This is a genomic window from Pseudomonas sp. TE24901 (assembly GCF_054058375.1).
This window is the reverse complement of the sequence record NZ_JBSSAF010000005.1, coordinates 112,812-340,481: the sequence shown is the minus strand read 5'-3', so window position 1 is coordinate 340,481 and position 227,670 is coordinate 112,812. Positions and strand designations below refer to the sequence as shown.

Here is a 227,670-nt window from a genome sequence, read left to right as displayed (position 1 = left end):
GCTCGGCTTGCCGGCCACCTTGGTCGGTGCGCTGCTGGGCAGTACCGATTCCCAGGGGGTGATCCCGGGCATTCCCTGGAACCCGGACTCCGAAAAAGCCGCGTTGGACGCCGTGCAAAAAGCCGGTTGGACGCCAATCAGTGCGAGCACCTTGGGTTACACCGGCAAGGTGGATGCGCGAGGCACGTTCTTCGGTGAAAAGGCTGGCTACACCACCGCGCAAGTCGAGGTGCTGGGCAAGTACGACGACGCCGGCAAGCTGCTGGAAATCGGCATCGGTTTTCGTGGCACCTCGGGCCCACGGGAAACCTTGATCAGCGATTCCATCGGCGACCTGGTCAGTGACCTGCTGGCGGCGCTGGGGCCCAAGGACTATGCGAAAAACTATAGCGGCGAGGCCTTTGGCAACTTGCTCAAGAACGTCGCTGACTACGCCAGCGCCCACGGCCTGAGCGGCAAGGACGTGGTGGTCAGCGGCCACAGCCTTGGCGGTTTGGCGGTGAACAGCATGGCCGACCTGAGCACCAACAAATGGGCGGGTTTCTACAATGACGCCAACTACGTTGCCTATGCGTCGCCGACCCAGAGCGCCGGGGACAAGGTGCTCAATATCGGCTATGAAAACGACCCGGTGTTCCGCGCACTGGATGGCTCATCCTTCAACCTGTCGTCGCTCGGTGTGCACGACAAACCCCACGAGTCGACCACCGACAATATCGTCAGCTTCAACGATCACTACGCGTCGACCTTGTGGAATGTGCTGCCGTTTTCCATCGTCAACCTGCCCACCTGGATCTCCCATTTGCCCACCGGCTATGGCGATGGCATGACGCGTATTGTGGAATCCGGGTTTTACGACCAGATGACCCGCGATTCCACGGTGATCGTCGCCAACCTGTCCGACCCGGCGCGGGCCAACACCTGGGTGCAAGACCTCAACCGCAACGCAGAGCCCCACAAGGGCAACACCTTCATCATCGGCAGCGACGGCAATGACCTGATCCAGGGCGGCAAGGGCGCTGACTTCATCGAAGGCGGCAAGGGCAACGACACGATCCGCGACAACAGTGGCCACAACACCTTCCTGTTCAGCGGGCACTTTGGCAATGACCGCATCATCGGCTACCAGCCCACCGACACGCTGGTGTTCAAGGACGTGCAGGGCAGCACCGACCTGCGCGACCACGCCAAGGTGGTCGGCGCGGATACGGTGCTCACCTTTGGTAACGACTCGGTCACCCTGGTGGGCGTGGGCCATGGGGGCCTGTGGGCCGACGGTGTGGTGATCGGCTGATCAACGCCAGTGCTGCCCCCGCCAGCCGCCACCCCAATAGGGCCGGTGGGGGTAGCCATAGCCGTAGCCGTAATAGTGATGCGGATAGTAATAAGGCCGCGGGCTGTAGCCCCAATGGCCGTAATACACGGGTGGCGGCGGTTGCTGCACCACGATCACCCGGGGCGGCTGGCGAATGATGAGGGTGTCGGCAAACGCCGGCGCGCTGGCCAGGGCCGCCAGGGTCAGGGGAATGAGTAAAAGAGCGCGTACCGTTCGGGACATGAGTGCCATGGCCGTCGTTCCTCCGTTCTGCCGCCTTCGACGTTGAAGGGGCTTACCGGTTAAACGCGACAGTGGGGCAAATCCTTCGGTAAAAAAATCTTCACTGACCGGCGGGCCGATGCCGCGACGGATTGCCCGGGGCTCACACGTTCAATGACTACCTGCGAGAGGTTTCGCGCGTCATGTGTGAGGAATTGAGCATGTCTCGACTTCGATTGTTACTGTGCGCCGTGGTGCTGCTGGGGTTGGGCGGGTGTGCGGTGTACCCGGCCTATCCGGGGCCATGCTGCTACCGGCCGTACTACCACTCCTACTACTACCATCCCTACTATCACCCGTATTACCACCCGTACTACCGGTATTGACACCCATGCGCTCCAACAAAAAGCCCCGCCGATGCGGGGCTTTTTCATGGTCACGACGGTTTGCGCTGCGCGACCGGTCAGTAGTTGTAGTGGGCGGGCTTGCCCCGCGCGGCGGTGTATCAGGTCAATACAAGGGGGCCTGGTGTACCGCGGCGCGGGGCGAGCCCGCTCACTACAATCAGTTTTCCTTACGGACGGTGGCGACGTCGGAGGCCTTGACTCGCACGTGTTTGCCGGCGATGTCGACGAACTCGTAGAAACCGTCGGCGGTGTTTGTCTTGGGCTGATCCTTGGTCAGGTACTGCGTACCGTTTTGCAGCGTCACGACGGTTTGCGTTGCGCAACCGGCCAAAACCAGAAAAGTGAGTGCAACCAGCGGCAGACCCAAATTCTTCATGCTCATAACCCTACCTTTAACCTTGAAAAGTCCCGCACCAGACGGCAGCGGGCAACAAATGTTACGCGATGAATGCTTGTATCTGATCACTTTAAAACTAAAAGTTGCGTGCGCCATTTATCTATTACCGATTGCAACACGCCCTTTGGGGCGGCAATCTGTATGCATAACCAGTGTTCGAATCCCTCGTGAAATGGCCAATCCCCTCGACGATCCGCTCTATTACCTGCATAACTTCCGGCAAGTGCTGCTCTGGCTGGGGCAACGCTATGCCGATTTGCTCGACCCTGACGAACAGCATTTCATTCAGCATTTTGACAGCTTGCCCCAGGCCTCCCAGGCGTTATTGGTGCGCATGGTGATGCGCAAGGGCATGCATTTTCGGGCGAGCAAACTCAATTACGTGGAAGTTGGCTGCACCCACGCGGCGACGGCGCCGCTGGTGCAACTGGGTTGGGTGGATGAGCACAGCCCCCTGACCTTTGAAACACTGTTCGCCTTGCTGCAAAAAGGCGAGGTCTTGGCAGTCTTCAAGCCGTGGATCGAGCAGCCCAAGGCCAACAAGGCCGATTGGCTCGAGGCCTTGGCCGCACAGTTCACCGAGCTTCGCAGCTTTACCCAGTGGTGTCCGCACACCACCGACACGCTGTACAGCCTCACCGTGATGGATCTGTGCGACCGCCTGCGCCTGATGTTCTTCGGCAACCTGCACCAGGACTGGTCCGAATTCGTGCTGGCTGACCTGGGCATCTACACCTACGAAAAGGTCGAGTTCTGCGCCGAATCCCGTGGTTTGCGCAGCCGTGACGACGTGCACGGCTACCTGTTCCTGCACGGGTGTCAGCAGGCGTTTGAAGCCGGGCTGGCACTCGACCAGGTGTTGGCTCACATCGCCACGCTGCACACCGACAACCCCTGGCTGGAAAAACGCCGCGCCAAGCTGTTGTTCCAGATTGGCCAGTACTGCGAGCGCAGCGCCGAGTTGGACCTCGCCGAGCAGATTTACCGGCAATGTGCCTATCCCGGGGCACGTTCGCGGCTGATCCGCGTACTGGAGCGCCGCGAGGACTACGCCCAGGCCATGGCCCTGGCCTGTACCGCACAGCAGGCCCCGGAAAGCGCCGCCGAACAGCAGCACTTGTTGCGCGTGTTGCCCCGGCTGCGACGCAAGCTGGGTGAGCCACCGTTGCCCAAGGCCAAGCCCCGGGCGGTCACCCGACTGGACCTGGCGCTGGCACCACCCGATGAGCTGATGTCGGTGGAATATTGCGTGCAGGCGCACCTGAGCGAGCCGGACGCGCCGGTGCATTACGTCGAGAATGGCCTGATCAACTCGTTGTTCGGCCTGCTGTGCTGGGAGGCGATTTTCGCACCGTTGCCCGGCTCGTTTTTCCATCCGTTCCAACGCGGCCCTGCAGACCTGCACAGCGAAGACTTCCACCAGCGCCGCGCCGCGCTGTTCGCCGCCTGCTTCGAGCAACTGAGGGATGAACGCTACAAGGCCACGATCCGCCAGCGCTACGCGGACAAGTGGGGCATTCAGTCGCCGTTCGTGTTCTGGAACCTGCTCAGTGACGAGCTGCTGGAGCAAGCCCTGGCCTGCCTGCCCGCCGAGCACCTGCGCTACTGGTTCGAGCGCCTGCTGCTGGACATTCGCGCCAACCGCGCCGGCATGCCCGACCTGATCCAGTTCTGGCCGGCCGAAAAGACCTACCGCATGATCGAGGTCAAGGGCCCGGGCGATCGCCTGCAGGACAACCAACTGCGCTGGTTGGAGTTCTGCGGTGAATACCAGATGCCGGTGACGGTGTGCTACGTGCGCTGGGCAGAACCCGCTTGAGCTACAGCGTGGCGGTGCGCGCGCTGTGTGAGTTCACGGCGAAGGTGGGCGACCTGGACCTGCGGTTTACCCCGTCGCCCAGTGCCCAGGAAGGTATCGTCGGTCACCGCACCGTGGCCTCGCGGCGCAGTGCGCACTACCAGAACGAAGTGGCGCTGGAAGGCGAGTACCTGCAACTCAAGGTGCGGGGCAGGGCAGACGGCTACGATCCGGACGCCAATCGCCTGGAAGAAGTGAAAACCTATCGCGGCGACCTCGACGCCCAGCCCGCCAACCACCGGCAACTGCACTGGGCCCAGGTCAAGGTGTACGGCTGGTTGATGTGCCAGAAGCTGGGTCTCGACGCCATCGACCTGGCGCTGGTGTACTTCGACATCGTCGGCGAGGGCGAGACCCTGCTGAACCAGCGCTACCCGGCCGCCGAACTGGAGGTCTTCTTCAATCAGCAATGCGCGCTGTTCCTCGGCTGGGCCACGCAGGAAATGCAGCATCGCGACGCGCGCAACAGCGCCGCCACCACCCTGGCGTTTCCCCACGCCGGGTTTCGCCCCGGCCAACGCGTGCTGGCCGAATCGGTCTACAAGGCCGTGAGCACCGGCCGCTGCCTGATGGCACAAGCGCCCACGGGCATTGGCAAGACCGTCGGCACGATCTTCCCGCTGCTCAAGGCCCTGGCGCCCCAGCAACTGGACAAGGTGCTGTTTCTCACCGCCAAGACCCCGGGGCGCAAGCTGGCGCTGGACGCAGCGCAGGTGCTGTACGACAGTCACCCCGACCTGCCGCTGCGGGTGTTGGAACTGGTGGCCCGGGACAAGGCCTGCGAACACCTGGACAAGGCCTGTCACGGCGATTCCTGCCCGTTGGCCAAGGGCTTTTACGATCGCCTGCCGGCTGCCCGTGAGGCGGCGTCCCAGGTACGCCTGCTCGACCAGCGCAACCTGCGCGAGGTGGCTTTGGCCCATGACGTCTGCCCCTATTACCTGAGCCAGGAAATGGCGCGCTGGACTGACCTGGTGGTCGCTGACTACAACTACTATTTCGACTTCGGCGCCATGCTCTTCGGCCTGGCCCAGCTCAACCAATGGCGCGTCGCCGTGCTGGTGGACGAGGCGCATAACCTGGTGGAACGTGCGCGCGCGATGTACAGCGCCAGCCTCGACCAATACAGCCTCAAGACCCTGCGTGACACCGCGCCCGAAGCGCTGAAAAAGCCCCTGCAACGCCTCAACCGCGAGTGGAACGCGCTGCATAAGGAACAACTGGCGCCGTATCAGGCCTACGCAACCCGGCCCGACAAACTGCTGCAGGCCTTGAGCCTGTGCACAGGCGCCCTGGGCGACTACTTCAACGACCATCCCGAATCCCTCACCGGCGACCTGCAGGCGTTCTATTTCGAGGCCCTGCAATTTGCCAAGGTGGCGGAGCTGTTCAACGAACACTTCATCTTTGATATCAGCAAGCGCCAGTTCAGCGGCAAGCGCAGCAGCTCGACCCTGTGCCTGCGCAACGTGGTGCCGGCCGAGTTCCTGCGGCCCAGGCTCACAGCGGCGCGCAGCAGCGTGCTGTTTTCCGCCACCTTGAGCCCACGGCGCTACTACGCCGACCTGCTCGGCTTGCCACCGGACACGGCGTGGGTCGACGTTGAGTCGCCGTTCAAGGCCGAGCAACTGACGGTGCGCATTGTCGATCAGGTGTCCACGCGCTTTGCACACCGCGAGGCGTCGCTGGCGCCCATCGTCGCGTTGATCGCCGCCCAGTTCGCAAAAAAGCCCGGCAACTACCTGGCGTTTTTCAGCAGCTTTGATTACCTGCAACAGGTGGCGCAGTTATTGGCCGAAACGCACCCGCATATTGCCTTGTGGCAACAATCACGGGGCATGGCCGAGGCCGAGCGCCAGGCTTTCCTCGACCAGTTCACCGAGCACAGCCAGGGCATCGGTTTTGCCGTGCTCGGTGGCGCCTTCGGTGAAGGCATCGACCTGCCTGGCGCACGTTTGATCGGTGCCTTTGTCGCCACCCTCGGGCTGCCGCAACTGAACCCGGTCAACGAGCAGATGAAGCTGCGCATGGGCGCCATCTTCGGTGCGGGCTACGACTACACCTACTTGTACCCGGGCCTGCAGAAGGTGGTGCAGGCGGCCGGCCGGGTGATCCGCAGCCAGCAGGACGAAGGCGTGGTGATGTTGATCGATGACCGTTTTGGCGAGCCACGGGTGCGTCAGTTGTTGCCGCAGTGGTGGGCAGTCGGTTGACGTATTCCTGGCATCAATGATGCTGGCCTCGACCCACCGGATGCGCCAGGCTGTGGCAAACCCTTCGCCAGGCTAAACCCATGAGCCAGCACACCCTTCGCGTCAACGGTATCGAGCTGAGCGTGCACATCGCCGGCCCTGAACACGGCCAGCCGGTGTGGCTGCTGCACGGTTTTCCTGAATGCTGGCATTCCTGGCGCGAGCAGATACCGGCGTTGGCGGCGGCGGGCTACCGGGTTTTCGCGCCAGAGATGCGCGGCTATGGTCGGTCGAGTTCGCCCGCCGAGATTGCCGATTACGACCTGCTGACCCTGTGCGGCGATATCCAGCAGGCCATGGACCATTTCTGCCACCGCGAGGTGGTGATGGTTGGCCACGACTGGGGCGCCGTAGTGGCCTGGCACCTGGCATTGCTGGAGCCCGAGCGGGTCACGCGGTTGATCACGATGTCGGTGCCGTTCGCCGGGCGCGCCCGCCGGCCAGTGATCGAGATCATGCGCGAGCTGTACGCCGACCGTTTCAACTACATCCTGTATTTCCAGGCACCCGGTGTGGCCGAACGGGAATTGAATGCTGACATCGAGCGCACCCTGCGGTTGTTCATGCAGGATCAGGACGTGTTCCTGCAGAAGAAATCCCCCGACGCCACCTTGCTTGACGGTGTCTCAACCCCCGCCACGCTGCCGAACTGGTGCCGCCAGCAGGACCTCGACGTCTACGTGCAGACTTTTACCGAGCACGGCTTTCGCGGCCCGTTGAACTGGTACCGCAACTTCGAACGCAACTGGCAGCGCACCGAAGCCCTGGCCGGCCGGCAGGTGCTGCAACCGACGCTGTTCCTGATCGGCGACCGCGACCCGGTCGGGGTGTTCGAAGCCCACACGATCAAGCGCATGCCCGATTCGGTGCCCGCGCTGGAGCAGCACGTGCTCCCCAACTGCGGGCACTGGATTCAGAACGAGCAGGGCGCTCAGGTCAACGCGCTGATGCTCGGGTTTCTAGGGAGAACGTAAAGGTCGCGCCATGGCCGGGGCGGTCCACCAGCTGGATGCTGCGCCCGTGCAGCTGCAGGATGCGGTGCACGATGCGCAGGCCCAGGCCACCATCCCGGCGCGCGCCGCCGATGGTGAAGGCACGCAGGAACAAGCCTTCGCGCAGTTCGGCGTCGATGCCGGGGCCGCTGTCGCTGACCGTCACCGCCACGCCATCCGCCGCGCTCGCCAGCAGCACTTCCACTTCGCCATTCACCGGCGTGTGGCGCAGGGCGTTGTCCAGCAGGTTGGTCAGCACCCGTTCGATCAGGCCCAAATCCGCCAGCACCGTGGGCACCTGGGGGGGCAGGGTGGCGGTCAGGGTAATGCCCCGGGCTTCGGCGGTGAGCTCGAATTTCTGGAAGATGTCCTGCACCAGGTCGGGCAGCGAAAAGCCTTCGATCACCGGCTGCACAAAGCCGTGTTCCAGGCGCACCAGCTCCAGCAATGACTGGGCGAGGCCGCCGACCTTGCGGCTCTGGTCCAGCGCGATGCCCAGGTAACGGCGGCGCTCTTCGGGGCTGAGGCTGGCGTCCTTGAGGGACAAGGTTTCCAGGTAGCCGTGCAACGAGGCCAGGGGCGTGCGCAGGTCATGGGAGATATTCGCGACCATTTCCCGGCGTTCCTGGTCCTGGTGAGTAATGGCGCGCCATTGTTCGCCCAGGCGGTTTTCCATCTGCACGAAGGCGTGGTCGAGCACGGCGATCTCATCACCGCTGGTGAGTTCGGGCGTCAGCGGCGCGGGGGCTTTGGGCGCGCCGTTGATATCGAACTGGCCGACCTTGTCGGTCAACTGGCGCAGCGGCCGGGTGATCCAGGCGAACGCGATCAAGCCCGCCATCAGGCACAGCAGCGCGACCAGGCCGATGGACCACAGCGCGATCTTGAGTGCCATGCCAGTCGCGTCCTTGGCGTCGTACACGTCATGGGCTTCGCCCAGCAGCACCACGTAGAGGAAGCCGGTTTGCTGGCCGTTGGCCTTGAGCGGTGCGGCACTGAACACTTTGCGCCCGTCAACGCTGCGCGGGTCGTCGCCGAGGATCGGCAGCATGGCGCCGCTGAGGAAGCGGCGCACCGGCGTCAGGTCGACGCGATCACGCAGCAAATGCCCGCTGGGCGCGGCATTGCCGACCACGCGGCCGTCGATGTCGAGCAGGTACACCTCGACACTCGGGTTGACCAGCATCAGCTGGCTGAACAGGTTGCGCACGGCGTCAGGCTTGAGGCCATCGGCGTCCATCAATTGGGTGTCACGGGCAATGTGCGCCGCCAAGTCGCGGGACAGGCCTTGCACCACTTCCAGTTCGTGCATGTGGTTGGAGCGCACCTGCAACCACGCCGACGTGCCGCTGCAAATCACCAGCAACACGGCAAACACCACCGACAGGCGTTGGGTCAGGGTGAGTTTCATGGCGCGCTCTCGGCAAATTTGTAGCCACGGCCCCACACCGTGAGGATGCGCGTCGGGTTGGCCGGGTCGGCTTCGACCTTGGCGCGCAGACGGTTGATGTGGGTATTGACCGTGTGTTCATAGCCTTCGTGGCTGTAACCCCACACCGCATTGAGCAGGTCCATGCGCGAGAACACCTTGCCCGGCTGGCGGGCGAAAAAGTACAGCAGGTCGAACTCACGCGGGGTCAGGTCCAGGCGCTGGCCCTGCAAGGTGACGTCGCGGGTCAGCGGGTTGATGAACAACTGGCCGAGGTCGAGGCTGCCGGCGTCCATCTTCAGGTTGCGCGCCATGGCATCCACCCGGCGCAGCAGGGCTTTGACCCGGGCGACCAGTTCCGGCATCGAGAACGGTTTGGCCAGGTAGTCGTCGGCACCCAGCTCCAGGCCGAGGATGCGGTGCAGTTCGCTGGAGCGTGCGCTGGTGATGATGATCGGCGTGTAGCGCGCCATGGCTCGGGCGCGGCGGCAGATCTCCAGGCCGTCCACACCGGGCAGCATCAGGTCGAGGATCAAGGCATCCCAACCGCCTTGTTCCAAGAGGCCCAGGCCTTCGGTGCCATCGGCGCTGTGCACCACCTCGAACTGCTCGTCCCGCAGGTGCAGGCAGATCAGGTCGGCAATATGGGCGTCGTCCTCGACCACCAGGACTCGTTTTGGCTGATCCATGTAGAGAAACCTTTACGTGTAGTCGGCGCATTGTGCGGGTTTTGCCACAGTGTAGTTATCACGAATTGTTTAACTCTGCGTGAGGATTCCGCGACCGCCCACAGCGCACGATAGCGCCATTGGAGTGAGCGAGCTCGCCTCGCGTGGCGGCTTACCAGACGCCTTATGTCGACCTGACACACCGCCGCGCGGGGCAAGCCCGCTCACTACGGACGAGTTCATGGGAGGGTTATATGTATTCGAGACGACAAATACTGCTGGCTGGTGGCGGCCTGGGTGTCGCCGTCCTGGCCGGTGGCCTGCTCAAGCAACTCAACGTGGTCAGCGACGCCGAAGCCGCCGAAACCTTCGAGGTCAACCACACCGAGGCCGAGTGGCGCAGCCTGCTGACGGCCGAGCAATTCGACGTGCTGCGCGAGGAGGGCACCGAACGCCCTTACAGCAGCAAGCTCAACGATGAACACCGCACCGGCACCTTCGCCTGCGCCGGTTGTGCGCTGCCGCTGTTTTCCTCGACTACCAAGTTTGACAGCCACACCGGTTGGCCGAGCTTTTGGCAACCGCTGGACAACGCGGTCGCCAGCCACGTCGACACCTCCTACGGCGTGGTGCGCAAGGAAATCCACTGCCGACGCTGCGGCGGTCACCAGGGGCACGTGTTCGACGACGGCCCGCCACCCACCGGCCTGCGCTATTGCATGAATGGCGCCGCCATGACGTTCACGGCGGCGTAAGCCGATGTCTATTCATTCGTATAAGGGACGATCCCATGTGGCTTCTGGTTCTCGCGTATCTGGGCGGCGTGCTGACGATTGTCAGTCCGTGCATCCTGCCTGTTCTGCCTTTTGTCTTCGCTCGCACCGGGCAGCCGTTTATGCGCAGTGGCTTGCCGCTGTTAGCGGGGATGGCGGTGACGTTCGCCCTGGTGGCCTCGCTGGCGGCGGTGGGCGGCGGCTGGGTGGTGCAAGTCAATCAGTACGGGCGCTGGCTCGCGTTGCTGTGCGTTGCCCTGTTCGGACTCACGCTGCTGCTGCCACGCCTGTCGGAGCGGCTGACACGCCCGTTGGTGGCGGCCGGCAGTCGCCTCTCGGAAGCCGCCGGGGCCGACGCCAAGCCGCGTCCGGGCGCTTCGTTCCTGATCGGCGTGGCCACCGGCTTGCTGTGGGCGCCGTGCGCCGGGCCAATCCTCGGCTTGGTGCTCACCGGCGCGGCACTGCAGGGCGCCAGCATCGGCACTACCTTGCTCTTGCTGGCTTACGCCGCGGGGGCTGCGACGTCCTTGGCCTTGGCGCTGCTGGTCGGCGGTAAAGTCTTTGGCTTCATGAAAAAGTCCCTGGGTGCCGGTGAATGGCTGCGCCGTGGCCTGGGCGCGTTGATGCTGGCCGGTGTGGCGGCGATCGCTTTGGGCCTGGACACCGGCGTGCTGTCGCGGTTGTCGACGGCTTCCACCGGTGGCCTGGAACAAAGCCTGGTAGATAAGCTGAGTGCCAAGCCTGAACCGAAGGGCGGAGCGATGATGGCCGGTGGCGCAATGATGATGGCTGCCAACCACAGCGACACGCTGCCCATCGAGGGTGCGCTGCCGCCCCTGGACGGCGCCGTGCAATGGCTCAACAGCCCGCCGCTGACGGCCGAAGGCTTGAAGGGCAAAGTGGTGCTGGTGGATTTCTGGACCTACTCCTGCATCAACTGCCTGCGCACCTTGCCGTACGTGAAGGCCTGGGCCGAGAAGTACCACGACCAAGGCCTGGTGGTGATTGGCGTGCACGCACCGGAATTTGCCTTTGAGCGCGACGTGAACAACGTCACCAAGGCCATGAAGGACCTGGGCATCACCTACCCGGTGGCCATCGACAACAACTACAAGATCTGGCGCGCATTCAATAACCAATACTGGCCGGCGCATTACTTTGCCGATGCCAAGGGCCAGATCCGTTATCACCACTATGGCGAAGGCGACTATGCCGAGTCGGAGCGGGTGATCCAGCAACTGCTGCGCGAAGCCGGGGCCAAGAACGTGGCCGGTGGCCTGATCGAGGCCGACGCCAAGGGCGTGCAACAGGCGCCGGACATGAACGAAGTGCAGTCGCCGGAAACCTACCTGGGCTTCCAGCGCGCCGAAAACTTCGTCACCGCTGGCACCCTGGGTACCGACAAGGTCGTGAACTACCCCGCAGCCGGCACCCTGGCGCTGAATAACTGGACGCTGGAAGGCCCGTGGAACGTCGGTGGCCAGCAAGCCACTCTCGATCAGGCAGGTGGGCGCATCGTCTACCGCTTCCATGCCCGCGACCTGCACCTGGTGCTGGGCCCTGGCGCCGATGGCAAGCCGGTACGCTTCAAGGTGACGGTCGACGGCCAGGCCCCGGGCGATGCCCATGGCACCGACGTGGCGCCGGATGGCAGCGGTACCGTGACCGAGCAGCGCCTGTACCAGCTGGTGCGCCAGCCCGGCGCGGTGCAGGACCGCACCTTCAGCATTGAATTTCTGGACCCGAACGTATCGGCGTACGCCTTCACGTTCGGCTGAATTGAAAACCCAATCACTGTGGGAGCTGGCTTGCCTGCGATAGCGCCGGGCCAGCCACTTCATCTGGCACTGATGCACCACCATCGCAGGCAAGCCAGCTCCCACAGTCGACCGTGTTCTGGAGTGATAGTGATGAAACTACTCAAGTTTTTACCGGTACTCGCTTTCGCGGCTTTTGTCGGCCAAAGCTCGGCGTTCTCCTTCGGTGGTGCTGAAGACGCGGTGATGATCGCACCCCCCACCCTGGACCTGCCCGCCACCTCCGGCAACCTGCAAACCGCCGTGTTTGCCGGTGGCTGTTTCTGGGGCGTGCAAGGGGTGTTCCAGCATGTGCAGGGCGTGAAAAACGCTGTGTCCGGCTACGACGGTGGCGCAGCGAGCACCGCGCAATACGAGACCGTCAGCGGTGGCGATACCGGGCATGCCGAATCGGTGTCGGTGACCTATGACCCGAGCCAGGTCAGCTACGGCAAGTTGTTGCAGATCTACTTCTCGGTGGCCCACAACCCCACTGAGCTGAACCGCCAGGGCCCTGACAGCGGCACCCAATACCGTTCGGAAATCTTTGCGCAGAACGCCGAACAACAAAAAGTCGCCCAGGCGTATATCGCCCAGCTGGACGCGGCCAAGGCCTTCGACAAGCCGATCGTGACCACGGTAGAGATGGGCAAGGCGTTTTACCCGGCGGAGTCTTATCACCAGGATTTCCTCACCGAGAACCCGTCCTACCCCTACATCGTGATCAATGACCTGCCAAAGGTGGCGCAGCTGAAAAAACTGTTCCCCGACCAATACCGCGCCGAGCCGGTATTGGTAAAAAACCAATAACCACCACAAAACCACTGTGTGGGAGCGGGCTTGCTCGCGAATGCGATGTGTCAGATACATATGAATTGACTGACCCACCGCTTTCGCGAGCAAGCCCGCTCCCACAGTGGTCCTGTGTCAAGCCTGGGATTTAGCCTTGGCCAGGTACGGCGCCAGGCGTCGGCCCATTTCCTCTCCTAAAGCCTGCAACCCGCTCAACGGACGGACCATCACTTCAAATTCGATGATCTGCCCTTGTTCGTTGAAACGGATCAGGTCGATGCCCTTGAGCTGCTTGTCGCCCACCCGTGCGCTGAACTCCAGCACCACGCTCAGGCCATCGCCGGTCGCCAGTTCACGGTGGTAGGTGAAGTCTTCGAACACCTTGATCACGGTGTTGAGGATCATCGACACCACGGGCGCGCCAGGGTAGGGCGTGTGGGCCATGGGCGAGCGAAACACCGCGTCGGCGGCCAGCAGCTCGGGCAGGGACTTGAGGTCACGGGCGGCCAGCATGGCGTGCCAACGTTGCAAGGTGAGGGCGGCAGCGGGGGTGAGGGTCAGTTCGGACATGCTCTGTACCTGTTCTTATGGTGGGAAGGCGTTGCACCTGCCCAACATAAGAGCGGTATCAAAGGAGGGTCAATCACCCGAATTGACAGTTAAGTGACCCAATTGCACTCACACCACTTCCAGGTAAGAGCTGTGAATGGCCCTGGCCAGTTCGCGCACGGTGTCGATAAAGTCGGTGAGGCGGCTGTGCAGGCCGTCTTCGAGGATTTCGTCGATCCCGGTGTAGCGCAGCCGTGCTTCGAACTCGGCGGCCAGGCGTTGGGCGGTGCGCCCGTAGCTGCCGGGCAAGTCGGCGAGGATGTGGCTCAACTCCTCGATGCAGGCGTGCAATGAGCGTGGCACGTCACTGCGCAGCAACAGCAACTCAGACACCGACCGTGCATTCAACGCATTCGGGTACAGCTCGGTGTAGGCCTCGAATGACGATAACGCCCGCAGCAGCGCGCTCCACTGGTAATACCCGCGTGCCGACAGGTCGCTGACCTCTTCCGATTCTTCGCCAAACATCTCGTAGCGCGCATCGAGCAGGCGCAGGGTGTTGTCCGCTCGCTCGACAAAGGTGCCCAGGCGAATGAAGCGATAGGCGTCATTGCGCATGATGGTGCCGGAGGTGGCGCCGCGAAACAGGTGCGAGCGCTGCTTGACCCAGTCACAGAAGTGGCTGATGCCATGCCGCGCCAGGCCGCCGGCGGCGATGCTGCGCATTTCCAGCCAGGTGGCGTTGAGGTTTTCCCACATGTCGGCGGTGATGCGCCCGCGTACCGCGTGGGCGTTGCCCCGGGCGGCGCGCAGGCAGTTGTAGATGCTGGCGGGGTTTTCTTCGTCGAGGGCGAAGAAGTGCAGCATGCGTTCGGCGTCCAGCTGCTTGTGGCGTTCCAGGTAACTGTCCAGGGTGCCGCTGCTGAGCAACGACATCGCCAGTTCATCCAGGCCATCGCTGCGCCCTGCCTGGGGCATCAGCGACAGCGAATAACTGACTTCGAGCATGCGTGCCAGGTTCTCGGCACGCTCCAGGTAACGGGACATCCAGTACAGATCTGCGGCGGTTCTACTCAACATGATTCAGCCCTCCACCACCCAGGTGTCCTTGGTTCCGCCGCCCTGCGACGAGTTGACGATCAACGAGCCTTCCTTCAGCGCCACGCGGGTCAGGCCGCCCGGCACCAGGCGGGTTTCCTTGCCCGACAGCACGAAGGGCCGCAGGTCGATATGCCGGGGGGCGATGCCGTTTTCGACAAAGGTGGGGCAGGTGGACAGGCTCAGGGTGGGCTGGGCGATATACGCGTGGGGGCGCGCCTTGATGCGCTGGCGGAAGTCCTCGATCTCGGCCGCCGTGGACGCCGGGCCCACCAGCATGCCGTAGCCACCGGAGCCCTGGGTTTCCTTGACCACCAGTTCCGGCAGGTGGGCCAGCACATGGGACAGTTCATCGGGTTTGCGGCACTGGAACGTCGGTACGTTTTGCAGCACCGGCTCTTCGTCCAGGTAGAAGCGGATCATTTCCGGCACATACGGATAGATCGATTTGTCGTCGGCCACGCCGGTGCCGATGGCATTGGCCAGCACCACATTGCCCGCGCAGTAGGCGGCGACCAGGCCGGGCACGCCGAGCATCGACTCCGGGTTGAACGCCAGCGGGTCGAGGAAGGCGTCGTCGATGCGCCGGTAGATCACGTCCACGGCCTTGGGGCCGTCGGTGGTGCGCATGAATACCTTGAGGTCTTGCACGAACAGGTCGGCGCCTTCCACCAGTTCCACGCCCATTTCCCGGGCGAGGAAGGCATGTTCGAAGAATGCGCTGTTGAAGCGCCCAGGCGTCAGCACCACCACGTTGGGGTTGTCCAGGCGGCTAGCGCTTTTCAGGGTCTTGAGCAGCAGGTTGGGGTAGTGGTCCACCGGCGCGATGCGTTGCTTGGCGAACACTTCGGGGAACAGGCGCATCATCATCTTGCGGTCTTCGAGCATGTAGCTCACGCCGCTGGGGGTGCGCAGGTTGTCTTCGAGCACGTAGTAGGTACCGTCGCCGTCGCGCACCAGGTCAACGCCCGAGATATGCGAGTAGATGTCGCGGTGCAGGTCCAGGCCCACCATGGCTTTCTGGTAACCCTCGTTGCCCAGCACCTGGTCAGCGGGAATGATCCCGGCCTTGATGATGCGCTGATCGTGGTAGATGTCGGCGAGGAACATGTTCAGTGCGTTGACGCGCTGGATGCAGCCACGTTCGATCACGGCCCATTCACTGGCGGGGATGCTGCGGGGGATGATGTCGAAGGGGATCAGGCGCTCGGTGTCTTGCTCGTCGCCATACAAGGTGAAGGTGATCCCGGCCCGATGGAACAGCAAATCGGCTTCGCGGCGCCTCTGGGCCAGCAGTTCCGGCGGCGTGTTGGCCAGCCAGCGGGAGAAATCCTGATAATGCGCGCGGCATACGCCTTGCGCGTCATTCATTTCGTCGAAGAAAGATCGAGCCATTCCAGTACCTTGTCAGTGCCCAGTGTTGCCGGGTGGCACTGCCGCTTTAAAAACCGCATTTTTTATGAGCCCGTGGCTGAGGGTGCCACTGGGCCTGGTCCTTACTTTCTTATGGGGTGGGCTCTGGGTCGGGGGGTAACGAATGCTCCTGTTTCCGGGCAGATGAATGGATAAAGCAATGCTTGTGCCGAAACCCTCAAAACACCCGACCTCTTTATAGTGAGCGGGCTTGTCCCGCGCTGGCGTGCGCAGCGCTCCCGTTTTATGGGGGGCGCTGCGCAGCCCGGCGCGAGCAAGCTCGCTCACTACAGTGCACTCCGTGCTCTCGATTGGTGCACGAACAAACTTGAACTTCGCCCGGGCCCGTTTCTTCTAAGGGAATTCGAACCTGTGTGGAGCATGGCCGTGCCCAGAATCATTTCGCCCCATACGCCGGAGGCGGCGCTGACCGATCACAGCGAACACAACGCCAAGATCTTCGGCTCGCCCAAGGATCGCCTGGATTTCTACCGCCGCGAGATCCAGTACGAAACCACCATCCTGGCCAACCGCACCGACGCCTACCTCACGGCGCAATCGTTCCTGGTCATCGCGTTCGTGTCCGGCATGGGCAACCTCAACCCGGAGTGGGGCAAGTTGTTCACCCTGGTGGTGCCGGTGTTCCTGGTGATGCTCGGCATTCTCAGCTCATTGAACGCCTGGCCGGGGATCCGCGCGGCGTACGAAATCATCGACCACTGGCATTACAAGCAAAGTGAGCTGCTGCGCAGCGAGCCAGTGATGGGCCTGGCCTACGATGATTCGCCGCTGTTCTGTGAGACCGAGTCGTCGCATAAGGGCTACCGCAAGTCGCTGCTGTTTTCCATGCGTGCGCCATGGCTGTTCATGGTGTTCTGGCTATTGCTGGGGGCCTACGCGTTCTACATCCAGGTAGACAACCCCGGTTCCTAGACAAATGGAACTTCGTCGCTGGGAACGTGACCTTAACTTTACGCAGGCAATAACGATGCAGAGGTAAACCATGAGCACACACAAACAACCCGCGACGGGCGCAGACGCCCCCAAAGACCCGGCGCTGAACGCAGACCCCAAGGCCAAAGACCCCAAGGCGCGGGAAAACGACTACAGTCCAGACTTCAAGCCCGAGCGCGAGCCCAAGCCTGAAACCGATGCCGATATCGATACCCAAGGGGGTTAGGGAGAAGGTCATGTCAAAAGAACGGGAAGACGCGCCGGAAGAAGAACTCAACGACCCCGGCAATGAAGACCCGGGGTCGTTGATGGATGACGCAGAGGTGCCGCTTAAGGACGGCAGCCTGGATCAGGAATCGATCCAGGAGTGTTCGGCGCCAATCCTGACGTTGAGTTTGTACTGAAGCGGGAAGTAGTGTTTCTTCAGTTTGTCCAGCTGCATGCCCAGGGTGTCAGGCGGGACAATACCGCTTCGGATATAGGATTGACGTATATCGTACTCGACATTGACTTTGGGTCCATGGGGCACCAGGCCGCCGTTGACTGCGTGGTATTCCCTGGTTTTGCCATCGAAACCAAGGTCATACATATCAGGTCGTTTCAGTTTCAGGTTGTCGTTGAACAGGGTCGGTCCAACCGTTTCAAAGACCTTGCGTTCATAGGCCTGGAATTCAGGGGTATATAGGACTTGGCCATTTGGGGCTCTGGTTATTGTCGGCCGGTTCGCCTGGAAGTACGGCTTGTTGGCAACGAAGCGCTGTTTCATCTCGGTGATCAGGTCGGTAATGACTGGATTGCCTGCGTGCGTGCCGAAATTACTGGTGTTATAGAACAGTTTGTAGCCTGTCAGGTTCTGGCCCACCGGCTGGTTGAGCAGTACATCATTGGCGCCCGCATTCACTGCATCCGCCCCGACCTTTGTCTGGATGACATCATCCGTATCGAGATAGAACCCCCCGTATTTATTGGCGATGGGATACCGCGCAACGTCGGAGGCAGCGGCCAGGTTCTTGCCTTGCCCTGCTCGGAAATAGTCGTACATGCCGCCGGTTTTCAACTGCTTGAATACGCCATCCTCGTGAAGGTTTTTCACCTGGATACCTGGAACCCTGCTTTCCAGTTTCTGTTTTATCTGCTGGAAAATGGCTGGGCTGTCCGCGTCCACGTGCAGGATGGAGGTATAGCCAGGGGCTTTGTTTGCGTTGTTGACCAGGTTATCCATCAGCTTGGGAGGGATTTCCTGGCCGGCCCAGAAGTAGTGAAGGTTCTTGGGGACTGGTTTCACCGCCTTTAGCAGGCTTATGGCTGCCGAAGGCGTGACGTCAACAAACTTATAGTGATGTGTCTGGGCTTTCCTGGCCTTTATGAACTCGCTGAAGGGGCCTCGCTGCCATTTGCCCTTGGCGCTGCGCCAGAAGTACGCAGGGTTGAGCGCATCCGCCCCCGGCGCGAGGCTGGCTTCTTTCCAGGCGCCTGCCGCACTGTCGAAGACAACGTTCTGGTCGACGCCCTTGTAGTTGAGCGTGTACGGCGTGATTGAGTTTTCCACGACCTTAATGTCATCCATTGGCACCACGTAGGTGCTGTCCCCCAACCTCCATGGCGACGTCAACTCGCTGGCGCCTCCCAGTAACCGTGCAGACCTGGCCGAGGGTTCCCAGCCCGAGGTACCCAGATCCCTGATGGGGATATCGGCCCCCGTGCCCTTGGGGTGCCGGATGATGCGCTGGCCGTCCTTGAGCCGGGACTCATACAGCACCCCATCGACCTTCACGTATTCCTTCCCGCTGCGGCCCTTATAGACGTTGCCTTGCAAACCGGTGGCCGATAGTTCGCCCGTGGCAATGTACTGGGCTTCATAACCGCGCAGTGTTGCGTCCAGCGGCCGGACTTCGCCGCCGGCGGCTACCCGGCTTGGCGTGAAGTCTTTCAGGGGCGGGCCGAAAGGCTGTTTCTTGAGCGCGTCATACCGATGCCAGTTGCCCTGGAACATCACGGCCGTGCTTTCGACCGTTTCTAGCCCCTCCTTGAAGGTACCACTGGCCGCCAGGCCATGGTGTTGGCTGGCAGTCAGGGTCTCATCCGCGCTGCCGATCGCTCGCAAGCTGTCAGAGGCATCGGTAGTCGTCGCCTCTGCGACGAAGTTATCCAGCGGTTTGCCGTAGGCTTGCCGTGTATGTGGGTCAACGGCATACCACTGGCCTGTAGCCTCATCGAATGTGGCCAAGGCTTTGCTTTCAGCCGTGGCATTGATTGCCTTGTAGCTGCCTTCGGCGATATCCGGCCTTTTGGCCAACGCCAGCAGGTCGACGCTGCGCTGTGTCCTCAGATACCGCAGCCCCCGGTACCCAGCCTTGAACACGCGCGCGGTGCCGTTGACCACTCCACGCGCCAGGTCATCCAGCCCACCCGCCGGGTTCAGTGCGCCCACCGCCGCACGCCCGACGATCTTGAGGGCATGGCCGGCCTTGGCCAGTGCGCCAAGCCCGGTTGCCGCCGCTTTCGCCCCTTTGATCGCTGTACCAAAACCGACGAGAAAACCGAATACATCCCACGACAGATCCCCCAGGCCCTGAGCAACATTGCCGTTCTGGAAATTGACGATCGCGGACCTGAACGGAATGAGGTTCAGGCCGAACTGTGCGGCCTTTTCATGGGTGGGCACTTCAGTATCGAAGGTCGTCTGGCCCCGCGCCGCCTTTTTCAAGCCGGGCAAGTCCATATCCTGGAGAACCGCGTCCGCAAGGTAGGCCGTTCTCGCGCTGCCGAAGCTGTCGGGGACACCGCTTGCGCCCTTGGATTCGTCCGCCAGCCCGGTGGGGTACTGGCCTTCGGGGGTGACGATCTTGTATGCATTGAAGGGGCGCGACTCTTTGTAATAAGGCTCGCCGGTTTTGAAGTCGCCCAGGTCAGGGCGTTGGGTGATAGTGCCTTTCAGGCGGTCCAGCTGGTAGGTGTGGACCTGGCCATCGCGTTTGATCTTGATCAGCAGGCGGCCTTCAGTTTCTTTGTCGCGTTCACTGGCAAGGACGCCGCCCCATTCGAAATGGGTTTCCCTGGCAAGGGTGATTTCTCCGAATTCGAAATGTTGACGGTCTGCCAAGGGCAGTTTCGCCACCATGTTTTTGATGTGCGCGGCGGTGGCCGTCTTGACCGCCTCGGAATAGGCCGAGAAAGCTTCATCGAACGCGGTGGGCAGGCGCGGCAGCTGTTTGAGTGTTGGCAAGAGCGCTTGGATGTCAAATCCACTCGATGAAGAAACCCAGGTGCCCGGCCTGCCATCACCCGGCAGATCGACGAGCCCGAGTGTGATAGCGCGTAGCGCGTCTCTGCCCGATTCACCCCAGTTATCCGCGGAGCTCGGTGCGTTCAGGAGGCCCCGGCCATCGATGTACAAGTCCAGGATCGAGTAAGGGCCGGGGAAATAGCGGTTGGAGGGTTCTACACGGATGCATTTTTCGTCGAAGTGCTTTGGGGCCACGTCGGGCAAGGCTTTTTTCAATTGCTCCAGTGCCATGTCCCTGGCTGTCGGCAGCTTCGCCGTGGAGGCGTGCGAGGCTTTCTCGAGCTGGCTGACCTGCGCTGCAAACGCTTCGCGTACACGTGTCATTGCAGCGTGGGTGACGGGGTAGGGCAGGCCGTTGGCAACGGCCCAGTCCTTGAGCGCTGCGCTCTGGGCGTCAAACTCGATGCGCGCTTCATCGTCGGATACGGGCGCGATGCTCGCCCGGGTCATGACTTGGGCGTAGGTCATCGCCGCCGTCGCCCCAGGGGCGCTCGCTTCGATACGGACAACCGCGGTGGCAAAACTCACCCAACTGTGGGTGCCCAACACCAGGTCTTGCGGTAGGTCCTTGACCAGAAATTCCGGTGCTCGGCTGGCAAGCATCAAGGTGGCTTGGATCGCGGCTTGTTCAGGTGACAAGCCTTTGCCTGCTTTTGCCAGCGCGGCTGTCAACTCCTGCATAACCGCTGCAGCGGTCTTGCCCGCGTTACTGGCAGACAACAACGTGTAGCCCGCGATCCGCAGTTGTGTAGCCTCCGGAGCCGCCTCAGCCGACGCCGAGAGGTCCAGGCTCAGGGCCGCCAACAGCCAGTCGTTGATACTGCCTTTGACCGCGCGGGCCTCGAATTGGGCCTGGATCGCCTGGCCCAGTGCCTGCCCTCTGGGCGACGCGATCAGGCGATCGATCAGGCCGCGGGGATTGGCGATGTGCTCAGGCAGTACGGGGCTGCCATTGAGCAAATAGTCCAGCACGTTGTTGAACGGGGCCAGGTCAATCCCGCCGAGCCTGCCCTGCTGGAGATCGCTGCGCAACTGTTGCTCGCTCACAGCATCCAGGGGCGTGGGCCAGGCCCGCGCACCGCCGTAGTTGCCGTTCTCGGCGGGCTTGGGGGCAGGGGCCAGCAAAGCGTCGACCAGGTTATCCAGTTGATCAAGGGTGGTGGGGATTTTCCAGCCATGGTCCTCGATGAACTGCTTGAGGCTCACGCTGTTGTGGTCGCCCGCGTTAGCCGGCCTGTAGGTGCCGGCGTTGTCTACGTACACGACACGGGTCTCCAGTTCATGGGCTATTTGCAGCTGATCCCGGGTGCCCTCTCTGACGAACCCAGCCAAGTGCCGTAAATCATAGGCAGCCTGGTATCGGTTGCGGATATCGGCCAATTGCGCCTGGTGTGCCTCCAGCTGTTGTTCACTGCGGCTGTTGTGTTGAGCTGAAAAGAATGGCGACGTCTTGTAAAAATGCGTCATCACCTTGAAGGGGGCGGTGTTGCTCCTCGCTGACAGCGGTGGGGAGAACGCGGGGGAGGGACCGCCGGGTGCAATGACTCGGCTCGCATTCAGGATCGGACCGCTGACGGCTGCCCAGCCTGGGTCATCGAGGCCCAGGGTATGGACGGGTTGCCCGCGCTCGGCTTTGAGCGTGAAAGCAATTTGTCCGGAGGCGGGATTGATTTTTATCGAGTCGGGGTTGATGCCCTTGTCCTGTATCCACTGCTGCACATCCGGAGACTCGAAGGCCTGTCCCAGTTGGCTCCACCATTGTCCAAAGACCGAACCGGCGGGAATGGGAAGAAGCGTTGAGGCTGACTGATGAGGTGCATCCACCGCGCGTCGCTGCCGTGCAGGCTGCACCTGGAGCGTTTCGGCGGGCATTTTGTGGAGGGTATTCACACTGCGGGAATTGATCATCGTGAAGTGGCTCTTCATGTGATTGACAGGTAGGTCGTCGAGGCGCTGGCGGCCTGGCGAGTCAACCTGTGTGTCACAAAGCTTTCAGATGATTCCTATTGTCGGCGTCTGTTTCGTTGCCGTTTCTGTCGGCCCCGGCTCACTGCACGTTGATCAATTGCGAACCAATGGTTTTCATCCGGATCATGTCCATCAACTGCCGCAACCCCGGCTGCGATTGGCGGCGGCTGGTGTAGTACATGCACAACGGCTCACCCAGGCAGGCCCAATCGGGCATCACTTCCACCAGGCGGCGGTCCTTGAGTTCCTGGTCCACTCGGTTGGACAGGCAGTAGGCAATCCCCACGCCTTGCAACGCTGCGTTGACGATGGTCTCGGTGTCCGCCGCGCTGAAATGCCCCGGCACATCGATGCGTTGCTGGCGCGAGCCGTTACCCAGCTCCCATTTGTAGGTGGTCTTGTCGCCCAGGTACATGCGGATGCAGGCGTGCTGCAGCAGGTCTTTGGGTTCGCGGGGTGCCCCATGACGGGCAAGGTATGCGGGGGAGGCGACCATGATCCAGCGCAACTCGCCGGTCAACGGCACGGCCACCATGTCCTGGGGCACGGTGGCGCCGTAACGGATACCGGCATCGTAGCCCTCGGCGATAATGTCGATCATCTGGTCCTGCACGATCAGATCCAGGCGCAGTTGCGGGTAGGCTTGCGTGAATTCGCCGAGGATCGGCGCCAGCAACAGCACGGCAGCATCCCGAGGCACATTCAGGCGCAGGCGGCCGATCGGCGCTTCGCGGTACAGCTCCAAGGTATCGAGGCCGTCCTGGATCGTGGCGAAACCCTGGCTGAGTTTTTCCGCGAGCAGGTTACCGGCGTCGGTGGGCTCGACGGCGCGGCTGCTGCGGTAGAGCAATTTCACGCCCAGGCGGGTTTCGAGGTTGCGCATGGTGTGGCTCAACGCCGAGGTGGTCACGCCCAGTTCGTGCGCGGCGTGACGAAAACTGCGGCGCCGGATGATGGCCATGAACACATTGAGATCGGCGAGTTCGGAGCGGTTAAAAGCGGCCATATCAAGACTTTTTTAGGAGAATTCGGTTGTATGCGGCGTTGAGCCCTATTCAACCCGGGATGACCTAGAGTAATTGCTTTTCAAAGTATTGCTATGGGCAGCGTGATTTTTTATGAGTATCGAAACCCTCAAGATCCCCGGTATCGAAAAGGCCGTGTCAAGGATCGCCCTCGGTACCTGGGCCATGGGTGGCCGACTGTGGGGTGGCTCGGACAATGAGCTGTCGATCAAGACCCTTCGCCATGCCCTGGCCAGCGGCATCAACTTGATCGACACGGCGCCGGTGTATGGCTTCGGCTTGTCCGAAGAACTGATCGGCAAGGCCTTGCGCGGCGTGCGCCACACGGCGGTGATCGCCACCAAGGCCGGCCTGCAGTGGGATGACGGCACCACGCGCCGCAACGCCACGGCCCAGCGCATCCGCAAGGAAGTCGAAGACTCTCTGGTGCGCCTGGAAACCGACTACATCGACCTGTATCAGATCCACTGGCCTGACCCCCTGGTGGCCCAGGAAGAAACCGCCGATGAGCTGGAGCGCCTGCGCCGCGAGGGCAAGATCCTCGCCGTGGGGGTGAGCAACTATTCACCGGCGCAGATGGATGACTTCAGCCGCTACACCGCGCTGGCCACCGTGCAACCGCCCTACAACCTGTTCGAGCGCGCCATCGACAGCGACATCCTGCCGTATGCCAAGAACCACGGGCTGGTGGTATTGGCCTACGGCTCGCTGTGCAGGGGGCTGCTGACCGGCAGCATGCATTCGGCCACCAGCTTTGGTGGCGACGATGTGCGCAGGATCGACCCCAAATTCAAGGCGCCGCGTTTCGAACAATACCTGGCCGCCGTCGGCGCGCTGGAGGTGTACGCCCGCGAGTGTCACGGCAAGTCGATACTGGCGCTGGCGTTGCGCTGGGTGCTGGATCAAGGGCCGACCATCGCGCTCTGGGGCGCACGCCGACCGGAGCAACTCAAGGGCTATGAAGAGGCGTTTGGCTGGCACCTGACCGCCGATGACCTGACACATATCGACCGTATTCTGGCCAGCACGATAAAAGATCCGATCGGGCCGGAATTTATGGCCCCCGCCAAGCGTTAACCCTTACGACAGGGATGTCAGCGACAACAAAAAATGACATCCCCGTACGTTGAGGTTTTTGCATGAAGCGCGGCACCCTATTCACGATCACTGGTGGTTTGCTCTGTGGGCTGTTAGTGGCAGGCGCCCTGAAATGGCGCGGTGACCCTAATGCCCTGTGGCACATCGTCAGCCAGCAATGCGTTCCCGACCAGCAACAGCAGCACAAGCCCGACCCGTGCCTGGCGGTGGACCTGGACCGGGGTTATGCGCTGCTCAAGGATCGCAACGGCCCGTTGCATGACTTGCTGATTCCCGTGGACAAAGTCACCGGCATTGAAGACCCCGCCCTGGGGCGCCAGCTGTTGCCGCATTATTTTACTCAGGCCTGGAAGCACCGCGCGGCGTTATCCGACGGCCTGAAAAAGCCAATCCCGGACGCCTTCGTCTCCGTGGCGATCAACTCGCGTTTTGGCCGCTCGCAGAACCAGTTGCACGTGCACATCGCTTGCCTGCGCCCCGAGGTGTTTGTCGCCTTGAGCCAGCAAGGCAAAGCACTGGATGAGCAGTGGCAGGTGTTGCCGAGGCCGCTGATGGGGCATACCTACAGCGCGCGTACGCTGTCGGCGGCCGATGCCGAGGTGCTCGACCCGATGGCGCTGTTGCACGATTACGTCGAGGCCCAGGGCAGCTCGATGAGCCACTACAGCCTGCTGATGACGCCCCGCGCCGACGGCAGCTTTGTGCTGTTGAGCACGCACCTGGCGCTCACCGAACTGAATTTGGGTTCGGCCGGTGAGCTGCAAGATTATCGCTGTGACCTGATGACCCAGTTGTAAGCCCCCTTTGACCTGATTCGGACCTACCTCCATGCGCTTGACTGTGTTGGCTTGCCTGTTCCTGTCTGTGGGTGTGGCCCAAGCGGCTACCCGAGAAGTGATCCCGATTCACAGCGCCACCATGGCCAATGGTGATTTGCGCTACAGCGTCACCTTGAAGATTGGCGGCACGCCGGTGGAAACCCAATTCGACACCGGCTCGGTGGGATTGCGCGTACTGCCCGGCGTGCTCAAACCCCAGGATGCCGTGGCGCAGAACGTGCCGGCGGCGATTCAGTATGGCAGCGGCGTACGCCTGAACGGCAAGCTGGCACTGGCTACGGTCAGCCTGGGCACTGCCACGGCACACGTGCCGATGCAGTTGGTCGACAGCATCAGTTGCAGCGATGCGCGGCCTAAATGCCCGGCCTCCAAAGTGTCCGCCAAGGACTTTCTCATGGGCGGCAACCCCGAGCGGGGCGAGGGCTTCAAGGCGATCATGGGCGTTGGCATGTTGCGCAACCCCGCGACCAACCCGCTGGTGGCCATGGGCGGCCGCTGGTTGGTGGTACTGCCTCGGCCCGGGCAGAGCACCGGGCAGTTGATCCTCAACCCCACGGCGGCGGAGACCCAGGGCTTTCGCACCCTCAGCCTGCAACGCTTTGCGGTGAAACCCGGGGATGCCAGCGCCTACTGGAAAGACCACGGCGTGCAAGGTTGCCTACAGCGTCTGGACACCCACCAGCAGGTGTGCGGCAACAGCATCCTGGACACCGGCGCGGCGGGTTTTCATATCTATGCCGATGCACTGCAAGCCAACTGGCCGGTGGGCACCCCGGCGCATTTCAGCCTGACCCTGGGGGACGGCAGCCAGATGGGCCAGCACTTCAAAGTGGATAACGGCGGCGGGCGCTATGTGCGCTACATCACCGCCCAGGGCGAACACAACTTCCACGGGATCAATGCCGGCTTGCTGACGTATTTCGATAACGCGGTGCTGTACGACCAGTCCGCCGGCACCATCGGCCTGAAAGCCCGCTGATCTCACCGTAAAACCGGGTCTATTGTGGGAGCGGGCTTGCTCGCGAATGCGTTGGGTCAGTCAACATATTCAGTGACTGACACTCCGCATTCGCGAGCAAGCCCGCTCCCACATTTGAATCTCACCTACCTGAAAATTTTCATTCACGACCTCTTTGCTCGATAAACGACACCCGCTCAAATTTAGCCATTGAACGACTGTTCAGTTTGAACTATGTTGACCGCATCCACCCGTTTGCCTGCAAACGGGTTCGCGCTTTTTCTTCTTGAACGAGAGGCTCTGGCATGCGGTTTTCCCCCTTCGTTGAGCGAATTGCAGGGCAGGGCGTTGCCGCCTGGGACATTCACCACGCCGCGTTCCACGCCGCCAGCCAGGGCGAAGACATCATCATCCTCAGCGTCGGCGATCCCGATTTTGCCACGCCTTCGTTCATCACCGACGCGGCCGTCAGCGCACTGCGCGACGGCGACACCCACTACACCGAAATCCCCGGCCGTACGTCCTTGCGCGATGCCGTGGCACGGCGCTACAGCCAGACGCTGGGCCGCTCATTGGCGGCCGATAATGTGATCATCGTGCCCGGCGCCCAGAATGCATTGTTCATCAGCTCGCTGTGCCTGTTGCAGGCCGGGGATGAAGTGCTGGTACTCGACCCGATGTACGTCACCTACGAAGCCACGCTCAAGGCCAGTGGCGCAACCCTGGTGCGCGTGCCGTGCTCGCCGGAGTCGGGATTCCGCCTGGACCCGCTGGCACTCGCCGCTGCAATCACCCCGCGCACCCGGGCGATCTTCTTTTCCAACCCGAACAACCCCACCGGCGTGGTGCTCAACCCTCAGGAACTGCAAGTGATTGCCGACCTGGCCATCGCCCATGACCTGTGGGTGGTGGTGGATGAGGTCTACGAAAGCCTGGTGTTCGACGGTCAATACCACAGCCTCGCCGCGCTGGCTGGCATGGAAGAGCGCTGCATCGTGATCGGCAGCCTGTCCAAGTCCCACGCGATGACCGGCTGGCGTATCGGCTGGATCATCGCCGCGCCGCCGATGGTCGCCCATGCCGAAACCCTGGTGCTGAGCATGCTCTATGGCCTGCCCGGGTTTGTGATGGAAGCCGCTGCGGCCGCCGTGCTGGCCCATGATGAAGTGACCGTCGGCATGCGCGAGATCTATCGCCGCCGACGTGACCTGGTGGTAGCCGGCCTGAGTGCTTGCCCGGGGATCAAGGTGCAGGCGCCCCAGGCCGGCATGTTTGTGCTGGTGGATGTGCGCGGCACGGGCTTGAGTTCGCTGGATTTTGCCTGGCGATTGTTCCGCGAGGCCGGGGTCTCGGTGCTCGATGCGGCGGCCTTTGGTGAACCTGCCCAAGGCTTTGTGCGGCTGTCGTTCACCCTGGGCGATGAGCGCCTGGCCGAGGCGTGCCAGCGCATTGCTGGCTTTGTCGGCCGACTGGCGGGCGAGCCACGGATCGCGCCGGCGCCCGTCGCAAAGATTGAAGTGGTGCAACCGGCCGAGGTCAAAAAGATGATCGAGGTGGTCGATCTGCATAAGCGCTTCGGCAATATCGAAGTGCTCAAGGGCATTTCCCTGACCGCAAACGAAGGCGATGTGATTTCCCTGATCGGCGCCAGTGGCTCGGGCAAAAGCACCTTGCTGCGCTGCATCAACATGCTCGAAGTGCCCGACCAGGGCAGCATTCACGTAGACGGTGAGAGCATCAAGCTCAACTACGGCCGCCCCGGCGCACCGCTGGTGGCGGATGCCAAGCAACTGGTGCGCATCCGCTCGACCCTGGGCATGGTGTTCCAGAACTTCAACCTGTGGCCCCATCGCACTGTGCTCGAAAACCTGATTGAGGCGCCCACCCAGGTGCTGCGCGAAAGCCGTGCCGAAGCCATCGAGCGCGCCGAAGCCTTGCTCGACCGCGTGGGGCTGGCCGCCAAGCGCAATGAATACCCGGCGTTTCTCTCCGGCGGGCAGCAGCAGCGGGTGGCGATTGCCCGTGCGCTGGCGATGCGCCCCAAAGTCATGCTGTTCGACGAACCCACTTCAGCCCTCGACCCGGAACTGGTGGGCGAAGTGTTGCGCGTTATCCGCTCCCTGGCCGAAGAAGGCCGCACCATGATCCTGGTCACCCATGAAATGGCCTTCGCCCGGGATGTGTCGTCCAAAGTGGCTTTTCTGCACCAAGGCATGATCGAGGAAACCGGCTCGCCGGACTCGGTGTTTATCGACCCACGCAGTGAGCGTTGCCGGCAGTTCGTCAACGCGCATCAAACTCGCTAACTCCATAAAAAGACGGGGCAACTCATGAAATGCAAACGCATGGCAACGTGGTTGGGCAGTGCAGTGTTGATGTTGGCCGCAGGTTTTACCTGGGCTGCGGAAAAACCCATTGTGTTCGCGGTGGCGGCCGAACCTTACCCGCCGTTCACGGTAAAAGGCGGCAATGGCCAGTGGTCGGGGTTTGAAGTAGACCTGATCCACAAGCTGTGCGAGGGCATGAAAGCCGAGTGCCAGATCAAGGAAGTGGCCTGGGACGGTATTATCCCGTCACTGCTGGCCAAAAAGATCGACGTGATTTTCTCCTCGATGTCGGTGACCGACGAGCGCGAAAAACAGATCGCCTTCAGCCGCGCCTATTACGACTCGCTGCTGGGCGTGGCAGGGCCCAAAGGCGCCACCGTGGACATCACGCCTGAAGGCCTGAAGGGCAAGTTGATCGGCGTGCAGATCTCCACGGTCAGCGCCAACTACCTGAAGAAGTACTACGAGAACATCGCCGACCTGAAGTACTACGACACCCAGGAGTCGGCCAACGCCGACCTGATCGCCGGGCGCATCGACTACATGATGGCCGATGACACCGCCATCGCCATGATGGTCAAGACCCCGGAAGCCAGCGGCCTGGCCCACATCGCCAGCGTGCCCTACGACCCGATCATCGGCCGTGGCGTCGGTGCCGGCTTGCGCAAGGAAGATACCGCGCTCAAGGCGCGCCTGGACAAGGCCATCGGCGAGCTGCTGGTGAGCAAGGACTATGACGACCTGTCCCAGCACTACTTCGGCCTGTCGGTCAGCCCGTGTAAACGCACTGATACCCCGGCGTTTGTCAGCAAGACCTGTGACAGCCCTTACCAGCAAATCGCCCAGAAGAGCGAATAATGTTCGACCTCTTAAGCTTCGGCGAACAAGGGTGGGGTAACGCGCTGCTCAAGGGGTTATGGATGACCCTGCAAATCTCCGCCGGCGCCTTTGCCGTGGGGTTGCTGATCGGGCTGGTGGTGGCGTGCGCCAAACTCAGCGCCCCACGCCCGATTGCAATGCTGATGCGCGGCTACACCACGGTGTTTCGGGCGGTGCCGGAACTGCTGCTGATCCTGCTGCTGTATTACGCCGGCGCCATGGGCCTGAATGCGTTGATTGTCAGCCTGGGCTTCGAGCAGTTGAATATCAGCGGGCCGCTGGTGGCGATCCTGGTGTTGGGGTTGGTGCAGGGCGCGTATGCCTCGGAGATTTTCCGCGCGGCGATCCTGGCCATTCCCCATGGCCAGATCGAAGCGGCGCGGGCCTTTGGCTTGAGCGGCTTTGGCCTGTTCCGTCGGGTGACGTTGCCGATTATGGCGCCTTACGCCTTGGCGGGCATGTCCAACCTGTGGATCAACCTGATCAAGGACAGTGCCCTGATCAGCGTGGTCGGCACCAACGAGTTGCTCTACACCGCCAAGCAGGCGGCGGGCTCCACCCGCCAATACCTGTTGTTTTACCTCACGGCCGCCGCCTTGTATTACCTGGTGACGCTGGCTTCCAACTACCTGTCCGGGCGCCTGGAGCGACGTATTCGTCGCTGGATGCCGGTTGTCGAGTGAGGGGCCCATGCCTGAGTGGATAAGTTACTACGCGGGGTTGATCGCCAAAGGCTTGCAGACAACCTTGTCGCTGCTGGTGATGTCGGCGGTGCTCGGCTTTGCCCTGGCGGTGCTGGTGGCACTGGCGCGCTTGTCGCGGCGCAAGTGGCTGGCCCGCAGTGCGCTGGCCTACACCAGCGTGCTGCGGGGCACACCGTTGCTGATCCAGATCTACATCTTCTATTACGGCCTGGGCAGTCTGTTCGCCCAGTTCCCGATGATTCGCGGCAGCTTCCTGTGGCCGTTCCTGCGCGACGGCTACTGGTACATCGTGTTTGCCTTGGTGCTGTCGGTGGGCGCCTATGTGGGGGAGGTGATTCGCGGTGGCCTGCTGGCGGTGCCCAAGGGTGAGATGGAAGCCGCCTCGGCCTTCGGCATGACGCCACGCCAGGCCTTGCTGCGGGTGCGCCTGCCACGGGCGATGCGCTTGTTGCTGCCGACCTTGGCCGGTGAAACGGTGATGCTGCTCAAATCCACTGCGCTGGCGTCGACGATTGCCGTGGTGGACCTGCTCGGCGCGGCGAACGTGGTGCGTGCACAGACCCTGCAGATCTATCAACCGCTGCTGCTGGTGGCCGGGGTGTACCTGTGCCTGACGTTCCTGATCGAAGGCGTCTACGCCATCGCCGAACGGCGCGGCACGCCGCTGCGCAGGTCGGCAGGATGACCAGGGACCGCTCGCTGCAAGGGATTGCCCTGTGCTCCCTGGCCTACGCGTTCCTGGCGTTGCAGGACGCGGTGATCAAGTGGCTGGTGGCCGATTATTCAGTGTTCACCATCCTGTTCTGGCGCAGCCTGGTGGTGGTTGCCGCCTGTGTGATCGCCGGGCGCCTGGGCTTGCTGCGGCGGGCCTGGACCTCGGTCAGCCGTAAATTGCTGGTCGTGCGTGGCTTGCTGTCGCTGCTGGCGTGGTTGCTGTATTACACCGCCGCCAAGGACCTGACCCTGGCGGAAATGACCACCTTGTATTTCTCGGCGCCGATCATGGTCACCTTGCTGGCAGCGCTGATTCTCAAGGAGCGCGCCAGTCGCGGCCAGTGGATCTCGCTGATCATTGGCTTTGTCGGCGTAATGATCGCCTGTCGCCCAAGCAACATGGTCGACCCGCTGCCGATTGCCCTGACCTTGGCCGCTGCCCTTTGCTGGGCGTTCACGTACATCCAATTGCGCCAGGTCGACCCGACCACCTCGGTGCTGGAGCAGATGCTGATCACCAACGTCGTCTTCGTGATCTGCATGGCGGTGACCTTGCCCTGGACCCACACCCCAGCGCCCACACCGTCCTGGCTGGGCATGCTCGCGGCGGGGTTGGTCGGCGGTATCGGCCAGTTCCTGTTGTTTGCCAGCTTCCGGCGCGCCACGGCAACCTTACTGGCACCGTTCGAATACACCGGGCTGATCTGGGCGTTTCTGTTGTCGAGCCTGGTCTGGGGCACCTCGATGGACGCCTCGCTGATCATCGGCGCGGTCTTGATCGCGGTCAGCGGCACCCTGGCCATGCTCAGTGCGCGCCACCCGGAATCACAAGACGTGGTCGGCGCCGAATGCTCCGTGACGCAGCCCCTGTACCCAGCAGCGGCAGATGTGCAGCCCGTTAGCGGGGCTGAAGGTGCCGGGGTTGAGACACCCCTCGAGCCAGAGCCCGTCGAGCATCGCCGATAGGCCGATGGCGGCCAAGTGGCTGTCGTGGATGACCAACTGCTCGGCGCGGGCCAGGTCGTCGAGCAGTTGCTGGATCAACGCCAGGTAGGCGCGGTAGCTGTTTTCGTGGGACTGGTTCACGTGAGGCGAGTGACGGATCAGGCTCCAGAACACCACCCACACGCCGAGCAGGTCCGGGTCCATCACCCGAGGTGAAAAGGATGCGCTGAGAAACGCATCCAGGCGCGCGGCGGCGCCTTCGACCTGTTCCACTTGCTCCCAGAGCGCGGTGGTCAGCTCGTTGGCCAGCTTGTGGTAGGTCTCGGCGATCAGCGCATCGATGCTGCCGAAATGGTGGTTGAGCAAGCCCACCGACACCCCGGCTTCGGCGGCGATACGCCGTACGGAAATGCCCGCGTGGCCATCGCGGCCGAGGCTGGTGAGGGTGGCGGCAATCAGCAGGTCCCGGCGTTCGTCGGGGTCGGCACGGCGCAATTTGGGAGGGTCGACGGTCACGGGAATGCCCTTGAAGAAACACCAGAGTGCCAAAGGTTAGTTGAACATCTGTTCAATCTCTAGCGTTTAAATCATCAGAGGAGGGCAAGGCATGGCAAAAGACCTTTCGTGGCAGGTGACCGGTGACGCCGGCAACCCGTTGCACATCGGCGCCTGGCGGTTCGAAGGCGACGACAGCGGGCCCCGGGTGCACCTGCAAGCGGGCGTGCATGCCGATGAAATCGCTGGGATGCTGGTGCTGCACCAGTTACTGCCACGCTTGCAGGCTTGCCAGAACCAGGGCCGTCTGCGCGGGACGGTGACGGTGGTGCCCCAGGCCAACCCGTTTGGCATCAGCCAGTTTCGCCAGGGCAAATTGCTCGGGCGTTTTCATGAGGCCACCGGGCAGAATTTCAACCGTGGCTTCGACCATTCGCTGGCCCAGGCACGCCCCGCCAACACCCTCGCACAGTGGCAAAAAAGCCTGGTGCAATTGGCGCAGGACGCCGACCTGGTGCTGGACCTGCACACCGACGATGAAGCGCTGCCGTACCTGTATATCCACCGCAGCTTCTGGCCGGAACACGGCCTGGCGCTGGCGGCGGCATTGCGCGCCGAGGTGGTGATCGTGTGGGATGAAGGCGGCGACGGCGCGTTTGAAGAAGCCATCATCCAACACGGCTCGCCGCGCTTGGCGGCCACTGTCGAGTTGCGCGGCCAGGCGGATGTCAGCGACGCGCTGGCCAAGCAGGACGCTGATGGAATCTGGGCGTGGCTGTGCATCAATGGTGTGATCGATGAAGTGGCCGCTATCGCCGAATGGCAAGGGGAAGCCGTGGACATGGGGTGTATGGAAACCCTTTTGGCGCCCAGTGCTGGCGTGCTGTTGCTTGAAATCGGTCTGGGTGATTACGTCGAGGAAGGCCAGCGCGTTGCACGGATTATCGGACGTCCAGGCGACCCGTCTTCAGAAGTGATGCTCTACGCCGCCCAAACCGGGCGCATGGTCACCGGTCACCGTGAGCGCCTGGTGGCCCAGGGTTCGGTGGTTGCAAAATTCACGGGAACGCGACTATCCGAGGGCTACAACGGCGGCCCGCTGGACCCCTGATACCCCCAACTTGTAGTGAGCGGGCTTGCCCCGCGCCGCGGCGTGCCAGCCCACTGATATTTACCTGGCACACCGCCGCGCGGGGCGAGCCCGCTCACTACAGGTCATTGGTCGTAGGGGGAGCCTGTGCGTTTTAGGCGGCGCATGGCGCTGTCGAGGTGGGCCCTGGCGCTCGCTGGGTCGCCTTCGCGCATTTGCACGTAGGCCTGTTGTGCCACCGCCGGGTCAATCGGCAGCAAGGGTTGCCCGCTGGCCATGGCTTTCAGTTGCACCTCGGCCGCACGCTCCAGGTAGTACAGGTCGTCCCAGGCTTCGGCGATGTTCGGCGCAGCCACCATCACCCCATGGTTTTTCAGGAACAGGATATCGGCGTTGCCGAGCGCTTGGGCGATCCGCAGCCCCTCGCGGTTGTCCAGGGCCAGGCCGTTGTAGTGCTCATCCACCGCCGTACGCCCGTAGAATTTCAACGAGGTCTGCCCCAGCCACAGCAGCGGTGGGCCTTGCAGCAGGCACAGCGCGGTCGCATTGGGCATATGGGTATGGAACGCCGCCTTGATGCGCGGCTGCTGCTGGTGCAGTTGGGCGTGGATGTAGAACGCCGTGGCTTCCGGCGTACCGTCGCCATCGATCACGTTGCCGGCGAAATCACATACCAGCAATTGCGACGCGGTGATTTCCTCGAAGGCATAGCCGAACGGGTTGACGAAGAACAAACCGTCATGCCCCGGCACCGTGGCCGAAAAGTGATTGCAGATACCTTCTTCCAGACCATGCAGCGCCGCCAATTGCAGGCAGGCGGCGAGTTCCACCCGGGCTTCGATGGCGGCAATCGTGTCGAGGTTGAAGCGCCCGGCGCGGGGGCCGAGCGATGTGGGTGTAAAGGTGTGGGCCATGGTTACCACCCCAGGGACTTGAACAGCTCGGGCACGCCGTCGAGGGTCGACAGGGTTGCGTCCGGCGTGTAGTCGGCGAGCAGCTGGCGGCCGGTACCACGGTCGATCCACACGCACCGAAAGCCGATATCCCGTGCGGCAGCGTGGTCCAGGTGCGGGCTGGCGCAGATGTGCACCACCTGGTCGAGGCTCACCCCGAGTTGCGCATGGGCATGGTCGAACAAGCGGCGATCCGGCTTATAGGCCCCTGCCTGCTGCGCGGTGATCACCCGGTCGATATGCCCACCCAGTTGCGCGACATTGCCCGCAATCACGTCATCGTCGGTATTGGAGACGATGCAGAGTTTGTAACCCTGCTGCTTTAACTGATTCAGTGTGCCCAGCACCTCGGGGAACGGCGGCATGGCACCGATGCTGTCGGTCAGGATGGCTGCATCGTCAGGGCTGGCGCTCAGGCCTAGCTCTTTGAGCGCCAACTGCAATCCCAGCCCAGCCAGGGTGCGGAAGCTGCGATGGGGTGGCGTTTGTTCCAGGGCGTGTTCGTGGTGGTCGTAGACGCTGATCAGTGTCTCACGGTCCACCTGGTGGTCACCCTTGGCATCGAGAATACGGTCGACGGCGGCGCGCAGGCCTTCATCCCATTGGATCAACGTGCCGTAGCAGTCAAAGGTCAGCCAGAGCGGGCGAGGGGAGTGTTCGAGCGGCATGGGGTTCACCTGTTGCGTCGTGAGCGATAGAGACAGCATAGAAACCCTGGCTGTCAGTTGGAAATTAAATTAACCTCTGCATCACATTTGTATAGTCGATATGAAGGCCGTCGCCATGTTTGATCTGGAACTGCTGCAAACCCTGGTCTGTGTCGTGGACGAAGGCAGCTTCACGCGCGCCGCCGAGCGGGTGCATCGCACCCAGTCCACGGTCAGCCAGCAGATTCGCAAGTTGGAAGAAAATGTTGGTCAGGTGTTGCTGGTGCGTGACCGTTCCGGTCAGCAAGTCAGCCCCACCGAGCACGGCGAATTGCTGACCCATTACGCCCGCCGCCTGTTGAACCTGTCCCTCGAAGCGCGGGATGCGTTGAATACCGAAGCCAACGTGGTGCCCGTCAGGTTAGGCGTGCCGGAGGACTTCGACGCGACGCGCATGGCCTCGATCCTTTCCGGATTTGTTCGTGCACGCCCGGAAGCGCGACTGGAAACGGTCAGTGGCATGAGTACCGACCTGCGCCGGCAACTGGAGACCGGCGAAATCGACATTGCCTTGGTCAAGCGCGAAGTCGGCAGCGGCGAGTGCCATGCCAGTTGGCCGGAGCCGTTGGTGTGGGTGTGTGGTGCTGGGCAGGATCTGCGCGCTGAAACGCTGCCACTGGCGTTGTTTCCCCAGGGTTGCATCTACCGCCAACGCGCCATTCGAACGCTGGACAAGGCGCGGCGCAGTTGGCGCGTGGCCTTTGGCAGCCACAGCCTCACCGGGATACAGGCGGCGGTAACGTCTGGCCTGGGGATCAGTATCTTGCCGAAAAACGCTGTGCTGCCCAGCCACCGTATCTGCACGGAACTGCCGCCCGTACCACCTTCGGAACTGGCATTGGTCAGTGGCGCAGAACGATTGAGTACTACCCACCGGGGGTTGATCGAGTGTCTGCGCGCAGAGCTTTCATCACCTGTGATCTAGTCTCGCCAGATATCCGAAACAAAATGTTGTGGTTGTGATTGGAACAATTTCATACACCGAAGTAACACAGAGGTGACAGCACCAATGAAGAGATCCTGCGGTGCCAGGTAATTCTTTCGTCAACCAAAATGTGACTTTGCTGACTTATGACCACTGCACTTGCTAACGCGTCCAACCGAGTCAACCCTGCTCCGACTGTGGCACCTGGTACCGTACAAACCCGTCATAGCGCTCACGCCCCCAATAGCGCAAGGGAAAAACTCAGAGCTGATATGGTTAAGGAGTTGAACAGTGGGAGAATGTCACCTGACGTCCATAGCATGGTTGAAGGGGTGTTGTTTCCGGGGCAGAAAGGACTGCCAAACGTTCAGGTGAAGACTTTGGCTGTCGCCAAAGAAGGGCTCTTGATCGAGCGTATACCGCATGATTCTTCTGGTGTGAACATCGTGCTTTATTTACCGGAAAATCAGGGACACCCATTCCATTTGTTTAACGATACGCGGGAAATGAACAGTGGGTTGAAAACACTGGCCCGTGATCCCGAGCGATTTGGCGTCAATGATAAAAATGCAATGGCCGGCCGCGATGCCGATACTGACGTTAGTCGTGAGCCTGTCGACAACCGGTATCAACTAACGGCGCCCAGGAAAAAACGCGAAACCAGTGAAACTGTTTCCGGCAAGGTAAATGAAAGTCCTGCCAACGCCCCTTCAACAGGCGGGGGCGTCGACGAAGCCGCTCAAACACTATTGGATTTAGCTGAACAGATGGACAAGGAATACCCCACCCCTCAAAAGGTGGTGGCCGAACGCGTTCGCAAAGAGATTAAAGACTTCACGACAATAAATGGCCCGCAAGTGTTGGACATTGATCCTGATCGCGTTTTTATCCAGCACTTCAGCGAAGAAGACCCTGAATATGAAAAACTTGGATTCAAACCGAAGGGTTACGTGATCGGCGATCACAAACCCACCAGTCAACCTAAGTCGTTGACACAAGCAATTGCCGATAATGACCCTTGGTCGGATGACCGTGTGAGTGGCGGACAAACTGTCATCTTCACGGCAGACCCCGCCAATCCCAAATATGATCCTGCCAACAAACTCGAACTCGATCCCGGCCTTTTGCCAGCCATTGCACGTAATCGTGATATGGCAAAATTGTACGGAAAGGCACAACAGGAGTTTTGGCAAAAAAACATGGGAAACATGCAGGCTTTGCATGAAAAAAACTATGCGCTGCGTGCAGGCATTGAAGCGGCGGAGGGGACCCTATCGAAAGAGGGGCTAGCCATGGTGGTTGAAGCCGCTGACTTCAACACGCCTGGGCAGGCAGACAGCAAACACGTGGCCCGTTCACTCTTGCAAATCGGTGATTATCGCTCGTCGGATATTGTGGTGCTCAAGCATAAGGACACAGGGCGTGTGGTGGTGTACATGCCTGCCGACGGACAGTCCTTTTTCGAGTTCAAAGACGATGTCGCGATGCGTAAATGGGTATTTGAAGTCGCAAAAAGTGAAGAGGGGCGCAATGCACTGGAAAAACATTTCACTAAATATTATTTGCGTGACGGCCCTTTCAAGGACGGTGTAAGTACCCTCCTGAAGAAAATGGTCGCTGACGAGAAAAAATACTTTCCTACCGTCGTGATGTATGGGCAAGCGAGCGCACGTATCGAGGGCAATCTGTTTGAGAACTTGACCAAGCTACAGGCCTGGGATGCTATCTCGGATGGGGATGAAGTCATCAAGTCAAACCGCAAACTGCTCTTGGAAAAAATTGCCAAGCTGGCAGGGGCGGTGGGCACTATTTTTCCGCCTGCCGTATTTTTGACGGCACCGACGCAAATCGTTATTGCCGCCTGGCAGGCAAACAATGGCCACACCGCGGCAGAGCGTGGAGGAGCAGTGGCAAACATGGGCTACGCCGCAGGTGACCTGGCGCTCTCGCTCCTTCCCACAACGTGGATAACCAAGTTGCTCAAACCCGTGGTAAAGCAAGGTAGCCGGCTGGTCAAAGGATTTGCCAAGCGACGCGGCAGCTATTCACTGGCAAGCAGTCCTCCGAGCACAGAAGTGCCCAAAGGAACTGCTGGCTCCTATAAAACGTTTTCAGGTGCCCGCGACCCCATCCCCGAAAAACCGCCCGCACGGCCAAATAACAACGGCAGACGAAAACCTTTAGATGAGCCCGAAAGCAAAGCGCGAGACAAAACTGAAAATGTGCCAAGCGACAAGGTATCAACCCATGAAAACAAGGCGTCCGTCACGCCTGCGGAGATCACTGCTGCGAATGGCACCCCTATAGCGATCAAGAAAACCATGCAAGATTTGCGAAAAATTGATGACGGTGTATTTGTATTTACGGACTACACGAAAGGCGGGCAAAGAAGGCTGAATATACTCGCGCATGGAAAAAAACTAGGCACGCACGGCGCCGATACGAAAAATGCTGCAATCACGCTGCATCAGAAGTTGGTAGAGAACGGTATTGATCTTGAAAGCTATGATAGGTTTCGAGTGCTTGCGTGCTCTTCGGGCAGCAAGGGAGTGGATTCTTTCATTACGCACTTCCACGGCATTGTCAAAAAACCCGTCAAAGGCTATGACGGCGTAGTCACGACCAGTATGACGCCTGAAGTGATTCAGAGAGAGTTCGACAAGGCGCGGAATATATATACCGATCCATCGAAGGCAAACCAAGGCGTTGTCGAGAACTTTGCGCAGAATAAAAAGTTCACGCAGCAAAAAGAAACATCCTTCAACCCCTTTAATGGGAATTTCAAATACTGGTTATTCCGCTATAAACCGATCACCGTAGGTGGATGAAATATTGCCAAGGTGCTCGCTGGCCAGCACGTCCTGGGCACCTTGGGCATACTTACAGACGCTCCAAACGCTCCAGCAACAAGCGCTCCATTGGCTCCATTGGCAGCGGCCGGCTGAACAGGTAGCCCTGGATCTGATCAAAGCCGGCTCCCTTAAGGGACGCTAGTTGCGCCTGGGTTTCAACGCCTTCGGCCACTTCCCGCAGGCTGAGGCTGTGGGCCAGTTCGACAATGGTACGGGTGATCGCCGCGTCCTGGGGGTTGCTGGTCACTTCGCGTATAAACGCGATGTCAATCTTAAGCGTGTCGATGGGAAACCGCCGCAGGTACGCCAGGCTCGAATAGCCGGTACCGAAGTCATCGATGGAGATCTTCACCCCCTGGCGTACAGGCGCTGCAGGCTGGCGGTGGTGTGCTGGGTGTTTTCCATCAACGAGCCTTCGGTCAGCTCCACTTCAAGCCAGTTGGGCTCGACCCCCGTGCGTGCAAGGGTGCACGCCATATCGGCAATCAGGTCGCCTTCGATCAATTGATGGCCGGAGAGGTTGACCGCCACCTCCACCGTGCCAATCGCATCGCGTTGCCACTCTGCGATACGTTAGCAGTCCTGCTCGATCACCCGACGGCCCACGGGGACGATCAAGCCGATATCATCAAACTGAACGAGGTGAAACGTTTAATCAGTCGATAAACGGCATACGCAAGCGCTTGCGTAAGGAAATGTAACTGGCATAGAGTCGGCAGCACTCGACAACAAAAATAAAAAAACCAGGAGCTCATTCATGAGCCTTGAACCCTTGCTTGAAATGCAGGGCATCAGCAAAACCTTCAACGGTGTGCGGGTGCTCAAGTCAGTCGGCCTGAAGGTCTACCCCGGCGAAATCCACGCCTTGATGGGGGAGAACGGTGCCGGCAAATCCACGCTGATGAAAATCCTTTCCGGCGCCTACCAGGCTGACCCCGGTGGTCAGATCTGCATCGACGGCCAGCCCGTCGCCACCTTCGACCCCGCCAGCGCCAAGACCCACGGCATCGCCGTCATCTACCAGGAACTGAGCCTGTGCCCCAACCTCAGCGTGGCCGAGAACATCTACCTGGGCCGTGAACTGCGCCGTGGCTGGACCATCGATCGCAAAGGCATGCAGGCCGGTTGTGTGGACGTGCTGCAACGCCTGGGCGCCGAATTCAAACCGTCGACGCCGGTCAGCAGCCTGTCGATCGCCGAGCGCCAACTGGTGGAAATCGCCCGCGCGTTGCACGGCCACGCCAGGATCCTGGTGATGGACGAACCCACCACGCCGCTGTCCTCCCGCGAAACCGACCGCCTGTTTGCGCTGATCAAGCAACTGCGCAGCCAGGGCCTGGCGATCATCTATATCAGCCATCGCATGGCCGAAATCTACGAGTTGTCCGACCGCGTTTCGGTGCTGCGTGACGGCCAGTACATTGGCGAGTTGACCCGCGACGCGCTATCGGCCGAAGTGCTGGTGAAAATGATGGTGGGGCGTGACCTGTCCGGCTTCTACAAGAAGGAACACGCCACCTACAACCCCGGAGACGTGGTGATGCGCGTGCGCGACATGGCCGACGGCAAGCGCGTGCGCCACTGCAGTTTTGACCTGCACGCCGGTGAAGTGCTGGGCATCGCCGGTTTGGTCGGGGCAGGGCGCACGGAACTGGCGCGCTTGATCTTCGCCGCCGACCCGCGCACCAGCGGCACCCTGGAAGTGGTGGGCAAGACGGTCACTCAATTGCGCACCCCGGCCGACGCCATCCGCGCCGGCGTGGTGTACCTCACCGAAGACCGCAAGGCCCAGGGCCTGTTCCTGGACATGAGCGTGGCCGACAACATCAACGTCTGCGCCTGTGTGCCGGATGCCCATGCCGGTGGCGTGCTCGACCGCAAGCACGCGTCGCAGCGCTCCAAGGATGCGATCCAGTCACTGTCGATTCGCGTGGCCTCGGGCAAGGTCAACGTCGGCGCCTTGTCGGGCGGCAACCAGCAAAAGGTGCTGTTGGCGCGCCTGCTGGAGGTCAAGCCTCATGTGTTGATCCTCGACGAGCCCACCCGTGGCGTGGACATCGGTTCCAAATCCGAGATCTACCGCATCATCAATCAACTGGCGCTGGCCGGCGTGGGCATCGTGGTGATCTCCAGCGAACTGCCGGAAATCATCGGCACCTGCGACCGGGTGCTGGTGATGCGTGAAGGCCAGCTGGTGGCCGAAGTCGGCGGGGCATCGGGCCACGCCATTTCCCAGGAACGCATTATTGACCTCGCCACCGGTGGCGATCAGGTGGTTGCCCATGGCTGAGTTGAACAGTGCTCCAACAGGTAAGGCAGAACGCGCACGTGAACTGATGCGCACAGTGGGCATGTTGCCGGTGCTGGTCCTGTTGCTGGTGGGGTTCGCCCTGGCCAGCGAGAACTTCATGACCGTGCAGAACCTGTCGATCATCACCCAGCAGGCCTCGGTCAATGTGGTGCTGGCGGCGGGCATGACCTTTGTGATCCTCACGGCGGGGATCGACCTGTCCGTGGGGGCGATCCTGGCGGCCTCTGCCGTGGTGGCGTTGCAGGTGTCGCTGTCGCCGCAGTTCGGCATGTTCGGGATTGCGGCCGGTATCGGCTTCGGCTTGTTGCTGGGCCTGGTCAATGGCGGGCTGATCGCGTTCATGCGCCTGCCGCCTTTTATTGTCACCCTGGGTGCACTGACTGCCATGCGCGGCCTGGCTCGCCTGCTGGCCGATGACAAGACCGTGTTCAACCCCGACCTGCCGTTTGCCTTTATCGGCAACGACTCGATCCTTGGCGTGCCGTGGCTGGTGGTCATTGCCGTGGCGGTGGTGGTGCTGTCGTGGTTCATTCTGCGCCGCACCGTGATGGGCGTGCAGATCTACTCAGTGGGCGGTAACCCGGAAGCGGCGCGCCTGTCGGGGATCAAGGTGTGGAAAGTGCTGCTGTTCGTCTACGCCATGTCCGGCGCCCTGGCCGGGCTGGGCGCGGTGATGAGCGCCTCGCGCCTGTTCGCCGCCAATGGCCTGCAACTGGGCCAGTCCTATGAGCTGGATGCAATTGCCGCGGTCATCCTCGGCGGCACCAGTTTTACCGGTGGCGTCGGCACCATCGGCGGCACGCTGATCGGCGCCCTGATCATCGCGGTGCTCACCAACGGCCTGGTGCTGCTGGGGGTGTCGGACATCTGGCAGTACATCATCAAGGGCATCGTGATCATTGGCGCGGTGGCGCTGGATCGGTATCGCCAGTCCGGTGCGCGGACCTGAATTGACTCCCCTAACAATCACAAGAGAGACCGGTATGAACCTCAAACGCATCTTTCCCGTTGTCGCCTTGGCTGCCCTGATGTCCCAGGCGGTAGAAGCCCGTGAACTCAAAGCCCTGGGCATCAGCATGGGCTCGCTGGGCAATCCGTATTTCGTGACCCTGGCCGACGGCGCCACCGCGCGGGCCAAGGAGCTGAACCCCAACGTCAAGGTCACGTCGGTGTCGGCTGACTATGACTTGAGCAAGCAGTTTTCGCAGATCGACAACTTCATTTCGTCCAAGGTTGACCTGATCCTGCTCAACGCGGTGGACCCGTCCGCCATGGCGTCGGCGATCAAGAAGGCGCGCGACGCGGGGATTGTGGTGGTGGCGGTGGACGTGGATGCCAAGGGCGTGAACGCCACGGTGCAGACCGACAACGTCGAAGCCGGCAAGCTGGCCTGCCAGTTCCTGGTGGACAAGCTCTCGGGCAAGGGCAACGTGATTATCCAGAACGGCCCGCAAGTGACCGCCGTGACCGACCGCGTGAAGGGTTGCAAAGCCGCCCTGGCCAGTGCGCCAGAGATCAAGGTGCTGTCCGATGACCAGGACGGCAAGGGCTCCCGCGAGGGCGGCCTGAACGTGATGCAGGGTTACCTTACGCGCTTCCCGAAAATCGACGGTCTGTTCGCGATCAACGACCCGCAAGCCATCGGCAGCGACCTGGCGGCCAAACAGCTTAAGCGCAGCGGCATCATCATCACGTCGGTGGACGGCGCCCCGGACATCGAAAACGCGCTGAAGACCGAGTCGCAGATCCAGGCTTCTGCCAGCCAGGACCCCTGGGCCATGGCCCAGACTGCCGTGAACGTGGGCAATGACATTCTCAATGACAAGGCCCCGGCCGAAGCGGTTACCCTGCTCACGCCAAAACTGATCACCCGTGACAACGTCGGTTCGTACAGCGGCTGGTCGAGTAAACATTGATCCACTAAAAAAGGGGTAGCAGCGTCGTGGTCACCATGGATGACGTGGCAAGCAGGGCAGGGGTGTCGACGTCGACGGTGTCCCATGTGCTGAACGGCACCCGCAAAGTCAGCCCGGCCACCGTGCAGGCGGTGCAGCGTGCGATCGAGGAACTGGGTTACATCCCCAACACCCTGGCGCGCTCGCTGGCTCGGTCGAGCACCAGCACGATTGGCGTGGCGATCTCGGCGCTGTCCAACCACTACTTCAGCGAAACCGTGCACGCGATCGAAACCGAGTGTGCGCGGCACGGCTACATGATGCTGTTTGTCGACCCCCACGACGACCCGGAGCAGGAATTGCGGGTGGTCACGGCGCTGCACCATCGGCGGGTCGATGGGATCTTGCTGGCACCGTCTACGGGTTCTTTGGCTTTGGAGTACTTGCAGGCCAACGAGGTGCCGACCGTGCTGGTGGATCGCATGATGAGTGAGCGGTTTGACCAGATCGGCGTGGAGAACACCCAGTCCACCCAGGCGCTGGTCAGCCATTTGATTGAACACGGCCACCGACGCATCGGCTTCATTGCCGGACGTGCGGGGCTGGGCACCACCGATGAACGCGTGGCCGGCTACCGCCAGGCCTTGCACGCCGCCGGTCTGGCGTTTGATCCGCAGTTGCTGGTCAACGGCGGTTCCAGCAGCGAGCCGGCGCGGGCCGCCACCGCACACTTGCTGGCCCTGGAGACGCCGCCCACGGCGATCATGGCCGGCAACAACCTGATGACCCTCGGCGCCATGCATGCCTTGCGCGATGCACGCATCGAGGTACCGGCGCAAATGGCCCTGGTGGGCTTCGACGATTTTGACTGGGCGGATTTCTTCGTGCCGCGCCTGACGCTGATTGCCCAGCCAGTGCAGGACCTGGGCACCCGCGCGGTGCATCTGCTGCTGCAACGCATGGCCTCACCCGACGCGCCCACCCACAGCGTGCGGCTGGCACCGAGCCTGCAAATCAGACATTCATGTGGCTGTACTGGATTGGAATGACACGCGTATGAGCACACCCGTTTCCCTCGGCATCGACCTTGGCACCTCGGAACTCAAGGCCATCCTGATGGACCTTGATGGCGCTGTATTGGCCCATGCCGGCGTGCGCCTGAGCGTGTCGCGACGCCACAGCGGCTGGTCCGAACAAGCGCCAGAGGATTGGTGGCAGGCCTGCCTGCAGGCCTTGGAGCAACTGCGTGCCCATGCAGCGTTTGCCCAAGTGGCGTGCATCGGCCTGTCGGGGCAGATGCATGGCGCGGTGCTGTTGGGGGATGACAACCGAGTGTTGTACCCGGCGATTTTGTGGGACGACTCACGCGCTGTGGCCGAAGCCGAGCAGCTGGGCCCGGGCTTTGCCGGCGTCACCGGCAGCCTGCCCATGGCCGGGCTGACGGCGCCGAAACTGCTGTGGCTGCAACGGCACGAACCTGAGGTATTCGCGGCCATTGACTGCGTACTTTCGCCTAAGGATTACCTGCGTTTGCGCCTGACGGGCGAGCGTATCAGCGAGATGTCCGACGCCGCGGGAACGCTGTGGCTGGACGTGGCGAACCGCCAATGGTTCACCCCCATGGTACGCGCGACGGGCCTGGCCCCTGCGCAGATGCCACGGTTGGTCGAAGGCGGCGCAGCGAGTGCCCAGCTGACGGCATCCGAACTGGGTCTGTCGTCGCAGGTGGTGATCGCAGGCGGTGGCGGCGACAACCCGGTGGCCGCCGTCGGTATTGGCGCGATCAATGCCGGCGATGGTTTCATCACCCTGGGCACCAGCGCGGCGATTGTCGCGATCACTGATCATGCGGCCGGCAACCCGGCCAGTGCCGTGCACAGTTTTTGCCATGCGTTGCCAGACCGTTGGTACACCATGGGCGCGATGCTGGCGGGTGCCAGTTGCTTGCGCTGGGTCACGCGGCTGACTGGCACGGCGGATGAGCAGACGTTACTGGATCAGGTGCAGGTGCAGTTGCCGATAGGGCACCCTGTGCCGTTGTCGACCCCGCTGTTTTTGCCCTACCTGGCGGGCGAGCGCACCCCGCACAACGACCCTTTGCTGCGTGGCGGCTTTATGAACCTGGGCCATGACTGCACGCCCGCGATGCTGGGTTATGCGGTGATGGAGGGGGTGGGCTTTGGTTTGCTTGATGCGTTGCGTGCGGTGCAATCGGCGGGCGCTGACGTCGGCGCGTGTGCCCTGGTGGGCGGCGGTGCACGCAGCGAGTATTGGGCACAGTTGCTGGCCAATATCCTGCGGCGGGAAATCTTCACCCTGCACGGCAGTGAGCTGAGCGCGTGCATCGGTGCGGCGAAGCTGGGGTTCCTGGCCGTCGGGCAGGGTGCGAACCTGCTGCAGGCGGGGATGCCGGTGAAGGCGCGGTATATGCCGGATGCTGCGCAGTACGAGGTGTTGTCGGCCCGCTACCACCAGTTCCAAGGCTTGCTATCGGCCGCCAGATCCCTGCACGAATAAACCACACAGATAAAACTGTAGGAGCCGGCAAGCCGGCGCCTACAGGTGTGTGGTGGGTTTAGCGCGCCAGTTCACGCAATACAGTCAGCAGCGGTGTGCTGCCCTTGATCACATGCTCATGCTCGAAACAGATCCAGCCTTCGTTGAAACCGTCCACCATGCGCATGCGTGGCAATGGGTTCTGCGCGCCTTGTGAACGCAACAACGCTTCCCAGGTATCACGCTCAACCACCTCGGCGCGTACGTCACGCTCGAGTATCTGCGCCAATGCCTGGGCAATATCGTTGGGGCTCACCCATTGCCCTTCCAATTCCACCACCCGCTGCCCGGACCAGTCCTGTTGCAGCAGTTGCGCCGCCAATACGCCGATGTCCGCCGTGGCAATCATCGGTATGGCCTTGTCCAAGGGGTGCAGGAAACTGTGGATCACCCCGGTTTCGCGCGCTGTGATCACGTCGTAAGCCGCGTTTTCCATGAACCAGCCCGGACGCAAGAAGGTCACCGGCAGATCGAGGGCGCCGAGGGCTTGCTCCATCAGGGTGCGCTGGGTCAGCAGATTGACCTGCTCGGCCTGGGCGCCAATGGTGGACAGGCACAACACCTTCTTCGGTGCTGCCGCCTGCAATGCCTGGCTCACGGCGGCGATCACCGCACGGGCCTCGGGGAAACCGGGCAATGGGTCAAACCCCGGTGGCGGCAGGATAAACACGCCGGTGGCACCTTTGAACGCAACGGTCAGCGCCTGGGCGTCTTCCATCTGGGCGAATGCCACTTCACAGCCCAGATCCGCCCAATACGCCGCCTTGGCCTCATCGCGAATCACCGCACGAACCGGTTGGCCCGCCTTGAGCAGATTGCGCGCCAGGGCGCCGCCGACTTTGCCTGTAATACCGGTAATCACGTACATGAGCTTTACACCTGTGGTTCCAATGAGTGGAGCCCAGCATAAAGACCGTCGACTGTTGACAGAATAGCGATCAAGTCACTGCGCAAGTGACTCAAAATCATCAATGCGCCAGCGGTGGCAAACGTCGTTTCACCGGGGTCTTCTTGACGATGGCGGTGTTGGTTTCGGCGTAGTGGTTGAGGCGGTCAAGCAGGGTGTCCAGTTGCTCCATGGTGCGCACGTGCAGGCGCGCGATGAAGCAGTCGTCGCCGGTGACCTTGTCGCACTCGGTGAACTCGGGAATTGCCTGGATCTGGCGTTCGACTTCTTGCAATTGGCCGGGCAGGGGGCGAATACGCACGATGGCCTGCAGCAGGTAACCAAAATGCTTGGGGTCGATGTCGACCGTGTAGTGGGTCAGTACGCCGCGCTCTTCAAGGCGGCGCAGGCGTTCGCCGACACTGGGCGAAGACAGCCCGGTAATGCCGGCCAGGGCCTTGAGGGACAATCGCGAGTCGTCCATCAGGGCGGCGATCAGTTGCTGGTCGATGGTGTCAAGCATGGTGTCCGCCTAATAAGAAAAGGTGATTCTAAGGTTTTGCCTTTTTTAGTCGCTGGAGCTGCTGCCGAGCAGATTGCCATAATTGAGCCTCACTTGAGGAGCTTCCATCGTGGACACATCTATCCGTCGCGGTTCGTGGGAAATGATCGCCGCCATGCTGATCTCCGGCACCATTGGTTGGTTTGTGCTGGTGTCCGGCGTGTCGGTGATCGAAGTGGTGTTCTGGCGTTGTGTGATCGGCGGGCTGACGCTGCTGCTGGTGTGCGCCGTGCTCGGTTACCTGCGCCTGGACCTGCTCAGTTGGGCCAAGGTCGGGCTGGCGGTGCTCAGTGGCGTGGCGATTGTCGGCAATTGGTTACTGCTGTTTGAATCCTATTCCCACGCGTCCATCGCCATCAGCACGGCGGTGTACAACGTGCAGCCGTTCATGTTGGTGCTGCTGGCGGCGGTGTTTCTCGGTGAAAAAATCACCGTGTTGAAGCTGGCATGGTTGAGCGTGGCGTTCCTCGGCATGCTGGCGATTGTCACCGCCCATGGCGGGCAGCAGAGTGGCGGGGATTATCTGGTGGGGATCGCACTGGCGTTGGGGGCGGCGTTTTTGTATGCGGTCGCGGCATTGATCATCAAGCGCCTGAAGGCGGTGCCGCCGCATTTGATGGCACTGATCCAGGTGGCAACCGGCGCCGTGTTGCTGGCCCCCTTAGTGCCCTGGAACAGCCTGCCGACTGCGCCCAATGCCTGGGCGGCGTTGGTCACCCTGGGAATGGTGCACACCGGCTTGATGTATGTGTTGCTCTACGGCGCGATCCAGAAACTGCCGACGGCGTTGACTGGCGCGCTGTCATTCATCTACCCGATTGCGGCGATTTTTGTCGACTGGTTTGCCTTCGGGCACCGCCTGGGCTGGCTGCAATGGCTGGGCGTGGTGGCGATCTTATTGGCGGCGGCTGGGCTGCAGCGGGGCTGGGGTAGCCTCGCCATCCTTCGTAGACGCACACCTGCGTAACGGTATGTCCGCTAGCGTGTAGGATATTAAGAATAATTATGAGTTCATTGGAACAAACTCCCACGTAAGCACCACCCAAGAGATGGCAAGCATCGCAGTAGAAATACTGCATTGCTTTGAAATAGATCCGCCAACAGAGGGTGGAGCTTTCGCTGGATAGCGATTGCCTTATAAATAAAAGTGTCAACCGAAGTAAGCATTACGCGCGCCACACAGAGTAGTAAATAAGTTATCGGTACATCGGAATGGGCAATGCTGAGTTGTGCTGAATAGAACAACAGGGCGATCAATGATGTGAATGCCTGGCATGTAAAAGATGAGTTGACCCTTAACGCTTTAACAACGGCGCCTTGAAAAGGTTGCGTCGGCAAACCCTGGTAATCGCTAATCATGATCAATGACTCAATTGGTAATTTCGGACATTCAACTCCTTTGTTTGACTCGACAGCTTCCTGGCGTTCGGCGCCAGACCAGATCAAACCGGCGGGGGCTGCCGGACTTGCCGACGTCTCAAACACCATCAAGGACAACGTTCGTGAGTACATGGTGAACGGCTTGAATACTGGCAACTTGCGGCCTGAGGTCCAACAACTGCTCGATGCGGTATTATTTCCCGGCAAACAAGGTTTACCAAAGGTTGAAGTGAGCCGTTTGAAGGCAGAGGGCAATGTGGCCAAGGACGCTATCGTTATACAGCGCGTGCCTTCTGAGTCAAAGAAGCCCAATGTGGTGCTGTTAATCCCCCATCAACTTGCGCCGTCCTTTCAAACGTTCAATAGCGTTGCCGAGATGAACACTTGGCTGAAAAAGCTGGCTGACGATCCGGCGCAACTCAATTGGCCGACGCCGGACGCTTCCGACGGCGCCTCACGCAGTAGGCGCAAACGTGAAACCCACGAGCAGCAACACCCCGCCACGGTGGTGGAAATAGCCAATACGCCAGCGAAGGTCGTTGATATTACGCCGCCTCGAATAGAGCCTGGCAAGCCGAATGCCGCAGCGCCGGGTGAAAAAATTGAACAGTCGGCTCAAACCATTGTTGATCTGGCCGATCAGATGGAAGAGCAATATCCTACCCCTGAAAAGGTAGTGGCTGAGCAGGTGCGCAAAGACATCAAGGAATTCACAAAACAAAATGGCCCATCAGAGATTGATATTGACCCCGACAAGGTGTTTATTCAGCACTTCAGTGAAGATGATCCTGACTATAAGAAACACGGATTCCATCCCAAAGGTTATGTGATCGGTGACCACAAACCGACGAGCGCGCCCAAGTCGTTAACACAGGCAGTCGCGGACAACGATCCTTGGCTGGATGATCGTGTCAGCGGAGGGCAAACCGTTATCTTTTCGGGGGATCCGAACAATCCGAAGTACAGCCCTGATAAAAAAATCGATATAGATCCTGCTTTACTGCCCTCAATTGCACGTAATCGAGATATCGCAAAACTGTACGGAGCGGCGCAGCAAAAGTTCTGGAAGGAAAACATGGGGACTATGCAGGCGTTACACGAAAAAAATTATATGTTCCGTGCCGGGCTCGACGCAGCGAACGGTAAGCTGTCGAAAGAAGGTTTGGCGATGGTGGTTGAAGCGGCAGAGTTCGATACCCCCGGAAAGTCCGACTCGGAGCATGTAGAGCGCTCGATGTTGGAAATCAATAATTATCGAGCCACTGACATTGTCGTGCTGAAGCACAAGCAAACCCGTCGGATCGTGGTGTATATGCCCGGCGATGGGCAATCGTTCTTTGAATTCAAGGACGAGGCCGCGATGCGTCAGTGGATCCATGACGTGGCAAAGAGTGAGGAGGGGCGTGCAGAGTTGGAGCGGCACTTTACCGATTACCATCTTCGCGATGGGCCTATCAAAAAAGGCGTCAGCAGCACATTAAAGAATATCGGTGAAAACACTAAGAACTATCTTCCCGGCGTAGTGGGCTATGGTCGACCTGACAGCCGTATCGAAGGAAATATGTTCGAAAACCTGACCAAACTCCAGGCATGGGATGCGGTATCGGACGGTGACGAAAGGATCAAGTCGAACCGTAAGATTCTTATATCTCGTGTATCCCACATAGCGGGGGCGGTGGGGGTGATTATCCCGCCTGCGGTGTTTTTGACGGCGCCCACTCAGATCGTGATTGGTGCATGGCAGGCCAACAATGGACACACTGAGGCAGAGCGCAAGGCAGGTCTTGTTGATGCCGGTTTTGCCGTAGGTGACGCTGCGCTGTCGGTCTTACCAACAAAATGGGTGGGGAAACTGCTAAAGCCTGTGGTTAAAAGAGGCTCAAGATTAATCAAGGGACTCGGCAACACTAAGGGCCGTTATTCACTTGGGCGCCGCGCACCAAAAGCGAATGAGCGGCAGGGTGTTGAAGGCACCTACACGCCTAAACCAAATGGCAAGGAACCCATCACGGTAACCGCTCCGGTACCTAAAGAGAAACCCATTGCCTATCCCGGTATGACAGGGAAGGTGCCGGTCGAAGAAATAACTGCCCAGAAGGGAAAATTGATCAAATTGGGCGGTACCATGGACAGCCTCACAACAGTCGACGATGGTCTCTTTACCTTTGTGGACCTCAATAAGAAAGAATCGAAAGTACGACTGAATATCCTGGCGCATGGAGAAGATCCAGGCGGTTTGTCATTGCGCACTAACACCAAAACGCCTGCCAGGATTGTCTACAACGGCAAGCCGCACACGCCACAAGAATTGCTGGATGCATTAAGGGCCAAAGGGATCAACCCGAGCGATTACGACAACGTGCGGTTACTGATGTGTTACTCCGGCAATGGCGAAAATGCATCCTTTGCTGCTGAGTTCAGTAGGCTTATTGGCAAGCCTGTCAAAGGCTATGAGGGTACCCTGTCTGCCTATATGAGCCCCGAGAAGATCAACGGACTAAAAGGCGTGGCGAAGCACCACATTGCAGAAGCCCTGGGCGGTGAGGTTGAGCTGCTCCCCGTAGAGCGTCGAGCGGTGGACCACGTCAGTACGCAACTTGTGACGGGTAAGTTAGCCAGCGAAAAGTTTAGAGCTGCAAAGAAAAATCCACATTACAACCCGATCAAGGCGTGGACGTTCACTTATCGGCCCGTGACCTTCACTCCGGCGCGTTGAGAAATAAGTAAGACGAATCAACAGAGTGCTGTAGTGAGCGGGCTTGCCCCGCGCGGCGGCGTGTCAGGCGCCTCTTGTGCGTCTGACACACCGCGGCGCGGGGCAAGCCCGCTCACTACAGTTAGTGGGTGCCTTGAAAGATGATGTTTTCGGGGTTGAAATGCTCTACCGAGCTGCCCGGTTGTGGCAGGCCGAGGATGTGGCCCTTGATCTTGCCGACCACGTGCATTTCGCAGGGCTTGCAGTCGAACTTGAGGGTCAGCACTTCATCACCGTGAATCAACTGCATCGGCGCGACCTTGGTCTTCACCCCGGTCACGCCCTTGGCCTGTTTAGGGCACAGGTTGAACGAGAACCGCAGGCAATGCTTGGTGATCATCACCGGCACTTCGCCCGTTTCTTCGTGGGCTTCAAAGGCCGCGTCGATCAGCTTCACGCCATGACGGTGGTAGAAGTCACGCGCTTTCTGGTTGTAGACGTTGGCCAGGAACGACAAATGCGCTTCCGGGTACACCGGTGGCGGTGTGGTCTCGGCTTTGCGCCCGCCACGGGGGTGAGCGGCCACGCGGGCAGCTGTCAGCGCTTCGATCACTTCGCGGCGCAAGGCCTTGAGCTGCGAGTTGGGAATGAAGAATGCCTGCGGTGCATCCAGCTGGATGTTCGTGGCGTGGTATTCGGTAGTGCCCAACTGGCCGAGCAAGTCACGCAGTGTGTCCAGCGCCTGTTCCGGTTTGTTGGCCACGCCAAACGGGCCGGGCAGGGTGACGCTGGCGCTGATGCCTTCTTCGCTGGTGGCGGTCACTTCCAGCTGTTCTTCACGCAGACGAGCAGCCCAAGTCAGCCCGATGCGGCGTTCGGATGAGGTCTTGAGCAGCGCCTGTTGCCAGTTGTGGTCCAGGTTGCGGTTCAGCGGGTGGTTCGGGCGCAACTGGTGCAGGCCAGCCGGCATTTCGTTCGGCTCGACGCGGTAGCGATAGCGCTTCTCACCGTCTTCCTCGAACTCACCTTTAGGCTCGGCGATGTTGGCGCGGAACCCCACCACTTCGCGCTTGATCAGCACGTTGAGGCCATCGCCATTGGACAGCGGCTCATGGGTGACCACTTGCAGGTCACGCTTGCCGGCTTTTTCCACCATACCTACCGGCAAGCCGGTGAAGGTCGGGGTGTCGAAGGCGCCGATGTCGACCTTGCGGTCGGTGACGAAATAGTCGGTGCTGCCACGGTGGAAGGTTTTTTCCGGGTCGGGCAGGAAGAAGTGCGCGGTACGGCCGCTGGACGCGCGGGCCAGGTCCGGGCGGTCTTCGAGCACGTCATCGAGGCGCTGGCGGTAGTAGGCGGTGATGTTCTTCACATAGCCCATGTCCTTGTAGCGGCCTTCGATCTTGAACGAGCGCACACCGGCTTCCACCAGGGCGCGAATGTTGGCGCTCTGGTTGTTGTCTTTCATCGACAACAGGTGTTTTTCGAAGGCCACGACACGGCCCTGGTCATCTTTCAAGGTGTATGGCAGGCGGCAAGCCTGGGAGCAGTCGCCACGGTTGGCGCTGCGGCCATTCTGCGCGTGGGAGATGTTGCACTGCCCGGAGAACGCCACACACAGCGCGCCGTGGATGAAGAACTCGATGGCGGCATCGGTCTCGTCGGCGATGGCGCGGATTTCCTGCAGGTTCAGCTCACGGGCCAAGACCAGTTGGGAAAAACCGGCCTGGTCGAGGAACTTGGCGCGGCCCAGGGTGCGGATGTCCGTCTGGGTGCTGGCGTGCAGCTCGATGGGCGGAATATCCAGCTCCATCACGCCCATGTCCTGCACGATCAAGGCGTCAACGCCGGCGTCGTAAAGCTGATGGATCAGCTTGCGCGCCGGTTCCAGTTCGTTGTCATGCAAGATGGTGTTGATGGTGGTGAACACGCGCGCGTGGTAACGGCGGGCGAACTCGACCAGCCCGGCGATATCGCTGACGTCGTTGCAGGCGTTATGGCGCGCGCCGAAACTTGGGCCGCCGATGTAGATGGCGTCGGCGCCATGCAGGATAGCCTCCCGCGCGATGGCGACATCGCGAGCAGGGCTGAGCAATTCAAGGTGATGCTTGGGCAAGGACATAGTTTTTTTAGTCAGGCTTGTCACGGTTGAGGCGCGCATTGTAGCCGTGAAATGCCTGGGCAGCATCTACCGCAGGGCTGTCGGACCTCAGCAAGGTGGGTCAGGCGCTATCTGTACTGGCTGTGCCGCCGCCCTCGCAGGCAAGCCAGCTCCCACAGTTGAGCGTATTTCAACGGGTGAACGCGGCCCCCTGTGGGAGCTGTCGAGCTTTAGCGAGGTTGCGAAGGCGGTGGGGCAGGCTGCACGTGTATTGGCTGTGCCGCCGCCATCGCTGGCAAGCCAGCCCCCACAGTGGATTGGCGTCAGGCCTTGGCCGCCATCGCGGTGACTTCCACGCGCATGCCTTGTACCGCCAAGGCGGCGACGCCTACAGCGGCGCGAACCGGCCATGGTTTGGCGAAAAAGCGCTTGTAGACTTCGTTGAACGCGGCGCGATCGGCCATGTCGGTGAGGTAGATGGTCAGGTGCATCACCCGGTCCATGGAGCTGCCGGCTTTTTCCAGGGCGACTTTCAGGGCTTGCAGGGTGCATTCGCTTTGCAGGGTGATATCGCCCAGTTCCAGGCTGCCATCGGCGCGGGTTGGCACCTGGGTGGAGACCAGGATGCCGTTGAAACCGATCACGTCGGAAGAAATCGAGTCGGCATCAGGATCGGGCGTGAAGGACAGGTCGTGGTTGGCCATGGGGTTCTCTTGGCAGGAAAAAGGGCCGTCAGTTTAACCCCTTGGCTCAGCGCAGGTCACTGCGCAGCTCGCGCACGCCGCGGCCCAGACGCTGGCGCAACAGGGTGCGCAAGGTGGAGCCGTCGGCATAACCGACCTCACTGGCAATGGCCTCGATGTCCATGTCGCCGCCGTGCAACAGCGATTGTGCACGTTCCACACGCAGGTCCTGGAAGTACGACAGCGGTGACTTGCCCAGCACGTCTTCGCAGCGCCGTTGCAGCGTGCGGCGACTGGTGGCCAGGGCCGAGGCGGCTTCCTGTAGCGAGAAACCCTGCTTGAGGCGCTCCCGTGACCAGCGCTCGAAGCGCAGGATCAATGGATCAGCTTGGGCCAGGTGGTTGGGAATAATGTACGGCGCCTGCAAGGTGCGAATATCCGCCAGCAGGTAGCGCGACACCACATTCGACAATTCCGGGCTGGCCTGGCGGATCAGCCACAGCGCCAGGTCCAGGTGGCCCATGGCGGCGCCTGCGGTGACGCCCACATCGGTCTGCACCAGCATGCGTGATTCATCCAGTTTCACGTGGGGATAGCGCTGGCGAAACAGTGGGGCCAGCCACCAGGTGGTGGTGGCCTGGCGATGGTCCAGCAGACCGGTTTCGGCGAAGAAAAACGTGCCCACACATGACGCGGCGATCTGCGCGCCCTGGGCATGCCATTTCAACAGCTGCGCCTTGGCGTCTCCCACATCCGCTCGCGCCAGAGCAGGCACCAGCAGCTCAGGGCTGGCGGTGGCCGGCGCGGGCAGGACGACCCAGTCGGGTTTCTGCTGTTCATTGATCGGTTGGGTCGGAATGAGCAGGCCGTGGCGGGTGCGGACCTTCTTGCGGACCCCGACCAGGGACACCTCGAACACCGGCCCGGTGGGCGAAAGCGTGTTGGCTAGCGAGAAGGCATCTAGGAACACCGAGAGCCCGGTGTCGAACAAGCCTTCCAAGGCAAGGATGGATAAGCGCATGGCGTAAATGGTCTCAAAGTTGGCATTTAGGACGATACTGCATCGCTCTCACGACTGCCATATTGGCGACTCCAAACCTCACCGGAGCAACACTATGAAAGTCATGGCCATCGTCTCGATCCCCCAGCCACTGAGCCCCGAGCAGCAGGCGCGGATCATGCCCAAGGAAGTCCCCGCCACCCTGCAGTTGTACCTGGACGGCAAGATCGAGCAATTCTGGTTTCGGCATGACGTGCTGGGCGTGATCTTCCTGCTGGAAGTGCAGAGCATCGAAGAGGCCAAAACCCTGGTAGAAGGCTTGCCCCTGGGCGATGAGGGCCTGAGCCAGTGCGAGTTCATCCCCGTCGGCCCGCTGGCGCCGCTCGGCTTGCTGTTGCAAGGCCGCTGACCGGCAGGCGCCGTCGGTAGTCGACGGCGCCTGTTTTTTCACACCCAGCGTCGGAACAGCACGCTGGCATTTACCCCGCCAAACCCGAAGCCATTGGACAGCGCGTACTCGATCGGCAACTGCCGGGCTTCGCCGCGCACCATGTCCAACCCGTCGGCCAGTGCGTCCGGGTTTTCCAGGTTCAGCGTCACCGGGGCCACCTGGTCACGCAGGGCCAGCACGGTAAAGATCGCCTCGATCCCGCCCGCAGCGCCCAGCAAGTGGCCGGTGGCGGATTTGGTCGAGCTGATCGCCGGGCTGCCTTGAACACCGAACACTGTCTTGATCGCTGCCAGTTCGCCCTTGTCACCCACGGGCGTGGAGGTGGCGTGGGCGTTCAGGTACTGCACTTGCGCAGGTTCGATGCCGGCCTGGCGCAGCGCTTGGGTCATTGCCCGACGCGCACCGTCACCGTCTTCCGGGCCGGCGGTCATGTGATACGCATCGGCACTGGTGCCGTAACCCACCAACTCGGCAATCGGCTGTGCACCACGGGCCAGGGCGTGTTCCAGTGCTTCGATCACCAGGATGCCGGCGCCTTCGCCCATCACGAAGCCGTCGCGGGCCTGGTCAAACGGGCGTGAGGCGCGTTCGGGGCTGTCGTTGAAGTCGCTGGACAGCGCCCGCGCCGCCGCGAAACCGGCCAGGCTGACCCGGTGGATCGCCGCTTCGGCACCGCCACACACGGCCACATCCACCTCGCCGGCACGGATCATCCGCGCAGCGTCACCGATGGCTTGCACGCCCGCCGCACAGGCGGTCACAGGCGCGCCCAACGGGCCTTTGAGGCCGTAGTTGATCGACACATGCCCGGCCGCCATGTTGCTCAGGAACGACGGAATGGTAAACGGCGACAGACGACGCGGGCCCTTGCTGTCGGTGGTGCGCACCGCATCGGCAATCGCCGGGAAGCCGCCCACGCCCGAGGCAATGATGGTGGCGGTGCGTTCCTGTTCCTCGGCAGTCTTCGGCGCCCAGCCAGCTTGCTTCAACGCCTCATCCGCCGCCGCCAGGGCGAACAGAATGAAACGGTCCATCTTGCGTTGCTCCTTGGCGGCCAACAGTCGATCCGGGTCAAAACCGGCTTGGGGATCCTGCTCCACGCTCTGCACCTGGCCGCCGATGCTGACGGCCAAATCGCCGATCAATTCTTCCGGCAGGCGACGAATGCCCGATTGTCCGTTCAACAGGCGTTGCCAGGTGGATTCAACACTGGCACCCAACGGCGTCAGTGCGCCCATGCCTGTCACCACGATACGTTTACTCATGATCAATCGACTCCGGTTGCGTTGAGGGTACAGACCCTATGGACGTCACTATCATCATGAAAGTAACATGGCGTCACACAAGTTTGTACTCGCACACAGGAACGCCGATGCAACGCAAATCCCTTGTCAGTGAAGAATGCCCGATCGCTCGCAGCCTTGAACGGGTAGGGGAGTGGTGGAGCATGTTGATCATGCGCGATGCGTTGCATGGCTTGCGGCGTTTTGATGAGTTCTCGCGCAGCCTGGGCATCGCGCCGAACATGTTGACGCGTCGTCTCAATGGCTTGGTGGAGGCGGGCATGCTGGAGCGTCGGGCCTACAGCGAGCGGCCACCGCGTTATGAATACGTGCCCACCGCCAGGGGTGAGGACTTCGGCATGGTGCTGATGTCGCTGGTGGCGTGGGGCAATCGGCATTTTGCCGAGGAGGGCAGGAGTGTCGAGGTGGTGCAACGCGAGACCGGCAAGCCGGTGCAGCCGACAATGGCCACCGCTGAAGGCGTTCTGGTGCCGCTGGAGCAGTGCGTGGTGCAAGCCGGTCCAGCCGCCAGCGCAGGCATGCGCCAGCGGCTGGGCCCGGCGTGATTACAGCAGGGTAAACGGATAGTCGACGATCAGGCGCAGCTCATTGAGCTTGCCGTCACGCTGATCGGCGTTGGAGGAAACCATCGCATCGCGCACGCGCAGCGACATGTTTTTCGCCGGGCCGCTTTGCAGCACGTACTTGGCTTCCACATCGGTCTCGTGGTGGTCGCCGTCGGCACCGTAGTCGCCCACATAGGCGCTGTTGGCCGGGGTGTGGGTGCCGTTGATGTCCGTACCGTTGACGTAGCGGGTCATGAAGCTCAGGCCCGGCACGCCGTAGCTCGCCATGTTCAGGTCATAGCGGATGCCCCAGGACTGCTCGCCCGGGCCGTTGAAGTCACCCCACTGGATCGAGTTGGCCAAGAACACCGAATCGCCGCCTTCGCCGGCGCCGTTGTTGCCGGTGCCGATGTAGTCGAAAGGCGTGTCGCCGTGCACTTTCTGGAACGACAGCGTCAGGGTATGCGCCTGCAGGAACGAATAGGCCGCCGCCAACGAATAGGTGGTGTTGTTGATCGCACCGGCCTTGGCGCTGCCGGTGTCGAGGGTGCGGTACAGGTTGCCGTCCAGTGCCAGCGACTGGTCATGACCCAGCGGCAACACATAGTTGAGGTTGGTGTAGTACTGGCGCCAGATATCTTCCAGCTCACCGGCGTACACCGTCGCACTCAAGGACGGCGTGAAGGTGTATTTGCCGCCGACGAAACTCGCACTGTTGGCCGCGACATTGGCGTAGGTGGCGTAGATGTCGTGCTCATGGTCACTGGTCATGCCGCTGTTGGTGCTGGTGAAGTGGCCGGCCTCCAGGTCCAGGCCGGCGATTTCGCTGCTGGTCAGGTCAAAACCGGTGGCGGTCTGCGGCAGGATCCGCGTGCCCCCGGTGGCGAAAACCGGTGCGGTGGGTTGCATGTCACCGAACTTGAGCTGGGTCTTGGAGATCTTGATCTTCACCGCAGCCCCCACTGAGCCGTAGCCATCCTTCGGGTCGCCATTGCGGTTGGTGGGCAATTCGCCGGTGCCAGCATCGGCGTGGGTGGCGTCCAGTTTCATCGCGCCATAGGCATAGGCATCCACGCCAAAGCCGATGGTGCCTTGGGTGAAGCCCGAGGCGTAGTTGAGCATTGCGCCCTGGGTCCAGTCGCGGTTGTCGGCCTTGCCACTTTGCCGATCGCGGTCAAAGTAGTAGTTGCGCAACAGCCCGGTGATGCTGCTGCCGTCGATGAACCCCTTGGAATCGGCCTGGTCGCTGACTGACTCGGCGAAGGCCGCTTGGCTGATACTGGCACACACGGCCAGTGTTAACAGGCTCCACTGTTTGATCATGTTCTTTACTTCCCCGGAATAATTAACGCGCGCACAGAAACACCGCACTTTATTTGGACAATGCATAAGGTTTTATGGGCAGGGTTCGAAGTGAGGCGTTGCCGTTTTTATTGTGTTCGGCATGAGTGCCGAAGCTGATTCTAAGCACAGACTGCGCGGCCTGCAGCCCTGCGGATGATTAAACTCGATTAATTAAACTTCACTATGTTTAATCGGTCGCAGGTGTAGCGTTGAAAGGGTCTTAGCCGCTCTGCTTCGACAAAAACCTTTGGTTTGCCGCCGCAGGCTCTGCGGCGGATTTTTTACGCTTATTTAAACTAAGTTATATAAAATTTCATCTATAACCGTCGTTCGAGTGATGGCAGGATGATTGCGCCGATCATTCTGTCTGTGTAACAAGACTGTTGCACTTAACCCTCAATAATCCCGTCTCCCACGCCGTACCAGGAGATAGGTGATGCAGGTCAATCCGGTCGATAGCAAACCCGCCGCAGGCGATAACGCGAACTGGAACAAAGCGGTGTCCAGGGCGGTAGACAATCAGCCGGACGACAACCGTCTCGGTCCCGATACAAAGCGCCCCCAGGGTGACTTCCGCAGCGCCCAACAGATCATCGATGACAACCCGCTGCTCAAGAACCTCGGCAACCAAAGCGGTGTGAAAGACAAGCTGCGCGAGCGCGTGGGGGACTTCGAACATGACCCGGACGCGGCCTACCGCGCCAGCCGCGTGCTGGAGCACATCGAGAAACTTGACGAAAACGGCAAGCCCACGGTCAAGCGGGCAGAACTCAATGACGCCGGCAACGGCAGGATCGACGGTTTCACCAAAGGCGGCGACGCACGCCACGGTACCGAGGCCGGGCGCCTGCAGGACTTCGGTAAATACGGCTGGGACACCCTCAAGGGCGAGTTGCCGATCACCAAGCCCAAGACGCCACCCAAGGGGGACGCGCCCTCCAATCACTTGCCCTTGCCGGGCGAAGGTCGCCCGGTGGGCGACACCCGCAGCGCCCAGCAGATCATCGACGACAACCCTCTGCTCAAGAATCTCGGCAACCAGAGTGGCGTGAAGGACAAGCTGCGCGAGCGTGTCGGTGATTTTGAACACGACCCCGATGCCGCCTGGCGCGCCGCGCAAGTGCTCAACTATGTCGAGAACTACGACGAGACCGGCAAGCACATCGACGGCGGCGATGTGGGCAACGGCAGGATCGACGGCTTCACCAAGGACGGCGAAGCCCGCCACGGTACCGAGGCCGGGCGCCTGCAGGACTTTGGCAAGTACGGCTACGACAACCTCAAGGGCCTGGACGGCAACAGCGCCGACGACCAGATCAAGGACCTCAACGCCAAGGCCACCGAAGACGCCGTGAAGGCAGCCGGGGGTGATGCTTCCAAAGTCGGCGCCGATTACTTCACCACGGGCAACACTAACGCCAGTGGGGCTGACAAGACGGCCGCGATCATCGAACTGTCCACCGGCCTGGCCAACTACAAGGCCGGGGCTGACGCGTTTGCGCATCAGGGCCCGGATGGCGCAAATGAGTGGTCCGGCGAAGGCAAGTCGCCGGGCCAGCAGCGCGAAGACTTCATCAACGATGTACAAAGCCGAATCGACACGCTCAGCAAGGACCCGGACGTCCAGCAGTTTCTCAACACCCAGGGCACCGAGCAGTTGCAGAAAATGGTCGCTGCCGACCCGGCATTGAAAGCCGAAATGGAGCGCCGCCTGGAAGCGTCGTCCAGCACCGACGCCCTGGAAAATGCGTTCGCCCCCAAAGGCGTGAGCACCACCGACGCGCTGTCGAGCTTTATCAAATACCCCGACTTCTACGCCCAGGCGTTGGGCAAGCAGCCGGACTACAAGAAAGCCTTCGAGAATGCCCCGCAGGCGATCAAGGACAGGGTCAAGGCTGACTACGCCAACATCACCTCCGGCAAAGAGATGAACGACCTGATCGCCAGCGGCGTGCCGGCGGACAAGGCGGTGATCCAGTCCGGCGTGAACAAGGCGATCTTCGACGCCGTACTCGATGACAAGACCGTGCAGGCGGGCACCTCAAGCTTCAATGACGCGGCCGCAAAAATGGGCCGCGAGGACTTGCTCAAAGGCCAGTCCATCGATGACTTCTACCGTGGCCTGGGCGTGACCGGCGCCAATGACCCGCGCCTCGAGCAGGTGATCAACGACAACATCGCGGCTTTCACCCCGCCCGGGGAAGCACCGCCTAAAACCGCCGATATCATCAGTGGCATTCGTGCGGTGGAAGACGCCATGCGCGGCGGCGCCAAGTTCGACGACGCCATCAAGAAGGTCCAGAGCACCTGGGGTGGCAAACTGCCGGCCGGGGTCAGCGCGACCTACAAGGCCGGGGTGATGCACGGGGTTTCCGGCGTGTTGCTGGCCGGCGCCATCGGCACGCGGATCGCCAGCGGCAAGGGTGGCAGCACTGCGCAGACGGTGGGCCAGTCGTTCCAGGCGGCGGGCTTGTTCATGGAAGGCGGCGCCAAGTTCGTCCAGGATCAGTTCGATCGCACCAAGCAGGGCACCTACAAGTTTGATGCGCCCAAGTTCGTGAAAGACGTGGAGAACGTCGGCAAGAGCCTGGGCGGTGTCGCGGGCAACGTGCTGGGGTTGGTTACCGGGGCGATTTCGGCGAAGAACTCGGCGCAAAGCGGTGACAAGGTGGCGGCAGGTTTCCAGGGCACGTTTGCCGGTCTCAATGGGTTGTCGGCTGTGGCCGGCGCGGTAGAAGTGGCCACCTATGTGGTGCCGCGCATCACCACCGTCGCAGCCGGCGTGGCAGAAGCAGCCGGCGCCATCGGCGGCGCAGCCGGTGCACTGGCGGGCGCCGTGGGCGGGATTGCGGCGGTGGGTGGGCTGATCTACGCGATCATTGCCGATATCAAGGCTGACAATGCACGCAAGAAACAACAGGAGGACTGGTACAAGGGGCTGTCGGACCAGTTCAAGGGCTTCGGCGTGACGCCGCCGCCACTGGAGGTGATCATCGCACCGAAAAATGGCTATGTGGACGTGGGCAACCCCAACGCCAATTATTGACCGTGGGTCACCTGTGCCGACCTGGTCGGTGCAGGTGGATACGCAGGGCATCGTTTCGCTTAATCTGTGTCTGGCCGCATACTTTCAGTCGCGGCGCGTTTTGACACAGGACGGATGATCCCGATGCCCCATACACTGCTCGACGCTGTGCGCCAGTATGTCGAGGCCAACGCCGACGCTGCAGGTGTCGCCCAGACCCCGGTTCCCGGTTTGACGACCATTCGCTCGACCACGCCCAGCGGCCTGATCCACGCCATGCCCAACCCCCTGATCTGCCTGGTGCTGCAGGGCGCCAAGGACGTGAACCTGGGCACGCAGACCCATACCTTCCAGGCGGGCGACTCGCTGTTGATCACCGCCGATGTCCCAACCGTCAGCCAGATCACCCGGGCCAGTGCCGAAGAGCCTTACCTGTCGATCGTGCTCGACCTGGACCCGGCCGTCATTGCCGAATTGTCGTTGCAGATCAAACCGCAACCGTCGAGCGTCGACACGCCGCTCAAAGCCGCCGAGCGCACCGATGCCGAAGTGGTCGATGCCGCCTTGCGCTTGATGCGTACCCTCGACTTTCCCGAGTGCGTTCCAGTGCTGTATGCACAGCGGGTACGTGAGCTGCATTACTGGCTGTTGGTGGGCCGTCACGGCGCTGCGATCCGCAGGTTGGGTTGGGCAGAAGGCCAGGCCCATCGCGTAGCACGGGCGGTCGCGGTGCTGCGGGCAGACTTCAAGCAACCGCTGCCGGTTGATCAACTGGCCGCAACGGCGGGCATGAGCCCGTCGTCGTTCCACCGGCATTTCCGTGCGATCACCTCGTTGTCACCCCTGCAGTTCCAGAAGAACCTGCGCCTGATCGAGGCTCGTCGCCTGATGATGGCCGAAGGGGCCTCGGCCAGTAGCGCGGCGTTCAATGTGGGCTATGAAAGCGTGTCGCAGTTCAACCGCGAATACGCGCGGATGTTCGGCCTGCCGCCGATCAAGGAGGTTGAGGCGGCTAAAGGCGGGGCCATGGCCTCGGCCTGATTGGTAGCAATAGGCAAACAACCTCCAGTTTCCGGCAACGCCTTCTGCCAGGCAGCTTCCTATCATGGGCCCACACCCACAGAGGAGCCTTGCCATGACCCACATCACCCTCGTCACCGGCGCCAGCCGCGGTCTCGGTCGTAACACTGCCCTGAGCATTGCGCGCCAGGGCGGCGATGTCATCGTCACCTATCAGCGCCGTGCAGACGATGCGCTGGCGGTGGTCGCCGAGATCCAGGCCCTGGGCCGCAAAGCCGTGGCGCTGCCCTTGGACACTGGCAATGTCAGCGGTTTTGCCGCGTTCGCCAGCGAGCTGGCTGACGTGCTGCGCCATCACTGGCAGCGCGACCGTTTCGATCACCTGGTGAACAACGCCGGCCACGGTGACTACGCGCTGATCGAACACACCCGCGAGGCGCAGTTCGACGGCCTGGTCAACGTGCACTTCAAGGGCGTTTACTTTCTCACCCAGGCGTTGTTGCCGCTGATCGCCGACGGCGGGCGTATCGTCAACCTGTCTACCGGGCTCACCCGCGTATCGTTACCCGGCTACGCGGCCTATGCGGCGGTGAAAGCGGCGGTGGAAGTGCTGTCGGTGTACATGGCCAAGGAGTTCGGCGGTCGCGGGATTGCGGTGAATACCGTGGCACCGGGTGCCATCGAGACGGATTTTGGCGGCGGCGCGGTGCGCGACAACCCGGAAGTGAACAAGATCTTCGCCGACATGACCGCCCTGGGGCGTGCCGGTGTACCCGACGACATCGGCCCGATGATCGCCGGCCTGTTGTCCGAGAACAACCGCTGGGTCAATGCCCAGCGTATCGAAGTGTCTGGCGGCCAGGGCATCTGATTCACGCGCCTATCTTCGGCGCGCCCAGATTCGTAACGCGTGTGGCCCGGATGTTCACGAAGTGATGCGGGCTCTCCTGCCATTGGCAGGAGAGCAGGGCGGGGTTGTTACTCTTTTACATCCATGAATTCTTCGGCCCATGCCACGTAGCTTTCAGGCAGCGTGTAGGTGTGGGTCAGTTCGGTGGCGCTGAGGTTCGAGGTGCTGGACGTGATGTTGCGCTGGGCACGCAGGCTGTCGTAGGTGGCCTTGATCGAGGCGAAGTAGGCGCCGTGGCCGGCCACCACGATGCGCACGCCCAGCTTGGCCAGGCGCTCGCTGTCGTTGAGCTTGGGGTTGGCGTAGGTCACCAGCATCAGCGGCACCGTGAGGTTCTGCGCAATCTGCTCCAGGTGATCGAAGTCTTTGACGCCGACCATGCAGATCCCGTCGGCGCCGGCTTTTTCGTAGGCCTTGGTGCGTTCGATGACGTCTTCGGTCGGCAGCACGCCGGCATTGGTGCGCGCGATGATGGACAACGCCGGGTCGACGCGGGCTTCCAGCGCGGCCTTGACCTTGCCGATGCCTTCATCGATGGAGATCAGGTCGGTGGATTTGCGCCCGAATTGTGCGGGCAGCAGGGTGTCTTCGATGGTCAGCGCGGCGACGCCGGCGCGTTCAAGCTCTTCGACGGTGCGCATCACGTTCAACGCGTTACCGTAGCCGTGGTCGGCGTCGGCAATGAATGGCAGTTGGGCCACACGGCCGATCCGCGTGGCTTGCTCGACGAACTCACTCAGGGTGATCAGCGCAAAATCGGGTGCCGCCAGTACCTGCAAGGATGCGACCGAACCGCCGAGGATGCCGACTTCAAAGCCCAGGTCGGCCGCGATACGGGCGGACATGGGGTCGAAGACGGAGGCGGTTTCTACGCAGATCGGCTTTGCAAGCAGTTCACGGAAATTACGGCGCAGTGCTGAGTGAGAAATTTTCGGCATGTTGTTTCCTGGCTCTGGTCATCGTCTTGTGACGATCAATGTCTATTCGTGGTGGCGCGAGATTACCATGCAGGTGAACAAGGGATTATGACGTTTGAGCATGAGGCATGTGCCAAACACATGGATCCAGGGTTCACAGTTAGTCGATGGACAAGGCGAAACGCCGTCAAATCGCGGCGCGCAGTGCCCTTGGTGAAAGCCCGTAGTGGGTTTTGAAGCGCACAGCAAAGCGTGAAGGCGAGGCGTAGCCACAGGCGCTGGCGATCTCGCCAATCGGGTCGGAAGAGGTTTGCAAACGCTGCAAGGCCGCTGCCAGCCGAACATTTTCGAGGATCGAGCGAAAGCTCGCATCTTCGTTGGCCAACTGGCGGCGCAGCGTGGACTCACCCACATTCAACTGATGGGCCGCGGCAGCAATCGTCCAGTCCTTGGACAAATTGCTCATCATCAGTCGCTGCACGCGTTCGGACAGCGGATCATTGCGCCCCATCAACAACGGGCCCGCCTGGCCGGACAAGCACAGGCACAGCAGGACCGCTTCGCCATAGTGCGTGCATAACGCGGCGGGTGCGCCCGAATTCAGTGCAACCAACAGTTGATCCCAGGCTTGCCGGGTCTGTTTATCCAGGCGCACACACAACTCGGTATTCACATGCCCCGGCGCGGAGCGGGCGAATTGCTCGCCGTAGCGGGCCATGAACTGACGCAACACCGACACCGGAAACGACACCACATCCGCGATGTAGTGACCCTGTGCCCCCGGGAAGTTCGACACGCCCAGCTCACGTCCAGCCGGCATCAGCACCAGATGCTGCGGGCCGGCGAGCATTTCCTGCTCGTCCCACTGCAAGCGCTTTTGCCCTTGGCGCACACGACACAACGCCGTCATGAAGATCGGCACCCGCCGCAGGGTGTGAAGGTGTCGGGCCTGGATCACACAGCTTTCGAGAATGTTTTCGCGGTGCTGCAGGGCGTCGTGTGCATCCATCGTGGCTAGCGTCCGTAGGGCGACGTGAGGGTGGCCTTGGCCAGGCTGTTGGCGTTGAGCATGTAGCCCACCAGGGCACCGCTGGCCTGATTGTCGATCGGCAGCTTATCGACTTTCAACGCCCATACCGTGAATTGATAACGATGGGGCTTGTCACCCACGGGTGGGCATGCGCCGCCGAAACCGGGCTTGCCGTAATCCGTGCGGCCTTCGACGGCGCCGGCTGGAAGGTGCATGCCAGCATTGCGCGGCAGGCTGCTGACGGAAACCGGGAGATTGACCAGCGTCCAATGCCACCATCCGCTACCCGTGGGGGCGTCCGGGTCATAGACGGTGATCGCGTAACTTTTAGTGCCCTGGGGAGCGTTGCTCCAGGCCAGCGCCGGGGAAAGGTTGTCACCGTTGCAGCCAAAGCCGCTGAACTCTTGCTGTTTGGTCAGCGGGCGCCCGTCAGCGATGTCCGGGCTGCTGAGGCTGAAGCTGGCAGCGTGGCTGCTGGCTGACAGGGCGATGGCGAGTGCGGGCACAAAGGCGTTGAGTTTCATCCAGGAGGCGTCCAAGTGGGAGGTGAGCGTCGATTCTAGGCAGCCCCCGAATGGAGGGCTGTGCTGAAGCGCTCGATGATTGTGCTGAAGTGCTCAATCAACCTCGCACCGGGTACTCCGGCACTGGCTGTTCTGCTTCCTGATGGTGCGTCGCACCAATGAACATATACATCGCCGGCACCATGAACAGCGTCAGCAGGGTACCAATCGACAGCCCGCTGAAAATCACCAGGCCCATGTCGTGCCGGCCCGCCGCGCCAGCGCCGGAGGCCCACACCAGCGGCACTACGCCCAGCACCATTGCGGCGGTGGTCATTAAAATGGGCCGCAGCCGAACCGCTGCAGCTTCTTCAATAGCCTCGCGCTTGCTGCGCCCGGCGCGTTGCAGTTCATTGGCAAATTGCACGATCAAAATGCCGTGCTTGGTGATCAAGCCCAACAACGTCACCAGGCCCACTTGGGTGTACACGTTGATCGAGGCGTAGCCCATGGTGATAAAAGCCAGCGCGCCAAACAGGGCAGGGGGCACCGAAAACAGGATAACCACCGGGTCGCGGAAGCTTTCGAACTGGAACGCCAGGGCCAGGTAGACGATCAGGATCGAGAACAGCAACAGCCCGACAAACCCACCCGATTCCTGGATGAACTGGCGCGATTCGCCGGAAAAATCAGAGGTGTAGCCCGACGGCGCGACGTTTTTCAGGATGGTGTTGAGTTTGGCCAGCAGTTCGCCCTGGGCCACGCCACTCACACCCGAAAGGGTTGCCGAATTGAGCTGCTGGAAGTGGTTGATCGACTCCGGCTGCGTGGAGGTTTCGATATGCGCCACCGTACGCGCCGGGATCATGCTGCCCGACGGCGTGCGGATGTAGTAATCGAGGATCTGCTCCGGGTTCAGACGGTCGACTTGCAACACCTGGGGAATCACTTTGTACGAGCGCCCGGCAGTGGAGAAGTAGTTCACGTAGTTGCCACCCAAGGCGGCGGATAACGCGGCACCGACGTCGGCCTGGGTCATGCCCAGGGCGGCGATTTTTTCACGGTCGACCACCAGGCGGGCCTGGGGTTTGTCGAGTTTCAGGTCCATGTCGGAGAAGTAGAACAGCTGTTGTTTCTGCGCTTCGGCCATTACCGCCTGGGCCACCTCGTTGAGGTTCTCGATTGAGTCGGTGGTGGTGATCACGAATTGCACGGGCAAACCCTGGGCGCCTGGCAGCGACGGCAGCGGGAACGCGGCAATGGTTGCGCCCGGCACCTGGTTCCACTTTTGCTGCAGTTCCAGGATCAACTGGGCCTGGGAGCGGGTGCGGTCGTCCCAGGTTTTGAGCAGTACGCCGCCCAGGCCTTGGTTGAGAATCGGCAACCCGGTCAGCTGGAACATCTGCGCGTATTCAGCCTCTTTGTTGGCGATCTGGAACGCCTGGTCGGCAATGCGCTCCATCTGCTGCGGCGAGGCGGTGGGCGGGCCTTTGATCTGCATGAACACCAGGCCTTGGTCTTCGGTGGGTGATAGCTCGCTCTTGGCGGTCATGCCACTGGCGGCCACCAGCAGGAACAGCACAAACCCAAAGGTCACCAGCACCGGCCAGATATCTAGCCCGCCTGACAGGACGCGGTGGTAACGCTTGCGCAGCCAGTCGAAATAGCCGTCGAGGCGGCGGGCGAAGCGTCCTTCTTCCTGCCCGGGCTTGAACAGTGTGGACGTCATCATCGGCGACAGGGTCAACGCAACCACGGCCGACACCGTCACCGCGCCGGCCAGCGAGAAACAGAACTCCTTGAACAGCGCACCCGTCAGGCCACTGCGCAGCCCGATCGGCACATAGGCGGCGACCAGCACCACCGTCATCGCCAGGATCGGCCCACCCAATTCCCGTGCCGCCGTCAACGCGGCGTCCAGGACGCTCTTGCCTTCTTCCTTGATATGTCGGTCGACGTTCTCCACCACGATGATGGCGTCATCCACCACCAGCCCGATGGCCAGCACCAGGGCGAGCAGGGTCAACAGGTTGATGGAATACCCCAGCAGGTACATGACAAAAAAGGTGCCGACCAACGACAGCGGAATCGCCACCAACGGCACGATCACCGCGCGGAACGAGCCAAGGAACAGGTAGATGACCACCGAGACGATAATCATGGCCTCGACCAGGGTCTTCACCACTTCATAGATCGAGGTGTTGATGAAGGCCGTGGAGTCATACACGATCTCGCCGCGCACGCCGCTGGGCAGTTGGGATTGAAGCTCCGGGAAAGCTTCACGCACGCTCTCGGCCACGGTCAGGATGTTGGCACTTGGCGCCGCCTTGATACCGATAAACACCGAGCGCTTGCCGGAAAACGCCACGCTGCTGTCGTAGCTTTCGGCGCCGAGGGTGACGGTGGCGACGTCTTCCAGGTACACCAGGGCGTCGCCTTTCTGTTTGATGACCAGGCGCTTGAACTCATCCACCGTGTGCAAATCGGTGCCGGCCGTGAGGTCAACCGTGACGGTTTGTCCGCGCGTGGAGCCGACGGCCGACAGGAAGTTGTTATTGGCCAGGGCGGTGGACACGTCCTGCGCCGACACGTTGTGCGCCGCCAGCTTGTTCGGGTCGAGCCAGGCGCGCAGGGCAAACTGGCGCCCGCCGAGGATTTCGGCGGTTTGCACGCCTTGCAGCGAATCCAGCTTGGGCTTGACCACCCGCACCAGGTAGTCGGTGATGTTGTTGGTGGGCAAGGTGTCGCTGTAGAAACCCAGGTACATGGCGTCAGTGGTTTGCCCGACGGCCACGGTGAGCACCGGTTCCTGGGACTGGGCCGGCAACTGGTTCTTGACCGAGTTGACCTGGGTGTTGATCTCGGTGAGCGCCTTGCTGGCCTCGTAGTTAAGCCGCAGGGTGGCGGTGATGGTCGAGACCCCGGTGATGCTCGTCGAAGACAAGTAATCAATGCCTTGGGCCTGGGCGATGGCCGATTCCAACGGCTGGGTGATGAAGCCGGCGACCGTGGACGCATCCGCGCCGTAATACGCGGTGGTGATGGTGACCACGGTGTTTTCCGTGCGCGGCCATTGGTTCACTGGCAGTTCGAAGATCGAGCGCAGCCCCAGGATCAGGATGAACAGCGAGACGACAATCGCCCAGACCGGTCGATGTATAAAGGTATCGGTAAGCTTCATGGGACACCCTTAGTGTTCTTGCGGAGTCGGCGCGGGGTCGTTCAACGGCGCGGCGTTGTTATCGATCTTCACCGGCGAGCCATTTTTAAGCTTCATCTGGCCGCTGGTGATCAACAGGTCGCCTTCCTTCACGCCAGACAGAATCGCCACCTGATCGCCCCGGGTCGGCCCGGTCGTGATGAAGGTCTGTTGCGCCGTGAGCACCTCTTCGCCTTTGTCGTTCTTGCTCGACGTGGCGATGAACACGGTGGTGCCGTAAGGGTTATAGGTGACCGAAGTTTGCGGCACGGTGAGGTAACGCTGCGGGCTACCCGCGTTGACCACGGCGCGGGCGAACATCCCAGGCACCAGGCGTTGCTTGGGGTTGTCGACGGTGGCTTCCACGGTGACGTTGCGCGTGGTGGCGTCGAACTGGGTGTCGATGGTGCTGACGCGACCGGTGAAGGTCTGGTTGGACAGCCCGTCGGCCGTGACCGACACGGCTTGGCCGATGGCGATGGCTTCCAGCTGGGTCTGCGGCACGCTGAAGTCGATGTAGATGGGATCAAAGGTCTGCAACGTGGCGATCTTGTCGCCGGGGTTGAGGTACTGGCCTGGGTTGACTGCCGTAATGCCGATGCGCCCGGCAAAGGGTGCACGGATGGATTTTTTCTCCACCAGCGCCCGTTGTTGTTCGGCGGCGGCGAGCTTGGCTTTCAAGTCGGCGGTGTCGGTGTCGACCTGGGCCTGGGAGATGGCGTTGACGGCCAACTGGGCCTTGTCGCGCTTGAGCACGATCACGGCCAGGTCGGCGGTGGCTTCAAGGGAATGCAGCTGGGCGATGTCCGAGTCCGCGTTCAACTGCACCAGCAGTGCCTGGGCGGCCACTTCCTGCCCGGGCTTGAAGCCGAGGGTGCGTACGATGCCGCCAACTTCCGTGGTCACGTCCACACCGCGCACCGCTTTCATCGAGCCCACGGCAGAGACGTTAGGCTGCCATTCTTCGAATGGCACATGCAGGGCGGTCACAACGGCGGCGGGCAAGGGCACTTTCGACTGGGCGATCAGTGCCGAAATCTGCACGTACTTCACCCCGGCAATGATCGCGACAATCACCAGCACCACCAGGATCATCAGCAGCATCGGCCGCCACAAGCGGCGCTTGCGCGGTGCGCCCGGTTCGTGGGGCAGGGCAGGGGCGGTGTTGACGTCAGCCATGGAAGGTTCTCACTGTTTCAATGGTTCAGTTCAGGCGCGCCGCATTCTTGGCCGGCATGATTTCTTGCCACGAGGGCAGGCCGAACCGGTCCGGTTTGCCGGCGGTGGCCGGATCGACGTCGGTGCGGTTCCACCAGCCGCCGCCCAGGGCCTGGAACAGCGCCGTGGTATCGCTGTAGCGCGCCGCCTGTGCCTTGACCCGGGCCAGCACGGTGTTCTGGTAGGTCTGCTGGGCGTTGAGCAGGTTGATGTAGGCCACGGCGCCGAGCTTGAACTGGGCTTGCACCAGATCAAGGTTGGCCTGGGCGGAACGTTCGGCCACCACCTGCTGGTTGAGCGCATCGGCGTCGGCGTCGAGTGCGCGCAGTGAGTTGGCCACGTCCTGGAATGCCGTGATCACGGTGCCGCGATAGCGCGCTGCCGACTCGTCATAGGCGGCCACGGCCGCGCGCTTCTGGTGCTCCAGCTTGCCCGCATCGAAGATCGGCTGCGCGATGGCGCCGGCCAGGCTCCATACACCGGAGCCGGTAGAAAACAGTTTGGTCCCGCTGGCCACGGTCGACCCTACGGACCCGGTAATGCTGAACTGGGGCAACTGGTTGGCCACCGCTACGCCGATGTTGGCGCTGGCTTGATGCAGTTGCGCCTCGGCAGAGCGCACATCCGGCCGCTGGCCGACGATGGCCGAGGGCAGGCTGACCGGCAGCTCTTGCGGCAGGTTCAGGGACGCCAGATTGAACGCCTCGCCACGGTCCTGGTTCGGAAACCGGCCCAGGTAAGCCATCAACTGGTTGCGGGTTTGCGCCAATTGCTTCTGCAAGGGCGGCAGCGTCGCACGGGTTTGGGCCAGGGCGGTCTGCTGGGTCAGCACATCGCTGTCGCCGATGGCGCCGAGTCGCCGCTGCGCCTGCAACAGTTCGAGCTGGCCGCCCTGCAACCGGATGATTTCCTCGGTGGCGGCGACTTGGTCGCGTAGAGAGGCCAGGCTGATCGCGGTGTTGACCACATTCGCGGTCAACGTCAGGTAGGTCGCCTCCAGCTGGAAACGCTCGTAGTCGGCTTGCGCCGTGGTGGACTCGATTTGCCGGCGCGTGCCGCCGAACACGTCCGGTGCGTAAGACACGTTAAGGGAGGCTGAACTGACCGTCAGGATGGGCGACTCTGGCAAGCCCGCCGTGACGCCGGAGACTTTCTCGCGGGTTTTCGAGGCATTCGCGGTGACGGAGGGAAACAGCGATGCCTGGTCGGCGTAGACCAGCTCGTTGGCCTGGCGCAAGGCGGCTTGGGCCGCGCTGACGTCCGGGTTGGCGCGCAGGGCTTCTTCTATCAAGGTGTTGAGCGTGGGCGAACGGAACAGCGTCCACCATTGCCCGGGAATATCCATACCTGCCACCAGCCGCTGGGCCGCGCCGCCGGTATTGATGTCGGCCTTGGCGGTGCTGGTGAGTTTTTCGCGTTGGTAGTCGGCACCGGCAGGGACATCCGGTCGCGTGAAATCCGGCCCGACGGTGCAGCCCGCCAAGGCGATGCACAGCAGGCTCAAGGGCGCCAGAAGGTGTGTCTGTCGGGAAATACCGACCAGTTTGGAGCTGGATGCACGCTGCCGGGGCTGCTCTTTCATGGTTGCTCTGATCGATCTGTTTTTTTGAACGATGAATGCAGCTGCATCGGCGAGGCCCGGTGAGAAAAGAGCCCGGAATCGCTGGGTTTGAATCAGTGTAGGTGGTGCTTGGCGCTACGCAATGTGAGGGCCTGCGTCAGGATGACTGCCTAGTGCCATAAAATGCATTTACTGCATTTATAAAGAATTAGGTTATGCATTATGAGTATTTTACAGGCGCGGGTTTGGCCGTCATTGTGACCGCCCTACAACACTGCCGAGACCGCGCACGCGGATCGACCTGACGTGCCCGAAAGGGCATCTGGAGCGAACGTGCGTTACCTGACAAAACTGGCGGCCGGGCTTGCCGCCGCACTGCTGTGCCTGGCCGCGAACGCGCAAACGCTGGTGGTGGGCGACCAAAGTTACAACGCCCAGGCCGTGATGGAAGCGGCGGGGGTATTGGATGACCTGCCGTACACCCTTGAGTGGAAGCAATTTACCGCCGGTTCGCCGGTGGCCGAAGCGCTCAATGCCAATAGCCTGGATATCGGCTTGCTGGGGGATGCGCCGGTGTTGTTCCTCGGCGCACTGGGCGCACCGATCAAGGTCATCGGCATTACCCGGCAAAACCTCGACGGCGTGGCCATCCTGGTGAAGAAGGATTCATCGATCCACAGCCTGGCGGACCTCTCCGGCAAGCGCGCTGCCGTGTGGAAAGGTTCCTGGAGCCAGCAATTGCTGCTGACGGCACTCGCCAACGCTAACGTGCCGGTGGACTCCCTGGAGCTGCGCTACCTCAGCGCACTGGACGCGTCCCATGCCCTGGAGGGCGGTTCGGTGGACGTGATCGCCACGTGGGAACCCTATGTCACGCAGCAGGAACGGCAGGGCGCGCGGGTGTTGGCCACCGCCGAAGGCCTGATTCCCGCCCAGAGCTACATCGCCGCGAGCGCCAAGGCCGTGGACGCCAAGCGCGCACCGATCAGCGACTTCCTGCAGCGCCTGAAAAAAGCCCGTGAGTGGGCTCGCCAAAACCCGGCCAACGCCGACGCTTATGCCGATGCCTGGGCCAAACGCACCCGAGCAGACGCCGACATCGCCCGCGCCTGGTTTGCCCGGGCGCGCACCACGGTGGAACCGGTGACGGCCGAGTCGCCGGTGGAAGCGCAAAAAACCGTGGACTTTTTCGCCGGCCAGGGCCTGGTCAAGTCGTACTCGGCAGCCAGCTTGTTCGATGACTCTTTCGCAGCGTCCCTGCAACCCGCCGTCGCCCAACAGCAGCCCTGAACGTCTCAAGGAATTCCCCAGACATGAGCAAACGACAACTGAAACTCGGCGCCCTAACCATGGGCTGCGGCGGGCCAGGCCGCCACAACCTGTGGCTTGACCCGCAATTGCCGGCCGACGCCAGCGTCAACGTCGACTGGTACATCGACATTGCCCGCCAGGCCGAGGCGGCGCTGTTCGACCTGGTGTTTATCGTCGACAGCCAGTTCATCACCCCCGGTTCGCCATCTCATTACCTCAATCGCCTGGAACCGCTGACGCTGTTGTCGGCGTTGGCCGTGAGCACGCGGCATATCGGGTTGGTCGGCACCCTGACCACGTCCTATAACTCGCCGTATAACGTGGCCCGACGCCTGGCCTCCCTGGACCTGATCAGCAAAGGCCGCGCTGGCTGGAATGTGGTCACCAGTGGCGATGCCGGTACCGCCGGCAACTACAGCCGTGACGAACACTACGACTACGACACTCGCTATGGCCGCGCCGCCGAACACGTGCAGGTGGTGCAGGGACTGTGGCACTCCTACGAGGACGATGCGTTCGTGCGCGACCGCAGCACCGGCCAATTCCTCGACCCCAGCAAACTGCACAACCTGAACCACAAGGGCGAACATTTTTCCGTGGTCGGCCCGTTGAACATCCAACGCTCACCCCAAGGCCAGCCGGTGATCTTCCAGGCCGGCGACTCCGAGCAAGGCCGCGACCTGGGCGCAGCCACCGCCGATGTCATCTTCACCCATGCCGCCAGCATCGAGCAGGGCCAGGCGTTCTATAAAGAGGTAAAGGGCAGGGCAGAGCAGCACGGCCGTGACCCCGGGCAACTGCTGGTCATGCCTGGCGCTGAGATTTACGTGGGCGATACCGACGCCCATGCTCGGGAAATCGAGCAGCACTACCATCAGGCCGACCATAGCTTTGAACTGGCGTTGAAGGAGTTCGGGCGTAATTTTGGCTGGCACGATTTCACTCAGTACGACCTGGATGCGCCGTTTCCCCAGGAGAGCCTGGAAGCGGCGCGCAGCAGTTTCTTCACGGCGGCCAAACGCATTGCTGATCAGGCGCGAGAGAAAGGCTTCACCTTGCGCCAGGCCGTGGAATTTGGCCGGCAACTGCGCCCGGGGGCGTTTGTGGGCAGCGCGGGCACCGTGGCGCAGAAAATGGCGGACTGGTTTGAAGCGCGGGCGGTGGACGGGTTCAACATCTATATCGGGCACCCGGAGCAGTTCACGCGGTTTACCCGGGAGGTTGTGCCGTTGTTGCAGGAGCGGGGGGTGTATCGGACGAAGTATGAGGGGACGACATTGCGAGAGAGTTTGGGGTTGGGGATTAAGAGGTTTGGGCGCAACGGGTAGAAACTGAATCTGTATTGTCCACCCCTCAATGCCTGTGCATCAAAGTGCTATCATCGGCATTTTGCCATCGGTGGGCGCGCCTAAGCCGCCCACCATGATCCGATGGTCTACAGGGAGGTGCTGGAACGTGAAGACGATCACTGCAAACACTCAGCTTCAGAAAGGAACCCGCTCGCTGCAAGAAACACTCATTGCTTTGGCCCAGTCAGAGTCTGAGCGTGAATGGGCGTTTCCCGGCGGGGACCGTGCCACTTGTCCCACCTACTCGTTAGAGACCGATCTGGGCGAAATGTTGTTCGCTATTCCCGCGCCTTGGGAGGGACGCCAAGCTCACTTGTTCAAGTTGAATCATGAGGGAGGAACTCTTTTTCCCGATGCGGAAATTAACATCCCATACGAGCTGAACCGCAGAATCTCCGGAGTGCTTGTGACCAACGAGGATGGAATGACTATGGTTTTCCATCGCGGTACTTTCACTGCCTATCGTGGGCGGGTACCACGAGAAATTTCGCTTGAGCATTTCCGGTTTTGGCTGCATGAGGTCGATGACAGCGACCGCACATCGGAGATGATCGCAGTGACGTCGACCGACTCTCCCTCAATTCGTAATGACATCGCCGAATTTGTCCATGAGGTGAAACGCCTGAAAGAACGTGTGAAGGCGGATGCGCAGAATGATCCTGCTGCCGATTCTTCTCCGGAGGGTAGCGTAGAGCCCGACGTTGGTTGGCGAACCAACGAAGAGTACGAAGGTGACAAATCCTACACCCCAAACGCTGACACGATTGACTACGTGTATTTACATGGCCCGCTGTGCAACGCACTCGATCGCAAGTTGAACCTCCTTGTTGACGGCTACCCTGGTCTGGAGGTGGGCAAGCACCAAGTCGATCTAGCGCTGGTAGACAAGGTGTCTAACAAAGCTAAAGCAATTTTTGAGGTCAAAACCAGCGCATCAATGTCACCCCAGCTCTATACCGCTTTTGGCCAGCTGGCGTACTACAAGCATCGATTCGGTACGACTGACACCAGGCTTTATCTGGTATTGCCGGAAAGTACGTCGCCTGACTTCCTCGCAGGGGATTTCTTCGCGAAGGCCGACATTCAGGTGATCTTTGGTGAAGCGGGATCCTTTAGGGCAAACAATGGGAAAACGCTGGAAGAAATACTGCGTGTATTTGAATGACGGAGCGTGCGAAGGGCTTAACCGCGCGCTCCCATTGCGGACCTATTTTCCCTGATAGACCGGCGTTCTCCCTTCAGCCTCGGCCTTGCGACCCTCCTGGAAATCCTCGGATTTATACAGTGCTGCCCGTTGCGTATCCAACCCGGACAACGCCTCAGCTTGCACCGGGTCGATCACGCGATGCGCAGTGACCAGCGAGGCTTTGATGCCTAATGGCCCATTGGCGGCGATCTTGTTCGCAAGCTCGATCGCCTTGTCGAGCGCTGACTGTGGATCGGGAATCTCCTGGACTGTGCCCATGCGATAAGCCTCACGGGCCGTCCAATGATCGCCCGTCAAAATGTAGCGCATGGCGTTGCCCCAGCCGGCTTCGCGCACGAAGCGCACCGTCGAACCACCGCCCGGGAAACGGCCGTGGGTGTTCTCGTCTTGCCCGAAGTCGGTGTTGTTCGCGGCGACCCGTATGTCGGCAACCAGAAACAACTCATGCGCCATGTTCCAGGTGTCGCCGTGCACCGCCACGATCAAGGGTTTGGTGAGGAAGGGCATTTTCTTGCCGAGCGGATCAATATACCCGTCACCGAGCGTGACGCCGCCCGAACTGGCAACGGCTTTGAAGCCCTCAACGTCTACGCCCTGGGAAAAATTATCGCCGTATCCGAACAACACAGCGGCGCGCAGCGAAGGGTCATGGTCGTAATCGTAATAGGCTTTGGCGAGGGCCAGATAGGCTTCCGGATCAAGCCTGTTCTGGATGTTGGGCCGGTTGATGCCAATCAGGACGATCTTGCCGCGACGCTCGACGGTGATCTTGTGGGACGGGCTGACGGGAATATCGACCAGGGTGACTTCGCTGGAATGCGGTTGGGTGGTGTCGACCGACTGCGCAAAAGCAGACCCTATGGACAGGGACAGTGCTGAGAAAACGAGGATCGTCCGGAATAGTCTGTGCATCAAGGGTTCCTTACTGGCGGGGCGTTGGTTGGCGTCGAAGCAGGCACGCTAAAGGGCGCAATGAAGCGTCTGTAGTACGCAAATGGGACTAACGTTTATTCCCGCATGGAATGGGCGTGCCGTACCTTTCCAGAAAATCGGTTAGAGTCCACCAATGCCCTTATCAATCGTTGGTCAATGAGTGAAACCACCACTGTTCATTTCTCTGGATGGGCCCAAGGGCACGGGTAAAACCACGCTGTTGGAAGCCGTTACCAAAGCCCTTCGGGCTGACAACAACAAGGTGATCCGGCTGTGCGAGCGAAATAACGATCCCGATAGAAGTGAAACAATGGCCCTGGTTAACACCCTCGCTAGACACCCGGGGCGAGATTTGGAGTGGGCGGTGTGCGAGCGCTTTGCAAACAGTCGCGCGTGGATTTCCCAGCACGTGCTGCCCAGGCAGCCAGCAGGCAGTATTGTCTTGATTGACCGCTGGTATCCGTCGGATGCCGCCTTTCGCCGCAGCGTCCCGATGGAAGAGATCCTGCGGTTGAACATCGAGCGAAACGTGCGAGTGCCGGATCTGCATATCGGGGTGGTCACTGCCCCCGAGATCTCGTGGGCAAGGGCTGCCGCACGCGGGCGTGGACTGGGCAGTACCGTGATCCATTCGCTGCAAGAACATACCGCGTGTACCGAGGCATTCGAGCGAGCGGCTGCCGCGCATGGATGGGTGTTATGCCTTAATGAAGGGACGATCGAGGAGGCGACGAGGCAGGTGGTTGCTGAGATCTATGGCGTATTGCGGTGATTGTTAGTTGAGAGGTGAGCCGGGATGGGTACCGGCCACTCTCGTCAAAGGCCTGTCAGGCAATCGGGATCAATGGATCCGCCGCCGCCCACGCCGCTTCACGGTTGGCAGCCGGAGGGTAGATCCACACCGTATTGATTTGGGTCTTGAGCGATTTGCCTTCCTGGCGAGTCAACTTGACCTGGCGATCCCAACCCTCGGTGTACACCGCGCCCCAGCCGCCCAGGTCCAGGCAGGTTACGTACTTGGGCTGGCTGTAGGGTGTCGGATCCACCCCCAGAACCTGCGCGGCGACATTATTGCCGGCGTAACGGCCCAGCATGATCGCATGCTGGCAGGTCATCAGCGCGTGGTTGCCCAGCGCGTCGGTGGCGGCGTAAGCCACATCGCCGGTGGCGAAGACATCGGGTTGGCCGATGACTTTGAGGTTTGCATCCACGTGCAGGCGCCCGAGCGCATCACGCTCACCGGGGATCTGTTCGGTCAGCGAGCTGGCGCGCACGCCGGTGGTCCAGATCACGGTACTGGCTTCCAGATGCTGGCCATTGTCCAGGGTGACGCCATTTTCATCGACGGCAACCACCGAGGATTTCAACTGCCACTTCACACCCAGCTCCGCGCTGGCCTCGGCGATTGACTGGCCGATTTCGGCGCCCATCGACGCACCGATTGCTTCGCTGCGGTCGACGATGATCACCTCGATATCCGCGTTTTCACCCAGGATGGCGCGCAGGCGTGCGGGCATTTCGGTTGCCGTTTCAATGCCGGTGAAGCCGCCGCCAGCCACAACCACCGTGTTGCGGCCTTTGCTGTAGGGGCGGTCTGCCAGCGCTTTGAGGTGGTTCTCCAGACGCACGGCTTGCTCTATCTGGTCGACATCAAATGCGTGCTGCGCCACACCCGGTGTGCCTGGCATGGCGAGCCGGCTGCCGGTGGCCAGCACCAGCTTGTCGTAGTTGAGCGCTTGCCGATTGCCGGAGGCATCCAGGTAGGCGACGTGTTTTTGTTCGACGTCGATCGTCTCGGCCGCGCCTTTGACGAAGGTCACGCCTACCGCGTCGAACAGCTCGCCAATCGGCGCGAACAGCTGGTGAGCATCCGGTTCGTAAAAGCGCGGACGGATGCGCAGCTCGGCTTGCGGGGCCAATACGGTTACGTCGATGTCATTGCGGTCATGGATGTCGAACAGGCGCGTCGCGCTCAGTGCCGTCCACAGTCCGCCGAAACCCGCGCCAATAATCAGAATGTGCTGCTTCATTTTTTTACCTTGAGGGTGAGGTGATGGGTGGCTCGATAACGGCGACTATATTTGTCGTAGTTAATCCGTGCAAGGTTATTTTTTGCGAGGTTGTGCTTTAAACGGCGCGGGAAAAGTCTCCAAAGCCTTACGAAATGGGGCTCTTGGCATAGCGGTCTGGTGTCTGTAAAACAGTGGTTTAACGCGTTGTGAGCTGGATTGCCCCACGGTTTTCTGTTAGGTTGTGCGACTAATTAAGTCGGAGATTGGCATGTCTCTTTACAGCGCAGGCGTTGAATACGGCATTCATTGCCTGATTTTCCTGGTGGGCGATGGCGGCGAAAGCCGAGAGGCCAGCGTGCGCGACCTCGCAGAGTTGCAAGGTGTGCCCCTGGATTACCTCGGGAAGATTTTCACCAAGCTGGCCAAGGCCAAACTGGTCGTGGCCACCGAAGGCGTACGCGGCGGCTTCAAGCTGTCCAGGCCGTCTGACGAAATCAGCCTTCTCGATATCGTCAACGCAATCGACGGCCACAAACTCATCTTCAATTGCCGCGAGATCCGCGGTCGCTGTGCGTTGTTTGAGGGTGCGCCACCGGCGTGGGCGCTGGAGGGTCATTGCTCAGTCCATGCGGCCATGATGACGGCGCAGAAGCGCATGGAAGACGCGCTGGCCCAACAGACCATTCTTGATCTTGCGCGGAAGGTTGGGCGCAAGTCGCCAGCGGAGTTTGGTGCTCAGGTTGGGGGGTGGATTAATGATCGTAGGGAGAAGAAGGGGAGTGGGCAAGGGATGGATGATCGGGTGATTCGGGTGATTGATGTTTTGGAGTGATTGTGTAGCTGTGAGGTCACCATTCGCCCAGACTATATGACTGTAGTTATTAAATATTCTCGAGCGGGGAAGGCGAAATCAGAAGGGACATCCAACTATTAACGTAAATGCAGGGCAGCCGTTTTTGGCCGCCCTGCATACATTATCCCCAGCGACGGCTTTTGCGAAAACGGCGCTGCGTTGTTTTCCCAGTCTGGGAACTGCCCTTGCAGATCATGCACACTCGGCCGAAGCCGCCAGCACCACCGCCTAGTGCCGGATCGTAATAATCCGTCTTTTCCCTAATTTGGCCGCATTTCGAGCACGGTTTGAGCTCTTTGTTCGCCAGGCCTTGAGCCTGAGACTGAATATGGTTGACCGCCTCTGAAATCTGCTCACCCACTGCAATTTCCACTAACTGGTACAGGCGATCTGAAATAGTTACGACAGGGTCGTCGCCCAAGTTGAAGCGATTGATACGTAGGAATCGGTAGCCGTAGCTCTCCAGCGTGAGTTGGCGCTCAACATCGGCCTCATTCAGGTAGCGCTCGTGATTGCCCACATGAACGTGTTTGCCCTTGGCAAAGTGATAATCGAAGCCATCGTATTCGATCACGATCTGGATGGGGCCCTTGCTCGACTGGTACGTCACCAGAAAATCAACGCGCCATTTTGGATGCTCGTAGGTCGGGTCGAGTTGCTTGAGATAAGTTCCGATCTCGAACTGAGCAAAGACATCGATGGCGTCGATATTCGACTGATAGAAACTGGTCTTGCGAAACCACTCCAGAACCTTTGCTTCCATCGGGCTGGACTGATCGGTGTCTTCGGCAGAAGGTAGTCTATTGGCGTTCTCAAGAATGTTCGCATAGTGGTTAAGCGCTTGTCCGATGGCGCCGCGAAACTCATTGAGTGGCTTGGAGTGAACGAACCAAATCATTTCCTGAGCGCGGCTAAAACCGACGTTGAGACGCTGAACCTTCAGTTTTTGCTCTACTGCCTGTTCTGCGTCACTCAGTTCAACCGGGAAGATATAGTTGAGCGCATCCTCATCAGCCGTGGCTACCATCGAGTAGAAAATGATGTGCCGTTCCTCTCCCTGGCAGCTGTCGAAGGTCATAACCTTCAACCGCAACAGACGTTCGAAGTCTGCTCCGCGGGGGTGATTGAACAGCTTCTTGGACAATAGGGTCTGCTGCTCACGGAAGGGCGAGATAATGCCTACGGTCGGTGGCGCTTCCTCATCAATCAGCTCAAGAAGGCGGTCAAGAATGAACTCCGCCTCCGCTTCATTGGTACCTCGCGTCACTCGCTTGTCTGTCGTATCGACTATGTCAAATCGGATGACTTCGTCGACCGGGATGCCACGGATTTTTATAGCCTGCAATTGGTGCCCATAAAACGTGCCCGAGGAGTATCCGATTAGCTCCTGGTAAGAGCGAAAGTGCTTGCGCAGCATGACTGAGTAAGAAGCCGCGTGATTGCAGAACTCCAGAATGGAACGCTTAACGTCGAACATGGACAGCCGCTGCAGTGCGTCGGCGGCGCCGCTGACGTGGGAGGTGAAATAGTTTTTCAGCTCATTGCGATACTTGTCATTCTGCTCAATGCTGGCGTTCGCCGATTTCACGTTTGAAAATTGTTTGTCATCACCCAGCACAACGACCTTCTTTGCGCGCAGTAGCGCCGGTAATGCTTGCGCGACCGAAACCTGCGAGGCCTCGTCGATGACCACCACGTCGAACATGTCAGGGGCCAATGGCATGTATTCGCCAAACTCACGAATACTGGCGATGATGACCGGGAAGCTCTCGCGTACGTGTGTGAACTTGTCTTCTGGAAATTTTTGTCGGTTAGCGATTACGCCAGCTAGCGCCCGTGCGTCTGAGCGGTAATTCTCCATGAAACTCAGCAGACGCGTGTCTACGTGCGCGTTCATGACCGAGGTGTTGAGGCGCTCAAGCTGGGTCTTGGTGCCGGCATAATCATACTGAGGCGCCGATGTGAAGGCTTCCCGAGTGCGCAGCCAGCCGTGCAGGAACCGAACGGACAGGGGCCAGAGACGGGCATCGTCCTTTGGTTGTTCAAGCAGTACATCCACGATTTTGCTATCGATACGACGCAGAATGGCCATGGCTTTTGCCGCATTGCCTGCGTTGAGTTTTGGCGTTTTTCCTCGGGCAAGCAGCCGATAGCAGCCCTCAAATTCGTCTTCTAGATCTTCGCTCTGCAGCTTCAGTCGGAGCTTATTGGCCACATCAACGAGGTTGGACAACATTGCTTGCCGATGCTTGAGCTGCAAGGGGCTGCTGACGGGTAGGGCATTAAGCTGACGTTCAACATCGCGCACCTGTGCGCCACGGAATAGGTAACCGAACAGAGGCATTTTCAGTTGACCATAGCTGACTAGAAGTCCGCCAAGCGCACGCAGCTGGGAGGGTGACATCGACTCGAACAGATCCCATGGGGCGTCAGAATGTTCCTGAGCGAAGGCTACCAGTAATGCATCCCTGCGCGTTCTGTTCGAAAGGCTTTGTGGGTTAAAGTCTCCTTCCGAGAAGACCTCAAGCAGATACTGCTCCACGCCCGTTAGATGCTCGGTGATGCCCTCGAGCTCTGAAATCAGATTGGCTCCACTTGCGCGTTTCAATACTTCCAGTACTGACGGGGCAAGCTCAGCGAGTTCGGTTTCGTCTTTGAGCATTGCTTGTACGCTGGTCATTTCGATGGCGCCTAATGTCGCCACAGTCAGCTTGATCTGTTCCTTGAGGTTCTCCGAGCGACTTTTTCGCTCCTCTTCGAGCCGGGGCTGATTCGCCTTCATTGCCTTGGCGTAGGCCCCGATCTGGGTTACCGCCTGATTCGAGGTCAGTTTGCGGAAGTTATGGGCTTGCTGGCCGAGACGCAGTATCGGATTCGGGAAATCGCTATCGTGGCGGACGCGTGACATGGCTTCCGATAGTTTGTCGTAGACCACATCCAGCGCTTCAGTCTTATCCGACAACACCAGGCAGGAGCGCTGGTTAAAGGCGCAGTCGGCGGCGATTGCTGTGATCGTATGGCTCTTGCCGGTACCTGGAGGGCCTGAGACTACAACGATCTTGCCTTCTGGCTGTCGCACGGCAATCAATACTTTGCGTTGCTCTTCATTGAGCGGGATCGGTGAGTCGAAGACCATTCGGTCCACCATCGGAAGCGCGTCCCAGGTGGTCTCCACGGCCGCAGCGATGGACTTTGGGTTCTCGCGCAATACCCCACCTACGATGCCCTCGAACAGTTCAACCACGGCCGATCCGCCATGCTTCAGTGCCTCGAGGATTTCTTCGTAGTCGTTGAGTAATGCCTCGTCCGAACGTTCATACGCAGCCAGGGACAGTGAGCTGGAAAGTCCGACCGCAACTGTCGAGGCGTCGGAATCAGTGGAGGAGAGGTTGATCTTGCCGCCAAGATCCATAGCATTGGCTACACGCTGGAACAAGGCGCGAGCCTCTTCGTATATGGACTGATCGGGTTTGATGTAATGAATTCGTTCGGGGATCGGAGAAACCCATGCGCGCTCAAGCCCAGCAGCCAACTCCTGCAGAACGAAGTCGATAGCCTTGCGGTTGGTATAAAGTTGGTTAAGCAGCTTTAACTTATAGCCGGCCCCTTTTTCCTCCCTCTGTACCTCAATGGGAAGAAAGAAGAGTGGGTATTGGTTTCCACCGTACTTCACTGCACCGATGTATAGGTAGAGCTGCATCCCGTCGCTGGTGGCAACATACGTTTCAAGATCGCGGAATTCGTGGTAAGCGTCAGCCGCCACAAATCCTTCAAAGAACGCCATCAGAGCCTGTCGAGTTCCTTCCAGAGTCAAGAACTGTGGGATCGCCTCTTTGAGCGGGGCTGAGTCCTGAGTGGCGAGCAGCTTGGCCAACAGCTCTGGGAGGATTCGGGATAGGTCGCCGCAGACTCTATCAACGAGGTCCTTTTCTGCAGCGAATAACGAGTCCATTACCCAGTACGCCTGATTGCGCAGTGGACCATCCAAATGTGCAATCAGGGGCTTGATGACGTGCTCGGCGACTTTGTTGCCCAAGTGGTTTTGGACTGACTCTACCCATAACTCCGGGTCTTCTATCGCTTTTGCGTAGGACTCTGCGGCGAGTTCCTCCACCGAAGTATGAACGGTTTGTAGGGATGAGGCAGGGATTGCGTTTACTTGTTCGTGGATAACTTTACGAAGCACATCACTGATCGGGCGCGTATAACGCCGTGGGTCGATCGTCAGTGACAGGTCCTCGCTGGATGGACGCCCCAAAAGATTCCATAGATCGCGATCCAAGGAGGGGTAGGGTGAGGTGCGCATCCCCGATCTGAATCCGGTGTCAGTGGTCAGCACTATTCGGCGGCGCGGAGCTTGTTGACGCTTGAAATCCGAGTCTAAAAAATCGCGGAAGTATTGACTGATACGCGTGGCGACTGGCCGAAGTTGCTGCTCCAGAGCTTCCATTAGATTCCCTTAAAAACGAACGCTGGACTTCGCTGCTCGAAAACCCGTGACATCGGTATCGAGAGCAAGCCAAAAAAAATGACAATGAGATGGTGTCACAATACTGGCTCTGGCTCGACCGCGGCAACACACTTACGTTTCAGTACCGCCCGAAAGTGGCTGGGCGGCTCATAATGTCGGGGAGATAATTGCAAGCCGCGAGGTGCATCAGAGGTCGTTTCGGTTGATTTCGCGGTTGGAGTAATGAGAGAGGGGATGTTAGAAGCGGCTTGGTCGAATCAGTGGTTTAACGCGTTCATGAACGTATCCGGCGCAACATACAATTTAACATAATATACATTATGCGTAATTCTGTATTGCGTAATCAGAGGCAGTGCCCGTCAGATTTCAACAGGCAAAACCCCCATCTCCCTCAAACCTGAGCAAACCCGCCATCAACAAACATTTCACTGCCCGTCATGAAGCTGCTCTCATCCGATGCCAGGAACAACGCCGCCGCCGCAACTTCTTCCGGCTTGCCAATGCGGTTCAACGGAACCTGCGCGGTCATGTCGTCAATAATCGCTTCCTTCTGACCTGTGCCTGAAAGCGCCAGGTCCAAGCCTGGTGTCGAGATTGGCCCTGGCGACAGCACGTTGACGCGAATGCCCGTGCCTTTCAGGTCCAGCGCCCAGCTCCTGGCAAAATTACGCAGCGCCGCTTTTGTCGCGCTGTACACACTGAATGCTGGTGTACCCATGGTTCCCGTGGTCGATCCGGTCAGGATCACCGAGCTGCCGGCGCTCATCAGTGGCAAGGCTTTTTGTACGGTGAATAGCGTGCCTTTGACGTTGATGCCGAAGGTTCGGTCAAACGACTCTTCTGTGATCGCGCCGATCGGCTGGAAATCCCCCAGGCCGGCGTTGGCAAACAGCACATCAACTCGGCCCTTGGCGGCTTTGACTTGCGTAAACACGCGATCAAGGTCGTCCAGTTTTGAAATGTCGCCTTGTATGGCAATGGCTTCAGGGCCGATCAGTTGCAGCGCTTTGTCCAGCTCCTCTTGCCGGCGTCCTACAATGACGACTTGAGCGCCTTCCGCCGCAAAACGGATGGCGGTTGCCAGGCCGATGCCGCTGTTGCCGCCGGTGATGACTGCGATTTTTCCGTTGAGCCTGCTCATGGTGAACTCCAAAGAATAAGGTTGAGGCCCAACTGTAGATCTGCGCTATTTTTTTGAATAGTATGCACCTTTTAGTAAGTACCCTATGTGGAGCCTTCTAGATCATGGCCAATAACTCATTCAATTGCGGGCTCGAAGCCGCCCTGGCGGTGATTGGCGGCAAATGGAAGCCCCTGGTGCTGTTCAACCTGGCGCAAAATGTTCATCGATACGGTGAATTAAGACGCGCGATTGGCGGCGTGACCGATAAGGTGCTGATCCAGCAACTCAAGGAATTGGAGCGCGACGAGATCATCTCTCGCGTGGATTTCCAGGAAATACCGCCCAAGGTCGAGTACTCGCTGACCCCTTTCGGGCATTCCCTGGCAACGGCGCTGGGGGCGCTTTGCCAATGGGGAACGGAGCATATGCAAACCGTTGAACGCATCGCTGAACGACGTACTGCCGCCCTCTCCCAGCCTTGAGCCCCCTGCCCTGATAGCCAACTCAACTAAATGACTATTTAGTTGAGTTAACGGCTGTGTCTCTCCACGGCGCTATCAACTTCACACCCGACACATCACTTTTTCTAGATGTCAGCCTACAAACATATGGATTTTTCCAAATGTTTGCGCCTTTTAAGCTCTCCTCACTCCTCCCCGTGATGGAGCAAGCGTCGTCGGTACGCCCTGATCACAAGGGCGATCCTAAAAATAATGTGTCTGCCGACCCAAGGAATACCTATGTCCTCTCATTTGTCTGAACGGCAAAACGCCGATGAGCGCCTGTTGCACAGCCATGGCTATGACCAGCAACTGCATCGGGGGCTCTCGCTGTGGTCGTCGTTTTCCGTGGGGTTCGCCACGGTCTCCCCTGTGGTGGGCATCTATTCTGTGATGTCCCTGGGCGCCATGAATGCCGGCCCTGCCTGGGTCTGGATCGTGCCGCTGTGCCTGGCCCTGCAACTGTTGGTGGCCCTGGTGTATGCCGAGCTTGCTTCGCAATATCCCCTCGCAGGCGGTTGCTACCAGTGGGTCAAGCGCCTGGCAGGTGATCGTTGGGCCTGGTTTACCGGGTTCATGTACTTGGCGTCTGCGCTGGCGTCCCTGACCACGGTGGCCTACCTGGGTGGTTTCTGGTTGTGGTTGTTCTTTACCGGCGAGCCGCCTTCGGCCAATGCCCAGGTGTTCTGCGGCGCGATTTTGCTGTTGGTCGGCCTCGGCGTGAACCTGTTCGGGATCAACCCGCTCAAGTACTTCGTCAATGCCGGAATCGTCGCCGAGGCCATCGCTTCAATTGGCATTGGCGTGCTGTTGCTGTTGTTCTTTCGCAACCATTCGTTTTCTTTGTTGCTGGAAGGCATCACGCCTGGTCCGGCAAGCGAGGGCTCCTACGTGTCTGGTTTCCTGACGGCCATGGCCGTGGGCGGTTGGGCGTTCCTGGGGTTTGACGCCTGCTCCCAAGTCTCCGAAGAGACCGCCGATGCCCGCACTTCGACGCCACGCGCCATCCTGCGTTCGATGATCCTGGTGGGCCTGACCGTCATGCTCACCGCCTTTGCCGTGACGCTGTCCTACACCACCACCGACGCGATGGTGTCCGGCCAGGTCATCGACCCTGTCACACCTGCCGTGGTCGATGCCTTCGGTGCCTGGGCCGAACGTCCCTTCGTGGCGGTGGTGCTGGTGGCTTTTATCGCCTGCGTGGTGTCGGTTCAAACCTATATCGGTCGCGCCGTGTTCGGCATGGCCCGGGATGAAATCCTGCCGGGGTCGGCGCTGTTGCGCCGGGTTGACGCACGCAAGGTGCCCTTCGCCGCCATGGTGTTCAGCACGTTGTTTGCCAGCTTCGGCCTGGCCCTGGGCTTGAATGCCACCGCCGTCGGTACCTTGATCGCGTTCGGCAGTGGCGGCTTTTTCTTTGTCTTCCTGATCGTGGTGAGCTGCGCCCTGCTCGCCCGCCTCAACGGCACCTGGAAAGCCGAACCAGGCACCTTCAGCCTCGGCCCCTGGGGCATGCCGGTCAACGTCGCAGCGTTTATCTGGCTGGTGTTCGAAAGCATCAACGTCGCCTGGCCCCGGGCAGCGTTGGCGCCGCCCGATGCGCCGTGGTTCCAGGTCTGGGCAGTGATCCTGGTGTTTTCGGTACTCGCGCTGCTGGGTCTGATCTACCTGTTCTGGGCCAAGCCCAATCAACGCCTCGCCAGCCCTGCGCTGCGCACACATTAACCTGGACTCGGAGCTTCAGATGCCTGCCCTTCATTATTGGAATTACCCCACGGACATCTTCTGCGGCCCTGGCGCACTGGAGATCCTGGTGCAACGCTGCCAGTTGCTGGACATGCGCAACCCCCTGCTGGTCACCGACCCCGGCATGTTGGCCCTGGAACCACTGGCGCTGCTCAAGGCTCAGTTGAGCCAGGCGGACATTCCCTTTGCGGTCTTCAGTGACATCCACAGCAACCCAACGATGTGCGACGCGGCCCGAGGCGTCTCAGCCTTCCAGGCCGGTGGCCACGACTCGTTGATCGCCCTGGGTGGCGGCAGTGCCATGGACGCGGCCAAGGGCATCAGCCTGGCCGCCGTCGACCGCCATGGCCTGGAGCGTTTCGAATGGTCCCAGGTGGTCAGCCGCTACCCGAGCCTGGCGGACTTTCCCCGGCTTGGCCTGCCCAAGCTGATCGCACTGCCTACCACTGCCGGCACCGGCTCTGAACTGGGCCGCGAAGCCGTGCTGACCTTGAGCGAGCACACCATCAAACAGGTGATCAGCCATCCCGAGTTGTTGCCGGCCACCGTCATCCTCGACCCAGTGCTCACCCGTGGCCTGCCGCCGGCACTCACGGCCGCCACCGGCATGGACGCCCTCACCCACCACATCGAGGCCTTTTGCTCGCCGCTGTACCACCCGATGTCGTCCGGCGTTGCCGTCGAAGGCGTGCGCCTGGTGCAACAGCACCTGCTCGCGGCCCATGCCGATGGCCAAGACCTGGTTGCACGCGAAGGCATGCTGGTGGCGTCCGCCATGGCCGCCGTGGCGTTCCAGAAAGGCCTGGGCGGCGTGCATGCCCTCGCCCACCCGCTCGGCGCGCGGTTTCACAAGCACCATGGTCTGTTGAATGCGATCCTGCTGCCTTACGTGCTGGTCGCCAACCGCGAGGCCATCAGCACCGACATCGCCCGACTGGCCCGTTACCTGGAGTTGCCGCAGCCTGATTTCGAAGGTTTCGTGGCATGGGTGCTGGACTTGCGCCAACGCCTGGGCATTCCGCATACGTTGAGTGAGATCGGCCTGGACGCCGACGTCGCCGAGTGGGTCGGTGCACAAGCCCTGGCAGACACTTCGTCCTCGGACACCAATGCCCGTCCTCTCGATGCGCAGGCCTACAGCCAGGTCTATCGCCACGCGGTCTACGGCGAACTACCCGCGGTGTTCCTGCAGTAAATCCTCGATAAACGCCCGCACGGCTTCGCTTTGCGGGTGCCCCACGTGGGTGATCATGCTGTGTTGCACGGCGTAATGCAGGGTTTCGGGGTGCAGCGCACGCATATGCCCACTGGCGATCCACGGGGCGGCGTAATGGGCTGGCAGGTAACCCAGGTGTGTCCCGGCCATCACGCCATGGGCCACGGCTTCCATATGGTACGCGGTGGCGGACGCGCGCTTGGGCACCACCGGCAGCACCTGGTCGGCGGGCAGAAAACCGTGCTTGATCCAGTCACACGCCTCCAACTGTTCAAGGCTGGGGGCCGCGACGCTGAACAGCGGGTGCTTGCTCCCACAGAAGATCCCGATGGCTTCGCTATACAGCGGTTGATAGGCCAAGGTGGGCAGCGGCCGACTGAAGTAGGAGATGGCCATGTCCAACTGCCCATCGATCACCGCCAGTTCCAGCTCCGTGGGCGAGTTGACGAAAATATGCAGGTGCATGTCGTGCTCGCGCTGGTAAAAGCGCGCGATGGCCGCATCGATGCGCGCCGTGGGCAAAGTGGCGATATTATCGGCCAAGCCCAGGTACAGGTCTCCCACCAGGCGCCCGGCCAAGTCCTGGGCCTCGTCACGAAACGCATCCACCGCACCGAACAAGGCGGTTGACGCCTTGAGGATGCGCTGGCCTTTTTCCGTCAGGCGGAACCCACCCTTGCCACGCTCGCAAATCCGATAACCCAGGCGCTTTTCCAGCCCGGAAATATGCGTGCTGATGTTCGACTGGCTCATGTTCAGTTCGGCCTGGGCCGCCGTGAACCCGCCGCATCGGACCACCACGGCAAAAATGCGCAGCAGCCGCAGATCCATGTCCGTCACGTTTCTGAGCACTGCAATGTCCCGGCTGGCGGCAAATGAAGGGGCTCATTCAACGTCAGGGGCGCACCCACGTCAATGGCGCTTGTATGCACCCGGTACGCCCCCTAAGCTGGCACTCTTTTTTGTCGCCCTGCCCCGGATATCCCATGTCTCGAAGCATCGCCCACCTCGCCCTGCTCCTGGGGTTGATCACCGCCATCGGCCCGTTCGCCATCGACAGCTACCTCCCTGCCCTGCCCACCCTGGGCGCCAGCCTGCAGGCTTCGCCGGCCGCCGTGCAGATGAGCCTTACCGTGTTCTTCATGGTCATCGGCGTGTGCCAGTTGTTCTACGGGCCGATCAGCGATGTGTTCGGGCGCAAGCTGCCGATTTATGCGGGGCTGGTGATTTTTACCGTGGCCAGTGTCGGCTGTGCATTGGCACCCAACATTGAAGTGTTGATCGGTTTTCGCGCCTTGCAGGCCTTCGGCGCGTGTGCCGGGATGGTGATTCCCCGGGCGATCGTGCGCGACCTGTACACCGGCCATGAAGCCGCGCGCCTGATGGCGTTGCTGATGCTGGTGATGAGCGTGTCGCCGATCCTCGCGCCGTTGGCCGGCAGCGTGGTGATTTCGTTGTGGAGTTGGCGTGAAGTGTTTGTGGCGCTGGCTGTCGTGGCGGTGCTGTGCCTGGTCATGACCGCCGTGCAGTTACCCGAAACCCACCCGGCCGAGCGGCGCCTGGGCAAGACCCTCGGCTCGGCCATCGGCAGCTACGGCGCATTGCTGCGCGACCCGGTGTTTATCGGGCTGGCAGTGGTCAGCGGGTTTGGCCTGGCCACTTTCTTTGTGTTCATCGGCAGCGCGCCGTTCGTGTACATCGAGTACTACGGCCTGACGCCCACCCAGTTCAGCCTGTGCTTCGCCCTCAACGCCGCGTCATTCTTCGCCATGAGCCAACTTACCGCGCGCCTGAGCGCGCGCTTTGGCCTGGCGCGGGTGATCCGCAGTTCGGTGATGGCCGTGGCGGCGGTGATGGCGGTGTTGGCTGTCACCCTGGTGTGGGGCAACAGCCTGGCCGTGATGATGACACTGCTGTTCATCGGTTTCGGTTTTCTCGGCCTGCTGTTGCCGGCAGCCGGCGTGTTGTCCCTGGAGGATCACGGTGCGGTAGCTGGCTCGGCGTCGGCCCTGCTGGGCGCGATCCAGATGATCACGGCGGCGGCGTGCATGAGTGTGGTTGGCGTGTTTGCCGACCACACCCCGGCACCGATGGTGGTGGGCATTGCGCTGTGTGCCCTGGCGGCGATGCTGGTTACGCTGTGGACCTTGCGCCGTCTGCCAGCGCATCTGGCGTCCAATGCCCCGCACGTACCGCCAGCCAAGTGAGAAACACGTGGGCCGGCATCGGCCGGGCGATCACGTAACCCTGGACTTCATGGCAACCAAAGCTGGCCAGCAGCGTGCACACCTGCCGGTCTTCGACCCCTTCGGCCACCAGCCGCAGGTTCATGATCAGGCCCAGTTGAATAATGGCCCGCACGATTTCCTGTTGCTCGGGCTGGTGTAACTGGGTGATGAACGAGCGGTCGATCTTCAGTTCGTCCACCGGTAGCCGAGACAAGTAAGCCAGCGATGAATAGCCGGTGCCAAAGTCGTCGATCGCCAGCGAGAACCCCAACTGGCGCAACTGGGTCAGCGTCACCAACGCTTGCTCAGGGTTGCGCATGGCGCTGGACTCGGTGATCTCCAGGCACAACTGCGCCGCATCGGCGCCGGTCTGGGCCAGCAAGGCCTGGACCTGAGTCGGGAACGTCGGCGACTCCAAATCCTGCACACTCAAGTTGACGCTGATGCGCAGGTCACATGCCCGGCTCAACTGCATGCACTCGCGCAACAGCCACAGGCTCAGGGCGCAGATCCGACCGTTGTCCTCGATGATCGGCAGGAACACACCCGGAGCAATCAGGCCCAGGCGCGGGTGTTCCCAGCGCACCAACGCTTCTGCTGCGCCGATATGCCCGTCGCTCAAACGCGCCTTGGGCTGCAGGAATACGCGCAATTCACCGGCCTCGATGGCTTGGTCGAAATCATCCAGCAACGCCATCGACTGCAAACGCCGCTGCTCCAGTTCCGGGTCATAGAACACATGGCTCACCGCCTGGTGACGGGCGGCATCCAGCGCCACTTCGGCGTAACACAACAAGTCCTGCACACTGCGCCCGTGGATCGGGTAGCGCGCCAACCCCAGGCGTGCCTTGACCATCACCGCGTGCTGGCCGCCGAGCCTGAACGGTTTGTCCAAGGTGCGCGCCAGCCGCGCCAGGCAGATGTCCTGGTCGCAGCGCAGCAGCAAGGCAAAGCCGTCCGACGGCAGCCGTGCCAGCAACTCCCCCTCCCCCAGCACCGCGGCCAGCCTTCTTGCCACGCCTTGCAGCAGCAGGTTGCCATCGCCGTAGCCGTAGAGCGCGTTGATGCGCTTGACGTCGCAGATGTCGAAGATCGCCACGGTCAGCCCCGACAGCGGCCTATGGCCGGCAGCGATGGCCCGGTTGACGTCCATGATGAACCGCGTGCGGTTGGGTAGCCCGGTCAGCGGGTCTTCAAACGCCAACTCGGAGATGCGCAACTCGCGGCTGGCAATCACCAGCAAGCCCAACACAAAGGTGGTCAAGCCGATGCCGAGGAACAGCAACAGGCACGCGCGGCGTTCGGCCTTGATCGCCTCCAGGCTGACGTCCGCGCCCAGCACCAATTGACTGCCGTGCGGCCCTCTGATGGGCAGGAAGAGCGAGCGAAAATCGCCGAACTGGTCGCTGTATTCCACAAACCGGCTGCGGCGTTGTGCAAACACTTCGTCAAGTTCCGGCGGCGCGCTGTCGTAGTGGCCCAAATGCTGGCCGTAGCGCCCGCTGGCGATCTCGGCGGTATTGGCCGAGTCCATCACGAACAGCGTGTGGCCCCCGCGCTGGGTGAGCACGTAGATCGAATCCACCCCGGCTTTTTTGGCGTAGCCGTCCAGGCGCTGCAACATCGCCTGGTAGCGTGGCTCATCGAACGGTCCGTCACCCAGCAGTTCGCCCAGGTAGTCATCGCCGATCACCACCGGCAGCGCCTGCACAATGGCGCTCAGGCGCGTACCCAGCAGCGCGTCATCGGCCGCGGCCTTGAAGCGATAACCGCTGACGGTAAACAACAGGGTCACCAGCAGGTGAATCAGCACAAAACTGAGGGACACCTTGCCCAACCGGGACAAGGCACGCAGCCGATGCCTGCGCACGGGTGCATCGTCGGGCAACAGCCAGCTGCGGTGTTCGAGCGCCTCTGCCATGGGTTACACCTTGAACCGCTTGACCAGGTTCTGCAGTTCGCCGCCCAACTGGGCCAGGTCGGCGCTGGAATCGGCCATCTCGGCGCTGGCCTGCGCCGACTGGTCGGCCACTTCGCGCACGGTCATGACGCTGCGTTGGATGGTGTCTGCCACGCTGGCCTGCTCTTCCGCCGCCGTGGCGATCAACAGGCTCATGAGCTGGATACCCGCCACTTGGCGGGTAATGGTCGCCAGTGCTTCACCGGTGTCGCGCACGCCGATCACCGTAGACTGGGTCTGCACCACGCTGGCCTGCATGCGCCGCGAGCTTTCCTCGGCAATGCGTTGCAGCCCGGCAATCAGGTTCTCGATTTCTTCGGAGGATTGCTGGGTGCGTTTGGCCAGGCTGCGTACCTCGTCGGCGACCACGGCAAAACCGCGGCCCGCCTCCCCTGCCCTGGCCGCTTCGATGGCCGCGTTGAGCGCCAGCAGGTTGGTTTGCCCGGCCACCGTCTTGATCACATCCAGCACGCCGCCAATGCGCTCGCTCTCTTTATACAGACGGGTCATCGACTCGGCCGACATACCCACGTCCCGCGCCAGGGTTTCAATCTGCTCCACGGCCTGCTGTGACACCTGCAAGGCGCTGCTGGCCTGGGTGTCGGCCTCCTTGGCAGCCTGGGCGGCCTGTTCGGAATGGCGTGCCACTTCCAGCACGGTGGTGGTCATCCCGGCCATGGCGGTCGCCACCTGGTCAGTCTCGGTCTTCTGGCTATGGATGCCCGCGCGGGTTTGCACGGTGATTGCGGCAAACTGGCTGGCGGATGCGGCCAGGCGATGGGAACTGCCGCCGATCAGCGCCATCACGTCGCGCAGGCGGTGGCTCATGTGGTTGATCGAACGCAGCAACTGGCCCAGTTCGTCGGCACGCTCGCTGTGCAGTTCCACGGTCAGGTCGCCATTGGCGATACGTTCGGCCGCCTCAAGGGTCTGTTGCAATGGCGCGACAATCTGCCGGCCAATGCGCCACGCGAGCAACCCGCCGAACAGCAAGGCCAGTAACGTCAGCGAGCCGAGCACGATCACCACCGCTTCGACACGGCGCTTGGCCCGCACCGCTTCAACGTCGTAGAGCACATTGATTTCATCTTGCAGGGCAGCTAGATCGGCATTCAACTTGAGCACCGTGGGGCCTGCATTGACGCCGACTTCCACCGCATCATGGGCTTTCATGTAAGCGCGCAGCTTGTCATCCAGGCGGCGGATCTTGGTCAGGTCTTCCTGGGGCCACTGCCCGGCGTGCACGTCGGCGACGATCCCGGCGAGCAGCTTTTCCATCTGCCCGAGGCTGGCATCGTGTCGGGTCAATTGGGTGGCGTCTGCGGTCAAGGCATACACAAAGTTGGCGTCACGGGAGAATACGGTCTGGTCGAACAGATTGCCCAGCCGGTTGATGCGCTTGAGCGATTGGCCGTCGCTGCGCAAGGCGTACAACCCCGTCAGTGCCAGCAGCACCGCAAATGCCAAAAGCAAACCAAAGCCCAAGCCCAGCTTGCGGCGCACAGTCAGATGTTCCAGGGCAAATCCACGCGACATAAGTAACAACCTCGTTGCTCCCGTTTGCTCGGCGCGCAGAAACGCCGACGCCTCGCAGGTGTGCGATAGCGTCTGGGGGCAGATTTAAGTTAATGGAGCACTTTGCTCGATAAACAACCAGGCTGTTACTTGGCGATGAGTCAAAATGCCATCGCACAATATCATTGGCTGAACAAAGAATAAACGAAACATGAAAAATCCAAATATGGAGGAGTGAAATCCATATTTAGGTATTTATTATTAGTCGCTCAAACCGTACTATCGCGACCCCTGAAACTTCATTGATTACAACTAATTCCGCTATAGCGTACTGCTTGGCGTCTTACGTATTTCGCTCACCTGAGCGCCTAGGGTCGTTATGCTGGATGATGTGGCTATCTTCGTTCAAATCGTGCGCAGCGGCAGCCTTGCGCTGGCCAGTAAAAAACTGGACATGCCCGCCAATACACTGGGGCGCCGCCTGGCCAGCCTGGAGCAGATGATGGGCACGCCGCTATTGTTCCGCTCTACCCGCGCCCTGCGCTGCACCGCAGCCGGCGAGCGGTTATACCAGCACAGTTGCACTAATATCGACGCCCTTCATGCCGCGATAGAATCCATCAAACACATGGACGGCGAACCCCGTGGCAAAGTTAGGGTGCATGTGTCCACCAGTTTCTTTGAATACTCCGACACTAACTTCTTGCAAGTCTTTCTCGACAAGTACCCGGTGATCGAACTGGAGCTGATCGTCTCGGATATAGAACCCAACTTGACTGAAGAAGGTATCGATCTACTGCTGCGCGTGGGTAAACCGAAAAAAACCAGTTATGTCATACACAAGTTGCGCGACGTGACCTTAGGCTTATATGCCAGCACGCACTACTTGGCCACACAGGGCACGCCGCACACCTTGGATGACTTGATGGGCCACGAACATTTGCAGTACCTGGGCAAGACCCACGAAAACCTGCTGACGCTGATGCGTGGCGATGAAACCCACAGCGTGCCTATTCGTGGTCGGTTTTCTTCGGACTCGATGCTGGGCCTGATCAACGCGGCCCACCAGGGCTTGGGAATTGCCCTGCTGAACAACGTGACCACCCAATTCGATCAAAAGGACCTGATACGCGTGCTGCCGGAATACTACCTGCCCACCGAGGGGTTCTATGCGGTGTACCCGAACCGTAAATCCCTGTCGATCGCCGCCCTGGCGGTGCTCGACCACTTGATCGACAAGGCCGGTATCTGCCGGCTGCGCTAGGCGTCGCTGCCCAGGCCGGCCAGGTACGCCCACGGGTAGATACCACGCTCGTGCCCATCGCTGAACACCAGTTGCACGCCATAGCCCTGTGGGTGGATCTGCAGCACACGCACGGCGTCCGACACCCTGGGTTGGCTGCCGCGCAAGCGGAACGCCCGGCATTGTGAGCACGGGCATTCGCGACGCAATCGCGCATGCTCGATCCACTGGGTGCCGTCGGCCCATTCCAGGCGCAATCGCCCGTCCGCGCCCTTGCCAATCCCACTGGGAGCGGTGGTCATTGCAGTTGCGCCAGTGCGATCCGCACCGCCTTGCGCACTTCCGGGTCGGCGTCGTCGGCGGCATCCCGCAGGGCACCCAGCGCCTGGCGATCGCCCAACTCACCCAATGACAACGCCGCTTCCTTGCGCAGGTTGCTGATGCTGTGGCCCAACGCCTGGACGAGTGCGTCGAGCGCCGGCGCATAGCGTAACCGCCCCAGGCTGCGGGTGGCCCGCAAGCGCACTTGCCAGTATTCATCGCTCAATGCGCCAACCAGTGCTTCGCCGGCGCTGTGACTGCCGACTTTGCCCAGGGTGGTCGCCGCCTCTTCACGCACTTGCCACGCTGGGTCCAGCAGGGCCCGGTACAACGCTGGCAACACCTGCTCATCGCTGGCCAGGCCGAGGGCACCGGTGGCAGCGCGGCGTACTTCGGTGTCCGGGTCGCTGCTGGCCAATCTGGCCAACGTTTCCAGCGCGGGCAGGTGTTTGAGCCAACCGAGCACACCCACGGCTTCGCGGCGGATACCCGCATCGGCGTCCGCCAGCGCCCGCAACGCCGAAGGCGCAGCAGCCTCCAGGCGCAACTCGCGCAAGGCACGAAAGACGGCGGTGCGCACGCTCACGTCGGCGTGCTCGGCCCAGGGCAACAACACCGCGCCTGCCTCGGCCGTCTTCAAGACGCTCAAGCTTTGCGCGGCCGCCTCGCGCACCGCAGGTTCCGCATCGGTCAGCGCCTCGCACAGTGCCTGCACCACCTCATCCTCTTCCCAGGCTTCCAGCAAGGCGGCGGCTTGGGCGCGCACTTGCACGGCGGGGTCCTGGCGCAGGCTGTCCACCAGCCATGCCAGGCCGTCGGGTTCTTCCAGGTCGGCCAGGTCGATCAGGGCAATGCGTCGCATGGCAGCGTCCGATGCCTGCAGGCGCGGGCGCAGGGCTTCTATTTCGGGGTTATAGGTCATATGGCAAATCGCGGTATGGAATGATCAATGGGCAACCCAAGCGGGTTCAATCGGGGTAACTGGCGTCCATCTTCGTGGTGCAGCAGTTCCAGGCAGTGGCGCTTGAGGTGGGTAAATTCAGGGGTGGTCATCAGCCCGGTGTGGCGCGGGCGTGGGAAGTCCAGGGTGAAGTCTTCGATAATGCGGCCTGGGCGCGGGCTCATCACCAGAATGCGGTCGGCCAGGAACAACGCTTCATCGATGTCATGGGTGACAAACACCACGGTGGTGCGGATCTGCGTCCAGATATCCAGCAACAACGCCTGCATCTTCATGCGTGTCAACGCGTCCAGCGCGCCAAACGGTTCGTCCATCAGCAACAGGCGCGGGCGATTGATCAGCACCCGAGCGATTTCCACCCGTTGCTGCATGCCGCCCGACAATTGATTCGGCCAGCGTTCGGCAAAGCCTTCCAGCCCCACCAGCGCGAGGATTTCATCCGCCGCCGCCAACCGCTCGGCCTTGCCGACGCCGCGCATCTTCAGGCCGAACGCGACGTTCTCACGCACACTGCGCCAGGGGAACAGCGTGTGTTGCTGAAACACCATGCCACGCTGCTGGGACGGCCCGGACACCGCCTGCCCGTCCATGTGCAAAGTGCCCTGGCTCGGCACCAGGTGGCCAGCCAGCGCCCCCAGCAAGGTGGACTTGCCGCAGCCCGACGGGCCCAGGATGCACACGAACTGGCCCGGCTCGATGCTGCAATCAAGTGCCTTGACCGCCTCAAAAGCCTGGGCTTTTTCGCCCAGCACAATGGACAACCCGCTGATTGCTATACGACCTTCCATCAGGCTTTACCTCGCAGGCGATGCCAAGGGGTGAATGCCGCGCCCAGGCGCTTGACCAGCCAACTGCTGCCCATGCCCAGTACGCCGATCAACAACATGCCGACCACGATGTCGGCATAGTTCTGCAAGGTGTATGACTCCCAGGTGTAGTAACCGATACCGAACTGCCCCGAGATCATCTCGGCCGTCACCAGGCAGAACCACGACGTGCCCATGCCAATGGCAAGGCCAGTGATAATGCTCGGCGCAGCGCCCGGCACGATCACTTCGCGCAGAATGGCACCCCGCCCTGCCCCCAGGCTGCGTGCCGAGGCGATCAATCGAGGGTCCACCCCTTCGACGCCATGCACGGTATTGAGCAGGATTGGAAACAGCGCGCCGGTGAAGGTGATGAACACCATCGACAATTCCGACGACGGGAACATCAGGATCGCCAGGGGAATCCACGCCACCGCAGGAATCGGGCGGATCACCTCCAGCGGCGGCAGCAAGACATCTTCGGCCCACTTCCAGCGGCCGATGGCGATCCCCAACCCGATGCCCACCAGCACCGCCACCAAGTAACCTTCAAACACCCGGCCCAGGCTGGCCCCCAGGTGCCGGGCCAGCTTGCCCGAGTCCACCAGGGCCAGCGCCGCCTCCAGCACGGCGCCAGGCGTGGGCACATTGGCGAAGGTCACCAGCCACAGGTTCCAGTGATGGCTGGCGGCGAGTTGCCAGAACAGCAGGCACACCAGCAACGAACTGGCCCGGGGCAGCCAGCGATAAGCGGCAGTTGGCATGGGCATATTCCTGTCAGCGACCGGCCACGGCTTGGGCGCCGGCGCGAGTGAAGTCAAACACCTGGCCGCCCTGGGCATCGGCGAATTGCTGCGCCTGGCCCTTGAGCAGGAAGGCACTCAACTTGCCCTGGCGATCACTGGCAAACCAGGCCTGGCTGGCCAGCAGCTTGATGCCACTGTCTTGGGCCTGGGCGTACACCGCACGCACGGCCTTGCCGTCTTTTTTCAAGCTGGCCAGTGCGCTGAACGCCGCTTCGGCCGAGGCGTAGTCGCGCACCTTGGGCTCGCCCTTGACCCAGATTTGCGCGACGTGGGACCAGTCGGTGATGGGCTTGCCCGTGAGCGCGTCGTTGGCTTTGAGCGGCGCCTGGGCGTAGTTGGCCAGTTGCGCTTGATAATCCAGGCCCGACGCCTTGAAGGCAGCGCGGATGTACTGGTCATCAATGAAGGTGTTGAGGTCCAGGCCACGGTCGGCCTTTTTCAGCAGCTTGAGGGTGTCAATGGCCGTGCCCACGGCTTGGCGGTATTCCGGCTTCCAGCTGAGGTCACGGGTCTGCACACCCAGCGGCCCGTGGAACAGGTAGTTGACCTCGGCCTCCACGCCGGTGACTTTTTCGATCAGTTCGCTGTACTTTTCAGGCTCTGCGGCGAGCAATTGATTGGCCTCGATACTCGCACGCAGGTAGGCGACCACCACTTCGGGGTACTGGCGCGCATAGCGTTCATCCACCAGGGCACCGTGGAAAGTCGGGGTGTTGGATTGCGAGCCGTCGTAGATCTTGCGGGCAAAGCCACGGTTGGGGAACAACTCGGCGAACGGCACAAAGTCGGCGTGAGCGTCGATTTTGTCAGCCTGCAACGCCGACCCGGCGACTTCAGGCGCCTGGGCGATGATGTTCACGTCCTTGAGCGGGTCCCAGCCCTGGGCAGCCACGGCACGCAGCAGCATGCCGTGGGCCGTGGAGGCGAACGGCACGGAGAGGGTCTTGCCTTTGAGGTCTGCCAGGGACTGGGCCGAAGACCCTGCCGGCACCACGATGCCATTGCCGCTGCCCTTGATATTGCCCGACAGCACACTGATAAACAGGCTGTGCTTGCCCGCTGTTTCATAGGCCACGCCGTTGAACGCCCCGGGGAAGTCGGCCATGGCGCCGAAGTCGAGTTTGCCGGCGACCATTTCATTGGTCAGTGGCGCACCGCTGGTGAAGTTCTTCCACTGGATATCGTAGGTGGCGTCCTTGTATTGGCCGTCGTGGGGCAAGTATTTGTCCAGCAGCCCCAGTTCGCGGATCAGCAGGCCGCCAGCGGCGCAATTGATGGTGGTGTCCTGGGTGCCGATGGCCACCCGGATGGTCTGGGCCTGCACGGACAGGCTCAGGGAGGCCAGCACCAGGCTGGCAACGGTTGCGCGCAAGAACATTGGGTATTTCCCCTCGAATCATGGTTATAGGATCGTCTCCGCCGTGATCGGGCACGGTGGGAAACGAGGGGGTGCAGCGTGGGCGTCCGGTGTAGGCGGATGGCTTTGAATCAACACACTCAGCGCAGCAGGTACGGGATCTCGACCTTGACGGCGCCGGTGGGGCAATCCTTCTCGCAGGGCATGCAGTACCAGCACTCGTCGAAGGCCATGTAGGCCTTCTGCGTGGCCGGGTTGATTGCCAGCAGGTCCATGGGGCACACGTCGACGCACACCGTGCAGCCCTTTTCGGCGATGCACTTGTCTTCGTCGATCGTCACCGGTGCGTTGGAGCGGAAGAATATTTCCTGGGGCTGGTAGGCCATTTCACGGTGTCCTTGGCGCTTTTGCGCTCTCTGCAGGTATTACGGATTGCCTCAGGCGGCATCGACACGCAGGCGGTCATAGGCTTGCAGTTCATCGGCGTCCAGGGGAATTACGTAGGGCTCTACCGGCTTCTTGAAGCTGACCATCTGCCCGTCTTCACCCTTTTTCAGGTGGCAATGGCAAAACCAGTCGGCGTCATTGCGCAGCGGGTGATCGACACGGTGGTGGTACAGCCCCCAGCGACTTTCGGCGCGGTACAGCGAGGCGCGGGCGGCCATTTCGGCGCAGTCGCGGATCACACTGGTTTCCATGGCGCGCATCAGTTCGTGAGCGTTGTGGGCCTTCATCTGGTCCAGGTCGCGCTGGATATCGCCAAAGCGCTGCAGGCCGATCTCCATCTTGCGGGTGACCTTGGGCGGTTGCAGGTAGTCGTTCACGAAGCGACGCAGCTTGTATTCGACCTGGGCCGGTGGCAGCCCGGTGTCGCGGTCCAGTGGCGCGTACACCCGGGCCTGTTCGGCGGCGACCTGTTCGGCGCTGACCGCACTGAACTCTCGCTCAGCCACGTACTGCGCAGCGTTGGTGCCGGCAAACCAGCCATAGGTAAAGGCACCGAGCATGTAGTTGTGCGGCACCGCCGCCATGTCGCCCGCCGAATACAGGCCCTTTACCGAGGTTTCCGCACGTTCATTCACCCACACGCCCGAGGCCGAATGCCCGCTGCAAAAGCCGATCTCGGAGATGTGCATTTCCACCATGTCGCTGCGGTAATCCGTACCCCGGTTGGCGTGGAACTGGCCCCGGCTGGGGCGCTCATTGCTGTGCAGGATCTGCTCGATGTTCTGGATGGTTTCCTCGGCCAAGTGGTCCAGCTTCAAGAACACCGGACCGTTGCCGCTTTCCAGCTCCTGGTGGAACTCCCACATCATCTGGCCGCTCCAGTAGTCGCACTCGATGAAGCGTTCACCTTTGTTGTTGGCCGTGTAACCGCCCAACGGACCAGTGACGTAGGCGCACGCCGGGCCGTTGTAGTCCTTGATCAGGGGGTTGATCTGGAAACATTCCAGGTTCGCCAGCTCCGCCCCGGCGTGGTAGGCCATGGCGTAGCCGTCGCCGGCGTTGGTGGGGTTTTCATAGGTGCCCATCAGGTAGCCCGAAGACGGCAGGCCCAGGCGACCAGCCGCGCCGCAGCAAAGGATCACCGCCTTGGCCTTGATCACCTGGAAGTCCGCCGTGCGGCAGTCAAAGCCCATCACCCCATTCACCGCGCCTTCGCTGTCGATCAGCAGGCGCGTGCACACCAGACGGTTGGTGATGTTCACCCGGGCACGCTTGAGCTGTCGGTACAGGACTTTCTTGATGTCGTGGCCTTCGGGCATGGGCAGCACGTAGGCACCCATGTGGTGGACCTTCTTCACCGCGTAGTCGCCGGTCTCATCCTTCTCGAACTTCACACCCCAGCGGTCCAGTTGCTCGATGGTCTCGAAACTGTGGGTGGCGTAGGCATACACCGCCGCCTGGTTGACGATGCCGTCGTTGGCGATAGTGATTTCCTTGGTGTACTGCTCGGGCGTCGAATGGCCCGGGATGATCGCGTTGTTCAGCCCGTCCATGCCCATGCTGATCGCGCCGCTGCGCTTGACGTTGGCTTTGTCGATCAGCAGCACACGCAGGTCGCGGTTGGCTTCCTTGGCCTTGATTGCGGCCATGGGGCCGGCCGTACCGCCGCCAATCACCACGATGTCGTATTCCAGTTCCAGGGTCTGGCGGCTCATGGGCGGGTTCCTCGCTCGCGGTCGATACGCAGGCGGTACTGGAACGCATCGCCACGGTAATACAGGTGCTCGAAGTCCACGGGCTGGCCGTCGGCGGTGTGGGTCAGGCGCTCGATGTGCATGATCGGCGAGCCGGGTTCAACGTTCAGCGCCTGGGTCAGGTCGCTGTCGGCCAGGACTGCATCAATAGCGACGTCGGCATGGCCCAGTTGCAGGCCGCAGTCGTTTTCCAGGATCAGGAAGATGTCGCGGGTGACCAGGTCGGCTTTTTCCAGGCGTTCGCCCACTGCCTGGTTGAGGTAGGTGATCTCCAGGGACACCGGCTCGCGGTTGATCAGGCGCACCCGCTTGATCTGCGCCACCGTGGTGCCCTCCTCCAAACCGAGGCGCTCGGCCACTTGCTTGTCAGCTGGCACAAAGCGAAAGCTGCGCAAGCGGTTGATCACTTCATAGCCGCGTTCGGTCATGGATTCGGCCAAGCCTTGCAGGGTGCTGACGTTCTGGTAGGCCTTGGGTTTGGACACGAAGGTGCCTTTGCCGTGAATCTTGAAGATCAGCCCTTCTTTCTGCAGGTCGCCCAAGGCTTGGCGCACGGTGATCCGGCTGACCTTGAAGCGCGCGCCCAACTCGGCTTCGGACGGCATCTGCGTATTGGGGGCGTATTGGCCATCCAGGATGCCGCTGCGCAACAAATCACGCAGTTGGGCGTGCAGGGGAATGCTGGACAGCGGGGATAAGGCAACGGCGGATTCGTTCATCAAGGTCACTTGTCATAACGAGTTATGACGTGATCTTAAGAAGCCTAAGCATCGGCATGGAAATACCGTTTATGCATAAGCTTAAACTTCTATTGTTTTGGCTGATGTCCGGTATCGGCCGCAATGCCTTCTGGCGCACAGGCGGGCTTTATAGAATGGCGACCACAGTCAAACCGCTACCGATCGGTGCTGGAGGTCATCATGCGTTATGTGCTTATTGCCGCTGTGCTGAGCCTGTTCAGCACCGTCGCCGCCGCCCAGGATGCGCCCAGCCCCGGGGCCAACGCGCCGGCCACCCAGGCCGACGATTATTCCGAAGACCTGGACATCGCCAAGGCCGTGCGCAACACCAGCGCGGCATCGACCGCCTGCGGGCCGGTCAAGGGCCACGTGGTGTACGTGGACAGCCAGGGCGTGCGCCATGAGCTGGACTACGTGCGCGTCGGCAACGCCTGCCAGCACGGTTGATCCGCACTACAGGTCAAACCGGTCGACGGCGCGGCGCCGCTCGTTGTCCTCACGCACGTCATAGCTGGCGGTGGTCTGGATGTTGGTGTGATGCGCCAGTTTCTGCGCGATCGACAGGTCGTGTTCTTCGATCACCCGGGTGATGAAGGAACGGCGGAAATCGTGAGGCATGATCTTCACCCCCACCTGTTCGCCGCGCTGGCGGGCAATGTAGTAGATCGCATGCTTGGTGATGCGCTCGCGGGTAATGTGGCTGCCCCGGCGAATGCGGTTGAACAGGAAAGCATCGTCCTGCTCCCCCTCCTTGAGCTGTTCGCGACGAAATGCCAGCCACGCTTGCAGCTTTTCAAAGGCCCAGGCCGGCGCATACTTGATCAATTCCTTGTTGCCCTTGCCGGTCACCCGCAGGCTGCGTTCGTCAAAGTTGACCTGGGCCAGGTCCAGGTTGACCGATTCCGACTTGCGCATGCCCGAGCCATACAGGATGCCGATCACCGCAGCATCACGCAGGCCCTGGGGACGCGGGTCGGCAGCGCACACTGCCATCATTTCGCGGATCAGCGTACGGCGCAGGTTACGGCCCTGGCCCAGGCGGGTGCCGGGAGCCGCCTTCACCGAGCGCATTTTCAGCAAATGGTCCTGGCTGATCAGGCTCATCCGCCAGGCCTCATTCATCACGCCGCGCACCGCGTTCACGTACAGCGACGAGGTGTTCGGCGCATAGCCGTCCTCGCGCAGCGCGGCCACCAGGGCAATCACGTGCTCTGGCTGCAGCAAATGCCAGTCGATGTCTTCGAGGTTGATGTCTTCAAAGCCCAGGCGGTCGGCCGCATCTTGCAGCACGTAGCGCATGGTCAACTGGCTGGAGGGCGCCAGGCGGGTGAGGTAAAGGGTCAGCGGGTTGCGGATAGACTCAGTCAAGGTAGATCAGCCTTTGGATTAAATACCTCTAACAAGCCTTTGTTTAATAGAGGTATTTAGTGAATTGGCGAGGGCCGAGTCTACCCCACGATCAGCCCTGGCACAAAATCACGGCTTACTCTTCGTCGTCGGTCGGGTCCTGCGGCTGGGCCTGGGACTGGCTCCAGTCGGCGTCCTGTTTCTGCATCAGTGCAAACCAGTGCTGGCGCATGAACGTGAGGTAACCCTCCGGCGCCTTGGCGAAATCCTTCTCTTCGCTGTAGCAGCCCGGCAGCGGCAATTCGGTGCCCTGCTCCTTGTACTGGCTGACCAGCGCCTGTTGCGCCGCCACGCTGCAATCCTTGGGCAGCGGCATGCCGCGCAGGGCGCCGGCCTCCTCATCCCACCAGCTGGCGCCCACGCGGTCGACACCGCGCAATCGGTACTTCTGGGACTTGCCCACGTGCATGATCAACTTGAATTCGTTGGGGCTGACGTCACTGGTGCAGGTGCGTGAATAGCCCACGGTGGCCTGGGTGATACCGTCGCCGGAGAGGTCGGTGACCTTGGTGGCCGCCATGTCAAAGCGCAACGATGCATCGAATTGGCAGTGTTGCACGTCGTCGTAGAGCATCCAGACGCGCTTGGGATGGTCGCCACTCAGCAGGTACTGCGCCGCGTAGACAAACGCCGATTGAGTGCCGTCATCGTCGCGCTCGCTGACCTGCTCGGCGAGCACCAACAGGTTCTTGCCCTGATGGTCGTCCCAGGTGTAGGCCGCGACCTGCTTGCCACGGACTTCCACGCCGTCCGGCACCTGGTCGATGCTGGTCAGCGCCACGCCGTCATCGGCCCGCACGGTGGTGACACAGGCCACGGCCATCAACAATCCCATCAACGCCGGCCGCAACTGGCCGCGCAAAAGCTGCACGCTATTCATCCGAGTACCCTGGCAAGAGATGGCTTACTTTACCGGCACTTGAAGGCCAATGCAGAGAAGATTGTTGAATAAAACAACGAGCACTCGACGCCCTAGGGAAAACCCTCGGGTTTTGCCCGCAAACAGTATCCGTTGGCGTGTCAGTCGCTTAGCTGAACCCTAGCTGTCTACCTGTCAAATAAACGAGTTTTTCATCAGCCTTTCATATTCGTTCAACATTTTTCCGCTTAATCTCTGCCCCAGGACTTGAGAACAAGCCGCGTGTTCTACGACTAACCTGTTGATTACGCTTTACCTTTCACAACTTTCGTCTTTACTCAGCTAGCCCATGGAAGAAACCAATGCCCGTCCTCAGGAACGTCGAATGAATGCCGCAACCCCACGCCATGTTTAATCAGTTCACTGAGTTTCAGCCACTGGTTACTGCCGTTTTCACGCTCCAACCTGCTCTAGCCCCGAGGTCATGAATCTTTGAAACCCTACCCTATTCATTGCGTGTCGATCGTTATCCCGGTCTACAACGAACAAGAGAGCCTGCCTGAATTGCTGCGTCGCACGACGGCAGCCTGCAAGCAACTGGCCTACGAATACGAAATCATCCTGGTCGATGATGGTAGTCGCGACAATTCGGCCCAACTGCTGGAAGACGCTGCCGCAGAAGACGGCAGCAACGTGGTGGCGGTGATCCTCAACCGCAACTACGGCCAGCACGCGGCGATCATGGCCGGCTTCGAGCAGTGCCGTGGCGAGGTGGTGATCACCCTCGACGCCGACCTGCAGAATCCGCCCGAAGAAATCCCCCGCCTGGTCGAGCAAGCCGCCCTGGGCTACGACGTGGTCGCCACCGTGCGCAACAACCGCCAGGACTCGGCCTTCCGTCGCTGGCCTTCGCGCCTGATCAACCTGGCCGTGCAACGCTCCACCGGCGTGGCCATGACCGACTACGGCTGCATGCTGCGTGCCTACCGCCGCACCATCGTCGACGCCATGCTCGCCTGCCGCGAGCGCAGCACCTTTATCCCGATCCTGGCCAACGGCTTTGCCCGCCACACCACGGAAATCCTGGTGCACCACGCCGAGCGCGAGCACGGCGAGTCCAAATACAGCCCGATGCGCCTCATCAGCCTGATGTTCGACCTGCTGACCTGCATGACCACCACGCCTTTGCGTCTGCTCTCCGTGGTCGGCTTCAGCCTGGCGGCCCTCGGCGTACTGTTCGCCATTGCCCTGATCGTGTTGCGCCTGGCCTTCGGCGCGCAATGGGCCGGCGACGGCATGTTCGTATTGTTTGCGGTGCTGTTCGTGTTCACCGGTGGCCAGTTCATCGGCATGGGCCTCTTGGGTGAATACCTGGGCCGCATGTACAGCGACGTGCGGGCCCGCCCGCGCTTCTTTATCGAAAAAGTGCTGCGCAACACACCGGCAGCACCGGCACCCGTGGTCGTCGTTGACGGCCTGGTGTCTTCCCATACCTCCACTTCTACTTCTCCTTCCGATCAGGTTTCGTCATGAATTCAAAAGCCGTTGTCTTCGCTTACCACGATATTGGCTGTGCAGGCATTGAAGCCCTGCTGACTGCCGGCTACGACATTGCTGCCGTGTTCACCCATGCCGACGACCCCAAGGAAAACAACTTCTACGGCTCCGTCGCCCAACTCTGCGCCCGCAACGGCATCCCGGTGCATGCACCGGAAGACGCCAACCACCCGCTGTGGATCGAGCGCATCGCCAAGCTGAACCCGGATTTCATCTTCTCCTTCTACTACCGCAACCTGCTGAGCGAAGCGCTGCTGGCCACCGCCAAGAAAGGCGCGTTCAACCTGCACGGTTCTCTGCTGCCGAAATACCGTGGCCGCGCCCCGGCTAACTGGGTGCTGGTCAATGGCGAGACCGAAACCGGCGTGACCCTGCACCGCATGGTCAAGCGCGCCGATGCCGGCGCGATCCTGGCCCAGCAAAAAGTCATCATCGACCGCACCGACACCGGCCTGACCCTGCACGCCAAGCTGCGTGACGCCGCCGCCAACCTGCTGCGCGATGCCCTGCCACAATTGGTTGCCGGCAAACTGAGCGAAACCGCCCAAGACGAAAGCCAGGCCAGCTACTTCGGCCGCCGCACCGCGGCTGATGGCAAACTGGACTGGAAAAAGCCGGCTGAAGAACTGTTCAACCTGGTTCGCGCCGTGACTCAACCGTACCCGGGCGCCTTCTGCGCCGTGGGCGAGCACAAGCTGATCGTGTGGCAAGCCGACGTGGTCAAGGGCAACGAAGGCCTGGCGCCAGGCCGTGTGATCAGCGTCAACCCGCTGCGCATTGCCTGCGGCGAAGACTCCCTGGTGGTCAAGTTCGGCCAACGCAACGCCGACGGCCTGTTCCTGGCCGGCCCTGCCCTGGCCGATGCCCTGGGCCTGGTAGACGGTTCCGTGCTGCGCGGTGCTGAGTCCGGTCGCAAGCCACGCCGTACCCGCGTACTGATCCTGGGTGTGAACGGCTTTATCGGTAACCACCTGTCCGAGCGCCTGCTGCGTGACGACCGCTATGAAATCTACGGCCTGGACATCGGTTCCGACGCCATCGAGCGCCTGCGCAGCCACCCGAACTTCCACTACGTGGAAGGCGACATCAGCATCCACACCGAGTGGATCGAGTACCACATCAAGAAGTGCGACGTGGTGCTGCCACTGGTGGCCATCGCTACCCCAATCGAATACACCCGTAACCCGCTGCGCGTGTTCGAGCTCGACTTCGAAGAGAACCTGAAGCTGGTTCGCTACTGCGTGAAGTACAACAAGCGCGTGATCTTCCCGTCGACCTCCGAAGTGTATGGCATGTGCCAGGACCAGTACTTTGACGAAGACACCTCCAACCTGGTGGTCGGCCCGGTCAACAAGCAGCGCTGGATCTACTCGGTCTCCAAGCAACTGCTTGACCGCGTGATCTGGGCCTACGGCGACAAAGGCCTGAAATTCACCCTGTTCCGTCCGTTCAACTGGATGGGCCCGCGACTGGACCGCCTGGATTCGGCGCGTATCGGCAGCTCCCGTGCAATTACCCAGTTGATCCTGAACCTGGTGGAAGGCACTCCGATCCGTCTGTTCGACGGCGGCGAGCAAAAACGTTGCTTCACTGACATCGCCGACGGCATCGAAGCCCTGGCACGCATCATTGATAACGAAAACGGCGTGTGCGACGGCCAGATCGTCAACATCGGCAACCCGGAAAACGAAGCCAGCATTCGTCAGCTGGGCGAAGAACTGCTGCGTCAGTTCGAGGCGCACCCGCTGCGTAGCAACTTCCCTCCGTTCGCCGGTTTCCGCGACGTGGAAAGCAAGGCGTTCTACGGCACTGGTTACCAGGACGTGGCACACCGCAAGCCAAGCATCGAAAACGCCAAGCGCCTGCTGAACTGGGAGCCGACCGTCGAGATGAGCGAGACCATCGGTAACACCCTGGACTTCTTCCTGAAAGAAGCCATGCTCGAAATCGCGGATAAGAAGTAATGCAGGCAGGCCTTCGCATCGACGTCGACACCTACCGTGGCACCCGTGACGGTGTGCCACGGTTGCTTGAATCCCTGGATGAAGCCGGGGTCAAGGCAACATTCTTCTTCAGCGTTGGGCCGGACAACATGGGGCGCCACTTGTGGCGCCTCATCCGCCCGCAGTTCCTGTGGAAGATGCTGCGCTCCAACGCCGTCGGTCTGTATGGCCTGGACATCTTGCTGGCCGGCACCGCCTGGCCAGGCAAGCCGATTGGCCGCGACCTGGGGCACTTGATGCGCCAGGCCAAGGCTGCCGGGCATGAAGTGGGCCTGCACGCGTGGGACCACCACGGCTGGCAAGCCAACACCGGGCGCTGGAGCGAGGCACAGCTGATCGAACAGATCCGCCGTGGCGTCGACACCCTCAGCGACATCCTCGGCGAGCGTATCGATTGTTCAGCGGCGGCCGGCTGGCGTGCCGATGAACGCGTGGTGCAAGCCAAGCAAGGTTTCAACTTTCGCTACAACAGTGATTGCCGGGGCACCAGCCTGTTTCGTCCAACCTTGGCCGATGGCAGCGCGGGCACCCCACAAATTCCGGTAGACCTGCCGACCTTCGACGAAGTCGTCGGGCCGGTCGTGGCTGCCAAAGACTTCAACGGCTTCATTCTGGACCGCTTTGCCGAGTCCAAGCTGAACGTCTACACGATTCACGCTGAAGTAGAAGGGATTCTGATGGCTAACGATTTTCGCCAGTTGCTTGCCCAGGCAGGGCAGCGCGGCATCGATTTCAAACCGCTGGGCGAGCTGTTGCCCGCCGATGTGACCACCCTGCCCCAGCAACAGCTGGTGCGTGGCGCCCTGCCTGGGCGCGAGGGTTGGCTCGGAGTGCAACAAGCATGATCCGGCGCCTGGCATTGCCCCTGCTCCTGTTGGCGTTTGGCGTGTTTTACCTGTTGCCGCTGGCCACCCATGGCCTGTGGATCCCGGATGAAACCCGCTACGCGCAGATCAGCCAGGAAATGCTGTTGACCGGCAAGTGGGCCTCGCCGCACTTCATGGGCATCCGCTACTTTGAAAAACCCGCCGCCGGCTACTGGATGATCGCGCTGGGCCAGGCGATCTTCGGGCAGAACCTGTTCGGCGTGCGCTTTGCCTCCGCCTTGAGCACCGGCCTGAGCATCCTGCTGGTGTACCTGGTGTCGCGCCGGCTGTGGAATGACCCGCGCAAGAGCCTGGTCAGCACCGTGCTCTACATGAGTTTCGCCAGTGTGGCCCTGCTGGGCGGCTATGCGAACCTCGACCCGCAATTCACCTTCTGGGTCAACCTGACCGGCGTCGCCTTGTGGTTCTGCTTCGACAACACCACCCGCCGTGGCCGCCTGGGCGCTTGGGCCTTGCTGGGTTTTGCCTGTGGCATGGGCTTCATGACCAAGGGTTTCCTGGCCTGGTTGCTACCGGTGCTCATCGCCCTGCCCTACGCCATCTGGCAGAAGCGTTTCCGTGAACTGCTCGGCTACGGCCTGGTGGCGGTGGTCGTGGCGATTGTCGTGAGCCTGCCGTGGGCGCTGGCCGTGCACCTGCAGGAGCCGGACTACTGGAACTTCTTCTTCTGGCACGAGCATATCCAACGCTTTGCCGGTGAAGACGCCCAGCATGCCGAGCCGTTCTGGTACTACCTGCCGCTGCTGGTGGCGTTCTCATTGCCCTGGGTGGCGTTGCTGCCGTCCACGGTCAAACAGGCCTGGCACGACAAGCGCCTGCCGAAAACCGCCTTCCTGCTGCTGTGGCTGTTGATGCCCCTGGCGTTCTTCAGCCTGGCCAAGGGCAAGCTGCCCTCCTACATCATGCCGTGCCTGTTGCCCCTGGCGTTGTTGATGGGTTCGACCCTGGCCGACAAGCTGGCCCAGAACCGTGGCCGCGTGCTGTGTATCAACGGCTGGTTGAACCTGGTGATTGGTTTGGTGGCGATGCTGGCTCTCAGCTGGTTCCAAATGAAGAAGCCGGTGTACGAGCACGGTCAGGAAACCCTCAGCCTGGTTCTGGTGTTTACCTTCTTGTTCGGCTGGATCCTGGTCAACCTGCTGCACGCCGCGCGCCCCTTGAAACTCTGGGCGGCACCCGCCATCGGCAGCTGGCTGCTGGTGGCCCTGGTGCCGGCCGCACTGCCCCATTCGGTGGTGTACAACAAGACCCCGGACCCATTCATCATTGATCACCTGCAGGAACTGCAACCGACCACCGCACTGCTGAGCAATGACCTGGGCGCCGCATCGGCCTTGGCATGGCGCCTGCACCGTCCGGACGTGACCCTCTACAACACCGTCGGTGAAGTGAAATACGGTCTTGCTTTCGCAGACACGGCCCATCGCAAGGTGGACATCAGCCAGGTCCAGCAATGGATGAGCGAGGCGCGCAAACGAGGCCCGGTCGGCGTGGTGATGCGCGTCAAGGGTGACGATGAAGTCGCTGAGGTGAACTTGCTGCCCCAGGATGGCAAGCGTTACGAGCAAGGCAACATCGTGATCCTGATCTTCCCTCAGGTCGCACCATGATCACACTGTTGCTGCTATTGGGCGCCTGCCTGCTCACCTGCATGGGTCAGGTTTCGCAAAAATTTGCCGTAGAAAGCTGGCGTGACCAGCCCGACGGCTGGGCGCTGAAACTGCGCTCGCCGTGGCTGTGGTCGGCACTGATCTGCCTGGGCCTGGGCCTGTTGGTCTGGTTGCTGGTATTGCAGCGCCTGGAAGTGGGCATTGCCTACCCCATGCTCAGCCTGAACTTTGTGCTGGTCACGCTGATGGCACGCTTTGTGTTCCACGAACACATCGATGGCCGCCACTGGCTGGGTGTGGCCCTGGTAATCGCCGGGGTCGTGTTGCTGGGGCGTCAGGTATGAGCCGGGTTCGTGGTTTTGCCCTGGCCCTGGGCAGCGTCGGCCTGGTCAGCGCCGCCCAGTTGGGCATGCGCTGGAGCATGACACGCCTGCCCCTGCCGACCGAATGGTTGACGGCCTTCAGCACCAATGCCATCGACCTTGGTGCCCTGGGCGTGGTGATCCTGGCGATCATCGCCTATGCGCTGTCCATGCTCTGCTGGCTCGGCGCGCTCAAGGACCTGCCCCTGGGCCGTGCGTATTCGCTGCTCAGCATCAGCTACGCGTTGGTGTACCTGCTGGCCGCCAGCCTGCCGGTGTTCAACGAACATTTCTCGCTTTCAAAAACCCTGGGGGTGGCGTTGGTCATCCTCGGTGTACTGGTTATTAACTCTCGTCGTGCTAGCACCACAAGTCCCAGGAATGCCCCATGAAAATCAGTGTATTTGGTAGTGGTTACGTCGGTCTGGTGCAGGCCACCGTATTGGCCGAAGTCGGTCACGATGTCATCTGCATGGACGTTGACAAGAACAAGGTCGAATCGCTGCAAAAAGGCCATGTGACCATCTTCGAGCCGGGGCTGGCTGCGATGGTGAAGGAAAACCTGGAAAGCGGGCGCCTGCATTTCACCCACGACGAAAAACTCGCCGTGGAACACGGTGAAGTGCTGTTCATCGCCGTGGGTACACCCTCCGACGAAGACGGCTCGGCCGACTTGAAGTACGTGCTGTCGGTCGGCGACGCGGTGTCTCGTCACCGTGTGGAACCGGTGATCCTGGTAGAAAAGTCCACCGTACCCGTGGGCACCGGCGACACCCTGCGCGCGCACATTGAGAAGAACCTGCGCGTGGCCGGTCGTCACCTGGACTTCGATATCGTCTCCAACCCGGAATTCCTCAAGGAAGGCTCGGCCGTTGCCGACTGCCGCCGTCCGGACCGGATCATCATCGGTTGTGAGCGTGAAGAGGTGCGCGAGGTGATGCGCGACCTGTACGCGCCGTTCAACCGCAACCACGACCGCATCATCTTCATGGACCTGCGCAGCGCCGAACTGACCAAGTACGCTGCTAACTGCATGCTGGCCACCAAGATCAGCTTTATCAACCAGATCGCTGAACTGGCCGAGCACCTGGGCGCCGACATCGAAGCCGTGCGCCTGGGCATCGGTGCCGACTCGCGCATCGGCTACCACTTTATTTACCCGGGCTGTGGCTACGGCGGCTCGTGTTTCCCCAAGGACATGCGCGCCCTGATCCACAGCGCCAAAGAGGCCAACTGCTCCAGCGACCTGCTGGAAGCCGTCGAAGCCATCAACCAGCGCCAGAAGAGCAAGCTGTTCGAACGCATCAACGCCTATTTCAAAGGCGAGTTGAAGGGCAAGACCTTCGCCCTGTGGGGCCTGGCGTTCAAGCCCAACACCGATGACATGCGCGATGCACCCAGCCGCGTGCTGATGGAAGCCCTGTGGGCCGCCGGCGCCAATGTACGTGCCTTCGACCCTGAAGCCATGCAGGAAACCCAGCGCATCTACGGCGACGAATCGCGCCTGACGCTGCTGGGCACCCCGGAATCGGCACTGAGCGGCGCCGACGCGTTGATCGTCTGCACTGAATGGCAGCAGTTCAAGGCCCCGGACTTCGACCTGATCCACCAGCGCCTGAAAACCCCGGTGATCTTCGACGGCCGCAACCTGTACGACGGCGAGCGCCTGTCGCGCAAAGGCTTCAAGTACTTCCCGATTGGGCGTGGTGACTCCTGTGAATTGCCAATCCCCCAGCAACAGTGGGTGCCGCAGGTTCAGGAAGCCTGATACGTGAACAAAGCTCATCCGCCCCGGCTCACTGCCACGGTCCGCCACCAGTCGCTGGGGCTCGGGCTCTTGGCGCTGGTGCTGTTCATTGCCGGTAACTGGCACCAGGCAATCATCGGGTTCGACTCACGCTTTGTGGTGTTCGCCCAGGAAATGCTGCGCCATGGGCCCAGTTTTTTCCCGACCACCTACGGACAACCCTACGCCGACTACCTGGCCACCTCGACCCTGCTGACATGGCTGTTCTCCCTGCCCCTGGGGCAGGTCACCAGCTTTACGGCCTGGTTGCCCACGGCCATCGCTTCGGCGCTGATCGTGGTGCTGGTGTACCGCCTCACGGCGCCCTACTCTCCGCGTTGGGGCCTGCTGAGCGTGGCGATGTTGCTGCTCAGCAGCACCTTCATCAGCGAAACCCGTGCGGTGTCCCTCGACCAGATGCTCGCGGCCGTGGCGTTGACGGTGTTCTACCTGGGTTACGCCCATGACCACTTCGGCGCGGGCAAACGCCTGCACTGGCTGTTCCTGCTGCTGATCGTCGGCTTTGCGATCCGTGGGCCCATCGGCCTGGTGATTCCCACCGGCGTGCTGTGCAGCTATTACTTGATCAACCGCCAATGGCGCCAGTTGTTCAGCTTCGGCCTGCTGGCCCTGGCCCTGCTGGCGGCCTGTGTCGGCCTGCTGTTGCTGCTGGCCAAGATGAGCGGCGGTGAAGACTTCATGCGGGATGTGATTCGCATGCAGTTTCTGGGGCGCATGGACGGCACCGAAGGCTCCAGCGGTGTGTTGTATTACTTCACCAGCTCGATCGGCAACTACGCCCTGGCCTACCCGGTGGCGCTGCTGGTGCTGCTGGCGGTGGCGGCAAGTGGGCGACGGGCACCCGACCCGGCGCTGCAGCTGGTGTTGTACTGCGCAGCAGCAGGTTTGCTGGTGATGCTCGGCCTGTCGGTTCCCCAAGCGAAGAAAGCCCGCTACATACTGCCAATGCTGCCCATGGCGGCGATCATTGCGGCGTACCCGTTCCAAGTCACCCAGGGGCGGCTGTTTGCCGGGTTGCGCAACCTGATGCTGGGTATCTGGACGTTGTTGCCCGCGCTGTTGGCCATCGGCCTGCTGGTTGCGCGTCGCCGTTACGCAGAGCAGCTGGGTAGCCTGACACCGATCCTGGCCGTGCTTGGCGTACTGCAAGTGCTCGCATTGCTGGCGTTGTTCAAGGCTCGGCTGCGCCCGGCAGGCCCGGCGTTGGCGGCGGTACTGGCAATCTGGGCGACCTATATCGTGGTGGTCGAGCCCCTTGAGCGCAGCCTCTATGACACGCGCACCTTCAGCCTGGCGGTCAAAGCGCAGATCAACAGCCAGCCGGCGCCGGTGGTGTTGCATGCCCTGGGTAAAGATGCCAAGGCCATCAAGCTGATGGTCAACCTCGACTGCGACCGGGTGCCGCTGTTCACCCAGTTGCCTGCCGAGCTCGCACCGGTGCAAGGCCCGGCCTGGCTGGTGATGAGCCAGGAGGATTACGAGGGGTTGCAAGATCCGCGCTTTCGCTCCATCACGCCGACACTCACCGGGGAGTTCGACAAGAACCCTTATGTGTTGCTGCACTTGGCTAAAACCACTCCGCCATAGAGGCGTTTCTTGTGGCTCTGTGAGAAACAGCGCCCACTCTTCACGGAGTGGGCGTTTTGCATTCTTATCGCCAAGAATCATCCTACAGCCCTATGCGTAATGGCTGGGGACCCGCCTCTTCCGGCACCCAAAACCCGGCTGTAGACTCTTTCGCCAGGTGCCTTAACTATCTACCACCCGGCCATAAGAGAGCTTCTCGATGGGCCTGTTGTAGCGCACCCGCATAACAACAAGGACGCTGTAGGCCATCTCTGCCGTGATGGTTTTTGACTGAGAGGAGAAGACTGTGGGAGATGAACGAGTGACCCTGCCGGTGCCTTCGCTGGATCGCCTGATGGGCTTGCGCGATGCCCTGGTGGCGTTGAAGGGGCCGTTGGCGGATGACCCAGAACTCAGGGAAAACCTGCAAAAACACCTGTTCAACGAAGAAACGGATAGACGGGTACTGGGCAAGGTAAACATTCCAACCTTGCACAGCGTACGCCTGATTCCGTTTGGTACGGCCCTTTAACTGCATTATTATTGCATTGAACCCTCATTAATATGCATTGGCGCCCTGCTCGCAGGGTCGGCACACTGCACAAGTTCCTCCCCCAAATGTTGGAACTTTCAAAGGGCTTTTCCAGGAAACCAGGCAAGCCTTTTTTTTCGCCCGCTGTTTATGGACCCTCTTCAATGCTCGCTCGCCTGATCCCCGCTGCAATCAATACGCGCCCTGCCGAATGGAGCCGCGCCGCCATCGGCATGGCCCTGGGCACGATGCTCAGTGTCTGGGGCTGCGCCCACGTGTTTGGCATGGAGGTGGCGATGCACCTGCTCGGGCCTCTCGGGGCTTCGGCAGTGCTGCTGTTCGCGGTGTCGTCCGGCGCCCTCGCGCAGCCGTGGTCGATCATCGGCAGCTACTTGTGTGCCGCCGTTGTCGCGCTGCTGGTGGCACGGGTGCTGGGGCGCACCTTGGGCAGCGCCTGCCTGGCGGCGGGCATGACGGTGGTGCTGATGTGCTGGCTGCGTTGCCTGCACCCACCCGCAGGCGGGCTGGCCATGACCCTGGTGTTGGCCGACCCGGCTTCCGCCAGCCTTGGCTGGTACGAACTGCCAGCGGTCATGCTCGGCGCCGCGGCCTTGCTGGTGTGCGCGCTGGCCTACAACAATGCCACCCGTACACGTTACCCAAAAGGCGCCGCAGAATCGCCCGCCGTTGTGTTAGGCAACCCGGCGCCCGCCACCGACCCCACGATCACGGCGGTTGATCTGAAGCTGGCGCTGGCTGAAATGGAGCAGTTCTACGACATCGAACCCACCGAGCTTGAGCAGTTGATCCACGCGGCCGAAGGTCATGCGCGGCGGCGCAGCATCGGTGAAGTGCTGGCCCATCGGGCCGCTTGAGTTCCCCTGCAAATATGCAAAAACGACCTGCATGATTCACGGTTGTACTGGGCAAATTTGCACTGGTACGATCGCGAGAGAGTTCGCCTACGAACATCTTGATAAAGAACAATAAAAGCAGGGAGTTAGAGATGACTGCTCAGGTTTCATCCGAAGCAAGCCGCGCCGACATTCTTCAAGACGAGGTACTGGCCGACGTTCGCAACCATATCGGCCACCTCACCCTCAACCGCCCGGCGGGCTTGAACGCCATTACCCTGGACATGGTGCGCAGCCTGACGCGGCAACTGCAGGCCTGGGCCGATGACCCGCAGGTGTACGCCGTGGTCCTGCGCGGTGCCGGCGAAAAAGCCTTCTGTGCCGGGGGTGACATCCGCTCCCTGTACGACAGTTTCAAAGATGGCGACACCCTGCACCAAGACTTCTTCGTCGAGGAGTACGCCCTCGACCTGGCTATCCACCATTACCGCAAACCCGTGCTGGCCCTGATGGATGGCTTTGTCCTCGGCGGCGGCATGGGCCTGGTGCAAGGTGCCGACCTTCGGGTGGTGACCGAGCGCAGCCGCCTGGCGATGCCGGAAGTCGCCATCGGTTACTTCCCTGACGTCGGCGGCAGCTATTTCCTGTCGCGTATCCCGGGTGAACTGGGCATTTACCTCGGCGTGACCGGCGTGCAGATTCGTGCCGCAGACGCCCTGTATTGCGGGTTGGCCGATTGGTTTCTCGACAGCACCAAACTCGCCGAGCTTGACCAGAAACTCGACCGCCTGCAGTGGCACGACTCTCCCCTCAAGGACTTGCAAGGCGTACTCGCCAAGCTCGCCGTGCAACAACTGCCGGACGCGCCCCTCGCCGCCCTGCGCCCCGTCATCGACCACTTCTTCGCGTTGCCGGACGTGCCGAGCATCGTCGAGCAACTGCGTGCCGTCACCGTTGCCGACAGCCACGAATGGGCGCTGGCCACTGCCGACCTGATGCAAACCCGTTCCCCGCTGGCCATGGCCGTGACCCTGGAAATGCTCCGCCGTGGCCGCCGCCTGCCGTTGGAGCAATGCTTTGCGCTGGAATTGCACCTGGATCGCCAGTGGTTCGAGCGCGGCGACCTGATCGAAGGCGTTCGCGCCCTGATCATCGACAAGGACAAAACCCCGCGTTGGAACCCGCCCACGTTGCACGGGCTGGACGCCACCCACGTCGAGAGCTTCTTTCACGACTTCGCGCAAAAGGTTCAATAAGCCATGCAAGACATTGAATACACAGAAGAACAAGTGATGATCCGCGACATGGCGCGCGACTTTGCCCGTGGCGAAATTGCGCCCCATGCGCAAGCCTGGGAAAAAGCCGGCTGGATCGACGATGGGCTGGTTGCCAAGATGGGCGAGCTGGGCCTGCTAGGCATGGTGGTCCCCGAGGAATGGGGCGGCACCTATGTCGACTACGTGGCGTATGCCTTGGCGGTGGAAGAAATTTCAGCCGGCGATGGTGCTACGGGTGCCCTGATGAGTATCCATAATTCAGTGGGTTGCGGGCCGATCCTCAACTACGGCACCACCGAGCAGAAACAGACCTGGCTGGCTGACCTCGCCAGTGGCCAGGCGATTGGCTGCTTCTGCCTCACCGAACCCCAGGCCGGTTCCGAAGCCCACAACCTGCGCACCCGCGCCGAACTGCGCGACGGCCAATGGGTGATCAACGGCGCCAAGCAATTTGTCAGCAACGGCAAACGCGCCAAGCTGGCCATCGTGTTTGCGGTCACCGACCCGGACCTGGGCAAGAAAGGTATCTCGGCGTTCCTGGTGCCAACGGATACGCCGGGCTTTGTGGTCGACCGAACGGAACACAAAATGGGTATTCGGGCGTCAGACACCTGCGCCGTCACCCTCAACCAGTGCACCGTGCCCGAAGCCAACCTGCTGGGCGAGCGTGGCAAAGGCCTGGCCATCGCCCTGTCCAACCTGGAAGGCGGTCGCATTGGCATTGCCGCCCAAGCCCTGGGTATCGCCCGTGCCGCCTTCGAAGCTGCGTTGGCCTACGCCCGCGACCGTGTGCAATTCAACCAGGCGATCATTGAGCATCAGAGCATTGCCAACCTGCTGGCCGATATGCAGACCCGGCTCAATGCCGCACGCCTGCTGATCCTGCATGCTGCGCGCCTGCGCAGCGCCGGCAAGCCGTGCCTGTCGGAAGCGTCCCAGGCCAAATTGTTTGCCTCGGAAATGGCCGAAAAGGTCTGCTCCTCGGCCATGCAGATTCACGGCGGATATGGGTACCTGGAGGATTACCCGGTGGAGCGTTACTACCGGGATGCGCGAATCACGCAGATTTACGAAGGGACCAGCGAGATTCAGCGGATGGTGATTGCCCGGGAACTGAAAAACTACCCGCTCTGACAAATACACCAAAAACCCAATGTGGGAGCGGGCTTGCTCGCGAATGCGCAGTGTCAGTCATCCAATGTATCGACTGATTCACCGCATTCGCGAGCAAGCCCGCTCCCACATTTTGATCTCTAGCGATAGCAGACCGGGTTATTGGTCTTTGAAGTCGGGCGCGCGCTTGGCCACGAACGCGGCCATGCCTTCCTTCTGGTCCTGGGTCGCAAACGCGGCATGGAACACGCGGCGTTCAAAGCGCACGCCTTCGGACAGGCTCACCTCAAAGGCGCGGTTCACGCTTTCCTTGACCATCATGCTGATCGGCACCGATTTGCCCGCGATCAGGGTGGCGACTTTCAACGCCTCGTCCAACAGCTCATCGGCCGGCACGATCCGCGCGACGATGCCGCAACGTTCTGCTTCGACCGCATCGATAAAGCGCCCGGTCAGGCACATCTCCATGGCCTTGGCCTTGCCCACGGCGCGGGTCAGGCGCTGGGTGCCGCCCATGCCTGGCAGCACGCCGAGGTTGATTTCGGGCTGGCCGAACTTGGCGCCGTCGCCGGCCAGGATGAAGTCGCACATCAACGCCAGCTCGCAGCCGCCGCCCAGGGCAAAGCCGTTGACGGCGGCAATGATCGGTTTACGACGGTTAGCCACGCGGTCGCTGTCGCTGAACAGGTCGTCGAGGTAGATCTGCGGGTAGGTCAGCTCGGCCATTTCCTTGATATCGGCACCGGCGGCAAAGGCCTTCTTCGAACCGGTCAACACGATGCAGCCGATTTGCGGGTCGGCTTCCAGGCCGTCCAGCGCCTGGTTCAGTTCGCTGACCAGTTGCGCGTTGAGGGCGTTCAGGGCCTGCGGACGGTTGAGGGTGATCAGGCCGACACGGCCCTGGACGTCAAGCAGGATGGTTTCGTAACTCATGTATCGGCTCCTTAGAGATTGCGTGAGATGACCATGCGTTGAATATCGCTGGTGCCTTCGTAGATCTGGCAAACCCGCACATCGCGGTAGATGCGCTCCAACGGGAAGTCACTCAGGTAACCGTAACCGCCCAGGGTTTGCAAGGCGGCCGAACAGACTTTCTCGGCCATTTCCGAGGCAAACAGCTTGGCCATGGAGGCTTCCACCAAGGCCGGCTTGCCGCTGTCACGCAGGGCGGCGGCGTAGTGCACCATCTGCCGAGCCACGGCGATTTGCGTGGCCATGTCCGCCAGGCGAAAGGCCACGGCCTGGTGTTCGATCAGCGCCTTGCCGAAACTTTCGCGCTCACGGGCGTAGTCGCGGGCCGCTTCAAAGGCGGCGCGGGCCATGCCCACCGATTGCGAGGCGATACCGACGCGTCCGCCTTCCAGGTTGGCCAGGGCGATCTTGTAACCTTCACCCTCCTCGCCCAGGCGATTGGCGACCGGCACCTTCACGTCCTCGAACAGGATCTGGCAGGTGTCGGACGCATGCTGGCCGAGCTTGTCTTCGACCCGCGCCACGGTATAACCCGGCGAGTCGGTAGACACGATAAACGCGCTGATCCCGCGCTTGCCGGCCGCAGGGTCGGTCACGGCAAACACGATGACGATGCCGGCGTTCTGCCCGGAGGTGATGAACTGCTTGCAGCCGTTGAGTACGTAGTGCTCGCCGTCCAGCCGCGCGCGAGTTTTCAGGCTGCTGGCATCGGAGCCGGCCTGGGGTTCGGTCAACGCAAACGCGCCGAGCATGGCGCCGCTGGCCAGGGGTTTGAGAAAGCGCTCTTTCTGGTCGTCGTTGCCGAACGTGAGGATCGGCACACAGCCCACCGAGTTGTGCACGCTCATGATGGTCGAGCACGCCCCGTCACCGGCCGCGATCTCTTCGAGGGCCATGGCGTAGGCCAGGTAGCCGGTGTCGCAACCGCCCCACTGTTCCGGCACCAGCATGCCGAAAAAACCCAGTTCGGCCATCTCGCCGATGGCTTCCTTGGGAAAGCGGTGCTCGCGGTCCCAGTCCGCGGCGAAGGGTTTGAGGCGTTCCTGGGCAAATTGCCGGGCCGCGTCGCTGATTTGCAGTTGTTCGTCATTGGGCAGCATGGGGGTGAGTCCTTAATACAGGCATTCGACGGCCATGGCGGTGGCTTCACCACCGCCGATGCAGATGGCGGCCACGCCTCGCTTGAGGCCTTTCTGGCGCAGGGCCGAGAGCAGGGTCACCAGAATGCGTGCGCCCGAGGCGCCGATCGGATGGCCCAAGGCGCAGGCGCCGCCGTGGACGTTGACCTTGGCATGGGGAATTTCCAGTTTGCTCATGGTCACCAGGCTGACCACGGCGAAGGCTTCGTTGATCTCGAACAGGTCGACTTCACCCAGGTTCCAGCCGGTCTTGCTCATCAACTTGCGGATCGCGCCGACCGGTGCCACCGGGAACAGCCCTGGCTCATCGGCAAATGCGGCGTGCCCATGAATCACCGCCAGCGGCTTGAGGCCACGCTTTTGCGCCTCGGACTGACGCATCAGCAGCAACGCCGCCGCACCGTCGGAAATCGAACTGGAGTTAGCCGCTGTGACGGTTCCGCCTTCGCGAAACGCCGGTTTCAAGCTGGCGATCTTGTCGATCTTGGCTTTGGGCGGCTGCTCGTCATGCAGGATGGTTTTTTGCTCTTTGCCTACAGTGACCTGCACCGGCACGATTTCGGCGGCGAAGTTGCCATGGTTGATCGCTTCCTGCGCACGGGTCAGGGAGGCAATGGCAAACGCGTCCTGGGCTTCGCGGCTAAAGCCGTTGTGTACCGCGCAGTCCTCGGCAAAGGTGCCCATCAGGCGGCCTTTGTCGTAGGCGTCTTCCAGGCCGTCGAGGAACATATGGTCCAGCACCTTGCCGTGGCCCATACGGTAGCCGCTGCGCGCACGGTCCAGCAGGTACGGCGCGTTGGACATGCTCTCCATGCCACCGGCAATCACCACGTCGACACTGCCGGCCAGCAGCGAGTCGTGGGCCAGGATCGCCGCCTCCATGCCCGAGCCGCACATTTTGTTGAGGGTGGTGCAACGCGTGGATTTATCCAGGCCGGCGCCCAGCGCGGCTTGCCGTGCCGGTGCCTGGCCAAGCCCAGCGGGCAGTACGCAGCCGAACAGCACTTCATCGACCGCGTCGCTGGCAATACCGGCGCGTTCGACCGCCGCACGGATGGCCGCAGCACCCAGCTGCGGTGCAGTCAGGCCCTTGAGGTCGCCCTGGAAACCGCCCATTGGCGTGCGGACAGCGCTGACAATAACAATCGGATCGCTCATGGGGTGTGCTCCTTACTTGGCTGCCATGCGCAAGGCACCGTCGAGACGGATCACCTCGCCATTGAGCATGCTGTTTTCAATGATGTGTCGCACCAGGGCGGCGTACTCGGCAGGCTTGCCCAGGCGTGGCGGGAATGGCACGCCGGCCGCCAGGGAGTCACGCACCTCAGGGGTCATGCCGGCCATCATCGGCGTTTCAAAGATGCCCGGGGCGATGGTCATGACGCGGATGCCGAAGCGCGCCAACTCACGGGCGGCAGGCAAGGTCAGGCTGGCAATCGCGCCTTTGGAGGCAGAATACGCGGCCTGGCCAATCTGCCCGTCGAACGCGGCCACCGAAGCGGTGTTGATGATCACGCCGCGCTCGCCATCGGCATTCGCTTCGGTTTCCGCGATGGCGGCGGCGGCCAGGCGCAGTAGGTTGAAACTGCCGATCAGATTGACGTTGATCACCTGGGCAAAGCTGGCCAGCCCGTGGGGACCGTTCTTGCCGAGGATTTTTTCGCCGCGTACCACGCCGGCGCAGTTCACCAGCCCGTGCAGCCCGCCAAAGGCGGCGACGGTGGCCTGCACCGCGGCTTCAGCGGCGGCTTCCTGGCTGATATCGGCGACCGCACTGCGGGCGTTATCCCCCAGTTGCTTGGCCTTGGCCGCCACCGCGTCGGCGTTCATGTCCACCAGCATCACCTTGGCGCCGGCCGCGACCAGCATCTCGGCAGTCGCCGCGCCGAGGCCCGAAGCACCGCCGCTGACCAGAAAAACCTTGTTTTGGATATGCATCATTGTGTCCTTGAAAAAAGGTCAGGCCACCGCCGCCTTGGCGATTTCCTGATTACGTAAAATAAAGCGTTGCAGCTTGCCGCTCGGGGTCTTGGGCAAGTCGCTGACGAATTCGATTTCCCGGGGATACGCGTGCGCCGCCAGGCGCTTGCGCACGTGCTGGCGCAGCTCTTCGGCGAGTTCCTCGGTGGCGCGGTAGTGCGCATTGATCACTACAAAAGCCTTCACCACTTCGGTGCGTTGCGGGCAAGGTTTGCCCACCACAGCCGCTTCGATCACCGCTGGGTGCTCCACCAGGGCGCTTTCCACGTCGAACGGGCCGACCCGGTAGCCGGAGGTGGTGATCACGTCATCGCTGCGCCCGACGAAACTGATGCTGCCGTTGGGGTTGAGCTCCACGGTGTCGCCGCTGAGGTAGTACTTGCCGACGAAGGCCTTGGTCTTCACGCCGTCGTAGCCGGCAAACCAGCACATCGGTGATTGCTCGCGGTCGATGGCCAGGATGCCGGGCACGCCGGCCGGCAGTTCTTGATAGTCGTCGTCCAATACCACGATGCGATGGCCCGGCGAGGCAAAACCCGCCGAGCCGACGTGCACCGGGTGCTCCAGGCCATGGTGATTGCACAGCACCATGCCCAGTTCGGTCTGGCCGTAGTGGTCGTGGATGGTCACGCCGAGGTTGTCGGCAAACCAGCGAATCACTTCCGGGTTCAAGGGCTCGCCGGCGCTGCTGACAATGCGCAGCTTGCCCTTGATCGACTGGGCGAACTGCTCGCCACCGGCAATCAGCAGGCGGTAGGCCGTTGGCGAACCGGTGAGGTTGGTGATGCCGTATTTGTTGATCACCCGGCACGTGCTTTCCAGGGTGAACGCCCCATCGTAGAAGGTGATCGGGTGGCCCATGGACAGTGGGCCGGTCACGCCGAAATAAATGCCATAGGCCCAGCCCGGGTCGGCGACGTTCCAGAACGCGTCTTCAGGGCGCAGGTCCACGGCGTCGCGGGTGTAGCTCTGGAACGCGACGATGGCCTTGAGCGGCACCGACAGCGCCTTCGACGGGCCGGTGGTGCCCGAGGTGAACATCAGCAGAAACGGGTCATCGGCGCTCAGCAGCACGGGGGCGCAGTCATTGGAATGGTTAGGCAGTTCGGCCCAGAAACTGTAGTCGCCGCGCACGATGCCTTCGCCTTTGGGCCCGGCGACGGTGACGATGGTCGGGCAGCCCTCAACTTCGGCGAGCTTGGGCCGGTTCACCGCGTCGGTGACCACCAACTTAGCGCCCGAGCTGCCCAGGCGGTGTTCGATGGCCTTGGGGCCAAAGGCGGTAAACAGCGGTTGATACACGGCACCGATACGCCAGGTGGCCAACACCACCACCAACAATTCAGCGGTGCGCGGCAGCAGGCCGGCCACCTTGTCGCCGCGCGTGACGCCCTGGGCCAGCAGGAAATTGGCAAAACGTGAGGCCTGGTCTTGCAACTCGGTGAAGGTGGACGTGGCGCTGCGGCCGTCCTTGCCCTCCCAGAACAACGCAATTCGCCCCGGCAGCGCGTGGCGGTCGCAACACTCCACACAGGCATTGAGGCCCTGCAGGGTGCCGGCCAACGCGGCGTCGACGGTGCGCTGGTAATCGAATTCGGTAGTGGCAGCCAAATACTCACGCATTGCTTCAAATCCTTCTGTATTTTTATTTTCAGGACATTTTGCATCACACGAATCGCGGAAATAGTCGCTCTAGAGCGGCGCAGCAGCAATGGTCAAAGCCTTCAACATGGCTGACTGGTTTGGCCAATCATCGAGCGCGCTTATCAACGGGTTGGCCCAAGCGATTGGACGTCGCGGGTGCCAGCTTCTAACCTGAGGGCCTGCGCCACATAAGAAGCCCCGCCCGATGATCGTCCGCCCCAAACCCAACCTCTTGGGTATCCTGTTCTCCCTCAAAGGCTCGATTGCCAAGCGCATTGCCCTGCGCAGCTTGCTGGTGACCTTGCTGGCTTCAGTGATCGTGTTGGTAGAAACCTGGCACCCGGCCTATTTTTCCAAGGTCAACGCCACGCCGTTCACCTTACTGGGCCTGTCGCTGTCGATCTTCATGAGTTTTCGCAACAACGCCTGCTACGACCGCTGGTGGGAGGGGCGCAAGCAGCTGGGGCAAATGATCATTGATGTGCGCTCGTTGATCCGCGAAACCCAGGTACTGGGCGATACGCCGGAGCGTGCTGGCCTTTTGCGCGGGCTGTGCGGGTTTGCCCATGGGCTGATCGCGCGCTTGCGCCTGGAGGATGAAACTCGCGCAATCGCCCCTTGGGCCTCGGTCGATCAAGGGCATCCGAACCTGCCAGATCAAGTCCTGCAACGACTCGGCGCACGGTTTTCTGCGCTGACTGAGCAAGGCGTGATCAGCGAGTGGCGTTACACCCAACTGGAAACCCGGCTGGTCAGCCTCAGCCAGGTGCAGGCCTCGTGCGAGCGGATCAAGCACACGCCGCTGCCCTTCCCCTACACCTTGTTGCTGCACCGCACCATCTACCTGTTCTGCATCTTGCTGCCGTTTGCCATGGCCGAGCCGCTGGGCTGGTTGACGCCGGTGTTCACCGCCATTGTCAGCTACACGTTCTTTGGTCTGGATGAGATTGGCGACGACCTGGAAGACCCCTTCGGTTTCGACGAAAACGACCTGCCGTGCAACGCCATCCTGCGCACGTTGGAGCGTGAGGTCCGCGCCGCCTTGGGCGAAACCGACCTGTCGCCGCCCCTGGAGCCCGTGGAGTACGTGCTCACCTGATACAGGTTTGACACTCGCCGTGGTCTGACCGAAGCTGGTGGCTTTGCGATAGCTGCCCCAGCTTTTGGACGCCTGCATGTCAAAGTCACGCCGTTACGCCCTCATCGGCCTGTGCGCCCTGTTGTCTATTGTGCTCATCACCTGGTTTTTCTCCCGTTCCACTCAAGTGACCGTGCCGCCGGCGATTGCCCATGGTTACGCCAAGGCGCTGCGCCAGGCCCATAACGGCGAGCCGGGGGCCGCGCGCGTTCTGTACCAGCAGTTGGGCCGCCCTGATCTTTCGCCCGAGCGACGTGCTGCATTGCACGCAGAATTGCCCAACTACCCAAGCCCCCAGGCCCTGAAACTGGCGGATAAAGACCTGGCCAATGATGCGCCACTGGTCCGCGAAGCGGCGATCCACAGCATTGTCGGCCTGGTGCCCACCGGCCAGCGCACCTTGCTGCTCGGCCCGGTATTGGACGACCCTGAACAAGACGTGCGCTTTGCCGCCGCCAATGCATTGCTGGGCCTGTCGCCGGATACCTTGGGCTTGTACTTTGGCCCGTTGCAGCAAGTGCTCGATGAATTCGTGAAAAAACTCAAGGGCCAGCCCGAAACCGCCGAAGGCTGGATTCAACTGGCGCGCCTGTACATCCACAGCGCCTTGTTGCCAGATGCGCAAAACGCCCTGGAGCAGGCCATGCGCTTGCAGCCGGACAACCTGCAGGCCGTGGTTGCGCAGATCGAGCTGCTGGACAAGCAAGGCAAGACCGACGAATCGCGCCAACTGCTGGCGCGCCAATTGGCGGCCCACCCGGAGTCGGCCTACCTGCAACACGCCCTGGGCATGTGGTTGCTGCACCATGGCGAGCGCCCGTATGCCCTGCTCGGCCTGTCCAAGGCGGTGGAACTGGAGCCGGACAATCAGGATTACCGTTACGACCTCGCGACCACGTTGCATGCCCAGGAAGAATTGGAAGCCGCCCAGCGCCAGTTGGAAGAAATCGTGCAGCGCCATCCCGCCAATCGCAAAGCTCGGGTGTTGCTGATCAACTATTGGAAAGAAACCGGCCAGTTGCAGAATGTGCAAGTGTTGCTGGCCCAGCTTGAACAACAGAACCCGGACGATCCGGCGCTTCAGCAAGGCCTGTAGCTGCGCTACAAAAACTTGTAAATCAACGCGTCCGCTGTACAAATATCATCAAACGTTGAACCGCCACGAGCCACTACGGTCAAGTGAATATGGCGCGCCCCCAGGTGGCGCGCCCCTCTACTTGTACGTGACCTGAGGGCACTTCTTGTCTACATCCAATACGCTGTTCAGTGAAAAGGCGGCCACCGGCATCGAAGGTCTTGATGACATTCTTTCCGGGGGGCTATCGCGTAGCCATCTGTTCTTGCTGGAGGGTGAGCCGGGCACCGGCAAGACCACCGTGGCCCTGCATTTCCTGCAGGCCGGTGCAAACAACGGCGAGCGTTCGCTGTACATCACCCTGTCGGAGACCGAGCGTGAACTGCGCCAAGGTGCCAAGTCCCATGGTTGGGACTTGGACGATAATATTCATATCTTCGAACTGACCCCGCCCGAGAGCCTGCTTAACGCCGAGCATCAGCAGAGCCTGCTGTACTCCTCGGACCTGGAACTGGGCGAAGCGACCCGGCAGATCTTCGAAGTGGTGGAACGGGTCAAGCCGACCCGTGTCGTGGTCGACAGCCTGTCCGAGATTCGCCTGCTGGCCCAGAGCTCGCTGCGCTATCGCCGGCAGATCCTGGCTATCAAACATTACTTCGTGCGCTACGACGCCACCGTGTTGCTGCTGGACGACCTCACCACCGAATCCCTCGACAAGACCGTGCACAGCGTGGCCCACGGGGTGATTCGCCTGGAAGAACTGACCCCCAACTACGGCGCCGAACGCCGTCGGGTGCGGGTGGTGAAGTACCGCGGCCAGAAATACCGGGGTGGCTTCCATGACTTCACCATCATGCAAGACGGTGTACACGTATTCCCCCGACTGGTCGCGGCCGAGCACCGGGGTGGCTATAACCGCCAAACGTTGAGCAGCGGCATCAAAGAGCTGGATTCGTTGCTCGGTGGCGGCATCGAGACCGGTTCCAGCAGCCTGATTCTCGGCCCGGCGGGTACGGGCAAATCGCTGATTTCGATGATTTTCGCCGCCGCCGCCGTAGCCCGTGGCGAGAAAGCCGCGCTTTTCATCTTTGATGAAGAGCTGGGCCTGCTGTTCGAGCGCATGAAAAACATGGGCATCGACCTTGAGGCGCTGCAAGCCACCGGCAACCTGCTGATCGAACAGGTGGACGCCGCCGAGCTGTCACCCGGCGAGTTCTCCCACCGCGTGCGGCGCTGCGTGGATGAGCGCGGCATCAAGACGGTAGTGATCGACAGCGTCAACGGCTACCAGGCCGCGATGCCAGAAGAGAACGCGCTGATCCTGCACATGCACGAGTTGCTGCTGTACCTCAACCGTCGCGGCGCCGCGACCTTCATGACCGTGGCCCAGCATGGCCTGGTCGGCGACATGCAGGCGCCGGTGGACATCACCTACCTGGCCGACACGGTGATTCTGCTGCGGTACTTCGAAGCGCTGGGCAAGGTGCGTCGCGCGATCTCGATCATCAAGAAACGCACCGGCTCCCATGAATCGACCATCCGAGAATACCGTATCGGCAGCCGCGGCATGACCGTGGGCGAACCCCTGGACAACTTCCAGGGTGTGCTGCGCGGCATCCCCACCTACCTCGGTGCCGGTTCGCCTCTGCTCAAGGATGAGGGCTAGTGGCCGAACCTATGCTGGTCTCCGAGCGCGCGATTATTCTTGCGCCCTTGGGGCGCGACAGCAGCCTGGCGTTGATGATGCTCAACGAAGCCGGCTACAGCGGCATCGTTGCCAACAACCTGGCCCACCTGTGCGACGCGCTGGAGCAAGGTGCCGGCTTGCTGGTGATCGCGGCCGAAGCCTTGCGCGGCGTTGAGCTGGACCCGCTGCTGGAGTACCTGCACCAGCAGCCGGCCTGGTCCGACCTGCCGATCGTGCTGATGACCCATCACGGCGGCAGCGAGCAGAACGGCTCGTCACACCTGAGCGGCCTGCTGGGCAACGTCACCTTCCTGGAGCGGCCGTTTCACCCCGTTACCCTGATCAGTATGGTCAGCGCCGCCCTGCGCGGCAGACGCCGGCAATATGACGCGCGGGACCGTCTGATCGACCTGAGCGAAAGCGAACGGCGCCTGCAAAGCACCCTGGAAACCTTGGAGCAGCAGGTGGAAGAGCGTACCGCCCAGTTGCGCTACAACGAGGATGCACTGCGCCAGTCGCAGAAAATGGAAGCGGTCGGCCAGTTGACCGGGGGTATCGCCCATGACTTCAACAACATGCTCACCGGCATCATTGGCAGCCTGGAGCTGCTGCGACGTCGCGTGGCACGGGGCAAGCTGGACGACCTCGACAGCCTGATCGACCTGGGCGTCACCTCGGCCAACCGCGCCGCCGGCCTCACCCACCGCCTGCTGGCGTTCTCCCGTCGTCAATCGCTGGACTCCAAGCCCGTGGAGATCAACCAATTGGTCAGCTCCATGGGCGAGCTGCTGCAGCGCAGCATCAACGAAAGCATCGCCCTGGACATGCGCCTGACCCACGAGCTGTGGACCGCCGAAGCGGACCCCAACCAACTGGAAAGCGCCCTGCTCAACCTGGTGATCAATGCCCGCGACGCCATGCCCAACGGCGGCCAGTTGGTGGTTGAAACCACCAACCGCCACCTCGACAGCGTGTTTACCGCCGCTTATGGCACGTTGAAACCCGGTGATTACGTGGAGCTGAGCGTCAGCGACACCGGTTGCGGCATTCCGCAAACCCTGTTGAGCCGTGTGTTCGACCCGTTTTTTACCACCAAGCCGATCGGCCAGGGTACCGGCCTGGGTCTATCGATGATTTACGGTTTTGCCCGCCAATCCCATGGGCATGTGACGATTCACAGTGAAGTCGGTAAAGGCACGACGGTGAGTCTGTTTCTGCCGCGCTTTTTAGGCGAAATCGCGCAGGTAGAGGCAGCCAACCCGGCGCTGTTGCCATTCGCCAATGCCGGCGAAACCGTGCTGATTGTCGAGGACGACCCGGCGGTGCGCGTCTTGGTCAGCGCCGTGCTCAAGGAGCTGGGTTACGGCTTTGTCGAAGCGGGCGACGCCGATACAGCGGTGCCGATCATCGAGTCGGACCAGCGTATCGACCTGTTGATCAGCGATGTCGGGTTGCCCGGCATGAACGGTCGGCAACTGGCGGAAATCGGCCGGCAGATCCGCCCGGAGCTCAAAGTACTGTTCATCACCGGATACGCCGAACATGCAGCGGTACGCGGCGGCTTTCTGGACCCGGGGATGCAGTTGATCACCAAGCCCTTCACCTTCGACCTGCTGACCGCCAAAGTCCGCGAAATGATCAAAAGCCTGTAGTGAGCGGGCTTGCCCCGCGCCGCGCAGTGTCAGCCTCCTCATAGATAGCTGACACACCACCGCACCGCGCGCTCGCTACTACGCCAACAGCCGCTGGATGTGTTCCTGAAGGGTATCAAGGTCAAACGGCTTGGCCAGGATCGGTGCATTGCGCGTGATCGGGCTGTTGCAGTCGAGGATTTCCTGCGGGTACCCACTGATAAAGATGACTTTCAATTCCGGGCGCAGCTTGATTGCAGGCTCGGCGATCTGTACCCCGGAAATGCCGCCAGGCAAGCGGTAATCGGTGACCATCAGGTCCAGGTGCGGCTTGGTGGCCAGAATCTCGAAGGCCTGTTCGCCATCGATCGCCTTCAATACCCGATAGCCCAGGCCCGCCAGGTATTCACCCAGCACAAACATAATGGATTCGTCGTCCTCGACGATGAGAACGACATCTTGTGCATCTTCACTCATGGGAAGCCTTAATCCGGTCAATTGCTGCAATTACGACCATGGGGTCACGCAGAAGGTTGCGTCAAGCTGACGATTGATTTCATACCGACGCTTCAAGGGGCAGGCACACCCGAAACAGGGCGCCCTCGCCTATCTGGCTTTCGACTTCGATAGTGCCGCCATGGGCCGCGACGATCTGCTCGGAAATAAACAGCCCCAGGCCCAACCCGGCCGCGACGTGGCTGGCCGACACCCGCTCGAACTGCTGAAAAATGCGCTTCTGGTTCTCTTCGCTGATACCAATACCCCGGTCACGCACTTCCACCCGTGCCTCACCGTGTTCGGTGTACACCCGCACATCTACCGGGCTCTTGGCCCCGTAGCGCAAGGCGTTGGTCAGCAGGTTGGTGATCACTTGCTCGATGCGGAACTCATCCCAGTTGCCTTCCACAGGCCCTTCGACCACCAGTTGCATGGTCGAGCCAGCAGCGGCCACCTGCGGCGCGAAGTTTTCCACCAGGTTGTGCACCAACTGCGCCAGGTCAAACCGTGCAGGCCGGATCGACAGCTTGCCGGTACGGATGCGCGACACGTCGAGCATGTCTTCGATCAGGCGGATCAGGCTCTGGATCTGCCGTTCATCGCGATCGACCATGGCGTGCATCTTGTCCAGGGTGAACGCGGCGGCGTTGTCCCGGGCCAGGTGCATCTTGCGCAGCTGGGTTTCGAGGATCAGGCCATTGAGAGGCGTGCGCACCTCATGGGCGACGATCGACATGAAGTCATCACGCATGCGCACTGCCTGCTCCAGCTCGGCCTGGGTGGCCTGCAGGCGTGTCAGCAGCAGTTCCTGTTCGCGCCGGCTGCGCTCCAGGGCTTCGACCTGTTGCTTCATGGCCTTGCTCTGGCGGTACAGGTCGACGAATACGTTGACCTTGCTTTTGACCGCGTGGATGTCCAACGGCTTGTGCAGAAAGTCCACGGCGCCGCTTTCGTAACCCTTGAACGCGTAGTTGAGTTCGCGGCCAGCGGCGCTGACGAACACGATCGGGATGTTCTTGGTCTTTTCGGTGCCGCGCATCAGTTCGGCCAGCTCGAAACCGTTCATGCCGGGCATCTGCACGTCTAGAATCGCCATGGCGAACTCGTGCTCCAGCAACAGTGACAAGGCCTCGTCGGCGCTCAATGCCTTGAACACCTGGCGGTCCTCGCGCTTGATCAGCGCTTCGAGGGCGAGCAGGTTTTCCGGCAGATCGTCAACGATCAGCAGTTTGGCCTGGACAGTACTTAACATGGGGAATATTCCAGGGAAGCCAGCAATGAGCCAATGCGGCTCAAAGAAAGAATGTGGTCAGGTGTATGCAGTGCCAGGGCCGCCCGGGGCATCACGGCCACACGCGCTTCGGCAGGGTCTTGCACCACGGTGGTTCCGCCCTGCTGCTTGACGTGGGCCAGGCCACGGGCGCCGTCGTGGTTGGCGCCGGTCAGCAGGATGGCCATCAGGCCTGGGCCATAGGTGTCGGCGGCGGACTCGAACAGGTAATCGATGGCCGGCCGCGAATGGTGCACCCGGTCTTCCTGGCTCAAGGACAGGCTGTGGTCATGCTCTACCGATAGATGATACCCAGGGCCGGCAAAATACAAGGTGCCGGGCCGGATCGCCTCCTTGTCACGCGCCTCGACCACCGGCATCGCCACACGGCGGTCGAACACCTCGGCCAGTTGGCTGCGGCGCTCGTCTGGCAAGTGCAGCACGGTGATGATCGGCAGGCCGAAACCGCTGGGCAGCTCACCGAACACCGTCAACAAGGCTTCGACGCCGCCTGCGGATGCGCCGATCACAATCGCCTCTATCCCCGGGACACGTGCCGGGCCTGCCGCCACTGGGTTCATAGTTTTCGGTAGATCCGTTCCTGCTTGACCAAGGGTTCGAATTGTTTGCCGAAAGCCGAGAAATCCAGGGTTTCCTTGCTGCCCAGCACCAGGAAACCACGATGGCACAGCGACTCATGAAACAATCCAAACGCCCGATCTTGCAATTTTTTATTGAAATAAATCAATACGTTACGACACGAAATTAATTGCGTTTCTGAGAATACGCTGTCGGTCGCCAGGCTGTGATCGGCGAAGGTCACGTTCTCGCGCAAGGTCTTGTCGAAGATCGCGTAATCGTATGCCGCGGTGTAGTAGTCGGCAAATGAACGTTGGCCACCGGCCTGCTGGTAGTTGGCGGTGTAGGCGCGTACGTTCTCCAAGGAGAAGATCCCCTGCTTGGCCTTGTCCAGCGATGCCGGGTTGATGTCCGTGGCGTAGATGATCGTGCGCTCCAGCAGCCCTTCCTCACGCAGCAGGATGGCCATGGAGTACACCTCTTCACCGGTGCTGCAGCCGGCGATCCAGATCTTGATCGACGGGTACGTCTTGAGCAGCGGCACCACCTCCTGGCGGATCGCCAGGAAGTGCGACGGGTCGCGAAACATCTCGCTCACCGGAATGGTCAGGAACTGCAGCAGTTGCATGAACGCCGCCGGGTCATGCAGCACCCGCTCCTGCAGCGCCGAAATCGTCGCGCAGTCGAACTGGCGCAGGGCATGCGCCACGCGGCGCTTGACCGACGCGCCGGAGTAGTCGCGAAAATCGTAGCTGTACTTGAGGTAAATCGCCTCGATCAACAGGCGCAGCTCAATATCGCTGCTTTTGTCCAAAAAACTTCGCTCCACTTAAATCCGTTCCATCTTGGGTAGCCACACGCGAATCAGTGAGAACAGACGGTCCAGATCAATCGGCTTGGCCAGGTAATCGTTGGAGCCGGCTGCCAGGCAGCGCTCCTGATCGTCTTTCATGGCCTTGGCCGTCACCGCGATGATCGGCAGCTTTTTCCAGCGCGGGTCCTGGCGAATCAAGGCGGTGGCCTCGTATCCGTCCATTTCCGGCATCATCACGTCCATCAACACCAGGTCGATATCGTCGACTTCATTGAGTTTGTCGATGGCTTCACGGCCGTTACGCCCGATCACCACCACGGCGCCTTTGTGCTCCAGGGCGCTGGTCAGGGCGAAGATATTGCGCACATCGTCGTCCACCAGCAGGATTTTGCGCCCCTCGAAGACCTTGTCGCGGCTGCGCGCGGTCTTGAGCATCTTCTGGCGGTCATGGGACAGCTGGGATTCGACTTTGTGCAGAAAGAGTGTCACTTCGTCCAACAGGCGTTCCGGCGAGCGCGCGCCCTTGATGATGATCGAACGCGAATACTTGCGCAGCTCGGCCTCTTCATCCCGGGTCAGGTTGCGCCCGGTGTAGACGATCACCGGTGGGAACGAGCAGATGTCCTCGGTGGCCATGCGCTTGAGCAGCTCGTTGCCGAGCATGTCCGGCAGTTTCAGGTCGATGATCATGCAGTCGTAGACGTTGGTACGCAGCAGGTCGAGTGCGGCCTGGGCGTAACCAACGTCGGTGATTTCGATGTCATCGTCACCGATCAGGCGAGCAATGCTGTCACGCTGCAGGTCATCGTCCTCTACCAGCAGCACGCGCTTGACCTTCTGGGTCAGCTTGGCTTCCAGTCGGGCGAACACGTCCTTGAGTTCTTCGCGGGTGGTGGGCTTGACCGCATAACCCACGGCGCCCATGTGCATGGCGGCCTCGACGCGGTCTTCCACGGAAATCACGTGCACCGGGATGTGCCGGGTATCGGCGTGTTCCTTGAGGCGTTGCAGCACAGTCAGGCCGGAGTGGTCCGGCAGGCGCATGTCCAGCAGGATCGCATCCGGGATGAACTCTTCGGCCAGGCTGTAGCCTTCATCGGCACCGTGGGCCACCAGGCAGTGATAGCCCAGCTCGTGGGCCAGGTCGAACAGGATGCGCGCAAAGTTGGGCTCGTCTTCCACCACCAGGATGCAACGGTTGGTGAACGGTGCCTTGTCGCGGTCATCGGCAAAGCGCGGGATGGCGGCTGCGTCAGCCACCAGCAACGGCGACACCTTGATCGGCGTCGGCGTCGGCGCGGGCGCTGCCACCACCTGGCGCGGTTGCTCAATGGCCGGCGCATCCGCTTCACGTTCCACATACTGCTCGGGCATGACCAGGGTAAACACGCTGCCCTTGCCCGGCTCGCTGGTCACGCTGATATAGCCACCGAGCAAGGTGGCCAGGTCGCGGGAGATCGACAGGCCCAGGCCGGTGCCGCCGTAACGGCGGTTGGTGGTGCCGTCGGCCTGGCGGAAGGCTTCGAAGATGCTTTCCTGCTGGTCCGGCGCAATACCGATACCGGAATCGCGCACGGTAAAGGCAATGCCCTCCCCCGGCGCACGGGACACCGACAGGCTCACCTCGCCCTGCTCGGTGAACTTGATCGCGTTGGACAGCAGGTTCTTGAGGATCTGTTCCAGGCGCTGGCGGTCGGTGAACAGCATCGCCGGCGCGTCAGCCTGAACCTGCAGCTGGAAGCCCAGCTTGCGATCGGCCGCCAGCGGCTCGAACAGGCCACGCAGGCCGTCCACCAGGCGCGCGACGCTGGAGTTCTCCGGACGCATTTCGAGCTTGCCGGCTTCCACCTTGGAAATATCCAGGATGTCGTTGATCAGGTTCAGCAGGTCGTTGCCGGCCGAATAGATCGACTCGGCAAACTTGACCTGCTCGGCACTGAGGTTTTCCTGGGGGTTCTCGGCCAGCAACTTGGCCAGGATCAGCGAGCTGTTCAGCGGTGTGCGCAACTCGTGGGACATGTTGGCGAGGAATTCGGACTTGTACTTGCTGGAACGCTGCAGTTCGTCGGCGCGGTCTTCCAGCTCCATCTGGGCCCTGTTGAGCTCGATGTTCTTGCGGTCCATGGCGTCGCGCTGTTCGGCCAGGGTCTGGGTCTGCTCGGCCAACTGCTCATTGGTCTGCTCCAGTTCCGCCTGCTGGGTTTCCAGGTGAGCCTGGGATTCCTTGAGGATGCGCGACTGTTCTTCCAGCTCTTCGTTGGCGGTCTTGAGCTCTTCCTGCTGCACTTGCAGCTCTTCGTTGAGCTGCTGGGTCTCGGCCAGCACTTCCTGCAGGCGCTGGCGATAGCGGGCGGCCTCGATGGAGGTGCCGATGTTGCCGGCGATCAGCTCCAGCAGTTCCACGTCACGCTCCTGCACCGGGCGCAGGAAGCCCAGCTCGATCACGCCGTTGACGCGATCATCGTCACTGGTGGGCATCACCAGCACGCTGCGGGTCGAACCTTCACCGAGGCCGGAGCTGACCTTGAAGTAGTCCACCGGCACGTCGTCGAGGCGGATCAGGCGATCCAACTGCGCGGCCTGGCCGACGATGCCTTCATCGCTGTAGATCGACTGCTCCAGTTGCTCCTGCTCACGAGAGAAGCCATAAGTGGCCACGCGGCGCAGGCCGCCATGCTCTTCGCGTACATACAACGCCGCCACGGCCGAGCCCATGTATTGGGCAAAAAACTGCAGGATATTGCGGCCGAGCATGTTCAAGGTCAGTTGGCCCAGCACCTGTTCCGCCAGTTCAGTCTGGCCGTTGCGCAACCAGGCCTGCTGCTCCAGGCGCCCCGCAATCCTCTGCTGTGACGCGAGGTTTGCGTTGTAACTCTCTGATAACGAAACCAGATTTTTTCGGCCGATATACGCCAGGAAACCGCTCAGGCCGAGCACGAAGGCCAGGTACAGGGTGACACTGATAATGGTGGTACGGGTGACTTCTTCGTTACGGGTGATACGGAACTGCTGCTCCATCGCCACCGCATCGTCGTATTCCTTGCGGATCTCATCGGTCAGGCGCTTGCCTCGCCCCGCCTTGACTGCGCTGCGGTAGTCACCGCTTTCGCGCTGCATATCAATCATCGACTGGGCGTACTTGTTCCACTCGATCTGCAAGGCTTCGAGGCGCTTGAGGCGATCCACCTGCTGGGGATTGTCTGCCACCAGCTCCTGCAGGTTGCGCAGATCGGCAATGATCCGTGGCTTGGCCACTTCGTAAGGGTCGAGGAAATGCTCGTCGCCAGTGATCAGGAAGCCGCGCATGCCAGTTTCCAGGTCCACCGTCAGCTTGGATGACTCATTGAGGTTGTTGATCACCCGGTCGGTGTGCTCCACCCACTGGATCACCGTCAACAAGTAGGTGATCAGGCAGACGAAAAACACGGCACTGAGCACGCCCACACCCAGGGGCAAGGCCACATTTCGGCTCAGTAGATTACGAAAGCTCTTTTCATCGACGGACGACGCAGGAGTCATGGGCATGCCTTGGCCAAGTGTGTAAAAACCGGGAGTTTGCCCCAAAGTCGATGGCCAGGGCTATGTTTACGCGACAACTTGGGGCAAATGCCTACCGATTCGTACGAAGCAAAGGAGGTTCGAGCGAGACATTCCCTACGAATGCCTTCACAATGCCACCCCCAGGCCGGGAACTTGCCGAGATTGTCATGACTCATTAGAGGATGGTCTTTATCCGATCAAGACCTGCACCTCCACTTCTCGGGAACCCTACTTATGTCCGCCGCTGATTCCACCATCCTTGTAGTCGAAGACGACGCCATCGTGCGCATGCTGATCGTCGATGTCCTCGAAGAATTGGAGTTTCAGGTGCTTGAAGCCGCTGATGCCGAGGAGGCCCTCGCAATCGTGCAGGACTCGGCCCAGGCCATCGACCTGATGATGACCGACGTCGGCCTGCCCGACATGGACGGCAAGCAACTGGCGACCAAAGTACGCGAACTGCGCCCCGCCCTGCCCATCCTCTTCGCCAGCGGTTATGCCGAAAATATCGATGTGCCACCCGGCATGCAGGTGATCGGTAAACCCTTCTCGATCGATCAATTGCGCGACAAAGTCAAATCGATGCTGCCCAACGCCTGACGCCACTTCAGCGCCTCGCCGCCCAGCCTGGGCGGCCCTTCGCAGGGTGTGACAGCCTTGTGACAGCCCCCTCACTCCTGCACGAATTCGCCGTTTTGCCTAGCGCGTCCGGATTTAGCTGCTAGCTTCAATCGACATGCCCTACAGGTATTAATCACAAGGAATAGTCGCCCAGGTATGGGGGGAGCGCGCATGTTCAAGTCGCCTTACAGGTCGGCATTGATGCTGGCCGTTTTGACAATGCCCGGCGCCAGCGCCCTGGCCGACAACGCCGAAACGGCGAACAAGAGCAACAACCCCCTCAACCTCGCCCCAGGTGCCAACCTGCAGGACTACTACACCCCCAGGCTCTTCGACACTAACGCCCACACCAACGACCTGTTACTGCGCGGCACGTTGCCGGTCGCGCCCTCGGACTTTATCGGTGTGCCGCAACTGTTGCGCGCCACGCTGCCCATCAGCACGCGACCCGACCCGCACAGTGGCTACAGCACTGGCATCGGCGACCTGAACCTGTTCGATATCTTCTTGCTCAAGACCGAAGGCGTGCAGTTGGGCATCGGCCCGCAGATCACCGCGCCCACGGCTGAGCACGATGAGCTGGGCACCGGCAAATGGCAGGCCGGGCTGGCGGCCATTGCCATCGATGCATCACCCCGTGGGTTGCTGGGCGCGCTGGTGCAATACCAAAGCTCATTTGCCGGGGACCGTGACCGAGCGCACGTGGAGAGTGCAACTTTTCAACCGTTTATCATTCATAACCTGCCGAAGGGCTGGTACCTGCGTTCCACCGGCACCTAGACCTTCGATTTGAAGAACGACACCCACTACATCCCGGTCGGTTTTGGCGCGGGCAAAGCCTGGAAAGCCGGCACCAACATCGTGAACGCCTATGTAGAGCCGCAATGGACCGTGGCACGCAAAGGCGATGGCCTGCCTCAGTTCACCTTGTTCGCAGGGATTAACGTGACGTTCGGCAAATAAAACTGGAAACTCGGCGCTTTCATCCCACGCCCTTTAAAAAGATCTCTGGAAGGACGCAACAACATGATTGGAAAACCGACGCGCCTGCTGTTGGCGAGCCTCTCGATACTGATGAGTACCGGCGCCCTGGCCGACTTCACGGCCACCCCCGCCGAAGCCCGGGCCATTGCCAAGGAGGCGTACCTGTATGGCTACCCGGTCGTGGCGATGTACAAGACGCTCTACACCCAGGCCGTTGATAAAGGCGGTGCCAACTTCAAGGCCCCGTTCAACCATATCGGCAACACCGCCCAGGTGTTCACCCCCAAGGACACTGCGTTCGTCACTCCGAACTCGGACACGCCCTACTTCTTCGTGTGGATGGACCTGCGCAAGGAACCCTTGGTCCTGACCCTGCCGAAGATCGAAGACAACCGTTACTACTCGGTGCAGTTGATCGACCTCTACACCCAGAACATCGCCTACCTGGGCACCCGCAGCACCGGCAACAATGGCGGTCACTACATGATCGCGGGGCCAGACTGGAAAGGTCAGCAGCCGGTAGACGTCGACCGCGTGGTCTACAGCGAAAGCAACATCGCCTACGCCCTATACCGCACGCAATTGTTTGACGAAAAGGACCTGAACAAGGTCAAGCAGATCCAGAACGGCTACAAAGTGCAGTCGCTGAGCAGCTATGTGAAACAGCCGGCCCCGGCCGCCGTGCCGAAGATCGAATGGCCCAAGCCGATGGCCACCATGACCGAAGGCCCGCAACTGTTCCGCTACCTGAACTTCATGCTGGCGTTTGCTGCCCCCCAGGACAGCGAAAAAGACCTGCTGGCCCGCTTCGCCAAGATCGGCATCGCCCCGGGCGCGCCATTCAAGGTCAAAGAGCTGACGGTTGAGCAACGCAAGGCCCTGGAAGACGGTATCGCCGACGCCCGGGCTGAATTTGCGGCCTTCAAGAAAGACAAAATCGACACCCATCAAGTGTCCAGCGGTGACCTGTTCGGCAGTCGTGACCGCCTGAAAAACAACTACCTGTACCGCTATGCCGGGGCCGACCTGGGCATTTTTGGCAATTCCACCGACGAAGCGATCTACATGACCTACTTTGTCGACAGCGAAGGTAAACCGGCCAACGGCGCACGCCACAGCTACACCGTGCATTTCGCCAAGGACCAACTGCCGCCAGCCGATGCCTTCTGGTCGCTGACCATGTACGACGCCAAGACCAAGCTGCTGGCGCCGAACCTGAAAAAACGCTACCTGATCAATTCGCGGATGCTGCCCAACCTCAAGCTGGACGCCGACGGCGGCCTGACCCTGGCGTTGCAGCACCATGAGCCGCCGAAAGCCGAACAGAGCAACTGGCTGCCGGCACCTCCCGGCCCGTTTTATGCCGTACTGCGGATTTACCTGCCCAAGCCTGAGGTGGGTAATGGTCAATGGAAACTGCCGCCGTTGACACCGCTCAAGTAACGCCGCGTGCCCGGCCGCAACAGGGTTAGGCCGGGCATGTAACCCCCTGATATCAGGCCGATACAAGGATGGATGACGCCATGATTTCACCTGCTCGTGCGCAAGGGTTCTGCGCTACGCCTCTGGTTTTCGGCCTGCTCACCAGCTGCGGCGTGTCGGCGGCCAACCTGCCGCAACTGGGCAGCCCCACACCGCCCCCCAAGGCCGATGCCGAAACCTGCCATCGCCTCCAGCAAGACTTCGATATCGACCTCAAGCAAGTGGTCAAGGCCGGTTGCGAGCCGTCCACCGAACAGATCGCCAAGTTGATGGACAACCCGGTGGGCAACCTGGTGTTGCTGTTCAACCAGTTCGACTACAGCGCCCTCAAAGGCCCCCATAGCAACGGTACGCGCCACCTGGGCAAATACAGCTTCATGCCGACCTTTCCCATTTCCCTGGGGGAGGACTGGAACTTGATCAACCGCCTCCCGGTGAGCTATGTCAGCGCACCAGTCAATTCCAAGGCGGGCGACCTGATCGGCATGAGCCCCTACGGCGTGCTGACGGACCGCGACTTTCCCTCGGTGGTGAACGACCCGTTCGACCGCACTTCGGGCTTTGGCGACCTGGCGTACGTGGGCGTGTTCTCGCCCAAGCAGCCGGTGCGCTTTGCCAACGGCGGCAAGATGGTCTGGGGCTTCGGCCCCACGGCCATGTTCCCCACGGCCGAGAGAGACGTGCTGGGCACCGGCAAATACTCACTCGGCCCCGCCTTTGTTGCGGCCTATCTGGGCGAAGACTGGACCCTGGGCGTGTTCCCCCAGCACTGGTGGTCCGTGGGTGGCGATGCGCGACGCAAGGACGTCAGCCTGACCAACATCCAGTACTTCATCCAACGCGCGATTCCTGGCCCAGGGCAATGGCGGGTGGGCATGACGCCCAATGTCACCGTCAACTGGAAAGCCGAAGGTGGCAACAAGGTCAACTTCCCCATCGGCATCGGCGCCGGACGCATCGTCAATTTCGGCAAGTTGCCGGTGCGCATTTCCGGTGAAGTGCAGTACTCGGTGATCCACGCTGACGACCTGATCAGCAGCCGCTGGAATTTCCGCGTGTCGTTTATCCCGGTGATCCCCACTTTCATGCTGTGAACGAGGTGCGCCATGTCGCGTTTTCATCGCACACGCAGGGTCGTAATCCTTGGCCTACTGGTTGCTTGCGGCAGCGTCTGGGGCGAAGAAATGGAGCCCCGCGCCCTCACCGCCCTGGACCAGATGGGCGCCTACCTGCGCAGCCTGCAACAGTTTCGTATCGACGCCAGCAGCCACACCGACCAGGTACTGGAAAACGGCCAGGTCATCGAGTTCAGCCACCGCACCCGGTTGCTGGCCCGCCAGCCCGACAAGCTGCACGTCTCGGTTGAAAGCGACGGCAAGCGCCGCAGCCTGTTCTACAACGGTAAGCACTTCACCCTCTACGACAGCCGCAGCGGTTACTTCGCCAGCCAGGCTGCACCGGCCAGCATCGGCGGCCTGCTCGACCAACTGAGCGAGCGCTACCGCATCGAGCTGCCCCTGGCGGACCTGTTCCGCTGGCACCCGGGCACGGCCAAGGAAGTCGGCATTACCAGCGCGCTGCTGATCGGCGACGAAACCCTGGAAGGCAAGGTCTGCACCCACTACGCCTATCGCCAGCCGGAGATCGACTGGCAGTTGTGGGTGCGCCAGGGTCCGCAACCGCTGCCCTGCCGTTTGGTCATCAGCCGCCGCGACACCGCCGAGCAACCCCGGCACACCGTCAACTACCAATGGCAACTCAACCATCCGCCCACTGCACGGGAGTTCGAGTTCACCCCACCCGCCGGTGCGCGTTCGGTGCCCCTGCAACAGTTGGAGCCACAGGGAGAACAGCCATGAAAGCCACGGCGACGGTGCTGACGGCCAGCTTGCTGCTGGCCCTGTTCGACCCGCTGGTTGCCCAAGCCTGGCAGGTGCGCGGCGGCGGTGGTGCGCGGACGTTCGTGGTGCCCCATGGCGGCGGTGGCTATCGCCCGCCGCCGGTGCCGCACCCCATGCCGGCGCCGAGGCCGCTGCCGCCACGCCCGGAGCCCCATTCTTACCCGCCACCGCATCCGTACCCCGGGCCTCACCCTGGCCCGGAACCAGGCCCGCATCCGATGCCACCTCCACCTCCACCGCCGCCGCCCCCACCACCGCCTCCGCACCCGGATGACTGGTATCACCCTTGGGCCGCTGCGGCCGTGGTCGGCGCCACCACTGCGACGATCCTGGCCATCGGCACCCAGGTCAGTACGGTGCCGCCTGAATGTGTGTCGGTGGTCGCCAATGGCGTGGCCTACCAGCACTGCGGGCCCACTTGGTACCAGCCGCGGTATGTCGGCGGCTCCGTGCAATACATCGTGGTCGCCGCGCCCTGGTGACCCACTGTTTCAAGGACGATTGGCATGACAGCACTCAACGATGTGAATGCCCTGCAGGCCAGCATGGCTGAAAGCGTACTCGGCCAGGACCAGGTGATCCGCCAGATCCTGCTGGGTCTCCTGGCCAATGGTCACCTGTTGCTGGAAAGCTTGCCGGGCCTGGCCAAGACACGCACGGTCAAGGCCCTGGCGCGGCACCTGGAGGCGAAGATGAGCCGCATCCAGTTCACCCCCGACTTGTTGCCCTCGGACATCACTGGCGCAGAAGTACTGCACCAGGTCGACGGCCAGAACCAGATTCGCTTCCAGCCCGGCCCGCTGTTCGGCAACTTGATCCTGGCCGATGAGATCAACCGCGCGCCCGCCAAGGTCCAGGCCGCGTTGCTGGAGGCCATGGAAGAACGGCAAATCACCGTCGCCGGTGCCAGCCACCCGCTGCCCGCGTTGTTTATCGTGGTGGCCACGCAAAACCCCATCGAACAGGAAGGCACCTACCCGCTGCCCGAAGCGCAGATGGACCGTTTCGTGATGAAGGTGCTGCTGGATTACCCCAGTGCCGACAACGAAAGCCAGGTCTTGCGACTGTTGCGCGATGAAGAGCAGGCCGCTTCCACCCAGGCGTCCGGGGGCTTTACTCTTGCCCAGGACGTGATCTTCACGGCGCGCAAGGAAGTCAGCGCCATCCAGGTGTCGCCGGCCATCGACCGCTACCTGATCGACCTGATCAACGCCACGCGCCACCCCGGCGACTATGACCCTGACCTGGCGCGCTGGATCAGCCTGGGCGCCAGCCCACGGGGCGGCATCGGGCTGGATCGCTGTGCGCGGGCGGACGCCTGGTTGCAAGGCCAAACCTTCGTGACCCCCGACAACGTACGTGCGGTGGCGCACCCGGTGCTGCGCCACCGCCTGCAATTAAGCTATGACGCAGTGGCAGACGGCGTGACGGCCGACCAGGTGCTCGACCGTCTGCTCAGCACAGTGGCGATCCCGGCATGAACGCCGACGGGTTCGTCTACGTCAGCCTGGCGCAGCTGATGGCCTTGCAGTTCCAGGCGCGAGACTTGAGTTTTGTTGCGCGCCAGCCCCAGGGCAGCGTCCTGGCCGGCAACCACGCCTCAAGGCTGCGCGGGCGTGGGCTGAATTTCGACGAGCTGCGGCGCTACCAGCCCGGCGATGACTTGCGTCACCTGGATTGGCGCGCATCCTTGCGCACCGGCAAACCGGTGGTGCGCACCTTCACCGAAGAACGCGACCGCCCGGCCTTGATCGTGGTGGACCAACGCATGTCGATGTTTTTTGGTTCGGTGCGCAGCTTCAAATCGGCGGTTGCCGCCGAACTGGGCGCCTTCGCCGCGTGGATGGTGTTCAACGCCGGGGATCGGGTCGGCGGCCTGGTGTTCAATGACAGACGCATCGACAGCGTGGCACCGCTGCGCAGCCGCAAACGCGTTGAAGCCTTGTGCAGCCGCATCGCTCAGCAAAACGGCGAGCTGAACGCCACTTGCCCGGACCACGAAGGCGACAGCCAGCTTGACCGCGTGCTGCAGCAGTGCCGCGCCGTGGCCGGGCACGACCACTTGATCTGCCTGGTCAGCGACTTCGCCGGTGCCGGCCCGTGCACCCTGCAATTACTGCAGGCACTCTCAGCGCACAACGACGTGGTGGCGTTGCAGGTGTATGACCCCCTGGCACTCAACGTGCCCGACAGCGGGCAACTGTTGGTCACCCAGGGCCAGTTGCAAGTGGAGCTGGCCGTGAACAGGCGCCAGGTGCGCCAGCCTCTGGGGGACTTCCTCGGTGGCCGGATCAAAGACATCGCGACCCTGCTACGTCGCAGCCAGGTGCCCTTGCTGATGATCAGCACCGCCCTGCCCGCGGTCGACCAACTGCGCAGCGAACTGGGTAGACGCCGGTGACTGCCCCTGTGCCGAGCATCGAACAACTGCAGGAGTTGGGCTTGCCCGCGCCCGTCAGTTACTGGCCGCAAACCTGGGGGTGGGCTGTGGTCCTTGGCCTGGTGGTGTTGGCCCTGCTGGTACTGGCCGTACGCAACTGGCTGCACTGGCGCCGCGATGCTTATCGACGTGAGGCCGTGGCACGCCTGGACGCGCTGACCGACCTGCGTGAATTGCCCGAACTGCTCAAGCGTGTGGCGCTGTCGATGCCACTCCCGGCGCAGGAACACGCATCCATCCCGACGTTGACGGGCGCTGATTGGCAAGCGTTCTTGCAACGCCACGCAGGCGCACCGATCCCCGAAGACTTGAGCCAGCAACTGGCTGACCTGGCCTACGCCGCGCCCTTGCCCGACGCCCAACACACGCAACTACTGGCCCAGTGCAAAGCCTGGGTGGAGCAGCACCATGTGGCAGCTTGATAACCCGTGGCTGTTGCTACTGCTGCCGCTGCCCTGGCTGGCGTACCGGTACCTGCCTGCCTACCTAGAAGCCCGCAGCGCCGTGCGGGTGCCGTTTTTCACCGGCATGAGCCAGGCCGTGGGTGGCGCGCCCTCTGCGAGCGGCGTGCGGAATAATCGCAGCCAGCTTGTGCTCAACCTGGTGGTCTGGGTACTGCTGGTGCTGGCGGTTGCCCGCCCGGTGTGGGTGGAAAAACCCATTGAACGCCAGCAGCCGGTGCGCGACCTGATGCTCGCCATCGATATCTCCCAGTCTATGGAAACCCAGGACTTTACCGACGCAACCGGGCAAAAGATCGACCGCCTCGCCGCCGTCAAACAGGTGGTCCATGACTTTATCGCGCGCCGCAAAGACGATCGCATCGGCCTGATTCTGTTTGGCAGCGGCGCCTACCCCCAGGCACCGTTGACCCTCGATCACAGCAGCCTGTCTCTGCTGTTGGATGACAGCGGCATTGGCATGGCCGGGCCGAACACCGCCATTGGCGATGCCATCGGCCTGGGGCTCAAGCTGCTGGACCAGGCCCATGAGCCCGAGAAAGTGCTGATTCTGCTCACCGATGGCAACGACACCAGCAGCGCAATCACCCCTGACCATGCCGCCGACATGGCGGCGGCCAAGGGCGTGGTCATCCATACCATCGGCATTGGCGACCCGCAGGCCACCGGCGAAGCCAAGGTCAACCTGAGCGCATTGCAAGCCATCGCCAGCGCCACCGGTGGGCGTTACTTCCGCGCCGAAGACCGTGACAGCCTGAGTCAGGTGTACAGAACGCTCGACCAGATCACCCCACATCAAGTGAAGACCTTGAGCCACCAACCCAAGCGCGACCTGTTCTGGTGGCCGCTGTGCGCGGCGCTTGGACTGTTTGCGCTTTACCACCTGTTGGCGGCGTTATGGCCCCACCGGATCAAACGAGAGGTGGCCGATGGACTTCAGTGACTTCCACTTCTTGCGCCCCGCGTGGTTATTGCTGGCCTTACTGGGGGCTTTATTGCCACTGGCCTGGCAACGCAGCCGCGACCTGCAACGTCGTCTGCGTGGCAATATCGCCCCGCACCTGCTGCCGCATTTGTTGCTCACGCCGACGGATTCGCACCGCCTGCGCCCGGTGCACCTGGCGAGCGTGCTGTTGATGCTCGGCGCAGTCTCCGCTGCAGGGCCGACGTGGGAGCAGGACCGCCCGGACTTCCTGGAAAACCGCGCGCCGTTGATCATCGCCGTGGACCTGTCGCCGTCCATGGACACCGCCGACGTCCCACCGACCCGCCTGACCGCCGCCAAGCACAAGCTCCACGACCTGGTACAGCGGCGCAAAGGGGCGCGCACCGCGCTACTGGTGTACGCCGGCAGTGCCCATCTGGTGTTGCCGCCGACCGATGACCCGGCGCTGCTCGACACCTTTATCCAGGCGCTCGGCACCGACTTGATCAGTACAGCCGGCAAGGACGTCGCCGGCGTCATCGACCAGGCCAAGCCGTTGTTGGCGCAATCGCCTGGCACGTTGTTGCTGGTCACCGATGGCGCCGACAGCACGCAATTGCCAAGCCTCAAGCAACACCTGGCCGACAGCCCGCTGCAAGTGCTGGTACTAGCGCTGGGCAGCAATCCCGCCCTCAAGCAACTGGCCTCGGCCACCGACGCGCCACTGGGCAGCCTGACCCTCAATGACGACGACCTGGACTGGATCGAGCTGCACGCCCAGCAGCACTTCCAAAATGCCGATGAGCAACAGCGCCTGTTGCAGTGGAAGGACGCCGGTTACTGGCTGTGCTGGCCGCTGTTGCTGGTGGTGCTGCTGAGCGTGCGACGCGGCTGGAGCCTGAACTGGGTGGCGACGGTACTGCTCGGCCTGTTGCTGCAACCGCTGCACGCCGATGCCAACCCGTTCCTCACCCCTGACCAGCAAGGCCGTTGGGCTTTCGAGCATCATCGTTACCCCGAGGCGGCCTCCCTGTTTCAAGACGCCTACTGGAAAGGCATTGCCGCCTATAACGCCGCCGACTACGCCTTGGCCGAAACCACCTTCAACACCCTCGACACCGCACACGCCGCGTTCTATCTCGGCAACATCCACGTGCGCCGCTTCAAATTCGACGACGCCATCGTGGCCTATCAGCGTGCTTTGAAGCTGCAACCGACGTTTCCCGAGGCCAGCGCCAACCTGGCCCTGGCCATTGCGCTGAAAAAGGACACCGACAGCGCAGCGAACAACACCCCCGAGGTCAAGCCCGACGAGATCAAGTTCGACAAGGCCCCGGGCAAAGGCCAAAGCAAGGCGATCCAGACCGAACAAGCCAACAGCGATGCCCTGTGGTTGCAGAACCTGACGACCTCACCGGCCAACTTCCTGCGGCGTAAATTCAGCCTGCAGGATCAGGAGGCGAAGCGATGAACCGCTATTGCGGCGTGTTGTTGTTGCTTTCCGGGCCGTTGTGGGCGGCCGAACCGCAGCTCAAAGTCCAGGCACACCTGCTGCCCAGCGCTGCGGTGGTAGTGGGTGAACAACTGCAAGTGCAGGTGGATGTGCTCACCGATACCTGGTTTACCTCTGGCGCCAGCCTGCCGGTGCTGAAACTGGCCGGTGCACGGGTTCAGGCGCCGGGTGGCGAAGCTGAACACACCACCCAAGAGATTGGCGGGCAGATGTTCTACGGCATGCGCTACCGCTACCGCATCACGCCGAATGTCGCCCAGGCATTCACGGTGCCGGCACTGACCGTCAGCGCCCAGCCGGGTCAGGCCAGTGCGCCCTTGAATGCCCAGAGCACGCCGCTGTCGTTCACTGCCACCCAGCCACCGGGGTTTGCCCCCGGGGAGCCGGTGCTGGTCGCCAGTGGCCTGCGCCTGAGCCAGACGCTGTCAGCCACTGACCTCAAGGTGGGCGACAGCCTGACCCGCACCCTCACGCTGCAAGCCGACGACACGCCGGGACTTTCCCTGCCACCGCCCGCCTCCGCGCCCATCCAGGGCCTGCGGTTGTACCCGCAAGCGCCGAGCATCAGCAACCTGGACGATGGTCGAGGCGCAATTACTGGTGGCCAGCGCATCGACCGGCTGGTGTATCGCGTCGAGCAAGGGGGTCATTTCACTTTGCCTGCCATCAGCGTGAAATGGTGGGACAGCCGCAACCGGCACGTGCAGAACAGCCAGTTGCCTGCCCTCACGTTCGAGGCCCAGGCGGGCAGCGCCTACACGCCCACCTTCTCCATTGCCGATGACCTCAAAGCCCTCGGGCAGCACAGCCGCTGGCACGTTTCGCGGCACCTGTTTGCCTGGATCGCCGCGGTGGCCGTGCTGATTCTCGCCGGTTACCTGCTGCATGCGCTGTGGCCACGCCTGCCGCCACTGTGGCGAAACGTGTGCACAACATTGCGCTGGGTGTGTCGTCAACTACGCTTGGTTCCACTGAACCCTCGTCACGAAAAGGACTTCCCATGACGTCGCTGCGTTCTGCCCTGCCCCTGCTTCTTCTCCTCAGCCTGCCGGCTCTGGCTGCCGACCCGCTGCCGTCATGGAACGATGGCCCCAGCAAAAAACAGATTGTCGATTTCGTGCAGGCGGTCACCGTCGAAGGCTCCAAGGACTATGTCAAACCCGCCGAGCGCATCGCCGTCTTCGACAACGACGGCACCCTCTGGACCGAACAACCGGCCTACTTCGAAGTGCTGTTCGCCTTCGATGAAATCAAGCGCCTGGCGCCCCAGCACCCCGAGTGGGCAACCACCCAGCCGTTCCAGGCCGTGCTCGAAGGCGACCATCAGGCCCTCGCGGCCACGGGCATGCAGGGCTTGTTGAAGATCATCGGCGCAACCCACACCGGCATCAGCACCGAAGCCTTCATCGACAATGCCAAAGCCTGGCTAAAACAGGCGCGCCACCCCAAGACGGGCAAACCGTTCGATCAGATGATCTACCAGCCGATGCTGGAAATGCTCGACTACCTGCGCAGCCAGCAATTCAAGACCTACATCGTCTCCGGCGGCGACACGGCCTTCATGCGCGCCTTTGCCGAGGTGGTGTATGGCGTGCCACCGGAACAGGTGATCGGCACCAATTTCGTCACCCAGTACCAGCTCAAGGACGGCAACCCGCAGATCCTGCGCACCGCCAAGCTGGCGCACAACGACGATGGCCCGGGCAAGCCGGAAAGCATCGACGCGATTATCGGCCGCCGGCCCTTGCTGGCCTTCGGCAACTCCGATGGCGACCTGCAAATGCTGCAGTGGACCGCCGCTGGCAGTGGCAAGCGCTTGATGGGCCTGGTGCACCACACCGACGCCAGGCGCGAGTGGGCCTATGACCGAAACTCTCAGGTGGGGCGCCTCGACAAGGCGTTGGACTTGGCCAGGGCAAACGGCTGGATCGTGGTGGACATGGCGAGCGACTGGCGCCGTATCTACCCCTTCGAGCCGGCTGTGCAAGCAAAGGTGCAATAAGAAAACGTCACGACGGACTGTACAAAAACGTTGGTCGCAGGCAATGCGACTCAAGCCCTAAAAGGAGCAAGTCTTATGACTCGCATACGCAAGTGGCTGCCGAAACTCGCCCTGGTGGCGGTGTCGGTAATAGGCGCCTCGGCATCCGCCCTGGCCGCCGAGAAGCCGAATATCCTGGTGATCTTCGGCGATGACATCGGGCAAACCAACATCAGCGCCTATTCCATGGGCGTGGTGGGCTACAAGACGCCCAATATCGACCGGATCGCCAAAGAAGGCATGATGTTCACCGACTACTACGCGGAGAACAGTTGCACGGCTGGGCGCTCGTCCTTCATCACCGGCCAGACGCCGTTGCGCACGGGCCTGTCGAAGGTGGGCATTCCGGGGGCCCCGGTGGGCCTGCAAAAGCGCGATATCACCATCGCCCAGGCGCTCAAGTCCCTGGGTTACTCCACCGGGCAATTCGGCAAGAACCACCTGGGCGACCGGGACGAGTACCTGCCCACCAACCACGGCTTCGACGAGTTCTTCGGCAACCTATACCACCTCAATGCCGAAGAAGAACCCGAACGCCCTTACTGGCCCAAGGACGATGCCGAATTCGTCAAGGCCAACACCCCGCGCGGGGTGATCCACAGTTTCGCCGACGGCAAGATCGAAGACACCGGCGCCTTGACCACCAAGCGCATGGAAACCATCGACGACGAAACTACCGCGGCGGCCCAGGCCTTTATCAAGAAACAGGCCGAGGCCAACAAGCCGTTCTTCGTGTGGATGAACACCACGCGCATGCACGTGTTCACCCATGTGCGTGACTCGATGAAGGGCCAGAGCGGCATGCCCGGCAACGAGTACGCCGACGGCATGCTTGAGCACGACGGCGACGTGGGCAAACTGCTGCAGACCCTCGACGACTTGAAGATCGCCGACAACACCATCGTGGTCTACACCACCGACAACGGGCCGAACCAGTTCTCCTGGCCGGACGCGGCGACCACGCCGTTCCGCAACGAAAAGGACTCCAACTGGGAAGGCGCGTACCGCGTGCCAGCGATCATCCGTTGGCCGGGCAAGATCAAGGAGGGTCAGGTCTCCAACGAGATGGTCTCGGGGATGGACTGGTTCCCGACCCTGTTGGCCGCAGCCGGTGACGCCGACGTGAAAAACAAGTTGCTCAAAGGCTGGACGCCTGCGGCAGGCGGCACCAACTTCAAGGTGCACCTGGATGGCTACAACCAACTGCCCTACCTGACCGGCCAGCAACCTAAAGGCGCGCGCAACGAGTTCTACTACTTCAATGACGACGGCATGCTGGTTTCGATGCGCTTCGACAACTGGAAAGTGGTGTTCGCCGAGCAGCGCCAGCCGGGTGGTTTCCGAGTGTGGAGCGAGCCGTTCGTACAGTTGCGGGTGCCGAAGATCTTCAACCTGAGGATGGACCCGTATGAGCGCGCTGACGTGGTGAGTGACCAGTATTACGACTGGACTACCAAGAACGTCTACCTGGGTGCGGTTGCGGTGACCAAGGCGGCGAAGTTCCTGCAGACCTTCATCGAATACCCGCCTAGCCAGAAACCGCCGAGCTTCAGCATCGACCAGATCCGTGAAGCGGTGGACAAGAAGATCGAAGAGAAGATGAAGGCCGCCCCGGCTTCATAGCTGACACAACACAAGGCAAATGTGGGAGCGGGCTTGCTCGCGAAATCGGTCGTTCAACCAACCGATTCGGCGACTGACACACCGTTTTCGCGAGCAAGCCCGCTCCCACAGGGTTCTCTGTACGTTCTGGAATTTTGTAATGACCTCTCGCACCGCCAGCAAGCCTGTTGAAATCGGCAACGCCACCTCGACCCTTATCCCTGCCCTGCTCCTGTTTGTCTCAGGTGGCGCGGCGCTGGTCTATCAGGTGCTGTGGATCAAGCAACTGTCGCTGGTGGTGGGCGTGGAGGTGTATGCGATCACCACGGGCATCAGCGCGTTTTTTGCCGGGCTGGCCCTGGGTGGTTTGTTGTTTGGACGGTTGGCGGACCGCTTTTCGCGGCCGCTGCTGTTGTATGCAGCCCTGGAATTATTGGTCGCCGCGTTCGGCGTGGGCGCCACCGTGGCGCTGGGTATGGCGGCCGAGCCGTTTGCCTGGCTGGAACAACGCATCGGCCTTGCGGCCTGGGCGCTGCCATTTGCGTTGGTGGGCCTGCCCGCGCTGTTGATGGGCGGCACGCTGCCGGTGCTGGTGCGTGCACTGGATATCAATGCCAAGGGCCTGAGCCAGGCGGGTGGCCGTTTGTACGCCGCGAACACCGCCGGGGCCATCGCCGGTACGCTGCTCACGGCATTTGTGCTGATCGCGCAGTTTGGCGTGCGTGGCAGTGCGGTGGTAGCGGCGATGCTGAACCTGGTCGCAGCGGTCGGCGCCTTGTTGTCTGTGCGCCATCACGCTCCCGTCGCTGTCGCCCCTGCGCGCAGCGTTCAACCGGCGCGCCTGGCGCTGGTGCTGTATGCCATCGCCGGGGGGGTCGCCCTCGGTTATGAAGTGGTGTGGTCGCAGTCCATCGTACAGTTCATGAGCACGCGCACCTACGCGTTTGCCGTGGTGCTGGCCACTTACCTGACAGGGCTGTTTATCGGCAGCCAATTGATGTCACACCGGGTTGAGCGCATTCGCGATCCCTGGGGCGTATTTGGCTTGCTGATTGCGGGTGCCGGATTGGTGGCGCTGTTGGAAATTGCAGTGCTGGGGCGCTGGCTGATTCTGCTGCAAACCCAGGCGGAAGCGCTGGTGCTGAGCCTGGGCGGCAGTGAGTTGCCGGGCATGAGTGCCCGGTTCGCGGTGGCGGCGCTGTGCATTGTGTTTGTGCCCACTTTGCTGCTGGGTGCGGCATTTCCGTTGGCGTTGCGCTTGAGCGTGGGTAATCGCCATGTCGGTCGGGATGTCGGCGCGGTGGTGGCGTTCAACACCTTGGGCGGGATCGTCGGGGTCATGCTCTGCGGGTTTGTGCTGATCCCCTGGCTGGGCCTGGTGCGGACCCTCGGCCTGCTGGCGGTGATGGCCGGCGCCGTGGGTTATCTGGCGGTACGTCGCGGCCATGGGGTGAAAAAGTCGCGGCGCCAGGCGGTGGTCGTTGTGGGCCTGGTGTCGCTGGCGGTTGCCGGGCTGACCCCGGTGGACCGCCTGGCCAAGTTGCTTCCCGGCGCACGTAACGCCAGCCTGGCGTTTTACCAGGAAGGTCGTGGCGCGACGGTGGCCGTGGTCACCCAGGGTCAAGGAGCGCGGGCGTTTCAGCGCCTATATATCCAGGGTGTTTCCAATACCGGTGATGCGATGCCGTCGTTACGCTACATGCGCATCCAGGCGTTGTTGCCGTTGCTGGTCCACAACGCCGAGCCCAAGTCGGCGCTGGTGATTGGCTTTGGCACCGGGATCACAGCGGGTGCGCTGTTGCGTTACCCGGGGCTGGAGCATCGGGTGGTGGCTGAGTTGCTGCCGTCGGTGGTGCAGGCTGCGTCGCTGTTCAAAGGCAACTTCAATGCTGCCCAGGACCCGGCCATCGACCTGCGCCTGCGCGATGGGCGCCAGGAATTGCTGCGCAATGCCCAGCGCTATGACCTGATCACCCTGGAACCGCCGCCGCCTTCCGCTGCCGGGGTGGTCAACCTATATTCTCAGGACTTCTATGCGCTGGCCGCAACACGGCTGGAAAAACATGGCCTGCTGGCTCAGTGGCTGCCGCTGCCCACGCAAAATATCGATGATTCCCGCGCGTTGGTGCGCAGCTTCCTCAATGTATTCCCCTATGCCTCGCTGTGGACCAGCGAGTTCCACGAGATGCTGCTCGTGGGTTCCCTGGAGCCTGTGGCGCTGGACGCCGAGCGTATTCGCCAGCGCTTTGAACAGCCCCCGGTGCGTTCGGCGTTGGCTGAGGTCGGCATCGATTCGACGGCCACGCTGCTTGCCACCTGGGTCACTGACCGCCAGGGCCTGGAGCGGTTTGCCGCGAATGCGCTGCCAGTCACCGACGACAGGCCGCGCATCGAATACGCCCCGTGGGTGCGCAGCAAGGAAATCACCCGAGTATTGCCGGCCCTGCTGGACCTGCGTGTACCGGCGCCGCTGGTCAACGCGGACGCGTCTTTTGCCCGCACCCTGGCCGCTGAACAACAACGCTTGATGCAGTTCTACCGCGCGAGCCTGCATGCCTACGATGGCGACCGCGACGCCTGGGGCCGGGATATTCGTGACGTGCTGCAACAAGACAGCGCCAACCCCTACTACCGCTGGTTTATCAGCCCCTAAAACAGGTAATGTGCGCGCGATTGTTTAGGGAGTTGCGCCGCACATGACTTGCTGGAATATCCTGGGCCTCACGCCTGACGCCGACAGCCGCGCGATCAAGCGCCAATATGCGGCGCTGCTGAAGAAAACCCGGCCGGACGATGACCCCGAGGGGTTCCAGCGCCTGCGCGAAGCCTACGAGCAAGCTCTGCAGTGGAGCCAGGAGCAGCAGGACACTGTTGAGGTGGCCATCGAGCACATGGGTGAAACCGTCGAGGTGGTCACCGAACACGTGGAGGAAACCCTGGAACAACGCTATCAAGCGGCAATGGCCAACGGCACGGCGTTGTTCTTCGAAATCCACCTGTTGCATCGTTGTGTTGACGGCGAACTCAACGCCGAGGACGCCCGCTGGGCGTTCCAGGCCTTCAACTGGCTCACAGCCTGGCAACGGCTGGAGCTGCCGGTCGAACTGATCGACACGCTAGAACGCCAACACCGCGCCGCTTTACAGCAACCGTTGCGCCTGGCCCTTGAGCAGAAAGATGAGTCGGCGTTTCTTGCTGCTTATGCAGCGCGTGATGAGCACCCGTGGGTACACAATCATCCCCACGGTGAGTGGTTCAACGAATGGCTGGCCAAGCTGCTTGCCCAGAGCCATTTCTGGTCCAGTGCCGTGTTCGACGCCGTGTGTGCCGGCCAAGGCTGGCACGGCGGTGCCGACCCCAACTGCCCCGCCGACGATTGGGCGCTGCTGTTGAAGCGCCAGCAAGGGCCGGCCTTCCTCGCACGCCAGCGGGCGTTGGCCGCCGAACCACCCTACAGCCCACAGCAACGCGCGGCACGTTTACTGCTGGCGCCGATGAGCCTGGGCCAGCGCCGTGCCTTCGCCCAGCGTTTGAGTGAAGACGACTGGAAAGCCTGCCAAACCCTCAGCGCTGACATCTATGCCGAGCATGTGGTCGTCGCTGAAGCCATGCCCGGTGGCACCGTGTATTTCTGGCAAGACTGGGACAAGGCCATGGACACCTGGCCCTGGGTCGTCGCGCTGGTCGTGAGCTGCCTGGTGGGGGTGCTGGAGAAAGCCGAGTTCCTGGCCGGCAATGGGGTGCCGACGCTGGGCCACGGGCTCTTGTGGTCGCTGGCCTTCGTGGTCGGCGCCGGGCTGGCCTGGCAAGGCTGGCGGCCCCTCGCCCATCACTACCGCGTGCAGGACGAAGCTTTCAGCCAGCGCCTGCCCGGCTGGCTCAGCCCTACCCACCTGCCGCTGCTGCCGGTACGTGACCTGGTGCCCGGGTTGGTCCTGGTGGCAATCCTCGGCTACCTATTCGGCCCGCTGGCCAGCGTGACGCTGATCGCGGCCTTGGCACTGATCGGCGTGATCAAGCGCCCCGGGATGAGCCATCACACGCCCTGGACCGCAAGCCACCCGCGCTGGACCCTGCTGGGTGCGGCCCTCGGCGTGGTCGGTGTGATTGCGCTCTACGCGGGCTTGGTCTTGCTCGACAACGGCCACCGGGTCGTGCGTAACCAGGGCCTGCAACAGTGGACCGAGCGCCTGTGCAGCCGCATGCCGCGCAGCGATGCCGAGTGTCAGGCGCCCGCCACCCAGAAACAGTGGTACGGCCAGGAGGCCGCGCAATGAACCCCAAATGGTTGTTACCCATCGGCCTGATCCTGGGCCTGGCCTTGCTCGGCCTGGCCGGCGCCACCAAACCCCTGCAGCGGATTCAGTTCTGGTTGGATCAACGGGACAGCCCCCACACCGCAGCAGCGAGCGCCCTGGCGCCGATCATCGATTGCGCGAACCGCATCGACCGCGACACGCGCCTGGCCTTTTACCGCATGCGTTCAACCGAACCCGAAGCGCCGGACCACGATCAGTTTGGCGACAGCAGCGAGCCTGAACCGCGCGTTATCCAGGCGGCTGTTTGCTCCCAGCTGTACACCCTGAAGCTGGAGCGCCAACAGCCCGGGAGCCAATTGGTCGGCCTGGCCTCGGTGTATGCGTACAGGCTGCACAGGTTCACGTCCGTGGCCGACCGGGTCACGCCGACCCAGGCCGAACGGCTCTCGCTGAGCGGCCGGCAAGCCGTGGTGCTGCCCGTCACAGAATCGTTGAGGCAGGAGCTGGTGCAAGAAGGCGACGACTACCTGAGGGTCTCCACCCAACTGCGTCAACAGCTGGAAGAGCAGGACCTGAACATACGCCCGGCGCAATTGGCACTGCTGGAGTCGCGCTTCGGCCGCGACCTGCATTGGCACGTGCTCAACTACATGATCATCGCCCGCCACGCGGTGAATGCCCTTGAGCAAGGGATGCACGACGCACGCCTGACACCCCAGGCCGTCGCCAGCCAGGCAGCGGCCTTGCAACAGGCTGCCGACGCTGGCAAAGCCTACCTGCGTACCCACCCCACCGAGCACCTGGATGAGGAAGCGCGCCACCTCTGGTACACGATCACCCCGGCCGCCGATGCCTACCTGGCCGCGCTGGGCACGTTGCACCAGGACTGGCTGCACCATGCCGCGCCGCAGCAACTGAGTGACGACTATTACCTCGTCACCCGCCGCTACGACGCCCTGCTCAGCTATTACAACCGGCCGGCACGCAACGCGTTTTGAGGCTTAGTGTTTTTTCAGTTTCACGTAGGACTGATGCAGGTCTGACGCCCAGCCATCGATAACGCCTTTGACGTCGTCGGCCTTCATCACCTGGGCGTCGTTGGACAGCGGTTTGCCGGTGCCTTTGCGCACCACTTGGGCGATCACCTTGCCGCTGGCGCCGTCGAGGAACTGCGCCTCGGTGCCCAGGGTGGTTTCCTGGTCACGGTGGCCGGTGGCGGTACTCGCGGCCGCGACGACCAGCGCCACGGGGATGTACTCATAGGGCGCGAGCGCTTCGGTCTTGCTGCTCACGGCGGTGATTGCCGCCCGCACGACGATCACACCCGGGCCCGGCGCATTGGCCAGCGGCAGGGATTTTTCCAGCTCACGCTTGAGCGCCTGGTTGTAGTAGGTGTTGATACCGTTAAGGGTGCTCTCAGGGATTTTCGCGGTGGCCTGGGGCTTGGGATAGAACTGGGTCGGCTCGACATACACCGCGGTGTAGCGGCTCAGGTCCAGCTTGGGGTCCACCCAACGCATCACATCCGCGCCCGAAGGCGACTTGGCTTGCTTGAGTTGGCTGTAGTCCGAGAGAAAGCCGGAGTACTCCTCCGGTTGTGTGACTTTGCTGGCGCAGCCTGTCATTCCAATTGAAGCGAGGCACAGCGTGCTGATCATTAGCCTTAGTTTCATCATTGAACTCCCTGGCAGTCATCACTGGAACACTGAGCTGTAGGTATAGCCAACTCTGGGGAAATAGCCGTTATTTCCCGCGCATCGTTTGACAGACCCGTCCCCAGCGTCAAAGCTGCACGGAGCTTAAAGCACGCCGTAGAGCGTCCCTGCATCAAGACAACGGAAGTCGGAATGCCAGCGCCCACAACCAAAAAAGCCGCACCCCACCGTGAATCACCCCGTCGTTACCTGTACCCCATTCTGATTGTGTTGTTGCTGTTGGCCATGGCCGGGATCTGGTTTTACCTGCAGACGAGCGCGCCTCGGCTGCCCGCGCCCGTGATGGCGGTGAAACCGGTGGTTATCGCACCGGCGACGATGGTGGATGAACAGCAATGCCAGGGCTGTCACCAGGCTCAGGTCAAGGATTGGCAAGGCTCCCACCATCAGTTGGCGATGCAGCAGGCCACGCCACAGACGGTGCCGGCAGACTTCAATGACGCCACGTTTACCGGTGAGGGTGAAACCACCCGGTTTTTTCGCCGGGGCGATGCGTTCTGGGTCAATACGCCCGGCGGCGACGGTAAGCCTGCTGACTTCAAGGTGGTCTACACCTTTGGCATCGCGCCGCTACAGCAATACCTGATCGACGTGGGCGATGGCCGCTTGCAGGCGTTGGGCGTGGCCTGGGATACCCAGCAGCACCGCTGGTTTCACCTCTACCCAGGCCAGGGCGTGACCTTCAAGAACCCGCTGCATTGGAGCAAGCCCAGCCAGAACGCCAACTTCATGTGCGTCGAATGCCACACCACCGGCTACACGCGCAACTTTGATCCGCTGAAAAACAGCTTCGACAGCCAGTGGAACAGCTTCGGCGTCGGCTGCCAGGCCTGCCATGGCCCGGCCTCCAACCACCTGCAATGGGCGGCTAAAAAAGGCGACCTGCTGCACGCCGGGTTTGCCGTGGACCTCAAGGACAAGGACGCCACCGTCGAGCTGGAAACCTGCGCGCGCTGCCACGCCCGGCGCGCTCCGTTGGGTGACGGGTTTACCGTCGGCAAGCGTTTGATGGATGACTACCTGCCCAGCGTGCTGACCCGCGAGCTGTATGCCCTGGACGGCAAGATCAAGGACGAAGTGTTTGAACATGGCTCCTTCGCCCAAAGCAAAATGGCCGAAAAAGGCGTGCGCTGCAGCAACTGCCACAACCCCCACAGCAACGAACTCAAGGCGCCGGGCAACGCGGTGTGCTTGCAGTGTCACAACACCGCCGGCAAAACCCCGATCGCCACGGTCGATGGGCGTGGCCTGCAGGCCAAAAATTATGACGCTCCTGAACACACCGGCAAACCGGTGGGCCAGCCGGGTTCGTTCTGTGTCGACTGCCATATGCCGGGCAAGGTGTACATGGGCAATGACTTGCGCCATGACCACAGTTTCAGTATCCCTGCGGGTGCGCGGGACGTGCTGAAGGCGCCTACTTATGCCGAGAGCATGGTATTGATTCGCGGCGGCCAACCGGGGGCCGCCCAGGCGCTGTATGACCAATTGGCACGCAGCAACCTGCCGGCCATCCAGCGGGCGACCTTGTTGGTGGAGTTGCCCAACTATCCCAGCGAGCAGGCACTCAAACTGGCAACCCGGGACCTGGGCCACCCTGCCCCGCAAGTGCGCGAAAGTGCCGTGCGTGCGGTGAGTGCGTTGCTGCCGCCGCCAGAGCGCATTGCGCTGTATGTGCCGTTGCTCAAGGACCCGGTGCGCGCCGTGCGCATCATTGCTGCGCGGGATTTATTGAGTGTCTCCAGCCAGGGCTTGGGGCCGGCGTGGGACAGCGCCATCGCCGAATACGAACAGGTGCAATCGAGCCTGCTGGAGCGTGCCGAAGCGAACCTCAACCTGGCGATGCTCTACCAGGCCAGCGGCCGTGGCGACAAGGTCGAGGCGCAACTGCGCACGGCCCTGCTGCGTGATCCGGACTTTTTCCCGGCGTTGGTAACGCTTATTCAGTGGCTGGAGGCCAATGGCCGTGCGGACGAGGCGCGCACATTGATCGGCGACCAGTTGGCCCTGCACCCTGAGGCACCGCTGCTGCAACACACCCGGGGGTTGATGTTGATCCGCGCAGGAGACACTGCCCAAGCGATGCCGCACCTGCGCAACGCCGCTCGCCTCGACCCGGCGAGCGCCCAGTACGCCTACGTACTGGCGGTGGCGTTGCACGACAGTGGGAAGGTTGATGAGGCCTGCCAGCAATTGGAGTCGCTGTTGCAGCGCCAGCCGTACAGCCGTAACGCACGACTGTCGCTGATCCAGTACTACCTGGAAAACGGCCAGGACCCCAAGGCCCAGGTCGTGATGCAAGCCTGGAAAAACCTCAACCCAGGCGACCCGGCACTGAAATAAGCGCTTGCCTGCGATGACAGTGGCTTGGCACACCATCTCTAACGCCAATACCTCCGTCTTCGCAGCCTCGCTAAAGCTCGACAGCTCCCACAAGGGACCGGGTGCATCCTTTTGAAATGCGCTCGAATGTGGGAGCTGGCTTGCCTGCGAAAGCGGCGGCACAGTCAACAGTGATGTTGCCTGAACCACAGCCTTCGCAGCCTCGCTAAAGCTCGACAGCTCCCACAAGGGACCGGGTGCATCCTTTTGAAATGCGCTCGAATGTGGGAGCTGGCTTGCCTGCAAAAGCGGCGGCACAGTCAACAGTGATGTTGCCTGAACCACAGCCTTCGCAGCCTCGCTGAAGCTCGACAGCTCCCACAAGGGACCGAGTGCATCCTTTTGAAATGCGCTCGAATGTGGGAGCTGGCTTGCCTGCGAAAGCGGCGACACAGTCAACAGTAATGTTGCCTGAACCACAGCCTTCGCAGCCTCGCTAAAGCTCGACAGCTCCCACAGGGGTCTGCGTAACGACGAAGATCCACTGTAGGAGCTGGCTTGCCTGCGATGGCAACCGTTGCCTTAAATACGTTCCCGCGGGATCAGGCTCTGGAGCTGGGAGGCGAGGAAGTTGGCGTCGAAGGCGAAGGTGTCCGGGTCTTTGAGGCCGTTGGTTTTCTTCCACAGCCAATCATTTTTATCCGCCGGCAGTACCAGCGAGACGCTGCCGTGGCGCGCGGCGGTGAGACCGATCACCGCCACTGTAACCAACCCTCCCGCGCCCATCACATCCGGTACGAACTCCACGGTTTTTCCGGTGATTTGTACGTTCAGCTTCTCGGTCTTGAAGGTCGAAACCTCCACCGGCACGCTCGGGCCGCTGGCCACATAGGCTTCACGCTGCACCTCAAGCAAGCCCACCGTCTTGACCGGCGCCAGCCACTGCTCAATCTGCCCGAATAACTCGTTGAGCTTTTGCGCCCAACGCGCCGACTGCACGTCGAATTGCTGTTTCTTGTGCGCTTCGCTCTCGGCGTAATGACGAAGCATCTCGCCCAGTTGCTGTACGTCGTCCATTGCGAATGTCCTCCGGTGAGCCAGGTTGCGAGGGTCGATCATGGCAGATACGCGGGTGCTGCGTGCGGTTAACGCTGTGCAAGTGCACATCACCGCACACAGGGCGCCTGAACGAAGGAACTGCTCCGGTCATTTGCTCGGCAACTGCGTATGACTAATCCGTAGCCAATGGGTAAGGTGAAGCGACATTCCTTGTCAGGAGCATCGCATGCGCACCATCGGCCTTATCGGCGGCATGAGCTGGGAGTCCAGCGCCGAGTACTACCGCCTCATCAATCAGCGCGTGCGCGACCAACTGGGGCCGCTGCGTTCGGCGCAGTTGTTGATGTACAGCATGGATTTCGGCCCGGTGGAACAGGCGCAGCATGCCGGGCGCTGGGACGATACCGCGCTGATCCTCGAAGACGCCGCACGGCGCCTGCAAGCCGGGGGCGCTGACTGTGTGGTGCTGTGTACCAACACCATGCACTTGGTAGCGCCACGCATCGAAGCAGCAGTGTCGATTCCGTTCCTGCACATTGCCGATGCGGCGGGTGCGGCGGCCGTCGAAGCGGGCACGCTGACTGTCGGTTTGCTGGGCACAGCGTTCACCATGGAGCAGGACTTTCTTAAATCCCGCCTGGCCGCCCAGGGCCTGACCGTGCTGGTACCCGAGGCGGACGAACGCCAGGCGGTGCACCGAATCATCTACGAGGAATTGTGCGTGGGCGTGATCAGTGACGCTTCGCGCCAGGTCTACCGGCGCGTGATCGAGTCCCTGGCCGCACGCGGCGCCCAGGCGATCATCCTGGGGTGCACGGAAATCGGCCTGCTGATCAAGCCGGAACACAGCGACCTGCCGTTGCTGGACACCACCGAGCTGCATGCGCAGGCTGCGGTGGCGTTTGCTCTGGGGGATTAAACCGACCGGCGCAGGCGCGCCATGCTCACGGTATCGACATACTTGCCATCACGCACCGCGTAGTCGCGCAATCGACCTTCAACCTCAAAGCCGAACTTACGGTACAGGTTTTGCGCGGCTTCGTTGTCGGCAAACACGGTCAATTCGACACGGTGCAGGTTCATCCAATTGTCGGCCACGTCCAACGCGGCCGTCAGCAACCGAGACCCCACGCCCTTACCCTGCCAGGCTGTCGCCACGCCCATACCAAACGAGCCGACATGGCTCTGGCGCACCCGCAGGTACTGTTCCAGGCCCAACTGGCCGATGACTTCACCGCCGTGCACCGCCACCAGCTGTAACCGCCGTTCGTTGTCCATGACCAGGCGCTTGCGCCACATCTCCACAGCCTGGAAAGGCATCTGCAGCACCTGCCGGCACACGGCCGGGTCGTTATAGAGCGCGGCGACGCCTTCAAGATGGGCCTCGGTAAAACGCTGGATGACGATGTGGGGTTCAGGTGCGTGCATTGTGTTTCATCCTTTGAAAAACACGTGGCCCAGCAGTGTAGAGGCCTCACGTGCGCAATGGAAAGCAGCTCTTTCAGTCAACAAGAACAAGCTTGTCCTACGCACAGACTGAAGCCCAGCGTGCTGGCATCCGGAATTCTCTTGATTCGCAGTAAGGATCGTAACGTGATGAAGCAACGGACATTGGCAAGCGGTATTTGTGTCGCAGGATTGTTAGCGATAGGGGCCTGTGCGACTGAGCAAGAGCAGGAACCAGAGATCAAGTGGTTGCCGAACTGCGAGGGGCGCCCGTTCAGTGGCTTGGATCCCGAAGTCGTCGCCAGAACACAGTGTGGCGTAGTCACCGTGCCGCTGGATCATACAAACCCGACTCAAGGCACTCTTAAACTAGATATCACTCGCGTTACAAGCCTTCATCCGCAGCGGCATGAAGGCGCAATATTTACCAATCCTGGCGGGCCAGGTGCTGACAGCAGCGGCTTCGCCGTGGTACTGGCATCAATATGGAAGGGGTACGCTGATGAGCCAGAAGGCGAGTCCTATCGCCATCTGATCAATGCCTATGACTTGATTGGCATCACGCCGCGGGGAATGGGCAGTTCGCCTGACTCACAATTGATATGCCAATCCAATGACGTGATTGTCGCGCAAAATGACATCACCCAGGACCGCAGCCCCGCTAATCTTGAAGCCCTGCGGCATAATGCTGAAGTGTTGGCCCAAGGGTGTGCGAACCAACCCTTGGCCCCTTACATCACCACCGACCAGACTGCGCGGGATATGGAGTTCGTCCGTATTCAATTGAATGAAAGAACACTCAACTATTTCGGCAATTCTTATGGCACGTGGCTGGGCGCCTGGTACGCAGGCCTGTTTCCAAAGACTGTGGGTCGTATGGTGCTTGATTCCAATCTTGATTGGACCTCAACGTTTCAAAACGCCTCCTTGAACCTGGCACCTGAAAAAGAACGTATCTTCGCCCGTTTCGTTGCAGAACCCGCGGCCGAAAACCCTCTGGTCTATGAAATGGGTAATGACCCAAAGGCCATACGGCATTCTTTTATAAACCTGCTACCGCAGGTTCAAGTAGCGCTGCGCTCTGACACCGAACGCTACAGTTCTATCGAATTCCTGATGGCCGCAAGAGTGCTCAGCACATGGCTGCGCGAGTCGCCTACCCTCAATGACACCGAATTGCTGAACAAAGCACAAACCTATCGGTTCAGCCCGGACACTGAGGTTAATCATTCCGCTCTCAGTGCATTTACACGCTTAGTCACGGTTATCCGAGAACCTGTTCTCTGGAACGACATCGCTGTCGGCCCCCTGAAGTTGGACCCCGCCGCGTCTGTGCGCAGCACCATCTTATGCAACGACTCGGCAACGGCCGATGAAAAGTTCTGGACGGAAATGGAAAACCTGTACGCAACCCAGTATCCAGTGGGAGGTAGTTACTTCTACGCAAGACATTGCGCGGCGTGGAGCGGCAAACCGTTGTCGGGCGTGCCACTTAAGGCGCTTGGACAAGCCAGCAGTATCTTGATGATTCAAGCAGAATTTGACGACCAAACACCTGCACCGGGGGCTTTAAAGGCGTCGCAGAGCGTACCGAATACCCACATGGTCTTGCTTAAGGGGGCCTATCAGCACGGCGTTTCTTTTTCTAATCCCAACACATGTGTCAACCGCTACACAGGTGATTACCTAGCATACGGTCGTAAGCCTGCACGTCTGTCGATTTGCTTTGCTTCAAATTAAAAAATGGCGCTGTACGGGGCGGTATTTATAAACGCTGCGCCGCCACACGCCACACCCGCGCAATATCCGCCGCCCGCTCACGCAACAGGCGCGGCGCCTCGCTACAGGCCTGCTCCAGGCTCATCGGGCCGGATGGCAAGGCAAAGGCGGCATCCACGCCATGGGCATACATCTGCTCGTAACCGTCGCCCAGGGTGCCGGCGATCACGATCACGGGCACGTTGTGCTGCCGGGCGATTCTCGCCACGCCAAATGGGGTTTTGCCGCGCAGTGTCTGGGCGTCGAAGCGGCCTTCGCCGGTGATCACCAGGTCGGCGCCGCGTACAGCGGCGTCCAGGCCGACCAATTCAGCAACCACCTCTACACCTGCACGGAACTGCGCCGCCAGGAACGCTTTGGCAGCAAAACCAAGCCCACCGGCCGCGCCGCTGCCGGGCTCGTCACGCACGTCCTTGGGCAGGACCTTGACGCAGTGGTCGGCGAAGTGGCCGAGGGCGGCGTCCAGTTGTTGGACTTGATCGGGAGTGGCGCCTTTTTGTGGCCCGAAAATAGCGGAAGCGCCATGCGGGCCGCACAAAGGGTTGTTCACGTCGGCGGCGATTTCAAAACGTACTTGGGCCAGGCGTGGGTCGAGCGCGTCAAGGCTGATACGCGCCAGGCGAGCCAAGGCCAGCCCGCCGGGTGGCAAAGGTTGGTCCTCGTTGTCGAACAGTTGCACGCCAAGTGCTTGCATGGCCCCTGCCCCACCATCGTTGGTGGCGCTGCCGCCAATCGCCAGGATGATGCGCTCGGCGCCCAGGTCGAGGGCCGCCCGGATCAGCTCGCCGGTGCCGAAGGTGGTGCTGGAACACGCATCGCGTTGCCCCGGAAGGACCAATTGCAGGCCGCTGGCTTCAGCCATTTCGATGATTGCCGTGCGGCTCTCGGCCAACCAACCCCAGCGTGCCTCAACCGAACCGCCCAAGGGGCCGGTGACACGTTGAGTGCGCAGTTCGCCGTTGCACGCGGCCAGTACTGAATCCACCGTGCCTTCACCACCGTCCGCCATTGGGCATTGGACCAGTTCAGCGTCCGGCCAGACCTCGGTCAACCCTTCGGCAATGGCCTGGGCGACGCCTTCGGCACTCAGGCTGTCCTTGAACGAGTCGGGGGCGATGATGATTTTCATGGGCTTTCTCCGGTTTTTATAACGCCCATGCTGCCAGTTGCCTGGAGGAATGACGCCGGTCCGATGCACAAGTGCCGATCAGCTTTGTTGTTCATTTCTACAAAGCCTGGGGCAGCAGTTGCACGCCGAGGTACAGGGCGAGCATGCCGTCCAGGGTCAGCGGGTCGACGCCACTGAGTTCGGCAATGCGCTCCATGCGGTAACGCAGGCTGTTGCGGTGGATGCCCAAGGCGTCTGCGCAGGCCTGGCTCTGGCCGTCGCGCTCGCACCAACTGCGCAGCGTGGCGAGCAGTTGGCCGTTGCTGTCCTTGGCCAGCACTTTGCGCAGCGGGTTGAGCAGCTCGTCCAGGGCATCGTCGTTGCGATGGCGCCAAAGCATCACCGGCAAGCGATAGCGGTTGAGGGTCAGTAACTGCGAGTGCGGCAACACATCACGACCATAGGCCAACAAGTCACCGACGCGACGGTAGCAACGGCGCAAGCCGGCCAGACCGTCGGCCTGGCCACCGACGGCTACGCGCAGAATCGTCCAGCCCAACCCGTGGAGTTTTTCCAACAACCGAGGATTGTCTACCTGCACAGCTGCCGGCCGGCACCAAAGAAGGGAAAATTGCGCGGAGCTGACGCACCAGCTGTCAGGATACCGTGAGGTCAGCCAGGCGCTCAGGGCTTCCGCCGACTGGCCCGCGCCCAGCTCGAATAAATAAGGGGTGCGCGCCAATTGTGGCTTGAGGCCCAGTTGTTGCGCTTCATCCACCAGGCGCGGCGAGTCGCCGGTTTCGGCCAGCAGCAACGCCAGCAGGTCATCGCAACGCTGGCGCCGCCATTGTTGCTCGGCCTGCTGATGGCGGTGGCTCACCAGCATTTCGGCGGTCATGCGCACCAGCTCGGCGTAGGTGCGCAGCCCTTCCGGCTCGCCGGTGATGCCCAGCACGCCGATCAGGCGCCCGTCATGCAGCAGCGGCAGGTTGATGCCCGGTTGCACGCCCTTGAGGTGCTTGGCGGTCTGGCCGTCGATTTCCACCACGCGACCATTGGCCAGCACCAGTTGTGCGCCTTCATGGCGGGTGTTGATGCGTTCGGGCTCGCCGCTGCCGAGAATCAGCCCCTGACTGTCCATGACGTTGACGTTGTAGGGCAGGATGGCCATGGTGCGGTCGACAATATCCTGCGCCAGGTCATGATCCAGCTCGAACATGGGGCTAATTTCCTAGAAAGCGGGTTGTTCATAGGCACAGCGCAAAACATGCTTCACTGTGCGCGAGCACAAAGACAGCACCCTGCCAGGTGGCCGAGACTCATTGAGCGATCAACGTTACCCTCGCATCGCGAAAAATCATAATAAAGAGAGATTGCCATGTCACAGAGCGCCACTGCCACACTGGCCACCGATGACGATAAAAACGCCATCTACAAGCGCATTACCCTGCGCCTGATCCCCTTCATCTTCATCTGCTACCTGTTCAACTACCTCGACCGGGTGAACGTTGGATTTGCCAAGCTGCAGATGCTCGATGCGTTGAAGTTCAGCGAAACCGTATACGGCCTGGGTGCCGGGATCTTCTTCATCGGCTACGTGCTGTGCGGCGTGCCGAGCAACCTGGCGCTGACCAAATTCGGCCCACGGCGCTGGATCGCACTGATGATGATCGTGTGGGGCACGCTGTCCACCTGCCTGTTGTTCGTCACCACGCCAACGCACTTCTACACCTTGCGCCTGTTTACCGGGGCCGCCGAAGCCGGCTTCTTCCCGGGCGTGGTGCTGTACCTCTCGCAGTGGTTCCCGACCTTCCGCCGTGGGCGGATCATGGCGCTGTTCATGTCGGCGATCCCGGTGTCGGGCCTGCTCGGCAGCCCGTTTTCCGGCTGGATCCTCAACCACTTCGCCGCGGGCCAAGGTGGCCTGGCGGGTTGGCAGTGGATGTTCCTGTTGCAGGGCATCCCGACCGTGATCCTGGGCGCCCTCGCCTACTTCCTGCTCAGCGACAGCTTCGCCAACGCCAAGTGGCTCACGCCCCACGAGCGCGCGGTGCTGGAGGCCGACCAGGCAACCGACCTGGCCAACAAGCCGAAAACCACCAGCGATTCCCTGGGCGAAGTGTTCAAGAACCCGGCGATCTGGGCGTTCGGCTTGATCTACTTCTGCATCCAGAGCGGCGTGTACGCGATCAACTTCTGGCTGCCGTCAATCATCAAGAACCTGGGGTTCAGCGATAACCTGGTGATTGGCTGGCTCAGCGCGATTCCTTACTTGCTGGCGGCGGTGTTCATGCTGCTGGTGGGCCGTTCGGCGGACTTGCGCAAGGAGCGTCGCTGGCACCTGGTGGTGCCGATGCTGATGGGCGCGATTGGCCTGGTGATCGCCGTGAATTTCGCCACCACCCCGGCGATTGCGATCCTGGGCCTGACCATCGCCACCATGGGCGCCCTCACCGGGCTGCCGATGTTCTGGCCGGTGCCAACGGCAATGCTCAGTGCCGGCGCAGCGGCCGGTGGCTTGGCGTTGATCAACTCCATGGGCCAGATGGCCGGTTTCCTCAGCCCCTACATTGTGGGGTTTGTGAAGGATGCGACCGGGTCCACGGATGTGGCGTTGTACCTGCTGGCGGCGGTGATCGTGGCCGGCAGCGTATTGGCGCTGCGCATGACCCGCACCCTGAAGGCCTGACGCACCCCTTGTAGGAGCCCGGCTTGCCGGCGATGGCGATATCACTGGCGCCATCGCCGGCAAGCCGGGCTCCTACAAGGTATGGTGTTTACAGCAGGCCGCCGCCGTCGACATCGATCACGGCACCGGTCATGAAGCCATTCTCCATGGCCAGCACATACCCTGCCGCCACTTCCTCGGCCTGCCCCACACGCCCCACCGGCAACGCCCCACCCGCCTTGGCGTACATCGCCTGACGCTGATCTTCAGCCAACCCCGCATACGCCGGTGTATCAATCACGCCCGGGCTGATCACGTTGACGCGACGCGGCGCCAGCTCCTTGGCCAGTTGTTTGCCCAGCGCCTCGGTTGCCGCATTGATGCCAGTCTTGATGAATTGACCGGGCGCAAACTTACGCCCCAACTGGCCGGAGGTCAGGCTGATGCTGCCGTGGGCATCGAGAAATGGCAGGGCCAACTGAATCGCCCGCAGCGAACCCCAGAGTTTCACGTTGAAATTCTCCTGGGCTTCATCCAGGTCGGTTTCGCTCAAGGGCTTGGCGCGTACCGAAGGGCCGGAGGTATAGACCAGGTGATCAAAGCGCCCCACCGCCTCGAACAGGCGTTGCAGGGAGGCGCTGTCAGTGACGTCGACCGGTTCGCTGCGCACGCCGTTGTCGACACCGGAGGTCAACCGCCGCCCAGCCAATACCACCTGCGCACCCCGCGCTGACGCGGCCTTGGCCACCGCTGCACCAATGCCGCTGCTGCCACCGATGACGATGACGGTTTTGCCGTTGAGGGAAGCTGTCATGGGAAATGTCCTGATCGAGAAATTGAGCGTTCATCTTCCTCGCTTGGCAATCGGCGAAAAATCCCGGTAAAACGACAAGATCTTTAAAGGATTTTTACAAATGAGCTCAACCCTGGACCTTGAAGTGTTTGTGCGCACGGCGGACACGGGCAGCCTGTCGGCCGCAGCGCGTAGCCTCAACCTGACGCCCGCAGCCGCAAGTATCGCCCTCAAGCGCCTGGAAACCCGCCTGGGTACCCGTTTGCTCGCCCGCTCCACACGCAGCATGCGCCTCACCGAAGAAGGCCGGCGCTACCTCGACAGCGTGCGCGTGGCCCTGGAAGCGCTGGCCGAAGGCGAACAGGCGCTCAAGCAACAGGGCCAGAGCCTCAGCGGCTTGTTGCAGCTGGCCGCGCCTTCGGACTTCGGGCGTAACGTGCTGCTGGGCTGGCTGGATGAGTTCAAGCGCGAACACCCGAATATTCGCCTGCAATTGCTGCTTAACGACAGCAATGCCGACCTGTTCCGCGACACCGTGGACATTGCCCTGCGCTTTGGCGTGCCACGCGACTCCAGCCTGGTGGCGCTGCCGGTGGTGCCCGGCCACCATCGCATTCCTTGCGCCAGCCCTGACTACCTTGCGCGGCATGGCACACCGCTTACGCCAGCCGACCTGGCGCACCACAGCACCCTGCGCTACATGCGTCGGGGCCAGGCCAACAACACCTGGTATTTCCGCCAGGGCACACAGTTGCAGGAAGTCGAGGTGAGTGGCGACTACTTGAGCGACGACGGTGAAATCGTGCGGCGCTGGGCGCTGGCCGGCCACGGGATTGCCTACAAGGCCAACCTGGATGTGGCCCGCGATATCAAGGCCGGACGCCTGGTGCCGTTGTTACGGGAATGGCAAGGCGAGCCCACGCCGTTCAACCTGATGTGCCCGCATCGCCTGCAAGTGTCGGAGCGGGTCAAGGTGTTGCACCAGTTCTTGCAGGTGCGCTGCCACGCCTTGCTCGATGAATGAAGAAACCGTTCCGGGGCTTGTTCCAGAGCCCTCGAGTCTGGTATTGCATGGGGCACGTTTCCCTGCCATGAGGAGCTTTCCATGATTTACCGCACATTGGGCCAGTCGGGGTTGAAGGTCAGCGCGCTGACCCTGGGCACCATGATGTTTGGCGAACAAACCAGCACCGAAGACTCGCTGCGCATCATCGACAAGGCCTGGGACCAGGGCATCAATTTCATCGACACGGCCGACGTCTACACCGGTGGGCGTTCCGAAGAAATCGTCGGCGAGGCCATTGCCCGCCATCGTGAAGACTGGGTGCTGGCATCCAAAGTCGCCATCGGCCCCACCGACGGTTTGCCCAACCGCAGCGGCCTGAGCCGCAAGCGCATTTTCAATGCACTGGAAGCCAGCCTCACCCGCCTGGACACCGATTACCTGGACATCTATTACCTGCACCGTGAAGACCACGATACACCGCTGGACGTGACGGTATCGGCGATTGGCGACCTGATTCGCCAGGGCAAGATCCGTTATTGGGGCCTGTCCAACTACCGTGGCTGGCGCATTGCCGAGGTGGTGCGGGTGGCCGAGCGCCTGGGAGTGGATCGGCCGATCATCAGCCAGCCGCTGTACAACATCGTCAACCGCCAGGCCGAGGTCGAACAGATCACCGCCGCGGCCGCGTACGGCCTGGGCGTGGTGCCTTACAGCCCGTTGGCCCGTGGCGTGCTCAGCGGCAAGTACGCGCCGGATGTCACACCTGAAGCCGGCAGCCGTGCGGCGCGCCAGGACAAGCGCATCCTGGAAACCGAATGGCGCGTGGAGTCATTGCGCATCGCCCAGCAGATCCAGCAGTACACGCAAGGTCGTGGCGTGGGCATTGTGGAGTTTGCGATCGCATGGGTGCTGAACAATCAGGCGGTGAGCTCGGCGATTGTGGGGCCGCGTACCGAAGCGCAGTGGGACGCCTACACCGGCGCCTTGGACGTTAAGATCACGGCGGAAGATGAAGCGTTTATCGATTCGCTGGTCACGCCGGGGCATTCGTCTACGCCCGGGTTCAACGATGTCAGCCACTTTGTCAGCGGCCGCCTGCCACGCTGATACCTCGTTGCAGTGAGCGGGCTCGCCCCGCGCCGCGGTGTGTCAGCCGCCCTATACCCGCCTGACACACCGCCGCGCGGGGCAAGCCCGCTCACTACAGATCAGTACGGGCGGGGAAAATTTTGGAAACCGCCCCAAAACAGCGCAACGCTGTCCCGCCAAAAGCACCATAATCCACGTTCTTCTGAATCAATCGTTTTTCGCGAGGACAGTGTGTCTAAAGGTGTTGTGTTATCGGTCTTGGCCTCGGTGTTGTTTGCCGTGATGTATTACTTCACATCATTGCTCACGCCCTTGAGTGGCCTGGAAATCTTCGGCTGGCGCATGCTGCTGACCGTGCCGTGCATGACGGTGTTCATGATCGTCAGCGGCGAATGGCGGCGAGTGTGGGAGTTGCTGCGGATGCTGGCCCAGCGACCTGTGTTGATAGGTGGCGTGCTGGTGTCTTCGGCTTTGCTGGGCGTGCAGTTGTGGCTGTTCATGTGGGCGCCCCTGAACGGGCGTAGCCTCGATGTGTCGGTGGGATACTTCCTGTTGCCGTTGACCATGGTGCTCACGGGCCGCCTGGTGTGGGGCGAAAGGCTTTCGTACCTGCAGCAGATCGCCGTGGTGCTTGCGGCCCTCGGCGTACTCAATGAGCTGTACCAGGCCGGTGGTTTTTCCTGGGCGACGCTGGTGGTGATCATCGGCTACCCGGTTTACTTCATCGTGCGCAAACACCTCAAGACCGACCACTTGGGCGGGCTCTGGCTGGACATGGCGCTGATGCTGCCGGTGGCTTGGTGGTTCGTGCAGAGTGGCGATCAGGGCTTTGCGGTGATGGATGCCCACCCGAAACTGTACGCGTTGATTCCCATGTTAGGGCTGATCAGTGCTTCGGCCCTGGTGAGCTATATCATTGCCAGCCGGCTGCTGGCATTCAGCCTTTTTGGCCTGTTGAGCTACGTTGAGCCCGTGCTGTTGCTGGGTGTCGCGTTGATCCTGGGTGAAGGGATCAAAGGCGGCGAGTGGCTCACCTACATTCCGATCTGGCTGGCGGTGATGGTGCTGGTGTACGAAGGGTTCAAGCACCTGGTGCGCCAGCGCAAAGCCTGAGGAAAGGTTATTCGGCTATCGATAAGGGCGCCTCGTGGTGTTGAGTGGCGCCGTTATCATCCAGCGTCGTGAACCTTAGCAAAGGTGCCCTGCCCACGCCGCCCGGCAGCCCGGGCACGGCCACCTCGGCCGCGCTCCGAGGGGCGATCATCGGCGGGTCCTCGCTATGAAAATCCTTCCCCCCGCTCGTTAACAGGATGCTCGCTAACGTTATGTGGTAATCCGTCGGGTTGTTGACTGCGAGCACCCTCTCCCGTGCGTTCAGTTGCCACTGCAACGAGCCCACGGCCTCACTGGCTTTTCCTGTAAGGGTGGTTGGGCGAAGGAAGAGTTTGATGCGGGTGCGCAAAGCAAATTGCAGGGTGTTCACCTGCTCCGTGGATGAAACCTCTGGCCTTATCCCCAGCACGTTCAACCAGTAAACCTGTTCCTCGCGCCTCAATGCCCGAGGTGAAGGATGGTAGACAACCCGTAACGCCCGCCCACTTCCCGCCTCCATGCGAAACACGGGCGGGTTAAGCGTGAATGGAACGTCGCTGGCCTCGGGTGACGCCTCGGCGTCGCCCTCGTCTATCCACACTTTCACCAATCGCGGCGCCTGCGCCGTGTTGGTCAGGTTGACCGTCACTTCGCGCGCGGCAGCGGGATAAATGACGCGGGTACGGTCCACCGTCACTTCGCCGTAACTCATTGAAGGCTGCAACACCATCAGTAGCCACGCCCACACCATGAGCGCCTTGCGCGCGCTGGCAGTCATCGGTAGCTCATCGTAAACGTCGCAAGGCCTTTGGCATTGCCCGGAGCAATTGACGGCGCCGTCTGGACGTATCGGGCCGTCAACGGAATCTGCACCGTGCCATTACCGGAGCTGCCCACAAACCATTGATTTGGGTTGCCCACTGCCGAAGAGTCCGGGCCGTAGCTGATCAATCTATTGCCGCTCAACAATTGAATCGCCACGCCGCGTGCACTGGACGTAGGGGTCAGTGACAACTGGTTGCCGCGATTTGCCGGTGATGTCTGGTCCCTTACGGTCACATAGATGTCTCGCATCCCCCCTGAACCGCCGGAGCACGACAGCCTGAGACTGGAGGTCGCGTTGCCGGCGTGGCTACCCACCCCTCTGAAATCACGGCTTGCCACCTGGCCTATTGGTAAGCTGATTGCCGGCGTCGTGACAACGCACGTCGGTTTGAGCGGCGGGTTGATAACGACACTGGCAAGGTTGACCGAATGAAAGCCCGGCGCTGTAACCGTCATGTTTGTCACCACGTATTGCGCCAGCGTACGTGCGGTGATGTTGCCGGGAGACATCGGGCCGGTTACCACCAAGTAAATACGCCCATCCAATCCCCAATACTGTGGCCTGTTGAATTTTCCGTCCCATAGCGTTGCCCCGGTATGACTGATTGACATCCACGGCCGGTTCGGGTCACGGGCCATCATGGCAACCCCCACGCCAGCGACGTCAGTGCTGTAGACCGGCAATGTAAGGCCTCCAGCATTGAACGTCCTGCCCGTGGGGTTGGCGTTGACGATTCTCAACACGCCTGAAACTGGCCAGGAGAACGGCCAATCTTGATAGATACATTGCATCACGACTGACCCATTCCCAAAACCGTAACCGTCTTGCGAACCTAGCACCTGGCCAACCTGCGGATTGGCAGGTGCCGTGATAGGCGGAACTGTAATGGTCAGGGCTGCTTGTGGATGGCAGTATCCAGCCACCGTATTCGCTTGCGCTGCCGAAACCCACAGGCTTAACAGGACGCCAACGCGTACTAAGCCGTGTATGAGCGCCTTACTCATCATTGCCAGGTACTCCTGCGCGCGATTCATCAACGTTTGCCCTCTCATCATTGAGTTGCTACCTGTCGTGCCGGATTTTTTACACATAGCCCTTGGATGTATTCACTCATGCTCTGGGGCTCGGCTGCGGTCTGCGGCGGCATGTCATAGCTGATCTCGCAGCGATCTGCAGCCTTGTCGCCCCATTTGACGGTCAGGCTGCCGCGGTCCGGGATCGACCGGACAAATGCCTTGCCCGCCTGCCCGACGACGCCGACTTCACGCCCTTGCTGATCAAACACCTGCGCCGCGAAAGGCAACGGCTGGCCGTTTTCCTGCGTGCCTTTGATGACTACCGCACGCCCGCTGACCGTCTCGAACGTCAGCAGTGACACCGCACCCAGCGTCGGCGCCACGGTGCGCGTCGACTCCTGCAGTTCGACGTCCATCGACATCCCTTCCGGGTCAATGCTGACGGTGTTGTTTTGAAAGGCCCTGAGTGACGGCACGACGGCATAGCCGCTGCGGTTGACTCGCGTACCGCTGCCATCGCCTAGTGCAGCACCCTCTGCGTCCGGGACATGGACCAATGCAGACGACTCGCCCAGGCTTTGAGAGAACGTGACACCGCCCGCGTGAGCCACTATCCCGCCGTCGGCGCCGAACGAAACCTGTGAACTGTCCCGGCTCTGGCCGTAACCGGCACGCAATTGCGTGGCGTCGGTGCGGTAGCCGGCGTAGGTATTGACCTGATGGCTACGCGTGTCATCGCTGGTCGAGCGGCTGGCCGAGAGCCCGTAATTGAGTTGGGAATGTTCCCCTGCCAAACCGCTGATACCGACCTGCTGCTGGCTGCCCCGCGTGTCACCCGCATCCCGCGCAAGCGAGGTGTAAATGGTCGGAGCATTGGCTGAACCGCCTATAGGCATGGATAGCGTCAGCATGTAGCGCGTGTCCACCCTTCCCTGCTGCCCATTCCTGCCGAAAAACACTTCGTCACTGAGTTCATTGGCGCTGAGCTGGCGCGTGTCCTGAATGCGCGAGCGTTGCGCAGAGACGTTCCAATTGAGGGTATTCCAGGATGAGCCATAACTGACTGTAAACGACGTCTGACGCCCTTGCTGTTGCCTCCAGTATTCGACTGAACTGCCGTAGAGGGTCAGCGAACCGTCTCCCAATTTCTGGCTGATACTCAAGTCCACGCGGTTTTTCTGCCGGGCATATTGATTGATGTCTTCGCCCCGCCGCCCCAGGTCACGAACGTTCAGCGCGTCGGGCAGGCTCAAGTAGTCTTGCGAGGAGAATCGGTATGCGCCGAGCGCGAAGTGGGTGCCGGTGAATGGCACGCTTTTGTTGTAGCCCACACCGTAACTGTGCCCCGAGAGCAAATCGCCGCCGGGCACATTCGTGCTTGAGTTGCTGCCATCCAGGGAAAATGCCCCGACCGGGGTGCTGAATGCGAGGCCCAGCTTGGCTTGCGTGTAGCCTTCGGAAACGGTGCCGCCGCCGTAGGCTGTCAGGCTGTCCGTAAGGCCGTGTTGCAGTGTTCCCTGGAAGACCATTGCCTTGTCATCGGCAATACCCCTTTGCTGTACCCGTCCCAGGGTGGCGCTGTAATGGGTGCCATCAGCCCGCAACAGCTGGGGTGCCACCGAATACGGTACGACAAACGTCTTGCGACGCCCGTCAACTTCGGTCACGGCGACCGTCAGGTCACCGCCCTGGCCGGTGGCATACAAGTCGCTGATCACAAAGGGACCCGGCGCCACCGTCGTTTCGTACACGGTGTAACCGTTCTGGCTCACCGTCACCGTTGCATTGCTGTCTGCCACACCCCGCACCTGTGGGGCATAACCTTGTTGGGACTGCGGCAGCATGCGATCGTCAGTCGCCAGGGTGACGCCTCGCACCCGAACGCCATCCAGAATCTGCCCATTGCTGAACGTGTCACCCACGGTCAATTGGGACTTCAATGGCGCAATGCTGCGTTGCACGTAGGTGGACGTATTCTGGTACGGCTGCAAGCCGTTGCCATTGTCCCAGGCCTGGGCCCCTTGATGTCGCAGGCGCCACGCGCCGAGGTTGAGCCCCGCGTTGAGTCCCAGGTAGGTCCGGTCCTGCCCTTCGCCCGACACGATGCTGGAGGTGCTGAAGTTGTAGTTAAGCAACCCGGCGGTGATCCCGTCATCCCAGAACGCGGGGTCGACATAACCTCGCGTGGCCTGGTTCATGTAGACCTGCGGGACGCTCGCCGACCACTCCAGCGTGCCGCCGTCAACGCTGCTGGAGGCCATTGGAATCCAACGGCCCAAATCTCCACAGTACGGCTGCGCAGCGTCTCTGTAACCGGAATCGGCGTCGACTTTGTCCATCGCGATACCGAGTTGCTCCAGCATCTCGCGACTGAAGCACGGCTCTGCACCTGCACTGTCATTGCCAGCTACAAAATTGACGCTGCGCCGCCCTATCGGTTGACCATTGACCAGGATATCCAGGCGATAAGTGCCTGGCACCATGGCATTGCTGGTACTGAAACGTGACGTGTCGACGGTATTGGCCAGGCTGGAAGAAAACGCATTGAGGTCAAAGCTCAAGGGCGATGCACAGGCGATATCGGGCGGCATCAGCGCAGCGCTGAGCAACCCACCCACTATCGTTTTTCGAAACCTTGCGGGCAAAACGGGGGCGTTGACACGCACCCAAAGCTGGACGTGATTTGGCATGGTCATGACTTCAGTAAGCTCGGATGGGAGGGGTCAACGCCGCAAAGCAGCCTGCTGCAGGGGCGAAAAAGCACCGAAATCGTTGATGTAGGTAAACGCCACCTGGGCATCGGCAGGCACCACCGCCACCGCCTGGCGCACGGGCAATGTCAGCGACGCGCCAGGCGCGACCATGCCGGGTTCGGCTTCAACGCTGCGGGCGCCCTTGTCGGTGCCCATCACCAGCGCAACGTCGTTAAACGTGACGTGATAGGCAGATGGGTTGTGTACCGTCAACGTCGGCCCTCGAGCACTCTGTACAACAGCCCAACGCAACTGACTGGGGGCTTCTTCGGGCTTGCCAGCCAATCCTGCCGGGCGGAAAAAAACCTTTGTGCGAATACGAAATGCGAAATACAACTGGTTGAGGTCACTGTCCTCGCGGGCGACATCGAACTCATCGGTCTTCGGCGGGACCTCCAGCACATTCAGCCAGAACAACGACTCCCGATCCTGCGCAAGCGGTTGCTGGGTGTAGGACAAACGCATGGCCTGGCTTTTGCCTGAGTCCAAGCGAAAAACCGGAGGCGATAGGGTGAAAGGCACGTCGCTGGACTCAGGTCGCTGGTCTGGCGAACCATCATCCAGCCACGCCTGTACCAGGCGAGGTTTTTTCTTATCGTCGTTGGTCAACCGAACGGTGATTTCACGGCGCTGTTGCGGGTAGATCTGGCGCGTCCCCTCAATGATCACGCCGGCCACGACCAGCGGTGACACGGACATAGCAGCCACGTAAACGGCTGCAAGCATCATGTAGCGTTTCAACGTGCTTGATGGATGAAGCATGACGCGTTCCTTGATCCGATAGCTGCCTGCGCCCAGACATGACGGGGCACAGGCTTCAAACAACGAATGGCTGTGATATCAACTCGGAAGGATCAGGGGAACGTCACGCTGTACTGCACGTTGGTGCTGACCAGGCCTTTGCCGGCAGCGCCACCTGTGGCGATGTAGCGTGCATGGAACGGCAGGGTCGCAATGCCGCCAGTGACGGTGGCCGGTGTGGAGTTCTGGCTGGCGCGCAAGTCGATCGGTTTATTGATCGCCGCGTCGACGATTTGAACTTCAACATTCGACGCCGGTGTAGCGCTGGCCATGTTTTTCAGGTTGCCGGTGGCCGGGTTGATCGCTGGGCTGGTGGCCTCATACAAGACCGCGACCTTAGTGCCATCCGGGCAAGTGGCATTGCCGCCGACGTAGATAGCGTAGGCCTTGCTGCCGCCGGTGGCGCCATTCCCGGCGAGGGCGGAGGACTGGACAGTTGGAAGGACTACCGGAAAGTTAGCCCCCGACCCTGGCGCCGCGCCTGTACCGCCACTGATGGTGCACGTGGTCCCGGTGATCGCGCCGGTGATCGAGATGGTGCCATCGGCTGCGAACACCGAACCCGCGCAGAAACCGGAAACGGCCAATAGTGTTGCAGCCAGCGTGTATTTTTTCATGCTAATGCTTTCCCTAATAGGTGACGGAGTAATCTGAAACAACGCAGGACACTGTTATTTGCGTCGTAGTACTGGGTGGCCGGCCGTCACAAGGGCGTTCCAGCGTCGAAGGCGACAAATGTTTTAAGAGGTTTCTGACGTTCAGAGCAGGCATAAAAAAGCCCGGTCGAGCGGGGCTCGACCGGGCTGATTTGAAACGAAAACCGACTTAATCGGTGGTCAACACGCCACGACGTACCTGGTCACGCTCGATGGACTCGAACAACGCCTTGAAGTTGCCCTCGCCGAAGCCATCGTCGCCTTTACGCTGGATGAACTCGAAGAACACCGGGCCCATCAGGGTTTCCGAGAAGATCTGCAGCAGCAGGCGTTTGTCACCTTCGATGGACGAACCGTCCAGCAAGATGCCGCGGGCTTGCAGTTGGTCAACCGGCTCGCCGTGGTTCGGCAGGCGGCCCTCGAGCATTTCGTAGTAGGTGTCCGGTGGCGCGGTCATGAAGCGCATACCAATCTTCTTCAGTGCGTCCCAGGTCTTGACCAGGTCTTCGGTGAGGAATGCCACGTGCTGGATACCCTCACCGTTGAACTGCATCAGGAACTCTTCGATCTGGCCGGCGCCCTTGGACGACTCTTCGTTCAGCGGGATGCGGATCATGCCGTCCGGGGCGCTCATGGCCTTGGAGGTCAGGCCGGTGTATTCGCCTTTGATGTCGAAGTAGCGCGCTTCACGGAAGTTGAACAGCTTCTCGTAGAAGTTGGCCCAGTAGACCATGCGCCCGCGATAGACGTTGTGGGTCAGGTGGTCGATGACTTTAAGGCCTGCGCCGACCGGATTGCGCTCCACGCCTTCGAGGTAAACGAAGTCGATGTCGTAGATCGAGCTGCCTTCGCCAAAACGGTCGATCAGGTACAGCGGCGCACCGCCAATGCCTTTGATCGCCGGCAGGTTGAGTTCCATCGGGCCGGTTTCGATATGAATGGGCTGGGCACCCAGTTCAAGCGCGCGGTTGTAGGCCTTTTGCGAGTCCTTGACGCGGAACGCCATGCCGCACACCGACGGGCCGTGTTCCGCCGCGAAGTAGGAGGCGAGGCTGTCGGGTTCGTTGTTGAGGATCAGGTTGATCTCGCCCTGGCGGTACAGGTGCACGTTCTTGGAGCGGTGGGTCGCGACTTTGGTGAAGCCCATGATCTCGAAGATCGGCTCCAGGGTGCCCGGGGTCGGCGAGGCGAACTCGATGAATTCAAAGCCCATCAGGCCCATTGGGTTTTCGTATTGGTCTGCCATGGTGGCACCTCATCATTCTTGTAATAAACAGTGTTATTTGCGAGCAAGGATGAGGTTGCAGGGTGGCGCACAGGAAAGGCCTCGCACGCTGCGGGCGAGGAAGTCACCAAAGATGAGGGGGGAGCCGAGTCGCTTCATGGTGTCATCAGTCTCTGACGGCTTAGGCTTGCGTGAGCGCAAGTCCATATTCTTGTATGCGTAAATCGATTCTACACAGCGTAACAGTGTTTGTCCGTACTCTTATCAAATCCCCATTGCCCTGGCCCGTGCAAGGGGTTTGTTGCACAGGAAGATACCCAGCAGGATCACCCCTCCCCCCACTGACATGGCCAGGGTCAATTGCTCACCCAGCAACAGCGCCCCGCAGATGACGGCCGTCAGTGGATTGAGCGCAATAAACACACCGGAACGCGTTGCGCCGATACGTCGGATGCCGTCGTAGTAGCCGATATAGGCCACGGCGGACCCCAACACACCCAAATAAAGCAGGCTCAGCAGTTGAGGCGCATGGATCGCATGGAACGCTGCAAACGTGAACCGGCCCATGATCAGGCTGGCGAGCGTCAGCATCAGGGTTCCCAGCAACACCGACCAGGTGACGGTTTGCAACGGGCCTAAAGCCTTGTTGAGCTCCCGGGAACACAACGAGTAGACGCCCCACCCCGCCACACAACCGAAAATCAGCAGATCCCCGCGCCAGGCCAGGGCTGTGCCCTGCAGCAACTGTGGGTTTCGGCTGACAATGACCGTTGCGGCCCCACCCAGGCACAGGGCGATACCTGCAACCTTATTCGCCCCCATCCGCTCCTTGAACACAAGCCAGGAGGCCAGGCCAATCACCGCCGGGTTCAACGCGACGATCAGCGATGCCCGGGAGGCGTTGATGAACTGCAGTCCATAGAAAAAACACAGGTTGTAGAAAAAGATGCCGAAGAACCCAAGCAGCGCCAAGCGCAGAAGTTGCCCGGCGCTGGGGCACACGAGAGGAACGCGTGCGCAGGCCATGAACAGCAGCAGTGCCACGCTGGCCATGAGAAAACGCAGGCTGGAGGCCAGCAGCGGGTCAATCGTACCCGCCAGGAAGCGTCCCGCCACAAAGGTGCCGCCCCATACCATGGTGACGGCGGCCAGCTTTAGATAGGTAACGTGGTCGGAAGAATCACGCATGAACACAGTGCTCGATGAGGAAGGGATTGGCGCATTGTTCTGGTAATCTCAGCTCATCGTAAAATGAGTGTTTGCTCATGACCCTGACCCAGCTTGAAATCTTTTCCCTCGTGGCTGAGCTGCAAGGCTTCACCAGTGCGGCCCAACGCCTGGGTATCAGCCAGTCGGCGGTGTCCCATGCCATCAAGGGGCTGGAGCAGGAGCTGGGTGTGGACCTGTTCCGGCGTCACCAATCCCAGGTCCAACTCACGGATATCGGCACGCAGTTGCTGCTGCGCGCGCGGGCCATGCTTGGCCTCGCGGACACGTTGCAGCAGGAAGCCGCCGATGCCCGGGGCCTCAAGCGCGGCACGCTGCGCATCGGCTCGTTCGGCCCAACGTCTTCCATTCGTTTGTTGCCACGCATCCTCACGCGGTTTCATCAGGCGTATCCGGGCATCGAGGTGCACATCGATGAAGGCCCCGACCGGCAGGTTGTACAGTGGCTGGATGAGCGGCGGATCGACATTGGTTTTGTGGTGCTGGAGCAGGAACGCTACGACACGTTCCCCTTGTTCACGGACGAAATGGTCGCCCTGCTACCGGCCAACCACACCTTGGCCAAGCGCCCTGCCCTGGCCTTGAAGGACTTGTGCGCCGATCCGTTCATTCTGACCGAGGCCGGTTCCTCGGAGTTGGTGTCGCGCTTGTTCAACACTGCCCGCCTCACGCCGAATGTGCGCTACCGCTGCGCGCAGTTGCTCAGCACGCTGGATGTGGTCAGCCGTGGAGAGGCGGTGACGGTGGTGGCGCAAGCGTCGCTGCCGCTCACCCCGGACCCGCGTTACGTGCAACGCCCCCTGATACCGGCTGTTCCACGCAGTATCGGGTTGGCGGTGCTGGACCGACGGCAATCCTCCCCGGCAGCGCTGGCCTTTATTCGGGTAGCGCAAAGCCTGGACTATTCGTCGTTGGGTTAACTCAGGCGAGCTTAATCAGCCCGGGCCATCTATCATCGTCCTATTCCAGCCACAGGCCGCATTGTCCATGCCCCTCACCGTCACAGGCCCGCGAAAACGCGCCACGCGCTACCTGATCACCACCCTCAGCGGCCTGTTACCCATCGCCTTGGGTGTGGTCATCCTGTACTGGCAAGCCGAGCGTACCTTGCAATTGAGCACGGCCCAGACCGCACAGGAAGCCGTTCGGCAATTCGACCTGATGCTGGACAATACCTATCTCGCCGCCCAGGCCTTATTGCCACTGGCCGGCCAGCCGTGTGACAGCGGTGCGCAACTGGCGCTGCGTGAACAGGTGACCCGCCGCCCCTTTGTGCGAGCCACGACCCTGTCCTGGAAGAGAAACATCCATTGCACATCGCTGTTTGGCGGCAACTACGAGTCGGCGGTCAACCCGGACGATTACGTTGATGGCACGCTGTGGTTGATGAATGGCAACCCGGTCACGCCCGATACAGCGCTACTCGTGTACCGGCTGGTAGATGGCGATAAAGCCGCGTTTGCCTCTATCGACGGTTACCACCTGACCAACGCCCTGCGCCTGATCAGCCGTTACGCGCACCTTATCCTGCAAGTGGGCCCCAACTGGCTGGACGCCGAGGGCAAGGTGCATGACAACGCAGTGCCGCAGTTTCCCGTGGCCCATCATCACTTGGTGTCTTCGCGTTATCACTACAGCGTCGACGCCGGCATGCCCGCCGGTGAAGTGTGGCGCTACATGGAAGCCCGCTACCCCGCGCTGTTCAGCCTGCTGATGTTCTTTGGTGTATTGGCCGGCGTGCTTGCGCACTGGTTGCAAAAGCGTTCATCGGCACCGACCCACGAGTTGCAGCGGGCTTTGGGGGCCAACGAGTTCATTCCCTACTTCCAGCCTGTGGTACGTGGCGACACCCGCCAATGGGCCGGTTGCGAAGTGTTGATGCGCTGGCAGCACCCGAAGGAAGGCCTGGTGCGCCCCGACCTGTTTATTCCGTTGGCTGAGCATTCCGGCCTGATCGTGCCCATGACCCGGTCGCTCCTGCGTCAGACCGCTGCTCAGTTGGCCCCCCATGCCGAGCGTTTCTCGCCGGGTTTTCACGTGGGTGTGAACATCACCGCGCGGCACTGTCAGGACCTCGCGCTGGTAGACGACTGCCGCGAGTTTCTTGCGGCCTTTACACCAGGCCAGGTCACGCTGGTGCTGGAGTTGACCGAACGCGAGTTGATCGAACCTACCAACATCACACGCCAGCTATTCGACGCTCTGCATGAACTGGGCGTGATGATCGCCATCGATGACTTCGGTACTGGACACTCGAGCCTGGGTTACTTGCGTAACTTCAATGTGGACTACTTGAAGATCGACCAAAGCTTTGTCGCGATGATCGGCGCGGATGCGCTCTCGCGGCATATTCTGGACAGCATCATTGAACTGTCCGGCAAACTCGACCTGGGGATCGTCGCCGAAGGCGTGGAAACAACCGAGCAATGCGAATATCTGGCGGCACAAGGTGTGGATTTCCTGCAGGGTTATCTGTTCGGACGGCCTCTTCCATGTGAGGAGTTCATTAAATCACTGAGCAGCCATTGAATAGCCATCTACCACCCTTGATGAAAGCGTGTTATTTCGACAAAAGTCATGATTTACTCGTGATGAATTAACTACTACAATTTTTCGTGCCTGTGCACAACTCGCAGAAAGGTTTCTTTCTTTGAGTCACCTTAAAGCTCTTGGCTTATAGCGTTGTCTGCAGTTGATATCAGCCAAATACACTATTGGAGTACAGATTTTGTCCAGACTCGCCGAATTTCGCGCAGCAGAAAAAGCCCTTCAAGAGCAGCTTGCCCAGCTGGAATCCCTGAAGAACGACGCCGGCCTGAAGAAAGAAATCGAATTCGAAGAAAAGCTTCAAGCGCTGATGAAGACCTACGGCAAAGGCCTGCGCGACATCATTTCCATCCTTGACCCTAACCCGGGCAAGGCCTCCGCTGCTGTCGCCGCGCCTAAACAGCGCCGCGCACGTGTGGTCAAGGTCTACCAGAACCCGCACACCGGTGAGCTGATCGAAACCAAAGGCGGCAACCACCGCGGCCTGAAGGCCTGGAAAGAACAGTACGGCGCCGCCACTGTAGATTCCTGGCTTCGCGGCTGATCAACATGCACTAACAAAGAGCCCCGCACATGCGGGGCTTTTTGTTTAAGTCTGGCGAGGAGCGCCAAGGTTCGAAATCGAACTTAACTAACAGTTCATCTCTTTCACAATCGAGGGACGCCCTGCTTATAGTTTCAGGCTTGCACGCACCGCACTGACTTCATCTTTGCTTGCTTCGTAGGCCTGCGCCTGGCCCGCGTACGAAAAGACATACGCCTTATCGGCATCTACCGCCCCCACTAGTGTTTGCGACAACACATGTCGCCCGTTCTCGGTAATCACACAAGTGGTTTCCAGTGCATCAAGACGACTCAATGTCGAGGGGTGCATCTTGCTGCACACGCTTTGATAACCGCCTTTGGCAAAATCCTTCTGGATGGATTTGCGCATTTCCAGCAGCACGCCTTGAAGATTAACTTTATGCCCGGCATCGATCGGCGTTGCGGTCAACTCCATGACCATCAAGGTAGTGCCATTTTCATCGTTCTTGATTGCGCGTTGGCGCGACACGGTTGCAGGGGTGGCGGGCGCTTGATCATCCGACACCACTTCTTCCACTTGCCAGCCGCTGGGCCAGTGGATTTCCGGGTCGGCCGCCAGCGCAAACGGGCTGCCCAACAGCAGGCACAACGAACTCAACAGCGGTTTACGGAACTCAATCATTGCCAGAAACACCCAAGGTTCAAGCCTCAAAGTTTGAGGCCCGACACCGACTGGTCGCAAGCGCCGCGTGACCTTTTTCATTTGGCGCCCTGGGCGGGCCTTGCGTATCATGACCCCGCTGCACGGATGCCAGCCGCAAGCCAAGGGAACGCTCCTGTCACCGGAGCCGCGTTTGCCCCATTTTTTTCTGGAGGGCCCATGAGCCTGCACGAACTGAACACTTTCCCGGGCGTCACTGCCCAGCCTGACACCGCCACCGCGAACTTCGTGTTCAACCACACCATGCTACGGGTCAAGGACATCACCAAGTCGCTGGACTTCTACACCCGCGTCCTGGGGTTCTCCCTGGTTGAAAAGCGTGATTTCCCGGAAGCCGAATTCAGCCTGTACTTCCTGGCCCTGGTGGACAAATCCCAGATCCCGGCCGATGCCGCCGAGCGCACCCAATGGATGAAATCGATCCCGGGCATCCTGGAACTGACCCACAACCACGGCACCGAAAACGACGCTGACTTCGCCTACCACAACGGCAACACCGACCCACGCGGTTTCGGTCATATCTGCATTTCAGTGCCGGACATCGTCGCGGCGTGCGAGCGTTTCGAAGCCCTGGGTTGCGACTTCCAGAAGCGCCTGAGCGATGGCCGCATGAAAAGCCTGGCGTTCATCAAGGACCCGGATGCGTACTGGGTTGAGATCATTCAGCCTGCGCCGCTGTAACCTGTATACCCCTTGCTGGCGATGGCAATTTTGAAATCGCCATCGCCGGCAAGCCGGCTCCTACGGAACGAAAAAGCCCCGTGATTGCTCACGGGGCTTTTTGTTTGTGGCCCAATCAGCCCGGGGCAGACGTGCGGATCAGGTGATCGAACGCACTGAGGGAAGCCTTCGCGCCCTCGCCTACTGCAATCACGATCTGCTTGTACGGCACCGTCGTGACGTCACCGGCAGCGAACACGCCAGGCAGTGAAGTCTCGCCGCGTGCATCCACGATGATCTCGCCGCGTGGTGTCAATTCCACGGTGCCTTTGAGCCAGTCGGTGTTGGGCAACAGGCCGATCTGCACAAAGATCCCTTCCAGGTCGATGGTCTTGAACTCACCGCTGTCGCGATCCTTGTAGGCCAAGCCCGTGACTTTCTGGCCGTCACCTTTGACTTCACTGGTCAGGGCGCTGGTGATCACGTCCACGTTCGGCAGGCTGTACAGCTTGCGCTGCAACACAGCGTCGGCGCGCAACTTGCTGTCGAACTCCAGCAAGGTGACGTGGCTGACGATGCCGGCCAGGTCGATGGCTGCTTCAACGCCGGAGTTACCGCCGCCGATCACCGCGACGCGTTTGCCTTTGAACAACGGGCCATCGCAGTGCGGGCAGAAGCACACGCCCTTGGCCTTGTATTCCTGCTCGCCCGGCACACCCATTTCACGCCAGCGGGCGCCGGTGGCCAGGATCACGGTCTTGGACTTGAGGGTTGCACCGCTTTCGAAGCGAATTTCGTGCAAGTCACCGGCGTTTTTCGCCGGGACAAGCGCACTGGCACGCTGCAGGTTCATGATGTCCACGTCGTACTGACGCACGTGGGCTTCCAGGGCGCTGGCCAGTTTGGGGCCTTCGGTTTCCTGTACCGAGATAAAGTTCTCGATGGACATGGTGTCCAGCACCTGACCGCCAAAGCGCTCAGCGGCGACGCCGGTGCGGATGCCTTTACGGGCCGCGTAGATGGCCGCGGAAGAACCGGCTGGGCCACCGCCGACGACGAGGACATCAAAGGCGTCTTTGGCGCTGATCTTTTCGGCGGCTTTTTCGATGCCGCTGGTGTCGAGCTTGGCGAGGATCTCTTCCAGGCCCATGCGGCCCTGGCCGAAGTTCACGCCATTGAGGTACACGCTCGGTACCGCCATGATTTGGCGTTCGTCGACTTCAGCCTGGAACAGCGCACCGTCGATGGCAACGTGGCGGATGTTCGGGTTGAGCACGGCCATCAGGTTCAGCGCCTGGACCACATCCGGGCAGTTCTGGCACGACAGTGAGAAGTAAGTCTCGAAGTTGAACTCGCCCTTGAGGGCACGGATCTGTTCAATCACTTCGACACTGGCCTTCGACGGGTGGCCACCGACTTGCAGCAGGGCCAGCACCAACGAAGTGAATTCATGACCCATGGGGATGCCGGCGAAACGCAGGCTGATCTCGGCACCCGGGCGGTTGATGGAGAACGACGGCTTGCGCGCATCATTGCCATCGGTTTTCAGGGTGATCAGCGTGGTGAGGCTGACAACATCCTGCAACAGGGCAAGCATTTCCTGGGATTTCGCACCGTCATCAAGGGAGGCGACGATCTCGATCGGCTGGGTGACCCGTTCCAGGTATGACTTCAACTGAGCTTTAAGATTGGCGTCCAACATACGGGCGATTTCCTGTTCATTCGGTTTATTGCAGACAAAAAAACGCCCGAGCGAATCTCGCCCGGGCGTTTTGAGGGCGGATGCAGCTTACTTAGGTGCGGCGTACCGCCCTTGAGACTTCACAGACTTAGATCTTGCCGACCAGGTCCAGGGACGGAGCCAGGGTAGCCTCGCCTTCTTTCCACTTGGCTGGGCATACTTCGCCTGGGTGGGCAGCCACGTACTGGGCCGCCTTGATTTTGCGCAGCAGTTCGGAAGCGTCACGACCAACACCGCCGTCGTTCAGCTCAACGATCTTGATCTGACCTTCTGGGTTGATCACGAAAGTACCGCGGTCTGCCAGGCCAGCTTCTTCGATCAGCACGTCGAAGTTGCGGGAGATGGTCAGGGTTGGGTCGCCGATCATGGTGTACTGGATTTTGCCGATGGCTGGCGAAGTGTTGTGCCAGGCAGCGTGGGCGAAGTGGGTGTCGGTGGAAACGCTGTAGATTTCGACGCCCAGTTTCTGGAATTCGGCGTAGTTGTCAGCCAGGTCTTCCAGCTCGGTTGGGCAAACGAAGGTGAAGTCGGCTGGGTAGAAGAACACAACGGACCACTTGCCTTTCAGGTCAGCGTCGGACACATCTACGAAGTTGCCGTTTTTGTATGCAGTCGCTTTGAACGGTTTTACTTGGCTGTTGATGATAGGCATCGTTGACTCTCCGTCAGGGGTTAAGAAGTTGATGAGGTGAATCCTACCCACTCTCTCGACCGATGGCTCATTGGCAAACCTGATGCTGGCAATTGGTTTTCCCTATCAGGTAACTGTATTAATAGAAGAAATCTCAAATCAGCGGTTGGGTGGCCAACGTCATGCCGAGAAAGGGCGTCGCTTCAACATAGCGCATGGCGGATTTCATGTCGTTCCAACCGACGTAACTCATCAGCGACTTCAGGTCCCAGCCGCTGCGGTGGGCCCAGGTGGCGAAGCCGCGACGCAGTGAGTGACTGGTGTAGTGATCCGCAGGAATACCCGCTCGCTCCAGGGCCTGACGCAACAGTGGAATCACGCTGTTGGGATGCAACCCCTCCTCGCCCAGGTTGCCCCAGCGATCAATCGCACGGAATACCGGGCCGCGCACCAGTGCAGAGGTGCTGAGCCACTCGCTGTAGGCCTGCACCGGGCAAAGCCGCAACAGCGCCGGCGTCTGATAAGTCTTGCCGAGGTTGTCACGGTCACTCTTGCTGCGCGGCAGGTACAGGCTGATGCCAGCCCCGGGCATAGCTTGAACGTGCTGGATTTCCAGGCGACAGATCTCATCGCTACGAAACCCGCGCCAGAACCCCAGCAGGATCAGTGCTGTGTCGCGCTTGGCGCGAAGCAAGCCAGGCATGTCCTGGGCGTCACTCGCCGCCTTCGCTTCGGCCTCTAAAGAGGCAACCACCTGCTCCAGATGCTTGAGCTGCAGAGGCTCAGCCTGCTTTTCCCGCGCAGGGTGCACAGCACGAATCCCTTTGAGCACCTTACGCACCATTGGCGCCTTGGTCGGGTCTGGAAACCCCTGGCTGGTGTGCCACTGCGCCAATGCTGACAGCCGCAATTTCAACGTGTTGACCGCCAGCACGCCAGCGTGGGCGACCAGATAACGCGCCACGCTGTCGCTGGTGGCCGGCAGGAAACCGCCCCAGCTCACTTCAAAATGCTCGATGGCCGCACGGTAGCTGCGGCGGGTGTTGTCGCGGGTGGCCGCGTTTAGGTAACGATCCAGATCGCTCATGAGGGGCCTATTCGTACTGCCATTGGGCGATGCGTGCGCAAAAGCACGCTTAACACGGGATAATACGCCAATATCCCATCTGTTAAATCATGATTTTGAACATGTTTTTATTGATGATATAGTATGTTAATACATACCACATACCACACTATCAAATCGACGGAGACCCCATGGCGCGCGGCGGCATCAACAAAGCAGTGGTTCAAACGGCCCGCCTGGCCATCCTGGCCCGTGGCGAGAACCCCAGCATCGACGCAGTACGCATCGAAATGGGCAACACCGGCTCGAAAACCACGATTCATCGCTATCTGAAAGAACTGGACGACAGCGAAACCCGCCTGACCATCACCGAGGCGCCCATCGACGACGAGCTTGGCGAACTGGTGGCGCGGCTGGCCCAACGCCTGAAAGAAAAAGCCCAGGAGCCCATCGACCTGGCCCTGGCGCAATTCGAACAACAGAAAACTGCCCTGCTCGCCCAGCTGGAAACCCTGGAAGAAGCCCACGGCCAACTCAAGCAGCAATTTGATATTCAAGCCTCCGCCCTGGCCGAGGAAAGCGCTGCCCTGCAAACCACCACCACCAGCCTGCAGACCGAGCAGACCCGCAATGCCGGGCTGAGCCAGGCCTGCAGCGACTATGAGTTGCGGATCAACGACAAGGACGAGCAGATTCGCTCACTGGAAGAAAAGCATCTGCACGCCCGGGACGCGCTTGAGCACTACCGCAACGCAATCAAGGATCAACGCGAGCAGGAGCAGCGCCGCCATGAGGGGCAACTGCAACAGGTCCAGGCGGAGCTGCGCCAGGCCCAGCAGAGCGCATTGGTGCGCCAGGACGAAATCACGCAGTTGCACCGCGACAATGAGCGACTGCTGATCGAGCACCGCGTGACCGCGAAAGAATTGACTGCACTGCAGGAACAAACCCGAAAAGACCTGGCCCTGCAGCTCAAGTTGAGCGAACAGGTCAGCCAGATCGACAGCGAACGCACGCTGCTTCAGGAACGCTTGCGCGTTGCCGTGCTGGAAAGTCAGTCGCGCCAGGAGGCGCTGGCAACTCACCAACAGGCAAACAAAGCGCTGGAACTGGACCTGATCAAGGCCCAGGCCAGTATCGAGGCATTGCGTCTGGCCGCCGTCGTTGCAACGGCGCCAGAGCAGACACCGCCAGCCTGATCAGCCGGCCACAGGCGTGCGCATAGTGACGAACTCTTCCGCCGCCGTCGGGTGCACGCCGATGGTTTCATCGAAATGCCGCTTGGTCGCGCCCGCCTTGAGCGCGATCGCCAAGCCCTGCACGATCTCGCCGGCGTCGGGGCCGACCATGTGGCAACCCAGCACCTTGTCGGTGTCAGCGTCCACCACCAGCTTCATCAAGGTTCTTTCCTGGCAGTCGGTCAAGGTCAGCTTCATCGGCCGGAAGCGGCTTTCGAAGACCTGCACATTATGGCCGTTCTTCTTCGCCTCTTCTTCGGTCAAGCCCACGGTGCCGATGTTCGGCAAGCTGAACACCGCCGTCGGAATCATGGCGTAATCCACTGGGCGGTACTGCTCAGGCTTGAAAAGGCGACGCGCTACGGCCATGCCTTCGGCCAAGGCAACCGGCGTCAACTGCACGCGACCAATCACATCACCGATGGCCAGGATCGACGACTCGGCGGTCTGGTACAGGCCATCCACTTCAACGAAGCCGCGCTTGTCCAATTTGACGCTGGTGTTTTCCAGCCCAAGGTTATCCAGCATCGGGCGACGGCCGGTGGCGTAAAACACGCAATCGGCTTCCAGTACACGACCGTCCTTGAGAGTGGCCTTGAGGCTGCCGTCCGCTTGCTTGTCGATGCGCTCGATGTCTGCGTTGAATTGCAGGTCCAGGCCCCGCTTGGTCAGCTCTTCCTTCAGGTGCGTGCGCACCGAGCCATCAAAGCCGCGCAGGAACAGATCGCCGCGATACAACAGCGAGGTCTGCGCGCCCAGCCCGTGGAAAATGCCGGCGAACTCGACGGCAATGTAGCCGCCCCCCACCACCAGCACGCGTTTTGGCAGCTCTTTCAGGAAGAACGCTTCGTTGGAGCCGATGGCGTGCTCGCGCCCCGGAATTTCCGGGATCTGTGGCCAGCCGCCGGTGGCAATCAAGATGTGCTTGGCAGTGAAGCGCTCACCGTTGATTTCCACCTGATGCGGGCCCACCAGCCGCGCATGGCCTTCATGCAAGGTCACGCCACTGTTGACCAGCAGGTTGCGGTAGATGCCATTGAGGCGGTTGATTTCGCGGTCCTTGTTGGCGATCAGGGTCGCCCAATCAAAGTTCGCCTCACCCAGCGACCAGCCAAACCCGCTGGCTTGTTCAAAGTCTTCGGCAAAATGCGCGCCGTACACCAACAGTTTTTTCGGCACGCAACCGACGTTTACGCACGTACCGCCCAGGTAGCGGCTCTCGGCTACCGCCACCTTGGCACCAAAGCCCGCAGCAAAGCGTGCAGCACGAACACCGCCGGAACCGGCGCCAATTACATACAGGTCAAAATCGTAGGCCATTTCACTCTCCTCGGCAGGCCATCAGCATACCGACTTACGTGGGGCTGAAAAACGAAAAAGCCACCCGAAGGTGGCTTTTTACTTGGCGGGGCTGACTGAACTCAGTAGGCCTTGCCGGTCTTGTAGAAATGCTCGAAGCAGAAGTTGGTCGCCTCAATGTAGCCTTCGGCGCCACCGCAGTCGAAACGCTGGCCTTTGAACTTGTAGGCAATCACGCAGCCGTCTTTGGCTTGCTTCAACAGGGCGTCGGTGATCTGGATTTCGCCGCCTTTGCCTGGCTCGGTTTCTTCGATCAGCTTGAAGATGTCCGGGGTCAGGATGTAGCGACCAATAATCGCCAGGTTCGACGGGGCATCTTCCGGCGCTGGCTTCTCAACCATGTCACGTACGCGGATCAGGCCATCGCCGATTTCGTCGCCGGCGATCACGCCGTACTTGTTGGTTTCCGAAGGGTCCACTTCCTGGACCGCAACGATGGTGCAACGGTACTTTTTGTACAGGTCGACCATCTGCTCCAGCACGCCCTTGCCGTCCAGGTTGACGCACAGGTCATCCGCCAATACCACGGCGAATGGTTCATCACCGATCAGCGGGCGGCCGGTCAGGATCGCGTGGCCCAGGCCTTTCATCTGGGTCTGGCGAGTGTAGGAGAACGAGCACTCGTCCAGCAGACGACGGATGCCGACCAGGTATTTTTCCTTGTCGGTGCCCTTGATCTGGTTTTCCAGCTCATAGCTGATGTCGAAGTGGTCTTCCAGCGCGCGCTTACCACGGCCGGTCACGATGGAGATTTCGTTCAGGCCGGCATCCAGTGCCTCTTCGACGCCGTACTGAATCAGTGGCTTGTTCACCACCGGCAGCATCTCTTTGGGCATGGCTTTGGTCGCTGGCAAGAAGCGAGTGCCGTAACCGGCTGCTGGGAACAAGCATTTCTTGATCATATAAGTCCTTACTAAAGGGCTGTGCGTACGGAATTCGGCGCAGTCTAATCAGGCCGCAGTCACCTTACAATGGGTCCTGCTGGCGTTGCGATGTCATCATAGAGAAAAAATGTCGGCGTAAGTTCCGCTGATCCTACGAAGAGCTTCACTGGCGGCATGGCAAAACAAGCCTTTGCCCCTTTGCTTAAAGGGGCTGCAACCGTTTTACCACGCTTTTGACCATACGACACTGACCTGCAACAACTTGCGCGGCCCGAGGTCATTTGGCGCTATCATGGACCGCTTGAACCAGACCACGAGATTGACAGATGTCCGAACCAAAAGGCGTAAACGGCTACTTGATCACGAAGCGAGCAGACGGCTGGCACCTGATCAACTTCCACGGCGACAGCGTTGCCGGTGCTTTCGCAACCGAAAGCCAAGCGATTGCAGTGGCTGAAGTGTTCGTGGACGAAGCAGGCCACGCGTCGAGCAAACGACCTAAGGGCAAGTAAGCTTATCAAGCCACACAGAAAGCCCCGTTGATCGGGGCTTTTTTGTGCGCGCGCGTTTTTAGCCACCCTCAACCTTACTTGCCCAACACCGCACTATTCGTTGAGATGAATGCATACCCCCCTATTGCATTCACAAAGCTGTAATACCATTCCTACAACTAACACACCATGTAAACCCCGCTCAACAATCGTCGTGTAGTTAATATCCTACAGCCGAAACTCTAGTTTTGGCAAATAGCCATAATCCACCTACATATTCCGATACATCTAGACTACGCAACTAAACGAATCCAGCGACTTACTTTTTAAAGTACGGCCCTGACAATCACCTGACTTCGGAAAAAGCCTGAACAGGCAATACAACTAGTTGGAAAATTTAAAACTTTCCACGTTCAAGTCGAGGGCGGGCCCGAAGCATTAATACCAGCGTCGCAATGGCATCGACCATTGCTGTATGCCTGGAAAGTCCTGCACGCAACTGCGTTGGGATTGACTGATGACATTCACTAATAGATGGGTCTTTGCAAATGAAAACTGAAATGAAAACTGCGCTGTTGTCTCTCGGGCTGTTGATGGGATCGATGCCTGCCGTTCAAGCGGCGGATGGAACCGTTACGTTTTACGGCTCGGTTCACTCTGGCGCCTGTTCTATCAAGCCTGAATCCGTGGATCAATCAGTTAACTTGGGGGCCATCGCAAAGCATCAACTGCAAGCCGGAGGCAAATCCAGCGCCCGGCCTGTACGCATTGAACTTGAAGGCTGCGACCTGACTGGCCTTACCGACAACACGGTGACGACCACCTTTACAGCGGCGCCATCGACCGTGGTGCCTGGTGCGATCGGCACCGTCGGGGGCGCGGGCAACATTGGCATCATGATGACCCATGGTGGCGCGCCTATCGACCTGGGTACACCGACCCGCCCGCAGGCCATTGTCGCCGGTGATAACACCCTGGAATTCGGTGCCTATGTGCAGGGTGCAGCCACGGGCGACATCGTCCCCGGTGATTTCAGCGCCGTCACCAATTTCACCCTGGCTTATCAGTGAGTATTCCCCCCGCCACCACAGTGGCGGGGGGCAACTGGCGGGAGATAACGGTGAAAACATTCAAAAACCTCGCTATTACCAGCTCACTGATGATGTCCATCGGACAAGTACTTGCCCAAGGTCAAGGCGACGGGGTTGTGACATTGGGCGGAGAGATCATTGATTCTGCCTGCGGGCTGGAACTGTCCAGTGTCGATCAGACAATCGAAATGCCTCCGGAGCCCATCGGCCGGCTGTTGCGCAATACGCTGGGCGCACCACACCCCTTTCAACTGCGCCTGGTCAACTGTTCATTGACACGCCCCGATCCGAATCGCCCAGGCGCAACGCTGCCCGACTGGGAACATCTGCGGGTAACGTTTGATGGAGCCCCCGACAGGGATGGCCGCTCCTTTGCTGCCACAGGCCTGTCCCAAGGCGTGGCGTTTCATATTTGGGATTCCACAGGCCAGGAGAGTGTCCCGGGCGAGCGCATGGCCCCGCATCCCTTGAATGAGGGTGACATGACACTGAACTACACGCTTCGTCTGGTCGGCAACGGGTTGCAGTTATTGCCCGGCGCGCACAGTGCCGCAGTGCGATTCAGGCTGGAATACTTTTGAACATTGATGGGTTGCTTTCATGCTGAATGCATCGAAGATAAAAAATACATTACGCCCAAGTTTAGTATTTGGCGGCTTGATATCCATGGCTGGGACTGCACTGGGCGCTGGGGATATCGAATTTAATACCGACGTTCTTGATCTCAGTGATCGCTCCAACATTGACTTGTCGCAATTTGCACGTAAAGGATTCATTCTGCCGGGCACGTACTCAATGACCGTACAGATTAACAACCAACCTATATCAGAACAGTCCGTCGCGTTTTACCCACCCGACGATGATCCTAAAGGGAGCCAGGCCTGCTTATCGCAAAACATTATTGAGCAATTGGGTTTGAAATCTTCAATCATTGAAAAACTCAATGGGTGGAAACAGGGTGAGTGCCTGGATATTCAGGAGCTGCCCGGAACGGAAGTCAATGGTGACCTGGCAACGTCCACACTCAACATTAATTTGCCCCACGCTTATCTTGAATACAGCGACATTAATTGGGACCCCCCTTCTCGCTGGGACGAAGGGGTGCCTGGCCTGCTGATTGACTACAACATGACGGCGCAGACCGGCCACCAGAAGAATGACGGGACTCGCACCAACTTCAGTGGTAACGGAACGGTGGGGGCCAATGCCGGTGCGTGGCGTTTGCGGGCTGACTGGCAGGGCCGTGTCGACCCTGACCGTGCGGACTCGTCCGAGCGTCGTCAGCGCCTGGAGTGGAGCCGTTACTACGCCTATCGCGCCATCCCGCAATTGCAGGCCCGGCTGATTGTGGGTGAAAACTACCTGTATTCGGATCTGTTCGACAGCTTCCGCTTCACCGGTGCCGCACTCAATTCGGATGAGAGCCAGTTGCCGCCTAACTTGCGTGGTTATGCGCCTGAGGTGGTGGGCGTGGCCAAAACCAACGCCAAGGTCATTGTCAGCCAACAAGGCCGCGTGCTGTATGAAACGCTGGTTGCAGCAGGTCCTTTTCGCATCCAGGACCTCAATGATGCAGTGACCGGTCGGCTGGATGTGCGGGTAGAAGAGCAGGATGGCTCGGTACAGACGTTCCAGTTCGATACGGCTGGGGTGCCATACCTCACGCGCCCAGGGCATATTCGCTACAAAGTGGCGACGGGGCGTCCGTCCAATCTGCACTACGGCGCCGAGGGTGACTTTTTCGGCACGGGTGAATTTTCGTGGGGGGTCAGTAACGGCTGGTCGCTGTATGGCGGCGGTATCACGGATAACAACTACGGCGCATTGTCTGCCGGGGTCGGCCGCGACTTGCTGGCCTTCGGTGCGCTCTCGCTGGATGTCACTCAATCTCGTGCGCAAGTATGGGGTGAGTCGCTCTCGGGCAAATCGTACCGCCTTCAATATTCCAAGCATTTCGAGGAGTACGACAGCCAAGTCACCTTTGCCGGGTATCGATTTTCCGAGAAGAACTACCTGAGCATGAGCGAATACCTGGACGCTCGTCATTACGGCATGAATGGCGAACTCGCCGGGCGCGACGCCAACGGTGACCTTCTGAAAAGCTGGAGACCGATCGGTGATAGCAAGGCGTTGTATACCGCAACGGTGAACAAGCAGTTTCGTGACCTAGGGGCCACGGTGTACGCCAGCTACAACAAACAAACCTACTGGGGGCGCTCGGCCACTCAGCGTTGGAACCTGTCGGCATCTCGCTACTTCAATGTCGGTACCGTCAAAAACCTGAATGTATCCCTGAACCTTCATCGCACCCAGGACTACAACTACAAGGACAACGGTGTTTCGTTGGCGATCAGCCTGCCGTTCGGGCCCACCGGCACGCTGTCGATGGACGCCAGCCGAGTCTCAGGCAAGAACAGCCTCGGCACGCGCTATAACGATCGCCTGGATGAACGCAACAGTTACCAGATCAGCGCCAACGACAAGTCCGTCAGTGGCTACTTGAATCATATCGGCAATTTGGCTGACGTTGACCTGGCCGCAAGCAAGCAGGAAGGCGGTTACTCAACACTCAGCGTATCGGCTCGCGGCGGTGGCACGCTCACGCCCTATGGCGCAGCGTTGCATCGCACCAACAGTACAGGCGGAACCCGCCTGATGGTTGACACCGGCGGTGTACCCGATGTGCCAGTGCGCGGTTACGGCACGCCGACCCGCAGTAACGCCTTCGGCAAAGCCGTGATCGTCGACGTAGCCAGCTACTTGCGCACAGCCGCCAGCGTCGACCTGGAGAGCTTGCCGAGCAATGTCGAAGCCACTCAATCCGTCACACAGCTGACGCTCACCGAAGGCGCTATCGGTTACCGGTCCCTGCCGGTGATCGCCGGTGAAAAAGCCATGGCCGTTCTTCGCCTGCCCGATGGCAGTTCACCGCCCTTTGGCGCCACCGTCAAAAACGTAAAACAACAGGACACCGGCATCGTGAACGATGGCGGCAGCGTGTACCTGAGTGGCATCCAGGCCGGCGGACAAATGGTCGTCAGTTGGGGCGGCGCCGAACGCTGCATCCTCAACCTCCCCGACGTGTTGCCCGCTGATGGCTTGAGCGATGCCCTGCAACTGGGCTGCCGGATGGTGGCCGCTGATCAATCCTTACCTGAGCCCGCGACGTTGACCGGCAAGCGTGCCGAAACGGAGAACACATCCTCATGAACCTCTACACACGTTTCACTTGTCAGGTCCTCACCTTATTGGCGCTGGGTTTGAGCCACGACGCCAACGCTGCGGTTGGCCTAGACCGCACCCGCGTGATCTTTGATGGTGGCAAAGACGCTACCAGCGTGAATATCACCAACAACAACAACACCCAATTGCCGTATTTGGCACAGGGGTGGATTGAGGATGAGGCGGGTAAAAAAATCACGTCCCCCCTGATCGTGTTGCCACCGGTTCAACGGTTGGAGCCGGGGAAACAAAGCCAGATGAAAGTGCAGGCCTTACCGGCCGCCAAGACATTGCCGCAGGATCGAGAGACGGTCTACTACTTCAATTTGCGGGAAATTCCTCCACGCAGTGACAAGCCCAACACCTTGCAAATCGCACTGCAGACCCGAATCAAATTGTTCTATCGGCCGCAAGCCATTACGCCGACCCAGCAAGACTTGTCCAACCCATGGCAGGAAAAGCTGACCCTTACTCGCGAAGGCGACCGCTACCAGGTGAACAACCCGACGCCCTACTACGTCACTCTGGTCGATGCGCGCAGCGCCAAGGACGGCAAAACCTTGCCCGGTTTTGAACCGCTGATGATCCCCCCAAAAGGCTCGCTGGCCCTGGGGCCAACCGTCAAGGCACTTGGCTCAACCCCGCACCTGGCCTACGTGAACGATTACGGCGGACGCCCACTGATGGCTTTTACCTGCAGTGACAACACCTGCAAGGTCAACGCGCAAGCACCTACCCCCAATGAGTAGTGCCTGGCACCGGAGAAGGTCATGAAGCTGCATAACATGAAGGTCCTGGGCGTACTCCTGCTGGCCTGTATGGGGGGAGCACACGCTCAGGAGGATGATGTCGAGGGTATGAGCGGCATGCTTAACATCAGTGGGTCCATGCATGAAACCCCTTGCAGCCTGGAAATGACATCACTGCATCAAACCATTGACCTGGGCGCCTTTTCGACCAGCCAACTGCAGCGCCCTGGCGACCAGGCCAACCCAATCGCGTTCCAGTTGCGTTTTGCCGATTGCCAACGCAAAGCCGGCGGCATCCGCAGTGAACGCACGGGGAATTTGGTGTGGAGCGCATTCCAACCGGTGGTGTCGGTGGCGTTTTATGCGCCCGCTGATACCGATGACACCCGATTGGTCAAAGTACAAGGCATCACCGGAATGGGCCTGCAACTGACCGATGCTTTAGGGCGCGATGTACAGCTTGGCTCAAGGGGGGAACCTCTGTTCCTTCCTCTGGGCAGCAATACCCAGACCTGGAAGGTCCAGCCCACGCGCACCTCCGCTCAATTAAGTAGCGGGGCATTTCGGGCCGTGGTGGATTTCAGGCTCAATTATGAGTAAGGGCAGAACGATGGCGAACTCAACCGGCCCCTGGGCCTTACTAATAGGAGGCAGCCTGCTGTGGGCGATTTGCCAGGGTGTGCAGGCCGATACCAACCTGACCATTCGCGCGGTCATCATTGCGCCTCCGCCCTGTGTGATCAACAGCGGCACCACGCTCAATGTGCCTTTCGGCAATGACCTTCTGACGTCACGGGTGGACGGCGTCAATTACCGTCGAAATGTGCCTTATACCGTCACCTGTAATTCGCCTTTCAGCAATGCGCTGACTCTGGAACTCAAGGGAACGGGAGCGGCGTTTGACGGCGCCGTGCTCGTGACCCGCAAGGCCGATCTTGGCGTAAAGCTGTACGTCAACGGTGCAGCCTGGCCGCTGAACAGGGCCGTGAATTTTACCTACCCAAACATCCCTGTCGTGCAGGCGGTGCCGGTCAAGCGTGCAGGCAGCAAATTGACCGGAGGGGCATTTGATGCAACCGCCACTCTGGTAGTCGATTATCAATGAAGAGGAATGATCAATGAGAAGCTGGCAACAGCGAGCGTTGCTCGCCTTGTGCTCCATCGGCCTGTGCGGTGGTGCATTGGCCAACCTGACGTTCAGCGGAACCTTGAACGAACCGCCGCCTTGTACCATTGATGCAGGCAATACCATTGAAATCGACTTTGGAGATGTAGGCGTAAAACGTGTCGACGGTGTGAAGTACCGCAAATCGGTTCCCTACATCATCAACTGTGGCTCGGACACCCTCCCCTGGGTGCTGAAGCTCACCGTCAACGGTACGCCCACGGCATTTGATGGCGCAGCGGTGCAGACCAACGTTCCGGCGCTGGGTATCCGGGTCTTTCAGAATAACGTGCCGTTTCCACTCAACACGCCCATGAACATTACTTTGTCGACACCGCCGACATTGGACGTCGTGCCCGTCAAACAAGCCGGTGCAACGCTGGCCCCCATACGGTTTGCAGCGGTGGCCACGCTGTTGGCTGAATACCAGTAGGAACCACGTCTATGCGATTTGAAATGGATCATAAAAAGTGGTCGTGCGCCTGGCTCGCGTTATTGATGACCTTCGGCTTGCCGGACAAGGGGTCTGCGGCAGACAACCTGAGCTTCAAGGGCAACCTGGTGGAAGAGGCTTGCACGATTCGCCCGGGTGACGATGCGATCACGCTGGAACTCTGGGACGTCACCAGCAAGCACCTCTACCTCAATACGCGCACCCAGGGTAAGGGGTTCAGGGTGCATCTGGAGAACTGCGACACCACGATTGGCGACTCGGTCACCCTCCTGCTCAGCGGTACGGAAAACACTAAGTTGCCAGGCTTGTTCGCACTCGATGGTGGCAGCGGCGCCACGGGGATTGGCCTTGGTATAGAAACCCCGGGCAATAAACCTTTACCCGTCAACACCGTCAGCGACAAACAGGTGTTGAGTACCGGCAGCAATGTGATTGAGCTCAAAGCCTATGTGCAGGGCGAACCGGATGCGATCCGGGACCAAACCATCGGGCACGGCAGATATACGGTGACGTCAACGTTTACGCTGGACTATCCGTAACAGCCCCAGACAAACCTCACCTCTCGCCGGGCGGATTTAGCCTTCCGGGGAGAGGAGCAACGAGAAATAAAATGAAACGACTATATAAAAAAAGCATGCTTCTTACGCTGCTTGGTTTGGCTCCGACTGCACAGGCCGTTGACTGCAGGGTGAATGGTGGCGCATGGCAGACGGGAAATCCCAACCTGCAAGTTCCCGTTACGGTCACGCTGACCCCAGACAAAACCAGGATCATGCTCGAAGGCGCAAGGCTGGAATGTCGATACTCACCTGGCCAGGGTCCGGCGTGGGGTCAGGACTATTGGGCAACAGGCAATAGTTCAGGCACTCCGTGGACTCCCGGCCCCAAGTTTTCCTTTGAAAGGACCGGGCTGCGAATCAATGGGACCTTCTTCAACACCCCGGTCCTGAGCGGCATCCTGGTCGCGACCATGCCCAACAACGGTGGCGTTTATCCTATCAATATCACCCCCTATATTCTGATGCGTAACAGTCCGTCGAACCCTATCAATGTCCGTGTCGGGGATAATCTCGGCCTGTTACGTCTCACCAGCTCGAACAACTGGGACACTTCGAGACCGCAACTCACTGTCACTTACACGTCGGCTAACAACTTTACTGTTTCGCCGTCAACCTGCACGATCAATAACAACAACCCGATCACGGTGGACTTCGGCACCGTCCAGCAGCGACAGATAGGCACCGACCCGCTGACGAGCCCCATCCGCAGCAACCGCAGGCTCACTTACTCGTGCCCCGATGGGGGAATCACGACACCGATCACCATCACCTACAAAGGAACACCCTCGTCATTCGACACACGTCTGCTGAGTATGACGAACCCGAACGTGGGTACCGCTATGGTCCGTTCGGGGGCTGCGGTTCAGGTCAACGGCTCATTCCGGACACAGATCACCAACAGCGTGGGTGGGGATGATGTGATGTTCACCCTGGTTCGACGCAATGGGTCGCTACCCGCTGCCGGCGCCGTCAGCGGCAGTGGTGTACTGGTGATGGGCGTGCCGTAACGCCCATCAACGGCCGAAGCTACGCAGTCGAAGGCGTTTATTCTGGAGACTGCGTATGTGGCAGATGGCTATAATCTCGCACGACCGCCCCACGACAGTGTCAGCGCCCCTCCAATACCTCGACGACGACCCCACCATGAACAAGATACTGACGCTGACTGCAGCACTGGTCCTGATGACCGGCTGCACCACCACCTCCGATACGTACCTGAAGAACGGCGAACAAGGCCTGACCATCGACTGTTCCGGCGAAGCCAATTCCTGGGCCAGTTGCTATGAAAAGGCAGATGCTTCCTGCGCCGGCACCGGTTACCGCATCGTCGGCACTGAAGGCACGCCATCGCTCAAAGAGGACGACAAGACCCTGGGCAAGGACGTGGGCAACTACAAAAGCCGCAGCGTGGTGGTGGTTTGCAAGTAAGCCATAGGGCTACAGGTGGATTTCGGCGAACTTGATGCCGAGCCCGCGCAGGGTTTCGATCAGCTCATCCAGGCGCGCAAATGATTCTACCTCGTCCTGCTCGTCCACCAAGAAGTAACTACGCCCGCCGCTCTTCTTGAAAAACACGATCCATTCACCCAGGTCAGCCGGGTTCTGGATGACATGGGTGGCTGAGATCTGGCCGTCGGCATGGCGCGCCCTGACGTGTTCACGTTTCATTAGGTTTTCCCGATTTAAAGACAAATGCCGCGCAAACCTTAAGGTCGCGCGGCATTTTTGTATGCATTACCCGACAGTTTAACGGATGCCCTGCCCGATCAGCACGCCTTCAACGGTTTGCCCGTACAGATTGACGCCGTCATTGGCGTGAAACTTCACACGGGTTTTCTCGACCGAGCCCCCTATCAACCGTGGGTCTTGCGGCCGCTCGTGGCTGTTGAGGTAGGCCGCCACGTCCCAGGCCTGCTCATCGCTCAGGCTGCCACCCTTGCCCAGCGGCATGTTGTGCTTGATGAAGGACGCCGCCGTATTGAAACGGTGCATGCCTGCGCCCCAATTGTAGGAGTCTTTACCCCACAACGGTGGCATGACGTAGCTGTCGCCACCCTTTTGTCCCTGCCCTTCGCCGCCATGGCACACCGCACACTGGTCTTTGTACACCTCGGCGCCCCGGGCCAGGCTGTAGCCTTTGGCGGGCGGCGCCACGTCCGGGTAACCTCGTCCCGGCAGCTCGACACCCAAGGGCGCCTTGCTGGCCAACCAATAGGCGTACACTGACAGCGCGGTAATTTCGGGGCTATCTGCCGCAGGCGGTGTGCCACCGTTCATGCTGAACTGGAAACAGCCTTGCAGACGATCGGCAAAGGTATTGACCTTGTCGTTCTTTTTTCGATAGGCCGGGTACATCGGATAAGCGCCCCACAGCGGTGCCCAATTGGCCAGCCGGCCCTGGTCCAGGTGGCAGTTGCTGCAGTTGAGGCCGTTGCCGACAAATTTCGGTGCCAACCGCTTGGTGTCCACAAACAAGGCGTAACCCTGCCTAACGAGCTTGCCGTAGGCGTTGTCAGGCAATTCACTTTCTTGGGGCGGCTGGAACGTAGCAGAGACAGGCGATGCGGTTGGGTGCAACTGCGACTGCGACTGGTCTTCCATGGCGACCGTCGCCGCATGCGTCGGCAGTGAAATCAGCAAGGCGAATACGGGTGCAAACCTGAAGGCCTTCATGGCTTGACCTCCTGGTGCAGCGACGCGAAATACTGCGCGCCCCCCCCTGCACTTCTTCCGGGATCAGCGCCTTGGCGATGTGCCCCATCGGGTCATTGGGGTCATTGCGCCGCGTGCCTGCCTGCCCGGCGACCAATTGTGCGCTCAGATAGGCGGCCGGCTGACCTGCCAGTGGCGGGAATGCACTTCCCACACCGGCACCTGCAGGCCCGTGACAACTGACACACGCAGGAACTTGCCGCTCCCACGCCCCTTGCAAAGCAAGCTTTTGCGCAGCAGTACTCGGCATTTCGCTACGGTGCACGGTTGCGGATACGGGCGCAGGCATCGCCGCCAATGTTAGGCTGAGTGCAGAAATTTCCGCCTCGGTCAGGACTTTGGCCAGCGGCTGCATCACCGGATTGATGCGCTCCCCGCTGCTGAAATCTGCCAACTGCTTGCGCACATACTCGGCCAAGCAACAGCAGCGCACCTCCCAGCAGAACTCGCTCAAACGAAATCATCACGACTCCATTCTTATAGTTATATGCTTAGGCCTTAAGCGCATACGCCTACAAGTGGTAGGGTAATGATCCGCTGACGATAACCGTCAAACCTCATGCATTAAAAAGCCCGGCCCCACAACAGCGGGGCCGGGCTTCTTTATCGGATGTTGGCGCATGGGTGAAGCGCGGGGAATCAGCCGGAAATGCAATCCTCACCGGCTTTTTTCACGTCACCTGGGCGGATCGGTACGTTGGCCATGCTCTCGTAGAGCTTGATGCTGCTGCCGCTGGAGCGCTCTTCAATCTCGAAGATCGCCGAAGGGTCAGCCGAATACTTCTGCGGCACAATTACCTGCACACCATCCTTGTGGGGCTCGATCTGTGGTGGTCGGCGCGTCGTCGACAGTTTGCGCACGACACAGGCAGCATATTCCTGTGGTTTCTTCCCGGAAATGACCGACAGCGTCGGCGGGGTCTGCTTGATATCTGCAACCGAAGCACACCCACCTATTGCCAAGGCCAGAACCAACACACTCCACTTCATACAAAAACCTCCGATAAAGACCCTACGACAGCGGGGATGGTAATTTTCTCCCGCCCAAGTAGGATTTATCCCTGATAACTCGGTAAATAACTGTTTTAAATTGTCGAAGTCGTCGACGACGGCCCGATAATAAACGCGCTGGGGCTGATAAACTCTATCTTAACCTACGTATCATTCTGATTTTTCAGAAAAAGCCCTTCTGGAGACACCCTCATGAAATTCATCCACCAGCGTGAGCACCTCAACGAGGGAGACATTGTCGTCATCGAATGCTCGCAGACCTGTAACATCCGTTTGATGAGCGATGCGAATTTTCGCAGCTTTAAAAACGGCGGTCGCCATACCTACCACGGTGGTGCTTTCGACAAGTTCCCGGCCAAGATCACCGCACCCAGCACCGGCTTCTGGAACATCACCCTGGATGTGGTCACTCGCCGCGCCATCAGCGTTACTCGCAAACCTGCGCTGTCCCACAAGATCCGCATCGTTCGTCGCACCAGCTCCAAGCTGAGCTAATCCGAATACCCGACAGGAAATAGCCGTGAACACCACCACCAAGTACGTCATCAAATACAAACTCAACGGCGAACGCCGTTTCGAGTTCGCGCAATTGCAGAGCAACAGCGTAGAGGAAGCCAAGCAAGCCCTGGCTAAAATTCACGACGCCACTGATGAAATTACTGACATCAACGTGAGTAAGGCGCTGTAAGCCATGCCCGGCCCTACTGCCGACCTGTTCGCGGACAACGCCCTGCAACAACCCGCAGGGCGCGAACAGATTGGCGCAGAGTCCTACGTGCTCAGAGGCCACGCCCTGCCCTGGATCGATCGCCTTCTGCCTGAACTTCGCCGCATCCTGGCCCAGTCACCCTTTCGGAAAATGACCACGCCCGGTGGCTTTACCATGTCGGCGGCGCTGAGCAGTTGCGGCGAACTGGGCTGGACGACGGACACCCGCGGCTACCGTTACAGCCCGCTTGACCCACGCAGCCAGCAACCCTGGCCGGCCTTGCCCGAGGTGTTGCGCCAGCTGGCCGTGCAGGCAGCCGCTGAGGCCGGGTTCAACGATTTCGCCCCCGATGCCTGCCTGATCAACCGGTATGTGCCGGGCGCCAAGATGTCCTTGCATCAAGACAAGAACGAGCGCCGCTACGATGCCCCCGTGGTGTCCGTGTCCCTTGGCTTGCCGGCGATCTTCCTGTTCGGTGGCCATGAACGCAGCGACAAGGCCCAGAAAATCTCGCTGTTCCATGGCGATGTGGTGGTCTGGGGTGGCGTCGACCGCTTGCGTTTTCACGGCGTGATGCCGATCAAGGAAGGCACGCATCCGGTCATGGGCCCCCAGCGCATCAACCTGACATTTCGCACCGCGGGCTGATTTGACCGCAAGGTTCGGAGTGTCACAGACGGCCAGCCCGGCTAACCTGCCCATGTGAACCGTCTAGAGTGCTGGCCATGAGCAACGAACAAGATCCTCGCTGGGCTGCCATTGTGGCCCGCGACCCCAAGGCCGATACGCTGTTTGTCTACGGCGTGAAAACCACTGGCGTGTATTGCCGCCCCAGCAGTGCTTCGCGCCTGCCGCGCCCGGAAAATATCGAGTTTTTCGACACCCGCGAGCAAGCCGAAGCGGCGGGCTATCGCCCCAGCAAAAGGGCTGTCGCCGATCAGACCCAAGTCGCCCTGCACCATGCCCGACTGGTCGCCGACGCGTGCCGGCTGATCGAGCAAGCCGAGACGCCCCCCGACCTGGAAACCCTGGCCAAACACGCTGGCCTGAGCCCCTTTCACTTCCACCGCGTGTTCAAGACCGTGACCGGCCTGACGCCCAAGGGCTACGCCAGCGCCCATCGCTCACGCAAAGTGCGCAACAGCCTCAAGGGCCCGCATTCGGTCACCGACGCCTTGTATGACGCCGGCTTCAATTCCAACAGCCGCTTTTATGAGTCTGCCGACCAACTGCTTGGCATGAAACCCAGCGATTACCGGGCCGGCGGCACCAACAACGAAATCCTGTTTGCCGTGGGCCAATGTTCACTGGGTGCGATTCTGGTGGCGCAGAGCATGCGCGGCGTGTGCGCGATCCTGCTGGGGGATGATCCGGACAAACTGGTGCGCGACCTGCAGGACCAATTTCCCAAGGCCGAGCTGGTGGGAGCTGACCCACACTTTGAGCAAGTGATCGCCCAGGTCGTTGGCTTTATTGAAGCGCCCGCACTGGGGCTGGACTTGCCACTGGACCTGCGCGGTACAGCCTTTCAAGAACGGGTATGGCAAGCGCTGCGCACCATTCCGGTGGGCAGCACTGCCAGTTACGCGCAAATCGCCCAGCAAATCGGCGCGCCCAAGTCCTTTCGAGCCGTAGCCCAGGCCTGTGGCGCGAACAGCCTGGCGGTCGCCATTCCCTGCCACCGCGTGGTGCGCAGTAATGGGGACCTGTCGGGCTACCGCTGGGGCGTGGAGCGCAAGCGGCAGCTGCTGGAACGGGAAAGCCCGTCCGAAGCCTAGCGAATGCCGATATGGATGAACGCCAGGTCCGGGCCCTGATAAGCCTCAAAGTCCGTGACAAACGCACGGGCCGGCACGTCAGGTTGCTCGAAATACGCCCAGATCTGCTGCCAGGCGGCGATGATCGCCTGGGGCATTGGCCCGCGTGCTTCAAATACCAGGTAGTTTCCCGGCTCAATAACCAGGCTTTCAAAACCCAGGGCGGGCGCATCCGTCGCCACGCCCGCCGTCACATCAAACAGGCCACTGGCATCGGATTCATAGCCGCTGTAAACCCCATAGACCGGTGAGCCCGGTTGTTTGGCGGGGATCCCCTCGTACAACCCTTCACTGTAAAACCGCTGCCACATCGGGCCGATTTTTGCGCTCGCGGGCTGCGATTCATCGGCGTTGCGTGTGCGAACCTTCAGACCCGACACGGTGAATGCTGCCTTCAGTTGTTCCTTGGTGACGTGCAAAGCCTTCTCCTTTTAAAGCTTGAGTTTTCGTTTGCGGAATTCGGCGACCTTATGCCGGTTGCCGCACAACGCCATGCTGCACCAGCGGCGTTTGTGGGCCTTGGTCCGGTCATAAAACCACAGGATGCATTCCGGGTGTTCACAGCGGCGAATCAGGGTGAAATCGCCCGCCACCAATAAATTAGCGGCTGCCTCAGCAATCGGCGACAGAAATTGTTCGGCCGTCTGCCGTTTGCGCTGGCGTTCCAGCTGTGGCCCCCCCGACGCCGGCCAAACCAGTTGCGGATGGCTGACCGCCTTGCGCAGGAAGCTGTTGAGGGCGGCCGGGTTGCCAGGCTGGTCGTTTTTGCGTTGCTTGACCAACTCACGAATCACTTCGCGCAGTTGCCGCGCCGCGCTGAGCAAGGTGCCAGCTTCAAACTTGGGAGCACTGCCCTCCTCGATCCATTGCAAGCGCACCAACCAACGCTCCACGTCGGCATCGGTCTGCCAGAAATCCCACGGCACGCCGTCGATGTTGGCCAGGGTGTTGAGCATGTCCAGCACCGGATCATCGGCCAGGACATAGGGCTCGTCAGGGACAGCTGGGGGGACGGTGATTGCCATGGGGGATCCTCTTGAACATCACGCGATAGTAACCGCTAACCAGCAGGATGGGTAGTTACAAGCGACGAAAATCTAACCTGAATAATTACGTTGACAGGTTACATGTTTGAGCGCAGCTTTAAAAACAGCTAACCCGTAAACACACTTTATCAAGTTACAAAAGGCGCCTTCATCATGTCTACCCAAGCCCCTGTGATTCGCTACCAGCACGTCGATGTCGATGGCGTGCGCATGTTCTACCGTGAAGCCGGCGACCCAGCGGCCCCGGTCATGTTGCTGCTGCACGGTTTTCCCAGTTCGTCCCACATGTACCGTGACCTGATTCCCCTGCTCGCCAACCGCTACCGCGTGATCGCGCCGGATTTGCCAGGTTTTGGCTTCACCGAGGTGCCTGCCGAGCGCGACTACCACTACAGCTTCGACAACCTGGCCGTGACCGTCGGGCACTTTGTCGATGCGCTTGAATTGAGCCGTTACGCCTTGTACGTCTTCGACTACGGCGCTCCGGTCGGGCTGCGGTTGGCCGTGGCGCATCCGCAGCGGGTCAGTGCGCTGGTCTCGCAAAACGGCAACGCCTACCTCGAAGGCCTGGGGGATGCCTGGGCGCCGATCCGCCAATACTGGGCCGAGCCGACCCAGGCCAATCGCGAAGTGATCCGCCATGCGGTGATCAGCCTGGAAGGCACGCGCTATCAGTACCTGCACGGCGTCAGCCAGCCCGAGCTGGTCGCGCCGGAGTCGTACATGCTGGATGTGCTGTTGATGCAGCGCCCGGGCAACGATGAGATCCAGCTCGACCTGATCCTCGACTACCGCAACAACCTCACGCTGTACCCGACGTTCCAGGCGTTCTTCAAGGCCAGCCAGGTGCCGACGCTGGTGATCTGGGGCCAGAACGACCCCTTCTTCATTCCACCGGGCGCCCACGCCTACGCGGGTGACAACGCCAACGCCGTGGTCGAGTTACTGGACACTGGCCACTTTGCCCTGGAAACCCATGCGGCCCACATCGCCCAGCGCATCCATGCCGTACTGGGGCATGCCATCGACTGATGGCACTGCACGAAACGCCTCACTCGTCCAGTGAATAAAACAGACTGGCCGGGTGCCAGGGGCCCTGCTAAAACAGCGAAAAGTCTTACTCACGCTGGAGACGCAACCCATGAGCACCTGGCCAGACACGCGCATTCTTGACCTGCTGGGCATCGACCTGCCCATCATCCAGGCCCCCATGGCCGTGGGCACGACCACCGCCATGGTCATTGCTGCGAACAACGCCGGCGCACTGGGTTCACTGCCCGCCGCAGCCTTGAGCATCGAGCAATTGCGCGAGGCGTTGGCCACCATCCGCCAGGCCAGCACGCGGCCCATCAACGTGAATTTCTTCTGCCACCAGCCACCGGCGCCCGACGAAGCCCGTGACCGACGCTGGAAGGCATTGCTGGAACCCTACTACCGCGAATTGGGCGTCGATTTTGACGCGCCAACCCCAGTGTCCAACCGCGCGCCGTTCAACGAGGCTGCTTGCCAGGTAGTGGAACAATTTCGTCCCGAGGTCGTGAGCTTTCACTTCGGCCTGCCGGAAAAAGCCTTGCTGGACCGGGTAAAAGCCACCGGCGCCAAGGTGCTGTCGTCGGCGACCACCGTAGAAGAAGCGATCTGGCTGGAGCAACATGGCTGCGACGCAATCATCGCCATGGGCCTTGAAGCCGGTGGCCATCGCGGCCTGTTCCTGAGTGACGACCTCAATACCCAGATCGGTTTGTTCGCCCTGTTGCCGCAAATAGTCGACGCCGTCGCCGTGCCGGTGATTGCTGCCGGCGGTATCGGTGATGCACGCGGTATCGTCGCGGCCTTCGCCCTGGGCGCGTCGGCGGTGCAGATCGGCACCGCGTACCTGTTTACCCCCGAGGCCAATGTCACCGCGTCCCATCACTACGCGCTGCGCCACGCCCAGGCCAGCGAAACCGCGCTGACCAACCTGTTCACCGGCCGCCCGGCACGGGGCATCGTCAATCGGGTGATGCGTGAACTGGGCGCGATCAACCCGGCAGCGCCGGCCTTCCCCACGTCCGGTGGCGCCCTGATGCCACTCAAGGCCAAGGATGAAGCGGGCTTCAGCAACCTGTGGTCGGGCCAGGCGCTGCGCCTGGGCAAGGATATTTCAACGTATGACCTGACACGTCAGTTGGCTGAGCAGGCGTTGGCCAAGCTCAACTAGATCTGACACGTGGGGCAACTTTGCACTGTACCGGCAATGGCCAACCGCTATATATTCCCATACATAGCGGTTAAGCCTTCTACCTATAACAAGCCGTACAACCCTAAGGAGCTGCTTCATGATGATTCGCGCCTCACGCCTGGCCCCCACGGCCCTGGCGACCTTGATTGCCGCCTTCGCGTTCGGTTCGGCCCAGGCCGATGAAGTACAGGTGGCCGTGGCCGCCAACTTCACCGCACCGATCCAGGCCATCGCCGCCGACTTTGAAAAAGACACCGGCCACAAGCTGGTCGCCGCGTACGGAGCCACCGGGCAGTTCTACACCCAGATCAAGAACGGTGCGCCGTTCGAAGTGTTCCTCAGCGCCGACGACACCACCCCGCAGAAACTCGAAGCCGAAGGCGACAGCGTCAAAGGCTCGCGCTTCACCTACGCCGTCGGCACCTTGGCCCTGTGGTCGGCCAAAGAAGGCTACGTGGATGCCAAAGGCGACGTGCTGAAGAAGAACGAATTCAAGCACCTCTCCATCGCCAACCCGAAAGCCGCGCCGTACGGCCTGGCCGCCACCCAAGTGCTGGCCAAAGAAGGCCTGACCGAGAAGGTCAAGGACAAGATCGTCGAAGGCCAGAACATCACCCAGGCCTATCAGTTCGTCTCCACTGGCAATGCCGAGTTGGGCTTCGTGGCCTTGTCGCAGATCTATAAAGACGGCAAAGTCACCAGCGGCTCGGCCTGGATCGTGCCGGCTTCGATGCACGACCCGATCAAACAAGACGCGGTGATCCTCAACAAGGGCAAAGACAGCGCCGCTGCCAAGGCACTGGTTGAATACCTCAAGGGGCCAAAAGCCGCCGCGGTTATCAAATCCTACGGTTACGAGCTGTAAATGCCCCTGTCGAGTGCCGATTTTTCCGCTATCTGGCTGACCATCAAACTGGCGTCACTGACCACCGTGATCCTGCTGGTCATCGGCACTCCGATTGCCCTGTGGCTGTCGCGCACCCGCTCCTGGTGGCGCGGCCCCATCGGGGCCGTCGTCGCCTTGCCGCTGGTGCTGCCGCCCACGGTGATCGGCTTTTACCTGCTGTTGACCATGGGGCCCAACGGCTACTTCGGCCAGTTCACCCAATGGCTGGGCCTGGGCACCCTGACCTTCAGCTTTGCCGGGCTGGTGATTGGCTCGGTGATCTATTCCATGCCGTTTGTGGTGCAGCCGTTGCAAAACGCCTTCTCCGCCATCGGCACGCGCCCCCTGGAAGTGGCCGCGACCTTGCGCGCCAACCCGTGGGACACGTTTTTCACGGTGATCCTGCCCCTGGCCCGTCCCGGCTTCATCACCGCGTCGATTCTCGGCTTTGCCCACACCGTCGGTGAATTTGGCGTGGTGCTGATGATCGGCGGCAACATTCCCGACAAGACCCGCGTGGTCTCGGTGCAGATCTACGACCATGTCGAGGCCATGGAATATGCCCAGGCCCACTGGCTGGCCGGCTCCATGGTGGTGTTCGCGTTCCTCGTGTTGCTGGCGTTGTATTCCAGCCGTAAATCCAAGATGGGCTGGAGCTGACCGCGATGATCGATGTACGCCTCAACTTGAACTACACAGGCTTTTCGCTGGACGTGGACCTGCACCTGCCCGGCCGTGGCGTGACCGCGTTGTACGGTCACTCGGGTTCCGGCAAGACCACCTGCCTGCGCTGCATCGCCGGGCTGGAGCGCGCCGAAGACGGCTTTATCCAGATCAACGACGAAATCTGGCAAGACAGCCGCAGCGGCCTGTTCGTGCCACCGCACAAGCGCGCCCTGGGGTATGTGTTCCAGGAGGCAAGCCTGTTTCCGCACCTGTCGGTGCGGGCCAACCTGGAGTTCGGCCTCAAGCGCATCAAACCCGAGCAACGCCGGGTGGACATGGCCCAAGCCACCGAATTGCTGGGGATCGGCCACCTGCTGGATCGTCACCCGCAGCACTTGTCCGGTGGCGAGCGCCAGCGCATCGGCATCGCCCGTGCGTTGCTCACCAGCCCAAAACTGCTGTTGATGGATGAGCCACTGGCCGCCCTGGACAGCAAGCGCAAGGGCGAGATCCTGCCGTACCTTGAACGCCTGCATGATGAACTGGACATCCCGGTGCTGTATGTCAGCCATGCCCAGGACGAAGTGGCGCGGCTGGCCGACCACATCGTGTTGCTCAGCGACGGCAAGGCCCTGGCCAGCGGACCGATCGGCGAAACCCTGGCACGGCTCGACCTGCCCATGGCCCTGGACGACGACGCCGGCGTGGTGGTCAACGGCACCGTCTGCGCCTATGACGCCGATTATCAATTGCTCACCCTGCAACTGCCCGACAGCGCCCTGCAGATACGCGTGGCCCACGCGCCGTTGGCGCTGGGCAAGCAACTGCGGGTCAAGGTCCAGGCCCGGGATGTGAGCCTCAGCCTGCAGGCCGAAGAGCACAGCAGCATTCTCAACCGCTTGCCGGTGACGGTCACCCAGGACATCACCGCCGACAACAACGCCCATGTGCTGGTGCGCCTGGAGGCAGGTGGCACGCCGTTGCTGGCGCGCATCACCCGCTTCTCCCGCGACCAGTTGCAGCTACACGCCAGCCAGGTGCTGTGGGCACAGATCAAGGCGGTGGCGGTACTGGCCTAGCAAAGCTTTTTGGCACGACCGCACACCCGTGCGGTCCATCAGACATACCGGTCTGATTCGTTGCCAAGGAAGTTGCACCATGCCCGACTCTGCATTGCTTGCCGACCTGCCCCGCGACCTGCATTACGTCGACGACACCCAGCCGGGTATCCGTCGCAAAACCTTGCGCGGCAAGTTCCAGTACTTCGATGCCAAAGGCACGCGTATTACTGACGCGGACGAAATCCAGCGTCTCAATGCGCTGGCGGTGCCGCCGGCCTATACCGATGTGTGGATCTGCGCCGACCCGCGCGGCCACCTGCAAGCCACCGGCCGTGACGCCCGGGGCCGCAAACAGTACCGTTACCATGCGCGCTGGCGCGAAGTACGCGACAGTGACAAGTACGCGCGCTTGCAGGCGTTCGGACAAGCCCTGCCCAAGCTGCGCAAGCAATTGGAAGCACAGATCGCCGAGCCTGGTTTCACCCGCGAGAAAGTCCTGGCCACGGTGGTGATGCTGCTCGACGCCACGTTGATCCGCGTCGGCAATACCCAATACGCCCGCGACAACAAATCCTATGGGCTGACCACCCTGCGCAACCGTCATGTGGACATCAAGGGCAGCGAGATTCTGTTCCAGTTTCGCGGCAAGAGCGGCGTTGAACATCAGGTCAGCGTTAAAGACCGCCGCTTGGCCACCGTGGTCAAACGCTGCCTGGAGCTGCCGGGGCAGAACCTCTTTCAATACCTGGATGAACAGGGCGAGCGCCATACCGTCAGTTCCCACGACGTCAACGCCTACCTTCATACGCTCACGGGCGCAGACTTCACCGCCAAGGACTACCGCACCTGGGCCGGTACCGCGCTCGCACTGGCGGTGCTGCGCGAACTGGAATGGCAGCCCGAATCGGACGCCAAACGGCATGTGGTCACCACGGTCAAGGCCGTCGCCAAGCAACTGGGCAATACCCCTGCGGTGTGCCGCAAGTGCTACATCCATCCGGCCGTGCTGGAGCATTTCAGCCTGGGTGAATTGTCCAGGCTGCCCAAGCCTCGGGTACGCAAGGGTTTGAAAGCCGAGGAAGTCGCCTTGGCGATGTTCCTTGAGCAGCTGGCCGCCGACTTGCCCAAGCGCGCCAAGCTGGGTTAGCCTCTGCTTCCCTTCTGACTCACGGGACGACCGCAAACGTGAACAACTAAGCCTTCCAAAATGTATCTGCGACAAGTCGCACGGCGCGCTTGTTGGCCTGTTGGACATTTTTTTGGAGGTGCTGATGACTCACGTCAAACGGCTGCCCGCTCTCGTTTCCCTGCACCACGTGTGCTTCCAGTTCGCCAATGGCGAGACCTTGCTGGAAGACCTTGACCTGTCAATCGATCACACACCCACCGGCATTGTCGGCCGTAATGGCCTGGGTAAAAGTATCCTGGCCCAGTTGCTTGCTCGCCGCCTGGCGCCCTCCTCGGGCACGGTAGAGGGCACGGCGACGGTGGCCTATGTGGCCCAGACGCTGGCCGTTCAACCCGGCGAACGCATCGCGGACATCACCGGGACCTCCACGACGCTGGCGGCCCTTGAGCGCATGGCATGCGGTCAAGCGCAGGCCGCTGACCTGGACCTGATCGACGACCGCTGGGACCTTGCCGATCGCCTGCGCGCAGCGCTGGATGCGGCGGGCCTGACACAACTGGACGCCGACACACCCGCCGACCAACTCAGCGGCGGCCAATTGGCCAGGGTCGCGGTGATCGGCGCAATGCTGGCCGCGCCGCAACTGCTGATCCTGGATGAACCCACCAACCACCTCGACAGCGCCGGGCGCACCTGGTTGCTAAGGCTGCTACAGGCGTGGCGCGGCGGATTGGTGGTGGTCAGCCATGACCGGCAACTGCTGAACACCCTGCAACGCATCATTGAACTGTCGCCCCTCGGCGCCCGGGTGTTTGGCGGCAACTACGACGCCTATCGCCTGCAGCGCGATACCGAACAACACGCGGCTGTCGCCGCCCTGGAGCATGCCCGCCTGGAGCGCAGTCGCGAACGGCGGCGCCTGCAAAAAGACCACGACAGCCTGCAACGCAATGCCGCGCGTTCACGCAAACATGCGGAGACCGCCAACGTCGACCGGTTTACCAAGGCTCGCTGGAAAGGTGCCGCCACGGAAATTGTCAGCACCGTGCGCAGTGCCCATCACGCCCATAAACACCAGCTCGATGCACAGGTGCGCAAGGCTTATGAACGGGTGATCGATGAAACACCCACGCTGCTGGCCCTGCCCGGCTCGGCACTGCCCAACGGCCGTAGCGTACTGACCCTGGAGAACGCGCAACTGCCGTGGCTGAATCCGCAGTCGCCTGCGAGCTACGTCACGCTTAACGTCGCCGGGCCAGTACGCGTTGCCATCCAGGGGCCGAACGGGTGTGGCAAGTCCACGCTGCTCAAAGTGCTCGCGGGCCATTGGCAGGCTGTCAGTGGCGAATGTGCCGTGCAGGTTTCAAGTGCGTATATCGATCAGCACCTGGCGCTATTGGACGATCAGCGCAATGTCCTTGAGCAACTCAACCTGCTCGACACGCCCTTGGCTGAGGGCGAACTGCGCACACGCCTGGCCTTGCTGCAACTGGATGCCACGCGTGTGACCCAACCGTGCGGCCAATTGAGCGGCGGCGAGCGCTTGAAGGCAGCCATGGCCATTGCCTTGTGGCGTGAAGTGCCTGCGCAGCTGTTGTTGCTTGACGAACCCACCAACCACCTGGACCTGGAATCGGTGCGGGCTTTTGAACAGGCATTGCAGGGATTTTGCGGGGCGATGCTGGTGGTTTCCCACGATGAAGCGTTCATGCAGGCGATCAAGCCGACCCACGTGTTGGCGTGGCACGCCGAGGGGTGGCGTCTGGAACAAAGGGAATAAGGAGGAGGCCCGCCCGACGTTTCGGCCTCGACGTCCGTGTACTGGTAAAGAGCCATCACGTCGAGCGAGCGGGAGAATGATAGGCCAATGTCCGGCGGCTGTCCCGCCGGGTTTTTCCGAATATGACTAAGGCAAAGGATTACAGGCAAGTTGCGAGGGCCGCCAAGCGACGTTGAGCGACCATGCTGGTCTCGGCTGCAAAGTAATTGACCGTGGAGCCGGCACCGGCGCTGCGCACGTCGACGAAATAATCGCCACCGGTGGTGTAGACGGTAAAACCACCCGCCTCTATTGGCTCCTTGAACCCGCCGGCGTCGACGCCGAACACCGTTTCATCCTGCCAACCGAACTGCACGCATTGGGCAACCACCAGAGGGGCCTTGTCCGACGCCAGGGTCTTGTAGGGCGTGCCAGCCCGCGCGTCCTTCATCTTCGAGCCCGCGCAACCGGACAGTGCTGCCACCACCAACGCGCCAATCACCAGCTTGTGCATGCCATCGCTTCCTTGGAAAAAAACGCGACTCTACCATTAAGCTCCTGCGGGGGCTGCTTCGCTGACAGCCCCATGAATTTAGTTTCACTGTGAACAGACAAGGGGCCGCCTATAGTCGGCAGGCTCATTTTTAAGAAGTCTCCCTTCTGCCCGCTCTCCCGCGGGCTTTTTTTCGCCTGCGGTTCAGAGCCACCAGCGAAACAGGTAGAACAACGCCATGCTCAGCAACACCGTAATCAGCACGCTGCGCGTCCAGAACATCAGCGCCACGGCACTGATGCCCGCCAGCAGGTAAGGATTGGCCGGGCTCAGATTGAGCTTATGGTCGGCCAGGAAAATGATCGGCCCGCAAATCGCCGTCAGCATGCCCGGCACGGCGAACCCGAGAAACTCCCGCGCGCCACGGTTGAGGCGCACCGGCAGGCGCGGCTCGATAAACAGGTAACGGTTGAAAAATACCACCAGGCCCATGGCCACGATCATGAAGTAGATCATTGCTGCCCGACTCCCAGCCGCTTGCAGGCATAGCCCGCGCTCATCCCCAACACCCCGGACACCACCACGGCCGACTCCCAGTGCAGGTAACTCAGCCACACCGAAAACAGCAGCGACACGGCCACGCACACCACCGTCGGCACGTCACGCACCACCGGCGTAATCAAGGCGATGAAGGTCGCGGCAATCGAGAACTCCAGCCCCAGTTGATCAAGCCCTGGGATGCTTTTGCCGAGCACAATGCCCGCCAGGGTGAAGAGGTTCCAGGCGATGTAGAACGTCAGGCCTACACCCAGTGCATACCAGCGGTTGAAGGTCTCGCGGTCATAGTGGTTGACCAGTGCAAAGAATTCATCGGTCAGCAAAAAGCCCAGGCTCATGCGCCAGCGGGTGTTGAGCGCCGATAATGTGGGGCGCATGTGCATGCCGTAGAGCAAATGTTGGGAGGTCAGCAGCAGTGTGGTCAGCACAATGGAAATCAGGCTGGCGCCACTCTTGACCATGCCGATGGCCACCAATTGCGCGGCGCCGGCAAACACGATGGCGGAGAGCCCCTGGGCTTCGAGCGGGCTGAATTGCGCATCGATGGCCATGGAGCCGGCCAGCAGTCCCCACGGCGCGCAGGCCAGGGATAACGGGATGACGGCGATAGCGCCACGAGCAAAGGCGTTAAAAGGGACGGCAGCAGGCATGGAAACGGCTCATCGACAAACAGTCGACAAGCATGCCAGTGCAAAAAGGGCTTGTCTTGAACGATCGTGCTCAGGCGAGCTTGACCGACACCTGCTCCACCGCGTCGCGGGCTTCGCGCAGCTCGTAGGCGTCTTGGTTGAGCCTGTGAATGGTATTGAGCAGGCGCTGACGCAGCACCTCATCGCCGAGTTTTTCGACGGCGCGCATCAGGTCAAACGCCGCGGTTTCGTTATTGTCCGCGACGGAATCGAGGGTCTTGCGCAGGTTGCGAGTGGCACGGGTCACGCGGTTACTTCCTTTATCACCAATGGTCGGGCACTTTAGGACAGTCGTGTTTCATTTTAATTTCAGGCACTTGTCGCTGAATTAAAAAGCCATGCCATAGGTCAATCCTTACGCGACTTCATCCTTCCCGGGGACATTCAATGCTCGTAGCCGTTGGCATCTTTCTACTCACCATCGTATTGGTCATCTGGCAGCCCAAGGGGTTGGGCGTCGGGTGGAGCGCGACGATGGGCGCCATCCTGGCCTTGGCCTGCGGGGTGATCAGCCTGGCGGACATCCCGGTGGTGTGGCACATCATCTGGAATGCCACCGGTACGTTTGTCGCGCTGATCGTCATCAGCCTGTTGCTCGACGAAGCCGGCTTCTTTGCCTGGGCCGCCCTGCATGTGGCGCGCTGGGGGCGTGGGCGCGGTCGGCGGCTGTTTGCCTACATGGTGCTGCTGGGCGCGCTGGTGTCGGCGTTGTTTGCCAATGACGGAGCGGCGTTGATCCTCACGCCTATCGTGATGTCGATGCTGCTGGCGCTGCGTTTTTCGCCGGCCGCCACCTTGGCGTTCGTCATGGGCGCAGGGTTTATCGCCGACACCGCCAGCCTGCCGCTGGTGGTGTCGAACCTGGTGAACATCGTCTCGGCCGACTATTTCAAGATCGGCTTCAACGAGTACGCCGCCGTGATGGTGCCGGTGAACGTCGTCAGCGTCGCCGCCACCTTGGCGGTGCTGCTGTGGTTCTTCCGCCGTGACATCCCCGCCACCTACGACCCTGCGGACCTGGATGACCCCGCCAATGCGATCCATGACCGCGCCACGTTTCGCGCCGGCTGGTGGGTGCTGGGCATCCTGCTGGTGGGCTGTTTTGCGTTGGAACCCTTGGGCATTCCCATCAGCGCCATCTCGGCCGCCTGTGCAGTGTTGCTGTTGGTGATCGCCGCCAAGGGTCACAAGATTTCCACGCGCAAGGTGCTCAAGGAAGCGCCTTGGCAGATCGTAATCTTTTCCCTGGGCATGTACCTGGTGGTCTATGGCCTGCGCAATGCCGGCCTTACGACTTACCTGGCCACCTGGCTCGACAACTTCGCCGGTTATGGCGTGTGGGGTGCCGCGCTGGGCACCGGGATGCTAACGGCGCTGCTGTCCTCGGTGATGAACAACCTGCCGACGGTGTTGATCGGCGCACTGTCCATCGAAGCCAGCCATGCGGTAGGCGTGGTCAAGGACGCCATGATCTACGCCAATGTCATCGGCAGCGACCTGGGGCCCAAGATTACGCCGATCGGCAGCCTGGCCACCCTGCTGTGGCTGCATATCCTGGCGCGCAAGGGCATCAACATTACCTGGGGCTACTACTTTAAAGTGGGGATAGTGCTGACCTTGCCAGTGCTGTTGATCACCCTTGCTGCGCTCGCGTTGCGCCTGAGTATTTAGTTATGCTCGGCGTTCATTCTGCCTCGAGCCGACACGATGAGCGCCATGCAACACGCCTGGCTGGGCAACTACGAAGTCACCAGCACCACGTGCACCGGCCTGTCCTTTGCGCGACACAGCCACGATGAGTGCGTGATCGGCGTGAACATGGTGGGCGAGGAAAAGGTCTGGCTCGACCGTCGTGAGTTTGAGGCCGGCCCGGGCACCATCACCTTGTACAACCCAGGACAGATTCAGGGCGGTGGCGCGGCCGAGGGCGCGCCTTGGCAATTTGTCAGCCTGTATGCCCCGGCAGATCAGCTGGCGGCCGATCTTGGCTTGGTGCACTTGGAGTTCGATCGCTCGCTGTGTTTCCAACCGCAACTGGCGCAGCGTCTTGCCTCAGCGGTGCAAGGCGCCTTGAGCCGCGACCCACTGGTTCGTGAGTTGAATGAAGAAGCCCTGGTGCTGCTGTTGGGTGAAGTGGTCGCGGTCAGCGGTGTGCGTGTACCAGGCAGCACGGCGCCCGGTAAGAACCTGATCCGCCGCGCCCAGGCGTTGCTCGCCGAGCAGTTGCATCAATCGCTGCCCCTGGACCACTTGGGCGATGAACTCGGCTTATCCAAATTCCACCTGCTGCGCGCTTTCCAGAAAGAAACCGGCTTGAGCCCACGGCAATGGGCGATGCAGTTGCGTACTCGACGCGCCAAAGGCCTGCTGCGCAACGGCGCCGCCGCGAGCGACGTGGCCCATGACCTGGGCTTTGCCGACCAGAGCCACCTCAACCGGCATTTCCGTGCCGCCTACGGCATCACGCCTGGGCGCTATCAAGCCGTGCTCAAACGTTGAACCGTGCAATCTGGTCCAATACAGCCGCCCGCGCCCTCGTCACACTGCCCGCCATCCCTTGAAGGAAAGCAGGCATGTTGACGATCTTTTTCTACGCATTGGTCTTTGGTTTTGTGTTTTGCCTCTCACCCGGCGCGGTGCTGGCAGAGACGCTGCGCCGGGGCTTGCTCCACGGTTTTACCCCGGCATTGCTGGTGCAGATTGGCTCGCTGGTAGGCGACGCCGTATGGGCGGTGATTGGCCTGACCGGCATCGCGTTGCTGATCCAGCATGATGCGGTGCGCGTGCCACTGACCGTGGTGTGCGCGCTGTACCTCGCCTGGCTGGGGCTGCGCAGCCTGATCGACGCATGGCACTTGCCCGCCGCCGACAGCGCACCCGCCCGCTCAGGGCAGAATGCGCTGGCGGTGGGTGCCGCTATCTCTCTCGCTAACCCGAAGAACATTGTGTATTGGGGCGCGCTCGGCAGTGCGTTGTCCGGCATTGTCGGTGCCACGCCCAGCCATGGGCAGACGCTGATGTTTTTTGCCGGTTTCATGCTGGCGTCGGTGCTGTCGTGTTTTTTGATTGCCGGGTTGGTGAATGTATTGCGCAACACGGCGTCGCCCCTGTGGCAACGCATCAGTTATGGCGCCTGCGGGTTGGTATTACTGTACTTGGCGATATTGGCCGCGCTGGGTATATAACTCTATCGGGCATGCAACTTATCCGTGCCCTTTGTCTGAATGAACTCTGAACATGGGTTAATTTAATTAATCATGCGTTGACATTTTGTAACCGTCTGAGTAGATTGCCCGTGCCCGCAACTGGGGCCTTTTTTAAACCTCACAAAAGAAGCCAATGGACACAGTATCTAGTCGCTGTCCGAGCACCGCCTCTGCGGGCTTCGGGCGCCAAACCCAGAATATGACAGGACTCGCCTTCCAGGTCCGGTAAGCTGCGCTAGAGCTTGATGCTCCACCGTAACTGCCTCACCGGTCGCCCGTCCGGTCCCGAGGTGTGTTATGACCTTTCAACTCATTGTTTTGCCGGATATTCGTACGCTAGCCGCAGCCCTGCGCGCCAAGCTGTGCCGCGAGCCCGTAGGCTTTTCCCCTACCCGCTCGACCTTTGCTGCACCCTCCCCCCAAGTGCGCCCGGCTCCTCCGCTGGCGCACTGGCGTATCTGCCCTGCCAGCGGCCAACTGCTGCAGCACTGGGATCACGCCGACCCTCAAGACCCGCAGAGACCGATCGTTTCCAGACTGGTTCAAGCTAGCCTGATGCTCGATCTGTACATGGGCACTCGCGCAGCTTAAACCGGCTGGAAACAGCAACTTTCTTATCTATAACCTGGAGTTCTTTCATGAATACATCCAGTAGTAGCCCGCTGCGCGCCGAATAACTAACGCGCACTAAGCGGGCCCTGTAGAAGTTATCGAAACTCTTATTTAAACCGATCGCGAAGTCCGCGGCTCGGCATGCTTTCGCTCGCCTGTATTCAGGTAAGTACCGGGTATGTTTTGTCGAGAATTGGCGACAGGAGTACAGACAATGAGCGCCGTAAAAAACACGCCTCTGCACAAGAAAAATGGCACCGACGACAGCACCAAACTGTCGATGCGTGCCGCCCGCGAAGCCCAGAACGGCCTGTCGGCCACCCTCGCCAACGTGCGGGCCACCCAGGATGGCCTGACCGAGCTGGACGCCTCTGCTCGCCTGCAACGCGAGGGCTACAACGAGGTGGCCCATGACAAGCCGCCGCACGCCATCGTCCAGTTCCTGCAGGCACTGAACAACCCCTTCATCTATGTGTTGCTGACCCTGGGCGGCATCAGCTTTGTCACCGACTGCTGGCTGCCGATGCAGGAAGGCGAAGAGGCTGATCCCACCAAAGTCGTGATCATCATGACCATGGTCCTGCTCAGCAGCCTGCTGCGCTTCTGGCAGGAACACCGTTCGGCCAAGTCCGCCGAAGCCCTCAAAGCCATGGTGCGCACCACCGCCACCGTCCTGCGCCGCGAACAAGTAGGCTCCGCACCGACCCTGCGGGAAGTGCCGATGCGCGACCTGGTGGCCGGTGACATCGTGCAGCTGTCGGCCGGCGACATGATCCCTGCCGACATCCGCCTGATCGAATCCCGCGACCTGTTTATCAGCCAGGCGGTGCTGACCGGTGAAGCCTTGCCGGTGGAGAAATACGACACCCTCGGTGATGTGACGCAGAAGTCCGCCTCGACCATGGCCGCCGACCAAGGCAACCTGCTTGATCTGCCAAACATCTGCTTTATGGGCACCAACGTGGTCAGCGGCCGCGCCAAAGCCGTGGTCGTCGCCACCGGCCCGCGCACTTACTTCGGCTCCCTGGCCAAGGCGATTGTGGGCTCGCGGGTGCAAACCGCCTTTGATCGCGGGGTGAACAGCGTCAGCTGGTTGTTGATCCGCTTCATGCTGGTGATGGTGCCGATCGTGTTCCTGCTCAACGGCTTCTCCAAAGGCGACTGGGGCGATGCGTTCCTGTTTGCCCTGGCGGTTGCCGTCGGCCTCACCCCGGAAATGCTGCCAATGATCGTCAGCGCCAACCTGGCCAAGGGCGCCACGGCCATGGCCAAGCGCAAGGTGGTGGTCAAGCGCCTCAACGCGATCCAGAACTTCGGTTCCATGGACGTGCTGTGCACCGACAAGACCGGCACCCTGACCCAGGACAAAATCATCCTGGAGCACCACGTCAATGCCCATGGCCAACGGGATGACAGCGTGCTGTCCCTGGCATGGCTCAACAGCTATCACCAGAGCGGCATGAAAAACCTGATGGACCAGGCGGTGGTGCAGTTCTCGGAGCAGAACCCCAAGTTCCAGGTGCCGTTCGCCTACAGCAAGGTCGATGAATTGCCGTTCGACTTCGTGCGCCGTCGCCTGTCGATTGTGGTGAAGGACGCCGCCGGCGACCAATTGCTGGTGTGCAAGGGTGCCGTGGAAGAGATGCTGAGCATTTCCACGCACGTGATGGAAGCCGGTGAGGCCGTGCCGCTGGACGATCGCCGTCGTGACGAGTTGCTGGCCCTGGCCAACGACTACAACGAGGACGGTTTCCGCGTGCTGGTGGTGGCGACCCGCAATATCCCTAAATCCCTGGCCCGTCAGCAGTACACCACGGCCGATGAGCGCAACCTGGTGATCCAGGGGTTCCTGACCTTCCTGGATCCGCCAAAGGAAACCGCAGGTCCGGCGATTGCCGCGCTGCAACAAATCGGCGTCGCCGTAAAAGTGTTGACCGGCGACAACGCCGTGGTCACCAGCAAGATCTGCCGCCAGGTCGGCCTCGAGCCAGGCCAGCCGCTGCTGGGTGTGGAAATCGAAGCGATGGACGACGCCACCCTGTTGCGGCGCGTGGAAGAGCGCACGGTGTTCGCCAAGCTGACACCGCTGCAGAAGTCCCGCGTGCTCAAGGCGCTGCAAGCCAACGGTCACACCGTCGGCTTCCTCGGTGATGGGATCAACGATGCGCCGGCGCTGCGGGATGCTGACGTGGGTATTTCGGTGGACAGCGGCACGGACATCGCCAAGGAGTCGGCCGACATCATCCTGCTGGAAAAAAGCCTGATGGTGCTGGAAGAAGGGGTGCTCAAGGGTCGCGAAACCTTCGGCAACATCATGAAGTACCTGAACATGACCGCCAGCTCCAACTTCGGCAATGTGTTCTCGGTGCTGGTGGCCAGTGCGTTCATTCCGTTTTTGCCGATGCTGTCGATCCACCTGCTGCTGCAGAACCTGATGTACGACATCTCCCAGCTGGCCCTGCCGTGGGACAAGATGGACAAGGAATACCTGGCCAAACCACGCAAGTGGGACGCCAAGAACATCGGGCGCTTCATGATCTGGATCGGGCCGACCTCGTCGATCTTCGACATCACCACCTTTGCGCTGATGTGGTACGTGTTCTCCGCCAACAGCGTGGAAATGCAGACCCTGTTCCAGTCCGGCTGGTTCATCGAGGGCCTGCTTTCGCAAACCCTGGTGGTGCACATGTTGCGTACCCGCAAGATCCCGTTCTTCCAGAGCACGGCCGCCTGGCCGGTGCTGATGATGACGTGCATCGTGATCGCATTGGGGATCTACGTACCGTTCTCGCCGCTGGGCACTCTGGTGGGCCTGCAGCCGCTGCCGCTGGCGTACTTCCCTTGGCTGGTGGGCACCTTGCTCAGCTACTGCTGCGTCGCCCAACTGATGAAGACGATCTACATCCGCCGCTTCAAGCAGTGGTACTGAGTTCGCGCTGCGATCCCTTGTAGGAGCCGGTTTGCCGGCGATGGCGTCCCGTTGAACAACGGAGACATCAAGGGCCCCTCGCCGGCAAGCCGGCTCCTACACAAAGGCAGCGTATGCCATGTAAGGAAATTTTTTATGCGCGTCTTGATCTGTGCAGGTCGTCATTACGCCGACACCAAAAAGTCCCGCCAAGTGCTGGACGCCTACCACCGCCTGCGCCCCGTGCAGGTATTGATCCACGGCGGCAACCAATTCCTGGGCAGCGACATCGAGGAATGGGCGCGGGAAATCGGCATCGACGTGGTGCGCTACCCACCCAACTGGCAACGCCACGGCAAACAGGCCGAACGCCAGCGCAACCATTTCATGCTGACCGACAGCCGCCCCGACGTGATCATCGCCCTCCCCGGTGGCGACGACACGTCGGAACTGGTCTGCCAGGCCAAAGCCAGCGGCATTTCGGTGCTGACCGTAGAAAGCTGAATTCAAGCGAGGTGCATCATGCACAAAAAACACACACCGAACCGTCAGGACGGGTTCGCCAAATACCGCGCGCGTCACTATCGCGGCGCTCGCCACACCCTGTTGCTGCTGCCACCGGCCAAACGGCGCGCACTGCAACGTAACTTGATCTTTATCGGCGTGACCCTGGGTTTAATCTTGCTGATCGCCCTGTTTTCGAAAGCCCATGCGGCGGGCGGCTCCTATGTGGTGGACGACGGCGCCATCAACGATCCGGGGCAATGCAATGTCGACGCGTGGTTCACCGCCAACCGGCATGACGGGAGCACCCACAACCAGACCCTGTCGCCGGCCTGTACCTTTACGGGCATGCCGACGGTGCAATGGACGGCGGCGCTCTCGCGGGCAGACACGGCGAGCAGCGGCGAGACTCAGGTCAACCCGCAAGTCAAAGCCCAGGTCTATACACAGAAAGACCTGGGGCTTGAGCTGGCCTTGTCGGCTGGGGCGCATTTTGCGCTGGACCGTCAGCACAGCTTCGACGGCGCCGATTTCAACATTCCGTTGACGTGGCAGCCTGCAGAAGCCTTGCGCCTGAACCTCAACGCCGGCTGGACCCACGCCTACAACGACGGCGACCAGAAACACCGCCTGACCTGGGGCACCGGGTTCGAATACCAGGTAGCACCCGCGCTGAGCCTGATTGGCGAGCGTTACGGCCAGGCAGGCGGTGACCAGGCCTGGCAGGCCGGGCCACGCTTTCACTTGGGTGAGTTCGTCGACGTGGATGTCGTGGTCGGGCGCAGCCTGATCGCCGATCAGGCCCAATGGCTGACAACGGGGGCCACAGTGCGCTTCTAAGCCTTGGCTTGTTGCTCCAAGTGCAGTTGCAACTGAGGGTCGATCTGCAACTGTGCGGCCAGGTGGTCGAGGTAATTGCGCTCGGCGTCCTGCTGGTCGTCCACCAGCATCACGCTGGCCAGGTAAATCTCCGAGGCGAGCGCCGGGTCATGGGCGTACTCGGCAAAATCGGCAGCATCCAGTGGCTTGGCGACTTCGGCGTCGAGCCATTGTTGCAATTGCGGGTCATCGGTATGCCGGCCGATCTCTGCGCCGATCATTTGCTGCTCTTGTTCATCAATCCGACCATCCGCCTTGGCCGCTGCAATCAATGCGCGCAACACTGCATGGCTATGGGCTTCGGCCTGGGGGCCGTCCAACTGGTCGACCGTTTGGAAGGCTTGCTGCGGTGCGCTGGCCTGCTGGCGCTGCCACGCTTGATAGGCCTGGAAGGCCGCCATGCCGAGGGACGCCAGCGCGGCGTAGTTCATCCCGCCAGAACGATTGGGCGTCGCGTTGCCCGAAGGTGCACCGCCCAACAGGCCGCCGAGGCCTCCGAGTAATCCGCCAAGGCCACCACCACCGGCTGACGCAGTGCCGGTGCCAGCGCCGTTCAACAAACCGCCGAGCAAGCCACCCAGGCCGCCACCCGAGGCACCGCCGCCCTGCTGCCCGGCGCGCAGCAGTTGTTCGAGAAGATCGCTGGTGTTCATGGTTTCACCCTCCCAGGGTGCAATGTAGGCGTCCATCAACCATAGCCCGCCATTGCGCGAATACCATGACCGCCGGGCGGGCACGCCTTATGATGGCGCCATTGCGCCGCTTGGGGAGAACGCAGGTGAACCGTATCGAACACATCGCATTGATGGCCCGCTACAACCAGTGGATGAACCGCAAGGTCTACGACGCGGCCGCCACGTTGACGGACGCTGAGCTGGCGATGGACCGGCAGGCATTTTTCGGCTCGATCCTCGGCACGCTGAACCACCTTACCCTGGGCGACACCGTATGGCTCAAGCGCTTTGCCCAGCATCCTTCAGGCTTCATCGTGCTGGCTCCGTTGAGCGACCTGGCCATGCCCACAAACCTGAAACAATTGGCCTTCGCCGATCTCCGCGAGCTTGGCGCCCGTCGAACCTGGCTGGACGAACTCATCATCGACTGGGCTCACACGCTGCGTGAAGCCGACCTGGATCACCGCCTGCATTACCGCAACATGCGTGGCGTGGCCGCGGACAAACCGTTCTTCAGCCTGCTGGTGCATTTTTTCAATCACCAGACCCACCACCGGGGCCAGGCCACCACGTTGCTGACCCAGGCCGGCGTGGACGTCGGCGATACCGACCTGCTGGCGCTGATTGACTGAAATCAGCCCGCGTTGAATTCGGCGTAGGCCTGCATCAATCGCGGGAAATCGTGTGGCTGAGGCAACTGCGCAAAACTTTCGACGGCGGGTGTGGAGGCCCAAGGCAGTTTTTCGCTGGTCCAGGTTTCCATGAAGGGTACGTAGGCGCCGGCGTTGTCCAGCAAGGTCGCACGCACGTTGACGAACTCATCGATGCCATGGGGACGGGTAAACAGCCAGCTCATGCAGTGCGGGCAGCAATAATGGCGGTCCACGCCGTGCAGCCCGCCCATCACCGGGCAGCCTTGGGTCACGGTAAAACCACTGGCGGGAATCAGCGCACTGAGGGAGAACGCGCTGGAGGTCATCTTCTGGCAGCCGGTGCAGTGGCAGGCCATGGTGATCACTGGTGGCAAACTCACGCTGAAACGCACCCGGTTGCAGCGGCAACTGCCTTCCAGCGGCTGGTGTTCGACGCTCATCATCCATTCCTTTTTATGATTGTTGACGCCTCAGGGTAGCGTGAACCCCGGTGATAACAAAACCGAACGCTGCACGCCGCGTAAGGTCGTAACTGTAAGGCGCCGGGAGAAATTGTCCCGCCCTGCTCACGTACACCCGCCCTGCCGGGCTGTGCGTACCCCCATAAGAAGGAGACGCTTACATGGTCACTCACTTCAAGGTCGCCGGGCATTTAGCCTGCGGCCATCACGGTAACAACCTCACGTCCAGCACCGAGCTGAACCGTGTCAAATGCCGTACCTGCCGCAACACCGATGCCTACAAAGAAGCGCGGCGCACCCAGCGTAATGCCGCTCGCCGCGCCGCGCGCAAAGCCAAGACCCACACCGCCAGTGACTGGCGCAGTGCCTGGACGCAACGCCTGACCGATCTGCCCGGGCTACAGCGTTTGCCACGGGGTTTCAGCGGCCAGCCGTTCGTATAACCGGCTCAGACAAGGCGCCTGCTGCTTGCAGGCGCCAGTCTGTAGGGCGGGTTATTTCACCTTGCTGCTCAACGTATCCAGGCTGCGTTTGAGGTCGTCCAGACTGCGTTTTTGATCGTCGATGCTGCGCTTCTGGTCACTGACATCGCTCTTGAGCCGCGACAGTTCGCTGGAGCTGGAATTGGAGCTGGAACTTGAATTGCGCTTGAGGTCATCCACTTCGCTTTTGAGCTTGTCGATGGTGTTTTTCTGGTCGGCCACGGTGCGCTTCAAGTCGGACAATTGACTGTCGCTGGCACTGGAACTTGAGCCGTTCTTACGCTTGAACTCCTCGAAATACTTCGCCTGCTCGTCCAGCTTGCTCTTGAGCCGCTGCAGCTCTTCATGATCGCTCTTTTGGCCATCGCGCATTTTTTCGAGATCACTTACCGAAAGACCGGTGGTGGACAACACGCGGTGGGCGCCCTCCGTTGAGCTGGTGGTGAGCTTGTCGCTGCTGCCTGAACCGAAACTTCCCCACTGCACATCACCCGCCTGCGCCGTCGTCACACCAAAGGCGGCCAGCAACCCCAATACGCTTGCAGAAATGACCAAAGAAGGCTTGCGAACACTGTGCATCAACAGATTCCTTTCATGACTGCCGAGATGGCATATCGCTATGACTGGGATTTCGGAATCTTGTTCCCTTGCTGTAAGAATCCTCGGCATTGCGCCAAGAGTTATCCGTAGATCACTGATCTATCGAGCTTTTTCAGCCGGGCATTTGTGCGAGAAAGGCGCCCTCCGACCTTGCGTCGAAGCGTTCGGGTCTATATATTCCCAACCCTGCTTCACCGCGCTACCGCCCGAATGGCGAAACTGGTAGACGCATGGGACTTAAAATCCCCCGCTCGTAAGGGCGTGCCGGTTCGATTCCGGCTTCGGGCACCATAGATATCAAGGGCTTGCATGATGAACTTCATGCAGGCCCTTATCTTTTGCGCTCTGCAATTTTGGGCGCCGCTGCGCACCTCACCCAGCCCGGCGTCCTGCCGACCGAACATAAACCCTACCGCCGCTATCAAAATCCGCCTGATCGCCCCTAAATAGTTGAACCGCTGAAAGTGAAAAACTTAAACGATATCTTCTCGTCACTCAGATCTCTGATTTCATAGCGGACTCTGTCGAGGCCGTCGTCCACACGAGATGCCTCAAGATGCATAAACTGGGTCAACCCACCACCAAACCCGTTCAAATCAAGCGCGCTGATATCGTGAAAAGTAAGAGTCACTGCGTCCAAACCTGACTCATCGACAGACAGTTTCAACCGCAAATCGTATTTGGAATCGTCGAATTTTATGTCGATCGACATAACGCAATCATGCTCGCGCAGCAGATCGTTTAAGTGGCCAAGCTTACCCATGCGTCAACCCGTCCGGAACAAATCTTTGGGCCAAATGCATGTTGTTCCCTCTTTGGTTTGCCGGGACTGTAGCACTGGGGAACTCGATGCAAAAAGCCCAGCGCGGAGTCATGTCGTTACCGGTAAATGTCTTACTTGGGCGCGCACAACGACGGCTATACGCGCCACCCTACAAAATGACACGATAGCCCCTCGCCTTCGTCAGTAGGAACACAGGATGTTCAGTCACGTAACCGTTGGGACAAACGATCTTGATAAAGCCGCTACCTTCTATGACGCGGTGCTGATCCCTCTGGGACTTTGCCGTCGGGTTGTAACACCTGATGGAGGGCCTCTTGCCGCATGCTGGGTTAACCCCAACAGCCCCCTGCCGCGCTTTTATGTTTACTGCCCTTACGACCTCAAAGAGGCCGTCGCGGGAAATGGCAGCATGGTGGCTTTCTGCGCGCCACATCCAGACTCTGTCGACGCAGCCTACGCCGCAGGCCTTCGTGCTGGCGGTGTTGATGCGGGTGAACCAGGGCCACGCGCGCATTATGGCGACGGCTATTATGGCGCGTACCTACGTGACCCGGATGGCAATAAAGTGCACATAGTCCATCGTGGCGATTTGCACTTGCCTGCATAAGCGCGACTCCCAGTGCTCGACTCAAGCCCGCCAAGCGCGGGCTTTTTTGTGTCGGCCAAAAACACTGGGGCAAAAGAAAATCGACGTTGTTTGCTACTGGCCAGGTATGCCGCCGCTCCTCAAACGTGCCTGGCCGAACTGAAACGGCGACGGTACTCCGTTGGCGTAAGGCCAACGACTTTTCGGAACCGCG

At 61.0% G+C, this 227,670-nt stretch carries 205 protein-coding genes, 1 tRNA gene and 4 pseudogenes (2 of these 210 running past the window's edge); 123 read left to right on the top strand and 87 right to left on the bottom strand.

From position 1 onward, the window contains the following. Positions 1–1,294, top strand: the 3' portion of a protein-coding gene (locus ACVWVP_RS12630) for a polyurethane esterase (RefSeq protein WP_457406233.1). It extends 137 nt beyond the left edge of the window; the window shows 1,294 of its 1,431 coding nt (coding positions 138–1,431); its start codon lies off the left edge, out of view; the stop codon is at positions 1,292–1,294. Here the strand turns inward: ACVWVP_RS12630 and ACVWVP_RS12625 are convergent, their stop codons facing one another. After that, complete coding sequence (locus tag ACVWVP_RS12625; RefSeq protein ID WP_457406230.1) at positions 1,295–1,567, bottom strand: hypothetical protein; 273 nt, start codon at positions 1,565–1,567, stop codon at positions 1,295–1,297. Positions 1,568–1,758: 191 nt separating this feature from the next. On the opposite strand from ACVWVP_RS12625, the gene ACVWVP_RS12620 reads away from it, so the two are divergent. Then, positions 1,759–1,923 carry a hypothetical protein gene (locus ACVWVP_RS12620; RefSeq protein ID WP_176998315.1) on the top strand — a complete coding sequence of 55 codons (165 nt, stop codon included), beginning with the start codon at positions 1,759–1,761 and terminating at the stop codon, positions 1,921–1,923. Between the two features lie 178 nt (positions 1,924–2,101). Here the strand turns inward: ACVWVP_RS12620 and ACVWVP_RS12615 are convergent, their stop codons facing one another. Continuing rightward, positions 2,102–2,326, bottom strand: a complete 225-nt coding sequence (locus tag ACVWVP_RS12615) for a YgdI/YgdR family lipoprotein (protein WP_178924878.1) — start codon at positions 2,324–2,326, stop codon at positions 2,102–2,104. 187 nt (positions 2,327–2,513) lie between these two features. On the opposite strand from ACVWVP_RS12615, the gene ACVWVP_RS12610 reads away from it, so the two are divergent. The 3 genes from ACVWVP_RS12610 to ACVWVP_RS12600 all read left to right on the top strand — a co-directional run bounded on the left by ACVWVP_RS12610 (position 2,514) and on the right by ACVWVP_RS12600 (position 7,425). Next, a complete protein-coding gene (locus tag ACVWVP_RS12610; protein ID WP_259171341.1) occupies positions 2,514–4,160 on the top strand; it encodes a VRR-NUC domain-containing protein in 1,647 nt (548 codons plus the stop codon). Then, the gene (locus ACVWVP_RS12605; RefSeq protein WP_457406358.1) at positions 4,157–6,412 is read left to right on the top strand and encodes an ATP-dependent DNA helicase; all 2,256 of its coding nucleotides are present in this window, start codon (positions 4,157–4,159) and stop codon (positions 6,410–6,412) included. The genes ACVWVP_RS12610 and ACVWVP_RS12605 overlap by 4 nt, the downstream gene beginning before the upstream one ends. 80 nt (positions 6,413–6,492) lie before the next feature. Continuing rightward, positions 6,493–7,425, top strand: a complete 933-nt coding sequence (locus ACVWVP_RS12600; protein WP_457406226.1) for an alpha/beta fold hydrolase — start codon at positions 6,493–6,495, stop codon at positions 7,423–7,425. Here ACVWVP_RS12600 and ACVWVP_RS12595 read toward each other — a convergent pair. Both ACVWVP_RS12595 and ACVWVP_RS12590 read right to left on the bottom strand, forming a co-directional pair. Next, positions 7,388–8,854 carry a sensor histidine kinase gene (locus ACVWVP_RS12595; RefSeq protein WP_259171342.1) on the bottom strand — a complete coding sequence of 489 codons (1,467 nt, stop codon included), beginning with the start codon at positions 8,852–8,854 and terminating at the stop codon, positions 7,388–7,390. The two genes, ACVWVP_RS12600 and ACVWVP_RS12595, sit on opposite strands and share 38 nt — an antisense overlap. Continuing rightward, entirely contained in the window at positions 8,851–9,561 is a 711-nt protein-coding gene (locus ACVWVP_RS12590) for a response regulator transcription factor (protein ID WP_178924885.1), read from the bottom strand. Before ACVWVP_RS12590 ends, ACVWVP_RS12595 begins: the two co-directional genes overlap by 4 nt. Positions 9,562–9,794: 233 nt before the next feature. Between ACVWVP_RS12590 and msrB the strand changes: the two genes are divergently transcribed. From msrB to msrA, 3 genes are all read left to right on the top strand, one after another. Further along, on the top strand, positions 9,795–10,295 hold the full coding sequence (msrB, locus tag ACVWVP_RS12585; RefSeq protein ID WP_178924887.1) for a peptide-methionine (R)-S-oxide reductase MsrB: 501 nt from the start codon (positions 9,795–9,797) through the stop codon (positions 10,293–10,295). A gap of 35 nt (positions 10,296–10,330) precedes the next feature. After that, positions 10,331–12,091 (top strand): cytochrome c biogenesis protein DipZ, encoded by a 1,761-nt coding sequence (locus ACVWVP_RS12580; protein ID WP_457406221.1) that lies wholly within the window; start codon positions 10,331–10,333, stop codon positions 12,089–12,091. Positions 12,092–12,223: 132 nt separating this feature from the next. Beyond that, a complete protein-coding gene (gene msrA, locus ACVWVP_RS12575) occupies positions 12,224–12,919 on the top strand; it encodes a peptide-methionine (S)-S-oxide reductase MsrA (protein WP_457406219.1) in 696 nt (231 codons plus the stop codon). Between the two features lie 117 nt (positions 12,920–13,036). Here msrA and ACVWVP_RS12570 read toward each other — a convergent pair whose 3' ends face one another. The 3 genes from ACVWVP_RS12570 to ACVWVP_RS12560 all read right to left on the bottom strand — a co-directional run bounded on the left by ACVWVP_RS12570 (position 13,037) and on the right by ACVWVP_RS12560 (position 15,943). Further along, on the bottom strand, positions 13,037–13,471 hold the full coding sequence (locus tag ACVWVP_RS12570; RefSeq protein WP_178924893.1) for a nuclear transport factor 2 family protein: 435 nt from the start codon (positions 13,469–13,471) through the stop codon (positions 13,037–13,039). Positions 13,472–13,579: 108 nt separating this feature from the next. Continuing rightward, positions 13,580–14,530, bottom strand: a complete 951-nt coding sequence (locus ACVWVP_RS12565) for an alpha-E domain-containing protein (RefSeq protein ID WP_017253783.1) — start codon at positions 14,528–14,530, stop codon at positions 13,580–13,582. A gap of 3 nt (positions 14,531–14,533) precedes the next feature. Then, positions 14,534–15,943: a circularly permuted type 2 ATP-grasp protein gene (locus ACVWVP_RS12560; RefSeq protein WP_259171347.1), complete on the bottom strand. Its 1,410-nt coding sequence runs from the start codon at positions 15,941–15,943 to the stop codon at positions 14,534–14,536. A 405-nt stretch (positions 15,944–16,348) separates the two neighbouring features. On the opposite strand from ACVWVP_RS12560, the gene ACVWVP_RS12555 reads away from it, so the two are divergent. From ACVWVP_RS12555 to ACVWVP_RS12545, 3 genes are all read left to right on the top strand, one after another. Further along, positions 16,349–16,894, top strand: a complete 546-nt coding sequence (locus tag ACVWVP_RS12555; protein ID WP_178921234.1) for a hypothetical protein — start codon at positions 16,349–16,351, stop codon at positions 16,892–16,894. A gap of 70 nt (positions 16,895–16,964) precedes the next feature. Further along, positions 16,965–17,141 carry a hypothetical protein gene (locus tag ACVWVP_RS12550; protein WP_178921232.1) on the top strand — a complete coding sequence of 59 codons (177 nt, stop codon included), beginning with the start codon at positions 16,965–16,967 and terminating at the stop codon, positions 17,139–17,141. A 10-nt stretch (positions 17,142–17,151) separates the two neighbouring features. Then, positions 17,152–17,319 carry a hypothetical protein gene (locus tag ACVWVP_RS12545; RefSeq protein ID WP_457406215.1) on the top strand — a complete coding sequence of 56 codons (168 nt, stop codon included), beginning with the start codon at positions 17,152–17,154 and terminating at the stop codon, positions 17,317–17,319. Here the strand turns inward: ACVWVP_RS12545 and ACVWVP_RS12540 are convergent. Next, positions 17,265–22,109, bottom strand: a complete 4,845-nt coding sequence (locus ACVWVP_RS12540; RefSeq protein WP_457406212.1) for a glycosyltransferase — start codon at positions 22,107–22,109, stop codon at positions 17,265–17,267. The genes ACVWVP_RS12545 and ACVWVP_RS12540 overlap by 55 nt on opposite strands. A gap of 139 nt (positions 22,110–22,248) precedes the next feature. Further along, positions 22,249–23,175, bottom strand: coding sequence for a LysR family transcriptional regulator (locus ACVWVP_RS12535; RefSeq protein ID WP_457406209.1), 927 nt, complete (start codon positions 23,173–23,175; stop codon positions 22,249–22,251). A 112-nt stretch (positions 23,176–23,287) separates the two neighbouring features. On the opposite strand from ACVWVP_RS12535, the gene ACVWVP_RS12530 reads away from it, so the two are divergent. The 8 genes from ACVWVP_RS12530 to ACVWVP_RS12495 all read left to right on the top strand — a co-directional run bounded on the left by ACVWVP_RS12530 (position 23,288) and on the right by ACVWVP_RS12495 (position 31,679). After that, positions 23,288–24,271 carry an aldo/keto reductase gene (locus ACVWVP_RS12530; protein WP_457406207.1) on the top strand — a complete coding sequence of 328 codons (984 nt, stop codon included), beginning with the start codon at positions 23,288–23,290 and terminating at the stop codon, positions 24,269–24,271. Positions 24,272–24,333: 62 nt separating this feature from the next. Further along, positions 24,334–25,089 (top strand): CDP-diacylglycerol diphosphatase, encoded by a 756-nt coding sequence (locus ACVWVP_RS12525; RefSeq protein WP_457406204.1) that lies wholly within the window; start codon positions 24,334–24,336, stop codon positions 25,087–25,089. Between the two features lie 31 nt (positions 25,090–25,120). Then, positions 25,121–26,110 carry a hypothetical protein gene (locus ACVWVP_RS12520; RefSeq protein ID WP_457406202.1) on the top strand — a complete coding sequence of 330 codons (990 nt, stop codon included), beginning with the start codon at positions 25,121–25,123 and terminating at the stop codon, positions 26,108–26,110. Between the two features lie 284 nt (positions 26,111–26,394). Beyond that, positions 26,395–28,395, top strand: a complete 2,001-nt coding sequence (locus ACVWVP_RS12515; RefSeq protein WP_178921223.1) for an aminotransferase class I/II-fold pyridoxal phosphate-dependent enzyme — start codon at positions 26,395–26,397, stop codon at positions 28,393–28,395. A 24-nt stretch (positions 28,396–28,419) separates the two neighbouring features. After that, complete coding sequence (locus ACVWVP_RS12510; RefSeq protein WP_178921221.1) at positions 28,420–29,274, top strand: transporter substrate-binding domain-containing protein; 855 nt, start codon at positions 28,420–28,422, stop codon at positions 29,272–29,274. Further along, a complete protein-coding gene (locus ACVWVP_RS12505) occupies positions 29,274–29,978 on the top strand; it encodes an ABC transporter permease (RefSeq protein WP_178921219.1) in 705 nt (234 codons plus the stop codon). Before ACVWVP_RS12510 ends, ACVWVP_RS12505 begins: the two co-directional genes overlap by 1 nt. A 7-nt stretch (positions 29,979–29,985) precedes the next feature. Beyond that, positions 29,986–30,684, top strand: a complete 699-nt coding sequence (locus tag ACVWVP_RS12500) for an ABC transporter permease (protein ID WP_178921217.1) — start codon at positions 29,986–29,988, stop codon at positions 30,682–30,684. Continuing rightward, complete coding sequence (locus ACVWVP_RS12495; RefSeq protein WP_457406197.1) at positions 30,681–31,679, top strand: DMT family transporter; 999 nt, start codon at positions 30,681–30,683, stop codon at positions 31,677–31,679. Before ACVWVP_RS12500 ends, ACVWVP_RS12495 begins: the two co-directional genes overlap by 4 nt. Here ACVWVP_RS12495 and ACVWVP_RS12490 read toward each other — a convergent pair. Next, positions 31,635–32,174 (bottom strand): annotated as a pseudogene (locus ACVWVP_RS12490) (TetR/AcrR family transcriptional regulator); the annotation flags it as partial. The gene ACVWVP_RS12495 and the pseudogene ACVWVP_RS12490 overlap by 45 nt on opposite strands. A 91-nt stretch (positions 32,175–32,265) precedes the next feature. Between ACVWVP_RS12490 and ACVWVP_RS12485 the strand changes: the two are divergent. Beyond that, a complete protein-coding gene (locus tag ACVWVP_RS12485; RefSeq protein ID WP_457406195.1) occupies positions 32,266–33,264 on the top strand; it encodes a succinylglutamate desuccinylase in 999 nt (332 codons plus the stop codon). Positions 33,265–33,368: 104 nt separating this feature from the next. Here the strand turns inward: ACVWVP_RS12485 and ACVWVP_RS12480 are convergent, their stop codons facing one another. Together ACVWVP_RS12480 and ACVWVP_RS12475 are read right to left on the bottom strand one after the other, a co-directional pair. Then, positions 33,369–34,157, bottom strand: a complete 789-nt coding sequence (locus ACVWVP_RS12480; RefSeq protein ID WP_457406193.1) for an aldolase — start codon at positions 34,155–34,157, stop codon at positions 33,369–33,371. 2 nt (positions 34,158–34,159) lie between these two features. Continuing rightward, positions 34,160–34,864, bottom strand: coding sequence for a haloacid dehalogenase type II (locus ACVWVP_RS12475; protein WP_259171356.1), 705 nt, complete (start codon positions 34,862–34,864; stop codon positions 34,160–34,162). Positions 34,865–34,979: 115 nt separating this feature from the next. Here ACVWVP_RS12475 and ACVWVP_RS12470 point away from each other — a divergent pair, with 115 nt between their 5' ends. Next, positions 34,980–35,828 (top strand): LysR family transcriptional regulator, encoded by an 849-nt coding sequence (locus tag ACVWVP_RS12470; protein WP_457406190.1) that lies wholly within the window; start codon positions 34,980–34,982, stop codon positions 35,826–35,828. A gap of 146 nt (positions 35,829–35,974) precedes the next feature. Next, positions 35,975–38,656, top strand: a complete 2,682-nt coding sequence (locus tag ACVWVP_RS12465) for a dermonecrotic toxin domain-containing protein (protein ID WP_457406188.1) — start codon at positions 35,975–35,977, stop codon at positions 38,654–38,656. A gap of 52 nt (positions 38,657–38,708) precedes the next feature. Here the strand turns inward: ACVWVP_RS12465 and ACVWVP_RS12460 are convergent. Further along, positions 38,709–39,310, bottom strand: a pseudogene (locus ACVWVP_RS12460) (EAL domain-containing protein); the annotation flags it as partial. 127 nt (positions 39,311–39,437) lie between these two features. Here ACVWVP_RS12460 and ACVWVP_RS12455 point away from each other — a divergent pair. From ACVWVP_RS12455 to xylB, 5 genes are read left to right on the top strand one after another with little or no spacing between them, the layout of a single operon-like run. Continuing rightward, on the top strand, positions 39,438–40,970 hold the full coding sequence (locus tag ACVWVP_RS12455; protein ID WP_457406186.1) for a sugar ABC transporter ATP-binding protein: 1,533 nt from the start codon (positions 39,438–39,440) through the stop codon (positions 40,968–40,970). Next, positions 40,963–41,940, top strand: a complete 978-nt coding sequence (locus ACVWVP_RS12450; protein WP_457406185.1) for an ABC transporter permease subunit — start codon at positions 40,963–40,965, stop codon at positions 41,938–41,940. Before ACVWVP_RS12455 ends, ACVWVP_RS12450 begins: the two co-directional genes overlap by 8 nt. A gap of 34 nt (positions 41,941–41,974) precedes the next feature. Next, positions 41,975–42,907: an ABC transporter substrate-binding protein gene (locus ACVWVP_RS12445; protein ID WP_259171362.1), complete on the top strand. Its 933-nt coding sequence runs from the start codon at positions 41,975–41,977 to the stop codon at positions 42,905–42,907. Positions 42,908–42,933: 26 nt separating this feature from the next. Beyond that, the gene (locus tag ACVWVP_RS12440; RefSeq protein ID WP_178921199.1) at positions 42,934–43,935 is read left to right on the top strand and encodes a LacI family DNA-binding transcriptional regulator; all 1,002 of its coding nucleotides are present in this window, start codon (positions 42,934–42,936) and stop codon (positions 43,933–43,935) included. Between the two features lie 7 nt (positions 43,936–43,942). After that, entirely contained in the window at positions 43,943–45,403 is a 1,461-nt protein-coding gene (gene xylB / locus ACVWVP_RS12435) for a xylulokinase (protein ID WP_457406182.1), read from the top strand. Between the two features lie 58 nt (positions 45,404–45,461). On the opposite strand, the gene ACVWVP_RS12430 is transcribed toward xylB, so the two are convergent. Beyond that, on the bottom strand, positions 45,462–46,310 hold the full coding sequence (locus ACVWVP_RS12430; protein WP_457406179.1) for an NmrA family NAD(P)-binding protein: 849 nt from the start codon (positions 46,308–46,310) through the stop codon (positions 45,462–45,464). Positions 46,311–46,410: 100 nt separating this feature from the next. After that, positions 46,411–46,851 (bottom strand): Lrp/AsnC family transcriptional regulator, encoded by a 441-nt coding sequence (locus ACVWVP_RS12425; RefSeq protein ID WP_176996152.1) that lies wholly within the window; start codon positions 46,849–46,851, stop codon positions 46,411–46,413. Between the two features lie 109 nt (positions 46,852–46,960). Between ACVWVP_RS12425 and ACVWVP_RS12420 the strand changes: the two genes are divergently transcribed. Both ACVWVP_RS12420 and ACVWVP_RS12415 read left to right on the top strand, forming a co-directional pair. Next, positions 46,961–47,857 carry a DMT family transporter gene (locus ACVWVP_RS12420; protein WP_178921193.1) on the top strand — a complete coding sequence of 299 codons (897 nt, stop codon included), beginning with the start codon at positions 46,961–46,963 and terminating at the stop codon, positions 47,855–47,857. A gap of 390 nt (positions 47,858–48,247) precedes the next feature. Then, complete coding sequence (locus tag ACVWVP_RS12415) at positions 48,248–50,986, top strand: dermonecrotic toxin domain-containing protein (RefSeq protein WP_457406175.1); 2,739 nt, start codon at positions 48,248–48,250, stop codon at positions 50,984–50,986. Positions 50,987–51,107: 121 nt separating this feature from the next. Here the strand turns inward: ACVWVP_RS12415 and ACVWVP_RS12410 are convergent, their stop codons facing one another. From ACVWVP_RS12410 to ACVWVP_RS12400, 3 genes are all read right to left on the bottom strand, one after another. After that, entirely contained in the window at positions 51,108–53,087 is a 1,980-nt protein-coding gene (locus tag ACVWVP_RS12410) for a peptidase U32 family protein (RefSeq protein WP_259171368.1), read from the bottom strand. A 302-nt stretch (positions 53,088–53,389) separates the two neighbouring features. Further along, a complete protein-coding gene (locus ACVWVP_RS12405; protein WP_178921187.1) occupies positions 53,390–53,770 on the bottom strand; it encodes a RidA family protein in 381 nt (126 codons plus the stop codon). Between the two features lie 46 nt (positions 53,771–53,816). Then, entirely contained in the window at positions 53,817–54,770 is a 954-nt protein-coding gene (locus tag ACVWVP_RS12400; protein ID WP_457406172.1) for a GlxA family transcriptional regulator, read from the bottom strand. A 94-nt stretch (positions 54,771–54,864) separates the two neighbouring features. Between ACVWVP_RS12400 and ACVWVP_RS12395 the strand changes: the two genes are divergently transcribed. Then, positions 54,865–55,158 carry a hypothetical protein gene (locus tag ACVWVP_RS12395; protein WP_178921183.1) on the top strand — a complete coding sequence of 98 codons (294 nt, stop codon included), beginning with the start codon at positions 54,865–54,867 and terminating at the stop codon, positions 55,156–55,158. Positions 55,159–55,196: 38 nt separating this feature from the next. Here ACVWVP_RS12395 and fabF read toward each other — a convergent pair whose 3' ends face one another. Next, positions 55,197–56,465, bottom strand: a complete 1,269-nt coding sequence (gene fabF, locus ACVWVP_RS12390) for a beta-ketoacyl-ACP synthase II (protein WP_457406168.1) — start codon at positions 56,463–56,465, stop codon at positions 55,197–55,199. Between the two features lie 107 nt (positions 56,466–56,572). On the opposite strand from fabF, the gene ACVWVP_RS12385 reads away from it, so the two are divergent. Beyond that, complete coding sequence (locus tag ACVWVP_RS12385; RefSeq protein WP_457406165.1) at positions 56,573–57,049, top strand: winged helix-turn-helix transcriptional regulator; 477 nt, start codon at positions 56,573–56,575, stop codon at positions 57,047–57,049. Here ACVWVP_RS12385 and ACVWVP_RS12380 read toward each other — a convergent pair whose 3' ends face one another. After that, complete coding sequence (locus tag ACVWVP_RS12380; protein WP_457406161.1) at positions 57,050–58,372, bottom strand: OprD family porin; 1,323 nt, start codon at positions 58,370–58,372, stop codon at positions 57,050–57,052. A gap of 457 nt (positions 58,373–58,829) precedes the next feature. Between ACVWVP_RS12380 and ACVWVP_RS12375 the strand changes: the two genes are divergently transcribed. From ACVWVP_RS12375 to ACVWVP_RS12365, 3 genes are all read left to right on the top strand, one after another. Next, positions 58,830–61,439 (top strand): hypothetical protein, encoded by a 2,610-nt coding sequence (locus tag ACVWVP_RS12375; RefSeq protein WP_457406159.1) that lies wholly within the window; start codon positions 58,830–58,832, stop codon positions 61,437–61,439. Positions 61,440–61,562: 123 nt separating this feature from the next. After that, on the top strand, positions 61,563–62,459 hold the full coding sequence (locus ACVWVP_RS12370) for an AraC family transcriptional regulator N-terminal domain-containing protein (protein WP_457406156.1): 897 nt from the start codon (positions 61,563–61,565) through the stop codon (positions 62,457–62,459). A gap of 94 nt (positions 62,460–62,553) precedes the next feature. Continuing rightward, complete coding sequence (locus tag ACVWVP_RS12365) at positions 62,554–63,309, top strand: SDR family NAD(P)-dependent oxidoreductase (protein ID WP_457406153.1); 756 nt, start codon at positions 62,554–62,556, stop codon at positions 63,307–63,309. 107 nt (positions 63,310–63,416) lie between these two features. Here the strand turns inward: ACVWVP_RS12365 and ACVWVP_RS12360 are convergent, their stop codons facing one another. From ACVWVP_RS12360 to ACVWVP_RS12335, 6 genes are all read right to left on the bottom strand, one after another. Continuing rightward, positions 63,417–64,286 carry an isocitrate lyase/PEP mutase family protein gene (locus ACVWVP_RS12360; protein ID WP_176996135.1) on the bottom strand — a complete coding sequence of 290 codons (870 nt, stop codon included), beginning with the start codon at positions 64,284–64,286 and terminating at the stop codon, positions 63,417–63,419. A gap of 166 nt (positions 64,287–64,452) precedes the next feature. Continuing rightward, positions 64,453–65,274, bottom strand: a complete 822-nt coding sequence (locus ACVWVP_RS12355; RefSeq protein WP_178920138.1) for a helix-turn-helix transcriptional regulator — start codon at positions 65,272–65,274, stop codon at positions 64,453–64,455. Positions 65,275–65,279: 5 nt separating this feature from the next. Continuing rightward, complete coding sequence (locus ACVWVP_RS12350; protein ID WP_457406149.1) at positions 65,280–65,819, bottom strand: kinase inhibitor; 540 nt, start codon at positions 65,817–65,819, stop codon at positions 65,280–65,282. Positions 65,820–65,916: 97 nt separating this feature from the next. Continuing rightward, positions 65,917–68,979: an efflux RND transporter permease subunit gene (locus ACVWVP_RS12345; protein WP_457406147.1), complete on the bottom strand. Its 3,063-nt coding sequence runs from the start codon at positions 68,977–68,979 to the stop codon at positions 65,917–65,919. A 9-nt stretch (positions 68,980–68,988) separates the two neighbouring features. Continuing rightward, entirely contained in the window at positions 68,989–70,176 is a 1,188-nt protein-coding gene (locus ACVWVP_RS12340) for an efflux RND transporter periplasmic adaptor subunit (RefSeq protein ID WP_457406145.1), read from the bottom strand. A gap of 25 nt (positions 70,177–70,201) precedes the next feature. Next, positions 70,202–71,797: an efflux transporter outer membrane subunit gene (locus ACVWVP_RS12335; protein ID WP_457406143.1), complete on the bottom strand. Its 1,596-nt coding sequence runs from the start codon at positions 71,795–71,797 to the stop codon at positions 70,202–70,204. A 312-nt stretch (positions 71,798–72,109) separates the two neighbouring features. Here ACVWVP_RS12335 and ACVWVP_RS12330 point away from each other — a divergent pair, with 312 nt between their 5' ends. The 3 genes from ACVWVP_RS12330 to ACVWVP_RS12320 all read left to right on the top strand — a co-directional run bounded on the left by ACVWVP_RS12330 (position 72,110) and on the right by ACVWVP_RS12320 (position 75,601). Next, positions 72,110–73,066, top strand: a complete 957-nt coding sequence (locus ACVWVP_RS12330) for an ABC transporter substrate-binding protein (RefSeq protein WP_178920142.1) — start codon at positions 72,110–72,112, stop codon at positions 73,064–73,066. A 23-nt stretch (positions 73,067–73,089) separates the two neighbouring features. Then, positions 73,090–74,415 carry an LLM class flavin-dependent oxidoreductase gene (locus ACVWVP_RS12325; protein ID WP_457406140.1) on the top strand — a complete coding sequence of 442 codons (1,326 nt, stop codon included), beginning with the start codon at positions 73,090–73,092 and terminating at the stop codon, positions 74,413–74,415. 127 nt (positions 74,416–74,542) lie between these two features. After that, positions 74,543–75,601 carry a hypothetical protein gene (locus tag ACVWVP_RS12320; RefSeq protein ID WP_457406138.1) on the top strand — a complete coding sequence of 353 codons (1,059 nt, stop codon included), beginning with the start codon at positions 74,543–74,545 and terminating at the stop codon, positions 75,599–75,601. 42 nt (positions 75,602–75,643) lie between these two features. Here the strand turns inward: ACVWVP_RS12320 and ACVWVP_RS12315 are convergent, their stop codons facing one another. Next, the gene (locus ACVWVP_RS12315; protein ID WP_457406135.1) at positions 75,644–76,555 is read right to left on the bottom strand and encodes an enoyl-CoA hydratase-related protein; all 912 of its coding nucleotides are present in this window, start codon (positions 76,553–76,555) and stop codon (positions 75,644–75,646) included. Positions 76,556–76,736: 181 nt separating this feature from the next. Here ACVWVP_RS12315 and ACVWVP_RS12310 point away from each other — a divergent pair, with 181 nt between their 5' ends. Further along, positions 76,737–77,348: a dTMP kinase gene (locus ACVWVP_RS12310; protein WP_457406132.1), complete on the top strand. Its 612-nt coding sequence runs from the start codon at positions 76,737–76,739 to the stop codon at positions 77,346–77,348. A gap of 55 nt (positions 77,349–77,403) precedes the next feature. Here the strand turns inward: ACVWVP_RS12310 and ACVWVP_RS12305 are convergent, their stop codons facing one another. Continuing rightward, positions 77,404–78,606 carry an NAD(P)/FAD-dependent oxidoreductase gene (locus tag ACVWVP_RS12305; RefSeq protein ID WP_457406129.1) on the bottom strand — a complete coding sequence of 401 codons (1,203 nt, stop codon included), beginning with the start codon at positions 78,604–78,606 and terminating at the stop codon, positions 77,404–77,406. 250 nt (positions 78,607–78,856) lie between these two features. On the opposite strand from ACVWVP_RS12305, the gene ACVWVP_RS12300 reads away from it, so the two are divergent. Next, positions 78,857–79,420, top strand: coding sequence for an RrF2 family transcriptional regulator (locus tag ACVWVP_RS12300; RefSeq protein ID WP_457406127.1), 564 nt, complete (start codon positions 78,857–78,859; stop codon positions 79,418–79,420). Positions 79,421–79,562: 142 nt separating this feature from the next. Here ACVWVP_RS12300 and ACVWVP_RS12295 read toward each other — a convergent pair whose 3' ends face one another. Beyond that, positions 79,563–83,891, bottom strand: coding sequence for an AAA domain-containing protein (locus ACVWVP_RS12295; protein ID WP_457406125.1), 4,329 nt, complete (start codon positions 83,889–83,891; stop codon positions 79,563–79,565). Between the two features lie 412 nt (positions 83,892–84,303). Then, a complete protein-coding gene (locus ACVWVP_RS12290; protein WP_259171384.1) occupies positions 84,304–85,053 on the bottom strand; it encodes an SDR family NAD(P)-dependent oxidoreductase in 750 nt (249 codons plus the stop codon). 104 nt (positions 85,054–85,157) lie between these two features. Between ACVWVP_RS12290 and ACVWVP_RS12285 the strand changes: the two genes are divergently transcribed. From ACVWVP_RS12285 to ACVWVP_RS12275, 3 genes are all read left to right on the top strand, one after another. Next, complete coding sequence (locus tag ACVWVP_RS12285) at positions 85,158–85,517, top strand: winged helix-turn-helix transcriptional regulator (protein ID WP_178920152.1); 360 nt, start codon at positions 85,158–85,160, stop codon at positions 85,515–85,517. Positions 85,518–85,775: 258 nt separating this feature from the next. Then, positions 85,776–87,260 carry an APC family permease gene (locus tag ACVWVP_RS12280; RefSeq protein WP_457406121.1) on the top strand — a complete coding sequence of 495 codons (1,485 nt, stop codon included), beginning with the start codon at positions 85,776–85,778 and terminating at the stop codon, positions 87,258–87,260. A gap of 19 nt (positions 87,261–87,279) precedes the next feature. Then, positions 87,280–88,476, top strand: coding sequence for an iron-containing alcohol dehydrogenase (locus ACVWVP_RS12275; protein ID WP_259171385.1), 1,197 nt, complete (start codon positions 87,280–87,282; stop codon positions 88,474–88,476). Here the strand turns inward: ACVWVP_RS12275 and ACVWVP_RS12270 are convergent. Continuing rightward, on the bottom strand, positions 88,453–89,349 hold the full coding sequence (locus tag ACVWVP_RS12270; RefSeq protein ID WP_457406119.1) for a LysR family transcriptional regulator: 897 nt from the start codon (positions 89,347–89,349) through the stop codon (positions 88,453–88,455). The two genes, ACVWVP_RS12275 and ACVWVP_RS12270, sit on opposite strands and share 24 nt — an antisense overlap. A gap of 134 nt (positions 89,350–89,483) precedes the next feature. On the opposite strand from ACVWVP_RS12270, the gene ACVWVP_RS12265 reads away from it, so the two are divergent. Continuing rightward, a complete protein-coding gene (locus tag ACVWVP_RS12265) occupies positions 89,484–90,704 on the top strand; it encodes a multidrug effflux MFS transporter (protein WP_457406116.1) in 1,221 nt (406 codons plus the stop codon). Here ACVWVP_RS12265 and ACVWVP_RS12260 read toward each other — a convergent pair. After that, positions 90,631–92,646, bottom strand: coding sequence for a putative bifunctional diguanylate cyclase/phosphodiesterase (locus ACVWVP_RS12260; protein WP_457406114.1), 2,016 nt, complete (start codon positions 92,644–92,646; stop codon positions 90,631–90,633). The two genes, ACVWVP_RS12265 and ACVWVP_RS12260, sit on opposite strands and share 74 nt — an antisense overlap. A 3-nt stretch (positions 92,647–92,649) precedes the next feature. Then, positions 92,650–93,858 (bottom strand): methyl-accepting chemotaxis protein, encoded by a 1,209-nt coding sequence (locus ACVWVP_RS12255; protein WP_457406356.1) that lies wholly within the window; start codon positions 93,856–93,858, stop codon positions 92,650–92,652. 721 nt (positions 93,859–94,579) lie between these two features. Between ACVWVP_RS12255 and ACVWVP_RS12250 the strand changes: the two genes are divergently transcribed. After that, positions 94,580–95,464 (top strand): LysR family transcriptional regulator, encoded by an 885-nt coding sequence (locus tag ACVWVP_RS12250; protein ID WP_256732833.1) that lies wholly within the window; start codon positions 94,580–94,582, stop codon positions 95,462–95,464. Here ACVWVP_RS12250 and ACVWVP_RS12245 read toward each other — a convergent pair. The 8 genes from ACVWVP_RS12245 to ACVWVP_RS12210 form a co-directional block, all read right to left on the bottom strand. Then, a complete protein-coding gene (locus ACVWVP_RS12245; protein WP_178920158.1) occupies positions 95,461–95,745 on the bottom strand; it encodes a DUF971 domain-containing protein in 285 nt (94 codons plus the stop codon). The genes ACVWVP_RS12250 and ACVWVP_RS12245 overlap by 4 nt on opposite strands. Next, positions 95,742–96,686: a HEAT repeat domain-containing protein gene (locus ACVWVP_RS12240; protein WP_457406110.1), complete on the bottom strand. Its 945-nt coding sequence runs from the start codon at positions 96,684–96,686 to the stop codon at positions 95,742–95,744. Before ACVWVP_RS12240 ends, ACVWVP_RS12245 begins: the two co-directional genes overlap by 4 nt. Next, a complete protein-coding gene (locus ACVWVP_RS12235; protein ID WP_178920160.1) occupies positions 96,683–97,513 on the bottom strand; it encodes an ABC transporter ATP-binding protein in 831 nt (276 codons plus the stop codon). The genes ACVWVP_RS12240 and ACVWVP_RS12235 overlap by 4 nt, the downstream gene beginning before the upstream one ends. Then, entirely contained in the window at positions 97,513–98,295 is a 783-nt protein-coding gene (locus ACVWVP_RS12230) for an ABC transporter permease (protein ID WP_259171393.1), read from the bottom strand. The genes ACVWVP_RS12235 and ACVWVP_RS12230 overlap by 1 nt, the downstream gene beginning before the upstream one ends. 13 nt (positions 98,296–98,308) lie before the next feature. Further along, positions 98,309–99,715, bottom strand: a complete 1,407-nt coding sequence (locus ACVWVP_RS12225; protein ID WP_457406107.1) for an ABC transporter substrate-binding protein — start codon at positions 99,713–99,715, stop codon at positions 98,309–98,311. 119 nt (positions 99,716–99,834) lie between these two features. Then, complete coding sequence (locus ACVWVP_RS12220; protein ID WP_028616162.1) at positions 99,835–100,080, bottom strand: 4Fe-4S dicluster domain-containing protein; 246 nt, start codon at positions 100,078–100,080, stop codon at positions 99,835–99,837. A gap of 51 nt (positions 100,081–100,131) precedes the next feature. Further along, complete coding sequence (locus tag ACVWVP_RS12215; RefSeq protein WP_457406105.1) at positions 100,132–101,856, bottom strand: fumarate reductase/succinate dehydrogenase flavoprotein subunit; 1,725 nt, start codon at positions 101,854–101,856, stop codon at positions 100,132–100,134. Further along, complete coding sequence (locus tag ACVWVP_RS12210; RefSeq protein ID WP_178920164.1) at positions 101,853–102,614, bottom strand: GntR family transcriptional regulator; 762 nt, start codon at positions 102,612–102,614, stop codon at positions 101,853–101,855. Before ACVWVP_RS12210 ends, ACVWVP_RS12215 begins: the two co-directional genes overlap by 4 nt. Before the next feature lie 201 nt (positions 102,615–102,815). Here ACVWVP_RS12210 and ACVWVP_RS12205 point away from each other — a divergent pair, with 201 nt between their 5' ends. Further along, the gene (locus ACVWVP_RS12205) at positions 102,816–103,082 is read left to right on the top strand and encodes a DUF2790 domain-containing protein (protein WP_178920165.1); all 267 of its coding nucleotides are present in this window, start codon (positions 102,816–102,818) and stop codon (positions 103,080–103,082) included. A 6-nt stretch (positions 103,083–103,088) separates the two neighbouring features. Here ACVWVP_RS12205 and ACVWVP_RS12200 read toward each other — a convergent pair whose 3' ends face one another. Both ACVWVP_RS12200 and ACVWVP_RS12195 read right to left on the bottom strand, forming a co-directional pair. Next, positions 103,089–104,003, bottom strand: coding sequence for a site-specific integrase (locus ACVWVP_RS12200; RefSeq protein WP_176996097.1), 915 nt, complete (start codon positions 104,001–104,003; stop codon positions 103,089–103,091). Positions 104,004–104,118: 115 nt separating this feature from the next. Beyond that, complete coding sequence (locus ACVWVP_RS12195) at positions 104,119–104,922, bottom strand: M949_RS01915 family surface polysaccharide biosynthesis protein (protein WP_178920167.1); 804 nt, start codon at positions 104,920–104,922, stop codon at positions 104,119–104,121. Between the two features lie 471 nt (positions 104,923–105,393). On the opposite strand from ACVWVP_RS12195, the gene arnC reads away from it, so the two are divergent. The 12 genes from arnC (at position 105,394) to ACVWVP_RS12135 (ending at position 118,490) form a co-directional block, all read left to right on the top strand. After that, the gene (gene arnC / locus ACVWVP_RS12190) at positions 105,394–106,434 is read left to right on the top strand and encodes an undecaprenyl-phosphate 4-deoxy-4-formamido-L-arabinose transferase (protein WP_176996095.1); all 1,041 of its coding nucleotides are present in this window, start codon (positions 105,394–105,396) and stop codon (positions 106,432–106,434) included. Further along, positions 106,431–108,422 (top strand): bifunctional UDP-4-amino-4-deoxy-L-arabinose formyltransferase/UDP-glucuronic acid oxidase ArnA, encoded by a 1,992-nt coding sequence (gene arnA / locus ACVWVP_RS12185; protein WP_178920168.1) that lies wholly within the window; start codon positions 106,431–106,433, stop codon positions 108,420–108,422. The genes arnC and arnA overlap by 4 nt, the downstream gene beginning before the upstream one ends. After that, positions 108,422–109,306 carry a 4-deoxy-4-formamido-L-arabinose-phosphoundecaprenol deformylase gene (gene arnD, locus ACVWVP_RS12180; RefSeq protein ID WP_457406099.1) on the top strand — a complete coding sequence of 295 codons (885 nt, stop codon included), beginning with the start codon at positions 108,422–108,424 and terminating at the stop codon, positions 109,304–109,306. Before arnA ends, arnD begins: the two co-directional genes overlap by 1 nt. Then, positions 109,303–110,958: a lipid IV(A) 4-amino-4-deoxy-L-arabinosyltransferase gene (gene arnT, locus ACVWVP_RS12175; RefSeq protein WP_457406097.1), complete on the top strand. Its 1,656-nt coding sequence runs from the start codon at positions 109,303–109,305 to the stop codon at positions 110,956–110,958. Before arnD ends, arnT begins: the two co-directional genes overlap by 4 nt. After that, on the top strand, positions 110,955–111,302 hold the full coding sequence (gene arnE, locus ACVWVP_RS12170; RefSeq protein WP_178920171.1) for a 4-amino-4-deoxy-L-arabinose-phosphoundecaprenol flippase subunit ArnE: 348 nt from the start codon (positions 110,955–110,957) through the stop codon (positions 111,300–111,302). Before arnT ends, arnE begins: the two co-directional genes overlap by 4 nt. Next, complete coding sequence (arnF, locus tag ACVWVP_RS12165; protein ID WP_178920172.1) at positions 111,299–111,712, top strand: 4-amino-4-deoxy-L-arabinose-phosphoundecaprenol flippase subunit ArnF; 414 nt, start codon at positions 111,299–111,301, stop codon at positions 111,710–111,712. The genes arnE and arnF overlap by 4 nt, the downstream gene beginning before the upstream one ends. Next, a complete protein-coding gene (locus ACVWVP_RS12160; RefSeq protein WP_178920173.1) occupies positions 111,709–113,088 on the top strand; it encodes a UDP-glucose dehydrogenase family protein in 1,380 nt (459 codons plus the stop codon). The genes arnF and ACVWVP_RS12160 overlap by 4 nt, the downstream gene beginning before the upstream one ends. Before the next feature lie 3 nt (positions 113,089–113,091). Continuing rightward, positions 113,092–114,714: an ArnT family glycosyltransferase gene (locus ACVWVP_RS12155; protein ID WP_457406092.1), complete on the top strand. Its 1,623-nt coding sequence runs from the start codon at positions 113,092–113,094 to the stop codon at positions 114,712–114,714. 307 nt (positions 114,715–115,021) lie between these two features. Continuing rightward, positions 115,022–115,225 (top strand): type VI secretion system contractile sheath small subunit, encoded by a 204-nt coding sequence (locus tag ACVWVP_RS12150; RefSeq protein WP_457406353.1) that lies wholly within the window; start codon positions 115,022–115,024, stop codon positions 115,223–115,225. 164 nt (positions 115,226–115,389) lie between these two features. Next, positions 115,390–116,100, top strand: a complete 711-nt coding sequence (locus ACVWVP_RS12145) for an HPP family protein (protein WP_457406089.1) — start codon at positions 115,390–115,392, stop codon at positions 116,098–116,100. 131 nt (positions 116,101–116,231) lie between these two features. Then, positions 116,232–117,335, top strand: a complete 1,104-nt coding sequence (locus ACVWVP_RS12140; protein ID WP_259171398.1) for an enoyl-CoA hydratase/isomerase family protein — start codon at positions 116,232–116,234, stop codon at positions 117,333–117,335. A 3-nt stretch (positions 117,336–117,338) separates the two neighbouring features. Further along, positions 117,339–118,490, top strand: a complete 1,152-nt coding sequence (locus tag ACVWVP_RS12135; protein ID WP_178920177.1) for an acyl-CoA dehydrogenase family protein — start codon at positions 117,339–117,341, stop codon at positions 118,488–118,490. Between the two features lie 138 nt (positions 118,491–118,628). Here the strand turns inward: ACVWVP_RS12135 and ACVWVP_RS12130 are convergent, their stop codons facing one another. The 5 genes from ACVWVP_RS12130 to ACVWVP_RS12110 are packed head-to-tail and all read right to left on the bottom strand — an operon-like array spanning position 118,629 to position 124,183. Continuing rightward, positions 118,629–119,402: an enoyl-CoA hydratase gene (locus ACVWVP_RS12130; protein ID WP_176996084.1), complete on the bottom strand. Its 774-nt coding sequence runs from the start codon at positions 119,400–119,402 to the stop codon at positions 118,629–118,631. 11 nt (positions 119,403–119,413) lie between these two features. Then, complete coding sequence (locus ACVWVP_RS12125; protein WP_457406085.1) at positions 119,414–120,541, bottom strand: acyl-CoA dehydrogenase; 1,128 nt, start codon at positions 120,539–120,541, stop codon at positions 119,414–119,416. A gap of 12 nt (positions 120,542–120,553) precedes the next feature. Then, entirely contained in the window at positions 120,554–121,738 is a 1,185-nt protein-coding gene (locus ACVWVP_RS12120) for an acetyl-CoA C-acyltransferase (protein WP_178926046.1), read from the bottom strand. A 12-nt stretch (positions 121,739–121,750) separates the two neighbouring features. Continuing rightward, complete coding sequence (locus ACVWVP_RS12115) at positions 121,751–122,518, bottom strand: SDR family NAD(P)-dependent oxidoreductase (protein WP_259171401.1); 768 nt, start codon at positions 122,516–122,518, stop codon at positions 121,751–121,753. A 21-nt stretch (positions 122,519–122,539) separates the two neighbouring features. Continuing rightward, positions 122,540–124,183, bottom strand: a complete 1,644-nt coding sequence (locus tag ACVWVP_RS12110) for an AMP-binding protein (protein ID WP_457406080.1) — start codon at positions 124,181–124,183, stop codon at positions 122,540–122,542. Between the two features lie 226 nt (positions 124,184–124,409). On the opposite strand from ACVWVP_RS12110, the gene ACVWVP_RS12105 reads away from it, so the two are divergent. The 4 genes from ACVWVP_RS12105 (at position 124,410) to ACVWVP_RS12090 (ending at position 129,756) form a co-directional block, all read left to right on the top strand. Next, a complete protein-coding gene (locus tag ACVWVP_RS12105; protein ID WP_457406077.1) occupies positions 124,410–125,303 on the top strand; it encodes a bestrophin family protein in 894 nt (297 codons plus the stop codon). Between the two features lie 76 nt (positions 125,304–125,379). Beyond that, the gene (locus ACVWVP_RS12100; protein ID WP_178926111.1) at positions 125,380–126,438 is read left to right on the top strand and encodes a tetratricopeptide repeat protein; all 1,059 of its coding nucleotides are present in this window, start codon (positions 125,380–125,382) and stop codon (positions 126,436–126,438) included. 145 nt (positions 126,439–126,583) lie between these two features. After that, a complete protein-coding gene (locus ACVWVP_RS12095; RefSeq protein ID WP_259171404.1) occupies positions 126,584–128,083 on the top strand; it encodes an ATPase domain-containing protein in 1,500 nt (499 codons plus the stop codon). Between the two features lie 11 nt (positions 128,084–128,094). Beyond that, on the top strand, positions 128,095–129,756 hold the full coding sequence (locus ACVWVP_RS12090) for an ATP-binding protein (protein WP_457406351.1): 1,662 nt from the start codon (positions 128,095–128,097) through the stop codon (positions 129,754–129,756). 78 nt (positions 129,757–129,834) lie between these two features. Here ACVWVP_RS12090 and ACVWVP_RS12085 read toward each other — a convergent pair whose 3' ends face one another. From ACVWVP_RS12085 to ACVWVP_RS12065, 5 genes are all read right to left on the bottom strand, one after another. Further along, positions 129,835–130,212, bottom strand: a complete 378-nt coding sequence (locus ACVWVP_RS12085; protein WP_003217591.1) for a response regulator — start codon at positions 130,210–130,212, stop codon at positions 129,835–129,837. A 79-nt stretch (positions 130,213–130,291) separates the two neighbouring features. Next, entirely contained in the window at positions 130,292–131,485 is a 1,194-nt protein-coding gene (locus ACVWVP_RS12080; RefSeq protein ID WP_178921856.1) for a hybrid sensor histidine kinase/response regulator, read from the bottom strand. Then, positions 131,479–132,084, bottom strand: a complete 606-nt coding sequence (locus ACVWVP_RS12075) for a chemotaxis protein CheB (RefSeq protein WP_178921858.1) — start codon at positions 132,082–132,084, stop codon at positions 131,479–131,481. The genes ACVWVP_RS12080 and ACVWVP_RS12075 overlap by 7 nt, the downstream gene beginning before the upstream one ends. After that, positions 132,081–132,911 carry a CheR family methyltransferase gene (locus tag ACVWVP_RS12070; protein WP_371319340.1) on the bottom strand — a complete coding sequence of 277 codons (831 nt, stop codon included), beginning with the start codon at positions 132,909–132,911 and terminating at the stop codon, positions 132,081–132,083. The genes ACVWVP_RS12075 and ACVWVP_RS12070 overlap by 4 nt, the downstream gene beginning before the upstream one ends. After that, the gene (locus ACVWVP_RS12065; protein ID WP_457406072.1) at positions 132,912–136,415 is read right to left on the bottom strand and encodes a response regulator; all 3,504 of its coding nucleotides are present in this window, start codon (positions 136,413–136,415) and stop codon (positions 132,912–132,914) included. 255 nt (positions 136,416–136,670) lie between these two features. On the opposite strand from ACVWVP_RS12065, the gene ACVWVP_RS12060 reads away from it, so the two are divergent. The 17 genes and pseudogenes from ACVWVP_RS12060 to ACVWVP_RS11980 all read left to right on the top strand — a co-directional run bounded on the left by ACVWVP_RS12060 (position 136,671) and on the right by ACVWVP_RS11980 (position 155,663). Further along, the gene (locus ACVWVP_RS12060; RefSeq protein ID WP_178921860.1) at positions 136,671–137,036 is read left to right on the top strand and encodes a response regulator; all 366 of its coding nucleotides are present in this window, start codon (positions 136,671–136,673) and stop codon (positions 137,034–137,036) included. Between the two features lie 222 nt (positions 137,037–137,258). Continuing rightward, positions 137,259–138,020, top strand: a pseudogene (locus tag ACVWVP_RS12055) (hypothetical protein). Between the two features lie 63 nt (positions 138,021–138,083). Continuing rightward, positions 138,084–139,484 (top strand): DUF1254 domain-containing protein, encoded by a 1,401-nt coding sequence (locus ACVWVP_RS12050; RefSeq protein ID WP_457406069.1) that lies wholly within the window; start codon positions 138,084–138,086, stop codon positions 139,482–139,484. A gap of 80 nt (positions 139,485–139,564) precedes the next feature. Then, the gene (locus ACVWVP_RS12045; protein WP_457406066.1) at positions 139,565–140,617 is read left to right on the top strand and encodes a hypothetical protein; all 1,053 of its coding nucleotides are present in this window, start codon (positions 139,565–139,567) and stop codon (positions 140,615–140,617) included. A gap of 12 nt (positions 140,618–140,629) precedes the next feature. Then, a complete protein-coding gene (locus ACVWVP_RS12040) occupies positions 140,630–141,382 on the top strand; it encodes a DUF2092 domain-containing protein (protein ID WP_259171410.1) in 753 nt (250 codons plus the stop codon). Then, complete coding sequence (locus ACVWVP_RS12035; protein WP_457406064.1) at positions 141,379–141,906, top strand: hypothetical protein; 528 nt, start codon at positions 141,379–141,381, stop codon at positions 141,904–141,906. Before ACVWVP_RS12040 ends, ACVWVP_RS12035 begins: the two co-directional genes overlap by 4 nt. 24 nt (positions 141,907–141,930) lie before the next feature. Next, complete coding sequence (locus tag ACVWVP_RS12030) at positions 141,931–142,905, top strand: AAA family ATPase (protein ID WP_457406062.1); 975 nt, start codon at positions 141,931–141,933, stop codon at positions 142,903–142,905. Next, complete coding sequence (locus tag ACVWVP_RS12025) at positions 142,902–143,825, top strand: DUF58 domain-containing protein (RefSeq protein ID WP_457406059.1); 924 nt, start codon at positions 142,902–142,904, stop codon at positions 143,823–143,825. Before ACVWVP_RS12030 ends, ACVWVP_RS12025 begins: the two co-directional genes overlap by 4 nt. Continuing rightward, a complete protein-coding gene (locus tag ACVWVP_RS12020) occupies positions 143,822–144,286 on the top strand; it encodes a DUF4381 domain-containing protein (RefSeq protein WP_178925794.1) in 465 nt (154 codons plus the stop codon). Before ACVWVP_RS12025 ends, ACVWVP_RS12020 begins: the two co-directional genes overlap by 4 nt. After that, a complete protein-coding gene (locus ACVWVP_RS12015; protein WP_457406057.1) occupies positions 144,273–145,268 on the top strand; it encodes a VWA domain-containing protein in 996 nt (331 codons plus the stop codon). Before ACVWVP_RS12020 ends, ACVWVP_RS12015 begins: the two co-directional genes overlap by 14 nt. Beyond that, the gene (locus tag ACVWVP_RS12010; protein WP_457406054.1) at positions 145,255–146,721 is read left to right on the top strand and encodes a VWA domain-containing protein; all 1,467 of its coding nucleotides are present in this window, start codon (positions 145,255–145,257) and stop codon (positions 146,719–146,721) included. The genes ACVWVP_RS12015 and ACVWVP_RS12010 overlap by 14 nt, the downstream gene beginning before the upstream one ends. Continuing rightward, the gene (locus ACVWVP_RS12005) at positions 146,718–147,767 is read left to right on the top strand and encodes a hypothetical protein (protein ID WP_457406052.1); all 1,050 of its coding nucleotides are present in this window, start codon (positions 146,718–146,720) and stop codon (positions 147,765–147,767) included. Before ACVWVP_RS12010 ends, ACVWVP_RS12005 begins: the two co-directional genes overlap by 4 nt. Then, entirely contained in the window at positions 147,764–148,765 is a 1,002-nt protein-coding gene (locus ACVWVP_RS12000) for an HAD family hydrolase (RefSeq protein ID WP_457406050.1), read from the top strand. The genes ACVWVP_RS12005 and ACVWVP_RS12000 overlap by 4 nt, the downstream gene beginning before the upstream one ends. 75 nt (positions 148,766–148,840) lie before the next feature. Continuing rightward, positions 148,841–150,427, top strand: coding sequence for an arylsulfatase (locus ACVWVP_RS11995; RefSeq protein WP_178925799.1), 1,587 nt, complete (start codon positions 148,841–148,843; stop codon positions 150,425–150,427). Between the two features lie 139 nt (positions 150,428–150,566). Beyond that, the gene (locus ACVWVP_RS11990) at positions 150,567–153,059 is read left to right on the top strand and encodes a fused MFS/spermidine synthase (protein ID WP_457406048.1); all 2,493 of its coding nucleotides are present in this window, start codon (positions 150,567–150,569) and stop codon (positions 153,057–153,059) included. A 43-nt stretch (positions 153,060–153,102) separates the two neighbouring features. Beyond that, positions 153,103–154,683: a J domain-containing protein gene (locus ACVWVP_RS11985; protein ID WP_457406046.1), complete on the top strand. Its 1,581-nt coding sequence runs from the start codon at positions 153,103–153,105 to the stop codon at positions 154,681–154,683. Then, a complete protein-coding gene (locus tag ACVWVP_RS11980) occupies positions 154,680–155,663 on the top strand; it encodes a YiiG family protein (protein ID WP_259171418.1) in 984 nt (327 codons plus the stop codon). The genes ACVWVP_RS11985 and ACVWVP_RS11980 overlap by 4 nt, the downstream gene beginning before the upstream one ends. Positions 155,664–155,666: 3 nt before the next feature. On the opposite strand, the gene ACVWVP_RS11975 is transcribed toward ACVWVP_RS11980, so the two are convergent. Then, on the bottom strand, positions 155,667–156,338 hold the full coding sequence (locus tag ACVWVP_RS11975) for a DUF3313 domain-containing protein (RefSeq protein WP_259171419.1): 672 nt from the start codon (positions 156,336–156,338) through the stop codon (positions 155,667–155,669). A gap of 174 nt (positions 156,339–156,512) precedes the next feature. Here ACVWVP_RS11975 and ACVWVP_RS11970 point away from each other — a divergent pair, with 174 nt between their 5' ends. Beyond that, positions 156,513–158,723, top strand: a complete 2,211-nt coding sequence (locus tag ACVWVP_RS11970; protein WP_457406042.1) for a tetratricopeptide repeat protein — start codon at positions 156,513–156,515, stop codon at positions 158,721–158,723. Between the two features lie 561 nt (positions 158,724–159,284). On the opposite strand, the gene ACVWVP_RS11965 is transcribed toward ACVWVP_RS11970, so the two are convergent. Next, positions 159,285–159,779: a hypothetical protein gene (locus ACVWVP_RS11965; protein WP_457406039.1), complete on the bottom strand. Its 495-nt coding sequence runs from the start codon at positions 159,777–159,779 to the stop codon at positions 159,285–159,287. Positions 159,780–159,987: 208 nt separating this feature from the next. On the opposite strand from ACVWVP_RS11965, the gene ACVWVP_RS11960 reads away from it, so the two are divergent. Further along, positions 159,988–160,680 carry an aspartate/glutamate racemase family protein gene (locus tag ACVWVP_RS11960; protein ID WP_457406037.1) on the top strand — a complete coding sequence of 231 codons (693 nt, stop codon included), beginning with the start codon at positions 159,988–159,990 and terminating at the stop codon, positions 160,678–160,680. On the opposite strand, the gene ACVWVP_RS11955 is transcribed toward ACVWVP_RS11960, so the two are convergent. Next, positions 160,677–161,189: a GNAT family N-acetyltransferase gene (locus ACVWVP_RS11955; protein ID WP_457406036.1), complete on the bottom strand. Its 513-nt coding sequence runs from the start codon at positions 161,187–161,189 to the stop codon at positions 160,677–160,679. The genes ACVWVP_RS11960 and ACVWVP_RS11955 overlap by 4 nt on opposite strands. Positions 161,190–161,357: 168 nt before the next feature. Here ACVWVP_RS11955 and ACVWVP_RS11950 point away from each other — a divergent pair, with 168 nt between their 5' ends. Next, positions 161,358–162,947: an alpha/beta fold hydrolase gene (locus ACVWVP_RS11950; protein WP_457406032.1), complete on the top strand. Its 1,590-nt coding sequence runs from the start codon at positions 161,358–161,360 to the stop codon at positions 162,945–162,947. A gap of 25 nt (positions 162,948–162,972) precedes the next feature. Here ACVWVP_RS11950 and ACVWVP_RS11945 read toward each other — a convergent pair whose 3' ends face one another. Together ACVWVP_RS11945 and ACVWVP_RS11940 are read right to left on the bottom strand one after the other, a co-directional pair. Continuing rightward, positions 162,973–164,115, bottom strand: coding sequence for a glycerate kinase (locus ACVWVP_RS11945; RefSeq protein WP_457406031.1), 1,143 nt, complete (start codon positions 164,113–164,115; stop codon positions 162,973–162,975). A 97-nt stretch (positions 164,116–164,212) separates the two neighbouring features. Further along, complete coding sequence (locus ACVWVP_RS11940; RefSeq protein ID WP_457406029.1) at positions 164,213–165,313, bottom strand: sugar diacid recognition domain-containing protein; 1,101 nt, start codon at positions 165,311–165,313, stop codon at positions 164,213–164,215. Positions 165,314–165,472: 159 nt separating this feature from the next. Here ACVWVP_RS11940 and ACVWVP_RS11935 point away from each other — a divergent pair, with 159 nt between their 5' ends. Beyond that, on the top strand, positions 165,473–166,783 hold the full coding sequence (locus ACVWVP_RS11935; RefSeq protein WP_457406026.1) for an MFS transporter: 1,311 nt from the start codon (positions 165,473–165,475) through the stop codon (positions 166,781–166,783). Between the two features lie 88 nt (positions 166,784–166,871). Here the strand turns inward: ACVWVP_RS11935 and ACVWVP_RS11930 are convergent, their stop codons facing one another. Then, entirely contained in the window at positions 166,872–167,576 is a 705-nt protein-coding gene (locus ACVWVP_RS11930) for an SDR family oxidoreductase (RefSeq protein WP_176996046.1), read from the bottom strand. A 100-nt stretch (positions 167,577–167,676) separates the two neighbouring features. On the opposite strand from ACVWVP_RS11930, the gene ACVWVP_RS11925 reads away from it, so the two are divergent. The 3 genes from ACVWVP_RS11925 to rarD all read left to right on the top strand — a co-directional run bounded on the left by ACVWVP_RS11925 (position 167,677) and on the right by rarD (position 170,763). Continuing rightward, on the top strand, positions 167,677–168,579 hold the full coding sequence (locus tag ACVWVP_RS11925) for a LysR family transcriptional regulator (protein WP_178920801.1): 903 nt from the start codon (positions 167,677–167,679) through the stop codon (positions 168,577–168,579). A gap of 81 nt (positions 168,580–168,660) precedes the next feature. Further along, entirely contained in the window at positions 168,661–169,668 is a 1,008-nt protein-coding gene (locus ACVWVP_RS11920; RefSeq protein WP_178920799.1) for an aldo/keto reductase, read from the top strand. 213 nt (positions 169,669–169,881) lie between these two features. Next, positions 169,882–170,763 (top strand): EamA family transporter RarD, encoded by an 882-nt coding sequence (rarD, locus tag ACVWVP_RS11915; protein ID WP_178920797.1) that lies wholly within the window; start codon positions 169,882–169,884, stop codon positions 170,761–170,763. Positions 170,764–170,770: 7 nt separating this feature from the next. Here rarD and ACVWVP_RS11910 read toward each other — a convergent pair whose 3' ends face one another. The 7 genes from ACVWVP_RS11910 to ACVWVP_RS11880 all read right to left on the bottom strand — a co-directional run bounded on the left by ACVWVP_RS11910 (position 170,771) and on the right by ACVWVP_RS11880 (position 179,207). Further along, positions 170,771–171,520 carry a fimbrial biogenesis chaperone gene (locus ACVWVP_RS11910; protein ID WP_457406022.1) on the bottom strand — a complete coding sequence of 250 codons (750 nt, stop codon included), beginning with the start codon at positions 171,518–171,520 and terminating at the stop codon, positions 170,771–170,773. After that, positions 171,517–172,602, bottom strand: a complete 1,086-nt coding sequence (locus tag ACVWVP_RS11905; protein ID WP_259171431.1) for a fimbrial protein — start codon at positions 172,600–172,602, stop codon at positions 171,517–171,519. The genes ACVWVP_RS11910 and ACVWVP_RS11905 overlap by 4 nt, the downstream gene beginning before the upstream one ends. Positions 172,603–172,619: 17 nt before the next feature. Then, positions 172,620–175,175, bottom strand: a complete 2,556-nt coding sequence (locus ACVWVP_RS11900) for a fimbria/pilus outer membrane usher protein (protein WP_256732839.1) — start codon at positions 175,173–175,175, stop codon at positions 172,620–172,622. A gap of 132 nt (positions 175,176–175,307) precedes the next feature. Then, positions 175,308–176,099, bottom strand: a complete 792-nt coding sequence (locus tag ACVWVP_RS11895) for a fimbrial biogenesis chaperone (protein WP_457406018.1) — start codon at positions 176,097–176,099, stop codon at positions 175,308–175,310. Between the two features lie 92 nt (positions 176,100–176,191). After that, positions 176,192–176,755, bottom strand: a complete 564-nt coding sequence (locus tag ACVWVP_RS11890) for a fimbrial protein (RefSeq protein ID WP_457406016.1) — start codon at positions 176,753–176,755, stop codon at positions 176,192–176,194. A gap of 208 nt (positions 176,756–176,963) precedes the next feature. Beyond that, positions 176,964–178,040, bottom strand: coding sequence for a 4-hydroxyphenylpyruvate dioxygenase (gene hppD, locus ACVWVP_RS11885; RefSeq protein WP_178920785.1), 1,077 nt, complete (start codon positions 178,038–178,040; stop codon positions 176,964–176,966). Between the two features lie 243 nt (positions 178,041–178,283). Beyond that, positions 178,284–179,207, bottom strand: coding sequence for a DMT family transporter (locus ACVWVP_RS11880; protein ID WP_457406014.1), 924 nt, complete (start codon positions 179,205–179,207; stop codon positions 178,284–178,286). Positions 179,208–179,284: 77 nt separating this feature from the next. On the opposite strand from ACVWVP_RS11880, the gene ACVWVP_RS11875 reads away from it, so the two are divergent. From ACVWVP_RS11875 to ACVWVP_RS11865, 3 genes are all read left to right on the top strand, one after another. Next, positions 179,285–180,166, top strand: coding sequence for a LysR family transcriptional regulator (locus tag ACVWVP_RS11875; protein ID WP_457406012.1), 882 nt, complete (start codon positions 179,285–179,287; stop codon positions 180,164–180,166). A gap of 67 nt (positions 180,167–180,233) precedes the next feature. After that, on the top strand, positions 180,234–181,775 hold the full coding sequence (locus ACVWVP_RS11870) for an EAL domain-containing protein (RefSeq protein ID WP_457406010.1): 1,542 nt from the start codon (positions 180,234–180,236) through the stop codon (positions 181,773–181,775). A gap of 199 nt (positions 181,776–181,974) precedes the next feature. After that, positions 181,975–182,337 carry a histone-like nucleoid-structuring protein, MvaT/MvaU family gene (locus ACVWVP_RS11865; RefSeq protein WP_178920776.1) on the top strand — a complete coding sequence of 121 codons (363 nt, stop codon included), beginning with the start codon at positions 181,975–181,977 and terminating at the stop codon, positions 182,335–182,337. 126 nt (positions 182,338–182,463) lie between these two features. Here ACVWVP_RS11865 and ACVWVP_RS11860 read toward each other — a convergent pair whose 3' ends face one another. After that, a complete protein-coding gene (locus ACVWVP_RS11860) occupies positions 182,464–183,000 on the bottom strand; it encodes a DUF4946 domain-containing protein (RefSeq protein ID WP_178920817.1) in 537 nt (178 codons plus the stop codon). A 198-nt stretch (positions 183,001–183,198) separates the two neighbouring features. Here ACVWVP_RS11860 and gloA point away from each other — a divergent pair, with 198 nt between their 5' ends. Further along, positions 183,199–183,720, top strand: coding sequence for a lactoylglutathione lyase (gene gloA, locus ACVWVP_RS11855; RefSeq protein ID WP_012724171.1), 522 nt, complete (start codon positions 183,199–183,201; stop codon positions 183,718–183,720). 115 nt (positions 183,721–183,835) lie between these two features. Here the strand turns inward: gloA and ahpF are convergent, their stop codons facing one another. The 3 genes from ahpF to ACVWVP_RS11840 all read right to left on the bottom strand — a co-directional run bounded on the left by ahpF (position 183,836) and on the right by ACVWVP_RS11840 (position 187,158). Continuing rightward, positions 183,836–185,401, bottom strand: coding sequence for an alkyl hydroperoxide reductase subunit F (ahpF, locus tag ACVWVP_RS11850; protein ID WP_457406007.1), 1,566 nt, complete (start codon positions 185,399–185,401; stop codon positions 183,836–183,838). 127 nt (positions 185,402–185,528) lie between these two features. Then, a complete protein-coding gene (ahpC, locus tag ACVWVP_RS11845; protein ID WP_010210361.1) occupies positions 185,529–186,092 on the bottom strand; it encodes an alkyl hydroperoxide reductase subunit C in 564 nt (187 codons plus the stop codon). Between the two features lie 133 nt (positions 186,093–186,225). After that, the gene (locus ACVWVP_RS11840; protein ID WP_457406005.1) at positions 186,226–187,158 is read right to left on the bottom strand and encodes a site-specific integrase; all 933 of its coding nucleotides are present in this window, start codon (positions 187,156–187,158) and stop codon (positions 186,226–186,228) included. A gap of 170 nt (positions 187,159–187,328) precedes the next feature. On the opposite strand from ACVWVP_RS11840, the gene ACVWVP_RS11835 reads away from it, so the two are divergent. After that, the gene (locus ACVWVP_RS11835; RefSeq protein ID WP_457406003.1) at positions 187,329–188,336 is read left to right on the top strand and encodes a DNA-binding protein; all 1,008 of its coding nucleotides are present in this window, start codon (positions 187,329–187,331) and stop codon (positions 188,334–188,336) included. Here the strand turns inward: ACVWVP_RS11835 and gorA are convergent, their stop codons facing one another. Then, on the bottom strand, positions 188,337–189,695 hold the full coding sequence (gorA, locus tag ACVWVP_RS11830; protein WP_457406001.1) for a glutathione-disulfide reductase: 1,359 nt from the start codon (positions 189,693–189,695) through the stop codon (positions 188,337–188,339). A 101-nt stretch (positions 189,696–189,796) separates the two neighbouring features. Continuing rightward, the gene (gene galU, locus ACVWVP_RS11825; RefSeq protein ID WP_178920769.1) at positions 189,797–190,636 is read right to left on the bottom strand and encodes a UTP--glucose-1-phosphate uridylyltransferase GalU; all 840 of its coding nucleotides are present in this window, start codon (positions 190,634–190,636) and stop codon (positions 189,797–189,799) included. Positions 190,637–190,944: 308 nt separating this feature from the next. On the opposite strand from galU, the gene ACVWVP_RS11820 reads away from it, so the two are divergent. The 11 genes from ACVWVP_RS11820 (at position 190,945) to ACVWVP_RS11770 (ending at position 199,778) form a co-directional block, all read left to right on the top strand. Continuing rightward, positions 190,945–191,130: a hypothetical protein gene (locus ACVWVP_RS11820; RefSeq protein ID WP_029294643.1), complete on the top strand. Its 186-nt coding sequence runs from the start codon at positions 190,945–190,947 to the stop codon at positions 191,128–191,130. Between the two features lie 539 nt (positions 191,131–191,669). After that, entirely contained in the window at positions 191,670–192,179 is a 510-nt protein-coding gene (locus ACVWVP_RS11815; protein ID WP_457405997.1) for a fimbrial protein, read from the top strand. Between the two features lie 50 nt (positions 192,180–192,229). After that, positions 192,230–192,781 carry a fimbrial protein gene (locus tag ACVWVP_RS11810; protein WP_259171439.1) on the top strand — a complete coding sequence of 184 codons (552 nt, stop codon included), beginning with the start codon at positions 192,230–192,232 and terminating at the stop codon, positions 192,779–192,781. Positions 192,782–192,800: 19 nt separating this feature from the next. Next, positions 192,801–195,410 (top strand): outer membrane usher protein, encoded by a 2,610-nt coding sequence (locus ACVWVP_RS11805; RefSeq protein WP_457405994.1) that lies wholly within the window; start codon positions 192,801–192,803, stop codon positions 195,408–195,410. Continuing rightward, a complete protein-coding gene (locus tag ACVWVP_RS11800) occupies positions 195,407–196,171 on the top strand; it encodes a fimbria/pilus periplasmic chaperone (protein WP_457405991.1) in 765 nt (254 codons plus the stop codon). The genes ACVWVP_RS11805 and ACVWVP_RS11800 overlap by 4 nt, the downstream gene beginning before the upstream one ends. Positions 196,172–196,192: 21 nt before the next feature. Next, positions 196,193–196,771: a fimbrial protein gene (locus ACVWVP_RS11795; protein ID WP_178920759.1), complete on the top strand. Its 579-nt coding sequence runs from the start codon at positions 196,193–196,195 to the stop codon at positions 196,769–196,771. Positions 196,772–196,781: 10 nt separating this feature from the next. Further along, complete coding sequence (locus ACVWVP_RS11790; protein WP_178920757.1) at positions 196,782–197,276, top strand: fimbrial protein; 495 nt, start codon at positions 196,782–196,784, stop codon at positions 197,274–197,276. Positions 197,277–197,289: 13 nt separating this feature from the next. Continuing rightward, the gene (locus ACVWVP_RS11785; RefSeq protein WP_457405989.1) at positions 197,290–197,769 is read left to right on the top strand and encodes a fimbrial protein; all 480 of its coding nucleotides are present in this window, start codon (positions 197,290–197,292) and stop codon (positions 197,767–197,769) included. A gap of 11 nt (positions 197,770–197,780) precedes the next feature. Beyond that, entirely contained in the window at positions 197,781–198,329 is a 549-nt protein-coding gene (locus ACVWVP_RS11780) for a fimbrial protein (protein ID WP_178920754.1), read from the top strand. 71 nt (positions 198,330–198,400) lie between these two features. Beyond that, entirely contained in the window at positions 198,401–199,357 is a 957-nt protein-coding gene (locus ACVWVP_RS11775; RefSeq protein WP_457405987.1) for a fimbrial protein, read from the top strand. Positions 199,358–199,493: 136 nt separating this feature from the next. Beyond that, positions 199,494–199,778, top strand: coding sequence for a hypothetical protein (locus tag ACVWVP_RS11770; RefSeq protein WP_178920750.1), 285 nt, complete (start codon positions 199,494–199,496; stop codon positions 199,776–199,778). Positions 199,779–199,787: 9 nt separating this feature from the next. Here ACVWVP_RS11770 and ACVWVP_RS11765 read toward each other — a convergent pair whose 3' ends face one another. The 4 genes and pseudogenes from ACVWVP_RS11765 to ACVWVP_RS11750 form a co-directional block, all read right to left on the bottom strand. Continuing rightward, positions 199,788–200,018, bottom strand: a complete 231-nt coding sequence (locus tag ACVWVP_RS11765) for a hypothetical protein (RefSeq protein ID WP_178920748.1) — start codon at positions 200,016–200,018, stop codon at positions 199,788–199,790. A 78-nt stretch (positions 200,019–200,096) separates the two neighbouring features. Next, on the bottom strand, positions 200,097–200,951 hold the full coding sequence (locus tag ACVWVP_RS11760; protein WP_457406349.1) for a c-type cytochrome: 855 nt from the start codon (positions 200,949–200,951) through the stop codon (positions 200,097–200,099). A 68-nt stretch (positions 200,952–201,019) separates the two neighbouring features. Next, positions 201,020–201,477: pseudogene (locus tag ACVWVP_RS11755) on the bottom strand (c-type cytochrome); the annotation flags it as partial. Between the two features lie 224 nt (positions 201,478–201,701). Next, positions 201,702–202,052, bottom strand: a complete 351-nt coding sequence (locus tag ACVWVP_RS11750) for a hypothetical protein (RefSeq protein ID WP_176996021.1) — start codon at positions 202,050–202,052, stop codon at positions 201,702–201,704. A 213-nt stretch (positions 202,053–202,265) separates the two neighbouring features. Between ACVWVP_RS11750 and ACVWVP_RS11745 the strand changes: the two genes are divergently transcribed. From ACVWVP_RS11745 to ada, 4 genes are all read left to right on the top strand, one after another. Next, positions 202,266–202,568 carry a DUF1883 domain-containing protein gene (locus ACVWVP_RS11745; protein ID WP_003191319.1) on the top strand — a complete coding sequence of 101 codons (303 nt, stop codon included), beginning with the start codon at positions 202,266–202,268 and terminating at the stop codon, positions 202,566–202,568. A 25-nt stretch (positions 202,569–202,593) separates the two neighbouring features. Further along, a complete protein-coding gene (locus tag ACVWVP_RS11740) occupies positions 202,594–202,761 on the top strand; it encodes a hypothetical protein (RefSeq protein WP_178920746.1) in 168 nt (55 codons plus the stop codon). A gap of 3 nt (positions 202,762–202,764) precedes the next feature. After that, complete coding sequence (alkB, locus tag ACVWVP_RS11735) at positions 202,765–203,430, top strand: DNA oxidative demethylase AlkB (RefSeq protein ID WP_457405983.1); 666 nt, start codon at positions 202,765–202,767, stop codon at positions 203,428–203,430. A 77-nt stretch (positions 203,431–203,507) separates the two neighbouring features. Then, on the top strand, positions 203,508–204,560 hold the full coding sequence (gene ada, locus ACVWVP_RS11730) for a bifunctional DNA-binding transcriptional regulator/O6-methylguanine-DNA methyltransferase Ada (RefSeq protein WP_457405982.1): 1,053 nt from the start codon (positions 203,508–203,510) through the stop codon (positions 204,558–204,560). Here ada and ACVWVP_RS11725 read toward each other — a convergent pair. Further along, positions 204,557–205,018 carry a GyrI-like domain-containing protein gene (locus ACVWVP_RS11725; protein WP_178920740.1) on the bottom strand — a complete coding sequence of 154 codons (462 nt, stop codon included), beginning with the start codon at positions 205,016–205,018 and terminating at the stop codon, positions 204,557–204,559. The two genes, ada and ACVWVP_RS11725, sit on opposite strands and share 4 nt — an antisense overlap. 12 nt (positions 205,019–205,030) lie before the next feature. Next, positions 205,031–205,624, bottom strand: coding sequence for a CGNR zinc finger domain-containing protein (locus tag ACVWVP_RS11720; protein WP_457405978.1), 594 nt, complete (start codon positions 205,622–205,624; stop codon positions 205,031–205,033). A gap of 174 nt (positions 205,625–205,798) precedes the next feature. On the opposite strand from ACVWVP_RS11720, the gene ACVWVP_RS11715 reads away from it, so the two are divergent. The 7 genes from ACVWVP_RS11715 to ACVWVP_RS11685 all read left to right on the top strand — a co-directional run bounded on the left by ACVWVP_RS11715 (position 205,799) and on the right by ACVWVP_RS11685 (position 213,388). Beyond that, positions 205,799–206,677 carry an alpha/beta fold hydrolase gene (locus ACVWVP_RS11715; protein WP_457405975.1) on the top strand — a complete coding sequence of 293 codons (879 nt, stop codon included), beginning with the start codon at positions 205,799–205,801 and terminating at the stop codon, positions 206,675–206,677. A gap of 109 nt (positions 206,678–206,786) precedes the next feature. Next, a complete protein-coding gene (locus tag ACVWVP_RS11710; protein WP_178920734.1) occupies positions 206,787–207,845 on the top strand; it encodes an NAD(P)H-dependent flavin oxidoreductase in 1,059 nt (352 codons plus the stop codon). A gap of 118 nt (positions 207,846–207,963) precedes the next feature. Further along, complete coding sequence (gene modA / locus ACVWVP_RS11705; RefSeq protein WP_178920732.1) at positions 207,964–208,731, top strand: molybdate ABC transporter substrate-binding protein; 768 nt, start codon at positions 207,964–207,966, stop codon at positions 208,729–208,731. Continuing rightward, a complete protein-coding gene (gene modB, locus ACVWVP_RS11700) occupies positions 208,732–209,412 on the top strand; it encodes a molybdate ABC transporter permease subunit (protein WP_120448673.1) in 681 nt (226 codons plus the stop codon). It begins immediately after the preceding gene. Between the two features lie 5 nt (positions 209,413–209,417). Then, on the top strand, positions 209,418–210,497 hold the full coding sequence (gene modC, locus ACVWVP_RS11695; protein ID WP_457405973.1) for a molybdenum ABC transporter ATP-binding protein: 1,080 nt from the start codon (positions 209,418–209,420) through the stop codon (positions 210,495–210,497). A gap of 79 nt (positions 210,498–210,576) precedes the next feature. Further along, on the top strand, positions 210,577–211,626 hold the full coding sequence (locus ACVWVP_RS11690) for a DNA topoisomerase IB (RefSeq protein WP_178920729.1): 1,050 nt from the start codon (positions 210,577–210,579) through the stop codon (positions 211,624–211,626). A gap of 124 nt (positions 211,627–211,750) precedes the next feature. Next, positions 211,751–213,388: an ABC-F family ATP-binding cassette domain-containing protein gene (locus ACVWVP_RS11685; RefSeq protein ID WP_457405969.1), complete on the top strand. Its 1,638-nt coding sequence runs from the start codon at positions 211,751–211,753 to the stop codon at positions 213,386–213,388. A gap of 139 nt (positions 213,389–213,527) precedes the next feature. Here the strand turns inward: ACVWVP_RS11685 and ACVWVP_RS11680 are convergent, their stop codons facing one another. The 4 genes from ACVWVP_RS11680 to ACVWVP_RS11665 all read right to left on the bottom strand — a co-directional run bounded on the left by ACVWVP_RS11680 (position 213,528) and on the right by ACVWVP_RS11665 (position 215,354). Next, entirely contained in the window at positions 213,528–213,881 is a 354-nt protein-coding gene (locus ACVWVP_RS11680) for a hypothetical protein (protein ID WP_176996009.1), read from the bottom strand. Positions 213,882–214,064: 183 nt separating this feature from the next. Beyond that, complete coding sequence (locus tag ACVWVP_RS11675) at positions 214,065–214,376, bottom strand: AzlD domain-containing protein (RefSeq protein WP_178920723.1); 312 nt, start codon at positions 214,374–214,376, stop codon at positions 214,065–214,067. After that, positions 214,373–215,068: an AzlC family ABC transporter permease gene (locus ACVWVP_RS11670; protein WP_178920721.1), complete on the bottom strand. Its 696-nt coding sequence runs from the start codon at positions 215,066–215,068 to the stop codon at positions 214,373–214,375. The genes ACVWVP_RS11675 and ACVWVP_RS11670 overlap by 4 nt, the downstream gene beginning before the upstream one ends. A gap of 70 nt (positions 215,069–215,138) precedes the next feature. Next, positions 215,139–215,354 carry a hypothetical protein gene (locus tag ACVWVP_RS11665; protein ID WP_016969776.1) on the bottom strand — a complete coding sequence of 72 codons (216 nt, stop codon included), beginning with the start codon at positions 215,352–215,354 and terminating at the stop codon, positions 215,139–215,141. 140 nt (positions 215,355–215,494) lie between these two features. Between ACVWVP_RS11665 and ACVWVP_RS11660 the strand changes: the two genes are divergently transcribed. From ACVWVP_RS11660 to ACVWVP_RS11630, 7 genes are all read left to right on the top strand, one after another. Beyond that, a complete protein-coding gene (locus tag ACVWVP_RS11660; RefSeq protein ID WP_178920719.1) occupies positions 215,495–216,778 on the top strand; it encodes an arsenic transporter in 1,284 nt (427 codons plus the stop codon). Positions 216,779–216,814: 36 nt separating this feature from the next. Then, positions 216,815–217,606 (top strand): helix-turn-helix transcriptional regulator, encoded by a 792-nt coding sequence (locus ACVWVP_RS11655; RefSeq protein ID WP_178920717.1) that lies wholly within the window; start codon positions 216,815–216,817, stop codon positions 217,604–217,606. A 74-nt stretch (positions 217,607–217,680) separates the two neighbouring features. Next, positions 217,681–218,292, top strand: coding sequence for a LysE family transporter (locus tag ACVWVP_RS11650; RefSeq protein ID WP_178920715.1), 612 nt, complete (start codon positions 217,681–217,683; stop codon positions 218,290–218,292). A gap of 318 nt (positions 218,293–218,610) precedes the next feature. Further along, complete coding sequence (locus tag ACVWVP_RS11645) at positions 218,611–218,904, top strand: hypothetical protein (protein ID WP_457405965.1); 294 nt, start codon at positions 218,611–218,613, stop codon at positions 218,902–218,904. 235 nt (positions 218,905–219,139) lie between these two features. Continuing rightward, complete coding sequence (gene mgtA / locus ACVWVP_RS11640; RefSeq protein ID WP_178920711.1) at positions 219,140–221,854, top strand: magnesium-translocating P-type ATPase; 2,715 nt, start codon at positions 219,140–219,142, stop codon at positions 221,852–221,854. Positions 221,855–221,989: 135 nt separating this feature from the next. Then, positions 221,990–222,337: a DUF2493 domain-containing protein gene (locus tag ACVWVP_RS11635; RefSeq protein ID WP_176996002.1), complete on the top strand. Its 348-nt coding sequence runs from the start codon at positions 221,990–221,992 to the stop codon at positions 222,335–222,337. Between the two features lie 18 nt (positions 222,338–222,355). After that, positions 222,356–223,177, top strand: a complete 822-nt coding sequence (locus ACVWVP_RS11630) for a hypothetical protein (RefSeq protein ID WP_457405962.1) — start codon at positions 222,356–222,358, stop codon at positions 223,175–223,177. Here ACVWVP_RS11630 and ACVWVP_RS11625 read toward each other — a convergent pair. Continuing rightward, positions 223,174–223,869, bottom strand: coding sequence for a tellurite resistance TerB family protein (locus ACVWVP_RS11625; protein WP_457405960.1), 696 nt, complete (start codon positions 223,867–223,869; stop codon positions 223,174–223,176). The genes ACVWVP_RS11630 and ACVWVP_RS11625 overlap by 4 nt on opposite strands. A 125-nt stretch (positions 223,870–223,994) precedes the next feature. Between ACVWVP_RS11625 and ACVWVP_RS11620 the strand changes: the two genes are divergently transcribed. Further along, positions 223,995–224,522 (top strand): DinB family protein, encoded by a 528-nt coding sequence (locus ACVWVP_RS11620; protein WP_457405957.1) that lies wholly within the window; start codon positions 223,995–223,997, stop codon positions 224,520–224,522. Between the two features lie 2 nt (positions 224,523–224,524). On the opposite strand, the gene ACVWVP_RS11615 is transcribed toward ACVWVP_RS11620, so the two are convergent. Beyond that, positions 224,525–224,983, bottom strand: coding sequence for a GFA family protein (locus ACVWVP_RS11615; RefSeq protein ID WP_178920703.1), 459 nt, complete (start codon positions 224,981–224,983; stop codon positions 224,525–224,527). Positions 224,984–225,165: 182 nt separating this feature from the next. On the opposite strand from ACVWVP_RS11615, the gene ACVWVP_RS11610 reads away from it, so the two are divergent. Next, positions 225,166–225,447, top strand: coding sequence for a hypothetical protein (locus tag ACVWVP_RS11610; RefSeq protein WP_178920701.1), 282 nt, complete (start codon positions 225,166–225,168; stop codon positions 225,445–225,447). A 51-nt stretch (positions 225,448–225,498) separates the two neighbouring features. Here ACVWVP_RS11610 and ACVWVP_RS11605 read toward each other — a convergent pair whose 3' ends face one another. After that, positions 225,499–226,065, bottom strand: coding sequence for a hypothetical protein (locus ACVWVP_RS11605; protein WP_457405955.1), 567 nt, complete (start codon positions 226,063–226,065; stop codon positions 225,499–225,501). A gap of 225 nt (positions 226,066–226,290) precedes the next feature. Here ACVWVP_RS11605 and ACVWVP_RS11600 point away from each other — a divergent pair. After that, positions 226,291–226,377 (top strand) — tRNA-Leu (locus tag ACVWVP_RS11600). Between the two features lie 151 nt (positions 226,378–226,528). On the opposite strand, the gene ACVWVP_RS11595 is transcribed toward ACVWVP_RS11600, so the two are convergent. Then, positions 226,529–226,849 (bottom strand): hypothetical protein, encoded by a 321-nt coding sequence (locus tag ACVWVP_RS11595; RefSeq protein ID WP_457405952.1) that lies wholly within the window; start codon positions 226,847–226,849, stop codon positions 226,529–226,531. Between the two features lie 217 nt (positions 226,850–227,066). On the opposite strand from ACVWVP_RS11595, the gene ACVWVP_RS11590 reads away from it, so the two are divergent. Beyond that, positions 227,067–227,477, top strand: a complete 411-nt coding sequence (locus ACVWVP_RS11590) for a VOC family protein (protein ID WP_259171461.1) — start codon at positions 227,067–227,069, stop codon at positions 227,475–227,477. Between the two features lie 119 nt (positions 227,478–227,596). On the opposite strand, the gene ACVWVP_RS11585 is transcribed toward ACVWVP_RS11590, so the two are convergent. Beyond that, a protein-coding gene (locus ACVWVP_RS11585) for a helix-turn-helix domain-containing protein (protein WP_457405949.1) crosses the window boundary here: on the bottom strand, positions 227,597–227,670 show its end. Its footprint extends 874 nt past the window's final position; 74 of the gene's 948 nt are visible here — the last part of the coding sequence; the start codon falls outside the window, past its right edge; its stop codon occupies positions 227,597–227,599.

What these genes read in the sequence shown, in the direction of transcription:
- ada (WP_457405982.1), top strand. Translation starts at nt 203,508, where the DNA reads ATGAGCAACGAACAAGATCCTCGCTGGGCTGCCATTGTGGCCCGCGAC.
- ACVWVP_RS12560 (WP_259171347.1), bottom strand. Translation starts at nt 15,943, where the DNA reads ATGGCTCGATCTTTCTTCGACGAAATGAATGACGCGCAAGGCGTATGC.
- ACVWVP_RS11760 (WP_457406349.1), bottom strand. Translation starts at nt 200,951, where the DNA reads ATGGAAGACCAGTCGCAGTCGCAGTTGCACCCAACCGCATCGCCTGTC.
- ACVWVP_RS12415 (WP_457406175.1), top strand. Translation starts at nt 48,248, where the DNA reads ATGATCAATGACTCAATTGGTAATTTCGGACATTCAACTCCTTTGTTT.
- ACVWVP_RS12000 (WP_457406050.1), top strand. Translation starts at nt 147,764, where the DNA reads ATGACGTCGCTGCGTTCTGCCCTGCCCCTGCTTCTTCTCCTCAGCCTG.
- ACVWVP_RS12080 (WP_178921856.1), bottom strand. Translation starts at nt 131,485, where the DNA reads ATGTTAAGTACTGTCCAGGCCAAACTGCTGATCGTTGACGATCTGCCG.
- ACVWVP_RS12295 (WP_457406125.1), bottom strand. Translation starts at nt 83,891, where the DNA reads ATGGAAGCTCTGGAGCAGCAACTTCGGCCAGTCGCCACGCGTATCAGT.
- ACVWVP_RS12550 (WP_178921232.1), top strand. Translation starts at nt 16,965, where the DNA reads ATGAGCACACACAAACAACCCGCGACGGGCGCAGACGCCCCCAAAGAC.
- ACVWVP_RS11595 (WP_457405952.1), bottom strand. Translation starts at nt 226,849, where the DNA reads ATGGGTAAGCTTGGCCACTTAAACGATCTGCTGCGCGAGCATGATTGC.
- ACVWVP_RS11775 (WP_457405987.1), top strand. Translation starts at nt 198,401, where the DNA reads ATGAAACGACTATATAAAAAAAGCATGCTTCTTACGCTGCTTGGTTTG.
- ACVWVP_RS11605 (WP_457405955.1), bottom strand. Translation starts at nt 226,065, where the DNA reads ATGCACAGTGTTCGCAAGCCTTCTTTGGTCATTTCTGCAAGCGTATTG.
- ACVWVP_RS12350 (WP_457406149.1), bottom strand. Translation starts at nt 65,819, where the DNA reads ATGAAACTCAACGCCTTTGTGCCCGCACTCGCCATCGCCCTGTCAGCC.
- ACVWVP_RS12485 (WP_457406195.1), top strand. Translation starts at nt 32,266, where the DNA reads ATGGCAAAAGACCTTTCGTGGCAGGTGACCGGTGACGCCGGCAACCCG.
- ACVWVP_RS12250 (WP_256732833.1), top strand. Translation starts at nt 94,580, where the DNA reads ATGCTGGATGATGTGGCTATCTTCGTTCAAATCGTGCGCAGCGGCAGC.
- ahpC (WP_010210361.1), bottom strand. Translation starts at nt 186,092, where the DNA reads ATGCCTATCATCAACAGCCAAGTAAAACCGTTCAAAGCGACTGCATAC.
- ACVWVP_RS12625 (WP_457406230.1), bottom strand. Translation starts at nt 1,567, where the DNA reads ATGGCACTCATGTCCCGAACGGTACGCGCTCTTTTACTCATTCCCCTG.
- ACVWVP_RS12470 (WP_457406190.1), top strand. Translation starts at nt 34,980, where the DNA reads ATGTTTGATCTGGAACTGCTGCAAACCCTGGTCTGTGTCGTGGACGAA.
- ACVWVP_RS11745 (WP_003191319.1), top strand. Translation starts at nt 202,266, where the DNA reads ATGAAATTCATCCACCAGCGTGAGCACCTCAACGAGGGAGACATTGTC.
- ACVWVP_RS12510 (WP_178921221.1), top strand. Translation starts at nt 28,420, where the DNA reads ATGAAATGCAAACGCATGGCAACGTGGTTGGGCAGTGCAGTGTTGATG.
- ACVWVP_RS11770 (WP_178920750.1), top strand. Translation starts at nt 199,494, where the DNA reads ATGAACAAGATACTGACGCTGACTGCAGCACTGGTCCTGATGACCGGC.
- ACVWVP_RS12090 (WP_457406351.1), top strand. Translation starts at nt 128,095, where the DNA reads ATGCTGGTCTCCGAGCGCGCGATTATTCTTGCGCCCTTGGGGCGCGAC.
- ACVWVP_RS12580 (WP_457406221.1), top strand. Translation starts at nt 10,331, where the DNA reads ATGTGGCTTCTGGTTCTCGCGTATCTGGGCGGCGTGCTGACGATTGTC.
- ACVWVP_RS12340 (WP_457406145.1), bottom strand. Translation starts at nt 70,176, where the DNA reads ATGGCTGACGTCAACACCGCCCCTGCCCTGCCCCACGAACCGGGCGCA.
- ACVWVP_RS11785 (WP_457405989.1), top strand. Translation starts at nt 197,290, where the DNA reads ATGAGAAGCTGGCAACAGCGAGCGTTGCTCGCCTTGTGCTCCATCGGC.
- ACVWVP_RS12480 (WP_457406193.1), bottom strand. Translation starts at nt 34,157, where the DNA reads ATGGCCCACACCTTTACACCCACATCGCTCGGCCCCCGCGCCGGGCGC.
- ACVWVP_RS12010 (WP_457406054.1), top strand. Translation starts at nt 145,255, where the DNA reads ATGGACTTCAGTGACTTCCACTTCTTGCGCCCCGCGTGGTTATTGCTG.
- ACVWVP_RS12335 (WP_457406143.1), bottom strand. Translation starts at nt 71,797, where the DNA reads ATGAAAGAGCAGCCCCGGCAGCGTGCATCCAGCTCCAAACTGGTCGGT.
- ACVWVP_RS12515 (WP_178921223.1), top strand. Translation starts at nt 26,395, where the DNA reads ATGCGGTTTTCCCCCTTCGTTGAGCGAATTGCAGGGCAGGGCGTTGCC.
- ACVWVP_RS12120 (WP_178926046.1), bottom strand. Translation starts at nt 121,738, where the DNA reads ATGAGCGATCCGATTGTTATTGTCAGCGCTGTCCGCACGCCAATGGGC.
- ACVWVP_RS11965 (WP_457406039.1), bottom strand. Translation starts at nt 159,779, where the DNA reads ATGGACGACGTACAGCAACTGGGCGAGATGCTTCGTCATTACGCCGAG.
- ACVWVP_RS11680 (WP_176996009.1), bottom strand. Translation starts at nt 213,881, where the DNA reads ATGCACAAGCTGGTGATTGGCGCGTTGGTGGTGGCAGCACTGTCCGGT.
- ACVWVP_RS12535 (WP_457406209.1), bottom strand. Translation starts at nt 23,175, where the DNA reads ATGGCCGCTTTTAACCGCTCCGAACTCGCCGATCTCAATGTGTTCATG.
- ACVWVP_RS12615 (WP_178924878.1), bottom strand. Translation starts at nt 2,326, where the DNA reads ATGAGCATGAAGAATTTGGGTCTGCCGCTGGTTGCACTCACTTTTCTG.
- ACVWVP_RS11645 (WP_457405965.1), top strand. Translation starts at nt 218,611, where the DNA reads ATGACCTTTCAACTCATTGTTTTGCCGGATATTCGTACGCTAGCCGCA.
- ACVWVP_RS12245 (WP_178920158.1), bottom strand. Translation starts at nt 95,745, where the DNA reads ATGACCACCGCTCCCAGTGGGATTGGCAAGGGCGCGGACGGGCGATTG.
- ACVWVP_RS11720 (WP_457405978.1), bottom strand. Translation starts at nt 205,624, where the DNA reads ATGGCAATCACCGTCCCCCCAGCTGTCCCTGACGAGCCCTATGTCCTG.
- ACVWVP_RS12385 (WP_457406165.1), top strand. Translation starts at nt 56,573, where the DNA reads ATGCAACGCAAATCCCTTGTCAGTGAAGAATGCCCGATCGCTCGCAGC.
- modC (WP_457405973.1), top strand. Translation starts at nt 209,418, where the DNA reads ATGATCGATGTACGCCTCAACTTGAACTACACAGGCTTTTCGCTGGAC.
- ACVWVP_RS12060 (WP_178921860.1), top strand. Translation starts at nt 136,671, where the DNA reads ATGTCCGCCGCTGATTCCACCATCCTTGTAGTCGAAGACGACGCCATC.
- ACVWVP_RS12505 (WP_178921219.1), top strand. Translation starts at nt 29,274, where the DNA reads ATGTTCGACCTCTTAAGCTTCGGCGAACAAGGGTGGGGTAACGCGCTG.
- ACVWVP_RS12540 (WP_457406212.1), bottom strand. Translation starts at nt 22,109, where the DNA reads ATGATCAATTCCCGCAGTGTGAATACCCTCCACAAAATGCCCGCCGAA.
- ACVWVP_RS11690 (WP_178920729.1), top strand. Translation starts at nt 210,577, where the DNA reads ATGCCCGACTCTGCATTGCTTGCCGACCTGCCCCGCGACCTGCATTAC.
- hppD (WP_178920785.1), bottom strand. Translation starts at nt 178,040, where the DNA reads ATGGCAGACCAATACGAAAACCCAATGGGCCTGATGGGCTTTGAATTC.
- ACVWVP_RS11870 (WP_457406010.1), top strand. Translation starts at nt 180,234, where the DNA reads ATGCCCCTCACCGTCACAGGCCCGCGAAAACGCGCCACGCGCTACCTG.
- ACVWVP_RS12160 (WP_178920173.1), top strand. Translation starts at nt 111,709, where the DNA reads ATGAAAATCAGTGTATTTGGTAGTGGTTACGTCGGTCTGGTGCAGGCC.
- ACVWVP_RS11710 (WP_178920734.1), top strand. Translation starts at nt 206,787, where the DNA reads ATGAGCACCTGGCCAGACACGCGCATTCTTGACCTGCTGGGCATCGAC.
- gorA (WP_457406001.1), bottom strand. Translation starts at nt 189,695, where the DNA reads ATGGCCTACGATTTTGACCTGTATGTAATTGGCGCCGGTTCCGGCGGT.
- ACVWVP_RS12450 (WP_457406185.1), top strand. Translation starts at nt 40,963, where the DNA reads ATGGCTGAGTTGAACAGTGCTCCAACAGGTAAGGCAGAACGCGCACGT.
- ACVWVP_RS11875 (WP_457406012.1), top strand. Translation starts at nt 179,285, where the DNA reads ATGACCCTGACCCAGCTTGAAATCTTTTCCCTCGTGGCTGAGCTGCAA.
- ACVWVP_RS11590 (WP_259171461.1), top strand. Translation starts at nt 227,067, where the DNA reads ATGTTCAGTCACGTAACCGTTGGGACAAACGATCTTGATAAAGCCGCT.
- ACVWVP_RS11635 (WP_176996002.1), top strand. Translation starts at nt 221,990, where the DNA reads ATGCGCGTCTTGATCTGTGCAGGTCGTCATTACGCCGACACCAAAAAG.
- ACVWVP_RS12125 (WP_457406085.1), bottom strand. Translation starts at nt 120,541, where the DNA reads ATGCTGCCCAATGACGAACAACTGCAAATCAGCGACGCGGCCCGGCAA.
- arnD (WP_457406099.1), top strand. Translation starts at nt 108,422, where the DNA reads ATGCAGGCAGGCCTTCGCATCGACGTCGACACCTACCGTGGCACCCGT.
- ACVWVP_RS11935 (WP_457406026.1), top strand. Translation starts at nt 165,473, where the DNA reads ATGTCACAGAGCGCCACTGCCACACTGGCCACCGATGACGATAAAAAC.
- ACVWVP_RS11675 (WP_178920723.1), bottom strand. Translation starts at nt 214,376, where the DNA reads ATGATCTACTTCATGATCGTGGCCATGGGCCTGGTGGTATTTTTCAAC.
- ACVWVP_RS11890 (WP_457406016.1), bottom strand. Translation starts at nt 176,755, where the DNA reads ATGAAAAAATACACGCTGGCTGCAACACTATTGGCCGTTTCCGGTTTC.
- ACVWVP_RS12235 (WP_178920160.1), bottom strand. Translation starts at nt 97,513, where the DNA reads ATGGAAGGTCGTATAGCAATCAGCGGGTTGTCCATTGTGCTGGGCGAA.
- msrB (WP_178924887.1), top strand. Translation starts at nt 9,795, where the DNA reads ATGTATTCGAGACGACAAATACTGCTGGCTGGTGGCGGCCTGGGTGTC.
- fabF (WP_457406168.1), bottom strand. Translation starts at nt 56,465, where the DNA reads ATGAGTAAACGTATCGTGGTGACAGGCATGGGCGCACTGACGCCGTTG.
- ACVWVP_RS12345 (WP_457406147.1), bottom strand. Translation starts at nt 68,979, where the DNA reads ATGAAGCTTACCGATACCTTTATACATCGACCGGTCTGGGCGATTGTC.
- ACVWVP_RS12595 (WP_259171342.1), bottom strand. Translation starts at nt 8,854, where the DNA reads ATGAAACTCACCCTGACCCAACGCCTGTCGGTGGTGTTTGCCGTGTTG.
- ACVWVP_RS11975 (WP_259171419.1), bottom strand. Translation starts at nt 156,338, where the DNA reads ATGAAACTAAGGCTAATGATCAGCACGCTGTGCCTCGCTTCAATTGGA.
- ACVWVP_RS11970 (WP_457406042.1), top strand. Translation starts at nt 156,513, where the DNA reads ATGCCAGCGCCCACAACCAAAAAAGCCGCACCCCACCGTGAATCACCC.
- ACVWVP_RS11670 (WP_178920721.1), bottom strand. Translation starts at nt 215,068, where the DNA reads ATGCCTGCTGCCGTCCCTTTTAACGCCTTTGCTCGTGGCGCTATCGCC.
- ACVWVP_RS11715 (WP_457405975.1), top strand. Translation starts at nt 205,799, where the DNA reads ATGTCTACCCAAGCCCCTGTGATTCGCTACCAGCACGTCGATGTCGAT.
- ACVWVP_RS11820 (WP_029294643.1), top strand. Translation starts at nt 190,945, where the DNA reads ATGTCCGAACCAAAAGGCGTAAACGGCTACTTGATCACGAAGCGAGCA.
- ACVWVP_RS12375 (WP_457406159.1), top strand. Translation starts at nt 58,830, where the DNA reads ATGCAGGTCAATCCGGTCGATAGCAAACCCGCCGCAGGCGATAACGCG.
- mgtA (WP_178920711.1), top strand. Translation starts at nt 219,140, where the DNA reads ATGAGCGCCGTAAAAAACACGCCTCTGCACAAGAAAAATGGCACCGAC.
- ACVWVP_RS11980 (WP_259171418.1), top strand. Translation starts at nt 154,680, where the DNA reads ATGAACCCCAAATGGTTGTTACCCATCGGCCTGATCCTGGGCCTGGCC.
- ACVWVP_RS12315 (WP_457406135.1), bottom strand. Translation starts at nt 76,555, where the DNA reads ATGCACAGACTATTCCGGACGATCCTCGTTTTCTCAGCACTGTCCCTG.
- ACVWVP_RS12135 (WP_178920177.1), top strand. Translation starts at nt 117,339, where the DNA reads ATGCAAGACATTGAATACACAGAAGAACAAGTGATGATCCGCGACATG.
- ACVWVP_RS12210 (WP_178920164.1), bottom strand. Translation starts at nt 102,614, where the DNA reads ATGAACGAATCCGCCGTTGCCTTATCCCCGCTGTCCAGCATTCCCCTG.
- ACVWVP_RS12465 (WP_457406188.1), top strand. Translation starts at nt 35,975, where the DNA reads ATGACCACTGCACTTGCTAACGCGTCCAACCGAGTCAACCCTGCTCCG.
- ACVWVP_RS12410 (WP_259171368.1), bottom strand. Translation starts at nt 53,087, where the DNA reads ATGTCCTTGCCCAAGCATCACCTTGAATTGCTCAGCCCTGCTCGCGAT.
- ACVWVP_RS12140 (WP_259171398.1), top strand. Translation starts at nt 116,232, where the DNA reads ATGACTGCTCAGGTTTCATCCGAAGCAAGCCGCGCCGACATTCTTCAA.
- ACVWVP_RS12495 (WP_457406197.1), top strand. Translation starts at nt 30,681, where the DNA reads ATGACCAGGGACCGCTCGCTGCAAGGGATTGCCCTGTGCTCCCTGGCC.
- ACVWVP_RS11860 (WP_178920817.1), bottom strand. Translation starts at nt 183,000, where the DNA reads ATGATTGAGTTCCGTAAACCGCTGTTGAGTTCGTTGTGCCTGCTGTTG.
- ACVWVP_RS11910 (WP_457406022.1), bottom strand. Translation starts at nt 171,520, where the DNA reads ATGACTGCCAGCGCGCGCAAGGCGCTCATGGTGTGGGCGTGGCTACTG.
- modB (WP_120448673.1), top strand. Translation starts at nt 208,732, where the DNA reads ATGCCCCTGTCGAGTGCCGATTTTTCCGCTATCTGGCTGACCATCAAA.
- ACVWVP_RS11655 (WP_178920717.1), top strand. Translation starts at nt 216,815, where the DNA reads ATGAGCGCCATGCAACACGCCTGGCTGGGCAACTACGAAGTCACCAGC.
- ACVWVP_RS12355 (WP_178920138.1), bottom strand. Translation starts at nt 65,274, where the DNA reads ATGGATGCACACGACGCCCTGCAGCACCGCGAAAACATTCTCGAAAGC.
- ACVWVP_RS11925 (WP_178920801.1), top strand. Translation starts at nt 167,677, where the DNA reads ATGAGCTCAACCCTGGACCTTGAAGTGTTTGTGCGCACGGCGGACACG.
- ACVWVP_RS11995 (WP_178925799.1), top strand. Translation starts at nt 148,841, where the DNA reads ATGACTCGCATACGCAAGTGGCTGCCGAAACTCGCCCTGGTGGCGGTG.
- ACVWVP_RS11900 (WP_256732839.1), bottom strand. Translation starts at nt 175,175, where the DNA reads ATGCCGCCCGATATCGCCTGTGCATCGCCCTTGAGCTTTGACCTCAAT.
- ACVWVP_RS11960 (WP_457406037.1), top strand. Translation starts at nt 159,988, where the DNA reads ATGCGCACCATCGGCCTTATCGGCGGCATGAGCTGGGAGTCCAGCGCC.
- ACVWVP_RS11660 (WP_178920719.1), top strand. Translation starts at nt 215,495, where the DNA reads ATGCTCGTAGCCGTTGGCATCTTTCTACTCACCATCGTATTGGTCATC.
- ACVWVP_RS12275 (WP_259171385.1), top strand. Translation starts at nt 87,280, where the DNA reads ATGCCTGCCCTTCATTATTGGAATTACCCCACGGACATCTTCTGCGGC.
- ACVWVP_RS12610 (WP_259171341.1), top strand. Translation starts at nt 2,514, where the DNA reads ATGGCCAATCCCCTCGACGATCCGCTCTATTACCTGCATAACTTCCGG.
- ACVWVP_RS12145 (WP_457406089.1), top strand. Translation starts at nt 115,390, where the DNA reads ATGCTCGCTCGCCTGATCCCCGCTGCAATCAATACGCGCCCTGCCGAA.
- ACVWVP_RS12395 (WP_178921183.1), top strand. Translation starts at nt 54,865, where the DNA reads ATGAAAGTCATGGCCATCGTCTCGATCCCCCAGCCACTGAGCCCCGAG.
- ACVWVP_RS12230 (WP_259171393.1), bottom strand. Translation starts at nt 98,295, where the DNA reads ATGCCAACTGCCGCTTATCGCTGGCTGCCCCGGGCCAGTTCGTTGCTG.
- ACVWVP_RS12130 (WP_176996084.1), bottom strand. Translation starts at nt 119,402, where the DNA reads ATGAGTTACGAAACCATCCTGCTTGACGTCCAGGGCCGTGTCGGCCTG.
- ACVWVP_RS12260 (WP_457406114.1), bottom strand. Translation starts at nt 92,646, where the DNA reads ATGGCAGAGGCGCTCGAACACCGCAGCTGGCTGTTGCCCGACGATGCA.
- ACVWVP_RS12400 (WP_457406172.1), bottom strand. Translation starts at nt 54,770, where the DNA reads ATGCGCTTATCCATCCTTGCCTTGGAAGGCTTGTTCGACACCGGGCTC.
- ACVWVP_RS12110 (WP_457406080.1), bottom strand. Translation starts at nt 124,183, where the DNA reads ATGCGTGAGTATTTGGCTGCCACTACCGAATTCGATTACCAGCGCACC.
- arnT (WP_457406097.1), top strand. Translation starts at nt 109,303, where the DNA reads ATGATCCGGCGCCTGGCATTGCCCCTGCTCCTGTTGGCGTTTGGCGTG.
- ACVWVP_RS12305 (WP_457406129.1), bottom strand. Translation starts at nt 78,606, where the DNA reads ATGAAGCAGCACATTCTGATTATTGGCGCGGGTTTCGGCGGACTGTGG.
- ACVWVP_RS12525 (WP_457406204.1), top strand. Translation starts at nt 24,334, where the DNA reads ATGAAGCGCGGCACCCTATTCACGATCACTGGTGGTTTGCTCTGTGGG.
- ACVWVP_RS12365 (WP_457406153.1), top strand. Translation starts at nt 62,554, where the DNA reads ATGACCCACATCACCCTCGTCACCGGCGCCAGCCGCGGTCTCGGTCGT.
- ACVWVP_RS12050 (WP_457406069.1), top strand. Translation starts at nt 138,084, where the DNA reads ATGATTGGAAAACCGACGCGCCTGCTGTTGGCGAGCCTCTCGATACTG.
- ACVWVP_RS11950 (WP_457406032.1), top strand. Translation starts at nt 161,358, where the DNA reads ATGAAGCAACGGACATTGGCAAGCGGTATTTGTGTCGCAGGATTGTTA.
- ACVWVP_RS12220 (WP_028616162.1), bottom strand. Translation starts at nt 100,080, where the DNA reads ATGGCCTACCAGCCCCAGGAAATATTCTTCCGCTCCAACGCACCGGTG.
- ACVWVP_RS11985 (WP_457406046.1), top strand. Translation starts at nt 153,103, where the DNA reads ATGACTTGCTGGAATATCCTGGGCCTCACGCCTGACGCCGACAGCCGC.
- ACVWVP_RS11800 (WP_457405991.1), top strand. Translation starts at nt 195,407, where the DNA reads ATGAACCTCTACACACGTTTCACTTGTCAGGTCCTCACCTTATTGGCG.
- ACVWVP_RS12115 (WP_259171401.1), bottom strand. Translation starts at nt 122,518, where the DNA reads ATGCATATCCAAAACAAGGTTTTTCTGGTCAGCGGCGGTGCTTCGGGC.
- ACVWVP_RS12430 (WP_457406179.1), bottom strand. Translation starts at nt 46,310, where the DNA reads ATGTACGTGATTACCGGTATTACAGGCAAAGTCGGCGGCGCCCTGGCG.
- ACVWVP_RS12570 (WP_178924893.1), bottom strand. Translation starts at nt 13,471, where the DNA reads ATGTCCGAACTGACCCTCACCCCCGCTGCCGCCCTCACCTTGCAACGT.
- ACVWVP_RS12590 (WP_178924885.1), bottom strand. Translation starts at nt 9,561, where the DNA reads ATGGATCAGCCAAAACGAGTCCTGGTGGTCGAGGACGACGCCCATATT.
- arnE (WP_178920171.1), top strand. Translation starts at nt 110,955, where the DNA reads ATGATCACACTGTTGCTGCTATTGGGCGCCTGCCTGCTCACCTGCATG.
- ACVWVP_RS11790 (WP_178920757.1), top strand. Translation starts at nt 196,782, where the DNA reads ATGGCGAACTCAACCGGCCCCTGGGCCTTACTAATAGGAGGCAGCCTG.
- ACVWVP_RS12325 (WP_457406140.1), top strand. Translation starts at nt 73,090, where the DNA reads ATGAGCAAACGACAACTGAAACTCGGCGCCCTAACCATGGGCTGCGGC.
- ACVWVP_RS12405 (WP_178921187.1), bottom strand. Translation starts at nt 53,770, where the DNA reads ATGGCCAACCACGACCTGTCCTTCACGCCCGATCCTGATGCCGACTCG.
- ACVWVP_RS11615 (WP_178920703.1), bottom strand. Translation starts at nt 224,983, where the DNA reads ATGAGCGTCGAACACCAGCCGCTGGAAGGCAGTTGCCGCTGCAACCGG.
- ACVWVP_RS12265 (WP_457406116.1), top strand. Translation starts at nt 89,484, where the DNA reads ATGTCTCGAAGCATCGCCCACCTCGCCCTGCTCCTGGGGTTGATCACC.
- ACVWVP_RS12205 (WP_178920165.1), top strand. Translation starts at nt 102,816, where the DNA reads ATGCGTTATGTGCTTATTGCCGCTGTGCTGAGCCTGTTCAGCACCGTC.
- ACVWVP_RS12425 (WP_176996152.1), bottom strand. Translation starts at nt 46,851, where the DNA reads ATGCTTGACACCATCGACCAGCAACTGATCGCCGCCCTGATGGACGAC.
- ACVWVP_RS11955 (WP_457406036.1), bottom strand. Translation starts at nt 161,189, where the DNA reads ATGCACGCACCTGAACCCCACATCGTCATCCAGCGTTTTACCGAGGCC.
- msrA (WP_457406219.1), top strand. Translation starts at nt 12,224, where the DNA reads ATGAAACTACTCAAGTTTTTACCGGTACTCGCTTTCGCGGCTTTTGTC.
- galU (WP_178920769.1), bottom strand. Translation starts at nt 190,636, where the DNA reads ATGATCAAGAAATGCTTGTTCCCAGCAGCCGGTTACGGCACTCGCTTC.
- ACVWVP_RS12520 (WP_457406202.1), top strand. Translation starts at nt 25,121, where the DNA reads ATGCGCTTGACTGTGTTGGCTTGCCTGTTCCTGTCTGTGGGTGTGGCC.
- ACVWVP_RS12225 (WP_457406107.1), bottom strand. Translation starts at nt 99,715, where the DNA reads ATGTTCTTGCGCGCAACCGTTGCCAGCCTGGTGCTGGCCTCCCTGAGC.
- ACVWVP_RS11905 (WP_259171431.1), bottom strand. Translation starts at nt 172,602, where the DNA reads ATGAATCGCGCGCAGGAGTACCTGGCAATGATGAGTAAGGCGCTCATA.
- ACVWVP_RS11895 (WP_457406018.1), bottom strand. Translation starts at nt 176,099, where the DNA reads ATGCTTCATCCATCAAGCACGTTGAAACGCTACATGATGCTTGCAGCC.
- ACVWVP_RS12045 (WP_457406066.1), top strand. Translation starts at nt 139,565, where the DNA reads ATGATTTCACCTGCTCGTGCGCAAGGGTTCTGCGCTACGCCTCTGGTT.
- ACVWVP_RS11625 (WP_457405960.1), bottom strand. Translation starts at nt 223,869, where the DNA reads ATGAACACCAGCGATCTTCTCGAACAACTGCTGCGCGCCGGGCAGCAG.
- arnA (WP_178920168.1), top strand. Translation starts at nt 106,431, where the DNA reads ATGAATTCAAAAGCCGTTGTCTTCGCTTACCACGATATTGGCTGTGCA.
- gloA (WP_012724171.1), top strand. Translation starts at nt 183,199, where the DNA reads ATGAGCCTGCACGAACTGAACACTTTCCCGGGCGTCACTGCCCAGCCT.
- ACVWVP_RS12255 (WP_457406356.1), bottom strand. Translation starts at nt 93,858, where the DNA reads ATGAAAGCCCATGATGCGGTGGAAGTCGGCGTCAATGCAGGCCCCACG.
- ACVWVP_RS12030 (WP_457406062.1), top strand. Translation starts at nt 141,931, where the DNA reads ATGACAGCACTCAACGATGTGAATGCCCTGCAGGCCAGCATGGCTGAA.
- ACVWVP_RS12215 (WP_457406105.1), bottom strand. Translation starts at nt 101,856, where the DNA reads ATGAGCCGCCAGACCCTGGAACTGGAATACGACATCGTGGTGATTGGC.
- arnF (WP_178920172.1), top strand. Translation starts at nt 111,299, where the DNA reads ATGAGCCGGGTTCGTGGTTTTGCCCTGGCCCTGGGCAGCGTCGGCCTG.
- ACVWVP_RS12455 (WP_457406186.1), top strand. Translation starts at nt 39,438, where the DNA reads ATGAGCCTTGAACCCTTGCTTGAAATGCAGGGCATCAGCAAAACCTTC.
- ACVWVP_RS11945 (WP_457406031.1), bottom strand. Translation starts at nt 164,115, where the DNA reads ATGAAAATCATCATCGCCCCCGACTCGTTCAAGGACAGCCTGAGTGCC.
- ACVWVP_RS12075 (WP_178921858.1), bottom strand. Translation starts at nt 132,084, where the DNA reads ATGAACCCAGTGGCGGCAGGCCCGGCACGTGTCCCGGGGATAGAGGCG.
- ACVWVP_RS12290 (WP_259171384.1), bottom strand. Translation starts at nt 85,053, where the DNA reads ATGAGCAGGCTCAACGGAAAAATCGCAGTCATCACCGGCGGCAACAGC.
- ACVWVP_RS11920 (WP_178920799.1), top strand. Translation starts at nt 168,661, where the DNA reads ATGATTTACCGCACATTGGGCCAGTCGGGGTTGAAGGTCAGCGCGCTG.
- ACVWVP_RS11795 (WP_178920759.1), top strand. Translation starts at nt 196,193, where the DNA reads ATGAAGCTGCATAACATGAAGGTCCTGGGCGTACTCCTGCTGGCCTGT.
- alkB (WP_457405983.1), top strand. Translation starts at nt 202,765, where the DNA reads ATGCCCGGCCCTACTGCCGACCTGTTCGCGGACAACGCCCTGCAACAA.
- ACVWVP_RS12100 (WP_178926111.1), top strand. Translation starts at nt 125,380, where the DNA reads ATGTCAAAGTCACGCCGTTACGCCCTCATCGGCCTGTGCGCCCTGTTG.
- ACVWVP_RS12105 (WP_457406077.1), top strand. Translation starts at nt 124,410, where the DNA reads ATGATCGTCCGCCCCAAACCCAACCTCTTGGGTATCCTGTTCTCCCTC.
- ACVWVP_RS12620 (WP_176998315.1), top strand. Translation starts at nt 1,759, where the DNA reads ATGTCTCGACTTCGATTGTTACTGTGCGCCGTGGTGCTGCTGGGGTTG.
- ACVWVP_RS12600 (WP_457406226.1), top strand. Translation starts at nt 6,493, where the DNA reads ATGAGCCAGCACACCCTTCGCGTCAACGGTATCGAGCTGAGCGTGCAC.
- ACVWVP_RS11610 (WP_178920701.1), top strand. Translation starts at nt 225,166, where the DNA reads ATGGTCACTCACTTCAAGGTCGCCGGGCATTTAGCCTGCGGCCATCAC.
- ACVWVP_RS11940 (WP_457406029.1), bottom strand. Translation starts at nt 165,313, where the DNA reads ATGTTCGAGCTGGATCATGACCTGGCGCAGGATATTGTCGACCGCACC.
- ACVWVP_RS12475 (WP_259171356.1), bottom strand. Translation starts at nt 34,864, where the DNA reads ATGCCGCTCGAACACTCCCCTCGCCCGCTCTGGCTGACCTTTGACTGC.
- ACVWVP_RS12565 (WP_017253783.1), bottom strand. Translation starts at nt 14,530, where the DNA reads ATGTTGAGTAGAACCGCCGCAGATCTGTACTGGATGTCCCGTTACCTG.
- ACVWVP_RS12240 (WP_457406110.1), bottom strand. Translation starts at nt 96,686, where the DNA reads ATGACCTATAACCCCGAAATAGAAGCCCTGCGCCCGCGCCTGCAGGCA.
- ACVWVP_RS11840 (WP_457406005.1), bottom strand. Translation starts at nt 187,158, where the DNA reads ATGAGCGATCTGGATCGTTACCTAAACGCGGCCACCCGCGACAACACC.
- ACVWVP_RS12545 (WP_457406215.1), top strand. Translation starts at nt 17,152, where the DNA reads ATGTCAAAAGAACGGGAAGACGCGCCGGAAGAAGAACTCAACGACCCC.
- ACVWVP_RS11685 (WP_457405969.1), top strand. Translation starts at nt 211,751, where the DNA reads ATGACTCACGTCAAACGGCTGCCCGCTCTCGTTTCCCTGCACCACGTG.
- modA (WP_178920732.1), top strand. Translation starts at nt 207,964, where the DNA reads ATGATGATTCGCGCCTCACGCCTGGCCCCCACGGCCCTGGCGACCTTG.
- ACVWVP_RS12025 (WP_457406059.1), top strand. Translation starts at nt 142,902, where the DNA reads ATGAACGCCGACGGGTTCGTCTACGTCAGCCTGGCGCAGCTGATGGCC.
- ACVWVP_RS11650 (WP_178920715.1), top strand. Translation starts at nt 217,681, where the DNA reads ATGTTGACGATCTTTTTCTACGCATTGGTCTTTGGTTTTGTGTTTTGC.
- ACVWVP_RS11815 (WP_457405997.1), top strand. Translation starts at nt 191,670, where the DNA reads ATGAAAACTGCGCTGTTGTCTCTCGGGCTGTTGATGGGATCGATGCCT.
- ACVWVP_RS12015 (WP_457406057.1), top strand. Translation starts at nt 144,273, where the DNA reads ATGTGGCAGCTTGATAACCCGTGGCTGTTGCTACTGCTGCCGCTGCCC.
- ACVWVP_RS11835 (WP_457406003.1), top strand. Translation starts at nt 187,329, where the DNA reads ATGGCGCGCGGCGGCATCAACAAAGCAGTGGTTCAAACGGCCCGCCTG.
- ACVWVP_RS12500 (WP_178921217.1), top strand. Translation starts at nt 29,986, where the DNA reads ATGCCTGAGTGGATAAGTTACTACGCGGGGTTGATCGCCAAAGGCTTG.
- ACVWVP_RS11750 (WP_176996021.1), bottom strand. Translation starts at nt 202,052, where the DNA reads ATGAAGTGGAGTGTGTTGGTTCTGGCCTTGGCAATAGGTGGGTGTGCT.
- ACVWVP_RS11880 (WP_457406014.1), bottom strand. Translation starts at nt 179,207, where the DNA reads ATGCGTGATTCTTCCGACCACGTTACCTATCTAAAGCTGGCCGCCGTC.
- ACVWVP_RS12530 (WP_457406207.1), top strand. Translation starts at nt 23,288, where the DNA reads ATGAGTATCGAAACCCTCAAGATCCCCGGTATCGAAAAGGCCGTGTCA.
- ahpF (WP_457406007.1), bottom strand. Translation starts at nt 185,401, where the DNA reads ATGTTGGACGCCAATCTTAAAGCTCAGTTGAAGTCATACCTGGAACGG.
- ACVWVP_RS12035 (WP_457406064.1), top strand. Translation starts at nt 141,379, where the DNA reads ATGAAAGCCACGGCGACGGTGCTGACGGCCAGCTTGCTGCTGGCCCTG.
- ACVWVP_RS11780 (WP_178920754.1), top strand. Translation starts at nt 197,781, where the DNA reads ATGCGATTTGAAATGGATCATAAAAAGTGGTCGTGCGCCTGGCTCGCG.
- ACVWVP_RS12445 (WP_259171362.1), top strand. Translation starts at nt 41,975, where the DNA reads ATGAACCTCAAACGCATCTTTCCCGTTGTCGCCTTGGCTGCCCTGATG.
- ACVWVP_RS12195 (WP_178920167.1), bottom strand. Translation starts at nt 104,922, where the DNA reads ATGAATAGCGTGCAGCTTTTGCGCGGCCAGTTGCGGCCGGCGTTGATG.
- ACVWVP_RS11990 (WP_457406048.1), top strand. Translation starts at nt 150,567, where the DNA reads ATGACCTCTCGCACCGCCAGCAAGCCTGTTGAAATCGGCAACGCCACC.
- ACVWVP_RS11805 (WP_457405994.1), top strand. Translation starts at nt 192,801, where the DNA reads ATGCTGAATGCATCGAAGATAAAAAATACATTACGCCCAAGTTTAGTA.
- ACVWVP_RS12085 (WP_003217591.1), bottom strand. Translation starts at nt 130,212, where the DNA reads ATGAGTGAAGATGCACAAGATGTCGTTCTCATCGTCGAGGACGACGAA.
- ACVWVP_RS12360 (WP_176996135.1), bottom strand. Translation starts at nt 64,286, where the DNA reads ATGCCGAAAATTTCTCACTCAGCACTGCGCCGTAATTTCCGTGAACTG.
- ACVWVP_RS12280 (WP_457406121.1), top strand. Translation starts at nt 85,776, where the DNA reads ATGTCCTCTCATTTGTCTGAACGGCAAAACGCCGATGAGCGCCTGTTG.
- ACVWVP_RS11765 (WP_178920748.1), bottom strand. Translation starts at nt 200,018, where the DNA reads ATGAAACGTGAACACGTCAGGGCGCGCCATGCCGACGGCCAGATCTCA.
- ACVWVP_RS12005 (WP_457406052.1), top strand. Translation starts at nt 146,718, where the DNA reads ATGAACCGCTATTGCGGCGTGTTGTTGTTGCTTTCCGGGCCGTTGTGG.
- ACVWVP_RS11930 (WP_176996046.1), bottom strand. Translation starts at nt 167,576, where the DNA reads ATGACAGCTTCCCTCAACGGCAAAACCGTCATCGTCATCGGTGGCAGC.
- ACVWVP_RS12040 (WP_259171410.1), top strand. Translation starts at nt 140,630, where the DNA reads ATGTCGCGTTTTCATCGCACACGCAGGGTCGTAATCCTTGGCCTACTG.
- ACVWVP_RS12380 (WP_457406161.1), bottom strand. Translation starts at nt 58,372, where the DNA reads ATGATCAAACAGTGGAGCCTGTTAACACTGGCCGTGTGTGCCAGTATC.
- ACVWVP_RS12300 (WP_457406127.1), top strand. Translation starts at nt 78,857, where the DNA reads ATGTCTCTTTACAGCGCAGGCGTTGAATACGGCATTCATTGCCTGATT.
- xylB (WP_457406182.1), top strand. Translation starts at nt 43,943, where the DNA reads ATGAGCACACCCGTTTCCCTCGGCATCGACCTTGGCACCTCGGAACTC.
- ACVWVP_RS12065 (WP_457406072.1), bottom strand. Translation starts at nt 136,415, where the DNA reads ATGACTCCTGCGTCGTCCGTCGATGAAAAGAGCTTTCGTAATCTACTG.
- ACVWVP_RS11630 (WP_457405962.1), top strand. Translation starts at nt 222,356, where the DNA reads ATGCACAAAAAACACACACCGAACCGTCAGGACGGGTTCGCCAAATAC.
- ACVWVP_RS12285 (WP_178920152.1), top strand. Translation starts at nt 85,158, where the DNA reads ATGGCCAATAACTCATTCAATTGCGGGCTCGAAGCCGCCCTGGCGGTG.
- ACVWVP_RS12370 (WP_457406156.1), top strand. Translation starts at nt 61,563, where the DNA reads ATGCCCCATACACTGCTCGACGCTGTGCGCCAGTATGTCGAGGCCAAC.